The sequence below is a fragment of the Haladaptatus sp. AB618 genome (genome assembly GCF_024136965.1).
Taxonomy (GTDB): Archaea; Halobacteriota; Halobacteria; order Halobacteriales; family Haladaptataceae; genus Haladaptatus.
The window spans coordinates 114,129-341,331 of sequence record NZ_JAMYJX010000005.1 but is presented as its reverse complement, the minus strand read 5'-3'; the positions used below and the strand labels follow the sequence as shown (position 1 = coordinate 341,331).

Below are 227,203 nucleotides of genomic sequence, written 5' to 3'. Positions count from 1 at the left end.
TCACTCATTTTAATTATATCGCATTAATCTTTCTAAAATTTTATATATTTGATTATATTTATGTTGTGTTCGTTTCAGTGATATATTGTATCAATAGCAGCTCTCCGGAGCTATTCCCCGGCGGAATCGCTCGTTTCCGGCGGAACGTCTGCGAGTTGGTCGATGGACTCGACGACGATTTCAGGGTTGCCATCCTCCTCCGGGTACTGCTTCACCGTCCCCGTGACGAACGCGTAGCTTCGATTGGGGCGCTGTACCGACTCGCCGTCCGATTTGGCGATGTACCGTTTTTCCAGCAGCGAGATGAGTCGCTGGCCGCCCTCCGTTTCCAGCGCGTCCGGGAGGAACAGTTGGAATGGCTGCTCTTTCGAACCGATCTTGACGATGGCGTGTTTCTCCCCGGCGCGCTCGTAGCCGTCGAGTTCGGTGAAGACGGTGAGTTCCTCCCCGACGCTGGTCTCGATCTCGTGGTAGTCCTGTCGGGTATCGAGTATCGATTCGTCGTCGGCCGCGCTCCGATACCGACGTACCATCTCCGCGCGCAGCGTCCACCACGAACGCAGCGGTTCGTACTCGCGCATCACCGAACCGTTGACTTTCGACTGGTTCCAGACGCCGATGTCGTCGGCTTGAGCGTTTTGCTCCGCCTCACGATACCGCCGGTGGTGGTCGTCGAAGACGGCGTAGCCGTACTTCGTGAAATACGGACTGTATCCCTTCCGGATCATGTGTTCCTGATAATCCTCGCCATCGACGTGGACGAAGACGAGCGGCCGACCGTAGTTGCCCCGGTAGCGCCGAAGACATTCGTCGATGGATTCCGTCCCCGGGAACTCGATGGTGACCGAAGACCCCTCCGGAACCAACCCTTTGGCGTGTTCCTTGGCCTTCTCACCCCACGGCGTCTTCGGCTTTCCGACACCGGCGTGCGTTTCCTCGGTGTCGAGTCCGAGAATACGGAGGTTCACGAGGTCGGACTCCCCCGTCGTCGCCTCGTCGAAGTGGACTTTGAAGGTGTCCCCATCGATGACCGTTGCTACCTCGACTTCGAGCGTCGTCCCGGCGGTATTGGCTGCCATGTTCGAACACAGATACCACCCGAAGGACCATTTATTTTTCCTTTGTTTTGGTGAAATAATATTCGTCCGATTCGTGACTCCGACGAGTCGTCGTTACCCATCCAGGAACTCCTCGATGCCGGTGCGCATGAAACTCAGGTCGGCCCCGAGGAGGAAGAATTGGAAGCCACGGTTCGACCGCTCCGTCAGGGTGGTCGGCGTTCGACCGGCGATACCTGGGTACACGCCGTTGGCCTCGGCCGCCTCGAACACCCGCTGAACGGCCGCCGTCACGGTGGAATAGTCCTTTTCGCCCGGATACCCGTACGCGGACGAGAGGTCGTTTTCGCCGATGAACGCGACGTCGATGCCGTCGACGGCGAGGATGTCCTCGACCGATTCGACCGCCGACGGCGACTCGATTTGGACGACGACGAGCGTCTCGTCGTTCGCGTTCGCGACGTAGTCGTCGAACCGTTCCCCGTACTCGTTCGCCCGCGTGGTTCCGGCGACGCCCCGCTCGCCGACCGGTGGAAAGTGGGTCGCACGAACGACCCGTTCCGCGTCCGCGGCGGATTCCACGCCGGGGACGATGACACCCTGCGCCCCGGAATCGAGGGCGTGTTTCGCCCCGCCAGAGACGGTCGTTTCGACCGACGGAAGTCGGACGAGTGGCGTCGCGTGGGGTTCGACGGCCCGAATCAATGCCTCGACGCGTTCGGGCGAATGGGGCGCGTGTTCGGTGTCGATGGCGAGCCAATCGACGTCGGTTCGTGCCACGACCTCGGCCGCACGCGTGCTGCGCGAGAGAAGCCACGCGCCGACGACGTCGTCACCGTCTTCGAGCGTCCGCAGTGTTCTATTCACGGGAGCCATTTCCGAACTGTTGCGAGGCGGAGCACAAAAAGGGGTACGTCGAGTCGGGTGGGCGGCGGTTCGACGGTTTCCCGTTTCGTGTCCACTCGATGTCGATTCGGACGAGCGACCCCACACGAAGATATACTGTCGGGTGCTAACTAGAACCATGGGAACTGCACTCGACGAGATAGAGTTTCTCATACGGTCAGAACACCGCATCGAGTGCCTCGACGCGCTTGCCGAGCGTCCGCACAGTCGGGACGACCTACAGGCGCTGACCGGTGCGTCGTCCTCGACGATCGGGCGCACGCTCCACGAGTTCGAAGCTCGCGGCTGGATTCGCCGGGATGGCTGTCAGCATCGGGCGACGTCGGACGGGTTGTTCGTTGCGGGGGAGGTCACGACCCTGCTCGATCGGATCGAAACGAGACAGCGGTTGCGCGACGTCGCGCGATGGCTTCCGGCGGAGAAACTCGGCATCTCGATGGAATCGTTTTCCGACGCCGTCGTCACGGTAGCCGATGACGACGACCCGTACGAACCCGTGCGTCGTTACGACGAGTTGATAGCGGACGCGGGGACGATGCGTGCGTTCGGAACGGCGACGCTCAAATCCGCCAACGCCGGGACCCTGTATCGGAACGTCCGCGAGGGGATGACCACCGAAATCATCTATCCGCCACCCATCGTCGAAGCCGTACTGGAATGGTCACCGACGGCAGCCAAGAAAGGGCTGGAGGGCGGTAACCTCACCATCCTGATGCACGACGCGCTCCCGTGTGGACTCACCCTCTTCGACGACCGAGTCGCCCTCACGGGTTACGACCCGGATACCGGCATGTTACGGGCGGTCGTCGATACGAACTCACCCGAAGCGCGGGAGTGGGCGGAAGCCCTCTATGACTCCTATCGGGACGAGGCCCGACCGCTCGGCCCCGACCTCCTCGAAGTGTAGTAACGGACGGCCGCGGTGAGGGCCTCGGACCAATACCGGGTCTGGCACTATCCGTGCAATCACTGACCCGCTTGCATGCCCTGCAATCGACCCACCACGTGCGAGAATTTCACTAGATAGCTACATTTTTGTCCACGGTCTTTTTTCCACACGGGAGGGAATCATGGCGACAGAAAGTCAACCGGTAGACAAAGCGGTAATCGAGGAGTTCAAACGGCGTTCCGGCGGGGACGTGTTCCAACCGGAAGACGGGACGGAGTACGACGAAGCGCGCGTGATCTACAACGCGATGATAGACAGGCATCCGCAGCTGATAGCCCGTTGTGACACCGTAGACGACGTGATCAGGGCCGTGGAGTTCGCCCGCGAAAACGAGATGGAGGTGGCGATTCGGAGCGGCGGTCACAACGGTGCGGGCCTGGCGCTGGTGGACGACGGACTCGTCATCGACCTGTCGAACATGACCGATATCAGCGTCGATGCCGAGGAGCGGACTGCCCGCGTGGAACCCGGCTGTACGTGGGGCGACGTCGATGGGGCGACGCACGAAGACGGACTGGCGACGGTGAGCGGTGTCATCTCCACCACCGGCGTCGCCGGGCTTACCCTCGGCGGGGGACACGGCTATCTGACCCGGAAGTACGGGCTGACCATCGACAACCTGCTCGGCGCGGACGTCGTGCTGGCCGACGGACGACTGGTTCACGCCAGCGAGGACGAGCATTCGGACCTGTTCTGGGCACTCCGCGGCGGCGGCGGCAACTTCGGCGTCGTCACGGCGTTCGAATTCGAACTACACCCGGTGGACACCGTCGTCGCCGGACCGACCTTCTGGCCCATCGACGAACTCGAAGACACCATGCGCTGGTACCGCGAGTGGCTTCCGAACGCGCCGGAGGACGTGTACGCGTTCTATCTGATCGCGGAAGTGCCGGGAGAGCCGTTCCCGGAGGAAATCCACGGCGAGAAGGTGTGTGGGCTGATGTGGTGTTACCTGGGTGATCCGGACGACATCGACGGCGTGCTACGACCCGCACACGACGTCGCCGAACCGCTGTTCGAGCACGTCGGGGAGATGCCCTACCCGGCGCTCCAGAGCATGTTCGACGACCTCTATCCGCCGGGTGACCAGTGGTACTGGAAGGGCGACTTCGTCCACGACCTGACCGACGAGGCCATCGACGAACACCGACGCTTCGCGGACGTGCCGACCCCGCAGTCCGGGATGCACCTGTATCCGGTCAATGGCGCGGCCCACCGCCCCGAATCGGACGAAACGGCGTGGTCGAACCGCGACGCCACGTGGTCGATGGTCATCTTCGGCGTGGACGGGGACCCGGCGAAAAAAGACGAGATAACAGACTGGGCACGGGGGTACTGGGAGGCAACCCACCCGCACTCGATGGGTGGTGCGTACGTCAACTTCATGATGGAGGAGGGGACGGACAGAATCCAGGCGACCTACGGCGACAACTACGAGCGACTACGGGAGATCAAGGAGAGATACGATCCGGAGAACATCTTCCACGTCAACCAGAACATCGAACCGCTCGCGGAGGAGTGACTGAGGTCGCTTGACGGGGGGCGACATCGACCCCCTCGACCCACGAGCGCGTTCGTGACACGATGATATGAGGATAGTTGAATAGACGAACAACTATTCAACTATCGTCACGACCCCGGCGTTCATCCGTAGCCTCTCGAATTGGATCGCGGTAACAGCGAGACGGTCCAAAATTTCTCACTCGTTCGACCCAAGCCACTGGGTCAGCGGTTCCGGATAGTCCTCGCCGAGCGTGACGCCGTATCGCTCCTGTTCGTCGGGGGACAGCGTCCACGGTTCGTGCGCCTTCTCGCCCGGCACACCGTCGAGTTCGGGGAGCCAGTATTTGACGTACGTCGCGTCGGGGTCGTACCGCTCGGCCTGCCACCCCACGTCGAACGAGCGGTTCCGCGAGTCGTTGCCGACGCCCGCGATGTACGCCCAGTTGCCGTAGTTGCTCGCGGGGTCGTAGTCCACGAGTTTCGTCTCGAAGTAGGCCGCTCCCTTCCGCCAGTCGATTCGGAGGTCGTTCGCCAGCACGCTGGCGACGTTCTGTCGCCCGCGGTTCGACACGTACCCGGTTTCGTTCAACTCCCGCATGTTCGCGTCCACGAACGGGATGCCGGTTTCGCCGCGTTTCCACCGCTCGAGCTCCTCCTCGCTTTCCCCGTCGGTCCCGCTCCGCCAGTGGATGTCGACCCGATGTCGAATCCCGTCCCGTTCGAACGGCTGAGTCCCGTGCTTTTCGAACTGGAACTGGAAGAAATCGCGCCACAGGAGTTCGAACACGAGCCAGTACGTCGATTCGTTCTCGACACGCTCGCGCTCGTAGCGTTCGACGGCTTCGTACACCGTTCTGGGGGAGAGACAGCCCAAATTGAGCCACGGCGAGAGCTTCGAGGAGTAATCGGACCCCAACAATCCGTTTCGCGTCTCCTTGTACTCCTGCAACCGGTCGCGCTTCCAGACGTAGCGTTCCAGTCGTTCGAGTCCCGCCGTTTCGCCGCCCTCGAACCGAAGGACTGCACGTTCGTCCTGCGTCGCCGGTTCGACACCGAGCGCTTCGAAGGTGGGAATCTCGCCGGGGTCGAGCGCCCCGGCGGAAGCGGACGCGTCCGCTTCCGCCGCCGTCCCCGCCACCTCCGGAATCGGTGGAAGCGCCGACGGCGCTTCGACCGTCGGACGAACCGTCGCGTCCGAATTTTCGACCGTTCGCCGAAACGGGGTGAACGTGTCCTCGATTCGAGCGACTGGGACGGGCAAGTCGTCAGGGTGATACAGCGTGTGGCCCCGGAACGACTCGACATCGGGATTCGTTTCGGTCCTTTTCAGTCGGGCCGTCACCGTCCGTTCGACGGCGCGTTCCTCCGGGGTTGAGGTGGCCTGAAAGCTCACGAAATCGGCGTCGATGGCCGACGCGAGTTCCGGGACGACCGCTTCCGGTCGGTCGTGACGAACGATCAGTTCGGACCCCAACTCGCGAAGCGACGTTCGGAGGTCGGCGACGCTCTCCCGGAGGAATCGCGTCCGGTGGCTACCCGTCTTCTCGTACCGAAACGAGTTCGTTCCCCCGTACTCCCGCGAACCGAACCCCCGCGGATCGAAACAGTACACACAGCAGAGTCGCTCGGCCTCGGTCGCGGCGGCGAGTGCGTGATTGTCCCGAGCGCGGAGGTCGGTTCGAAACCAGACGAGCGCGGTTTCCATGCACCCGATTCAGTCCCCGAGCACTTCGTCTATCTCCCTAACTGAGTCGATTACGTGGTCAGGCTGGATCTCCGATCCGGCGAGCACGTCCGGCGACGTCACGCCCGAGCGGACGAGCACCGTCGTCGCCCCGATTTCCTCGCCGAGGGCGATGTCCGTGTCCAGTCTGTCCCCGACGACGAGGCAGTCCTCCGCCGAAACGTCGAGATGGGACAACGCGGCCCGCCCCGCGTCCGGCGACGGTTTGCCGAGGACGTGGTCCGGTTCCCTGCCCGCGACGCCCGCGATGGCGTTGATGATGGCTCCCGATCCCGGGACGAGTCGCTCGTGAACTGGAATCGTCACGTCCGGATCGGTACCGACGAACGGGACGTCACCTTCGAGCGCCCAGAGCGCGGCGGTGAGGTCGTCGTAGTCGAATTCGCGGTCGATGGAGGCGACGACGAGTTCGGCGTCGTCAGGGTCCTCACACACCACGAACCCGCGTTCTTCGAGCAGTTCGGAGAGATACCCCTCGCCGACGACGAGGGCGTCGTGTCCCTCGTACTCGGCTTCGAGGAATTCGGCCGTGACGAGCGCCGACGTGAGCACGTTGGCGTCGTCGATGGCGATGTCGGCGGCGGCAAGCCGTGAGACGTAGTGTTCCGGCGGTTGCGTCGGATTGTTCGAGAAGAACAGGAGGTTCGTTCCCAGGTTTCGAAGCGTTCGAACGGCCTCGGCCGCACCGGGGACGCCGTTGTTTCCCCTGACGAGCGTCCCGTCCACGTCGAGAATCGCGCCACGATAGCGGGTCATTTGATGGGACAACGGACCGGGGGATGTTGAGTCGTCCGGTGAGATGGCGGCCGAATCCGTCAATCAACGAGACGAAACCATCCCGATAGACGGCAGAATAAAGGCACCTGACTGACAGTCTTAGGACAATGGTTTCGCGACCGCGACGCGTTCCGTTCACCGTGTTTCCCGAAGTGTCACGGCAGCGACGACGGGCGTTTCTCTATCTCGCTTCGTTTGCCGGGGTCATCGTGCTGTACACCGTCGCGTACATGTGGGGGATGGAGACGTACGAAGGGGTACATCGAACCGCGCTGGAGGCGTTCGGTATCGTCATCGAGACGTTCACGACCACGGGGTTCGGCGTCGATGCTTCGAAATGGACGACGCCGCAGATGCACCTGCTCATGGTGGCGATGCAGATCTCCGGGGTACTGCTCATCTTCATGGCGCTCCCGGTGTTCGTCGCGCCGTGGGTACAGGAAGCACTGCGCGTGAGTCCTCCAACGGCCATCGACGACGTGGAGGACCACGTGGTCGTCTGTGGTTATTCGCCGCGCGCCGAGACGCTCATCGACGAGTTTCAGTCGTGGGACAGGGAGTTCGTCGTCGTCGTCCGCGACCGGGACGAGGCGCTCGACCTGTACGAGGCGAACATCTCGGTCGTCCACGGCGACCCGGAGTCAGCCGACGCGCTCCGAAACGTCCACGTCGAGGACGCCTACGCCGTCGTCGCCGACGCGACCGACGAACAGAACGCGAGTATCGCGCTCGCGGTCCGTGAGGTATCCGAGACGGTTCGGGTCATCAGCCTCGTGGAGAACCCGGATTTGGCGAACTACCTCCGCTACGCCGGGGCGGATCAGGTGTTCTCGCCGCGTCACCTGCTCGGCCACAGTCTCGCCGAAAAGGTCACGGCGTCGGTGACGGCGGACCTCGGCGAAACCGTCACCATCGGGGAGGATTTCGAAATCCTGGAGCTATCGATCCAGGCCGGGTCGGAAATCGCGGGCAGGAAGCTCGCGAAAAGCGGCGTTCGGGAACGAACCGGCGCGAGCATCATCGGCCTGTGGCGACGTGGGGAGTTCCAGAGTTCTCCCTCGCCGACGACCGAACTGGACGAGAGCACGATTCTGCTCGCCGCCGGGCGGGAGCAGCAACTCGAACGGCTGAAGGAGATGACCATCTCGGACGGCCGCGGTCCCATCCGCGGGTCGATAATCGTCGCCGGTTACGGGGAGGTCGGTTCGACGGTCGGAGAAGCGATGCAGGAGAAGTCGATGCGGACGACGGTCGTGGACAAGGCGGACAAATCCGGCGTGGACGTGCTCGGCGACGTTCGGAACGAAGACGTACTCCTCGAGGCGGGAATCGAGTACGCCAACGCGATCATCTTCGCGCTCGCGGACGACACGACGACGATTTTCGCCACGCTCATCGCCCGGGAACTCGCACCCGGGGTCGAAATCGTCGCCCGCGCGAACGAGACGGACAACATCGGAAAGCTGTACAGCGCGGGCGCGGACTACGTCCTCGCCCTCGAAACGGTGAGCGGCCGAATGCTCGCCTCGACGATCCTCGAAGGCGAGGAGATCATCTCCCCCGACAAGCAGATCGAAATCCTGCGGACGACCGCACCACGGCTGGCGGGCCAAACCCTTCGGGACGCCGCCGTGAGAACGCGAACGGGGTGTACCGTCATCGCGATCGAGCGCGACGGCGAGGTCATCACCGACCTCGGGTCGGATTTCGTCATTCGCGCGGACGACCAACTCATCATCGCCGGTACCGACGAGGACACGAACGAGTTCGCCGAGATCGCACAGTGAGTTCGGACCGGATCAGAACCGCCGGACGGTGGCGACCATCCAGACGATGAGGATCAGCGCGCCGACGGTCTCCGGAATCGCCAAGCCCGACCCGATCCGGATTCCGACCGCCCACAGAATCCACGACGTGATATGGATGACGGCGAGCCAAACGCTTCCCAGTCCCAACGTCCGTTCGTCGGTCACGATTCGCCCGGACCCGAGGAAGAAGAGGGCGTAGGTGAGTCCGGCGTAGAAAGTGATTGCCATGGGAAAGTGCAGGTTCGTCCCCTCGGGGAAGATACCGACGAGACCCATTCCGACAAACGAAACGAGGAGGACGACCGTTCCGACCGCATCGAACCGGTTTTCACGCCGCGCCCAAAGTCCCCGGACGAACGGGAGCGCGAGTATCGCGCCGACGATGAGTCCACCGTTGAACAGCCACGCCGTCGATTCCCCCGCCGCACCGAGGTCCGAAAGCGCGTCAAGCGTCCACGAGAACCGTGGCGAGATAAGAGCCGCGAGCAAGATCGCGCCGAAGGTGACGAGGGGGGCGGCAAGCCCACTCAGTTCGGGAATCGTTCGGGTTCGATTCATACACGATCGTCCGAACGGAATGCGATAAATCGTTCGTCTCACACGACGTGCGCGGCGACCCACCACGTCACGAACGCCTCGATGAACGCCGCGACGATGAAGACGGGGAGCAGTCCGAGCACGACGTAGTAGGCCCTGACGAGTTCGTCCGAGAACGCCTCGACCGACGTTCGGCCCCGAACGTACGACCACGAGACGCCGCCGAGATGGAGACCGAGCGCGCCCGCGACCGACAGGCCGGGGATTTCGATGACGCCGTGCGGGAGGATGAGGGCGAGCGCGAGGGTCGGGTTCGGGAGCAAGCCGACAACCGCGCCGACGACTGCGCCGTTGAACAGGACCGTGACGAGGGTCGGAACGCCGAATCCGATCCCGGCGAAAGCCGCCGAGATGGCGACCAACCAGTTGTTCGCGGCGATTTTGACGAACACGTCCACCGGAATCGTGCCGAAGACGTTGCTGGTCAGGTCGGGACGCACGCTCCGGAGCGTGAACGGTTGCGCCGCGAACCACCCGCCGACGCCGCCGAGCGCGAACAACCCGAGCGTGGCGAGAAACAGGAGCGGTTTCCGTGCGAGAAACGACCTGAGTTCGTGAAGCCCGCGGCCTAACGCGCCGCGAAGCGACCCACGACCCGTCGAAAGCGTCGGTTCCGCATCGAGATACACCGCCGTCTTCAACATGCTCAGCACGGGTAACAAAAAGAAAAGCAGGATGATACCCGAGACGCGACTGATGCCGACGAGTCCGAACCCGGCCGTCAGGAAGGCAAACACGCCGAACAACCCGACGGCGACGATGATGTACGCCGCGGTGCGCGCCACGTTGTGCCGGACGAACCCGCCGCTTCGACGGATTCCGGTCCAGATACCGACGTCGTCGATGACGATGGCCTGCGGGACGAACATGAACAGCAGGTAGACCACGAGGCAGACGACGAGAAATACGAGGGAGAGGACGAGGCCTCCGAGGAGGGTTACCACAGTCGGATCCCCCTGTGCGAGGACCGCGAGAACCACGAAGACGAGGAAAGCGACTCCGAAGGCGACGAAAACGACGATGAACGCCGCCAATCTGGCGAGCGAAAGCAGGAGGAACCTCGTCGCGTCCTCGCCCGCTCCGACGACACCGGCCGGGACGGGTCGCTCGTTTCGCAGGGCGGCCGTCACCGCGTGGACTTGGGCCGCACCCACGATGGCACGAGCGACGAACACGGCGACCAATGCCAGCAACATGGACACGACGAGAATGAGGACGACATCGGGTGTGAGCAGGCCGTGGAGTGCGTCCGCCAATCGATTTGCCCCCTCGGGATTCGTTCCGGCTTCCGCCAGGTCCGTATGTCTGAGCGCGGTGACCACGGCGTCGAGACGCCCCGTACCGGCGAGAAGCAGGTAACACAGCACCAACCCGAGGATCGGAAACGTCTGGGCGATCAAGTTGATGCTCGACCCGGCGAGAAAGAACGGGAGGACGGTCGCCGGGCGGTCGAGGAGGATCGACCGGGCCGACGAGCTAGCGTCGCGGAGTTTCATATATCCCCACATCTCATTCGAATTAAATATGTTTGGCGGTGGTCGGTCCCCCCGGGGCGAAACCCGAACGGACGAACTGGCGGCGTTCGTCCGTTTTCCCTGACAGGGTTTTGCCGATCGTAACGTCGTTTTTCCGAAAGTAGTCCGAACCTACAGCGTTTCGAGCGAGAAATTGGCGAGGCGAAGCGTCCCGTATTCGATCGATCGGCGACCGAACGCGGCGGCACAGGAGGACGGCACCACCGACGACGACGGTGAGGGTGACGACGGTTACACCGGCGGCGCACGGCCGGGGGATGGGACGTCCACACGGACGTATTATCCGATTAGTCAGCTCGGTACTTCGATTCACACCGTCCCTGTCGGGTGGTTATCGGGCGTATAATAAAGATAGATGAGGTATCATATGAATTTGATGAGCACCTTTGGAATCAACTGGCGGCGGGCGGGACACGAAGCGAGCCAGGCGGACGGCGAAACCAAGCACGCTGACGAGGAGGAGACGTCCCGTCGATCCTATTCGCTCCGTGCCCTGCTTCCGGGTCCGTACGTTCGCTATCCGAAAGAGTAAGTGGAATTACCGCTCCCGTGCCAGTCGAGCACCGTCGCCGCCCACGTGTAGCCGGTTCCGGCCGCGAGGAAGCAAACGACGTCCCCCGCCTCCAGTAGGCCGTTTTTGACCCCCACGTCGAGCGCGAGTATCTGATCCACGCTTTGGACGTGTCCGAACTCGTCCAGATAGTAGTTTTCCGCGTCGAGCGTCGAACAGAGGTAGTCGTGGAACGACCGTTTCATGTGTGTGAGCGCGACGAAATCCAATTCGTTCCGCTCGTATCCCGACCGCGTGAGCGCGGTGTCGGCCACGGAGAGGAAGTTGTCGAGACTCACGTCGGCCAACCGCTCCTTCATGCCGTCCGGGTCGGGAACGTCCAAGGTGTGAAGTCCCGCCTGCACCGTCACCTCGCTCGGCGGGTTGCGCGACCCACCCGCGGGCATGACGACGTTCTCGGAAAAACTGCCGTCCGTGACGGCGGCGCTCTCACGAACCGTGGCGAGCGGGTCCTCCGGCGATGCTTCGAGCACCATCGCACACGCGCCGCTGCCGAAGTTGAACATGAACGAGGAGTCCTCGTTCCCGTAGTCCACGAGGTCCTCCTCCCGACTCGCGGAGACGAGCAGGATTCGTTCGACGTGGTCCGCGACGAGCATCGACTTCGCCTGGCGGAGCGCGATGGGCGCACCGGCACAGAGCGCGTAACTCTCGCTGGCGAACGCCCCCTCGGCACCGATTCGCTCCGCGACGTTCGCGGCGGCGCTCCAGACGACGAAGTCCTTGAACTCGCTGCCGTGGTACAGCACCGCGTCGAGTTCCGACGCCTCGATCCCGGCACGGTCGAGTGCCCGTTCCGCGGCGTTCACGCACATGTCCGTCGCGTGGTCGCCGTCGGGCGGACAGACGTGTTTTTCACGCACACCCATCTTCTCGACGACGACGTCCTGGGGGATGCCGCTCTGGCGAGCGATTTCCTCGCCCGTCACGGTGTCCTCGGGAACGTCGATTCCGTAGCCAGTGAGACCGATTATCGTATCCATTATCGTATATATCTCCGAATTCGCGCAGGGAGTCGTTTCCCGACGGGACCGCCGAGGCGGTCACGCAGGGTGCCGAGCAGTCCGTTGGGAACGAACAAGACGAACAGGACGAACAGCGCGCCGACGTACAGGTCGGCGTGACCGTTCAGGAACGTCTCGATGGCTCCCTGAACCGTTAGTCCGTTGTAAATCGTCGTTCCCATCACTCCCGCGCCGAGATGGTCTCTCAGGTAGGGTAGGAGTCCGACGCCCTGGGCTTCCTTCGACAGGAACTCGCGGACCGACTCGTCGAACAACTGCCCGTAGAGCGGTCCGGCGAGCGTTCCGAACCCGCCGATGATGGAGGCCAGCAACGCGTCACCGGCCACGAGGAAGTTAAACGTCCCGTCGGGCGAGACGGTTCGCTGATAGCCCGCCAGCAGACCGCCCGCGATAGCGGCAAAGAAGGCGCTGATGGCGAACGCGCCGAGTTTGTAGTGGAAGGTGTTGTACCCCACCGCGATTGCTCGCTCCTCGTTTTCGCGGATGGCGATCATCACTTTTCCGAAAGGAGAGTGGATGATTCGCTGCATGGCGAAGTAGCAGACGAGCACGACCAACCCGACCATGTAGTAAGACACCCCGGTCTGGTCGAGGTGAACGAACCCCAGCGAGACGGTGTCGCCCGTCAGCGCCCCAATAGCGAGATTCAGCGAATCGATACCCGGAACACCGATGTTGAGTCCGGCCGGACCGTTGACGAGAATTCCGTCGTGCGGGTTCGGCCCGACGTAATCCCATCCGCTGACGAAGACGTACAGCACTTGCGCGAAGCCGAGGGTAATCATGGCGAAGTAGACGCCCGTCAGGCGGAACGAAACCGAACCGATTGCCAGTGCGAGGACGACGGCGAGGAGTCCGGCCACCACGAGCGAAATCATGAACGGCGTGTTCGCCGGGAGGAACGGAACCTTGTCGTTGGCGGTGAGGATGACGAAGTACGCGCCGGTGCCGTAGAACGCGGCGTGGCCGAACGACAGGTAGCCCGTGTAACCGCTGATGAAGTCGAACGACATGGCGAACAGGCCGAAGTAGAACACCGGAATCATCGTCTCGACCTGCGGAAGGAGGGTCATCGCCTCCGTTCCGACTGGCGAGTTTTTCAACGCCGTATAGATGGCGGGGTAGGCCATGAGCACGAGGATGACGGCGAGGTGAACCATGTGGTCACGGGTGTACTCCGCGACCCACGAGTTCTCGGTTCCCTTCGAAACGGTTTGTCCGTCGGTCCCGGTTTCGGTGCTAATGGCCCCCCACCTCCTCGACGCCGAACAGGCCCTGTGGCCGCAAGATGAGCACGACCACGAGGATGAGGAAGATGGTCATCTCCGGCAGTCCGGCGAAACTGATGGCGTTATCGAACCACCACGTCGTGATGGCATCGACCATGCCGACGAGAAGCGCCGCGACGACGGTGCCGCGGAACGTCCCGAGGCCGCCGACGATGACGACGACGAACGCCGGAAGCAACGCCTGCGAAGCGACCGGAACGCTCGCACCCCACTTCGGGTCCCACATCAACAGGACGCCAGCGATGCCGGCCAGTCCAGTGCCGAGCGCGAAGATGACGGTGAACACCCGGCGAACGTCGATGCCGAGCGCTTCGGTCATCTCCGCGTCTTCGCTCCCCGCTCGGATGACGAGTCCGTAGCGGGTCCGGGTCAGGAAGGCCCAGATTCCGGCGACCGTGAGGACGCCGAACGCGATTTCGAAGAGAGCGAGGCCGTTCACCGAAGTCCCGGCGAAGCCGACCTGCGTGGTCAGGAAGCCGGGTTTCGTCGCGAAAGCGTCCTGCCACGCGGTTTGGGGTTGCATACCGTAGAACTGGACGACGATGCTGACGAGTTCGTTCAACACCAGCGTCAGCCCGAACGTCAGCAGAATTTGATACACCGGCGGTCTGTCGTACAGTTTGCGGATGAGACCGACTTCGACTGTCGTCCCCAACCCTGCCAGCAAGCCGAACGTGACGACGACGGCGACGAAGAACGCACCCATCTGGGTGAGCGAACTGCTCCCCGCCGAAACCAGCACGACCATTATCACCCCGCCGAGGTACGCGCCGAGCATCGTCAGCGACCCGTGGGCGAAGTTCAACACGCCCATCAGGCCGAAGATGAGGGTCAGACCGCTCGCAATCATCACGTACAGCGCGGCCTTGGCGAGACCCTGAACGAACACCGACACGAGCGTCGATGGGTCGAGGAAGTCGCCCAGTGCGCTGCCGAAGTTGGCAAGCGGAACGAGCGAAGCGAGCGGAGCGAGTATTTGGAAAATCATGCGGAGAGATACCTCCTGAATCGCTCGTCGTCCATCGAGACGTCGTTCGCGTCACCCGATTCGACGACGCGTCCGTTATCGAGGACGTAGAACCGGTCCGCGAGGTCGAGCGCCAGCGGGAGGTTCTGTTCGACCAGCAGTATCGTGGTGTCGGTCGCCGCCTCGGCCAACGCCTCGGCGACGGCCTCCACGATGAGCGGGGCGAGTCCCTCGCTCGGTTCGTCCACCAGCAAAATTTCGTTGTCGCCGACGAGTCCGCGAGCGAGGGCCAACATCTGTTGTTGGCCGCCGCTGAGATTTCCGGCCTCGCGGTCGCGGTGCTCTTCGAGGGCGGGGAACGTCTCGAACGCCACGGCGAGCGCGTCGTTCACGTCGTTCCCTTTCGGCACCGCGACGCGGACGTTCTCCTCGACCGTGAGTTGGGTGAAGATGCGCCGTTCCTCCGGAATCCAACCGATTCCCATCTCGGCGACTTCGTGGGTACTCTTGCCGACGAGTTCGGTCCCGCGGAACCGAATGCTTCCTTTCCGTGGGGGGGTCAACTGAAGGATGGTGCGGAGCGTCGTCGTCTTGCCGACGCCGTTTCTACCGACGAGGGCGACGACTTCGCCTTCCTCGATGTCCATCGAAACGCCCTCCAGCACGTGACTTTCACCGTAGTAGGTGTGAGCGTCTTCGACCGAAAGCAGACTCACGCGATACCCTCCTCGGCCTCGTAGCCGCCGAGATACGCCTTCTGCACTCGTTCGTCGTCGCGCACCGATTCGGGAGGTGCGTCGGCGATGACCGAGCCTTGATTCAACACGACGATGCGGTCGCTGACTCGCATCACGATGTCCATGTTGTGTTCGACCAAGAGGACGGCGTGGTCTTCCGCCACGTCCTCGATGAGGTCGATGATCGTCCCGACGCTTTCCGAGGAGACGCCCGCGTTCGGTTCGTCAAGCAGGAGCACGTCGGGGTCGCCCGCGAGCGCGACGGCGACTTCCAACTGACGGGTCTGCCCGTGGCTCAGGTTTTGCGCCGTCGTGTCCGCGAACTCCGCGAGTTCGACGCGTTCCAGAATCCGGTGGGCTTGCTCCGTATGTTCCGGAAACGCGCGCACGTTCCGCCACGCGTTGGCCGACCCGTTTCCGTGGGCCTGGACCGCCACGCGAACGTTTTCGAGGACGGAACTCGTCGGGAAGACGTTCGTTATCTGGTAGGAACGATGCAGTCCCAACCGGGCCGTCTCGTGCGGCGGCGTATCGGTGATATCCCGCCACGACCCGTTCGTTCGAAACTCGATACTGCCCTCGCTCGGCGTGAGGACGCCCGTCAACAGGTTGAAAAACGTCGTCTTTCCGGCACCGTTCGGGCCGATGAGCGAACAGAGTTCGTCCTCTTCGAGCGAAAAATCCACGTCATCGACGGCGACGAGGCCGCCGAATCGCCGCGTCAGCCCCGTGGTTCGGAGCATGTTAGAGCGAGCAGGACATGCTGCTCGCGTCCTTCGGGATGGTCGCCTCCTCGCCGTCGATGGTAGCGAGCGGCTTCCCGGGCATGACGGCGGCGTCCCAGCTATCAGCCCACTCGTCCGTCGTCGGAACGGGATTGGCGACGGTCATCGAGGAGCGGGCTTGGTTGTTGTACTTCTGGAAGACGTAGCCGCCCTCACCCTTCGGCGTGTCCTTCACGGTCATGCCGCGCATGGCTTCCGCGATGTCGGTTCCCTTCGTGGACCCGCTCTCGCGGACGCCTTGCACGATGGCCGACGCCGCGGTGAACGTTCCTGAGGTGAACAGGTCGGGGACGACGCCGTAGGCTTTGGTGTACGAATCGACGAACTTGGAGTTGATCTCGTTGTCGTACTGGTTCCAGTGGTAGCGGGTCGTGAACGGCCCGAGCTTCGCCTTTTCGATCTTCTCCTTCGTCAGCGGCTTGCCGAGGACTTTCTGCATCGTCTGGCCGACGACCTGATTCGTGATCTGGGTCGCAAAGCCACCGAAAACGCGGTAATCGTAGTCGCCGGAGAGGTACTCGGTGAAGAGGTTCGGCAGCGTGGCGACGGTGAACCCGCCGACGATTCCCTGTGCGCCCGCCTTTTGCGCGTTGTCGAGCAGGCCCTTCCACTCGGAGTGACCCTGTGGAACGAACTTCTTGCCGACGATTTTCACGCCCTCGTCCTTCAGGACCTGTTCGTAGTTGTTCACGACGGCCTTGCCGAAACTGTAGTCCGCGCCGAACAGGTACACCTTCTTCACGTCCGTCTGCGTCGCGACGTACTTCCCGCCGCTCCGGGCGTCCATCGCGGTGTTCTCGCTCGCGCGGAAGACGAGGTTGTTGCACGTCTCGCCGTTCGAGGTGATGTCGGCGGACGCCGCGGGACCGGCGATGTACGGGACGCCAGCCGTTTTCGCCACCGTCTTGATGACTGTCGTCGCCGAGGACGACGACGCACAGCCGAACAGCATGTCCACGTCCTGGTCCTTGACGAGGTTCGTCGCCAACTTCTGTGCCGTCGCCTGTTTGAACTTCGAGTCACGGACGTACAGTTCGAAGTCCACGTCGCCGACTGAGACGGTTGTCTTCCCGGTCTTGACGCCGGTCTTCGGCTTCGCGTCGGCTTTGTACGCCAGTCCGGACAGGAAACCCCACAGGCTCTGTTGTCCGTAGTACTTCAGGCTCCCTGAAATCGGTTGGAGTACACCGACCTTGACCGTTCCCGATACGTCCTTCATCGTCGTTTTACCTCCCGTTCCAGCATCGTTACCATCTTTCGAGTCGCTCGTTGTATCGTTGTTGTCATCGTTTCCGTTTCCAGTACACCCTGCCAGTCCAGCGATGCCGACCGCACCCGCCGACGTGAGGACGTTGCGCCGTGTCAGTCTCCGGTTCGTCATACCATCTATACCGGGTGCGAGAAGTGGCAAATACTGCTGGGTTAACATGTGAACTGACTGGCGCATGGGAGTGGCAAACGGCACCAATCACTGAATTCCGCAATCACTGAGATAGAGGATAGAGGTCTCGTGGGCAAGCAGCCATCCCGAGTGAACAAGCGTGATATATGCAAATAAACTCGAATTTAATTACACAATTAGACAGCCAAAAAACTGATTCGAGTGGGTGGAATACAATATTTCGTCGGGGCATCACTCCATGATTGTGGTTGAATCGGTTAGCTCCCTCCCGACAACCGTGAGAAGCGCTCATGTGCACCCAATGGCTCCTCACGGTCTTTCGATACTGACGCTCGTTAGGGGAGTTTACAGATTCAGAAGTAGAGATAAATTGTTAGCATTTGCAACCAATTTGCTCACGGTCCGCTCACCCTAACGAACAGTTGTCGAAGGGAAAGCGCATAGACATCCTCTCTCTTCGACGATCCCCGCTTGACAAACGTCGTGGCTGTGAGGGAATTTTCCGCCCTGCATTTTGTTTTAGACGCGACATCTGTACTCGGTTGTGTTTGCCAATAACGAACCGACAACCACACACGATCGTGTCGAGGCGGCAGGGACCCGACGGTAAACGATGACGATAGTAGTTGTCTGAGACAGTAGTGTGTTGAACCGAGATTGCTCGGTAGAGCGTCTCCACTAGGCCTTCAGATCATCTATATCGGTATCGACACGTGAGAGATGGAGTTGAGTTGATCTTCTGTCTGACCGGCGATACGGCGGTTCACATATCAACCCGGAGCTTTTCGTCGTTGCCTCACGCGTTCGTAGATATGGCAGACGACGCGGTAACGCCGCCCGAGTTCGACCCCGACGAAGTACTGTACGTCGAAGACGACCGTTTCAGGCCCGAAAACGTCGCCATCGTCACGGGCGCGGCCTCCGGCATCGGACGCGCGGCGGCGTTCGCGCTGGCGGCGAACGGCCTCACCGTGGTCGGCACAGACGTGGACGAGGACGGACTGAGCGAGACCACCGACCGGGCCGAGGAGTACGGCGTCGCGGAAAACGTCGAGACCGTCGCCGCCGACCTCAGTGACGAGGACGAGATCGATCGCATCGTCTCGCACGCGGCGGACGCGGGCGCGGTGAAATATCTCGTCAACGTCGCCGGACTCCAGCACATCGACCCCATCGACGAGTTCCCGGCCGAGCAGTTCGACCTGCTCCACGACGTGATGGTTCGCGCCCCGTTCCTGTTGGCGAAAGCCTGCCTTCCCCACATGCGCGACAGCGACGACGGAACCGGCTGTATCGGCAACATGGCCTCGGTTCACGGCCACTACGTCACCTCGGACAAGGTCGCGTACAACGTCTCCAAGTTCGGTCTCCGCGGTCTCACCCAATCCATCGCGGCGGAGGGTGACGGCAACGTTCGCGCCTTCTCGATCAGTACCGCTTACGTGAAGACGCCGCTCGTGACGGATCAAATCCCGGACACCGCCGAACAACGCGGGATTTCGGTGGACGAGGTGGTCGAAGACGTGATGCTCGGCCAATCCCGGACGAAGGAGATGATGACGCCACAGGAGGTGGCGAACCTGTTCGTCTTCGGGTTCTCGAAGCACGCGAGTCATCTGAACGGCGGCGACCTGCTGTTCGACGGCGGCATGACGCTGACCTACGACTGAGTCCCGACACGCGGTTTCGATGTGACGGGACGAAAATAATGCCAAAACGAGAGACCACATCGAACTGCCGACGTGGTCATTCGGCGGGCAATTCCCCAGTGTTACCCTTCGATCATCCCCACAGCCAATCCGTGAACCACACGGCGAGGCCGAGGAGGACTGATGCGATGCCGATCGGTTGGAACGGCGGAATGATCAGCATGACTACACCGGCGGCGATCAGGAGGATTGCCAACTCCTCTTCCGCGTACTCTTCCGTGAACCGGACGAACAACGATCTGTTGTCCTCTTGTTCGGTTGATACGTTCTGTTCGGTTTCTTCGGTTGCCATATCTTTCCCCCGCATACGCAGAGGGGACGACCCTATTTCCCTCCCCCGTCAGTTCACGAAATCAGATCGTATCTGAGGGAGTCATTTCCACGTTATATTCCCATGGGAATGTCCGATTTAATACGCGAACATCGTATTTTTCGATTCGAAGGGATCGGTCGGGTGATGGAAGCCGTTTCGATGGACCACATCCCCCGAGCGGCGGCGACGTATTCGACATTTCATCGGTACGTTCCCATTTGTGTCCGTTTCCCGTCCGTTGGCACGATCTAAGCGACCATTGAACCGACTCCCACGACGACACACACGTTCGAACGATCGTCCGTCGGTCGTTCCGACGCGGTCGCCAGGAGTACTCCGGAACACACCCAACCTCCAATAGCTCCCCGTTCAAATAATTACCCGTGAGGACAGCAATGTACACGGAAATGGAGGAATCACTTATCGATCGTCAAAAGGACGGACGGATCACATGGTAGACGAACCGGACCCACAGGTGCAGGACGTCCTCTCGCTGCTGGGTCAATCCACGGCCGCCCGGTTACAGGGTCGTGGCCTCACGGTTTCGGCCGCCCGCTCGATGATGGAGGAGCGGCCGACCCTCGCCCAACCGGAATCGGTCGGGCAGATCGAGGAGTTCGAGATCGAAGGCCCGGACGAGCCGATTCCGGTTCGACTGTATCAACCCGACGGTGATGGCGATAACCGACCACTGGTGGTGTACTACCACGGTGGCGGGTTCGTGCTGGGCGACTTGGACGGCGTGGACCCCATCTGTCGCCGACTCGTGAACGAAGCCGACTGCGTCGTCCTGTCCGTTGATTACCGACTCGCGCCGGAACACCCCTTCCCGGCCGGGTTCGAGGACGCCTACGCCGCCGCCGCGTGGGCGAGCGAACAGGCCGCCGTCCTCGGCGTCGATTCCGACAAAATCGCCGTCGCTGGCGACAGTGCAGGTGGGAACTTCGCGGCCGCCGTCGCGCTGGCCGCTCGGGACCGCGGCGGCCCCGACCTCGCCCACCAACTGCTCATCTATCCGGTCGTCCGCTCGCCGGTCCAACCGGCACCGGATTCCATCGAGGAGAACGCCACGGGCTACCTGCTCGAAGCCGACGCGATGGAGTGGTTCGATGAACAGTACCACACCCGACCGTCCGACGCGCGAAACGAGTACGCGTACCCTCTGCTGGCACGCGACCTCAGCGGTCTCGCACCGGCGACCGTCGTGACTGCCGGTTTCGATCCACTCCGCGACGAGGGAATCGCCTATGCCGACCGACTCGCGGAGGACGGCGTGCCGGTCGAGCACCGCAACTACGAGGCGATGATCCACGGCTTTGCGAGCATGGTCGGCGCCGTGGACCGGACCGACGAATTTCTGGCTTACGCTGGCGCACGGTTACGGGACGCGTTCGAGGAATAAGATCAGTCGAGCAGTTCCAGCGCGTCCACGACGCGCTGGATCATCTTTCGTTGGCCGCGTCGCAGGTTCTTCGAGACGGCCGGTTTCGAGACGCCGAACTCGTCGGCCAGCGTGCCGAGCGTCGCGGAGCGCGGACTCTGGAAGTAGCCGTCCCGAACCGCGTGTTCCAGCGTCTCGCGCTCGACGTCCGAGAGGTCACGACAACCGTCGATGAGCGTCATCGCGGCCCCGGCGTTCTGTACGAGGTTCTGGAGGTCGGGGAGGTCGGGCGTCTCGCGTGACACCACGTCGAACTCGTTCTTCCATTCGAGTTCCGAGAGCGCGCCGTTGGCCACGTCCTCGTGGTCGAAGCCGACGTGCCACAACTCGTGGCCGTCCTCGATGTAGAACGGGCCGGTGATGTAGCCGTCGTGGTTTCTGATCGCTTCCATCGCCTCCGTCTGTCCGATGACGGTACGGATGTGCGCGACGTTGTCCCGCTTCGACAGCAGCGAACAGCCGTGCATGTTGTCGTGTTCGCGGAGCGCCTGCAACCCGTGTTCGAGTTCGTTCCTGTCCTCCCCCTCCACGACCAGTCGCGTCTCCAACTCCTCCGCCGAGCGGTCGAAATCCCAGTGGACGGCGGAGTACGTCACCCCGTAGTCGTCCGAGGTGTCGATGAACGGGCAGTCGTACTGCTCCATGTCCATCGTGAGGTCTATCATTATCGTTGACTCTGTTACCGCGAACCATACGTAAGACGAGTTAAAATAGTTTTCTTATCTGTTGAAGGGAGATGATTACTGACAGTCGATTTCCGAGCGAGGTAATCGAGGGCGGTCAGGGAGTCGTACCGACGTCAAAACGAAACTAGGAATTATTTTTCGGCGCTTTCCATTCGTCTCGGCGGAGATAGACGGTCATGAGTCCGAACGCCAGGCCACCTAGACCACCAATGAACAACTGGTAAGACCCCTGTTTGTCGAAGACGAGCGTCCCGATGGCCGCCCAGATGACAGCCCAAATCACGACCATGACCGGAACGAAAATCCACGGGTTTTGGAGGTTGAATTCCACCATACCCGATATTTGTTTCACACAATCAAATAAATGTTGGAAGATGGGGGTGTGCACCGAATCGTTCACCCTTGAAGCCCGTTCCCCACCGAAATTCTGCAGGAACGGAAACTTCGGCGGCGCTCCAGAAAAGCCGAAAGCTCTCACGCGGATCAACTACGTCGATATCCGTCGTCTTATCCATCGTTCGAGGATGAAGACTAGGGAGAGAAGGAACCCCGTCTGGGCACCCGAAACCACCTGATCGACCGGGTCACCCGAAAATAAGAGACCGACGAGTAGCCACGTCACCATTCCGAAGACTACCATACCGGGTATGAATATCGACGGATTTTCCGGGCGCATCGTCTTCATGAACGTCGCATTATTTTCAACTAACTAACCAGTACTGGTAGCCTCGGATCCGAACCGTTCGCCACTTCCGTGAAAACGGAATTCCAGTCTACTCCCCGCCGAACTCCGCCGTAACGGCTTCCCGATCGATTTTCGACGGTCCGGACATCGGCATTTCATCGACGAACGCGAGATGGCGCGGGCGCTTGAACCGGGCAAGTTTACCGTCTAGGAATTCCTCCACGTCCGAAAGCGTGAGCGACTCGTCCCCCTGAACGACGGCCTTCCCGACCTGTCCCCACTTCTCGTCGGGGACGCCGATGACGACGACCTCCTCGACCTTCGGATGGTCAGCGATGACGTCCTCGATTTCGGCCGGGTAGACGTTCTCGCCGCCGCTGACGTACATGTTCTTCTTCCGGCCTTCGATGTAGACGTACCCCTCGTCGTCCACGCGCGCGAGGTCTCCTGTCGAAACCCAGTCGCCGGAAGACTCGCTCCGCTCGCCTTCCGTGCTCCCGTTCGCTTCGCTCACAGGAATACCGAACGTCTCGGCGCTCTCCTCGGGATTCTTCCAGTAGCGGTCGGCGGCGTGGGGCGAAGCGAGTTCGAGTTCGCCGATCTCGCCGGTGAGGGGTTCGCCGTCGTCGTCCACGACGCGGGCATCGACGTGCATCGCCGGGACGCCCACGCTGTCGGATTTCTCGTGGGGGCACCCGTCGGGCAGGGTGAAGTTGTTCGGGCCGCACTCCGTGAGGCCGTAGCCCTGCGAGAGTTCGACGCCGCGGTCCCACCACGCTTCCATCACGGAATGGCGACACGGGCCGCCGCCGCTCTTGGCAAAGCGGAGCGTCGAGAGGTCGGTATCCTCCCACTCGTCGTGACGGCACATCATCCGCAGGATGGCGGGCACCGCGACGAGAACCGTCGCACCCTCGGATTCGACCATCCGGAGGACGGATTCGGGGTCGAACTCGCGGGCGATGACGACCCGCGCGCCGAGGTGGAACAGTGGAACCGTCAGCACGTTCCACCCGCCGGTGTGGAACAGCGGGAACACCATCGGCGTCACGTCCTCCGGGCGAAGCCCCCACGCCGTAATCGTGTTGAACGAGTTCCAAACGATGGACCCGTGCGTGATGACCGTCTCCTTCGGGACCCCCGTCGAACCGCCCGTGTGCAGGAAGAGGTGCGGGTCGTCCATCGACAGCGAGGCCGTCTCGACCGGCGAATCGTCCGCCGGAAGCGCCGAATTCCACGAATTGGCCTCCAAAACCTGCGATTCGGACTCGGCGAACGAGTCCGAATCGCTCGTGGGTAGACGGAGTACCGAACTCTCGAACTCGCGGTCGTCGTGTGCGAGCACGTCGCTCGCGAGGGTCGAAAACGGTTCCTCCACGACGAGCAGTTCCGGGTCCACGTCGTTCAGCATCTGGACCAGTTCGCCCGCTGCGAGGCGGTGTGAGAGCGGCGCGAGCACGCCACCGGTCTTCCCCGTGCCGAAGAAACAGTCGATGAGCTCCGGTCGGTTTCGGGAGATAGCGGCGACACGTTCCCCATTTTCGACCCCGTGCTCGCGGAGCAGACGAGCGGTTCGGTTCGCCCGGCGGTCGAGTTCCCGATAGGTGTAGCGCTGGCCCGTCGTGGCGTCCACCAACCCGACCCTTTCGGGTGAGAGTTGCGCCCGTTTTTCGCTCCACGCGCCGACCCAGTCGTACGGTCGTGTGGAGTGATCAGGCATCGTCGATGAAAGTACGGAGTCGGTCGTTTACCGCATCGGCCTGTTCGATGAAGAAGAGGTGTGGGCCGCCGTCGAACAGTTCGAGTTCGGCGTTCGGAAGCAGTTCCGCGAGCAGTTCCCCGTTTTCGACCGGAAGCACGCGGTCCGCGGTTCCGTGCGCGATGAGCGTCGGAATCGAGATTTTATCGAGTCGGTCGCTGTCGTCGAAGTTCATCACACCCATGGCCTGTGCCTCCCTCCCCGCGTCGGAGGCATCGCCCTCCAGACGCCAGTCCACGATGTCGGAGACGAGGTCGTCGTGTTCCGCGGCGAACTCGTCGGTCATCGCGGGGGCCATCTTGTAGCGGATCGCCTCGCGTTCGTCGTACCCCTCGGGCACGTCGAACATCCTCTCCTGCGTCTCGGGCGGCGTCGGTACCGCGTTCTCGCCGCCCGGCGTGGTGCAGAGCAGGGACAGCGTCTCCGCACGGTCGTAATCGAGAGCGTACTCCTGGGCGATCATCCCGCCCATGCTCGCCCCGACGACGTGGGCGGATTCGACGCCGACAGCGTCGAGGACGGCTTCGAGGTCGCTCGCCATTTCCTCGATACTATACGGGCCGTCCGGCGTGTCGGACGTTCCGGTTCCGCGGTTGTCCCACACGACGACGTGATAGTCGTCCTCGAACGCTTCGCGTTGCCAACGCCACATCCATCGTCCGTAGCCGAGTCCTTCCACGAAAACGATGGTTTCGGCGTCCGTCGGACCGCCCTCCTCGTAGAAGAGCGAGACGCCGTCGTTGTCGGTAAATGGCATAAATAGGGCGACGCGTGTTCGCGTAATCAACCCCCTGTTTCACATGTTAACCCGGCGATTCATTCCGGCGCGGAACCGAGTTCGGATATGCCAGTCGCATCAGTCGGGGACGCCGAAACGGCGACGTTGGAACTGACACAGGAACACATCGACCAGTTCGCGGCTCTCACCGGCGACGAAAACCCGCTTCACGTGAACGAAGCGTACGCCGAAGAGGGCCTCTTCGGCGGCCGCGTCGCCCACGGCGCGCTCACGGCCAGCGTCGTCAGCGCCGCGCTCGCGGCGCTTCCCGGTGACATCGTCTATCTCTCGCAAAATTTGGAGTTCGAAAACCCCGTCCGGCCGGGCGAAACCGTCAGCGCAACCGCGGCCGTTACCGAGGATTTGGGAGAGGACCGCCTTACGGTAGAAATCAGCGCGGAAACCGACAGACAGGTGCTCTCGGGCGAGACGACGATCATATCGCTTCCCCACGAATAGCGACGAGTAGTTCGATCGGTCCCGATATTCTACCGGCGGCGGTTTTCTCGCCTTACGCGAAGTTCGATACGATACCGCCTCGATTCCGCCGATGTCCGTTTTCAGGGTCGATAGCATCGGCTGGAGCGGTGTCAGCGCGAAGATGGAGAATGATCGGGGGTGATCAGTCAGCCGAAACGTGCTCCGCCGCGTTTCGGTTGATGGCGTTGAGCAGGAACGATCCACCGCCGAAGAGACCGACCGCGCCGACGAAGACGACGACTGCGCCGACGAAGAACGGGACTCCCGGCGAATAGGCGTCCTTCAAGTATCCGGCGAGGACCGGCGCGATGGCCGCACCCGACCACCGCAGGAAGTTGTATGCGCCGCTGCTGACCGAGCGCGTGAACGGCGACACCTGAATGGCGAACGTCGTGAACATCGCGTTGGCGATACCGCAGAAGATACCCGAAATCACGATGACTGGGAGCAGTAGTTCCGCCTGTCCTTCCGCGAATCCGGCCGCGGCGAGGACGAGGGCCATCCCAAGCACGTCAGCGAACAGCACTTTCGATGCGTCGAACCTGCTCGTCAACCAGTTCACGACGAACACGGAGGAGACCGCGACGAGGGCACCCCACGCGAAGAACGTCACGCCGAGCGCCGTGGCCGAAAGGTCCGGAAGCGTAAGCGGCGAGTACGCGAGGATGGTGAAGAACCCGAAGCTGTAACAGAGACCGATGAGGGCGTTGACCAGCACGGGCGGATTTTTCAGCGCCATGATCATGTCCGCGGGCGTCGCTTGCTCCTTTCCTTCCGGTTCACGGAGGAAGGCGAGCGAGACGATGAGGGCGAGCGCCATCAGCGTCGCCGTACCGAAGAAGGGGTAGCGCCACGAGAACGAACCGAGATAGCCGCCGAGAAGCGGGCCGCCCGCGATGCCGAGGCCGAGCGCCGCCTCGTACAGCATGATGGCTTCTTCAGTCCCGCCCTCCGCGAGGCCGACGATGACGGCGAGTGCCGTCGAGGTGAACAACGCGTTACCGAAACCCCACCCGCCGCGCACGATGGCGAGTTCGGTGATGGAGTTCGACAGTCCTGCGAGTGTCGCCATCACGACGACGATGGCGAGACCGACGATGATGACTCGTTTATTGCCGAATCTGGCGCTCAAAACGCCCGACACGAGCATGGCGACCGCCATCACGATCAGGTAGGTGGTGAACAACAGTTCGACTTCCGCTCCCGACGCGCCCATCTTGTCGCCGATAATGGGAAGTACCGGGTCGACGACGCCGATTCCGAGAAACGCGACGAACGTCGCGAACGCCGTCGCCAGAACGGCAGGGGAAAAACGATCCGTAACTGTTCGTGTAGATGTACTCATCGGACAGTCATAGGTCTAACTCCCCATTTAACTTGTTGGTTTCGTCACCACTGACCGGAGGCGGCCAGTATCGGGCGTGTATCCAACATCTTCTTTCGTTTCGTAACGGACGATAGGCGATCAGAATGTAACTTACTGACTGGTCAGTAAATGCGAGATCAGGAGGAAGGTGACACACGAACGCTCCCGGACTCGCTGGTCAGGTGTATCTCCCGGTTTCCGCACCACACGTTCCACAATAGAACGCGACTCCGCCATCGATCTCCTCGGGGACTGCCGGGGTCCGCTCGTCACACGACGGGCACGTGCGGCGGAGTTCCATCGGTTCGTCGTCGCGCGGCGCGCCGAGGGCGAGGACGACGAGTCGTTCGTCGCCGCTGTTCCGTCCCTGTTGCCACTCGCCCGGCGCGAACCGTATCAGTTCACCCGAAGCAACCACGACGTCACCGTCCTCGGTTTCGAACGTCGCCGTCCCCGTGAGCACGTAGAACACCTCCTCCTGTTCGAGGTGACGGTGGTAGCAATGACCGACGTGTTCGCCGGGAGCGCGTTCGAAGTAGTTGATCGCGAGGCCGGTCGTCCCGAGCGCTTCCGAGAGCGGTTGGAAAAACCGTGAGCAACCCTCGTCCTCATCGGGGTTTTCGATTGCAACTTTTTTCATTCCGGTCGGAATTCGCGGCGAGATGCATAACGGTTTGGCGTGCACTGAAACTGTCGCCGGGATCGCCTGGGTCGCCGGGTTTGCCGTGCTCGCTTGCAGTCCGTCGCTCGACCCGGACCAACTCGCCCACTGTATTTTTACCCGTGCCCGTTGCCCACATGACCCATGACGACGACAGCCGAACTGGCGGATTTCGTGGCGGAAACAAGCTACGACGACCTCTCGGCGGACACGGTGGACGAACTCAAAAAACGCGTGCTCGACTCGGTTGGAATCGCCGTGGGTGCGATGGGGGAGGAACCCGTGGAAGCGGTGCGGGCGACCGTCGAGGAGATGAACGATGGGGGAGATTGCACCCTCTGGGGTGGAGGCAATGCGTCCCCACCGGATGCGACCATGCTGAACACCGCGTACGTTCGCTACCTCGATTACATGGATTCGTTTCTCGCGCCCGGCGAGACGCCGCACCCGAGCGACAACATCGCGGCCGCGATCGTTTGCGGTGAGTACGCCGATAGCACCGGCGAGGAACTCATCGCCGCGATAGCCATCGCCTACGAGATACAGGCGGAACTGGCGTGGAACGCGCCGGTTCGGGACCGCGGGTGGGACCACGTCACCCATACCGTCATCTCGGCGACCGCGGGGGCGTCGAAACTGCTCGGCCTGAGTCGGGAGGAAACCCGGTCGGCGATCGGCATCGCCGGGACCGCGCACAACGCCCTCCGGGTAACGCGAACCGAAGGGATCTCGGAGTGGAAGGGACTCGCCTCCGCGAACGCCGCCCGAAACGCCGTCTACTCAGCGATGCTGGCGAAGAACGGCGTGGAGGGGCCGACGAACCTCTTCGAGGGCCAGAAGGGGTGGAAGCACATCGTCTCCGGGGAGTTCGACGTGGATCTGTCGCCGGGCGAGCGCGTCCACGACGTGATGACGAAACGCTACGTCGCCGAGACGTACGCCCAATCCGCCGTGGAGGGGATCATCGAAGTGGCCGAGCAGGAGGACATCGACCCCGAGCACGTCGAGTCGATCCGTCTCGACACGTTCGCGGGTGCGAAGCTCATCATCGGCGGCGGCGAGGGGTCGCGCTACGAAGTCGAGACGAAAGCGCAGGCCGACCACTCCCTGCCGTACATGCTCGCCGCCGCGCTCATCGACCGCGAGATGACCAACGCACAGTACGATCCCGACAGAATTCAGCGGGACGACGTTCAAGAACTGCTTCGAACCGTCGAAGTCGAGGAGGACGAGGCGTTGACCGACCGTTTCGAGGCGGGTGAGATGCCAGCCAATATCGACATCGAGATGGACGATGGCACGACCTACCGGGTCGAGAAGGACGATTTCGCGGGGCATCCGAACAACTCGATGTCGTGGGAACAGGTCGAATCGAAGTTCGACCGGATAGCGAGCGTGTACGACGACGCACGGCGCGAGGAAATCGTGGGCACGGTACGCGGAATGGACGAACACACCGTCGCCGACCTCGTGGAACTGTTGGACTGACAGAGGTAGTCCGGGGTAATATCGTGATTCGTGTGAGGCTACTCGGCGTATATGTTGTGAATGGATAGCATATAACTCGACCGTCAGTTCGACAATACTGACGATTGGCAGACACTACAGATCCGGTCGGCTTGGCTTTATCGGATAAGGTCTCTCGGAGATCTCGGTCTGAAAGGCCTGAATTTTGGCCCTTCAGGCGTCATGTCGCGCTTATTCGATTCGAGAATGGATAGCCGAATGGTACCCGACGAATCGTTCGATAAAACGGTACCAGGGGTTGAAATACAGTTGCGGCGACACGAGAAAGTGGACGACGAACACAGGCAACGTGCCGGTGTCGTCCAAAGGTAGATACAATGAAAAAAGGAATTAGAACGCTGCTCGTGATGGCCGTCGTGGCAAGTGTCTTCGCAGTTGGATTCGCCGGTAACGCGGCTGCATATGGCGGACACCATCACGCAGGTGACTCCCAGCACAGTGCCCAGTGGGCAAGTTCGCACGTAGACCAAGAGCAGTACGTCGCACAGGGTAACGCCAACTCGCAGGAAGACAGCTACGCGATCTCCGCTGCAGTCGGCTGGAACGGTGGCGAAGCCGAATCGGGCAACGCGTACTCGGTTCAGGCGAGCGCCCAGAGCAACGACAACACGCAAGCCGCGTGGTCCGGAGCAGGCAACTGGAACGAACAGGAAAACTAAACTTTCAACGCGGTACTGACCGCAGGGGATACATCCCCAACTGATATCCAACTTGTCAATTTTTCCGGCCGTCGATGTCACGACGTCCAGTAATCGGTGTTGTGCGTCGAGTGGTCGCCAAATAACAAAGCACGATAGATCCGTCATTTCATCCAGCGATGACCATACACGAAGGAATTCCGGCCAACGCGGACGACTCGACTGAGCGCGATGAACGGCGTAGGAGTTCGAGTCGGAGAGTACACATCGCCGCGGTCGTTCTCGTCGTCGTCCTCTCGTCGATGACGAGCGTCGGCGTCCTCTCGGGAGCACCGTCGCCGCAGCACCCCGATTCGGTCGCCACTAGCTGTTCCCCGGACGCCGGAGCGGGCGACCACGTTGCGTGGCACGTCGAACGCTACGGTGCGGGCTGTCACGAAAACGAGTTTACCCGATTTCCGGAAGGTGAACAGATAGACCACATCGGCGACCCGCCGTGGGTGCCGCTGTAACCACCGGGCAATAGCGAACGACACGGAAGATACCAAGCTCCCACGTTTTCCAGCAGCGGACGTGCGAAATCGTTACTACTTGATAGCGGAATCACTGAACGATGAACGTTCAGGACGGTGTGATCGAAGTCGGTATCGCGGTGCTCTCGTTTCTCGTCGTGGGCGTGCTCGTGACGGAACTCCTTCGGGAGCGCATCTGGCCCTCGTTACTGGTCGGGATTCCGACCGGTTTGATCGCCGGTATCGTCGTCTTCGGGATGATACATTACGTCCACACCCGTGACTGAGTTCGGTTCTCGACCGGGTCCAACGAACGCGTGCCGCCCAATTCCTTTTGTAGCTGTTCGTCGTAGCCCGTTCGGGGGTTTCATGACCGACAGGGTATTCGACTTTCTGCAAAGTAACGAGCCACGAATCGCCCCGTAACCGACAACCATAGTTCCACCAATAACCATGCCTATAGAAAATCGAGCGTTCGACTTCCTACATCACAACGACAGACCAGACAAACCGCGTGAGACCGGTATCACCGAGATGCGGGGGCCATACTACGACCCGATGGGACCTCGTGAACTGAAGGACATCCTCGAAACGATGGGGTGGTACATCGACATCTACAAATTCAGCGGTGGATCGTTTGCGCTGATGCCAGAGGACGCCGTCACCGAACTCATCGACATCTGTCACGAACACGACGTCAAGGTCTCGACCGGCGGATTCATCGAGAACGTCCTCGTGCGCGACCACGACAAGGTCGAGGAGTACATCGAGGAAGCGGAGAACCTCGGCTTCGACATCGTCGAGATTTCCAGCGGGTTCCTTGCGACAGGTACCGACGATATGGTTCGGCTCACAGAACTCGTTCAGCAGTACGACATCGAGCCGAAACCCGAGATCAACGTCCAATTCGGTGCGGGCGGTGCCTCCGATCCGGAGGACTTGGAGCGCGGCGGACAGCAGAGTCCCGAGCAAGCCATCGAGGAAGGGAAGCGGCACCTCGAAGCCGGTGCCGAATTACTGATGGTCGAAGCGGAAGGAATCACCGAGGAAGTCACGGAATGGCGCACGGACGTGGCCTTCCAGATCGCCAACGAGTTGGGTATCGAAAACCTGGTGTTCGAAGCACCTGCCCCCGATATGTTCGAGTGGTACATCAAGAACTTCGGCCCGAACGTCAACCTGTTCGTCGACAACTCCCAAGTCGTCGAACTCGAATGCATGCGTTCCGGCCTGTGGGGCAAGTTCGACAGTTGGGGGCGCACCGTCACGTTCGGCACCGATTGAAGCCTCGAAACACGTACGAGGGGGAGCGATCGACCCGAACCCCACCAGTCCGCCAGTCGATATTTACCGTTGTCCGTCCACCAACAGCACATGGAGTACGAGACGATGGGCGGCGAGGAGATTCCGAAGATAGGCCTCGGAACGTGGCGGATGGAAGGTTCGACGTGCCGCGATGCGGTCTCGACGGCGCTCGACCTCGGCTACCGACACATCGACACCGCACAGGCCTACGGCAACGAACGGGAGGTCGGGCAGGCCATCGAACACTCGGACGTTGACCGTGACGAGATCTTCCTGACGACGAAGGTGTGGCCGATGAACCGCAAACGGGCCGATATCGTGAACTCCGTCAACGAGAGTCTGACGAAACTCGGTACCGAATACGTCGATCTGCTGCTCATCCACTGGCCGAACCCGCTCGCCTCGACGGGAGAGGTGATGCGAACGCTGTCGGACCTCCAGAGCGACGGATTGGCGCGGCACATCGGCGTGAGCAACTTCGACGCGGAGCAACTGGAAACAGCGCGGGAGAAAGCGACGGTGGACGTGTTCACCGACCAAGTCCAGTTCCACCCCTTCAACCCGCAGGAAGAGCTACTGGAATACTGCCAGGAAAACGACGTGCTATTGACGGCCTACAGTCCGCTCGCACACGGCGGAGCCATGCACGATCACGTGCTCACCGAACTCGGGAACAAGTACAACAAGACGCCCGCACAGGTCGCGCTTCGATGGGTGACACAACAGGAGAAGGTCATCACGATTCCGAAATCCACGAGCGAGGAACACCTGGAACAGAATCTCGACATCTTCGACTTCGAGTTGACCGAAACGGAGATGGCAATTGTGGCTCGCCCATCCCGCCTTCAGACCGGACTCTCGATGGTTCGCGGTCGGTTGGGACGGTAAGTTCTATCCGTCGAACTCCGCACCATCGGCGCGAAGTTCGTCCACGATGGCCGCTCCGACGCTGACGACGTTGTCCAGCGTGGCGTCGAACGTTTCCTTCTCCACGCCGTCGTGGAGGCTCTCCCGAATCGACTGACCGTCGTACGGCCGGTCGAAGTTGACGACGCCGCGGACGCTCAGATATCTGTCCAGCAACCCGAATCGGTCGAGGGCGGTCGCGGTTCCCATCTCCTCCATCTCCGTCGTCGCGTAGGTTCCCGCGTCGTACTCGTCCACGAGCCACTGGGCCTGCTCGGCGACCGTTTCGCCGTGCCAGAACTCGTCGCTACAGAGCGTCGTTCCGACGGCCACACTTGGGTCCGCCCGCGCGGCGTCTTGCGAGTAGTGATCCCGGTACGCGTTCGAAGCCCCCGAATCGCGTAGCTCGACCGATTTCCCCGCTTCGAGGGCCATCGCCACGAGTTCGTCGTTCAGGTGATAGACGTAATCGTGCGGTCGATATGAGAACAGTTCGAGGGGATGGTTCCGCTCTGCTTCCGTTTCGCCGTCGCGGGCCGCCCAGCGATGCTTCTTGTCCCAATCGACGATGGCGTCGGTGACGAACACCGACCCGAGCGTTCCCACGTCCGGCGGCGTCCCCGCGACGCCAACCGTAACGAAGTACGCCGAGGAGCAATCGAATTTCCGCGAAGCGAGGATGGCGGTCACGGTCGCCGCCGCTTCGGGTTTCCCCATCCCGGTGGACGTGATTCCGATCCCGTCGTCGGTGTAGTAAATCGGCATGTTCGCGCCGGGAACCGATGCAGAGTTCTCGAACTCGTACGTCGAGAGCCACCGTTCGAACTCGTCGGGGAGGTCTTTTTTCATCTCGAAATCGTCCGCCGCGAAGGCGGGCAACAGGAGTACGTCGAGCGAAATCGTCTCCGTCGTATCCGTCATACGCGAACTCACTCCACCGGAATCTCGACCAGCGTCATGCCGTCGCTCTCGACGGCCTCAGTCAGCGCTTCCTCGATCTCGTCCCACGTTTCGGCACGGACGCCGTCGATACCGAAACTCTCGGCGAACTTCACGAAGTCGGGATTCGTCAGTCCGGTGCCGAAGTGTTCGCCGAACTCCTCCTCCTGTTCCTCGGTGATGAGTTTGTACTCGTCGTCGTTGAAGACGATGATGGTGTAATCGCAGTCGAGGCGGGTCGCCGTGTCGATCTCCGCGCCGTTCATCAGGAATCCGCCGTCGCCCGTGGCGACGACGACCTCGGAATCGAGCGCGAGGTCCGCCGCGAGGCCGCCCGGGACGCCGATACCCATGCTGGCGAGGCCGTTCGAGACGAGGACCGTGTTCGGTTCGTAGGTCGGGAAATCCTGAGCGATCGCCATCTTGTGACTGCCGACGTCGGAGACGAGCACGTCGTCGTCCGCCATCGCCTCGCGGAGGACGGGGAGGACGTTTCGTACCGAGAGGGGGTCGTCGGCGTCGGGCCACCGCGTCGTCTGTTCCACGAGCGCTTCGCGCTGCTCACGGTACCATCCGGCGGGACAGGCGACGTCGAGTCGGTCCCGAAGCGCGTCGAGTCCGGCGGAGATGTCACAGACCAGTTCGACGTTCGGGTTGTAATGTTCGTACACCTCGGCGGGTTCCGAATCGAGGTGAACGACGTCCTTGTTGCGGTCGGGATTCCAACTCTCCGGGTCGTGTTCGGCGATGTCGTAGCCGAGCGTGAGCACGCAGTCGGCCTCCCGAATGGCGTCCTCGGCTTCGCCGTTTTCGCCCGAGTCGAGCGTGAACAGCGAGTGGTCGTCGGCGTCGGAGAGCGCCCCTTTTCCCATGTACGTCGCAGCGACGGGGACGGCCGTTTCCGAGACGAACTCCCGAAGGCTTTCGGCGGCCTGTTCCCGAACCGCGCCGTTACCCGCGATGACGAGCGGTCGGTCGGCGTCCTGGAGCAGTTCGACGGCGTACTCGACGGACTGTTCGTCGGGGTCGGAACGGCGGACCGGACGACGGGTGGCGAGCGGTTCCGCGTCCGTCTCCTCGGCCGCGACGTCCTCCGGGAATTCGAGGTGCGTCGCGCCGGGTTTCTCGTATTGGGCGAGTTTGAACGCCTTTCGCACCGATTCGTTGATGATTTCCGGATCGCTCAGTTGGGTGTTCCACTTGGTCACCGACCGAAACGTGTGGATCACGTCGATGAGTTGGTGGCTCTCCTTGTGGAGTCGCTCCAGTCCCGCCTGCCCGGTGATGGCGACGACGGGACTCTTATCGAGGTGGGCGTCTGCAACCCCCGTCAGGAGGTTCGTCGCGCCCGGGCCGAGCGTCGAGAGACAGACGCCCGCTTTCCCGGTCACGCGCCCGTGTACGTCGGCCATGAAGGCCGCGCCCTGTTCGTGCCGTACCGGGATGAACTCGATGTCGGAATCGCGGATGGAAAAGAGCACGTCGCCGAGTTCCTCGCCCGGCAGGCCGAAGACGTACTCGACTCCCTCCGCTTCCAGACACTCCACGAGTAAATCGGATGCCTTCATCGGTCGAAATAGGACGACCGAGGATTAGTGCCTGTTGGCAGTTCCGCGATTAGCGCTCCTTGGTAGTTCCGCGATTAGTTCCCCTTGGTAGTTCCGCAGTTGCACGGCGCGACGCTATCGATGGCGAGCAGGCGACAACCGCTGCCCGTTTCGGCTTCGAGGAGCAGGTTGCAGTCGTCGTGGCGCAGTTCGAGGGCACAACTGTTGAACCGCACCACCGTATCGTTATCCCCGTCGTTATCGACGTCCTTGGCCGTCAGGTGACACGGACTCGCCGCCCGACCGTCGGTTTCCGCGAGGAGTCCTTCGATATCGGAACAGGAGACCTGCTTCCATCGAGGATTACGGTACTTCTGGCAGGTCGGCGTGTCGAACGTTACTCGCGTCGAGGACGGCCGCAACCGGATGCTCTCGGGTTTCACGTTCGGCCACCCGATGTAGACGGTGAACACCTCGTTTTTCCTCGCGTCGATCCTGTTCGGACAGCAACCGGGTTTCACGTCCATCCAACAGGTCTTACAACACTCGGTCGCGCTCGCCGCACCGATGGCCGACGAACTCCCAAAAGCGGTGCCCGCGACGGTGAGGCCGCTTCGTTTGAGGACGCTTCGCCGGGTCCAGGTGTGTCGTTTCGGTTCCATGTGAGTCGGGGGAGAATGGGTATGCGATATGTTACCTTTTTTGACCGTCTCGAAGAGAGGTCTTTCGTCGGATATGCTTCCGCGTTGGTCCACGAACCGGTCGATCGACAAAATGAATAGGAGACCGGTGACGGAGATTCTCTCCCCCGACCCGTAAAAGCGAGGCGGTAGAGCGAAACCTCCCGTTCCGGTAATCCCCTTTCCGACGACCCTTCTTTTCGCGTGACTGTTCACGTCGAACACAATTCAGGTCATAGATGGGACTCGAGTCGCCCCGGAATAAATGACAAACCACCGAAACGAATTACTCCTTTCCGACCGACTGTTTGACGATGGCAGCGTTCAGCACATCATTAGCGCTCACCATTCTGATGGGTGTGTTCCTCATCGCGGTCTTCTACTTCATCCTCCAAGTGGAAGATTGGCGGTCGTACACACCCACTGGAGGGGGGGGTGAGGCAAGGCGGCGAGCAACGAACCGGTTACGAACAGAAGCCATCGGGGGTACTGCGCTGGCTGACGACCGTCGATCACAAGGATATCGGAATCCTGTACGGCGTGCTCGGGATGATCTCGTTCGCGTGGGCGGGCGTCGGCGTCATGTTGATGCGGGTCGAACTCCTGAAGCCGGAATCGTGGATCCTCTCGGCCACGGAGTACAACGCCCTGATGACGACGCACGGGCTTACCATGCTGTTCCTGTTCGCCACCCCGATGATATTCGCGTTCGGGAACTACTTCGTCCCGCTACTCATCGGCGCGGACGACATGGCGTTCCCGCGACTGAACGCCATCGCGTTCTGGATGCTTCCGGCGGGCGCGGCCCTCATCTGGGTCGGCTTCCCGCTCGGCGCGCTCGGGACAGGAATCCAACCGTCCCAGACGAGTTGGACGATGTACACGCCGCTTTCCGTACAACAACCGAGTCCGGCGACCGACCTGATGCTCCTCGGATTACACCTCTCCGGCATCAGCACCACGATGGGTGCGATAAATTTCATCGCCACCATCTTCACCGAGCGCGGCCCGAACATCGGCTGGGAGAACCTCGATCTGTTCTCGTGGACGGTGCTCACGCAGGCGGGTCTCGTCCTCTTCGCATTCCCGATGCTCGGGAGCGCCATCATCATGATACTGCTCGACCGAAACTTCGGGACGGCGTTTTACGCTCCAACCGGCGGTGGCGGACCGATTCTGTGGCAACACCTCTTCTGGTTCTTCGGCCATCCGGAGGTGTACATCATCGTCCTGCCGCCGATGGGACTCGTGAGCCTCATCTTACCACGGTTCGCGGGTCGGAAGCTATTCGGGTTCAAGTTCGTCGTCTACTCGACGCTGGCCATCGGCGTGCTCTCGTTCGGCGTCTGGGCCCACCACATGTTCGCTACTGGTATCGACCCACGACTCCGACTCAGTTTCATGGCCGTTTCGTTGGCCATCGCGGTGCCGAGCGCCGTCAAGACGTTCAACTGGATCACGACGATGTGGAACGGGAACCTCCGATTGACCGCGCCGATGCTGTTCATGATCGGGTTCGTGCAGAACTTCATCATCGGCGGCGTCACCGGCGTCTTCCTCGCCGCGATTCCCGTCGATCTGATACTCACCGACACCTACTACGTCGTCGGTCACTTCCACTTCCTCGTGATGGGGGCCATCGCCGTCGCCCTCTTTGGAGCGGTGTACTACTGGTTCCCCCTCATCACGGGACGGATGTACAACAAGTCGCTCGCTCACTGGCACTTCTGGCTGACGATGGTCGGTTCGAACGTGACGTTCTTCGCCATGTTGTTCCTCGGTTACGGTGGGATGCCGCGCCGGTACGCGACCTACCTTCCACAATTCACGACGTGGAACGAGGTCGCAACCGTCGGGGCATTTATCCTCGCCATCGGTCAGGTCATCTTCGTCTGGAACATCGCCCAGTCGTGGCTCGACGGGGCGAAAGTCACGACCGGCGACCCGTGGCAGTTGGAAGCCGAAGGGATGCTCTCGCCCGAATGGGTGTGGTTCGAGAAGAAGCAGGAAACCGCCCTCGCGGCGGACGGTGGCGATGACGGCGGGCGAACCGATGGCGGATCGGACAGCACGGGTGGTGAGAACTGATGTCCTACTCACCGTTCGACCGTGAAACCCTCCTCGACATCGTGGTGAACATCGTTCCCCTCGTCATCCTCGGGTTTTTCTTCCTCCTCTTTTTCTTCAATACGCCGTACCCGCGGAACCTACTCTACCAGTATCTGAGTCTCATCCTGGTAATCGTCCCGTTCGCCCTGCTCGCACTGCTAACGTGGGTCGCCGCCCGTTACGTCGGATAACGGCGACGTCACGCGGCGCTCGACCATCGCGGTCACACCGGCCAAGAGCGCCCCACCTGCCATCGTGACCGCGAGGAGACCGAACGCCACCCCGAACCCGGTAGCGTCAGAAAGCACCCCGACGACCGCGGGGGCCAGCGCACCGACACCCATCAGGATAGTTCGGGCGATGCCGAGTCCGCCACCGGCCACGTCCTCGGGAATCGACGCCGCGAGGTACGCCCCCCTGATCGGACGAAATCCGTGGCTACCGAGTCCGAGCGCGACGACGATAGCGCCGAAGACGAATGCGCTCGCGTTGCCGACCACCGACAGTGCCCCCAGTGCGCCCGCGGCGACGGCGAGGACGGCCATCGCCAACGGAAGCCGTCCGATCCGGTCCGAGAGGTCGCCGGTAAGGATCTGAACGAGACTCACGGCGAACAACAGGCTGTAGACCAGCGATGCCGTCGAATCCGAGAGCCCGTGCGTGGTGAGATACAGCGGGAGAAACGCGACGACGCCGTTGTACGCGAAGCTGAAGCAAACCGTCACGCCGACGAACAGCGTGAACCGGCGGCTTCGAAACAGTGCGAGGTAGCGCCGCGGTTCGAACGACCCCGTCGATTCCCCGCCATCGGTCGCGCTCGCCGCGTCCGCCGAATCGGCGGCGTCCGCGGTTCCCGTCCGGCGCGGAACGTACACGACGACGCCAACCGCGAGCAGGAGACCCATCACCGCCCCGACGAGGAAGAGCGCGTGCCAGTTTCCCATCCCGGTGACGAACAGTACCGCCGTTGGTGCCGCCACGCCGCCGAAGGCACCGAGCGTGTCGAACAGGCCGAGCGCGCGGCCGGTTCGCTCCGAATAGACGCGCGAGAGCAACCGGATTGCGACGGTCTTGTGGACGCCCGTCCCGAGGCCGACGAGGAGCATGCCGACGATGAGGACGACGAGCGGAATGTGAAATCCGAGCACCAGCGCTCCGGCGGCCGCGAGCACGGCCCCGGCGGCAATGACCTGAACGGCCCCGAATCGGTCCGCGAGAACGCCGCTGGGGAACTGCATGAGCGAGTAGCCCAACATCGTCGCGGTGAACACCCCGCCCAGAAACGCGTTCGAGACGCCGAACTCCGTCCGGAAGGTGGGAAACAGCGCCGGAAACGAAAAGCGGAGGAACTTCGCCAGAAACCAGATTCCGGCCGTCAACAACAGCGTATCGTACTCCGACACGCTCGAAAGCCGATTCCACGCTCGGTTCGTCATTGTCGAGTGTCGTCACTCGAAGGAGAAAAAACGGATGAAAGCGGCGAGGTAAACGACCGTCAGTCGAGGTCTATCGACACGCGCTCGCCGCTCCGGGCCGACTCGTAGGCCGCTTCGGTGAGCGCGGTTACGGCGTACGCGTCCCGTGCGGTCGCTGGCGGCGTCGCTCCGCTCTCGATGCAGTCGATGAAGACGGCCGCCTTCTCGTCGCTCAACTTGTGGTCGATGTACGGGACGATGTCCGTGCTGTCGGCACGGATTTCGGTCAACTGCCGGGGTTCCCACTGTCGTCCTTCGAGGTAGACGGCACCGTCGTCGTCCCAGATGTGGATGTGCTCGCGGACGCACGGCGCGTCGCTAAACACCGAAATACTCGCCGAGGCACCGTTCTCGAACTCGACGGTTAGCTGAGCACACTCGTCCACCCGGTCCTCGTCGTCGGCGAAGGTCATGTTCGCCTGGACGGAGGTGGGCGTCAGGCCCGTCGTCCAGAGGACAGCGTCGACGAGGTGGCTTCCCGTATCGTAGAGGTTTCCCCCGCCCGAGAGGTCGGGGTCGGTTCGCCACGCGTCCTCGAACCGGGAGATCCAGTTCTGCGTGATTTCCGCGGTGATGAAGTTCGGCGACAGATCGGTTTCGGCCCATCGCTCGCGCGCCTTGACGAACGCCTCGTTCAGGTGCCGCTGGTAGCCGACCATCAGCACTTGATCCTCGGCCGCCTCGCTCCGCTGAACGACTTCGCGGGCCTTCTCGCGGTCGGTCGTGAGCGGCTTGTCACAGAGGACGTGAAGCCCCTGGTCCAGCGCGTCCATGATCTGTTCGTAGTGGAAGACGTGCGGCGTCCCGATGAGCACCGCGTCCAGTTCCTCCTCGTCGAGCATCGCCTCGTGGCTTTCGTAGCGCGCGCCTTGGCCGACGTAGAGGGCGTTTCCTGCTTCCTCCCGCGCCGCCTCGCTCACGTCCGCGATGGCGACGACGGTCGAACGTGGATCCTCCTCGAACGCACGGCCGACGGTCGTTCCGATGAATCCGCCGCCGATGACGCCGACGCGTACCTTCTCCGACTGTGGTGAATGTCCTGACATAATTTACTCCGTTTTGAAGAAATCTGTACGACCCGTGGATAGGAAGGGTCATGACTTATCTTTCATGGCAGTTTGAGCGACAGATTTCCCGCCGGTGTTCACAGCCACGATAGAAAATTCGCGTCGAAACGGAATCCCACGTTCTCACACCGGCATCGGTCCGCTCGGTCCGGGACCCGACGGATACCAGCCGTCAGCCATCTCGTAGATGGCGACGCCGTCGTTCTCGAACACGAGATGATACTGCGGCGACGACTGCATCGTTGACAGCATCATCGACGGTTGGGTGTGTCGCATGCCGCGAATCGTGTACGTTCCCTTCGGCACGTAGATGTACTGCGGGTGAACGTCCATCCGCATCAGTTTGCTCGTCAGCGCCGCGGCGGTGTGGCTCCGGGATAACGTCCGGAAGTGATGTAACTGATAGCGATACTGCTGATGGCCCTTCCACTCGACGCCCCACGGCCCGACGGCGATGGTCCTGTGTGTCTGCTGTGGGAACCACTCCGCCGCGTCGCCGAGGACCACGAACTGCGCCGACGGGTCGGTGTTCGTGCTGGCCCACGACATCGCCTCCACGTCGTTGTTATCGACGAACCCCGGCAGCGACGGACTGCCAGCGTGAGCGTTCAGTCCGCCCGTCGCGTACAACATCCCGCCGCTGAGGCCGATGGTGGCGAGCAACACGACCGAGAAGGTGACGATTTCGTTCCGACCGACGGACGCCGATTTCCGGATCCATCGAAGGATGCCCTCGAAGATAAACCGGGCGCTGATGAGCGCCCCGATGAGGAAGACGAATCGAGCCTCGTCCATCGTCGCCATGATGACGACCAGCCACGCGGGGAGGAAGTACTCCTTCCGCCAGACGAGCCAGAGACACCCGACGACGGGGAGCAAGTGCCACACCGAGAGGAACGGTGGCTCGTGTATCTGCTGCCTGAGGAGCGCGTACAACGCAGGAACCGCACCGCCGAGGCCGCCGTGGGTTCCGGCCGCGCCGCTGAAGACGGACGAACCGTGCATGGCGATGACCGACAACCACCACGGTGCCGTGAGGACGAGGCCGCCGAGACCGACGATCAAGCCGTACCCCATCCCGCGAAGCGACCTGTCGAACCGCACGTAGAGCAGGAGAAAACTGATGACGAAGAAGATGGTGTACATCGGGTGAGTGAGCACGGTGAGCGTGAACGCGATCAATGCGGGCGCGAGCCATCGTTCATCCCCGTCACGGAAGAGGTGTAATCCGGCATATATTCCCACCAGCGAGAACAGCATCGCCGGGGCTCGAACGATGCCACCGGACGAGATGTGCCACTGGAGTACTGGCGGGCTGACGGCGACGATGAGCGTCGCGAGCGACGCTTGCGGGCGCGAACCGAACAGGTCTCGCGCAAGGAAGTAGAGCGGGACGAGATAAGCGACCGAAACCAATCCGGGGAGAAACCGTGCGATGGTGAACGCATCCAGATGCGTCACGTTCTGGAGCAGAGCCACCACGTAGAACATGAACGGCGGGTACGCGAACGGGACGCCAGCGGGGGTGTAATTCGGAATCGTCTTCGGCAGAACGTAGCCGTTGGTCTGTATTTGTTCGGCGATGTGAAAGTACAGTCCGGCACCGAACGACCCGTACGGATGTGTCCCGATGTAGAAATACAGCACACAGACACCGGCTAAAAGCGCGGGAATGAGCCATGGCAACTCGTAGCTCAACCCTCGCGATTCCTGCGTCGTTTTCGAATCCGTCTGATGACTAGCCATAGTGTGTAGTGGGGAGCGACCGCTCCGAAGCGGAGGAGCGGCCGGGTTCTCGTTCGGAGAAAACTATCGCAGGATTCACTCTTTGTTATCCAGTGGCTATCCGTGAGATAGCAAGCAATACCTACGATGAAGGGAAGGTAGGTACGGGTTCCGTACTGGGTAACGCGCTGTTGTGAGGCGACCGATTTTCCGAACGAACGGCAAAAAAACAGTTCGCTCCGTCGCGGTCGTTTTTGGAACTGCTGAAACAGTTCACGTGAACGGTTTGAGCGACCAAGGCCGCCCAAACATCTTCTCCCAGCGATCCAACACACCCGTCTCACTCGTAGCGGAGCGCGTCGATGGGGTTCGTGTGGGACGCGTCCCACGCCGGATAGATTCCCGCGACGATGCCGACGAAGACGCCGACCACCACCGCGATTCCGAACCACTCCACCCGGAAGGTGAGCGGAAGTCCGATGAGTTGTGCGGCGACGTAGCCGCCCAGGTACCCGACGAGCGCACCCAACGCGGACCCGAACATGCCGAGGAGTATCGCCTCGAACAGGAACAACTGGAGGACGTCGGCGCTCTGTGCGCCGACGGCTTTCATGATCCCGATTTCGCGGGTCCGCTCGGTCACGCTCACCAGCATGATGTTCGCGATGCCGATGGCACCGACGATGAGCGAGATCAGGGCGATGCCGGAGATGTACGCCGTGAACGTGTCGCTAACCCGTTTGACCTGATTGACGAGTTCCTCCTGTGTCGTCACCTTGAACTTGTAATTCTGCGATTTCAGTTTTCGTGCGTCCGAGTGCTCCCCGAGGTACGTGTAGACGCGGCCCTGGACCGCATCCACGCGGGCGGGGTCGTTCGAGAGCACGAGGATGCGACCGTACACCCGCTGCGTGCTGTTCGTTGCCGGACTGTTCACCGTTCGCTGATAGAAGGGATCGGTCGGCGCGAAAATCCGCGGTGTCGGGCCGCTGCTGATACCCAACGTGCTTTCGCCCGAGGCCTTCACGACTCCCGTCACCGTCGCGTTTATCTGTTGACCGGTAGCCGCACGGGTAACGGTGATCTTGTCCCCGACGGAGACGTTGCCGTCACCGAACATTCGCGTGGCCGGTTCGTTCAGGACGACTTCACGTTTCCCGCTCCGGAACGACTTCCCGGCGACAAACTGCTGGTCCTTCACGCTGAAGTACGACGGTGACGTGACGACCACCCACTGACGGCCGACGCTCGTCCCGTTGAACGCTACCGTCGAAGCAGCCATACCACTCTCCGGAACGGCGGCTTGCACGCCGTCGAGCGACCGGATGCCATCGACATCGTGCTGAGTAAAGATCGTCTGTCCGCCAGTGCCCCCGAAGTTGGGGATGCCGTTCTGACTCGGCGACTGTGCCGAAACGTACATCGTCGCCGCGTTTCCGCCCGCGACGGTGTTGACGATATCCGCCTGTAAACTCGCGCCGAGCGTGACGAACGTGATGACCGCCGCCACGCCGATGATGACGCCGAGCGTCGTCAGCGTCGAGCGGAGTTTGTGTTCGCGGATGTTCCGCCAGCTGATTCGAATGCTTTCGAGAACGTTCATCCGCCCGTGTCCGTTCTCGGCGTGTCAATTCGCGTGTCTCTCATTTTCTCGTACACCCGAAACCGTCTACGGCGTCATCCGACAAAAGTCTATGACGATAAATCCCGTCTTAACGGCCTGAAACGCAAGATTATACCGGATCCGGGGTCGTGACTTCCCGACTTATTCTCCCCGTTCACCCATATCCGTTCATTCTGACCGTCAGCACGGGTATCTTCGAGAGGCGAACGACCTTCGCGGTGACGCTCCCGAGGAGATATCGGTCGAGTCCCTTGCGCCCGTGCGTTCCCATCACGATACAGTCGATGTCGTGTTCGTCGACGTAGTCGAGGATGATCTTGTACGGGGTTCCGTGCTCTATCATCGTTTCCACGTCGATTCCCGCCTCGTTCGCCGCTGCTTCGACCTCCGCCACCGCTTCCGCACACTCCGATTCGAGTTCGTCGTAAAGGATGTCGGCACGAACGTCCGTCGGGACGATGGTCTTATCGACGACCGACAGGACGTGAATGCTCGCGCCGCACATGTCAGCGAGTTCGAGTGCTTGCTCGATGGCCCGCTCGGTGGACGGCGTTCCATCCGTGGGCAGTAAAATCCGTTCGTACATCCGGATAACACACGCCACCGAGACTCAAAGCTGTACTGGTGGGACTTGTTATGGGCCGAACATTTATGATTCCCAGTAACTGATTATCGTGGGACGAGAATCAGCCGTGTTCTAAAACCGATACTACACGAAGTTCGAAACAGGAGGTATCATGCTCGATCCGACGACCGCAAGCCGACTTCAATTCGCACTGACGACAATCGTACACATCATATTCCCCGTGATGAGCATGGGGCTCGCTCCGTTCCTCGTCTACTTCACGTGGAAGGAGGTACGGACGGGAGAAGCAATCTACGAACAACTCCGACGGTTTTGGGTACGAATATTCGCCGTCAGCTTCGTCGTTGGGACCGTCACCGGACTCGTTCTCGAGTTCGAGTTCGGGACCAACTTCGCGATGTTCGCCGCGGCGGCGGGCGACCTGTTCGGCGGGCCGTTGGCCGTCGAAGGGATGATGGCTTTCTTCCTCGAAGCGACGTTCCTCGGGATTTTCGTCTTCGGCCGGGAACGCGTTTCGGACCGTCTGTATCTGCTTTCCTCCATTCTGGTCGGACTCGGCACGTGGCTTTCGGCGGTGTGGATTCTGGTCGCCAACTCGTGGATGCAGACGCCACGCGGGTACTCGGTGGCGATGAAGGACGGACACCCAGTTATCACGCTCGTAGACCCGATCGCCGCGTACGCCAATCCGCGATTCCCGTGGATGTTCGTTCACATGCAGAACGCGGCCGTCCTCTCGGTCGCGCTGTTCATGGCCGGTGTCGCGGCGTACTACATCCGAAGCGGACGGGCCAACGACGAGCGATTCTGGCGTGCGACGCTCAAGATCGCGCTCGTCGCCATGCTGATCACCGCACCGTTGCAGGTCATTCACGGCGACGCGTACGCCCGCCACGTCGCGATCACGCAACCACAGAAGTTCGCCGCGATGGAGGCGGTGTGGGAAACCGCGTCGTACGTTCCGGAGTACATCGTCGCCTTCCCGACGTCGCTCAGCGACATCCTCAACCCACGGGCGAAGGACATCTTCGGCATCGGTATCCCCGGTGGGGCATCGTGGCTCGTGAGCGGCGGCAACTCACAGGCTCAAATCACGGGACTCAACCAGTTCCAAGGGTCTCCGCCGGTCGCCATCGTCTTCTGGTCGTTCCGCCTGATGGTCGGGTTGGGCTTCTGGTTCATCGCCCTCGCACTGTGGGGCGGGTTCCGCTGGCGGGCGGGCGAACTGTTCGAGGATAACCGCTTCCTCCGTGCACTCATCTGGTCGTCCCTGCTCGGATTCTTCGCGGTCGAGGTCGGGTGGATCGTCACCGAAGTCGGCCGTCAACCGTGGGTCGTGCAGGGCGTGATGAAGACGAGCGCTGGCGTCTCGTCCGGACTCACCGGCGGGGAAGCGACGCTGACGCTTCTCGGCTTCGTCGGCGCGTACTCGGCGCTCCTCGTCGTGTACGGATACGTCGTCCGCCGTATCATCCGGGGCGGGGCACCCGAGGTGCAACGGACACACCGCGAGACGCCCGGTCAGGAGGTGGCCGTGGATGATTGATCTCGCCAACCTCTGGTTCGCGCTCGTGTTCGTGCTCCTCGGGACGTTCCTGTTCCTTGACGGGTTCGACTTCGGCGTCGGCATGTTGTTCGCCACCCTCGACGACGAGGAGGAACGCGAGACGCTGCTGGCCGCCATCGGACCGGTTTGGGACGGTAACGAAGTATGGCTCGTCGTGTTCGGCGGGGCGCTCTTCGCCGTTTTCCCGGCCGCGTACGCCGGACTGTTCAGCCGCTACTACCTCCTGATGTTCGCCATCCTCGCGGCACTCATCCTCCGGGGAATCGCACCGGAGTTGTACGAACAGCGTTCGGACGACCGCTGGCACCGATGGTGGGGACGGGCATTCGTCGTCGGAAGTACGACGGCACCGTTCTTCCTCGGCATGTTCGCGGCCAACTGGGTGCTCGGTGCTTCGGGAATCGTCTCCATCGCTGCACTCGCCTTCGGACTGACGCTCGTCGCGCTCACGCTCGTCGAGGGGTCCGCGTACCTCGGCCTGAAGACGCGGGGCGGGTTGCGCTCCGAGATGATGCGATACGGTCGCCGTCTCTCGTTCGTGTACCTCGCGCTCGTCGTCGTTGTCATCGGCTACCTGGCATTGACACGACCGGACCTGCGTGATGCGCTCGTATCGCCGATATCGATCGTCAGCGTCGTCGTCTCCGTCCTGCTGGTCGGCGGGTTCGTCGTCGCCACGAGAGCGGAGCGGTTCCGGGCTGGATTCGTCGCCGCCGCCGGTCTCCCGTACGCGCTGGTCGCGTTCGTCGCCAACCTCCTGTATCCAGCCATCGACCCGGCCGCCGGGTTGACCGTGCAGGAAGGCGTCGTTTCGAGCCTGCCGCTCACGATGCTGACCGTCGCCGCCGCGTTCATCCTGCCGATAGTGGTGGTGTATTTCGCCGTCGTCTACTCCGTCTTCCGCGGCCCCGCCGAGCCCTCGGAGACGTACTGAGACAGAGCCGGTTCGGTAGGGAGTACCGATTGCCGGTGCACCGATGGTCGGATTCGGAACGACGGCGCGCCGTCGTTCCGTCGTATCGTGTTCTATAATCACACACGAAAAGCGAGTATAATTTGGTACCCTTTCAGGGGAACGTATTTGCGACTCAACGCGAGAGTGGCGAGTATGAACCTCGGATACGACGGAACGCGGGCGTACGTGATGGCGGCGAGCAGCGGACTGGGACGCGCGGTGGCCGAAGCGCTCGTTCGGGAGGGCGCGAACGTCGTCGTCTCGTCCCGAGACGAGGAACGGCTCGAAACGGCCGCGGAGACGATTCGGGAGGCGACGAGTTGTGACGCCGACGCCATCGACTGGGTCGTCTGTGACCTCGCCAACGAGGACTCGGTTCGGAACGCGACCGAAACCGCCATCGAGCGCCTCGGTGGGCTCGACGTGCTCGTGACGAACCACGGCGGGCCATCGACGGCACCGTTTTCCGAAACGTCCCTGTCGGCATTCGACGAGGCCTATCAGGGTATCCTTCGGAGTACGATACTCACCTGCGAGACGGCGCTTCCGGCGCTCCGCGACGGCGGCGGTGCGATCACCAACCTCGTCGCCGCCTCCGCGCTGGAACCGTCCGCGAACGGCGTCCTCGGGAACGTCTTCCGACCGGGAATCTACGGTCTCTCGAAGGTACTCGCCGAGGAGTTCGGCGCGGACGGCGTGCGCGTGAACTGCGTCTCCCCGCGCGGCGTCATGTCCGACCGGATCCAGTACAAAATCGCACAACTGGCCGAGCGGGAGGGAATCAGCGAGGAGGCGGCGAAAGAGCGTCGCACGGACGAACTGCCGCTGTCCGACCTCGGAACGCCGGAGTCGTTCGCCCGCGCCGTCGCGTACATCTCCTCGCCCGCCGCCGAGTACATCACCGGCGCGACGCTGCCCGTCGATGGCGGTTGGCACCGACACGCCTTCTGAGTCGGCGTAGAATACGGGACAAAGGAGGCCGAGGAATACCGAGAGCGGACAAACCAGCCGAAGTTCGCTGGCTCGTCTCCAAACGACGATTCGATTCGTCCACGACATTCGGGAACGAGTGGCCGCGTGTTCGTATATAAAATTCGGGAATCGAGAATCGAATCGGGACGCTCAGTCTGCCGCTATCGGTCGGCCCTTGGCCTGAAACGTCGTCAGCAGGACGTAACCGATGGGGAGCATGAGGAGGCCGCCGAGGACGAACGGGAGCCAGTAAGCGACCGCCGCGTAGAGCGCGCCCGCCACGATCGGGCCGACGGCGCGGGCGATGCTGCCCGCGCTCTGGGTGAGGCCGAACGCACCGCCCTGCGTGTCCTCCGTCGCGCTCTTCGAGACGAGCGTGGTCAGCGAGACGTTCGCGAAGCCGTTACCCGCCGCGAGGGGCATGAGGATGAACAGCAGGACGAACAGCCCACCGGAAATCGGGCCGATGGAGGGGAAGTAGTTGCCGATGGCGTGGGAGAACGGGAGCGACGAGAGCGTGACGAGTTCGAGGCCGACGCCGACGAGCGCGAGCGTTCGCTCGCCGTAGCGATCCGTGAGTTTGCCGACGAGACCACCTTGCACGATGGCGATGACGACGCCGACGTAGGCGAGGACGAAGCCGTTCATCTCCGGGCCGAAGCCGTACTGCTGGTCGGTGAAGAGGACGAACATGCTCTCCATCGAGGAGAACGCCAGCGAGAGGAGGAAGAACGATGCGATGAGTCCGGCGAGTGCCGGGTTGGAGAACGACTTTGCGAGACGTTTGAGGCGTGATTCCCGGTCGTGTGATGGCGTTTCGTCGTCGGATTCCTCCTGCCGTTCGCGCGTTTCGGGGAGGACGACTGCGGCGACGACGAGATTCACGCCGCAGATGACGGCGGCGACGAAACTCGGGAGCGAGAACTGCGTTATCGGGACGAACGCGGGGAGGGACGTGCGGGCGAGCGAGAGCACGGCGTCGCTGGAGAAGATACCGCCGAGCGCCGGGCCGAACACGAAACCGAGACCGAACGCCGCGCCGATGAGACCCAGTCCCTTCGCCCGGTCCTCCGGCGGGGTGATGTCCGCGACGTACGCCTGTGCGGTGGCGATGTTGCCGCCCATCACGCCCGCGAGGATTCGGGCGGCGAACAGAAAGAGGAGGCTGTCCGCGACGCCGAACAACGTCCACGCGACGACGCTGCCGAACAGCGAGAGGAGGAGGATCGGTCGGCGGCCGCGTTCGTCGGAGAGACGGCCGAGCACGGGCGCGAAGAGGAACTGCATGAGGGAGTAGGATGCGAGCAGCAGGCCGACGACGAACTCGTTCGCCCCGAAATGTTCCGCGTACAGCGGGATGATGGGGATCAAAATCCCGAATCCGAGCAGGTCGACGAAGACGATGGCGAACACCGTCGCCAGAGCCTTGTTGAAGCCCCCGTCCGACCCGTCGGGTGAATCTTCGCTCGCCATCAGATCGCCCCCTCGAAAACCGTGTGTAGTATTCGCATCGTCACGTTGAGAAGCGCCATTGTCGGTGGTTGTTCCACACTCTTCAAATAGCTTCGGATAGAATCGGACGCTATATAATCCGATTTCGATTATGAAACCCGAAACAGACAGAGGTCGGGGGATACTCTCGCCCGCCGACCGAGCGTACTTGCTCGGCGAGGCGGCGATGGAACACGATCAGTCCAAGCGCAACGCGGAGGCGCGGATTCGCCAGCGAATCACGGACGCGATTCTCGACTTCCCGATACTCATCCACCACTTGAAGAAGAAGGACCGACGACAGGTGTTCGACCGAACGCTGGAGGACGACGGGTTCATGGACGGACTGACCGCCATGCTCTCGTTCGTCTACGTCGGGATGGAAGGGAGCGGGGCCGAGTTCTCCCACGCGCTGGAACCGGCCGTTCGAAAGGCGGAAGAGGCACACGCGGCCAAAATGCTCGGACAGGCGATGTCGGTGGACGTGCAGTTCGACGTCGAAACGACGGTACAAACCGCCGTGGACGACGTCACGGCGGCCATCGACGCAGGAAAACCCGTCACTCCCGCGGAGTTGTTTTCCGTCATGGTGGGAAGCGACGCTCTGGACGACGTGGACGAAGTCACCCTTCAGTTGAGCGAGGACGGAGAAGAGGGTGGCCTGCTGAAGGAGGACGAGTTCGTCGCACACGTCGCGGAGTATCTCGATGCCGACTTGCGAATGCTACCGTACAACCGAGTCAAAGTCGTCGTCTGACTGCCGAAAAACGAGAGACGAAGACGAAGACGAAAGATTAGACTGCCTGTTCGGGCTGTTCTATCTCGTCGTACTTGTCCTCGAATTCCTGAATCAGCTGCCCCATCTTCGCGTACCACTCGTTCAACATCCGCTGCATGTTGTGGCACACTTCGCCGGGGTCGGTCGGTTTGTAGACGTGATAGTAGCCACCCTGGTCGTAGTTGACCTGTTCCTTTTGGATGAATCCGGACTGAAGCAGTCGTTGGATGGAACGGTAGGCAGTCGAGCGTTCGCGGTCGATGCGGTCCGCGATGTCGTCGATGGTCAACGGGTCGTCGCTCCGTATCACGACTTGATAACACTGCTTGTCGAGTTCCTTGAGTCCGTGAATACACTCCAGCAGTCCTTCACACTCCATGTCTTGCTGGAGGTATTCGGCCATCGAGTTCGCCATTATCGAGTCGAAGTAGGTAATTCGCACGTATAAGGATTTTGCATGGTTCGTGCAAAACCACGTCCTGGAAACGTGCCATTCATTCGGCGGTCACCACCGTCTGCGATTTGCGGTTGCGCAGGGAGACGAGCGCGCTGTAAACGACCGCCGCGGCGACCAGCAGCGCGGATCCGAAGATGAGCACCAAGCTCACCTTGTCGAGGATTTGGATACCGAGCACATCCCCGATTCGGTTGCTCGCGACTGCGACGCTGCCCGCGAGGAGCATGGCCGCGAAGTACCCCTTGATGTCGTCCTCGTCGGTGAGACTCGTCGCGGCCGCGCCGATGCGTGCACCGAGAGCGCTTCCCGCCAACAGCGGCACGACGACGGCGAGTTCGACGGCCCCGTTCTGTGCGTAGGAGAACGCACCGAAACCGCCGGAGATGGTGATCTGGAGCACGTCGGTCCCGACGGCGACGACGGCAGGAACGCCGAGGACGTACACCATCGCGGGCATCAGGAGGAAACCGCCGCCGACACCGAGGAAACCGGACAGGATGCCGACGAACAGCGCGATGCCGAGCGTGAGCCAAATCGATATTTCCACACCCCCGCTGATGGAAACCATCGGCGGAATCTGGAGCACGTCGAAGCGGTCCGGGAGCGACGAATCACCCCCGCCGCCACGCGCGTCACGGAGAGTGAAGAGACCGACTGCGGCCAACAGGAAGACGTAGGCGATTCCCACGACCGCATCGGCGATACCGGTCGCTTCGAGCCACAACACGACTTGCTCCCCGACCTTGATGCCAGTCGTCATGCCGACGATGAACATCAGTGCGAGTTTGTAATCGACCTGTCCGAGGTTCCGGTGGCGGAGCGCCGCGATGACCGACGTACCGAAGACGAACGCCAATCCGCTTCCGACTGCGACTTTCGCCGGATAGCCGAACACCAACAGGGCAGGTGTGACGAGGAACGACCCTCCCATGCCGAAGAACCCGAACAGGATGCCGATGATCAGCCCGAAACCGATGAAGACGGCGATGATGAGTGGGTCCACGATTACTCACCCGTGAGCGCTTCGATCACGTTCGAACCGACCGACTGTACGACGACACCGTATCCTGCGTAGAGAACGACCGCTTCCCCGAGGACGAGGCCGACCGTTCCGGCCGCGTGGAATCCACTCAGTGCTTCGAACATCGTCATCGACCTCCGTTCCGTACTGACCGCGGTTGTGTATGGATCATACTTTTCTGCTCGCTACAGCCTACCCGCCGACGCCCCTTAATAGTTTTGTAAATATCATACAATACAATAACGGGAGAGCGAAACCGTCTCGCTAGCGTCTACCGGGGATCATCGGTTCAAGAACGCCGTTAACGAGTATTTTTTCTGTATCTCATCGAACCTGTTTGGATCATCCAGCGCCATCGTCCATATGGCTGTGTTCACATTGAGCAACATTGTACGTTCCACATCCCGTAGTCGTCGTTTTAGTACTTCCCGACAAGAACGACGACACAAAATGAGAACCACTATTCGAAGAACGGACGACGGCGGTTACTCGGATCAGTCAGTAGGGTACCGCGAGAAGGGAGCGTAGTTCAGTCCGCTTGTGACGGCGTCGAACGATCGCTCGCGCCGAGTTTCCGCCAGACGCCTTGTGCGTACGCGCCGAGGAACATCCCACCGATGGCGAAGAGGATGGGAAAGTTCCCGATCCCGAAACTGGCGTAGGCGGCACCCGGACAGATGCCGGAGATGCCCCAACCCGCGCCGAAGATGACGCCACCGACGATAACGTTCCGGTCGAACGATTTCAGCCTGCGGACGTAGGCCTTTCCGGTGAGCGGAGCCCGTCCCAACAGCCGAGTCGCGACCGCGAACGTCGTCCCGGTGACGACCGCCGCACCGCCCATGACGAACAGGAGACCGAAGTCCTGGAACTGCAAGAAGTGCAGTACGACCTCGGGTTGGGCCATGTGACTGAAGCCCAGCCCGAACCCGAACAGTAGGCCGCCCGCGACGATGAGGAGGGAGAACAGCAACCCTCCCTGGTCCGGTTTCGCGCTCATGGTACCACCTGTAGAGCTTGCATCAGTTGTGCGACGCCGATGGCCACCACCATGAACGTCGCCACGTTGACGATAGAAGTGAACGACGCTGAGCCGACGCCACAGACGCCGTGGCCGGACGTACAGCCCTTACCGAGTCGCGTGCCGACGCCGACGAGGAATCCGCCACCGAGGAGTCGCCACCACTGCACGTCGGTCGTCCAGATGTCACCGTGGAAGGTGAACTGATAGACGGCCGCTCCGCCGACCATTCCGAGCGTGAACAGCACACGCCAGTCACGGGAGGCAACGTATTTCGGTTTCTGAAAGCGCGGTACGTCGGAGACGTACGACAGCGTGGACTCCAGGAACGTACTCGCTCCGGCGATGATACCGGTGCCGAGGTAGATGACGGCGACGCCGAGGCCGATGAAAACGCCACCGATGGCGTAGCGACTCACGCCGTTCGGAAACAGTTCGTGGGGGAATAAGTCCATTAACGCAAATACTGGCAGTGGATGCATGGTTTTCTCCTGCCGCGTTAGTCGTCCGTAAGCGAACCCTTACTCGCGGCACAGTTGTTCGGCCCGAGTTCGAGCGCGAACGCCTCTTCATCGTCTGTGTGCTGTTGACCCAAGTTCGTTCCGATGATGTCCTCGTAGTTCGACGGGCGCGGCGGCATGTCCGAGAGGATGAACTCCACGAACTCCTCGCGGTCCATCGAGAGGACGTCCATCGACGCTCGGAGGTCGCCGACGGTCGCGGTGTACGTTCCGTCGTCCGCGGTCGTCGCCGCGTCGCTGAAGTGGGCGGGTGCGACGACCGTCCCGTCCGGGAGCGACAGGACCTTCTCCTGCAGCGTCTCGTGGAGCGTCCCTGCGGCCTCGGGAGCGCCGTCGTCACCCTCTTCGAGGTCGGGACGGGCCACGCTCTCGGTGAACAGGCCGTCGCCCGTGAAGAGCACATCGCCCACGCGGTAGGACGTCATGCCTGTCGTGTGACCCGGTGTGTGGATGACCTCGATTTCAGTCTCTCCCAACGGAAGTTCCTCGCCGTCCTCGACCGCCAGATAGGACTCCTCGTAGTCGATGCCACGGTTCTCGGCGGGCGCAGGGACCGCGACCTCGGCATCGCTCACGTCTCCGACGGAACGCACGCCGCTGACGTGGTCGGCGTGGACGTGCGTATCGATGGCGTAGCGGAGGTCCGCCCCGTATTCGTCGGCATCCACCACGTATTCGTCCGCGAACGCTCGAAGCGGGTCGATGACGGCGGCCTCGTCGTCCGAAACCACGAGATAGGACAGACAGCCACTCGACGGCCGCTGATACTGGACGACCGTCGCGTCCGTGGTGTCGTTCTCGATTTCCGTCCGTTCGAGGACGCGTGCCCATCCCTTCATCCCGTCTTCGAGGTGGTTCACGTCGTACTCCCGCTCGGCGAACAGTCCCGCGATATACTCGCTCGACCCGCCCTTCGCACAGAGGACGGTGACTTCCTCGTCCTCCGGAACGGGGTCGAAAAGCTCGTCGTCCGGATCGTCGGCGAGATATTCGAAGTAGGGAACGTTGATGGTTTCGACGTTCTCGTCGTCGATATGCCACTTCTCGTACTCGTCCGTCGCCCGAACGTCGAGGATCGTGACGGCGTCTCCCGCGTCGATACGCTCGTACAGTTCGTCCGGCGTTACAGACGCCACTTCGGCGTCCGGGTCTGGAAACGCTGATTCGCTCATTGTGTATCCACAGCTATCGCCTACAGATACAAAAACGTTCGTATAGTATTCCGAATTTCCCGCAATACCGAATTTGTCGTAACTGATTAATCGCGTGTAGGAGCGCACAATGTACAATAACTTATTATCGGTAGTGGATGGTCTCTACAATAATCAACACACTTTTAACGTCCTAACCGATATTGTCCGATACGTCCAATACACGAACCATGAGTACGAAATTCGATATCACGGAGACGCTCGACGTAATGGGAATGAACTGCCCGATGCCGGTCGTGAAGACCAAGCAGGCGACCGATTCGCTTTCGGAAGGGGAGGTCCTCGAAGTCGTAGCGACCGACTCGGGTAGCATGAGCGACTTGAAAGGATGGGCTGACACCACCGACGGCGTCGAACTCCTCGACCAGGCGGAGGGTGAAAAGGACGGCGAAGCGGTGTTCCGCCACTACGTTCGGAAGACGGAGTGACCCATGAGCACGGACACAACGACCGCTACCGACGACGGCATCGATGACGAAGCTGCTCTCGCCAACCGTATCGAGGAGTTGGAGGAGGAACTGGCCGACCTGAAGGAAGAAGTCGGCGGACAGAAGAAGATGACCATCATCGCCACGAAAGGCACGCTGGACATGGCCTACCCACCGCTCATCCTCGCCAGCACCGCCGCCGCGTTCGGCTGGGACGTCGTGGTCTTCCACACGTTCTGGGGGCTCGACATCCTCCATCAGGAGAAATCGAAGAACCTCAAACTCAGCGCGGTCGGCAACCCGAGCATGCCGATGCCGAACGCGCTCGCGGCGCTCCCCTACATGGATTCGATGGCGACGAAGATGATGGAGCGCAAGATCGAGGAGAACGGGACGGCGACCATCGAGGAGCTCATCGACGTGTCGATAGAGACCGGCGTCGAACTGCAGGCCTGTCAGATGACGATGGACCTGATGGACTACGACGAGTCCAAGCTCTACGACGGCGTCGTCTCGGGCGTCGGGGCCGCTACCGCCCTCGAACACATGGCCGATTCCGACGTGCAGTTGCTCATCTAGATCGGCCCCTCTCATCGCGGTTGCCTTTTTGTAGTGACACCGGTTACCACACTCTCGCAAGGTTTTTTGCGAAGATGCCCATTTCAGTGACCAAGGTCGAACCATGACCACCTCTCTCCTTCACTGACCGGATATCACGGGTCAGTTCGCCGTTTGCCCGTTCGTTACGTCAGCGTAACGACAGTCAGTGACCCGTTCCCCGGTCGGAATTCGAACCCGGAAGCGTAGAGCGGCGTCTTCGCCGAAGCACTGCGAAAGAATTCAGGCATGCAATCAGGTTCAGCAATCATCGCGAAACGAGTGGACGACGGACTTCCGAAAACGGACGAGATCAGCGCGCTCGCCGACGCGGCGGGCTACGAAGTGGTCGGGACGATAACCCAATCGCGGACGGAGGACTCGAACTATCAGTTCGGTCGCGGAAAGGCCGAGGAACTGGCGGGGCGGATCGACGATTCGGACGCCGATTCCGTGGTCTTCGACAACCCGCTCTCGCCACAACAGACGTTCGAAATCGGGGAGTTGTGTCCCGACGGAACCAGAATCATCGACAGATACCGTCTCGTCCTCGAAATCTTCGCCCAGCAGGCAGGAACGAAGGAAGCACAGCGACAGGTCAAACTCGCGGAGTTACGGTACGAACTGCCGCGCGTGCAGGCCGAAATCAGGTTGGAGAAGGAAGTCGCGAACGAGCGGCGGTCGCGGAACGGCCTCGGCGAGAAGGAGGACCGACGCGTCACCGACATCCGGGACCGGATCGAAACTATCGAAACGAAACTCGACAACCGCTCGGATATCGACGGACAGCGGCGCGAAAAGCGCCGCGACCAGGGGTTCTCCCTCGTCGCCCTCGCGGGGTACACGAACGCCGGGAAGTCCACGCTCCTGCGCAGACTGGCCGACGAGATGGAGGTCTCCCCCGAACGCCACGATGACCTCCACGAGAGCGCGGGCGTCGAGGACAGGTTGTTCAAGACGCTCGAAACGACGACGAGACGGGCCGAGATTCGCGGGCGGCGAACGCTCGTCACCGACACGGTCGGATTCATTCAGGACCTGCCCCACTGGTTGGTCGAATCGTTCGAGACGACGCTGACCGAGACGTACGAGGCGGACGTCGTCTGTCTCGTCGCCGACGTGAGCGACCCGGTAGCGGAACTACGCGAGAAACTGCGAACCTCACACGACCTCCTCGACGGCGAAGTCGATCGGGTCGTGACGGTACTGAACAAGGCGGACGAGCTTTCTTCCTCGGAAATCGACGCGCGACTCGAAGGCGTGGCCGACCTCGCGTCGAATCCCGTCGTGATCAGCGCCATCGAGGACGACGGAATCGATACTCTCGAAAAACGAATCGCCGACGAACTCCCGGCGTTGAACGAGGGGCGGATACGGCTTCCCAACACGGACGACGGCATGGCGCTGCTCTCGTGGCTCTACGACCGCGCTCGCGTCGAGGAGGTGTGCTACCCGTCGGGAGAGCGCGTCGTCGTGGAGTTCGCCGCCGTCCCGTCCGTGGCGAAACGAGCGACTTCGAAGGCTGACGCGATGGTAAGCCGAGGGTAACGGCCGAATATTCATACCGTTCCCGCCCGTATCTCGTTCGATGCCCACGACGGGCACGGGGACTGGGGACCATGAGTAGTGAAACACAGCCACCGAAACGACAGCAGGGGGCGTCAGAACGGGAATTCGTCGCCCCGACGAGTCGGGAACAGGGCAAGGAGGAACTGCCGGGGCGATTCGACTCGAAACTCCGGGACTCGCTCGGTACCTCGCCGTTCATTCTCACGAAGTTCGACAAGTTCATGAACTGGGTCAGGGGGTCATCGATGTTCATGCTCCAGTTCGGCATCGCCTGCTGTAGCATCGAGATGATGCACACCTACGCCGTGAAACACGATTTGGACCGTTTCGGGGCGGGGGTTCCGCGCGCCTCGCCGCGACAGGCCGACGTCATCATCGTGCCGGGAACCATCGTTTCGAAATTCGCGCCGCGGATGAAGCGCGTGTACGACCAGATGCCCGAACCGAAGTTCGTCGTCAGCATGGGGTCGTGTACCTGCTCGGGCGGGCCGTTCCAGCAGGGGTACAACGTCATCAAGGGCGCAGAGGAGGTCATCCCGGTTGACATTCACGTTCCCGGATGCCCGCCGCGACCCGAGGCGCTCATCTACGGAATCACCCATCTTCAGGAGCGAATCGCCAACGGCGAGGCGGCACCGGTCGTGGTCAAACCGTACGAACTGGAGCGATTCGGCGATTTGGAACCCGACGAGTTGGTGCGATCGCTCGCGGACGAAATCGACGAGGACACCCTCGTCATGCGCTACAACTGGGTGGAAGAATGAGTTCGCAGACGGAGGAGCGAGGACAAACGCGTCCGCAGGAGTTCGACCGCGACGAACTGGCGGAACTGCTCGGCAATCACGTGCTCTCCCGCGACGACCACCTGAACGCACCCGGGTTCGTGATTCGGCCGGACGAAGTGCAGGAAGTCCTGACCGTACTGCGGGACGAGGCCGGATTCGACCATCTCTCGTGTCTGACCGCCCAGCAGTACGAGGACCGCTACGAGAGCATCTACCACCTCAAGAAGTACGCGGACCCGACACAGGAGGTGAGCATCGTCGTTCCGACCACGACCGACGACCCCGTGAGCGAGACGGCGGAACCCGTCTTTCGGACGGCGGAGTGGCACGAACGCGAAGCCTTCGACCTCGTCGGAATCGAGTACGACGGCAACCCGGATTTGCGGCGGATTCTCCTCCCGCGGGGCTGGCAGGGCCACCCGCTCTCGCTCGACTACGATCAGTACAAGACCCAGATCGTCCCGTTCGAGAAGCACAAGAATCCCATCGCGAAGGACGAGTACGCGGACAACGCCGATACGCTGTTCATCAACATCGGGCCGCACCACCCGGCGACCCACGGCGTCCTCCACATCGAGACCGTCCTCGACGGCGAGCAGGTGATCGACGTGCACCCCGACATCGGCTACCTGCACCGCTGTGAGGAGCAGATGGCCCAAAACGGCACGTATCGCCACCAAATCATGCCGTATCCCGACCGTTGGGATTACACCGCGAACATGACCAACGAGTGGGCCTACGCGCGGGCCGCGGAGGACCTCGCGGACATCGACGTTCCGGAATACGCCCAAATCCTGCGGACGTTCGGCGTCGAACTCTCGCGCATGGCGGGTCACTTCCTCGCGCTCGGCACCTTCTCGCTCGACGTGTACGGCGACTTCACAGCCATCTTCCAGTACGCGTTCCGCGACCGCGAAATCGTTCAGAACGTCCTGGAGGATTTGACCGGTCAGCGCATGATGTTCAACTACTTCCGCCTCGGCGGCGTCATCTGGGACGTTCCGGAGCCACGGGAGGAGTTCTTCGACAAGACGCTTGACTTCGTCTACGGACTCCCGGCCGCGCTCGAAGAGTACCACGCCCTGCTCACGGAGAACGAACTCTTCCAACTGCGCTGTGTCGATACCGGCATCCTCGACCCGGAAGTCGCGAAACAGTACGGCGTGACGGGTCCCGTCGCCCGCGGGTCGGGAATCGACTACGACCTGCGCCGCGACGACCCGTACGGCTACTACGACCAACTCGACTGGAACGTCGTCACCGAGGACGGCTGTGACAACTACGCCCGCGTGTTGGTTCGATTACGCGAGGTCGAACAGTCCGCCAGAATCGTCGAGCAGTGCGTCGAACTGCTGGCCAACTGGCCCGAGGAGGAACGGACCTTGCAGTCGAACGTGCCGCGAACCCTGAAACCGCCGATGGACGCCGAAACGTATCGCGCGGTCGAAGGGGCGAAGGGCGAACTCGGCGTCTACATCCGCTCGGACAATACCGCCAAGCCCGCGCGGTTCAAAATTCGAAGTCCGTGTTTCCACAACCTCTCGGCGCTGCCGGAGATGGCCGAAGGGGAGTTCGTGCCGGACCTTATCGCCTCGCTCGGCAGCCTCGACATCGTGTTGGGCGAGGTGGACCGATAGGATACCCGAGGACACACCGAAGCACTCTTTCTTTTCGCCTCCGAGGTCCCGAATATGGCAAGCCTCAAACGCAGCCTCGCCTTGCTCGTCGCGCTCGTCGGCGTCGCGTTCGCCGTCCACTACGTCCTCTTCGGTTCGCTCCCGCTCGGCAAACCACAGATGCTCGAGGACGACGAAATCGACGAGATCGACTTCGAAACGGCGACGGAATAACCGCGATTTTCGGCCCGTTTTTCTTCCGCGAGCGTCCGAAACCGCGGACTCCAACACGTTCAGTCATCAGACCACGTCAGCGAGAGGTATCGCCCCCTGAGGCGTCCGGGCGTCGGCACCGATCCGACGACGTTCCAGCCGTCGGATTCACGCCGAAGGAGCGTCCCGCAGTGGGTCACGGCCAGCACGTCGCCATCGACCACGCACCAACCGATCGCAACCTCGTCCGGGGTCGGTGACGACACCGATTCCAGCGGTTCCCCGTCGTGACGCTCGAACAGCGCGTGACCGCCGTCGACCCACGACGGGGACGAACCGGGTGCGCCGCCCGCATAAAGGGTGCCGTCGTGGACGAACGCCTCGCGGAAATACCGCTGCTCGTGCTCGCCGTCCAACCGCGACCACGACCGTCCGGCATCAGTCGAGCGGTACAACCCACTGCCCGTCGAGGCGACGAGGGTCTCCGCGTCGGCCATGTGGAGGTGGTGGATGTCGTCCGTGTTCGGCGCGTCGTGGTCGATACACCGCTCCTGCCAACTCTCGCCGCCATCGTCGCTCACGTGTACGCCGCCGACTTCGACGCCCGCGACGAGTCGGGCGGGCGCGTCCGGGTGGGTACAGAGGCTTCGAACCTGCGCGAGTCCGTCGTGGCGCTCCAGTCCCCAGTCGAACCGCTCGCGCAACTCCCGAAAGCCGACGAACTCGTCCCAATCATCGGCTTCGGATGGGAGTTCGGATTCCACGTCAGCGACGAACAGGCGAGCGGGGCGCGTCCCGACGTATAGCCTGTCGCCGGATGGACTGGCGGTGATGGCGTACGCTTCCTCGTCCGGGAACGGAAGTTTCGTCCAGTCGCTCCCGTCCGGCGAGTGATACAGTCCGGATTTCGCGGCCGCGAAGGGGCCGGGAAGCGCGTCGAACCATTTCACTCGGAACACGCGTTCGGTGTCGAGCAGTTTTTCATCCGTCGTTTCACCCGGTTCGCGGACGCCGAAGATTCGATACACGCCGTCGTCGCTTCCTGCGATGAGCATACGAAAGAAATCCGTCAGGATAGGCTTAAACGCTCCCGAAAGCGCGTTTGTGTAGAATGGTTTTCAATTTCGAGCGTTGCCGACCGTACGGCTACAAGAGAAGAGGTGCCGCCGAAGGGAACTCAGCCCAGTCGGTACTTCAGCCCGTTCGAAATCCGTTTTCGCTGGTACACCAGTTCGCCGAGCAACCAGAGGACGAGGAGCAGGATGGCGAAGATGACGGCGATGAACGCGTACTCGCTCATCCAGATGGGGCGGATGAACGGCGTCACCTGGTCCCATCGCTCGCCGTAGTGGCGCATCGTGTCTTGCATCGACGTTCCGGCGAAAGCGTGGCCGAGGAAGACGGACATCCTGAGGCTCTTTCCGGTTCCGGGGTCGAGGTTCGCGCTGCCGGAGATTTGATAGGTGCCGGAGGCGTTCTGGTCGGCGATGGTCGGGCCGTTGGATTCGTCGCCGGTACCGATGCGCTCGGCGTCGTACGGAAGCCACGGCGCGTAGAACTCCCAGACGATCTTTCCTTCGGGAGTGACTTCGATGACGCGGTGGTCCGAGGAGTCCACGACGAGCGTGTTGCCGTTCGGGAGTCGGTCGGCGTCGCGCGGCCACGTCAGCGTGTCGGACGACCCGAGCGTCCACGTCCGGTTCCAGTCGTTCCCGTCCTTCTCGTACTCGACGATGCGGTTGTTCTCGGAGTCGGCGACGAGGAACGTCGGTTTGCCCGACTCGCTTTCGAGATAGTCGGGATTGTGCTGTTTGTTGAGGATGGAGGTGTTCCCGGGTTCACCGAGTTTCATCGTGACTTTCTTCGTCTTCCGGTCGATGACGAGGACTTGGTCCATGTTTCGCGGGTCCACCGCGAACTTACCCGGTGCGATCTGTTGGACGTTGTTGAGGTGCGTCCAGTCGCCGGTGAATTCGCCACCCTGGTTCTTGTCGTAGTAGTTGGTGAAATGCCACTGCCAGACGATCTTGTCCTTTTCGAGGCTGTAAACGTACACGCGGTCGTTGTTCTCCCCGGTGCTCGAATTGTAGTTGCGGAGGTTACCGACCAGCAGTTCCGTGCCGTTGTTGATGAGGTCGATGTCGTGGGTGTCCTTGATCGGAAGGGTTCGAGACCAGACTTTCTTCTTCGTCTCCGGATTCATCTCGTACACGACGGTTTTGCCGCGCTGTGTCGAGACGACGAGGAGGTTGCCGTTCGGAAGCGGATCGACGTCGTAGAACCACGATACCCCTTCCTTCGACCCGTTGTACACCCAGTTTATGTTGCCTTTGGGGCCGACGGAGACGAGCCGGGCAGGTTTCTTCCTGTTTCCTTCTCCCTGAAAATTGAACCCTTGAACGCTGATTATCGTCGTACCGTTCGCGGGTTGATCGATGGTTCCAGGTTTGAGGTTCGATACGCTCGGGTCGTACGTGATTGCGGAGACCACGGAGGGCGTAAGCAGGGCGACGACCACTAATAAGACGATCCCACGCGTGAGCCAAGCACGCGGTGGGAGTCGCTCCGTCAAGTCCATAACGTAATCATGTTGACGTACTGTTTGAGTATTTTGCGTTTCGTCTACCATCCTCGTCGGCTGATTTTTGGTGTTTCGATGACAGTATCAGATCTGACATGACGGCGAACGATCTTCGTCGTTCGATTGCCGAGAACAAGCCGTTACTCCATCCGGTGGACGAGTAGCGAGCAATGTCTTTTAAGCGAGCAGGTAGTCACGAACTCCCGAATGCCCCCTGACATCGACCTCCGGTTGCTCGTCCCCGCACCCGTTCGGCGCATTCCCGCCGACCTCGGGGTCGTCGTCTGCTTCGTTCTCGTGACCGGTCTCTCGGTTCTCCTCCCCGTCGTGCGCGACTGGCCGATTCGACTCCTCCTCGCGATGCCGTTCGTCCTGTTCGTTCCCGGGTACGTCGTCATCGCGGCGCTGTTTCCGGAGGGGAAATCGGCGGACCGGGAAAGTTCGGTGGGGCCGGAACGATCAGCAGAATCGGAACGACCGGCAGAATCCGAAGGAACGGCGGAAGTCGGGTCCACCGTCGAACGGGTTCGCTCCCGATTTGACGCCGGAATCGGCCTCCTCGACCGCTTCGCGCTCTCGTTCGGCGCGAGCATCGCAGTCGTCCCGCTGATCGGACTCGTGCTCGATTTCACCCCGTGGGGAATCAGACTGGTTCCCGTGGTCGTCGCAGTCGGCGGATTTACCCTCCTCACGACGGCCGTCGCAGTGGTTCGTCGGTGGAACGTCCCCGAAGCGGAGCGGTTTTCGGTTCCGTTCCGTCGATGGGGCGCGGCGATTCGAACGTCGTTCCTCCATCCGGAGACGCGCGTCGATGCGGCGTTGAACGTCGTCGTCGTGCTGTGTGTCCTGCTCGCCGTTGCGAGCGTCGGGTACGCGGTCACGGTTCCCAACGACGGGGAGAACGTCACCGAGTTCTATCTCCTCTCGCGGGCCGACAACGGCACCCTCACCGCTGGTGGGTATCCGACCGACCTCACGACGGAGGAGCGGAAATCGGTGTACGTCGGGGTGAAAAACCACGGGCACCAACGGAATCGGTACACCGTCGTCGTGCTCGTCCAACGGTTGGACACGAACGGGAACGGAAACGGAGCGAGCGTTCGGAACCAACGGGAACTAACCCGCGTTCACGCCGTCGTCGGCCCGAACGAAACGTGGCGAACCAAAACGACGCTCGACCCAGGGATGACGGGGGACCACCTTCGCGTCCAGTATTTGCTATACGAGGGACCCGTCCCGAACGAACCGTCCCAGCGGACGGCAGCACATGAACTTCACCTGTGGGTGAACGTTTCGAACGGTGGGAAATCGTGAGATGTCGGTCCCTGAAAATCGGTTCAGTATCGCGTTTCCGATGTCGAGGGGTGTAGAACGGACGACAGAGTTATGTGAGTATCCCTATACAAAATGACGATGCACACAGTAACTGCCGAGCGCGTATCCAAGGCTCTGCGGAACCCCTATCTACTGGCTCGGGAGACCAACAAACTCTATTACGGGACTTACAGGGACAACAGCGTCTACGGGACTGCCGTTCTGGACGAGGCGTGGGACAACCTGATACTGCTGGACGCCTGTCGGTACGACGTTTTCGAGGCGGAGAACACGCTTCCGGGCCGGTTGCACAAGCGACAGTCGAAGGCGAGCAGCACCGTCGGGTTTCTCGAACACAACTTCGATGGGAGACGGGTCCACGATACCGTCTACGTGACCGCCAACCCACAGCTAACGCGAAAGTCCGACGACCTCGACGCGGATTTTCACTCGGTCATCAACGTCTGGGAGAGCGACTGGGACGAGGAGGTCGGGTCGGTGACACCCGAGGCGATGGCGAAACGCGCACTGGAGGCGAACGACGAGTTTCCGAACAAACGGCTGATACTCCACTTCCTGCAACCACACCTCCCGTTCATCGGCAAGTTCGGGCGGTCGCAGTTCGGATCCGGGTTCGGCTCCGGATTCTGGACGAAGGTGAAGGAGGGCGACGTTTCGATTTCGGAGGAACGACTGTACGCCGCGTACCGCGAAAACCTGCAAATCGCACTTCCGAGCGTTGGGTCCCTCCTGGAGGAACTACCCGGACGGACGGTCGTCACGGCGGACCACGGACAGGCGTTCGGCGAACGCTCCTTCCCGCTCCCCATCAAGGAGTACGGTCACCCACGGGAGACGTACATGCCATGCTTGACGGAAGTCCCGTGGTTGGTGTTCGATTCGGACGAGGAAAAGCGGGTCACGGCTGAACCGCCGGTAGAATCGGAGCACGAAATCGATAACGAGCGATCGACGTCGGCGGAAGTCGAATCGCGATTGGAGCAACTCGGTTACAAACTCTGATCGCCGATGAAGGGGAGTTTCACGGAGAAGATCTCCGTCACCTTCGTCGGGGGGATCGTGGGGCGGTTCACGCAGTATCTCGTCTACATCCTGATTTCGCGCACCTTGGGGGCGGCGGCGCTCGGCGTGTTTAGCTTCGGCTACGTGCTGTTGAACTTCACCTCCATCGTCTCGCGGTTGGGGTTGGACAACGCGGCGAAGAAGTTCATCCCGAAGTACTCCGACCGGGACGAGAAGATCCGCGGGATAATCATCATCTGTCTGTTGATCCCGGTCGTCTCCGGAACCCTCCTCTCGTCCGGCGTGTACGTCATCTACGACGCCCTGAACGGCGTCCTCCACGTCAACGTGGATCGAACCGCGCTCCTGTTCCTGCTCGGGGTTCCGGCCTTCTCGGCGCTGACGGTGGCGATGGCCGCCACGCTCGGCTTCAAGGAGACCAAATACTCGGTGTACGCCAAGGACTTCATCCAAGGCGGGTCGGCGGCCGTCCTCATCGCCGTCGCGGTGTACTTCCGCGACGATATTCGGGTAGTCATCCTCGCCTACGTCGTCTCGGTCGTGTTAGGGTTGGCGTACGCGATTGCCGTGTTGGCCCGGAAGAGTGGCATGTACGACTCGCTCGCGTACGACGTTCAGTTCCGCGAGGTGTTTCTCTACTCGATTCCGGTGATGTTCACCGCCGTCTCGCAGTATCTCGTCTCGTGGACGGACATCCTGATGCTCGGAATCCTCAAGGACAGCGCCGCCGTCGGGTACTATCAGGTGGCGTTTCAGACCGTCGCGATCCTCGGTTTCGTCATGTTCGGCGTGAACTCCCTCTTCCCGTCCGTCGCCGCGGACCTCTATCACACGGACCGACTCGACGAACTGCGGAGCACCTACCAGATCGTCACGAAATGGATCACGTATCTGACCGTCGTCGGGTTCCTGTTCATCGTCATCAAATCCGACGAGATACTGCGCCTCTTCGGGTCCTCGTTCGTCCGGAGTCAGCAGGCGCTCGTCATCCTCGGCATCGCGTTCATCGTCGCGGGCGTCGTCGGCCCGACGGGGTATCTCCTGAGCATGACCGGCTACGAGCGGGTGGAATTGGTCAACAACGTCCTCATCGCTCTGCTGAACATCGGCCTGAACTACGTCCTCATCACCCGATTCGGCATCGTCGGCGCGGCGGTGTCCACCTCGATCTCGTTGGCCGTGCTGAACACCCTCCGGGTGATCGAGAGTTGGGTGTTCCTCGACATCGCGCCAGACCCGTCCACCTACTACAAAGGGGTCGTCCCCATCGTCGCCGCCATCGTCGTCCTCGAACTGGTGTCGGGAACGCTCTCCGGCCACCTCGCCGACCTCGTCGTCAGCGGCCTCGGCTACACCGCGACGTTCGCGGTGTTGATGTACTACCTCGGCGTCGAGAAGCGTGATCGGAAACTGTTGCAACCGATGCAGTAGGGACGTCGAAAGTGGATTACGGGACATGGAAAGTGGATTCCCGTGAAATCGGCGACCCTCGATGGAGTTCTTGCCACACACTCGACACGAACCCGCAACTCGGCTACTTCGATCTCATTTACCTACACTAACTATACCGTGACTGCCGATAGTACTGGTACCGTTCACGTTGCTCCCGTCTAACGCACCATCCAGCCTCACAGCACACTCCCGCCGCTGAAAAGAACTGTCATTCAATTGAATTCTCCTGCGGGAATAGTTCTACTGATCCACGCACCGAAACTATTCGCCGTCCACTCCAGGATCTTCGATCGGCCGCAATCCCGTCGCCATCAATCGTCGAGCGATCACAACCAGTCCGTTATCAAACCCCCGTCCAAAGACGGCCTGCTCGGATTCGATTCCATCCGTTGGCCGCTCATGTGCAGTACTCACGAGGATCGTGGCTCGGTCAATGAGCACCAATCGAGTGATGGTTGTCTCATCCTCGATATCCAGCGATGAACTATCCAACCACTCCAAGCCGGAGTGAAACACCGTTGCTCCGGGAACTGCCGTAGTCACCCGATCCCGGAGGGTATCGGTTAGTGTTCCCACTACCACATCAACACCTCTCGCTTGAGCCGCTTGCAGTTGCTCACCTAAGTGATGAGTAAGAATCTCATCGCGCCCAATAATCAGAACGATCTCCTCCGTGGCCTCATCGATAAGCTGACCAGTCCGATTTGCAATGGGGGTCGTTCCTGACAGCGCCCATACGTCGTGGGTGACTTCTTCGTCACCATTCGGTTCGACTGGTTCTATCGCAGTCAGCGTCTCCGCAAGCGTGGTAGTTCGCGACTCGTACTCTTGGCGCAGTGTCTCGGTTGCCTCTTCGACTGGTACCGCTCGATACTGCCGTGGGTTCGAGTTTTGTATCTCGACCAAGCCCTTGGCTTCGAGCACTTTGATTGCATCATATACGCGCGTTCGTGGCACGTCGGAAATATCGCTGAGCTCTTTGGCTGTCGCTTTGGATACGCGTGAGAGTGCGACGAGACAGCGTGCTTCGTACTCTTTGAGCCCGAGCTGTTGGAGCAATTCAACTGCATGTTGTTGATTCGATCGTTCATTCATGGGTCCCAACCATCTGCCCAGGAGTTCTGGGGCTGTTCAGACCGTTCTGTCGTCGCCCGTAAGTCAGTTGTTGTCTCACCCCCCGAGCGTCCTCGACAGAGTGATACTTCATCAGTAGACATTCTCTGTCCAGACGTATCAAAGACACTTTTCTATCTACTGTCATACTGCTGAATTACCAAAAAAATTCCGCTATTCACCCAGATAACACAGTAGATATATCGTTATTGCGCAATATAGGGAGGGTAAATCTGCTAATTTAGCAGTCGTCACGGAATCGCCACGGATCGAACCTCCGCCGTTCGTATCGATTTGTGATTCAATACACAACTGTCTTCGCTAAATAGTATCTGACGATGTCCAAGTCTGACTGTATCGCACACGTTGTACCCATCTGACAAAACATCATTAACTCAAATAATCACAGTAGGACTATACGCGCTGAGCATGTAGCTCGAAATGGTACGGAGTTCGATTAGGGTCCCAACCAATCACTGCTCCGTACCAAGGCTGCCACCTTTGTGGCAGCTTCTCACCCGCGCTAATCAGGTGGTTTATCGGAAGACTCACACAGAATTAGTCGGCGAGGGCTGTGAACAGCGGTTTGGTCTCGTCGAACTGTGGCCCTTCGTTTCCGCATCGATTTCCTGCCCCCCAGAATCATCCAACTCGTCCGCGGCGACATCGCTATCGCTCGCGTGTGATCATCACCATTTGCTTACCTGAATACAGGCAAGAAGCCCCGTCCTCAAGGACGAGCACCGCGAGCGAATAGGGAGGAGAGACAGCGTTCACGAGAGCTTTGCTCTCGTCAACGCCTGGGGAGAGACTGACACCCCGGATACCGTTGAGTCTGCAAAGCGCGTCATCGAAGCAATCGCTGTCCAGGATTCACCCAGATTTTCACATATCTTCTTTAGGCATCCATGATCTATCTTGAGATATGAGTCGAGGACTCGACAACGTTGACCGTGGCATCCTGTATCATCTCCAGCGTGATGCACGCAACACAACCACCCAAGAGATCGCCGAAACAGTTGGTACCTCGGCGAGTACGGTCCGTAATCGCATCGAAGCACTCGAAGAGGACGGGATCATCAAGGGCTATCATCCCGAAATCAATTACGAGGCGGCGAACCTTCCCCTCCGGATCCAATTTATCTGCACGGCTCCGCCAACCGAGCGGGCCGAGTACGTCGAGGAGATTCTTGAGATACAGGGTGTGATCGACGTTCGTGAGATGCTGGTCGGACGCCAGAATATTTACGTCGAGGCAGTCGGGACGAGTACCAAAGATATCACGCGCATCACGGATGTGTTGCACGACATGGGACTCACGGTCGAATCGGCCGAGATGTTGCGAAAGCACTACATCCAACCGTTCAATCACTTCCATTTCAGAGAGGATGCTACCGAGGACACATCTGAGAGCTAGACGAAATTTCGATCGACGCGTCAGTATTCTACCGTCTCTCGGTTCGCTAGCAGTCCCGCTAGAATGCCGTCGTCCTCACTGAGACGAAGAGGAATTCGTGGTCATCTCTACCAGACTCGAAGGGTTGCAGATTAAGGCCAATCGTAGGGTAACTCGTCCGCATGATCGCTCATCAGTGTGAGCAGTGGAGCAATCTCGTCAATGTTGGGTCCACGACGGATCACCCCTGTGTCCGGGTCCCAGTCGAGATAGCCCGCATCCGCCAATTTGGGTAGATGCGTGTGGTGGAGTTGTGTTTTCAGCGACTCTACCTCCGCATCATCCATCTCGTCAGTTGTAATCTTGTCTGGGGTAAACTCGTCTTCATCACGAGGATTCTGATTCAGGACTGCGATCAGAATACGACGGCGACGTGAGTCACCCAGTATGCCGAGCATGACGTCGAGTGATGCTGATGTGGTTGCGTGTGACATTGGTTTCTGGCCTGTGTTGCGGACGTACGGACTCTATGCGTTTCGCGTGACGACCCACGCGAAAGAACCATACAACCCTGCATGGCCGGTAACCCCGGTTCAAACGACCCCTCACTGAGTGGGGTACAAACGCTGAGTCTTTGTTGCTGTTTCCGTAAGTCATATCCACAGATGGAGGGGAATAAGGCTGTTGTAACCCAGATACTCAACCTCAGGGTTGTACAAAGGGAAGGGATAGTACTACCGAACTAACCCCCGATTTCGCCGTTAGTAGACTAAATTATCGGATGGTCAACTATGAAACGGAGATTACGGCCAGCCATCGGGTAACTCATCCGGATGATTCAGCATCAACGTGAGTAACGGCGCAACTTCATCGAAGTTCGGCCCTCGACGAATTGTTTCGGTGTCGGGATTCCACTCGATATACCCCGCGTCTGCTAGCATGGGAAGATGTCTATGGTGCAATTCCGCTTTCAGCTGTTCGACTTCGCCATCAGTCGTATCATCCGGGTCGTCTAAGTTTGATGCAAACTCGTCTTCGTCGCGTGGATTATGATCGAGGATTTCCAAGAGGATGTGGCGGCGGTGCGACGAACGCAAGGCATCAAACAGCGTATCAATTGGCGTGTTAGTAGATGCGTTCATTATGAGTTCCTATCCGTGCAGCGCAGACAGTCTGCTATATTACGTTTCGTGTTCCAACCACGCGAAGAGAACTGGGAACAGCTGCACGATCGGTAGAACCCGGTTCAAGCGGCCCCTTCATCATCAGGGAGCAAACGCATTTGAGTGTGACTTCGCATTAATACGGTTCGTTCGACAATCAAAAGAAGGTGTGGTTGAATAGTGAAGGAGTCGAAGTCGTCGAAATTGATCAATGAGACTGCAAGAATGCCACAAGATCAATCACGTTCTCACCCCGCCCGTGACCTGTCCCGTCACGCCGTTCGGTTCGTGCTGTAGTAGATCGTCGTTTCCTCGGCTTGGTAGACCTTATCCACGTGCTCGTTGGCCTGAATCCGCGCTTTCGACCGTCGCCACGATTCGAGGTTGACCCAGTTTTTCAGCGCCAGCCAGTTCCATTCGTAGTTGATGGCGTAGTAGCCCGCCGGGAGCGCGGACCCGTTTCGGAGCGCGCCGACGTTCGCGATGGATATCTTCTGTATCGACGCGCCGTTCTTCGCCGGTTGTGGCGTGTTCTCCTCCATGTACAGTTGCAGGAGATACTTCGTGACGACGCTCGACCGTATCTCCGAGACGTTGGCGTACTGCATCGCCCACACAGAGGTGGCGTCGAAGTCCTCGTAGCCGTCGGTTCGGTTGATGGTGTGGTGTTGCTCGTTGGCGACGAAGAACGCCGGTTGCGTGACGAGCAACACGGCGAGCGCCAGCGCGCTCCACTTTCGAAGGCTCACTCGCGGTAGCTTCGGCAGTTTCGGGAACGACCGATCACTGAGCCGCCAGAAGTAGGCGATACAGAGCACCGCTGGCGGATGTAGCCACGCGACTGCGGGGTGACCCATGGCGAATCGGATGAAGATGAATCCTCCGATGCCGACGAGGAACGAGTGAATGAGAATGCTGTCCTCGCGCGGTTCGTCCCGCACGACGTGGTAGTAGAACATCGAGACGAAGAACAACAGCGAGAGTCCGATGACGACGTACTTCGCCAGCGCGATGTACGTCACCTCCGGCGGTTGCGAGAAGTACAGCGAGCCCGCGAGCTGTTTCGATTGCTCGTCGGATTTGAACCACTCCAATAGCAGTTTGTCGAAGCTGGAAATCGACGGCCCCGCCCCCAGAAACACCGGGAGGAATCGCAGATAGACGAAGTTGAGAAAGCCGAACTCGACGACGAGCAGGACGGGAACGACCTTCTCGATGCGCCGTTTCACCGTCGCGCGCTCGACGTCGTCGTCCAGTATCCGGTGTGTCGCCCAGAGCGCCACGAGGGTCATGAGGACGATGGCGGTTCGGTCGTAGGAGACGAACACCAACGTCGCCCCCGCCAGCAGTCCGACCGGATACAGTCGCTTCGTCGGCCGCTCGATCTCGATGAACAGCAGGAGGAGAATCGTGAATTCGAGCAGGGCACCGATGCCGTGCGGCCAGTAGAACGTCTTGCTCGTTCCGTTGAGCGACGCGAGAAACTGCACCAACACCAGCACGCCGGCGACGACGTAACTGCCCGAGACGCGCTTGATGAGGGCATAGTAGAGGGCGATGTACGGGAAGATGGTCAGCGGCGTGTACAGCAAGGGCGTCGCTTTCGTTCCCCACAGCAGGGTCATGATCGACCCGAGCGAGTAGAATCCCGAGAGGTAGACGTCCCGTCCCGCGATGTGGCCCGTCTCCACGATTTGCTGGACCCGAGCGACGTGCTGTGGCGCGAACGAGTCGATGGAGATGATGTGGGCGAACAGGGGGAAGGCGATAGCGAGGGAGACACAACTGATGGCGACTTTCAGTCGCCGCCCGTTTTGCATACCGCCCGTACTCCGTACGTATCGATAAAACCCCGTTTCTATTACATATCTGTTCGGGAAAATCCAGCGTCACACAGTGGGATATCTATTCCATCCCTTCTACTCCCGCATAGATGTCGTCCAGTTTTCGGGCCATGGCGGTCGCGGGTCCGGGCGATCGTGACGGATTTCCGACCGGAATTCGCTCGCGAGATGGACGACTGCCACCGTGGAAACTCATGCGGGTAGACCCGAGTGGCCGAAAACGTATTCCCACACTCGGTTGTCCACCCCATGACGATGCACGTTTTACAGGTGGGGCCGGTGCCGAGACGCGTCGGCGGCCGGAACACGGGGGGCGTCGCGAATCACATCTGGGATCTGTCGAGACAGCTAACCGACGAGGGGTACGACGTGAGCGTGCTGGCACACAACCTGTACGAATCGAGGTCGGACCCGGTCGTCCGTGAGGACGTGGAAATCTACGGCGTGAACTGGAAGCGTCTCGGGAGACACCTCGGCACGGTTTCGGCACCGGGCGACCTGTACGCCGTCAACCGCGACTACTTCGGTCAGTTTCCCCCCGCGGAACGAGCGAAGTATCTCGCCTATCACCTTCACTGCCGGAGCGTCTTCGCCGAACTCTCGCCCGACGTGATTCACAACCACCATCTCGGCTTCAAATGCCCCATCGTACACCACGAGCGGGACGCGACCCTCGACGCCGACCCGCCGATCCTCACGTCCGTTCACGGCTTTCACGGGATGATGTTCGGCGACGAGCGGTCGAAGGCGAATCACGAGCGACTGATCCGGGACGGCTACGCGCTCTCGTCCAACCTCCTGCTCAACAGCAGTCAGGTCCGGAACGAAGCGACCGAACTCCTCCCCGACCTGGAATCGAAACGCTACGCCGTCGGCATCAACGGAATCGACGGCCAACGATACCGGCCGAACGGCGGGGCCACCGGAGTCACCGGAACCCGAGAGACCGGCGACGAAACCACGACGCTCCTCTACGTCAGTCGACTCGAAGAGCGAAAAGGGATCTTCACGCTGTTGGACGCCCTTTCCTCCGGATTTTCGGCGTCCGACGTTCGCTGTCTCGTCGTCGGCGACGGCGAGGAACGGGCCGCAGTGGAACGGCGAATCGCAGATCACGGCATCGGAGAAATGGTGGAGCTGAAAGGGTTCGTCCCCGAACTGGCCGATTACTACGACGAAGCGGACGTGCTGGTCGTCCCCAGTTACCACGAGGACTTCGGGCTGATTTACGCCGAAGCCATGTCGTGTGGCACGCCGGTCATCGGAACGACGAACGTGCCCGAAAGCGTGATTCCGAACGAGGCGGTCGGATTTCGAGTTCCGCCGAAGGATCCCACCAGCCTCCGCGATGCGATCCGAACGGCGATTCGAACGGAGTGGGACACGGAAACGATCCTCGACCACGCTCGGACGTTCCACTGGGAGCGAAAGATCGAGGAGTACGACGATATCTACGCCGACCTCGTGAACGGGGAGTTCTGATCACTTGTAGCCGAGCGTCCGCAACCGCGTCTCGACCGTCGAATCGTGGAGGTCGGTGCCGTCCTCCATCATGTTCCCGGCGACCTCCTCGGCCGACGTGAACTCGTCCAACTCGTCCCGCAACCGTCCCTCCCATTCGACGGTACCGGACACGTCCTTCGTTTCGTCGGGGTCGGCCGCCAAATCGTACGCCTCGGTCCGGAGCTGTCTGCGCGTCTCGGCGTCGAACGTCTCGATGACCTTTCGATCCTCCGTCCTGATGCCCGTGTACGCCCGATTCAGCATCGGGGAGTGATTCAACAGGAAACTCCTCCGCGCTTCGTCGCCGTGCGGAGCACCCTCCCAGTTCGACGGCACGTCGAGACCCAGGTTTGACGCTATCGTCGCGGGGATGTCGAGTTGTCGCACCTCCTCCGCTCCCGAAAACCACTCGGCGGCCGTCGGACTGGCGAACAGGGGAACCCGAACGCATTCGTCGTAGAGGCGGGCGTGGCCGTACTTCCCGTGGTTGAACTCCTCGCCGTGGTCGCCGACGACGACCACGGCGGCGTCGTCGTCGATAAAGTCGAAGACCTTCCCGATCTGTTCGTCCAAGTAGTCAACACACTCCCAGTACAGCGCCTCCAACGTGGCGAGCGTCTCCCCGTCCACCTCGCTGTGATGTTTCGAGAACTCGTAGTGAGAGCGTAGCGTCCGCACGAGACCGCTTTCGACCGACCGCTTGAAACCGGGGAGGAACGGCACGTGGACGTCCATCAGGTGCAGCCAACAGAACCTCGGGCCGTCCGTTCGTCCGTACCATCGCTCCGCCCGTTCCGCCAGTTCGGTCGTCGTCACCCGACCGCGGAACCGAGCGTAGTCGGTCGCGTTCCGCAGGGTTTCCGAGACGGCGTCGAGTTTCGCCGGGAGCAGGGACGAATCGACGGTCAAACCGTCGTTCCAGAACGTGTCGAAGTACGGTTCCCACGCGCTCAAAAACGGGTTCGACGCGACGAACCCGCCGGTCGAATACCCAGCCTCGGCGAGGAGTTCCATGAGCGGCCTCGCTCCGTCCCGAATTTCGTCGAACCCGTCGTAGACGAAGGGGTAGTACTGTCCGGCGAGGATGGCGGGGAAGACGCCCCGCGTCGCGGGTGCCGGACAGATGGCGTCCCGTCGGCGGTACTCCGCGGTCAGCGCTTCGAAGGAATCCATCTCGTCGGGCGCGTCGTGTCGCCAGCAGTCGATGGTGAGCAGGACGACGTCGGGTGACTCGGAAACATCGGACATCTCAGAGGTACCCCAACTCTTTGAGCCGTGTCGAAACGTCCCCGGCGGTTTCCGGGCGTCGTTCCGACGACCCGCCCGATTCCACCGTCCGGCGATTCGACCACTTCAGTTCGAACCACGGAACCGTGACGAGGTCGGGGGCGTGGATACCCTCGGGATGGCCGTACACCCGAACTCCCGCCGGACCCAGACGCTCGCCGAACAGGTTGCCGTGGTCGGCCGTCACGACGGTCTTGCCGTCCAGTTCGTTCCCCAGTTCCCGGACGTGTGGAAGCACGAGGTCGAGGTTCTCCCGATACGCCTTCCGGACGACGTCCTCTCGGAGATGGCCCTGTTTCAGCAGGTCCCAGACGTTCCAGTGGTCGCTCTCGGCCGTCTCGCCGCTCGCCATCCGCCGCGACAGTTCGATGCCCGCCTGTTCCCCGATGTGCTCCTGCCCGAATTCCCCGATGAACGGGTAGTGTGGTTGGATGAAATGGGCGATGATCCGTTTGTCCGGATACCGCTCCGCCGCTTCGAGCGTCCGTCGTACCATCTCGCGCGGTCGAACCGTGTTGTGGGTCTCGTCCCAGTCGGACTCCCAGACGTTCACGACAGCGTGGAACGCGTCGTCTGTGTGAACCTCGACTTGCGGGTTCGCGGTCACGTAGACGGTGTCGCGGAACGTCCGGCCGTCGAAGTTCGCCCGTAGGAACTCGGGCGTGTTCGACCCGAGCGAGCGTTTCCGTTTCAGCGTCCCCGACAGCCCCGAACCGGGGAGCGCCCGACGGAACGTGTCGAACCGGCAGGCGTCCAGAACGACCAGCGTGTCCCACTCCTCGTTCATCACCGCCGTTCCCTCGTCCCCCTCGAAGTAGCGGTAGTACGGTTTCAATACCGCCTTCTCGTACAGGAACGGGAGCGCGATGGTGCGCCACCATCGTTCGTCGTCGTAGTGCTCCGCCGTCTGTCGAATCTTGTCGGTTACGCTCATGTCGGCACCTCCGTTCGTCGGGCCAGTCGTTCGGTCAGATACGTCGAAAGCGCGTACGCCATCCACGCCTGACACCACCGCATCAGCGTGAATCGCTTCGTGTAGAAGCGCCGTTTCTGGTAGTAGAACTGCCCGTCTCCCGCATACAGGTTTTCGAGCACCCAGTCGATGATGGCGCGGGCGAACTCGAACTCGCCCGCCATGCTGAACACGATGATTCCCTGCGTCGCCGCGTGGATGTCCTTCGGGAACTTCGAGTTCTCGTCCCAGTTGGGCGCGCCGTCCGCCTCGAACAGCCGGTTTCGATAGAACTCCATCGCCGCCGCGAGTTCGTCCGCGTAGCGCTCCGTTCCCGTCACCTCGTGATATCGCAGCATCGATTCGATGATGAAACCGTTGTGGTGGTTGTCCATCGACAGGTGGGACGCCGACGGGGGTTCGCGGTAGTACCACCCGCCGAGGGAGGTCTGTCGCTCGACCACGTAGTCGAGCAGTTTCGTGGACCGGCGGCGCAGTTCGTCGTCGTCGAACCGCCCGTACAGATCGATCAGCAGGCGCGCGCCGAGCGCACCGCCGTTGAGCGTGTAGTAGTCGCCGCTCTCCAGCGGTTGGTACTTGATCTTGGCGGCGTCGCCTATCTCGCGGTACTCCAACTCGTCGTAGAGGAAATCGGTCGCCTCGGCCGCCGTCTCGCCGAATTTCGGGTCGTGCTCTCCCACCGACAGCAACGCCTTGGTCGCGTAGGAGGTCGGGACGACGTTCGGCGTGTTCGGCGGTCGCTTCTCCCGAAGCATCTGCATCGCGTGTCGGTGGCCGCCACAGAACCCGACGTATCCCTCGCTCGTGTTCTCGGTCAGCCACTCGGCGAGCCGAATCGCCTCGTCCCTGTAGCGTTCGTCCCCGGAGAACCGAAACAACCGCTCGTTCGCCATGACGAAGAGGGCGGTTCCCTTGAAGCTCCGCCGCTGTTCGACCAGCAAAAGCGGTCGGACGTTCACCGGCGAGCGCTTGATTCCCTCCTGCACGAGGATGTTGAGCCACTTGTTATCGACCGGAGTTTCCCGGAGCAGGCGACTGCTCATCCCGTCGAAGTAGTCGTACCCGACGTAATCGTGCTCCCACGAGTACCGGAGCGTCCCGGTGAGCAGGTCGTAGATGTCCTCGTCCTGCAACTCGTCGGTCGTCGGGTGAATCAGTTCACTCATCTATCGACTCCCAAATCCGTGTGACCAGTGCTCCGACTTCGTCTCGAACCCGCTTGGACTCGCCGAGGCTTCCCTCGGTTCCGCGATTGGCGTCCAGATAGTCGAATATCTCGCGGTGGTCGCGGGTCAGCAGGATGTCCCCATCGCGCGCCATCCGTTGGTCCACGGAGAGCGGCGTCTCGGGGAAGAACGACACCGCCGGTTTGTTCATGCACGCGGCTTCCCGCGCCATCGTCCCGGACCCGGTGAGGACGCCGTCGGAGTGCCACGCGAGTTGCAGGCCGTTCAGTGCCGTCTCCGGGACGAATACATCGCTGGGGCCGTACGGCGCTGTGAACTCCTCGTCGCCCCTACCGCGCGGCAGGTAGACGACGTCGATTCCGCGCTCCGTCGCCTCCCGTAGGATGTCGGGGACGAGCGACCGCTCCTCGGAGACGTACGCGGCGTCGAGGGCCTCCGGGCGGACGACGATGTACTCCTCGAACGGAAGCCGTTCGGGAAACGACGGGTCGGGTTCGAAGTCGGCGACGTAGATGTCCTCCTTGTAGCCGTCGTAGGTGTGAACCCGCGAGGAATCCACGCGCCACTTGGTCAGTTCCGAGGTTTCGAACGCCGCCGGAACGACGTTGTGGGTCGCCTGTGCCTCCAGTCGGTTGTACAACTCCTCGAAGCCCAATCCGTCCACGTGCGCCGTGATGTCGTTGTCGGTGAAGTGGATCGACGGGATACCCCGCGCTTTCGACGCGAGGACGCACATCGCGTTCCTGGACGACAACGAGACGCTCGCGGGCGGTGCTTGCGCCGCGAGTTGCATCGTCCGAAGCGGGATGCCGAACTTTCGGAGCAGGGTGTTGTCGAAATCACGGCCGAGGACGGTGTAGTCGAAGCCGGTTTCCCCGGCCAAATCGACGGTCTCCGTCTTCTCCCGAACCGTGACTTCCGTTCGAACGTCGGTCAGCGAGTCCACCAATCCGCGGAAGAAAAAGGGATGTGACGGACTCACGAGGTCTATCCACGCCGTTTGGGTCGTCGTTGCTGTCGTCATATCCGTTCCACCTCGATCCCGACCGCGGCCCATTCGTCCGCGTCGAGCACCGCTTTCGTGTCGATGACGAGGTTCCCCGCCATTCCGTCCGCAATCGTCCTCGTGTCCAACGATTCGAACTCGTCGTGATCGGTCGTGACGACGAGCGCGTCGGCCCCGTCCACGGCGTCCGCCAGCGAATCCAGCCGAATCGCAGGATTTGCGACATGGGGGTCGTGTAGCCCCACCCGGACCGCGTTCGAACGCGGGTCGGGGTCGGGATCGTGGTCGTCGTTCGCTTCGTCCTCTCGTCGGCCGTTTCCGCCGCCGCCGTCCGTCGCGGGTGGTCCCGTCGTCGCTTCGCGTTCGTCTTCCGCCGCCCTCCGCACCGCCTCCGCGAGTCGAAGTCCGGGACTCTCGCGAGCGTCTCCGATGTTCCCCTTGTACGCGACGCCGAGAACCGCTATCTTCGTCCCCGCCAGTCCACCCAGTTCCTCGTCGAGGAGGTCCGCGACATAAGCAGCCATACCGTCGTTGACCCGCCGGGCGCGTGCGATCAGGTCCAACTCGTCCGAGCGTTGGCCCAGAAACCACGGGTCGACGGGCAGACAGTGGCCGCCGACGCCGGGTCCCGGACGATGGATGTTCACGCGCGGGTGCTCGTTGGCGAGACCGATGGCCTCGCGCGAGTCGATGCCGTACTCCCGAGTGAGTTTGGCTATCTCGTTGGCGAGCGCGATGTTCGTGTCGCGGAACGTGTTTTGGATGAGTTTGACGAACTCCGCCGTCGTGGCGTCGCTGGTCGTCCGAATCTCCCCCTCCACGAACGAATCGTAGAGACGGACGGCGGCCTCCGTCGAGACGCCGTTCACGCCGCCGATGATGCGGGCGTTCTGGCGCATCTCCGTGATGATGTTTCCCGGCAGGACCGTCTCGGGACAGTGGACGAGCGCGAACTCGTCACCGGCCCGCAGTCCGTCGGTTTCGAGGACGGGACGGAGCACGTCCTCGGTCGTTCCGGGCGGCACCGTCGATTCCAGAATGACGGTGTCGCCGACCCGCAGGTGGGGTCGAATGGCCTCGCCCGCCGACCGAACGTAGTTCAGGTCGGCCCGTTTCGCGTCCGCGTCGAACGGCGTCGGCACGCAGACGATGTGATACTTCGCCGGTTCGACGGTCGAGGTCACGTCGAGGTTGCCGGACTCGAACGCCTGTGTGACGAACGCGCGAAGGCCGGGTTCGTCCATCGGCAACTCGCGGTCCTCCAATCCCTCGATGACGCTTTCGTCGGTGTCGTAGCCGACCACGCTGTGATCGTAGTTGGCGAACATCGCGGCCGTCGGGAGGCCGATGTATCCCAACCCGTGAACGAAAATATCGCTCATCCGGTTTCCCCCCGAACAGCCCCGTTCGACCGCAGTATCGATACGATTGACTCCCCAGTGCTTCCGTTACCGAAGGGGTTGTCCCACTCGGTTGCTGTTTCGATCATGATTCGTGACCCTCGTCGTATCTCGTCCGGATCCGTCCCGACGAGTCTGTTCGCCCCGACCTGAATGGTCTCCGGGCGTTCGGTGCTGTCGCGGAGCGTCACACACGGCGTTCCCAAAATACACGCTTCCTCCTGGACGCCACCCGAGTCCGTCAGGACGAGGGTCGCTTCGCTCTCCAGTTTCAGGAAGTCGAGATACTCCCGCGGTTCGAGCAGTCGGACGGTTTCCGGGACGTCGATGTCGAACTCCGCCAACCGTTCGCGCGAGCGTGGATGGATCGGATACACGACCGGACAGGAGAGAGACGACGCGACCGCGTCCGCTCCCCGGAGGACGGACGCGAACCGCTCGGGGGCGTCCACGGTTTCCTGGCGGTGTGCCGTCAGGAGAACGAAGTTCCCGGGTTCGAGACCGAAGTCGGCGAGAGCGGTGCTCTTTTCGACCGCGAGCGTGCGGTTTTGCTCCACCGCATCGACCACGGTGTTTCCGGTGACGAACACGCGCTCGTCGTCGATCCCTTCCTCGGCGAGCAGGTTCGCCGAGCGCTCCGTCGGCGCGAAGAGGTAATCCGAGAGATGGTCCGCGACGCGCCGGTTCGATTCCTCGGGCATCTCCCGGTCGAAACTCCGCAATCCCGCCTCGACGTGGCCGAGGCGAGTCGGCAGTTTGTCCGCCGCGATGGTCCCGGCGAGCACGGTGTTCGTGTCCCCCTGCACGAGCACCACGTCCGGCCGCTCGTCTTCGAGGATGGATTCGATGCCCGAGATCATTCCCGCCGTCTGCCGACCGTGCGACCCCGACCCGATATCGAGGTTGTACTCCGGCGTCGGCAGGTTCAATTGTTCGAAGAACACGCGATCGAGCGACTCCGAGTAATGCTGCCCGGTGTGTAGCAGGAAGTGGTCGATGTCCTCCCGCTCGCACGCCCGGATCACCGGTGCCAGCTTGATGATCTCGGGGCGCGTCCCGAGGACGAGCGCGATGGCGAGGTCCGCCATCTATCTCCCCACCCCCTGTTGTCGAATCAGGTCCGCGATGCGATTCAGTATCAACCCGCAGAACACGCCCAGTACGCCGAGTATCGTCACGAACCCGGCGACGAGCACCTTGCTCGGGTAGAAGTTATCCGTCGCTTGGTAGATGAGAATCGCGTTCATCCCGTACAGCGTCCCCGCGAGGATGAACAACAGACCCGGCAGGCCGAAGAACACCAACGGATGACGGTCGCGAACCAACTGTACGAGATACAGCGCGACGATCGACCCGTGGTGGATCGGATTGTACGTCTGTCCGTCGATACCCTCGTACCGAACGTCGATGGGCACCTCCCGTATCGACAACCCGTTTCGTACCGCCTGATCGACCATCTCGGATTCGACGCCGATGCCGTTCGTCCGGAGCCGAATCGTCTCGACCGTCTCGGCCGAAAGTGCGCGAAATCCGCTCTGTGTGTCGGTCAGCGAGACGTCCGAGGAATGTATCGTCAGGTAGTCGAGCACCTTCTGCCCGAACCGTCGATACGCTGGCGTCTCGTCGTCCTCGGACGGCGAGAGATACCGACTGCCGATCACGAGATCGGTGTCGCCTTCGAGCACCGAGTTCGCGACGGAACGGATGTCCCCCGTCACGTGTTGGCCGTCCGCGTCCATGAGCACCAACACGTCGAACTCGACCGTCCGCGAGTACTCGAACAGGGTCTGTATCGCCCCGCCCTTCCCGCGATTGGTCTCGTGCTCGATGACTGTGGCACCCGCATTCTGCGCGATGGACGCCGTCCCGTCGGAACTCCCGTCGTCCACCACGATGACTTGCTCGGCGTATCGTTGCGCGGAGAGGACCGTACTGCCGATTCCGACCTCCTCGTTGTAGGCTGGGATACCGACGACGATACCGTCCATTCTGGCAGTCGTCGTCGCTGAACGGTCGTCCGGAGCGACATCGACGATATCGCCGGAATCGACGTCGAGGAACGCATCGGTCCCGTCCGATTCGTCGGCGTCGAACGCCGTTTTCGACGCACGACCGTTCGGGTCCGCTTTCCGTTCGAATGCGATCGGTTGGGACGGATCGGTTTGTACGACGATACCCGAGTAGTCGTTTTCGTCGGCCGCCTCGAGGAGGGCGGCGTGGAGCGCATCGATGCTCCCGACACCGTCCGTCGAATCCACGAGACGGGCACCGAATCGCTTCGCGGTTCGAACGCTCTTTGCGTCCGGGATTCCCGGATGAGCGACGAACACGTCGTAGCCGAGTCGAACCGCTCGTCGGATCGAGACGGCGGTCTCCTCGTCGTTTGTTTTCGTAGCTATCAGGCCGACCGCTGTCGTATCGTGAGTTCCGGAAAGCCGGTGAAATATTTGTGAACTGTTGTTCATTTACTCCCCTTCGACGTCTCCAACGCCCGTTGTGAGGTCACTGGGAATTGGACAGCTAGTTCTCCCTCGGACAACTGTTTCGAGAATATGCTGTCGGCGGAACGGTATTTCAACCCCGACCTTCGTTTCGATGGTTCGGTCCTGCTCGACCGCCTTCCATCGTCCGTTTCTAGCGCAACCGGCGGTGCGAAACGGGAAGAAATGGCGTCGGGGGGTCGTCCCAAACCAACGTCGAGCGGCCACGAGACGGCAGCTAACGTGATAGGATGACCATTCTACACTAGCAGTAGCCGTTATCGCGGGAGCGATTGAAGGGGGAAGAGGAGCGACGGGAGGGAGAAGGGGGACCGACTGGAATCAGCGTGAACGAACCACGTCGAGCGTCGGATTCCGGCCGGTTATCAGCCGTCAGAATCGCTACCATGGCCGATTTTCTCGGCGCTCCGAACCGCATCCCCGACGAGCGTGCTCGACACCGTAGTTCCGGTGAACGAGACCCGCTCGAACGCGTTCGTCACGGTTTCGAGCCCTCTCCGTTCGTCCTCGTCGATATCCGCTGTCGTACAGGCGCGATAGAACTCCCAGTGTGTCAACCGAGGTTCGACCGCCGTCGTCGTTTCGAGATGGGACCGAACGGCCGCGTAGGCCAGTTCGGCCGCGCGGTTCAGGTCTCCCGCGGTGAGCGCGGCGTTCGCGCGTTCGGCCAGTTCGTCCGACGGGTCGTCGTCGGAGTCTGAGTCGGAGGCGGTCGAATCGTCGGTGGTATCGGCGGTGATGGCGTCCTCGGGCGAGACCGCTCCCTCACCGTTCGATTCCGTCGAGTCGCCTCGGCGGCGGACGTAAACGCCGCCGATGACGAGCAATCCGGCGAGCGCCCCACCGAGGACGAGGGGAAGCCACTCACGGTCGAGAACGGAATCCGTCCCCGGCAACTGGAGGGTCACGCGCGTTCGCGTACGACTCGCGGCGAGGTTCGTCTCCCCACCGCCGAAGTTCGTGGCGAGCACGACGGTCCCGTTCGACTGGTTGTGTACGACGCTCGGTGGGACCCGAAGTTGGGAGTGATACGTCCCGTTTGCGTCGGTTTGCACCGTCCCTATCGGCGTCCCGTTGGCGAGGACGGCGACGGATCGGTTCGGGACGGCCCGCCCGTCTTTCGTCGTCAATCGCCCGTGGACGGTGACGTTGCGTCCCTGCATGACGTTGCCCGTAAGCGACAGCGAAGTCGGCGTTTGGCGGACTCGAATAGCGGTCGTGGCTTTCGCTCGGCGGAGCGCCTGTCCGTGATACGGCAACTGAACCCGGAGTGTCCGTTTTCCGGCCGAAACGTTCGCGGGCAGTTTCGAGCTGAAATGAAAAGTCCCATCGGAACCGGTCGTCGTGGACCCGATGCGCTTACCGTCGGCGAACAGGACGACGGGGACGCTCGTGACCGTCCCACCCGCCGCCCGTACCGACCCGGAGGCGGTGACGCGCCGCTGGAACGACGCCGTGGCGTCGCTCCGGTGAAGGACGACCTTCGCCCGCGTCGGGTTCACGGTCGATTCGACGGTTCGGTTGTCCCCGAGGTAGACGGAGTCGTCGGCGGGGACGTACCGAAGGTCGAACGATTGATTTCCGAGGTGAACCGCACGTGGCCGTCCGGAGATCGAAAACGTCCCGTCCGACCCCGTTTTCGTGGTGACCGTATGGTTCGGCGTGAGCCTGAGGCGGATCGTTCGGTTGGCGAGCGTCGTCCCGTTGACCGACTGTAGCACGCCCGTTACGCGCAATGGATTTCGGTATGACGTCCGCTCTTGGACCGAGCGCACCGTCAGCCGCGTTTTCGTGAACTCGTTCTTCCGTACGTCCATCTGCTGTTTCGTGACGTTGTTCGTCGCTCGGTGAACCGACCGAACTTCCTTCTTGAACTGCTCCCCGGTCGAGTTAGACACGTTCTCATAGCTGTGGGTGAGTCGGTCGTTGGTGTGTGATATCTTCTTCTGGAGGTGATTCAGCCGTCTCGCCAACTTGCGCGCTTTCCGCTCCTTTCCGTTCTCTTTGGCCGTCTGATACCGGTCGTGTAGCCGATGGTAGCGGCTAACGGAAGTTACGTAGGTTCGCTGTTGCGTGCCCGTCTCGTTCAACTGCTTCGCGATCCTATCGTCACGCTTCGAGTCCGTTCGCTCCGCGACATCGACGTAGCGCCCCAGCATATCGTCGTACTTCGACCCCACCACCGAGTGCGCCTTTCGGTACTGCCCGCGGTTTATCTTCACCGTACTCGACCCGAGTTGGGAGGAGAGATGCGACAGATACCAGCGATCGAGTTCCGTGAGTTGTCCGTTTTCCTTCGCCTTCGACGGGTTCACGTGATGGCTTTCGGCCGAGCCATTCGCTGCTGTCGAATTGTTCGGCTCCTTCGCAGCATCGAGGACGCCGAGCGGTTCGGCGACCGAAAGCGACGAAACCGTCGAATCGGCCACACCGGTGGACGACGAGCGGGCGAAACCGACCGACGAACAACCGGCCGACACGACGATGACAGTTAGTACCACGACGGCCATCAGTCGCTGGGCGGCCGTCGCTCTCGGTCGGTCGGATCTGTCTGACACGCTCACCCTAGTCGGGGGAGTTGATCAAAACTCCTTCCCCCGTAGAGCGAATTATGCTGACCCTTCGGTCGTCGGGTTTCCACGACCCCCGACCCTTGTAACCGTTCATCCGCTTGAACGGTCAGTAGATTCAACTGCGAGAGGGTAGTCGGCGAAGTGACAATGGAGACGACGCGTCGGTTTTGGGCGACGGTGAGCCTCGCGGCAGTACTTCTCGCCGGAGCGTGGGTGCTCGACGAACCGCTCCTGCTCGTCGGCGCGGCGGGAATCGGTGGCTCGCTCGTCGCCGAGCAATGGCTCTTCGTTCGCGGCGTCACTCGACTCTCGGACGACCTCATCGTCACCCAGACGGTGTCACAGGAGGAGACGACCGTCGGGTCGGACGTGGACGTCCATCTCGACGCGGCACTTCCGTCGCCGACGCCGTTCTCGCTCTCGATTCGCGCATCGCCGCCGATCGCCGCGACGGGGAGTACGGTCGAAGAGCACACCTTGACCATCGACGTTGGCGAGAAGCGAGGGGAGACGGATTTCTCGCTCCGTTGGCCCGTCGCCGGTGAATTCCGGTTTTCTCGACCGAGGGTTTCGGTTCGGGATTCGCTGGGGACGTTCGAAACGGACCTCTCGCTGGGGACGACACCCAGCGTTCGGGTTGAGCCGCGCTATCCGAAGGACCTGTACGTCGGAATCCGGGGCGAGCGGGCCACGTCGTCGCTCGGGGAACAGGATACGGGTGCTCGGAGCGTCGGCTTCGACCCGGCGGAGATACGGGAGTACGTCCCCGGCGACACGATGCGGCACATCGACTGGAAGGCGACCGCTCGGATGGGATCGCTCTACGTACGCGAACTAGAGGAGAGGACGGATCTCTCGAACGTCCTCCTCCTGGATCATCGAGCGTCGATGGGAACCGGGGAACCGGGTCGCCGGAAACTCGATTACCTTCGCCAGGTGGCACTCGGATTCGTCGCGAACGGGAGAGCCACGAGCACGCCGTGCGGGTTGTACGGTATCGACGAAGGAGGAATCACGGTACGTCGGTTGCCGACAGCCACGAAACGTCACTTCGACCGATTGGGGACGGATCTCCACGGACTTTCGCCCGCCACGGTGGACGAACCCGCCGACCGACGGACATCTCGATCCGGGTCCGAGTCCGATTTCGAACGTCGTCCCGAGTCCGACGAACCCGAACTCGGCAGCATTCGGCGTCCGTCGCCGACGGACGTCCGAACCGCGACGCGTCGCCTCGATTCGGGGACGGCGTTCGATTCCACCCTGCGTCCGTTCTTCGAGACGCAGTCGCCGACCGTTCCATTACCGGGTGAACAACCCCTCTACGACGCGGTCCGAACGCAGTTGTCGAACACGCAGGAGTCCGCCGTCGCCGTGTTTCTCACCGACGACGGTCACCGATCCGAGTTACAGGAGGCCGTGGCAATCGCCCGGCAACGATACGAACGGGTCGTGGTGTTTCTGACGCCGTCGGTGCTGTTCGAGCAGACGGGACTCACCGACCTCTCGCGGGCCTACGAGCGCTACGTCGATTTCGAGGAGTTCCGGAAGACGCTCGCCGGAACGGGCGACGTTGCGGCCTACGAAGTCGGTCCACAGGACCGACTACAAACGATACTCTCGATGCCTCGCGCACAACGCACACGAGGAGGGAACCGATGATGACGAGGTGGGAACGGACGACGACGCCACGGGCCGCGCTCGGCGGAGTCGGACTGCTCGTCGTCGGCATCGCCTTCTGGGTCGGCGGAGGGGTCATCGGACTGCTCGCCGCCGGTCTCACCCTGGTGCTTTGGTACCTGACGGCCGCACGCTACGCCGTGACGTTCGGTCAGGTCGGACTCGCCACGTTGGTCCCCACGAGCGCGCCCTTCGTGGTCGCTGCGGGCGAGTGTGGACTGCTGGTGCTCCTGATCGGTTCGCTGGCCACGGTCGGCACGGGCGGCCTCGCCGGACGACGAATCCTCGTCGGCGTCGGAGTCATCGCCGTTACCGGGGGCGGAACGTGGCTCCTGTATCTCGGTTCCGGGACACTCTGGGTGCCGACCGTAGGCCTCGTCATCGCTCTCGTATTGGCGTCCTACGGACTCCTTCGTTACGAGACGGTCGTTCGAAAAACGCTATCCGAAACGGAGGCGGCGGACGCACATGCGTCCGCCGCTGGAGTGAGGGGGGCTGACACGTGAGCACCGACGTTGCGGCCACGGCGGCCGACGAAGACGGATCGGAAGTCGAAATTCCCGACGGCTCGGCCATCACAGGCGACGAAGAGGAACTGGCCGCACGGGTGGCGCTACTGGCCGAGGAGAACGAGCGGCTTCGCCGCGAGTATCGCCGAGCGCGACAGGCACAGTATCGACGGACTGCGCTCGCACTGGTGGGCTGCGGTGCGGTCGCGGCCCTCGCAGGCGTACTCTTCCCCGACGCGCGCCCGACGCTGTTCGCGCTCGCCGGGACCGGCCTGTTCGCGGCCATCCTTACCTACTTCCTCACGCCGGAACGGATCGTCCCCGCATCGGTCGGCGAGCGCACCTACGCGGCCTACGGCGCGCTCGGCGCGACGCTCCGCGCGCAACTGGGGTTGACCGACGAAACGCTGTATCTGCCGACCGGACGCGGCGAAACCGAGTTCGAATCCGTCCTGCTGTTCGTGCCACAACACGCCGAGTATGAACTTCCCGACCCGACGACGCTCGACGCTGGCTTCGTCGTCGCCGACGACGAGCGGGGGCACGGTCTCGCCGTTCGGCCGACCGGCACTGGCCTGTATCCCGAGTTTTCCTCCCAAGTCAAGGGCGTCGCGGAAACCCCCGAGGACCTCGCCGTCCAACTCGCCGACGCGCTCGTGGAGAGTTTCGCGCTGTCCGATAGCGTCACGACCGAGGTCGGTGCCGACGGACGGAGCGTGACCTTCGGCGTTTCCGGGAGCGCCTTCGGGTCGGTGGAGCGGTTCGACCATCCGATCCCGTCGTTCATCGCGGTCGGGTTGGCCCGCGCGTTGGATCGACCGATTTCGGTCGAGCAACTGGCGGCGAACGGCGAGGACACGGAGTACCTGGTGCGCTGTTCGTGGGAAGCGGATGCCTCCGACGAAAGGAACGAAGAAAACAGCGAGCGAGACGGCTAAGTCGGTGAAGCTGACTTAGCCGTCATCAGGATTCTCGTCGGAATCCTCCACGAAACCACCGTCCTCCGAAATCGTCGCCGTCGGCGACGATTTCGCCGCGTCGCTGCTCGGCGGCGACACGTCCGCGACGATCTCCGTGACGACGTTCTCGGCCGTTCGGTCGTCCAATTGTGCCTGCGTGTTCGGAACCAGTCGATGGACGAGCACCGGCCCCGCCATCCGTTTCACGTCTTCGGGAATCACGTACTCTCGACCGTGAATCGCCGCGTGCGCCTTTGCGACCTGAAGGAACGCGAGGCTCGCCCGTGGCGACCCGCCGTAGTCCAGTTCGGGATGGTCACGGGTGGCGGCGACGATGGACCGGATGTATCGCCGCACCGACTCGGAGACGTGCGTTTCCGCGACCGTCTCGCGGGCCGCGAGGATGTCCTCGGGGGAGACGGTCCGCTCGATGTCCGCCGGACTAAGGGTTGGACGGTCGTCGAATCGTTTCAGGAGTGCCAGTTCGTTCTCCTCGTTCGGGAGTTCCACGGTCGCCTTTAACTGAAATCGGTCGCGTTGGGCTTCGGGCAATTCGTAGGTCCCCTCCATCTCGATGGGGTTCTGTGTCGCAACGACCATGAACGGCTTCGGCAACGTCATCGTTTCACCCTCTATCGTCACCGTCCCCTCCTGCATCGCTTCGAGGAGCGCGCTCTGGGTCTTCGGTGTGGTCCGGTTGATCTCGTCGGCGATGAGGAGGTTCGAGAACACCGGACCGCGTTGGAGTTCGAACTCCCCGGTCGCCTCCTTGTAGACGTGCGTCCCGGTGATGTCCGCCGGAAGGAGGTCGGGAGTCATCTGCACGCGCTTCGAGTCCAATCCAGTCGCACGGGCGAACCCGTTGGCGATGGTCGTCTTTGCGACACCCGGCACCCCTTCCAAGAGGATGTGACCGCGGGTGAGCAACGAGATGGACAGATAATCGATGATTCGTTCGTTTCCGATGAGAACCGTCGTCATCTCGTCGCGGATCGCCGTTCGGATTTCGTGGGGACCTGTCATCGAAGGGGATACTATGTCGAATTCGATAAGCGGGACGGATTGTACGATGTTCGACCGCGTTGACTCATCGCCGCTGGTCGTGAAACGCGTCCACGACCCGCTCGATTCGGTCGTCATCCCACTCGGGATGGCGGGTTTCGAGGTAGGAGACGATTTCACCCCTCGTCAACTCGGGAATCCCGTCGTCCGGCGTGGACCGTACGCTCCGAGTGTATCGCCGGATGCCGTCCCCCACATCGTCGAACGAGCGCCCCGCCCACGCCAGAACGAGGCCGAGACAGAGCAAGGTGACGACGTACTGAAGCGTGAGCGAGTCGCGGAGCATCAGCATCGCGACCGTTGCGGGCGGGAGCGACGTGGAGTGCGAGTAGTCCAGGAGGACACGGTTTTCGCCGCTGACGAGCGCATCCACGAAGGCACGGTTTCCGGGCCGGTCGAGCATCGAATTGATGAACAGGCTCGAATCGCTCACGACGACGACGCGGCCGCGTCCGATTTTCTCCACCGTGGCGACCGGTCGCTGGTCGACCGACTCGTTGGTGTCCAGCTTCCCGTTCCCGTCGGTGTCAAGATAGGAGTGGACGGAACTGTTCACGAGGGGCGTCGCGCCGTTCGGCCGGATGGCCGTCCCGCGGTTGAGCGTGAGCGTGGAGACGTTGGAAACCAGCGAGCGGTTCGCGACGTTTCGCGCGACGGGCATCTGGGGCGAGCGGTAGTTGTATCGCTCGTCACGGAGGAGACGACCGTCGAGGCGCGATTTGGCTCCGAGGTTGGCGAGCAGCGAGTTGGTGTGCGGCCCGAAATCGTCGGCGACGACGAGCGTGCCGCCGCGCTGGACGAACCGCCGAAGACGGGTCCGGTCGCGCACGTCGTACTGTTTCGTCGGGGAGAGGACGATAGCGACCGTTTCGCTCGCGTTCCCGCCGTCGTAGGCGGCCGTGTCCCGGATGACGGTGCTCGTTGCACCCGTTTTCTCGGCCTGGGACTGGAGTTCCGACGCGCCGTTCCATCCGCCGTTGTAGGCACTGAATGACGCGGCCGACGTGCTCGCCGCGACGAGCACGCTGAGGAAGACGACGGCCGCGAACCCGACGACGACAATTCGAGGGAGTCGTTCGCGCCAGTCCCGGCCCATTCAGAACACACCCGCCGGGAGCATTTCGAGGATGTTGTGGACGATGATGTACCCGAACACGAGGGTCCCGACGACGATGAACCATCGGAGACGGCGTCGCCATCGTGGCGTGACGGCTGTCGGTGCGGTGAGTTCGACGAGAACGAGGAACCCGATGAACACGAGCGCGAAGAAAATCTCGTTCGAGTAGGTTCCGAGCAGACTCAGGACGAACAGACAGAGGAGCATCCAGAGGGTCTGTCCATAGATGAACCGGCGGCGGTGCTCTGTCAGCATTCGAACCGAATACTATCGGCAGGGTTACCAAACTACCGGCTGTCCGATCGTTGTCAAATAGAAACCGGAGGCCGAATCACGACCCGGACTCGTTTCGGGGGGAACTCAGCCCGGCCGCGGGGCCCTCGTTCGGGCCGACCGGACAGTTCCCCGCCCGTCGCGGGGTCGTCACGACCAGCGGGTCGCGCCCGCTGGCGGAGTAGACGACGCTCCTGTTCGCGGTCAGGTGGTCGTATCGGTCGGCACTGATTTTCGTCGGCGAGGCCGGGAAGACCTGCGCGCCGAGCGTCGTCCACGATCGCTGGGCGACGATCGGGCAGGCGGGTGGCGGTGTATCAGGAGCTACCGTGCCCCCTTTCGTACTCCCACCGCCGCTTTTCAACCACTCGTACAGCGGCGTGTACTGCGCGCTCGTCCGATCCTTGTAGTAGTTCGTGGTCATGATGACCATGTGCCCGTCGCCGATCCACCCGCCCTGCACGTGATTCGCCGCGAACGTTCCCGTGGCGAACTCCGTCGGCGTGACGGTCGGCTGTGCGGGGGTCGCATGCAGTCCCGCGAACGCGAACGGTGCGCTGGCGACGACACAGAGGGCGACGAGCGGGACGACCGCTCGTCGCCCGAGCGTCGGAACGGACGACGATTTCCGTCGGAGACCGATGTCGACGGCCGTGATGGCGGCGAGCGCCGCCAACGCGAAGTGGGCGAACACCTGTCCGCGAACCGCGAGCGCCTCGTACTCGTGGGTGAGGCTCCCGGTCATCGCGAAGCCGATGAGAACCAGCGGTCCGACGAGGAGACCCACGACGACCACGGACGGTCCGGCGTCCCGTGCCAACTTCGGGAGTCCCCACGCCGCGACGAGACCGACGAGCGCAAGCGGGACCAGGAGCGCCAACTGGAGCGGAGCCGTCGATGCCGAACCGGGGAATATCGGGAGGAAATGGTTTGCGACCAGCAACGTCCCGACGCCGCCGACGGCGAAGGTGGGAAGGAATCGCTGGACGACGGTCCCGGCACTCGGTAACCACCCCGCGAAGAGGACGAGGAAGACCATCCACGCGACGAGGAGACCGGGGAGCGCGGTGACGTAGCCCGCCGCCGTGAGGTTCGTATGCTGGTAGTACACCAGCATGTCCAGCCAGAATAGGGCGACGATTGCGGAACCGAAGACCGCACGCCGACGCGTTGGAACGTGGGTTCGAACGCCGAGCGAGCGGACGAAAATCGCCAGCAGAACGAGCGCCCCGACCAGCGCACTCAGGTTGTGTGTCAAGGGGAGGGCGACGACGAACCCGAGCGTCAGAGCCATCCATGCCGGGCGCTCCGTTCGGAGCGCCCGATAGAACGCGAGCGCCGTCAGGACGACGAGCGCGTGTCCGAGCATCTCGCTGCTGACTGCGGCGGACCGACCGAGGTAGACGCCGTCGAGCGACAGGAGCAAACCGCCGAGAACCGCCGCGAGTCGGGTGTGTGAACGCCTCCAACCGAGTTGCTCACAGATTCCCCACACGAGCACGAAGACGACGAGCGCCGGAACCGTTCCGATGACGGCGACGAGCAACTGCGCGACGTGGAGCGGGGCCACGCCGGTCGCTTGGCTCACCGCGGTCAAATACGCGGTGAAGACGAACTCGTCGGGGTGGATGAACTGCGCCGCTGCGGAGAGATGTCCCGTCCTCCCCGCGCGGTGGGCGAGCGCGGCGAAGTGAAAGCCGTCGACGTTGTACGGAAGCGGCGTCCAGTGGAGCGGGAGCGTTCGCATCCCGACGCCGACCAGGAAGACGGCCAGCGCGGCGAGAACGGTGCCTCGCCGCGAACGACTCCCAGCGCGGTCACTCATTCGAATCACCCCCGAGTTCCGCGTTCGGGTTCGCCGTCGCCCCATAGCCCGAGAGGAGCGAATCCGGCGGCGTTCTGAGGAGCGCGAACGCGACGAGCAGCGCGCTGAGGCACATGACGCCGATTCCGCCCGCGACGACGCTCGCGGCGACCCGCGGGGTCAACAGCGGCGTGATTCGAACCCCGTAGAGCACCAGCAATCCGGCCTCGGCGAGTAGCGACACCGCCGCCACGGCGACGACGAACGCGAGTATCGTCGCAACCGTCCCGACCGTGATCGCGTCGAGGAGGACGAGCGACAGGATTCGGAGCGGCGACGCGCCGGTCGCGCGATGGACGCCGACCACCTGCCGCCGCGAGTGGACCGTGTAGGCGACCGTCGCCGTGGTACTCCCGACGGTCATCAGCCCCGCCAAGCAGACGAACACGCCGATGAGCAGGTTGAGGTCGCCGAACGCGGTCGTGATGGCTCGGCTGATTCCCGTTCCGCCGCTCCGGCCGCTGTTCGCCAACGCGCTGACGACCCTGTCGTCGCCGACGACGCGGTAGTTCGTCCGCGCGATGGTCCGCCCATCCACCGCCGCGGTGACGGCGTACGACCCCGGCGAGCGACGGTCGAGTTGCGGCGTGACGGTCCGTTGCTCGCCCGGACCCAGCGTCAGGTTTCGAGTGAATCGCTGACTTCCCGAGACCACCGCCACGCGCCGCGATATCGTCTCGTTCCACGGGTTGGAGACGGCCAGTCGCGCCGTCGGCCGCCCGAGGAGCGTCGGCCGGTCCGGTTGGACTTGCAGTCGCCCGACCGGCAACCGGGACGCGCTTCGTGAAACCCGAACGGTCGTCGTCGCGCTTCGGTCCCCGGCCGTGGCGCGAATCGTGGCGGGGCCGGAATCGCCGAGGTGGACCCGGACGGTACCGTTCGGTCCGGTTTTCATCCCCCCGCGACCGTTTCCGCCGGAAACGGTCGCGTTCGTCACCGGGTTTCCACTCACGTCCACGACGCGCACGAGTGGATCGGTGTTCGGCGGTGCGCGGTCGGGAAGACCCCGAATTTCGATCGCGTCGCCGGAGACGACGCGAACCGTGCGGCGTTGTCCCGCGACGGAAATCCGTTCGGTGCCGAGTCGTCCCGCCGGAAGGCGGACGAGGACCTCTCGCTGTGCGCCGCCGTCGAGCGAGACGGTGGTCGTGCGGTTTCGGTCGCCGACGCGAACCGAAACCGCACGACTCGCCTGCGACGAGCCGAGATTTTGCAGTTGCAGACGGATCGGAATCGAGGCGTTCTGCCGTACTTGCGCCGGTGCGGAGACGCCGACGACGGCGATACCGTCGCTGGCGTTTCCGTTGCTCGCCGACGTTCCGGTTCCTTCGAGTCGGGTCGCGGTTCGAACCATCTGCACGTTCCCCGGTCGGACGTTCGCCAGATGTCTCGCCGTCGGGAGCGAGACCAGCAGTTGGTCGTCGTACGGCCCGGGTGCGGCGTACTCGCCGACGATTTTTACCCTATCGAGGCCGGGCGTCGTGCTCCCGCCGAGCGTCACCGAATCGTTCGTGGAGAGGCCGAGCGTCCGCGCGAGGTCGGTTCCGACGACCGCCTCGTCCGGACCGTGCGGCCGACGCCCTCGAACGAGCGTGGCGTCGGAGACGTTCGCGAACGACCCGAACCGGACGCCGCGGACGACCATCGGGTGGCCGTCGTGTACGTCGAGCGCGAGGATTTCGGGGCTGGCTTCCGTGCCACGGCGGTCTATCGCGGCGGCGTACCCCGCCGGAACTCGACTGGCGATCGGATTGGAGGCACCGGGGTCCGTGACCGTCGATCCGCCGGGATGGACGAGGGGCGTGACGACGCCAGTTATCGAGGCCACGAGGATGACGACGGTCGCGAACGCCGCGAGCGGGACGACGCTCGGGAGGAGCACCCGCCAATCGAGCAGCGACAGGGGTCGTACTCGGGAGAGAAAGCCCCGGAGTCGCGCGTTCGCCCCGTCGTTCGACGAGCGACGCCGCGATGCGGACGTGACCGGCGAATCCCCGGTGACCTTCCACGCGGCGACGACGCCAGCAATCGCCCCGACAGCGACGGTAGCGGCGTACAGCGGCAGGAGAATCGTCACCGCGCGTGGCGTCACGCGAATCGCCAGCGAGGTCGGGACGCCCAGATAGATGGCCGCGTTGACGACGACGTTCGTCGTGACGACGCCGACGGCGTAGCCGAGTGCGGTTCCGGCGGCGGTGATCGCGCCCGCTCGGAGACCGTACAGACGAACGATGCGTCGGGCCTCGCCGCCGGTCGCGCGGATGACGCGGATCGCTCGCCGTCTGTCCTCGGTGTGCATCCGCGTCACGCCGTACACCGTAATCCCGACGAGGACGCTGGTTCCGGCGGCCGTAATGGCCAGGACGGTGAGCACCTGCCGGATCCCGGCGAGGAAGAATGGAAGCGCCGACCGGAGCGGGACGCTTCCCGAAACAGCGCCGCTCGCACCCCCCGACCCGGATCGTTCCACGACGAACGCGCCGGTTCGACCGAGGTCGGAGACGACCGATTCGTGTGCCACGTACCAGTACGGCGGGAGGATGGCGTTCTCGCTATGCCGCGGGTGAACGCGGACCGTCTCGCCCCCCTTCGTTCCTTCGACGTGCTGTGTGGTTTTCGACGCGACGCGACCGCTACTCACCCCGGAATCCGGCGGACAGGGGACCGAATACTGGGAGCCTTTTCGGAATTTCTCCGCCTGGCGACACGACACGCCGACGACGAACGTCGAAGTTCCGTCCGGTTTCGTCACCGACGCGACGGGGAGTACGAGCGCATCACCATCGGCGTGGGTTCGGGCCGCCTCCACTGAATCGTAGTACGTCGCGTGGCCACCGGCGTCGTACTCCTTCGCTATTGAAGTCGTTTGGGTTCCCGCGGCGAGGACGACCAGCGTGACTCCGGTGAGGAACGCCACGGTCACGATGACGACGAGGACCGCGAGCGCGTCCCGCCGTGTCCATCGCGTCAGCAGGAGACGTCGATATCCCACGGGTTATCCTCGCGCTCCCTGGTTCGACGTATCTCCTTCGGATCCGTTCGACGGGGTGACCCACAGGTGGGTCTCCTGTGCCGCGTTGTCCGCCGTCGGTGTCGCCGGTACCCGGTCCTCGTAGAGCAAGAAGGCGATTCGACGGTGGTTCCCGCTCAGCGACGGCGGAACGGTGTACGAGATTCGTTTCCGTTCGCCGTCGTTCAGCGTCACGTGAAACCTGGTGAGCGGGGTTCGCTTCGTCACCGTCGTCGGGTCGTCCGCCGCGACTTGCTGGCGCTGGACGACGACCGTGTATCGAACGCGGTGATTCTCGTGGTTGTCGATGCCGACGAGGAGGTCCCTGCTTCCGCCGTCCGCGGCGACCGTCGTGGACCCGTTCTTCGTGAGCAACGACATCGTCGTGTACGACTCGGTGTGGCCGAGTCCGCCGAGCGCGACACCGACGCTGACGACGGACGCGAGTATCAGGACGACCAGCACGACGTTCAGGGTTCGGTCGAGTCGCGTTTCGGACGCTCGAATCCCGGTCAGGCCGTCCCGGAAGCGGGGCGGCGCGATTCCGTCCCGTTCGGGGTCCACCGTCCGGCGACGGATCGCGGCGACGGCGGATGCGACGATGGTGAACCCACACGTGGAGAACAGCACCGGAACCGCTCGGATTCCCACGCCGCCGTAATCTAGCGCCAGTGCGAGCGCCGCGACGACGAGCACGCTCGTTCCGACGGCGAACGCGAACCGTTCGACACCGCCGAAGCGTTCGTCGCCGGTCGCCGGTTCCGGAAACAGCGCTTCGATGGTCGCATAGCCGGGCAGAAAGAGGAGGAGCGGGAGCGTCACGACGAGTCGAATCGGTTGTACACCGAGAAGCGGGACGAAGGGCGCGGCGGCGGCGACGACGGACAGAACGCCCACGAAAACGAGGTCGAGTGGGGGACGGAGGACTCGGCGTGGACCGGACGTGTCACTCATTCTACCGGGTTGACTACAGCCACCGTCAAGTAATCTTCTGAAGATCAGACATTTTTCCGGGTGGAGAGGAAAAATCGTTAACCGGGACGTGGTCTGGTTCGACGTGGTCGGGCGGCGGATTCGAACGGTCGTTACCCCGTACGTCTTGCTGTCCGCGTCACTCGTTCACCGGTTCGACGCCCGCGAACTCGAATCGTGCGCCCCCGTCGTCCGCTGTCACAAGCGAAACCTCCCACCCGTGCGCTTCGGCGATCTGTCGGACGATGGTCAATCCGAGGCCGGTTCCGAATTCGGCGGTGGAGTAACCCGACTCGAACACCGTTTTGCGCGCCGCTTCCGGGATTCCTGGCCCATCGTCCTCGACGAAGAACCCGGCAGCAGCGCCACCCGTCGCCGTTTTCTGCCGAAGACCGCCGTTCTCGACAACACCGGTGAGTTCGCCGACACGGATCGTCACGTCGGGCCGTCCGTGGTCGAGAGCGTTACGAAACAGGTTTTCGAGCAGTTGCTGGAGTCGACTCGCGTCGGCGTCGATGATCGAATCCCACGAGGAATCGAGCGTCGCCGGACCCGTTTCGACCGAGGCCCACGCGTCCGTGGCGACGGTCTCCCCCGAAATCGGTCTCGTCTCGTTCACCGTCCGTCCCTGCCGTGCCAACGTCAACACGTCCTTGACGATGTTGGCCATCCGTTCGTGCGCGCGTTCGACATGGGTGAGATGTTCCCGCTTCCCGGTCGAGCGGTACATATCGAGATAGCCCTGTGCGACGTTCAGGGGGTTTCGCAGGTCGTGGGAGACCACGCTGGCGAACTCCTCCAGCCGCTCGTTTTGGCGCTCCAACTCCCGTTGATGGGCCGTCCGCTCGTCCTCCCGTTCCGCCCTGTCGAGGGCCGCGGCGGTGTTCGCGGCCAGGAGTTGGGCGTGATACACGTCGAAATCGTCCAGTCGCTCCGCGGCGAAGGACATCACGCCGCGGGCACCGAGCGGAACGAACGCTTCCGATCCGACATCGCCGTAGTGGAGCTTTCGAACGACCGTCTCGTTCGCTTCGAACGCGTCCGCTATCGCCTCCCGGTCGGCTTCCGGAACGGATTCCCCGTACGCCGCCCGGTGTTGTTCGGTTCGTGCGACCAATCGGACCGTCGAATCCTCGCAGTCCCAGATTGCGGTCACGGGAAGGTCGAGCACGTCCCGAGCCACGCGAACCGCGATTTCGCTCACCGCGGCGCTCGTCTCGGCCTGCATGAGGGTCCGGGTCGCGTTGTGAAGCGCTTCGAGCGTCGTTTCCCGGTTCTTCCGCTCGGTCACGTCACGGAGGTACACCGAGACTCCGTTCGAGGACGGATACACGTTCACCTCGAACCAGCTATCGAACGGCTCGAAGTGCGCCTCGAACGTCATCGGTTCCTGCACTCGCATGGCTTCGTGGTTGTCGTCGTAGAACCGTGTCTCGACGGCCTCGGGGAACACGTCCCAGACGACCTCGTCGATGATTTCCGGCGCGGTCCGGTTCAGGATTTCCTCGGCCTGCTCGTTGACGTACGTGAACCGCCATTCCTCATCGAACGCGAGGAAGGCATCGGTCATCCGGGAGAGGATTTCGTCGCGTTCCTCCTTCATCCGGACCTGTTCGGTCACGTCACGGGAGTTCAGCACTAACCCCTTGACGGAAGTCGTATCGAGGTGGTTCTCGCCGGTCGTTTCGAGATAGCGCCACGACCCGTCCGCGTGCTGGAAGCGGTAGGTGAGGGTAGGGGTGACCTCGGGGTTCTCGATGGCGCGGAAAAACGTCTCCGCGGCGTGTACCCTGTCGTCGGGATGGATGTACTCGAAGGCGACGTCGCCTTCGAGTTCGTCCTGGTCGTAGCCGAGCCGTTCGACGGCGGGACTCTCGTACACGATGGTTCCCGTCTCGTCGAGGAGCGTGACGATGTCCCGCGAATGGTCGATGAGCGCCTGCAACCAGCTTTCGGTCCGTTTGCGCTCGGTCACGTCACGAACCGATGGTCGCCGTCGTCCCGCGATACGTCGTCGCGCGCACCGAGAAGTTCCCGTATCTGATCTCCCCGTCCTTCGTTCGGAATCGAGCGTCGTAGGTCGAAACCTCGTGCCTGCCGTTCATCCGATTCTCGGCGATGGTTCGCACGCGGTCCTGGTCGTCCGGATGTAAGAGCGACCAAACGTCCATTCCGCGCAGTTCGTCGGCGGTGTAGCCGGTTATCTCGCAGGCCCGTTCGTTGACGAACGCGAATCGGTCGTCCTGATAGATGTACACCGCGTCGTGGCTGCCCTCCACGACCGTCCGATACCGCTCCTCGCTCTCCTGAAGCGCACGCTCGGTCCGCGCCGAGTGAACCACACTTTCGATTCGATTGGCGAGGATGGCGTATCCATCGACCGAAATCTCCTTCTGCAGGTAGTCGGTGATGCCCGCCGAAATCGCCCGACTCGCGACCGTTTCACTCCCCGTGCCCGTAAAGAGGATGAACGGGAGGTCGGGAAACTCCTCGCGGACCGATTCGAGCAGGGAAATGCCGGTCGTGTCGGGCATCTCGTACTCCGAGACGACACAGTCGATCCCGCCCTCGCGGAGAATGGAAAGCGCGTCATCGCCGGACGACGCGGTTCGAAGTCGGAGCTGGTTCGACTTCCCTTCGAGGGACGTCGCCGCAAGGTCGAGCACGTCGGGGTCGTCGTCCACGTGAAGGACGACGATAGGTGCCATCTCGCCCATGTCTCAGTTTCGTTCGATAACTGGCGTATAGTGCCATAATGATTATGTTTACTGAGTTGAATTTCGACGCCGTTTCGCAGCGGCGCACAGGTTTATCCGCGTCAATCGCTTCCGTTCGAACGAAGGATCATGTTCGACGACAGAACGGATGCGGGGACGCAACTCGGCTCCCTCGTCGCACGTGAAGGGGTGGACGCGGACGTCGTGCTCGCCATTCCACGCGGTGGGCTCCCGATCGGTCGACCGGTCGCGGATGCGCTCGACGTCCCGCTCGACGTCGTGGTGGCGAAGAAACTGGGGGCACCTGGAAACCCGGAACTGGCGATAGGGGCCGTCGGGGCGGACGGGAGCGTCTGGCTGAACGACGACCTTATCGAGCAGATCGGCGTCGGCGAGACGTACCTCGAAGCGGAGCAGGAGCGCAAGAGCGAGGCGGCCCGCGAGAAGGAGCGTCAGTATCGAGGGGAGGGACAAATTCCGGCAGTCGAAGGGAAACGCGTCCTCGTCGTGGACGACGGCGTGGCGACGGGCGCGACGACCATCGCGTGTCTCAGGCAGGTGAAAAAGGCGGGGGCGAGTTACGTCGCCCTCGCCGTACCGGTCGGGTCGCCGAGTTCCATCGAGGGGTTGCGCGGCGAGGCCGACGACGTGTTCTGTCTGGAGACGCCGTTTCAGTTCGGTGCAGTCGGGCAGTTCTACCGGGTGTTCGATCAGGTACCGGATGAAGTGGCGAAGACGTATTTAGAGGAGTGAGGCGGCCCCTTCATTTTCACCGTCACCGGCCAGGTCCGCGAACAGTCGTTGCCCGAAGTTCCGGCCAGGATACCGACTCGATCACTTCCCCGTACTGTTGCCATACCTACGACACAACCCCGTCCAAAATCGCATGACGCCGACCGACAATCTTTTGTTACTTTCGATTCAGAAACAGACAATCATGAAAGACTGAAACTGCGATTAACGCTCGGTATGGGCGTCATTAACGATGAATATGGATGAGTGATTACCGTACCATATTCCGAAACGCTTAAGTACATTTCGTCCTAACTCCTGGTTAGGAACTAAGCTTCCGGGATTCTTTGGGTTTTCCCTACCGGGAGCCTCCGCCAACGCACCACCATGACTACAACCAAAATCCAACGCTACAGCGAGTCCGGTGTATCGACCCACGAGCGGGAACACGAGGACGAGCAAGAACACGAGCACGAGGAGGGAACCTGTCCCGAGTGTGGCGGGAACGTCGTCACCGACGAAGGCCACGGCGAAACCGTCTGTGCAGAGTGTGGCCTCGTCGTCGAGGAGGATTCCGTCGACCGCGGTCCGGAATGGCGAGCTTTCGACGCCAAGGAGAAGGACCAGAAGTCCCGCGTCGGCGCGCCGACGACGAAGATGATGCACGACAAGGGGCTCTCGACCAACATCGGCTGGCAGAACAAGGACGCCTACGGTAACACCCTCGGCGCACGCCAGCGCGAGAAGATGCAGCGGCTCCGAACGTGGAACGAGCGCTTCCGCACCCGCGACAGCAAGGAGCGCAACCTCAAGCAAGCGCTCGGCGAAATCGACCGCATGGCGAGCGCGCTCGGCCTCCCGAAGAACGTACGGGAGACCGCGAGCGTCATCTACCGCCGTGCGCTCGACGACGACCTCCTCCCGGGGCGTTCCATCGAAGGCGTCGCGACCTCCGCGGTGTACGCGGCGGCGCGTCAGACCGGCGTCCCGCGCAGTCTGGACGAAGTCGCGGCCGTCAGCCGCATCGACGAGATGGAGTTCAAGCGTACCTACCGCTACATCGTGCGCGAACTCGGTCTCGAAATCCAACCCGCCGATCCGTTGAGCTACGTCTCCCGGTTCGCGTCGGACCTCGACATCAGTGACGAGTCCGAGCGACGGGCGAACGAACTGCTCAAGACGGCAAAAGAACAGGGCGTCCACAGCGGCAAATCGCCCGTCGGCCTCGCGGCCGCCGCCGTCTACGCTGGCTCCCTGCTCAGCAACGAGAAGGTAACCCAGTCGGAAGTGAGCGACGTCGCCAACGTGAGCGAAGTGACGATTCGAAACAGGTATCAGGAACTGCTCGAAGCGGGCCAGGATGGCATCGCGGCCTAAATAGAGAACTGCATTTTCGGCATTTTCAGGAACGCCGTTTCGTACCCCTCGTGACGTGAGACCGTGGGCGGGGAGTCCACCTTCACGGTGAGTGTATCGCCCTTCTGAACGCTTTTCACGTCCGCGCCGTAGTGGAACCCGATGTCGGGGTCGATGGTGGCGTTCAGTACGTCGTCGAACACCGTCTTACCGCCCCGTTTCAACGTCGCCGACAGCGACATCATCGGAATCGGATAGCGCCGATACGGCGTTCGCGGCGAGACGAGCAGATACGTGTTCTCCGCTAGGTCGCTGTTCTCGTCGGTCGTGACGAGGAACTTCGCGTCGCCGCTGGAGTTCGTGCCGACGAACTCGCCGGGCAGGTCGGCCTTTTTCGGAACGTGGCTCATCGGCATGTCCATCTGCATCGGCTGAACGGCACCCTTCTGCCCTTTCTTGTTGTCGAGACGCGTAAACGGAATCTTTTCTAGCGTGTCCTTGTCGAACGTGAACGACGTCGACAGGGTCGCTCCCTTCCCGAACTGGCCTTCCAGTGCGCCCGTTCGACGGATGTTCAACCCGCCGACTTTCACCTTCGCCGTGTACTTTCCCTCGCCATCGAGGCCCATATTGTCCCCGAAGTGAAAACCCATGTTCTGTGAGAGCATGGGCCACATCGTCCGGGTGGTGCTCCAGTCGTCCTTCGAGAGATCGATTTGAACGTTTCCAGTCGGGAGCACCGTCTTCGTCTTGGAGTCCCAGACCGACGCCATCAGGTGCAGGTCGTCGTCGTCCTTGATGGAGACCTTCTTCTCGTCCTGTGCCGTCCCACCGCTCATCAGCCAGAAGCGATGCGGGTAGGAGTAGAACACGGCGGCCCGATACCGCCCGCTTTTCGCCATTCCGCCCATCTGCATGCCTTCCTTGTGCGTCGGGATGTACACCGCGTCCGGTCGGTTTTTGACCAACGGCGGCGCTTGTGGCATCACCTTCGTTTTAAACAGACCGGAACAACCCGCCAACGAGGTGGCACCGAGGAGGCCGGTCGTCCGCAGAACACTACGGCGATTCATTGGTTTGAAGTTACGACCCGCGGCGAAAAGGGGTTCTGGTACGGTAGTCGAAAAGGGGTATCACGGATTCGCCGTCGGAAGCGACCGCAGGGAGCGCGGCGGAACGAGGAAGTTTCCGCGATGGGTGACCGTCATGTACTGCAGGATTCCATTGTTGAGTCGCTCGCCGACCGAGGAGTTGCCGGAGAGGTCGTCGCCGTTCATCTCCGTCCGAGTTTTGTTGAAGTCCTCGATAGATTGCTGGATGGCGACGAAGTGGAGTCCCGCCTGTCCACCGTCCGTCGAATCGAAGTCGCGGCGGAGGATGACCGGGGAGTCGTCCTTTCTGGCCCGCGCGGATTTCTGGGAGTGGCCGACGATGCCGCGGGTGCGGGCGTGTTCTTTCACGTTGTCGATACACTCGTCATTCATCTCGCTCGAATCGCCGAGGTTGTTGCCGACGCCTTTCACCTTGTCCTGTTCGGCGTGGACCGGACAGAACATCTTGCCGACGCGCTGGTCGCGGCTGTCCTGTTCGTACCACTGGTCGAGATGCAGGTTGATGTGGGAGACGTGTTTCGTGGTTCCGCCCTCGAACGGACCCTCCTGAATCGTCACGCTGTCTTCGCTCGCCTGATTCTTCTTGAAGCCGGATTTGAAGCCCATGTACAGCGGTGCCTTCTCCGGAACCGGCTTCGAGTCCGGAATGCCGTTCACGTCCTGATTGTCGGCGGGGAGGCCGTGTCCGACGAAACCGGTCCGGCGGTCGGCCTTCTCGAACACGTCCGTGATACCGCTCACGTCAACGCCGTTCAGTTCGTCGCGGTTGCCGAGCAACGCCTGCTCGGCAGCGAGCGCGATTTGGGCGTGGTCGCTCTCGATCTGCATGACCGCGTCCTGTTCGTCCAGTTTCGGGGACTCGAACGACGCCAGCGCCTTCGGTTTCGGCAGCACGTCGTCCACACCGAACCGCTCGAAGTACGCGGGGGAGTAGCCGATGGAGAACAACAGCCCGTCGTTACCGCGTTTGTAGGCGTGTTCGAGGCTCCGGAACGACTTCTCGACCGTCTTCCGTTCGGACTCGTCCGGCGTTCCGTCGCCGCTGTAGTTCAGAAAGAGGAGAATCTTGTGGCGAGCGGCGACGAAGTTCCCGTAGTCGTCCGTGGAGAGGTATTGATTCCATGCGTGCTGGCGTTTCGGGAGTGTCGAGAGGTCGGACGGGCCTTTCGGCACGTCCGGCATTCCACCCCGGTCCACGCAGGCGGCCAGTGCGGCCGATCCACCGATGGCGACGGCCGCTTTCATGAACTCGCGTCGGGGGATGCCTCGCGTCGAATCGCTCATCGTTCGACACTAGCGATTCCGCGAGAAAAGGGATTCTGGTACGACCATCGAAAAGGGATGTCCGAGATGGGGAATATGGCAATCGGTATCGGGATTCAGCGTTCGTCGAGCACGTCGTCCACCCGTTCAGCCGTCTCGCTGGCACGGATGTTCGAATAGCTCTCGTGGGTCGTCGCTATGGACGCGTGGCGGAGCGCGGATTGGGCCAGTTCCGCGTGGCCTTCGCTGTACAGTTGGTGGCCCAGTCCACGTCGCGCGCCGTGCGGTTTCAGATATTCGCCGTCGATGTCGAGTCCGGCGGACTCACAGAGACGTTTCATCAGGTTGCGCGCCCCGCGAGTCGAAATCGCCGGGAGGACGATCTCGTACTCCCGGATCACGTCGTCGATGTCGTTCTCGTCGAGGATTCTCTCGACCGTTCCCTCGGAGAACTCCTCGCCCAACGACTCGCGGGCGGTCCGGTACTTCGACGGTGCGTGGTCGGTCGGAAACACCGGAAACAGTGGTGTTGGAGGATCACACACACGGTGGTATCGCTCCAGCGCGTCGGCCGCCTTCTTCGGCAGTTGGGCGAACTCGTACTCCCGCGATTTGCCGAAGACGCGAACCGCACCGCCCTCGATGTCCACATCCTCCCACGCGATACCGCTCCGTTTGTCGTCCGCCGGGTCGCGGAACACCTCCGCCCCGCGCACGCCGGAGAGGGCCAGCAATCGGACGAGCGCGCGGTCGCGGTAGGCACGTTCGCGCGACACATCGGCCTCGCCGTCCAGCGCCTCCTCGACACGTCGGTCCATGAAGGCGAGAATCGCGTTCCTGTCGCGGGCCGACCAGAACTGTCGGTCGGCGTCCGCGGTGTCCTCGGGCAGTTCAGCCTGTGCCCGCGAGGCCGCGGCCGGGTTTCTGGAGATGAGTTCGTCCGCCTCGCAGAATCCCAGAAACGCCCGAACGTAGGCGTAGTAGGTGTGGGCCGTCGAGGACTTCAACTCGCCCTCCCGAACCTGTCGCTTGAGGTGGCGGGCGTAGCGCCGACAATCGATGACGGCCACGTTCTCGATAGCCGTCACTTCGCGCTCGCGGGCGAGCCAGTTCGCCCACGCGGTCAGCGCGGATTCGGCGTTGGCGCGGTAGTTCCCGGCTTCGATGCTGACGAGGTACTCCTCGATCGCGTCGCTCAGTGTCGTTCCTGTCATGCCAATCGTGGATCGAACGTTCCGGACAGTTGGTTTCCACACCGGGGACACGTCAGGTTCGATTCCGCATCGACGAAGCGTCCGACCGGGCCGAGATAGCCACAGGCCGGACATCGCCGTATCGGTAGCTGAATCATCGCAATACCGTCCCGTCGGTGCGGGAACGATAAAAACCTACGTCCCGTCAGTCGTCACCGTCGATCCCGTCGATCGGATGCACCGAGACGAAACCGTCACTTCGGACGAAGACCCGATACCCGTCGATGGTGAAACTGACGTGGCCGCCGGTGCGAGCCACCCCATCCGGACGGGGATGGAACAACCCGTCCAACGCGTCCGGGTCGAACTGGTCGTACAGCGGACCGATTTCGGTCGGGTCGGCGTCCATCGCTTCGGCGAGGGCCGTCGTGACCGTCGTACTGAGTGGTTCCGCGTCCTGCCAATCGTGGCGCGTGTGATACGTCGCTGTGATCGTTTCCGTCGGGCACGAATGATTTTCTGATTTACTCATTTGGAACTCCCCCCGTGGGACACGGGCTCGTCTGTCTCACATACACCCTGAAAAAACATAAATCATTGTCAGACAAAAGACCGGTGTCGGTCATACGGCGACGCGCGAAAAGGCAAGACGGGGGGAACTCGTTCGGAGAGTGATGTTGTCTTACGGGCCGCAGTCGGGCGTTTCGGGCTGAGAAGCTCGATTATGCGGGAGTTAGTAACGGTCGAGATATGGCTTAATAGCCAGTTAGACCGGATTATCCGGTCAATAGTATTCATATCGCACAGTGTAGGATATCTTATGTCATGGGCCGACGTTCTCGTCACGTTCAGCCATTTCCTCGCGGGACCCGTCCAACTCGTCAGTTTCTGGCTGTCGGTGTCGCTGCCGCTGGTGTACCTCCCCATCCTCTTTCACGGGTTGAAAAACAACCTGTTTCCAGTCTTCTTCGGTCTCCTCGTCTTGCACGGGTTGACGCTGTTTCTCGGACACAGGCACGGACATGGACACGGCCACCAAGGGCAGGAGGCGTGAGTCACTCCGGCCGGAGATAAAAGATAGACCGTCACGTCGCCACCGGATTGTAACGTTCAAAGCGAATCGTCTCGAAGCGGAACCATGCACGTCGTCCACCGACGGAATGGGGAGGAACGGACGCTCGCCGCACACGCCGAGCCCGTGGATTCGCTTCGGTCGCGCGTCGGAGGGCTCGTTCGACTCGCCCTTCGTGACGATTACGGGTTGGTGTTCGAAATCGGTTCGGTCGGCGACCATCGCGCTTCGACGGTGGCGACGCCGCTGGCGCTCGACGTGGTGTGGACGGAGAACGGCGAAGTAACGAACGTCGCTCGATTGCCGCGCTGGACGGGGAGGGCGCGTGGAACGGGGGATCGTGTGTTCGAGTTTTCGGGTGGTGTCGTGCAGAACGTCCGACCGGGTGACGAACTCGTGACGAGTCAGGCCCAGTCGTCGCGCTCGACGGAGTAACACCCACACTCGGGGCACACTTGGTACTCCACCGGGAAAGCAGTCTCACACTGTTTGCATTCGTACGGCCGATCCGGCTTCGTGTCCGTACCGAGCCGTCGTAGCAATCCCATGGCTCGCGTTTCGGCGGTGAGCACCAAATAGTTCATCAGAGTGGAGTGAAAGTGAAAACAGCCACGAATCGAACGAATACCGTCTCGGAAGGCCGAAGGCGGGTAACCGAGGTCGGACGGTGTCTATGCGGATTCTCGCCGACCCCTCGAAGGGCACTCGGCGTTACTGTTTCTCTCGTCCCTCTGTTCGTCCGGACCTCGGGCAATCGGGTGCCGTGTCCGCGGAGTGGACGCAAGGGGTCGTCTACAGGTTGGAAGACGCGAGCCACGTGGAGACGGCACCATACCGTGTGTCAGGTCACTATGTGTCGTTTAGTTCCCTGCGTCCGTCCGCATCCCTATCGAACCACGGCAGTTAAAAGGAGGTTTTGACCAGTTTCTCAAAACGGATTCAGTCGGCGTCGATGGCGTCCGTCGTCGTTCCCACCGCGGCCGCGACGCTATCCGGGAGCGTCGTGACGACCGCATTTCCAGCACGTTCCCGCTCCACGAGGCCGTCATCGGCGAGACGTTCCAAGTGATACGAGACGGTGCCGGGGGTCCGGTCGAGCGCGTCCGCGAGGTCGGAGACGCTCGCGGGGCCGTCACGGGCGACCGTTTCGAGCAGGGTGGCAGTCGCCTCGTCCGATAGCGAGGCGGCCAACGCGGGGTTGTCGTCGCCAGCGGGGTTCACCCGACGTTTTCCGCGGACGGTAGTCGTCTCGACTAACTTTTCCTCCTGCAGGATCCTGACGTGGTAGCGAACCGTCGAACGCGGAATGTCGGTTTCCTCGCTCAGTGCCGACAGGGAGAGTCCGGGTTCCTCGGCGACGGTGGCGTATATCGTGGCCCGCGTGGCGTTGTTGAGCGGGTTCGACCCGTCGTACCGACTGTAGCTCCCGACGGTTATCGAACCGGGTGCTTCGTCGATATCGGCGTACTCCATCGCCGACGTGGGTCCGTTCGGGAAGGGGTGGCCGTGCGAACCGATGCCGAAGGGGTCATCGAGGGTTGCTGCGTTCGAATGTCGCTGTGCTGGTGGTGCGTGGTGTACCGGCGTGTCCGCTACCGGTGCACTCGCGACGGCTGGGACGACGAATCCGAGAGGGACCGTCGCAACGAGGAGCAGGGCGGTGAACACCACGATTGTACGATGGCGAGGTCGGAACATGATATACCTTTCTTCGTGGTCGTCTGAGATATGTTGTGGGAACCAGAGGAGTATCGTTCTTTTGGTGGGGTTCAGTGGAAAAAAGGTGAATGAAAACCGGAGCGCGTGCAAAAATGGGTTATTTTCGCTCGTAGGCGATCAGTTTCATTTCGCGAACTTTCGTTCCGTCCTCGTCGTAGATGACACCGTACATGGCGGTCCCGTGATCGGGGGAGTAACACGCGTCGGTGAAGACGGAGCCGTTGATACGGATTTCGGCGTCGTAGCACGATATCTCCGCGATCGTCCGCTGTTTCGTTATCTCGTAGGTCATCGTCCCCTGTGAGGACGGGGCCGTCCACGTGTTTCCGACGCGGAAGTCGTTGCCGTAAATCCCGTTCGCCGACGGCGAGAACATCGTCGTCATGAGGTACTGTCCGCCCGGCATGAACGCCAGTTGAACCAGGGCCTCCTCACGGGTGAACGTCGCCGTCTTCGACTGGGTCTCCCCTTGGTTCGTGAACGAACTCCGCATGGTGATGTTCTCGCCGTCTATCGACCGGATGTCCCAGACGAGTTTGCCGGTGCCGTCCTCCTCGTCGTACGTTTCGTACGTGTAGGTGCCCGAATGCTGGAACGCGAACGGGGTGAAAGCGTCGTCCTCCGACGCGTCCGAGGCGTCGTTCGAACCGTCGCCGTTCGAGTTATCGCCGGATCCCGACCCCGTCGACCCCGCATCGGGCGCGTTTCCGAGGTGACTCGAAATACCCGTACAACCGGCGAGGACGACGAGGGCCGCGACGGCCAGGGTGAGCGTGATCCGTCGCATTTTAGGCGAGTCGATCCGCCAATTTTCCGAACACGGGAAGCGCGAACCGCTCGTTCGAGTACGCCTTGTACATCAGGAAGAGCCACGTCAGGAACGCCGCGAAGCCCACCACGAGGTACGCCAGCGAGAACAACAGCGAGAACAATCCACCCAGACGCGGGATAAACAGCAGGAGCATCTGGACGATACTCATGCCGATGTAAATCACGAACATCCCGACACCGAAGACGATACTCTGAGCGGCGTGGAATCTGACGAATTTGTTGTCCCCTTCGAGCAGGAAGAACACGATCCCAGTTATCGGACTGAGCAGATACGCGAGCGCCCCCGCGAGGTTCTCGTCGAGTCCACTGCCGGTTTCCGAACTGGTCGATTCAGTAACGTCGGTCGTCGTTTTTGGTTCGACAGACATGAACATAACTAGCAGTAGGAAATGATATAATTACGCAGTGGTATTTTCCCAGCTTACGGAACGAGGTCCGGAAAGCGAAACGTGTTTCGAGGTGTGAAACACTATACCATAGAAACGCCATGGAGGAAACATGAGCGACAGTGAGAACTCGGATATCGTCATCACTGCCGTCAAGCGGGCGAACACCCTCCGTGCACTGCGCGGCGGACCGGTCGCACGCTCCGAGCTACAGGACGAAATCGGCGTCTCACGGACGACGACCCATCGAATCACGCGGGAACTCACCGACAAGTCGCTCATCCGCCGCGTCGATGGCCTGTACGAACTAACCCCGTTGGGACAACTCGTCGCGGGCGAAGTCGAACATCTACGGGACACCGTCGAGGTCGGCTTGCAGTTGGAACCCCTGCTTCCGTCGCTCGACCGAACCGATATCGACGTTGAGTTGCTCGCCGACGCGACGATAACCGTCCAGGAACCCGGCGACCCGTACCGGCCGGTGCGCCGGTTCATCTCCCTCCTGCGAGAGTCGGAGACGCTTCGTGGGTTCGACACCACCACTATCGCGCCGATGTACGTGGACGAGATCCGCAACAGCATCCTCGACGGCATGCGGACCGAAGTCATCTACCTCTCTCCCGTCATCGATCAGCTACTGGACGATCACCACGAGGCGACCGTGAACGCCATCGAGAGCGGCCAGCTCGAGCTGTTCGTTCACGACGAGTTGCCGTTCGGCCTGGTCATGTTCGACGACCGCGTCGGCGTCGGCGGCTACGACGAAACCGGCATCCTCCGCGTTTTCGCCGACACGGACGACCCGGCGGTTCGAACCTGGGCCGACGACCTGTACGAGGAGTACCGCGAGAAAGCGATTCCAATTCAGGACCACGCCGACTGGACGGGATGAGACGGTCGTTTGCCAGCAGTCAGTCGAGGATTTCCTCGGCCGCGTCGAGTCCGCTGCGGAGCGCGCGGTGAACCCGGCCCTCGCCGACGACCCAATCACCGGCGAAGAAGAGACCCGCTTCGTTCGCCCGCCGGAGTACCTCCTCGTCGGCCCCGTCGTTCGGTTGTGCGTCCCGCCAGCGAACCACGTCGAACCAGTCCGGCGCGGCGAGCGGGTGCTCGGAGAGGAGGTCGGCCGCGTACCCCGCGGCGGCCGTGGCGACGTCGAAATCGTCGTCGTCGTAGTGGTTCGCCGACCACTCGGGCGACAGTTGGACGATCAACAACTCCTCGTCCTCCGGGACGTGGCCCGGTTTACACGACTCGCGGGAGAGCCAACCGACCTCGTGTTCCTTGTCCGTGTTCACCAGCGCGTAGTACGGCCGCTCGACTTCGAACGAGTAGTGGAGCGCGACGGAGAGGATGGGCCGGTACGGGACGTGCCCGATGGTCTCACGGAGGTCACAACGCAGGTCGTCGTCCCACTCCGAGAGGTCGAGCAGCGACGCCGTGATCGGCGCTGGCGGCGTGAGCACCAGCGCGTCCCACGGCCCGTACTCGTCGCCGTTCGCGTCCCCGACGTACCACGACTCGGCGTCGCTCGACTCGTCGCGCCGGAGGCCCGTAATTCGCGTGTCGGTGTGAACCGTCGCACCGCTCGCCTCCGCCAGTCGCCCCCCGAGCGTTCGCAGTCCCGTTCTGTACGTCCACTTCGAGTCGTCCTCATCGCGGCCCTCGGAAACCTCCTCGTCGGCGTCGAACGTCCACACCGGTCCCTCGGTTTCGACCAATCCCTCGTCGAGTTCGCGGACGAGTTCGGACACGCGTTCGTCGTCGCTCTTGACGTAGTTCGCGCCGACGTCGTAGACACAGCGATTCCGTTCGTGCGACGTCGCACGCCCGCCGACGCGTTCGGTCCGCTCGAACAAGGTTACGTCGGCGTCGTCGCGCAGCGCGAACGCGACGCCCAACCCGGCCACACCGGCACCCACGACGGCCACGCGGGTCACGGTGCGCGTCCTCGTCCGCGTTCTCGACGTCGGGGTGTGCGGACGGGACCGTCACCCGCTGCTATTTCGATACCCGTTCCGGCTCCAGAAGGTGTCATGCGATGGCGTTCGGGAGCGCCCGGCAAAGTGATTGTGGCACGACGTGCGGTGATTGTGGTACGACGTGCGAGGAATCGGTTGGAGAGCGGTGCGGTTGTGTATAACGAGACCCGGTCGTTCGACCGCACGAGGACCATTCCACGCCGCCATCGTAGCCCCAGAAGGATTTACTCCTGGCCGACCATCCCCCCAGGTATGCAATTGGATGACATACTCATCCTCGACTGTTCCCGGCTTCTCCCGGGACCGTACGCGACACAACTCCTGGCGGACCTCGGCGCGACGGTGATCAAGATCGAGGAACCGGAACGCGGCGATTACGCGCGGAAGATGGCTCCCATCGGGGAGAGCGGCCACGGCGAGATTTTCGAGGCGGTGAACCGGGGAAAGCGGAGTGTCTCGCTCGATTTGACGGACGAAACGGCTCGAAAAGCGTTCTACGAACTGGTCGAGACGGCGGACGTCGTCTTCGAGACGTTTCGCCCCGGCGTCACCGAGCGACTGGGGATCGACTACGACACGCTCGTGGAGTACAACGAGGAATTGGTGTACGCCTCCCTCTCCGGGTTCGGGGGGACGGGACCGAACGCGGAGAGGGCGGGCCACGACCTGAACTACGCCGGGGAGACGGGACTGTTGGACATGACGCGGCCGGACGAGGATTCGAAACCGGTTATCCCCGGCTACCCGATGGTGGACATGGCGAGCGGACTGCTTTCGGCGTTCGGCATCGTGAGCGCGCTCCTCGCCCGGGAACGGGGCGGTGACGGTGCAAGTGGAGAAGACGGTGAAGGCGATGTGGGCGGGACGTACCTTGACCTCGCCATGACCGACACCATGCTGTCGTTCGCGCAAGTGTTCGCGAGCGGGGCATTCGCCGGGCGGACACCCCGACCGGGGAAGACGATGCTGACCGGCGAATTTCCTTGCTACGACGTTTATCGCACGGCGGACGACCGCTATCTCACGGTCGCGGTGCTCGAACCGAAGTTCTGGCGCGCGCTTTGCGAGACGATCGAGCGTCCCGAGTTGGTCGAAAAACACCTGAGCGACGACCCTGCGATCCGCGAAGCCGTTCGGGAGACCCTCCAAGCCGTCTTCGAAACGCGGACGATGGACGAGTGGCTCGACGAGTTCGACGGCGTTGATACGGCCGTCGGCGGGGTTTACACTGTCACGGAGGCGTTCGACCACGAGCAGACGAGGGCGCGCGGAATGGTCGTCGAGTCGGACGGTTCCCCGCCGCGAATCGGGTTCCCGATACACGATGCGGACGTGGACGCAGACGGTTCGGCCGTTCCGACCCGACTGCCGGACCACGGCGAGCACACGGCGAGCGTCCTCCGCGAGGCTGGGGTTTCCGACGGGACGATAGCGCGACTGACGCGGAACGATTGAGCGACAGATGCGGGAAAGAGGACGGTTATGGTGGGATGATTGGAACGGTGCTCGCGGGAAAATCGGATGGCTACCCCGGAACCATTCGGCGGCTACAGCGTGACGACGATTCAAGGTGACACGAGTTGTCAGCACCGACGCCGTTCAGCGGAGGATTATTTATTGCTCCGGAAAAAATGAGGGTAGTGACACGAGCTGCCATCGTCGGTGGCGGGATGACCCGATTCGGCCCGCACGACCGACCGCTGGAGGAACTGTTTGCCGACGCCGCGTTCGCGTCGATGGACGACGCGGGTATCGCTGGCGACGAAATCGACGCGTTCTATCTCGGTAACGCGCTGGGTGGACAGACCGAATCCGACACCCATCTCGCGCCGAAACTGGCGACCCACATCGGGATTCAGGGAATACCCTGTCAACGATTCGAGGACGCCTGTGCGACCTCATCGAACGCGTTCAAACATGCGGTACAGGCGGTCGAAAACGGCGTTCACGACGTCGCCCTCGTCGGCGGCGTCGAACGCTGTACGCCGGAGACCGGACTCGGAACCGGCGAGATGACCGCGATTTTCGCGGGAGCCTCACACCGCCAGTACGAGCAACCGACCGGACTGACGTTCCCCGGCGTGTTCGCCCTGCTCACGAAGCGCCACATGCACGAGTACGGGACGACCGAAGCCCAGTTGGCGGAAGTCGCCGTGAAAAACCACTATCACGGCCAGTTCAACCCGAAGGCACACTTCGGCCGCGACACGGACGTCGAATCGGTACTGGAGAGTCCCATCGTCGCGGATCCGTTCCACCTGATGGACTGCTGTCCGTTCTCGGACGGCGCTTCGGCGGTCCTCGTCGTTTCCGACGACCTCGCCGAGAGTTTCGCCGGAGAACCGGTTTCGGTAACCGGCGTCGGCCACCGAACCGACGCGGTTCCGCTGGCGGACAAGGTCTCGCTCTCGGCCACGCAAGCCGCTCGTGACGCCGCCGACGAGGCCTACGGCCAGGCGGGAATCACTCCGGACGATATCGACGTGGCCGAAGTTCACGACTGCTTTACCGGCGCGGAAGTCCTCGCAACCGAGGCGCTCGGTCTCTTCGAGGACGGAACCGGCGGACAGGCGGCGGCGGAGGGCCGCACCTACATCGACGGCGAGATGCCCGTCAACCCGAGCGGCGGTCTGAAGGCGAAAGGCCACCCCATCGGCGCGACCGGAACGGCCCAACTCGTGGAGTTGACCGAACAACTCCGCGGCGACGCGGACGACCGGCAAGTCGAGGGCGCGAAAACGGCGGTGGCACACAACCTCGGCGGCGACGCCGCGACCACCGTCGTCACCGTACTGGAGGCGCGAGCATGAGTTCGGAAGATGGCGACAACGTTCCAGCACTGACGTACGCCGACTGGCGGGCCTACCTCAAGGCCGGGGACCTCGTGGGACTCGAATGTGAGTCCTGCGGGAACGTCACGGCCACGCCGAAGCGGGCCTGCGTGGAGTGCGGCGACCGAAACCTCGACACCCACACCCTGCCGAACGTCGGCGTCGTCCACAGCGAGACGACGATAACCGTCCCACCGGTTGGGTTCGAGGGGCCGTATCAAGTCGCCGTCGTGGACCTCGGCGACACGAAAATCCTCGGCCGAATCGGCGGAGACGAGGAAGTCAACATCGGAACGACCGTCGAATGTACCGACACCGTCGAACTCGATGGAATGCCCGCGCCGATGTTCGAGCCGGTCGAATAGCGAAATAGCGAACTGCGAGAATCCAATAACCGGGTTCCTACGGCGCGTGGCCGGTGACGTTCTCGTAATCCGCTTCGATCTCTTGCCGTCCGAGGTGCGTGATTTTGTAGAACGTTTGGCGGCCGTCGGCACCCTCCGGCGCGCCGGTTCGGGCGACGAGACCCGTGGAGATCAACTCCCCGACGTGGTGAGTGAGGTCGAAGCTCCCGTCGTCGATGGCTTCAGCGAGCGTTTTCCGCGAGACTTCCTCGCGTTCGTAGAGGAGAAACAGGATCGAATACCGCCGCGTATCGCCGAGGGCGGCTTTCCGTGCGACGTGATCCGCGAGCGTTCCAAGGCTGTCGTCGAACAGCCGTTGGTCCACGTACTCCTCGACGTTCCGCTCGTCGTCTGGGGTCGGCGTCGATTCGGCGGCCATGATGGGTACGTGTACGACGGCCAACTACATCAGCCTACCGATTAGAGAGAGATTTTTCTTTGTTTCTGAATTACCATTCACGGTGTCGGTTGGGCTGTCGATAGCTATTTGATCGCCGTCTCGAAACCCCGAATAAATGTTCGACGGGGAGACTAACTTCCGGTACGACGGTCGGCCGATTGCGGATATTCTGTCGGAACAGGCACCGACGCCGCCGGATTTCGGCAGTCACAACGACTTCACCGTCTACGTGATGGGACCGTACACCGCGTTCAGTGCGGCGTACGCCTACGACGACGGCGACGAACTCCGGACGCCGTTCCAGGCCGACCCGCTGTTCGACCCCGAGCGCCACGTCACGACCGACGGTCGTGGGGACATGGAACTCGCACTCAGGGATTTCTGTGCGGAACTCCGCCAGCGTCATAACTGCCGGGCGTTCATCGCCACCGACATCGACATCCCGACCCACGAACAGGCCGCCGAAGCGGGCAAGGCGGGAATGGACCCGCTCGCCCAGTCGGTCGCGTTCGCGGCCCACAGCGACGCCGTGCTCTTCCTGTTCACGCAAGGGGGGCTCACGACCGGCGTCGGCACCGAAACCGGCGGGATTCTGGGGGAGTTTCATCTGCGACGTGGGAACCCGGCGACGACGCACAAGCCCGGCCAGCGGGTCGGTCTGTATCTGGACGAGTCGTTCACCAGCGCGACCGTCGACGAACTGCCGTACGGCTACGACGTGCAGTACGACAGTTTCCGGACGAAGCGGGACCTCCACGACAAGGTGCGAAACTGGCTGGACGGTATCGACCGCGAAACCCGCGATACGGAGTTGCCTGTTTTTATTACGGGCGATACGTACGCGCCGGAAGGAGAGGAGTAGGAAAGCCCTCATCCGTTCGCGAGCGGGGGCTTTCGGGGTAGTGTTCTTGGCAGTTGCAGTCGAAGTAGTTGCAACGTTTTCTCGTAGTGAGTAGACAAGAACTTTCGAAACCGAGTTCCGAAATATCTCTTCAATCGACAGTACCATTCAGTAGAGATCAGTACAAAACAGTACTTTCCAGTATTCTCGACGAAACGAGAATCGAAAAGCAACCCACAAACCGAGTCCCCGGCGCTATTTCGCTTTTAGGTTGTGCACGACATCCAACCACTCCACGACTTCGGCAGTCGGTTCGATGGCCTCCCGAATCGCGTCGGCCGGTTTGTAGGCCATCGGCGCTTCGTCCAGCACCGACTCGACGACCGACTCGGAGTAGACCCCGTCCATCGCCTCGCCGAACTCGTCCATCGAAATCGTGTCGTAGGCATCCCCTCTGCTCATGGTCCGGCCCGCGCCGTGCGGGGCCGTGGAGTGGTACTCCTCGTTGCCCTTCCCCCGGGCGATGATCGACCCGTCCGCCATGTTGAACGGGACGACGAGTCGCTGACCCTCGCGGGCGGGCGTGGCACCCTTCCGGATCGTCATGTCGCGGAAATCGATGTAGTTGTGCGTCGATTGGAAGCGGTCGGTCGGGTCGATACCGATGGCCTCGCAGATGGCGTCGCTCATCAACTCGCGGTTCCAGCGGGCGTACTGCTGGGCGAACAGCATATCGACGTAGTAGCCGTGTGCCTCCCGCCCGTCGAGCCAATCGAGGTCGTCGCTTCGCTCCTCGCCGGGGCGCAGGTTCGACCCCGAGAGGGTGTCGAACGCGTCCTCGATGTCGCTCCCGTCGAAGGCCTCCCGAACGCGCTCGGCGCGGATGTGTGATTCACCCATGCCGCCGGTGACCCACGTGAATAACTCGCCGTCCCCGACGGTTTCGGGGTCGAACTTGAGGAATTTTCCGTACCCGTCCGGAATCGCGTTCCGGATCCCGTCGGCCGAGCGGTAGTCCGAGGCTCGACCCTGCCAGTACTCGGCGACGGCCTTGCCGAGGTAGCGCGACCCGCTGTGGACCACGAGCCAGAAGTCACCCGACTCCCGACCCTGCGCGAACTCGACGAAGTGATTGCCGCCGCCGAGCGTCCCCGCGCTCTTGATGACGTAACCCATTCCCTGCCGCTGGTCCGCCAGCACGCGCTCGCAGAGGGATTTGAAGTACGCCTCTCCGTAGCCGTCGAAGTCGAAGGCGAGGGGGTCGATGGGGCGACCGAATCGCTCGCGGTAGGCGGCGTCGAAGCGGTCGAAGACCTCGTTCGCCCGGTCGAACGGGAACTCGTTCACGAGGTGCGGCGCGTCGTCGTACTCGTGGACTTCGCGTCCCATCGGCACGGCGTCGCGGACGCGACGCTCGCGCTCGGCGTCCGCGAGCGGGAGGGCGGAACCGAGGTTCGTCGCGCACATGCCACAGCCGACATCCACGCCGACGATGTTCGGGACGACGCGGTCGGGGAGCGGCATCGTAAAGCCGATCGGCGCGCCAGCGCCCCAGTGGGTGTCCGGCATGATCCGCACCGGTTCGGTGAACGCACGGTGGTCGATGAGTTCCTGAATCTGTTGGAGACAACCGGATTCGACCAGCGCCTCGTCCTCGACCATCACGCGGGCGGTCGTGTGCGACCCGTTCAACTCGATAGGCATTCTCTGCCCGATTCGAGAGGGCGAACCGACATCAAAGTAGCTGATTGCGTGCTGGGACGAGCGGCTGGCAAAATCGCTGGAATCGTCCCGCTACCGGTCCGCGTTTGGCCCGTCGTACAGATGGCACGCGACGGCTCGGCCATCGACCGTCCGCTGATCCGGATGCTCGGTCTCGCACACCGTGGGAAACGCCTCGCCGAGGGTTTCCGCGGCGGCGTCCTCGTCCCCGTCGATCGCGCGCCCGATCGCGTTCGAAACCGTCCCTTCGACGCGCTGGTGATCGACCGTCGGTGGTATCCCGTACTCGCGCCGAACCGCCTCCCGGAGGGCCGCTTCCGGGACCGAACCGTCCCCCCGCTCGTCGGCGAGCCGTTCGCGGGTGGATTCGAGACCGAATTCCCCGTCCCGGAGCGCGATACGTAGGGAGAAAATCCCGGCCCACGTCGGCTGGGCGAGCGAGTGCTCCTCGGGTGGGACGATTTTCGGACAACGGGTGTGGAACCGGCACCCGGACGGCGGCGACGACGGGTCGGGGACGTCGCCGGTCAACTCCACCATCTCGTTCCGGTCGTGCGGGTCCGGCCGTGGAACCGTATCGAGCAGCGCCTTCGTGTACGGGTGTTTCGGATCCTCGAACAGGTCGCTCGTCCGTCCGTGTTCGACGGCTTCGCCGACGTACATGACGACGACGCGGTCACAGAGCTGGTGAACGACGCTCATGTCGTGGCTGATGAGCAGGATGGAGAGATCCAACGCCTCCTGGAGCCGTTCGATGAGCGCCAGGATTTCGGCCTGCACGGACACGTCGAGGGCGCTCACGGGTTCGTCCAACACCAACAGTTCCGGGTCCAACGACAGCGCCCGCGCCAACGCGGCACGCTGTTTCTCCCCGCCCGAGAGTTCGTGCGGGTACTGCTCGCGCTTGCCCTCCGAGAGTCCGACGAGCGAGAGCAACGTTTCGATCCGTTTCGTCAGCCGCTCGGTGTCCGTCAACCCGTGTGTCAGCATCGGCTCCGCGATGGATTCGCCGATGGTCATCCGCGGATCGAAACTGGACGACGGGTTCTGAAACACCATCTGTACCTGCCGTCGGTACCGCTTTCGCTCGTCCTTCGACAGCGACCCGAGCGAGCGGTCCCGAAACGTGATTTCCCCGTCAGTTGGCGTTTCGAGCGAAACGACGGTTCGAGCCACGGTCGATTTCCCACAGCCGGATTCGCCGACCAACCCGAGCGTTTCGCCGCACCGTAGATCGAAACTGATGCCATCGACCGCACGCATCCCCGCTCGCGGGCCAGCAACCCTTCCGTGATCGGAAAGTGCTTCTTCAGGCCGTGGACGGAGAGAACGGTCTCGTCGTTCAGTTCCGCGTCGTCGGTTCCTCGTTGATGATTCGTCGTCTCCGTGTTCATCGTTCGTCACCTCGTATCGTGGTCGATTCGTCCCGCACGGATGGCTCGTCGGTTCCTTCCATCGTAGTCGCCGTCGTCGTTTCTGCTGTCGCGCGCAGTTCGTTCACGTTCCCGGCGTCGTGGTCGTCGTCGTAGTAGACACACGATACTCGGTGGCCATCCCCTTCGAGCGCCTGGAGCGGCGGTTGGGGTCCCTCCCGGCAGTCGTCGGTCGCGTGCGGACATCGCGGATGGAACCGACAGCCGTCCGGCGGGTCCGTCGGGTCGGGAAGCGAGCCACCGATGGGTTTCGGCGTCCGCCCGCGCCGCGGCACGCTGTCGAGCAGGGCATCGGTGTACGGGTGGGCCGGACGGTCGAAGATGTCGAAGACGTCCCCGCGTTCCATCACCTTCCCGGCGTACAGTACGACGACGCGGTCGGCGACCTGCGCAACGACGCCGAGGTCGTGGGTAACGAACAACACCGCCATGTCGCGTTCGGCTTGGAGCGTTTTCAGCAGATGGAGGATGCCCGATTGGGTCGTCACGTCCAGCGCCGTCGTCGGTTCGTCGGCGACGAGCAGGTCGGGTTCACACGATAGCGCCATCGCGATGACGACCCGCTGTTTCATCCCGCCCGAGAACTCGTGCGGGTATTCGTCGAACCGTTCGGCTGGATTCGGAATGCCGACCCTGTCGAGGAGTTCTATCGCCCGCCGTCGCGCGGCGTCCCTCGAAACGTCTCGGTGAAGTCGGATCGCCTCCACGAGTTGACGGCCGACCGTGTAAACGGGGTCGAGCGAGTCCTGCGGGTTCTGAAACACGTACGCGATTCGGCCGCCGCGAATCGAGTTGAGCGTCTTCGTACCGGCGGACAGCAAATCACGCCCGTCGAACCGGACGGTGCCGGAAATCCGCGCCGGTGGCGACGGGACGAGACGGGTCAGCGACTCGCAGGCGACGGTCTTCCCGGAACCGCTCTCGCCGACGAGACAGACCGTCTCGCCGCGGTTCACGTCGAACGAAACGCCGTCGAGTGCGTGCACGACGCCGCGGTCGGTGTCGAACGTCACCCGGAGGTCGTCCACCGAGAGCAGGGGGTCGGGACTCATACGTCACCCCGCGGGTCGAACACGTCGCGCAACGTATCGCCGACGATGCTCAAGGCGACGACGGTGAAGACGAGGACGACGACGGGTATCGTCCAGATCCACCACACCTTGATCGGTATCGTATAGAAATTGTCCAACAAGCCGGTCGCAATCGTGTCGCCGAACGACGGTGCAAAGCGACCGACATCACCGATTCCGATGAACGTCAACGCCGTTTCGAGGAGGACGAGTTGCGGAATCTTCTGCGTCGTCCCGATGAGAACCGTGTTGGAGACGTTCGGAAGCAAGTGTTTCCGAAGGATGGTCCACCGACTCACGCCCGCGCTCCGCGCCGCTTCGACGTACTCCTCCTCCCGCCGCTGAATGACCTCGCTTCGGACGAGGCGGGCGATGCTCCCCCAGTTGAGGAGTCCGAACACGACCACGAACACGAACAGACTCGGTCCGGCGAGGAAGACGAAGATGAGATAGACGACGAACGCCGGAACCGACTGCTGGACGTCGACGTATCGCATGAGGACGGTATCGACCGCACCGCCGCTGTATCCGGCGACGAGACCGACGACCGTCGCGAGCGGAATCATGAGGACGGCGATAATGACGCCGACTTGGAGGCTCACGTGCATCCCCGAGAGCACCAGCAACACCATGTCCTGTCCCAATGTGCTCGTTCCGAGCGGGTAGGCCAACGACCCGTGACAGAAACCGTTGACGGTCGGGCCGACGCACGTCGACGTCACCAACCCGAGTTTCGACGAGAACAGGAGGGGCGGTTGGCGGGCGACCGTTGGGTCGGTGGCTGGACGCCCGAGGAGTGCGGGACCGACCATCGCAAGGATGGCGAACAGAATCAGGGAGACGAGGGAGACGACCGCGAGCCTGTTGGACCGAAACCGTTCCCAGTACCGCCGATTCCGGCGGGTGTTTCGGACGAGCGACGGCAGGGCGAAACAGACGAGGGCGAGGAGACTCACCCGGAACAGCCACGTCAACTTCGTCGGCCGCCAGGGATAGACGACGCCGATACCGTGGGAGTTCGTATATCGGTAGAGAAGCCACAGTCCGACGAGACCGGCGGAGAATAGCAGGAAGCGCCAGGGGACAGTTCGGTCCGTACTGTTCTCCTGTTCCCAGTCGATGGGGGCAAGCGGCGTTTCACCCGACCGTCGGCCGGTGTCGTTGCTCACCGAAAACCACCCGGTGGAGAGGGACGATTCGACACGTAGACGGGGAGGGGTTGCATGAATGTACTCCCTGTGTGGTATATATCCTCATGACAAAAAGATACCGAATGGATAATTCACTTCTGTCGATACTATTTTATACCGATTGTCGGTATTTTTGATGTCGAAACCATGAGTCGCCGCTCCTACGTCATCAAACGGATCGCGTTCTCCGTCTTCGCCCTCTATCTCGTGCTGTCCGTCACGTTCGGATTCATCGCGTTGACCGCCGACCCCGGCGTCGCTCAGGCGGCGTACGGTGCCGCGCAATCGGCCAGAAACCATCGTCTGAACGCGACCGAGCAGAAGGCGTACGTGCACGAGGCCATCGAGCAGTACAAGGAGGAACACGATCTGAACGAGCCGGTGTGGAAGAGCTATCTCAACTGGCTCGTCGATATCACGACGTTCCACTGGGGTCGGTCGCACACGCATCACGGAACACCCGTGATCACGCTGCTCGAAGGCGCGATTCCGGCGACGTTACGCTACGTCGTTCCGGCGATGCTGTTCGCGCTCGTCGGGGGGATCGGGCTCGGCGTGTACTCCGCGCTGCATCCGGGGTCGATAGTCGAACGGATAGTGACCGGCGGGTCGTACGTCGGACTCGGGGTTCCGAGCTACTGGATCGTCGTCGTGGCCGGTCCGGGCATCTTGGGGCTCACCGAGACGCTCCATCAGTTCACGCCACACGTCCAGACGGTACTGTTGTCGAGCGTGCTGGGGATTTCGCTGCTCGCGGGACAGTTGCGGTACGCACGAGCCGAATCGCGCGAGTACGTCTACCGCGAGTTCGTCAAGTTGCTTCGCGCGAAGGGCGCATCGAATCGACGTGTCGCCCGGCACATCCTTCGAAACGCCGCGATTCCACTGCTCTCGTTGTTCTTCGCCGACCTCATCGGAACGCTCGTGGTGAACGTCTTCGTCCTCGAATCCGTCACCGGTGTCGGGGGAATCGGTAGCCTCGGTCTCGGCGCGATTCAGCAGCGTGATCTACCGCTCATTCTCGGAGTGGCGATGGTCATCGCGTTCGTCGGAATTCTGGGCAACCTCTTCCAGGACCTCGCCTATGTGGGGCTCGATCCACGCGTCGAATCGGAGTGAAAGGGTACGAGACACGCGTTTCGGCCTCGAAACGCCGGTCCATTGTCGTCAAATAGTCTAACGGAGGTTGAACGATTCAAAAAGTATATCGGGCAGGGTTACGCTTACTATCGGCAAGAATAGTCAATGGGCAATGGAAAACGCACTGACAGTCCCTCCCAGTCAGAGGCGGATATAGACGCTTCTGACGGTACTTCCGACGAGCGGCGGGATGCGCGCTCGGTTTCCGACGGGGAAGCCGACCCCGACGATTCCACCGTCGATTCCGTCCCGTCTGAGGAAGGTGCTCTCGGAACGAGCGTCGATGAATCGCTGGTCGCCGACGATTTCGACCCCGAAACGGACGACGATCTCCTCGGCGGTTTGGACGTCGAGACGACCGATGAGATTCCCATTCCGGACCGACTGGTCGATCAAGTCATCGGGCAGGAGTCCGCCCGTGAAACCGTGGTGAACGCGGCGACACAACGTCGTCACGTCATGATGATCGGGTCGCCGGGGACCGGGAAATCGATGTTGGCGAAGTCGATGAGTCAGCTCCTCCCCAAGGAGGAGTTACAGGACGTCCTCGTCTATCACAACCCCGACGATGGAAACGAGCCGAAGATTCGGACCGTTCCCGCCGGAAAGGGTAAACAGATAATCCAAGCTCACAGGGACGAGGCGATGAAGCGTGATCGGATGCGCACGTTCCTGATGTGGGCGATCATCGCACTCGTCGCCGGATACGCCTTCTTCATCGCCAAAGAGTTCTTACTGGGTGTTATCGCGGTTGGCGTTACGTACCTCCTGTTCCACTACAGTTCACGCGGGACGAACGCCGTGATCCCGAACCTGTTGGTGGACAACTCCGACGTCGATACCGTTCCCTTCGAGGACGCGACGGGTGCCCACGCGGGTGCGCTACTAGGCGACGTGCGCCACGACCCGTTCCAGTCCGGCGGAATGGAAACGCCGAGCCACGACCGCGTGGAACCCGGAGCCATCCACAAGGCCAACAAAGGTGTCCTGTTCGTGGACGAGATCAACACCCTCGACATCCGCTCACAGCAGAAGCTGATGACCGCGATTCAGGAGGGCGAGTTCTCCATCACCGGACAGTCCGAACGCTCGTCCGGTGCGATGGTTCACACCGAACCCGTCCCGACCGATTTCATCATGGTCGCGGCGGGGAACCTCGACGCGATGGAGAACATGCATCCGGCGCTCCGCTCGCGTATCAAGGGGTACGGGTACGAGGTGTACATGGACGACACCATCGACGACACGCCGGAGATGCGCCGCAAGTACGCCCGCTTCGTCGCCCAAGAGGTCGAAAAGGACGGACAGCTTCCACACTTCACGGATACGGCGGTCGAAGAGATCATCCTCGAAGCTCAGCGCCGCGCCGGTCGCAAGGAACACCTCACGCTCAAACTGCGTAACCTCGGTGGCCTCGTTCGTGTTGCCGGTGACATCGCTCGCGCGGAGGACGTCGAGTTCACCACGCGAGATCACGTCCTGCAAGCGAAACAGCGCTCGCGCTCCATCGAGCAACAGATCGCCGACGACCACATCGAACGTCGGAAGGATTACGAACTCACCGTCTCCGACGGTGCGGAAGTGGGTCGCGTGAACGGTCTGGCGGTCATGGGCGAGGACAGCGGTCGCGTCCTCCCCATCATGACCGAAGTCTCCCCGGCACAAGGTTCCGGCAAGGTAATCGCCACCGGGAAACTGCAGGAGATAGCCGAGGAGGCCGTGCAGAACGTCAGCGCCATCATCAAGAAGTTCAGCGACGAGGACATCTCCGAGAAGGACATCCACATCCAGTATGTCCAGACCTACAGCGGCGTCGAAGGGGATTCGGCGTCCGTGACGATGGCGACCGGCGTCATCAGCGCGCTCGAAGACATCCCCATCGATCAGAACGTGGCGATGACGGGATCGCTCTCCGTCCGGGGTGACGTCCTCCCGGTCGGTGGCGTCACGCACAAGATCGAGGCGGCCGCGAAGACCGGCATCGAGACGGTCATCATCCCGAAGGCCAACGAGCAGGACGTGATGATCGAGGACGAGTACAAGGAGATGGTCGATATCGTCCCCGTCTCGCACATCAGCGAAGTCCTCGAAGTCGCGCTCGTCGGCGAGTCCAAAATAGAGAGCCTCACCGACCGACTCAGGACCATTACGGGTACGGCCCTCGACACGAGCAGCGATCACGGATCGCCGAGTCCGAGTCCCTGAACTCGATTTTTCCCGGTCAAATCGATAGCTGACTTCCGAAAAATCAGAGGTCCTTGTTCACGCGAATCTCCTTGTCGGTCACCGTATCGACGATGCTGGCGGGAACCGCCAGGTCGTCGTCGTCGGCGCTCCCCCATCCGAACACTTCCAGCCACGCTTCACCGAGGTTGGGGTCGGGATCGACGTACGCCGTCCCGCTCCGAACCTCGCTCACGATCCCGAGTTGCTCCCCTTCGCTGTCCATCAGGAACTTCCCTTCGTCTTCCCCACTGAGTGTTGCCATATTTTTCGTTCAGCACGGGAGTACATTCGCTTTGTGGCTAAGTGAGCTGATTTAACTATCACAGTGGCTCGCGTCGCCGGTAATTACCATACCGCCACGTTCGGTTCGGGCGGAGATGAGGCCGTGTCTATCCATCGTAATCTCCGCGAGAATTATCGGGGAGAAGCCGATTTCTGATCGCGGTTGTAGTGCGACGAAACGACGTCACCCACGACTTCACGAAACGATATCGGGTCTACGACGCGGTGTCGGCCCTCCGGAGGTTTGGCCTTACGGTTCCAGCACGGCCCGGAACCGAACCTCGTTGTCCATCATTCGTTCGTAGGCGTCGTCGGCGTCCGCCAAGTCGAACGTCTCGATTTCCGGCGTGATGTCTCGAAGCGCGCTGAACTCCAGGGTATCTTGAGAGTCACGAGCGTCGCCGGACGCCCACCCGCGAACCGCACTTCGGCTTCCGACGAGGTCGACCACGGAAACGTCGATGGGTTCGCCGGGGACGCCGACGGTGACGACCTCGCCGTCGGTGTCGAGACCGGGGACGACCGATGAAATCGCGTCGGCGTTCGGCGCGGTGGCGAGGACGACCGTCGCGCCGCCCAACTTCTGGAGTTCCTCCGCCGGGTCGTCGGCCTTCGCGTCGATGAAGTGGTCGGCACCCAGTTCGCGGGCGTACTCCTCCTTGTCGGTGCCACGCGAGATGGCGACCGTTTCGAATCCCGCCTGTCGGGCGTACTGCACGCCGAGGTGACCGAGTCCACCGATCCCTTGCACGGCGACCAGATCACCCGGTCGGGCGTCCGTGTGTCGGAGCGCGTTGTACGTCGTGATTCCCGCACAGAGCAGGGGCGCGGCGTCCGCCGCGTCGAGTTCGTCGGGGACGGCCGCGAGTGCTTCGGCGTTGACGACGGCGAACTCGGCGTAGCCGCCGTCAACCGTCACGCCGTGGATATCCGCGTTCTCACACTGTTCGAACTCGCCGCGACGGCAGGCTTCGCAGGTGAAACAGTGTCCGGCGTGCCAGCCAGCGCCCACGCGGTCGCCCTCCTCCCACTGCTCCACGTCCTCGCCGACCGCATCGACCCGTCCGACGATTTCGTGGCCGGGGACGCGCGGGTAGGCAAGTCCGGGGTAGCCACCCTCCTTCGCGTAGGAGTCGCTGTGGCAGACGCCACAGGCTTCGACTTCCACGCGAACTTGCGTGGCGTCCGGCGTCGGAACCTCCCGTTCGACGAGTTCGAATTCCCCTCCCGGTTCGTCGACTTCGACCGCCCGCATCGTATCTGACATAGCAGTCGGAACATCGGGCGCGAGACGGATAAGTGGAAATGCCAATATCGGCGGAAAGCGGCGACTGCTTCCGGTTTCACTCTCCAGGCATCGTTGTCCGGAGTCGTCATACTTACCGCACCGCCGTTCGTGTTTCGAAGCGAAAACAGTGACGAGGAACACGAAGGCGACAACGGGAAATTGGCGGTCGGTCGCGACGGTCACGGGGTGGCAAACGGCCGCAAGCCTCTGTTATTACAGCATCTTCGCCGCGACGGGCGTCGTCCGTGACGCCTTCTCGCTGTCGGCGTCCAGCGTCGGGTTCTTCCTGACGGCCGCGCTGTTCGGCTACACGATTGCGCTGTTTCCGAGCGGAGCGGCCGTGGACGGCTACGGCGAAAAACGCGTGATGGTCGTCGGACTTGCCGGACTCGCGGTCGCCACCGTCGGCGTCTCGCTCGCGTCGTCGTACTCCCTCCTCCTCGTCGCGGGCGTCGTGTTGGGGGCCGCATACTCCTCGGCGATGCCCGCGTCGAACCGTGGCATCATCGCCAGCGCGCCGAACGGACGGGAGAACCTCGCCATGGGATTGAAACAGGTCGGCGTCACGGCCGGGAGCGGCGTCGCCTCGCTCGTCATCACCGGCATCGCGGCCGTCACGATTTGGCAACTCGGTTTCTGGGTCATCGCCGTGCTCGCGGGTGGCTACGCGCTCGGGTTCGCCGTGACGTACGGCGGGACGTCCGGCGAGGGAACGATGTCCCTCCCCGATTTCAGCGATCTGCGGACGAACGGGCCGTATCTGCTGCTCGTCGTCGCCGGGCTTTTCCTCGGCGCGTCCATCTTCGCCATGCTCGGATACATCGAACTCTACGTCAAGGACGGCCTCGGACAGACCACCGCCATCGGCGGCATCGTGCTGGCCCTCACACAAGTCATGGGGAGTATCGCCCGCATCGGTGCCGGAAGCGCCGCCGACCGACTCGGCGCGCTCGCGGGTCGGCGACCGTGGCACTCGTCCAAATCGCCGGGGGTGCCGTTCTCTTCGCCGCGCTCGCGACCGGTATCTCGTCGTTCCCCCTCGCCATCGTCGTGTTCGCCGGACTCGGACTCTCCATCTACGGTTCGACCGGCGTGTTCTACTCGTGTCTGAGCGGTCTCGTGGACGGCGAGGATATCGGTGCCGCGACGGCCGGAGGGCAGACCGCCATCAACGTCGGCGGACTGATCGCCCCGCCCGTCTTCGGCGCGCTGGTCGAACGGTCGGGGTACGGCCTCGGTTGGGAACTGTTGGCCGCGATGACCGTCGTTTCCGCGTTGCTCCTTTTTGCCGTCCGCCGCTGGACCTGATTACCGGATCAGTTCCGCGATGGTCTCGGCTTCGACGGGATCGGAGTCGAGCACGCTTTGAACGAATCCGAACACGCTTCCGGCGCTCCACGCCGCCGGAATACAGGAGTCCGGATGGCGGAGCGTGCCGACCGAGACGCCCTCGTCGAAACCGACCATGAGTTCCGGGAAGCCGAACCCGTCGGGATAGTCGGTTCGGACCGTGTCCTCCAGCGCCGACAGTCCCCGAACGGCGAGCGCTCTCGCCGCGTCCTGTTGGCCGCGCTCGGCGAGTCCCATCGCCGCCATGCTCGTGTCGTGTGGCCAGACGCTCCCGCGATGGTACGAGAGGGGGTCGAAGGAATCGTGTGACGCCGCGAACGTCCTGAGTCCGGCCGAGGTGAGCATGTCCTCGCGCGTCAACCGCTCAGCGACGTGTTCGACGCGTCGTTCACTTCCCAATCCGCCCCAGATGGCGTGGCCCTGATTCGAGGCGACGCTCGGGATGACGCCGTTTCCGTCGATTCCGAGCGCGTAACAGCCCTCGTCGGGAAGCCAGAACCGCTCCTCGAACGACGCCGCGAGCGTCCCCGCCGTCTCCCGGCAGTCGTCCGCCAGCGATTCGTCGCCGACCCGCGCCGCGAGCGGCGCGAACCGCTCCAGTGCGCGGAAGACGTACCCCTGTACTTCGGCGAGCGCGATTGCGCCCTCCGCTGGAGTTCCGTCCGGCCGCGCGAGCGATTCCGCGCTGTCCTTCCATCCGAGATGGGTGAGACCCAGCGAGTGGTCGTGTGATTCGTAGAACAGGAAGCCGTCGTCGTCCAGTTCGGAAAGCGTCCATTCGATGGCGGCTTTCGCGTTGGGGTACAGTTCCTCGAACAGCGTTTCGTCGCCCGACTCCTCGACGGTATCGGCGAACAGCGCCGCGAACAACGGGGTCGCGTCGATGGTCCCGTAGTACGGCGTTCGGACGCTTTCCCCGATTACGGGGAGGTCGCCGTACCGCTTCTCGTGCATGATTCGACCGGGCGCTTCGAGCGTCGCGGCGTCGGTTTCCGTTCCCTGTTCGTCGGCCAAGAAACGGAGCGTTCGTTCCGCGACGGTCGGGTCGAACGGCAGGAGTTGATAGCTCACGATGAGCGAATCGCGGCCGAACGGGGCGAGAAACCGCGGCGCACCCGCCGCGGGAACGCCACACGGGAGCGTCAGCGATTCGAGCGTTTTCGCGGCGCGCCCGACGAGTCGGTCGTACCGTGGACAGTCGATGTTCGTCTCGATATCGGGCGTGTTCCGTCGTCCATCCGGCAGTTCGAGTTCGAGTTCGATGGAACGGGTCGAAGCGGGCGGGACGGTCACGTCCGCGGAAAAGGTCGCCGAGTCGTCCGAAACGCTCGTTTCGAGGTCGGAGTCGGTCGTGACCTCGACTCGCCGTTCGGTGTCGTCGGCGAGCGTGCCGACGAAGGCGACGCCGGACGTGCGGCGTTCGATTTCGACCGGCCGCGTTTGGTGTTCACGCGGCGAAAAGAAGGCAGGGATTTCGAAGATATGGCCGAAGTCAGGGGCCAGCGAGATGGAGAGGGTTGCCTCGCGGGCCGACCGCGTGTTGTTCGTGAGTCGGACCCGGACGAGACAGCCGGATTCCGTGATTTCGAGGTGTTTGCCGAGCATCCAGGGTCGTCCCTCGCCGCGGCCCGTGCCGACGGTGGGGCTGGCGAGCGTCGTCGTCACGCCGCGGTCGCTGGATTCGCGACCGAGAACGTGCCAGTCGTCGGATCCGTCGAGGTCGATTTCGAGCGTCGAGAGGTAGCGATGGTCGGATTCGTACACGCCGGTTTCGGGCGTCGTGGGCGTGACGTCGCCGCGTGCATCGACCACGATCTGTCGTCCCGAATCCATGACGAGCGCACAGTCGTCGGGAAGCATCAGGCGTCCTCCTCACAGTCCGAGTACGTTACCGCTTCGATGATGATCCTGTCGGCCTCCAAATCTTCGAGCACGGCACCCCATCCACCGATACCGAACTCGCCGTCCTCGGTACGGAGGACGATGGTCGCTTGCCCGGCGAGCGTCGAGAGTGACGGCGTTTGGTCCCCCTCGCGGATGTCGCCGTTGGCGTACAGGATGTCGGTTATCTCGCCCGACAAGGTGATACTCTGTCGCCGACCCATCTCCCGTCCGCGAGCGGTCGCGGTGATGGTGGCCCCGTCGGCCAGCAGCGGTGCGATGTCGCGGATGCACCGCCGAATGTTCACGTATTCCGCCGGAAGCGTTTCGCTGTGGGTGGTGTAGACGATGGCCCACGACTCCCAGAGTGCGGCCTCGAAGTACCAGTGGAAGATGTACGTGAGGGTCTCGTCTTCGAACACCGCACCGTACTGCCCGGTCGGTTCCGTGTGCGGCGCGAAGCACGCGATTTCACGGTCCACGAGGACGAGGAACGGCGCGGGGAGGTGACGGTGCCGTGCCTCGGTGACGACGTCGGTGAACTCCTCGTCGGTCGGGAGGTCGGTCGGCTGTTCGTAGCTCGTATTGATCGAAACGGAGACGAACACGTCGTTTTCGTAGCACGTCTTGAGGGCGGGTACGAGGCGGTCGTACTGCTCCGGTGTGACCGACAATTGTACCTGATTGGTCGCGTCCTGAATCGCTTCCTCAGCACGTTCGATGACCGTTTCGACCCGTTTGAGGATGCTGATGCGGTGTCCGCCGACCCCGGCCTGTTGCCATCTGTCCTGAATCTCGGTGGCCGTCTTCGAGAGCGTTTCAGCCCGCGATTTGAGGTTCTGGAGAACCTCCGTCGGTTCCCTGGCCCGCGCCCGGAGCGCGTCCTGTTTGTACGTCTCGACGTAGCCTTCGTCCTCCAAATCCCGGAGCACGTCGTAGATCCGTGATCGCGGTACATCCGCCCGTTCCGCGAGCGACGTCGCGGACGCGCTTCCCAAATCGAGGAGGGTGACGTAGGCGTCGATCTGGTACGTCGAAAGTCCCACCTCCTGGAGTCCACGTCGAAGTTCGTCGGTATCCATCTGTGTGTTGATTCCCATCTTATCGAGTTGAATCTTTTAGTTGACGTTCCCGATCCAGTGCCGTTTCGTCCATACGAATTCTCATATTCACTCCTGTATCAAATACGTGAGCAAGATTTATATATTTCTTATTCTTCATGGTTGAGTAGGACAGAGTTCCTATGACAGGCGATCACAAAAACGGGGAAAAAACGCGGCGTACGGTGCTACAATCTATCGGCGGAGCGGCTGGCGTGGCCGCGCTTGCCGGGTGTGTCGGAAGCCTCGGCGGCAGTAGCGGCGACGGCAAGAACAAGGACATCACGTTCTGGACGAGCAACGTCGAAAACGACCGACAGAAGGTCATCAAGAAGCTTCTCAAGTCGTACGACTCGAACAACGGCGGTTCCAGCACGCTGAACGCGGTCCAGGAGGACGACCTGCCGACGCGCATCTCTTCGGCACGCGCATCAGGGACGCTCCCGACCATCGCGGATTTCGGTCTCTCGCCGATGCAGAAACTCGGCAGTGGCGGTCTCCTTTCGACGAAGGCGGCCGACGCAGTCATCGAGAACGTCGGCAAAGACAAATTCTACAAAGGCGCGCTCGATTTGACGAAAGCGCCCGACGGCGGCCACTACTCGATTCCGATGTACGGTTGGGTCGAGGGAATGTGGTACCGAAAGAGTAGCTTCGAGGATAAGAACCTCGACGACCCGACGACGTGGGACGGCTTGATGAAGGCGGCGAAAGCGCTTCACGACCCCGATAACAATCAGTACGGTATCGTTATCGGGACGAAGAAGACGGCGTTCGCCCGCCAGTGTTTCACGCCCTTCGCCCGCTCGAACGGCGCGCGCGTCTTCGACAAGGACGGAAAGATCGTCTTCGACAGCAAGGAAATGATCGAGGCGCTCGATTTCTACGGCAAACTCTCCAAGTACACGCCACCGGGCAAGGACACCTGGAAGACGGCGAACAACACGTACCTCAACGAGCAGAGCCACCTGATCCAGTACTCGACGTTCATCATGAGCGACCTCGTGGACAAGGGCGACAAGATGGTGAAGGACACCAAATTCGCCCCGTACGTCCAGCACAAGCGCAAGAGTTCGTTCGGGCAAATCGTCGGTCTCAACCTCTTCGAATCGGCTTCGAAGGAGCAACTGGACTACGGCAAGAACCTGGCCGAGTACCTGATGACGAAGAAGTACGTCGAATGGCTCCACATGGCCCCCGGCGGGATGAACCCCGTTCTCAAGGAAACGGCGAGCAGTTCGGAGTTCAAGGACGACGAGACGCTGAAGGCATGGGGTTCGACGGTCGAGGACGTCTCCGCGGCCTTCGAGAACATCGAACGCTTCGGCTACGTCGACGGCAAAGCCTTCCCGGAACTCGGAAACATCACGAACAAGTTCCTCATCGCGGAGGCGATTTCGCGCGTGACCGACGGCGAGAGCGCTGACACGGTCGCGAAGGAGCAGGCGAAGAAGATGCGGGACGCGATCGAGGAATAGTCGTCCACCATCGACCACACAAGTCCCCAATTCATTTATGAGTTTAGCAAACCGTACGAAGCTCTCGTTGGACGGCGACTACACCGTCGAGCAGAAGGAGGCGATCCTGGGCTATCTGCTCATCGCGCCAGCGTTGCTGTTGGTCGCCGGGGTCATCGTGTATCCCGTTCTTTACAACGTCTATCTGAGCTTTACGAACGTACCGCTTTCGCCCGATGCCTCGCCGACGTGGGTCGGTCTCGAACACTACCGAACCCTGCTTTCGAGCGGCGAGTTCTGGGCGGCACTGAAAACGACGGTCATCTTCACGCTGGGTAGCGACGTGCTCGCCACCGTCGGCGGCCTCGGCGTGGCGATCCTGTTCAATCGAAAATTCCGCGGCCGACGGCTCGTTCGAGGGCTGATGCTGCTGCCGTACGTCGCCCCGCTCATCGCGGTGGCGTACGTCTGGCAGTGGCTGCTCGACCCGCTGTATGGGATGATTCCGTACTTCCTGAGTCACACCCTCGGCATCTACTCCGGTGACATCGACCTACTCAACAACGCGAAGACGGCGCTGTGGACGGTCATCGCCTTCGACGCGTGGCGCTACTTCCCGTTCGCGTTCCTGATGATAATCGCCCGTCTGCAAGCGATTCCGAGCGATATGTACGAGGCGGCGAAGATCGACGGCGCGGGCCGTATCGCCCGATTCAAGGACATCACGCTGGCGGAGCTCAAATACGTCCTCGCCACCGTCTTCCTGCTTCGCTGGATTTGGAACTTCAACAAGTTCGCCGACATCTGGCTGTTGACGAAGAAAGTGAACACGCTATCGCTGTACGCGTACCAGACCGCGTTCGCGAACTACAACCACGGACAGGCGGCCGCCATCGCCATGGTGCTGTTCGCCTCGCTCATGGTGTTCGTCCTCGTGTACGTGAGCTGGATTCTGGAGTGGTAACATGATAGGAACGATACTCGCTACGGTGTCCGACGGCTTTTCCAACGCCTTCGGACGAAGTCGCATCGAAACCAGCCTCTGGGAGAAGGTCGTGTTCTACGGCGCGATAGCGCTGACGATGGTCGTCTCGCTCCTCCCGTTCTACTGGATGATCGTCACGAGCTTCATGCCGGAGAGCGCGATTTACTCGCTCCCGCCGTCGTTCGTGCCACACGACCTGACGCTGAAACACTACGCGAGCGTCTTCAGTCCGGAGACGTTCCCGTTCGTGACGTACTTCAAAAACAGCCTCATCATCTCGATCATCACGGCCGGGATGTCGGTCGTGGTCGCCACGTTCGGCGCGTACAGTTTCGCCCGCCTGAACTACCCCGGACGGGGACTGTTCTCGCGCGGCGTCCTGCTCGTGTACATGTTCTCGGGCATCCTGCTGGTCGTCCCGCTGTTCCAGATCATCGTCTGGATCGGTCTCGTGGACAACCTCGGCAGTCTGGTCATCACCTACCTCGTCCAGACGCTGCCCGTGTCGCTGTACATGCTCGGCAACTACTTCCGAAGCGTCCCGCCGGAGATAGAGGAGGCGGCGATGATGGACGGCTACTCGCGGCTGGAAGTCATCTTCCGCATCACGCTCCCGCTCTCGGCACCCGCCATCGTGGCCGTGTTCATCTACACGTACATGATCGCGTGGAACGAGTACCTCTTCGCCAGCATCTTCCTCAGCACCCGCACGAACTTCACGCTTCCAATCGGTCTGGACGCGCTCTCGTCCGGGTTCCACCAAGTGTGGGGACAGATCATGGCCGCATCGCTGTTGACCAGCATTCCCATCATCATCATGTTCGTTTACCTGGAGAAGTACATGGTCGAGGGACTGACCTTCGGGTCGGTGGAGGGCTGATTCGTGTCCTCCGAACTCACCCAAGCCGACGGCGAGTCGGCACCTGACACCGCCGCCGAAATAGAGACGGAACAGGCTGGAATCGACCTCTCGAACCTGCGGAAATCCTACGGCGACGTGCTGGCGGTCGAGGGACTCGACCTCGAAATCGAGCCGGGCGAGTTCCTCGTCCTGCTCGGGCCATCGGGCTGTGGAAAGTCCACGACGCTCCGGATGATCGCCGGACTGGAGACGCCCACCGGCGGCTCCATCGAAATCGGCGACGAGGAGGTAACGAGAACCCTCCCGCAGAAACGCGGCCTCTCGATGGTGTTCCAGAGCTACGCGCTCTACCCGCACAAGACGGTCGCGGGGAACCTCGAATTCCCGCTCGGCAAGATGGACCTCTCGGACGAGGAGAAGACGGCGAAGGTCGAGCGAACGGCGGAGATGCTCGAAATCGCCGACCTGCTCGACAAGAAACCCGGACAGCTTTCCGGCGGCCAGCGACAGCGCGTCGCGGTCGGTCGCACCATCATTCGGGAGCCGAAAGCGTTCCTGATGGACGAACCGCTGTCGAATCTGGACGCGCAACTCCGCGTTCGGACGCGGTTCGAGATTCGGGAACTCCAGCAGGAACTCGGGACGACGACGGTGTACGTCACCCACGACCAGGAGGAAGCCATGAGCGTCGCCGACCGCATCGCCGTCATGAACGACGGGGAGCTCCAGCAGGTCGGGACGCCCGAGGAGATATACAAGACGCCGGAGAATGCGTTCGTCGCCGGGTTCATCGGCAATCCGCCGATGAACTTCTTCGACGTTTCCGTCGGCATGGGCGTGGAACTCCTGCCGAACGGCGACACTGCGACCCTCGACACGTCGCTCCCCATGGACACCGAGACGCTCGGTGTGCGTCCGGAGGACGTGCATCTCCTCTCGACCCCTGCGGAGGACGTGGCGAACGTCTCCCGACCGGACCCGAGAAACATGACGAACGCCATCGAGTGCGAGGTGACGGTCATCGAACCGCTCGGCAACGCGTACGAACTCGAACTCGCACGCGGGGACGACACCTTCATCGCCCGACTGCGGGCGCTTCCGGAGGACGTGTCCATGGGTTCGACGGTCGAAGTCGCCTTCGACCGCACGGAACTCCACGCGTTCGGCGCGTCGGGGGAGGCGATTCGATGAATCGAACTGCTGATCGTAACCACGGAGGTGAGACGAATGGCGACGCTTGAACTGAACGAGTTGACGAAGATATACGACGACGCACAGGGCCGCGAGGTCGCGGTCGATTCGCTCGACATCGACATCGAGGACGGGGAGTTCCTCGTCCTCGTCGGACCGTCGGGCTGTGGAAAATCCACGACGCTCCGGATGCTCGCCGGGCTAGAAACCGTGACGGACGGCACCATCGAAATCGGTGGGACCGAAGTCCAACATCTCGCCCCGAGCGCGCGCTCGATCGCCATGGTGTTCCAGAGCTACGCGCTGTACACCAAGATGACCGCCCGTCAGAACATGGCCTACGGGCTGAAACACTCGACCGATCTGAGCAAGGCGGAACGGAACCGCGAGGTCAAGGACATCGCGGAACTGCTCGACATCACCGAACTGTTGGACGACAAACCGGACGAAATGAGCGGCGGGCAGAAACAGCGCGTCGCGCTCGGCCGCGCCATCGTGCGCGACCCGGACGTGTTCCTGCTGGACGAACCGCTCTCGAACTTGGACGCGAAGCTTCGGGCGCGGATGCGGACCGAACTCCAGCAGTTGCAGACCGACCTCGACGTCACGGCCGTCTACGTCACCCACGACCAGACGGAGGCGATGACGATGGCCGACCGCATCGCCGTCATGAACGACGGCGAACTCCAGCAGGTCGCGCCGCCGGAGGTCGCCTACGACCACCCGGCGAACGAGTTCGTCGCCACGTTCCTCGGCAGTCCCTCGATGAACACCTTCGAGACGGTCGCCGTCGAAAACGGCGACGAGATCGAGTTCCGCCACGACGGGACGACGCTCGCGGCGGTTCCGCACGACACGGTCGAGTGCGCCGACGGCGAACCGATGACGCTCGGCCTTCGACCGGAGGACGTTCGACTGTCGGACGACCCGACGGACGGGACGTTCGCGGCCGACGTGACCGTCTCGGAGTACCAAGGCAACGATAATTTCATCCATCTCTCGGTCGAAAAACACGACCTGATGGCACGCGTTCCCTCGGACGTCTACCCGAACCCCGGCGAGACGCTCGGCGTGACGGTCTCCCCGCGGGACGTGTTCCTCTTCGACGCGGACAGCGGTATCGCGCGCAAGACACGCGGTCTCCCCGACGAACAGCCCCCCAAACGATCGGTTTCCAACCCATAAATGGCAGAAAACACGACAGATACGACGCTCCACGATTCGCCGACGACAGCCCTCGACGACCCGACGTTCCACCTCGACGTGTTGGACGACCTCGTCTATCCGGCCGAGTGTGCCGGGTCGGTCCCGCTCGCGAGCGACCCGGACGACCGCTACCCCTACGCCTATCCGCGCGACATCGCGTGCATCACGAAGGCGTGGCTTCACGCGGTCGAAGCGGACGTTCGCCCCGGCGAATGTCAGGAGAACATCCTCGGTGCCGCACGGTTCTTCCTCGCCGCGCAGGACGACCGAGGGCGCTGGCGACAGCGGTACGCGCTCGACGGCACCGACAAGGGAATCTATCAACAGGAGGACAACGTCGGACACGGCCTGCACGTTCTCTCACACGCGGTGTTCGCGCTCGACGCGACGGACTCGCTGGAGACGGCCAATCCTGCATTCCGGCAGGACATCATCGACGCGACGGAGCGGGCCGTCGCGCACGTTCAGGACGAACTCTTCGACCCGAACGCCCACCTCGTCGAGAGCACGACGAGCATCCACGAGGGGCGCATCGAATCGGGCTACACGCTCTGGGTGAACTGCGTCTTCGTCGCCGCCCTGCGCGGCATCGAACGCGCGCTCTCGCTCCTGCCGGAGGACTCGGAGACGGTCGAGGACCACATCGCAAGATTCCGGTCCCACCTCGAAGGCGGCGTGAAACGCTCGTTCACGAGTCCGGCGCAGGTTCCTCGGCGGTACACGCCGGACGGAAAACTCGACGTCCGACCCGACGTGACGCTGTTCGCGCCGTTTTACTTCGGCCTCGAAGACCTCTTCGGGGACGCGCTTCACGAGGCGGCCAACCGCTCCGCGACCGCGCTCGAAGACCCCGAAATCGGTGGTATTCAGCGATTCATGGGCTTCTACCGCGACTTCGACGTGCACCAGCACGGCGGCAACGGGCCGTGGTTGCAGTACACGGCGTGGCACGCACAGTACCGATTCGCCAACGGCGAGACCGACCGCGGAAACGACGTGTTGGCGACCATCGCGTCCTATACCAACGCCGAGGGACACATTCCGGAACACCTGACGACCCGACGGCGCTTCGAGGCGTTCGTGGAGAACGAGTGGAGTACGGGATTGGACTTCGAGAAGGAGTTCGACGAGGACGTGTTGCGCGACGTGTCCTTCGACTTCGTCGCCGAGGAACTGGGCCACATGCAGGAGGCCTACAGCGACCTCGAAACCCAGACGGCGGATCGAGACGTTGTCCGGTTCGCCATGCCGCTGGCGTGGTGTCACGCGGAGTATCTGACCGCACTGTTGACCCGTGACGCCGCCGAAGCGTAATTGAAACGACGCTCCCATTTTCCCATAATCCATGACTCACGACCATCCAGACTCGCCGACGCCGGAACAGGTCGCGCTCGACTGCCTGCACGCGGGTATCGACGCCGCACATCCACGACACGTCGTGCGCCGAAAGCTCTCGCGCGACGGAAGCGTCCTCACCGTCGACGGCGAATCGTTCGACCTCGACTCGTTTTCGACCGTCCTCGTCCTCGGCGGTGGCAACGCCGCCGGGGAGATGGCGACCAGCCTCGAAACCACCCTCGGAGACTATCTCTCCGGCGGCACCGTCGTCACCGACACGCCCGCCGAAACGGAGACAATCGAGGTGCGGCCCGGCGACCACCCGCTGCCGAGCGAACGCAACCGCGACGCGACCGAGGACATCCTCTCGGCCGCCGAGGGGGCCGACGACGAAACGCTCGTCATCGCGCCGATTTCGGGCGGCGGCAGCGCGCTCCTCTCCGCACCCGCGGAAGGAATCTCGCTCGATTCGTTCCGCACCGTGACCGAGGGACTGCTCCGCTCCGGCGCGGACATCCACGACATCAACACCGTTCGGCGGGCGCTGTCGAGCGTGAAGGACGGCGGCCTCGCCGAGGCCGCCGCCCCCGCTCGGGTGGTCGGACTGGTCGTCAGCGACGTGATCGGCGACGACCCGGCGGTCGTCGCCAGCGGGCCGACGTATTCGAGCAGAGCGAGCGCCGAGGACGCGAGCGCGATCCTGAACGAGTTCCTCGACGACGTTCCGGCGGACATCGAAACCGCGCTCGAAACGCTCGAATCGGCGGCAGCACCATCGGAATCGGCGGCAGTCGCCGGAGGCGACGCCGTCGATTCGGAGAATGGGACCAGCGATTCGGGGGTCGAGAACGTGACGAACTTCGTCCTCGCGGACAACTGGACGGCCATCGACGCGGCCGCGGAGCGGGCGCGGGAGATGGCGTATTCGACGCTCGTCCTCTCCTCGCGGATCGGCGGGGAAGCCGCCGAGGTCGGCCGCACCCACGCCGCCATCGGCGTCGAGAGTGCGGCGACCGGCAACCCGGTCGAGCCACCCGCCGTAATTCTGTCGGGCGGCGAGACGACCGTCACCGTGGACGGTGACGGCGTCGGGGGGCCGAATCAGGAGTTCGCGCTCGGCGCGACGCGCGAACTCCAGGGGTCCGAAATCGTCGTCGCGGGCGTCGATACCGACGGGTTGGACGGAAGCACGGACGCCGCGGGCGCGCTCGTGGACGGCGAAACCGTCCAACCCGAGGACCGCGCCGCGGCGAGGGCGGCGCTGCGAGACCACGATACGTATCCATTTTTGGACGAGCGTGACGCGCTGATCGAAACCGGCGAGACGGGAACCAACGTCAACGACCTGCGGGTCGTGGTCGTCGGGGGAACGGACGAGGAGAATTCATCCAAATGAATCACAGGTACGGACTGAATCAGGCCGGATTTCCGGCGTCGGAGATCGAAACGACGTGTGAAATCCTCGCGGACGCGGGGTACGACGGCGTCGAACCCAACTATCGGGAGGGCGGATTGCTGACGACGGCGGACGGCCGCGAACGCGTTCGGGAGGCCGCCGACGGGAACGGCCTCACCGTTCCGGCCGTCTCCACCACGCTCCACTGGGAGTACCCGCTGTCGAGCGCCGACGACGAGAAACGAGGTCGGGGAATCGACATCGCGTGCGAGATGGTCGACGCGGCGGCGACCCTCGGCGCGGACGAGGTTCTGATCGTCCCGGCACGAATCTTCCCCGGCGCTGGCTACGACGCCGACTACCGACGGGCGGTCGAATCCGTCCGCGGAATCGCGGGATACGCGGCGGACGCCGGGGTCGGCGTCGCCGTCGAGAACGTCCAAAACGACTTCCTGTACTCGCCCCGCGAGTTCGTCGAGTTCCTCGAAGCCGTCGAGGATTCCGGGCCGGTTTCGGCCTACTTCGATGTGGGCAACGGCTTCCGCTGGGGGCTACCGGACCGCTGGATTCGGGGACTCGGCGACTGGATTTCGAAGGTCCACGTCAAGGACTGGCTGACGGACGCCCACCGACCGACGTACCTGTTGCAGGGCGACATCGACTGGGACAGCGTCGTCGCCGCGCTCTCCGACGTCGGCTACGACGGTTGGATTTCCGCCGAGATTCCGCCCTACAACTCCGCGCCGCACCGGATGCCGCCCGACGAACTCGACACCATGCGGTACCTGTTCGAACCGAGCGACTGACCACCGAAAACCAATTTCAACATCACACAATGACACGCACAATCGTCGTAGACCCGCTGTTCGAGGACGTTTGGCCGCTCGCGGCCGACTACCTGCACCACCTTTGGACCGAATCCGGAGACGAAGTCGAGTTCGTCCGACTCCCCGAGGAGAGAGAAACCGGCCTCGCGGCGGCCGTTTCCTCGCCCGAATCCGTCGAAAAACTCGTCTCGCTCGGCGTACTGGCCTCCGAGGACGACCTCGCCGAATTCACGAACCTGCGGGAGGCGTTCGTGATGACCGACTCGATGTACAACGCCGACGAGGAACTCTCGGAGTACCTCACCGACCGCGGCGTGACGGTTCACGATCACACGAACGAGGGCTTCTGGAGCGAATCCGTGTCCGAGTTCGGCCTCGGACTCACCATCGACGCGCTTCGCCAAATTCCGCAGAAACACGCGGCGATGGCGGAGAGCCACGAACCGTGGGACATGGACCAACTGGACAACGAAATCCCCGGTGCGCGGGGACACCAGTTCGCCGACGACCCGAACTACGTGAGCGGAACGGTCGCGCGAAAGCGCGTTCGCGTCGCCGGAATCGGCAACATCGGAAGTCGCTACGCGGCGGCGACGGACCACCTCGGGGCAGACGTGGCCGCCTACGACCCGTTCGCGGACGAACCCTGTTTCCACAGCACCGGCGCACGGCAGGTGTACAGCATGGAGGAACTCGTGAGCGACGCCGAAATCTTCGCGCCGACGATTCCGCTGACTCCCGCGACGAAGGGCGTCATCACCGCCGAGCACATCCACGGGCTTCCCGAGGGGTCGATCCTCGTACTCATCACGCGGGCCGGAATCTGCGACATGGACGCCGTCCGGGAGCGCGTGCTCGCCGACGAAATCGTCCTCGCCGCCGACGTGTGGGACGAGGAACCGCTCCCCCTCGATGATCCACTGCTCGACCGCCACAACGTCGTGCACACGCCCCACATCGCGGGGCGGACCCGCGACGCGAACGAGCGCTGGGCCGAACACCTCGACGCGCATTTCGGTTCGGTCTAGCGAAAGCAAAAAGCCAATTCCCCGCCCTCGAAACAAAGAGACAGTCCGAACCACGAACCATGGCAACGCATACTACGTTTCACGATACACAGCGTCTCAGACAGGAGATACTCCGCGTCCTGAACTTCTACTATCCCGACTGCATCGACACCCGCTACGGTGGATACATCGCCCAACTGGACGAGCGAGACGGGTTCGTCTACGACGGCCACACGAAACACCTCGTCGCCACCGCGCGCGCGGTCCACAATTTCAGCGTCGGCGCGCTCCTCGACGGACCGGTCTGGTGCCGGACGGCGGCCGAACACGGACTCGCCTTCCTCTCGAATCACCAATGGGACGCCGAGAACGGCGGGTACGATTGGCTCCTCGAAGGCCGGGAAACGGTGGACGACACGCGGTTCTGCTACGGTCACGCGTTCGTCGTCCTCGCCAGCGCGCGGGCGCTGGAAGCCGGAATCCCGGGTGCGGAAGCCGAACTCGAACGGGCCGTCGAAACCATCGACCGTCACTTCTGGGAACCCGAACACGGGATGTACGCCGACCGCGCCGACGGGGAGTGGAACGAAGTCGTCCCGTACCGCGGGTTGAACGCGAACATGCACACCTGCGAGGCGATGCTCGTGGCCCACGAGGTTACCGGGAACCCCGACTACCTCGACCGGGCGTACTCCATCGCGGAGGGAATCGTCCGCGACCTCGCGGCCGAAACGGACGGCAAGTTGTGGGAACACTACGATTCGAACTGGGCGCACGACATGGCCTACAACGAGGACCAACCGCGCCACCAGTTCCGCCCGTGGGGCTACCAACCGGGCCACCATCTCGAGTGGTCGAAGCTCCTCTCGCACCTCGCCGAGTTCAGGGACGAGGACTGGATTCGGGCCTCGGCGCGCGACCTGTTCGACCACGCGGTCGAGATGGGGTGGGACGACGAGAACGGCGGGTTCTACTACACCGTGGAGGCGGACGGAACGCCCGTCGTCGCGGACAAATACGGCTGGGCGGTCACGGAGGGTATCGGGGCGGCGGCCCGCCTCGGGGGGACCGACGACGCGTATCTGGACTGGTACGATCGACTGTGGGAGTACGCCCGGGAGAACTTCGTCAATCCCAAACACGGCAACTGGTTCGAGCGACTGAACCGGACGAACGACCGCGACGACCCGAACCGCGGTGTCGCGGTGGAACCGGGCTACCACCCCATCAGCAACATGTTCGCCGCGATGGACGTAGTGCGTCGTTCGGGTTAGTTTAACCTCGTTTTCGCTGCCGACGCGCGAGTGGGTTTATCATGTTGGATGACTACTAGGAACGTATGCGTTCCATTCGCCTTACACGCGCGTTGAGTCGTGCTCGTCACGCCGCCATCGGTGCCGCCATCGGCGGCGCTATCGGCGGCTTCATCAGCAAAAACGCGGCAAGTACCGGCGGCGCGCTCGGCGCCTTCGCCGGTGCGATGATCGGAGAGACGCGGGTAACCGCCCGCTCGCGCATCGATCAGGTCAAAGAACGGGGGAACCTGGAACAGGCGGAACAGTAACGGGCGGAACACCAACGGCCGGAACAGTAACGGCCAGTCCCAAACGGTTTCCCCCGGACGCCCGAACGAGTTCGTATGGGCCGGGAAGACGACGTCGCGCTGTCTGTCGCGGAGTTCGTGGACTACTGTGATACGCAGGCGGGGTTGCTGATGGGAAACGTCGAAACGATGACGACGGAAGCCGACGCGTTGCTGGACGACATCGACGACAGAGTGTCGGAGGTGCGCGCTCGGTTGGAAGACAGCCCCGAGGACGTCGAAACGGCGGAGCACCCGCCATCGACGGATGGTCCCGAAAGAGAAATCGATACCGCGGCGGTGACCGAACTGGAGCGTGAAATCGAAGAGACGCAGGCCGTCGTGGAAGCCAAGCGCGCACGAATCGTGGCGTTTCGGGAGTTAGCGGACGGCTACGGGTCCCTCGCCGATGACCTCCGCTCCGAGGTGGACGACGGACGCGAAGCGTTGGACCGTGTCGTCCGGTTCGAGGCCGACGCGGACGCGCCGGTGTACTTCGACGACCGGCAGACGGTGTACGAGGCCGCCACGTCGGAGGAATCGAAGGAAAAGTAACCGTCCGCGATAGCGTGAACGGTTTCCGGACGGTGTCGATACGTCGGGAGCGACCGAGCACGAGGAGTGGATCATTTAAACGCATGAACATCCATGTAAATTTTTGTCGTTTTCGATTTTGATATATGAAGGAAGGATAAATGTGGATGGGTGGGGAAACATGAAGTGATGTCGCTACACGACCAACGGCAATACAATGGCTATTTTCCAAGTCGGCGACACAAGTACGTAGCAATCGCCATATTCACCGTCGTTGGATTTTGGGGCTACTGGACATTTGCGCGGGGCGTCATCTTCGCGACGATGTATGTCGTTGCGTTCGGTTTGTTCGGAATTTTGTTCGTACTACTTTGGGAGTGACTGACGGCAGTCGCACCGAGCGGAACGCGAGTCCCCCAACGCGTCGAACAAACACCCTCTCAGGCGACTTCGGTCCGGATTTTTCCGTCCTCCAACCGAACGACCGTGTCGAACCGCGGTTGCAGTTGCATGTCGTGGCTGATGACCACGAGCGCGGTTTCGGCCGTTTCCTGCAGTCGGAACAATAAATCGAGCACCTGCGTGGTCGTGTCGGGGTCGAGTTGGCCGGTCGGTTCGTCGGCGAGCACGATGGCGGGGCGGTTCGCCAGCGCGCGGGCGATGGCGACGCGCTGTTTTTCCCCGCCCGAGAGCGTCGCGGGATACTGGTCCGCGCGGTCCTCGATCTCGAGCCTGGAAAAGAGCGTTTCGAGCCATTCCTCGTCCCGCGTTCCGGTGTGGTCCTGCGGGAGGGCGGCGTTCTCCCACGCGGTCAAATCCTCGATGAGCTGAAAGTCCTGAAAGATGAAGCCGAGCGTCTCACGGCGCAACTTGGCGCGCTTTCGTTCGGGGAGTTCGGCGGTGTCCTCGCCGCGGATGCTGACCGTCCCGCTCGTCGGCGTGTCGAGCAGTCCGAGTACGTTGAACAGCGTCGTCTTCCCCGCCCCGCTCGGTCCCTGTACGAGGAGTTGGGCGTCCGTCGGAATCGACATCGACACGTCCTCGATAACGTCCCGTCCCCCCCGAGCGACACGGACTGAATCCGCGTCCAGCACGGTTTCGGTCATGGTATCACCCCTACAATCGTTCCCCCCTACTTTCTTCCGGTTCGATGGGGGTCGTTCCGCGCTGAACCGCCGTCGGTTCGGAGACGAGGTAGGGCATCGCCGCGATGAGAACGCTCAGACACATCAACACCAGCGCGCTCCCGGCCGCGAGCAGGAGAATCGGGAGCGGTATCTGCGGCGAGAGTCGGACGCCGAAGACGGTGAACAACCCGGCGACGGCGAGGAGTCGTAACGTCAACAGCGCGGCGATGATGGCGACGATGATGGCCGGAATCGAGAGACGACAAGCGTCGGTGAGCAGGATTCGAACCAACCGCAACCGGTTCGCGCCGGTCGCTCGATAGACGCCGACGGCGCGGCGGCGCGCGTGGACGGCTTGCGCGAACGTCGCCGTCGTCCCGCCGACCGCGGTCAATCCGGCCAGCACGACCATCACCAACAAAAGGAGGTTGAAGTTCCCGAACACGCCGCGGACCGCCCCGCCGATTCCGGATCCGCTGGAGTAGTCGGTGTTTCGGGCGAGCGTCGAGAACGTCCGACTATCGCCGTGAACGGTGAACGAATCCGTCGCAATCGTTCGGCCGCCGGTGACCACTCGAACCGAGTAGTTACCCGGCGACAACATATCGTTCGTGCCGGATTCGGCCGTTTCGGAAGCGTCGGCGGTTCCCCCGAGTTGCCTCGTCGTGACGACCGACTTGTAGGGAGGAATCGAAACCTCCCGCGTCACCGTGGTCGTCGGCGTGACGAGCGAGATGTTTCGCGTGATCGGTTGACTCCACGGATTGAACAGGACGATATTCGCGGTCGGGTGTGACATGGTACTCACGTCCGTCGAGGTGACATCGACGGTTCCCATGGGCGAACGTGCCGCACCCGAAGCGACGGTAATCGACGACCTGTTCACCCGATTCCCCTTCTCGACGGTCAGGTTGTAGGTGCCTTCCCGACCCGGCAGATGGACGAGCGCGATACCGTCCTCGTTCGTCGTCGTGGTTCGGTCCCCGATTCGAACCGTCGCGCCCGAGACGTTCGCGCCGCTTTCCGTTCGAACAGGTACCGCCATCGTTCCGTTTGGCGGTGCCTGTGACGGCAGGGAAGGAACCGCCAACGGAGAGTGACGATACACGTCCACGGACTGCGTGTACGAACCGACTCGAAGCGTCTGACTTCCGACCGTCGAGGCCGAGACGTTCATCCGCACCGTACGCTCCTCGCCGCCGCCGAGCGTGACGGTTCGGGATTTCGAGGCGGAGCCGAATCTGGCCGTCAGCGTCCGGGTTTGTGCCGTCGAACGGGCGTTCCTGATATCGATTCTGATCGGTATTCGATGTCCACGAATGGCGGAACTGGGAGCGGAAACGCCGCTGACGATGACGTCGGGGGCGTCCGATTGGGACCGCGAGAGACGCGAACCCTCTCCCTTCGTCCGGATGAACTGGACGGTTCCGGGGTCCGTCGAGAGGTCGTGTGCGGTCGAGAGTGGCACGATCAGTTGGTCGTCCCCTATCCCGTCCGCCGTGAACTCGCCGGTGATCGTGACCTGCGTGAACGCGGGCGAGGACGCACCGCCGAGGGTGACCGAGTCACCGACTCCGAGACCCAACGTTCGCGCGAGGTCGCGGCCGATAACGGCTTCGTACTTGTGTTTCGGTGGACGACCCGCGACGAGGGTCGCGTCCGACACCGCCGCGAACGACCGCCAGTCCGCCCCGCGTGCCAAATACGGTTGCCCGTTCCGGACCTGGACGACGATGATCTCGGGGCTGGCTTTCACGCCTTGGTCCCGGAGCAAGTCCGCGTATCCGGCGTCGATCCTGCTCGCCATCGGGTACGGCGCGCCGGGTTCGGTGATCGTCCCGCCAGACGTCTTCGCGAGCGGTGCGAGGACGCCCACCAGCGACCCGACGAGAAGGACGACGAGGACGAAAATCGTGAGTATCGTCGCCGCCGGAACGACCGCCCGCCAGCGGAGGACGGTCGTATCGACCAGCGTTCGCAATCGCTGCATCGGCCGTTTACCGGTTCGTTTCGGCTTCGAGACCGGAGTGTACGCCTGTTTGAGGCGGGATGGCGGCGTGATCGTCGCCGGACGAACCGCGAGAACGCCCGCGCCGATACCGGCGAACAACAGGACGGCGAGACCCGGAACGATGATGCGGAGCACGGCCGGACTCACCGTCGGCGCGAGCGAAATCCGGAGGCCGACGATGATCGCGGCGTTGACGACAGCGCTGGTGACGATGACGCCGAGCGCGTAGCCGAGCGCGATTCCGACTATCGTGAGCAGACCAGCACGGACGCCGAAGGTTACCAGCAGTCTTCGCGGCGTTCCTCCCGTCGCACGGACGACTTCGATGGCGTCCAGTCGGTCACGGACGCTCATCCGGGTGACGTTGTAAACGACCACGAGGACGAGGACGCCGCCGCCGAGGACGGCCAACCCCAACAGGGAAACCACGCCCTGCATTCCGGCGATGAAGTACCGATAGAGTCCGGGCGTGATGATTCTCGTTCCCGAACGGAGCCGGTCCCCCCCCGTTCGACGCGGACGACGTGTGGACGACGTACGCGTCCGTCGTACCCAACGACCGAACCGTGGCTGGCTTGCCGATGTACCACGAGCGCGGGAAGACGGACTTTTCGGTCGAAGTCGGGGCGACCGAAACGGTCTCGGTGTGATTGGTTCCGACGAAGCGTTGCTGTGTCCGGTCTCCGACCGGACCGGCAAACGTCGCGTTCGACGGTGGCTGTGGAAACCGCGCCTCCCGCCACGAGACGGAGACCTTTTTCAGAACGGTCGGCGCGTCCGGTGGCACGCCGACGACGTACTCGGTCGTCCCGTTCCGCTTCACGGCGGCGACCGGGAGGACGATGTCGTCGTCGTTCGTGGCCGCGGCATCCGCCGCGGCCACCGAATCGTAGTGAGTGACGTCCATCGAGTCGTTGAACCCCGACGAAATCGCCGAGGTCTGGGTGTTCGCGGCGACCAGCAAGAGCGTCGTCCCGACGAGAAAGGCGGTCGCTACCGCGATGATGACGATGGTCAGTCTGTCACGACGTGACCACTGCGTACAGAGTTTCCACCGATACCCCATTCGAAACCCGTCGTTCGTGGTGTTATCCCGAGCGCAAAGGGTATTGGCCGCCTACGAATCGGAAACGGGTTCGTATCGATCCGTCGTCCGCGTCAGCCCTCGACAACTATTGTATCAACGAGTGTTTTACGTGGTTCTCACCGATTGTGTGGTATGGACACCGGCGAACTCAAAGCGGTCCTCGAAAGTGCGGGGTTGTCCCAGTATCAGGCGAACGCGTACGTGACCCTCCTCGAACACGGGTCGGCGTCCGCCAGCGACCTCGCCGACGCCAGCGGCGTTCCGGGACCGCGAATCTACGACGTGCTGCGGGATTTGGAGGACGAGGGGTACGTGGTAACCTACGAGCAGGATAGACTGTATGCACGGGCGACCGACCCGGAAGAGGCGCTTTCGGGATTACGGGCGCGGATCAACCAGTACGAAACCGCCGCCGATGAGATCCAGCATCGATGGCAGGAACCGGACTCGAACGACCACGAGATCACGCTCATCCGGCGATTTCGAACGGTGTTGGACCGCGCTCGTGCCGACATCGAGACCGCCGAGCGGCACGTTCAACTCGCCGTCGCGCCGGAGCAGTTCCTCGAACTGCGGCCGCTCCTCGCCGACGCCCACGACCGCGGCGTCTACATCCAAATCTCGCTCTACGTTCCTCCGGACGAGGACCTGCCGTTCGAGGAATCGGCCTTCGAGGGAACGTGCACCGAAGCGCGACGCCGCGAACTCCAGAACGCGTTTTTCCTGCTGACCGACCGGACGCGACTCTGCTTTGCGCCACACGTCGATTCGTCGCGGGAGTACGGGGTGCTCGCCCAGGACCGGGACACGGCGTACGTGTTCCACTGGTTCTTCCTGACGTGTCTTTGGGAAGTGTACCCGCCCATCCACGTCGATCGTGACGACACGCCGCCGTTCGTCTTCGTGGCGATACGCGAATGTATCCGGTTCATCGAACCGTTGCTGTCCGATGGTGCCACGATTGCCGCCAGTGTTGAAGGTTACCACACCGGGTCGGGTCGGGAACGAACCCTTTCGGGGACGATTACGGGCGTCGATATTACAGGTGAAGGTGACCGCGACGGCCCGATAACGCTCGCCCAACTGGCGGGCCGGGCATCGTTCGTCCTCGAAACCGACGAGGGTAGCTTCACCATCGGCGGCGAAGGGGCGGTGATCGAGGATATCGGTGCGGATCGAATCACCATCGAAGCGATCGACGGGATGACGGACGAGATCGAACTATGAGATTCCGGGGAAATTCGAGAGAGATATGCAAAGTACAGATCGGGGAACTCAATCTCTCCAAGTACAACGACCGTAGTTAGAAAAATTGACAAAATATATCCCCTCTCGTGTACTGCGTTTCTCGTGATGGAACGGGTAGCAACTAACGACGAGCGCGTTTTCGGCGATTCGGAGTGGAGTTGAATGGATAACGCGGGGGAAAAATCCCAAGCCGGGACGGGTGTTCTGGCGAGATTCGGCGGCGGCGAGTTCGACGGGCGAAAAGCACGGTTTCAGCTGTTGTTCTTCGTGCAGTTCGCGGCCGGGTCCGGCATCATCGTCTTTCGGAACGTCTACCTCGACGGGATGGGAATGTCGGGAGCCGAGATGGGGGTGATCGGTTTCCTCATGCTGGCGACCGGGGTAGCGGTGCAACCGCTGTGGGGCCTCGTCACCGACTACTGGCACATCGAGCGCGCGATTCTCGTCGTCGGGGCACTCGTCTCCGCGGTCGCCCTGTTGACCTATCCGTTCGGGGCGAGCCTGACGGATCCGTTCACGATCATCGCCGTCGGGACGGCCGTTTTCTCGGCGTTCCGAGCGCCCATCGTCCCCATCGCGACCGGGATGGTTCTCTCCCGAGGGTACGACTTCGGGCATATTCGGAGCTTCGGGTCCCTCGCGTTCGGTATCGGGAGTCTCGGAGTCGGGTTGGTGGTTGCGGCGGCCGGACTCGTCTCGATAGTGTACATCTACATCGGCGGAATGGTCGTCCTGATGGCAGTCGCGTGGTCCCTGTCGGACGGGTCGGCGGCCTCCGGCGACGCGGACGATGACACCGACGACCCGTCGATAGCCCGTGCAGTGAAAGCGCTCGTGACGAACTGGAACTTCATGGTCGTCGTCACGGCCATGTTCCTGTTCCGACTGTCGTTCATGGGCGGCGAAGCGTTCCTCTCGGTGTACATGCGGGCGGTGCACGCGAGCCTCGTCGTCGGCCCGTGGTCGCTGTCGCCGGACGGTCTGACCGGCCTCGTGTGGGCGTTAAACACGGGATTAGAGGCGGGTGCGTTCGTCTACGCTGCCCGTCTCGGCCTCTCGTATAAATGGCTGCTCGTGGTCGGCGGCACGATGGTCGGAATTCCGAACGTCGTCTACGGGGTGACGACCGACCCGTTACTGATCCTCGCGGTACAGGCGTTCGGCGGAATCGGCTTTGCCCTGCTCAGCCTCGGTGCAGTGAACCTCGTCCACGCGGTCGCCGCGGAGCGGATACAATCGAGCGCCCAGACGTTCCTCAGCGGGTTGAGTCTCGGACTCGGGGGCGCAATCGGTCAGGTGATCGCCGGTCACCTCCTCGACACCGTCGGCGTGCAGGAGATGTACCTCGTCATCGCCGTCGTCGGCTTCCTCGGTGCCGCCGTCGGTCTGCTCGTCACCCATCGCGGTCGGTTGGATGCGAGCGACGCCGCCGCGTAACCGGCGACGGGATTGGTTCCCCCTTGAACGACCTGCAAAGATAGCCCGGTCGGCTAAGGAAGACGGTACTGATTCGAGAACAATGAGTCAGCGTCGAACGACCGAAGTGGAGCAGTCCCAAAGGGTGGACGACGGAGTGGCGCGACGAGCGCTCGTCGCGGCGGGAATCGTCGGGTTCGGGTTCAGCGGACTCATCGACGTATTGTTGCTCCATCTGGTTCTGCAGTGGCACCACCTGCTCTCGGGCCTGTATCCGCAGACGACCATGTCCGGGCTTCGAACGAACATCCTCGCGGATGGCGTCTTCTCGATCGCCATGGTCGTCATCATGGGAATCGGGGGCGGACTCCTCTGGAAAGCCGAGCGGCGTGCGGCGAGTCCGTTACCCGTCCGACCGATTTTCGGGTCCATCCTCGTCGGACTCGGCGCGTTCGACCTCTACGACGCGCTCGTGGACCACATCCTGTTGGGGCTTCACCAACCGCTCTCGCAGGGCGGGGCGTACAACCCACACTGGATCGTCGTCAGCCTGCTCTTCATCGGTGCCGGTTGGTACGTCTACCGAACGCGCTCGCCCGAACCGCACGAATCGCCCTCGGAGAACGTCTGATCGGAATCCACGATGGTAGCGCAACCGCTCCAACCGATTCCGCTTCACGCGGTTCCATCGTCGCCGCCCACACCGGTTCCCCACTGGGCCGTGTTGATGGTCGCGGTCCCGCTCCTGTGGGTCGTCATCGCTGGCGGCGTACTGGTGGTCGATGCGATGTTCGAGCGACTGTCCCGAATCGAGTGAGATCACTCCTCGACGGCAACCGAAACTCCGAGCGGTACGTACGCGTTGTTTCCGTACCCCTTCTCGTTCCACGGATACTTCCCGTCGGAGATTCCGCGAAGCCCTTCGTCCGGCGTCGAGACGGTCGCGGGTTGCTCCCGTCCCTCCTCGTCGGTCGCCCGCGAGAGGAGCGTGTGCTGGCCCGGAGTCGCGTCCCAGACGTAGCGGAACTTCCGGACGGCGTGGCGACCGAGGTCGGGACCGACGAACGAAGCCTCGTCCCACGTTTCGCCGCCGTCGACCGATAGTTCGACGCGCTCGACGGCGTCGTCGCCCGCCCACGCGACGCCCGTGATTTCGACTCGCCCGTCCGACGACAGCGCGGTCTCCTCCGCGGGCGACGTGATGAGCGATTTGACGAGTTGGTCGAAGAGATAGGCGTTCCGTACCTCCTCGGGATTTCGCAGTTGTTCGTACGTGCTGAACGTCTCGACCGACTCGTGGCGCTCGGGGTCGTCGTCCTGTGCCGGAACGATCCGATAGGAGGACTGCTGGTACTCCGTGTAGTCGTGGCCGTTCCGCGATTGCCACTCCTCTCCCGCCACCATCGTCTCCATGACGTGCATTCGATCGACCCATTTCACGCTGTTGTTGCCGAACCAACCGGGAACGATCAGTCGGAGCGGATAGCCGTGTTCCGGCGTCATGGGGTCGCCGTTCATCTCGTAGGCGAGCAGACAGTCGTCGAGCGCCTTCTCCATCGGTATCGAGCGGCAGAACACGTCCTCTCCCTCCTTGGCTTCGCCACCCATCACGGACAACCACAGTCCCTCGTCGGTCGCGGCGTCGTGGTCGTTCAGCAGGTCCCGCACCGGCGTCCCCGTCCAGACGGCGCTCCCGACCGCACCGACCGTCCACTGGTCGCCCGCCGCGTCGGGGTCGAAATAGGCCCGCCCGTTCCCCGAACACTCCATCATGTGGACGACCGAATCGGTCGGGTAGTCGTGTCGTATCTCGTCCATCGAGAGTTCGATCCCGTCTTCGACCATCCCGGTCAGCGAAACCGTCCAGTCGTCCGCGTCGATGTCCGGCGTTCGATGATGGGTTCGGATGTAGTGTTCCTCGCGCGGCGTCAGATAGCCTTCGAGGTGGCTTCGTGCCGACGTTTCCGCGTTCTCCGGGTCCGCGGTGAGAACGTTCAAACCCGGATACCGCTCGTCCAGCGGCGCGTCCGGACGGTCCGACGGACCGGTTTCGTGTGGATCTTCGGGTGGCATCGGTGCGTTCGGATTGGACGAGCGTTCACTCCATCGCTATGCTTGCCAGCGAAAGTCGCCTGCCATCCCATCCGGAGATCGACTGCCGGATCAACCGCTCGTCTTCGCGTTCGCCGTTCCCGATTCCGTGTACTCCACGGTGACGTACACGTTTCGTCCCGTCCCTCGCTCGATCCGCCCTTCCAACCGTTTGGGAAGGTCACTGTACCCGGTGTTCGAACTCCTACTGACGTGCACCGTCACGTTCGCCGGTTTCGATTCCCACCCCATACCGCCGTATCCCGTCTGGACGCCGGACATCGAGAGGTTCGAGTACGACGGTTGGTTCAACGTCGTCTCCACCTGTTCGTTCGTCGTTCGGCTGAACGATATGTTCGACGCGGTCAACGCCCCAGTACCGACGGTCGCTACTAGGAGGACGAGCAGCGTCGCGTAGACCGCCGTTCGCTGGCCGGACGGGATCGATTCCCGGAACGAACCGTCCGAATCACTCCATCTCGGCTGATAGCCCATCCCGATCAGCGTGAACAGCGCGCCGATGTTGATGGCGAGGATGTTGACCAGCAAGAGCAGGAGCGCGCCGATACCCAGCAGTGGTTCCATCCACGCGATCGCGAGACCGACCACCGCCGCGGCCGGAATGATCGCGGCTGCGATCATGACGCCGATGATGGTCGTGGACTGCTCGGTCGTGTATCCGAACGCACCGACGACCCCGGCGATTATCGCGCCGATCGTCGAGAGGGCACTCGGCGCGAGTCGAACGCCGATGAGTTCGATATGTATGACGGACACCCCCGGCGGGACGAAGCCTACCCAGCGAACGAACCACCCGAAGGCCGCGGCGGCGATGATGGCCATCCCGAGGCCTAGCCCTTGCTCTTTGACGCTACTGACGAACAGTTCCCAGTCACCCAGAAGGACGCCGGTCGGGGCGGCGAGGGCCGAACTCACCTGCGGTGCGATGATCATCGCGCCGATGATGAGCGCCGGTTGGTCGAGCAACAACCCGGCGGCGGCCGCGATGACGCTCAGGAGGGTACCGAGATAGTAGAGTTGGTACGGCCATTGCATCTCCCGGATCTTCGCGTGCAGTTCGGATTTCGAGAGCTTGTGGATCGAGTCGGAGAACCGTTGGCGAAGCTCGGTGAAGTTCGGCGTCTCGGCCAGTTCGGCCTTCGTCGAGACGGTGTAGGCGTCCTCCTCGATATCCGCGTCACGGAACTCGTCGAGGAGCGGTCCCACCATCGCCGTCGGAAGCGGGAAGAAAAAGAGCGCACCTTCCCCCTCGTCGCTCACGACCGTATAATCGACATCGTACTCGTCGAGGATGGAGGCGACTTCCTCCCGCTCGCCTGCCGACGCATGAACGTGCAACTCTCGCATTGGCTACTAGATTCGCTTGCGTCTGCTGTATCTTCCGGCCGGTTACTAATGGTCTTTAAGTCAGACCTCATCAGCGTCGAGTCGGACCGAACGCTCATTCGGCGTCCGCATCCGAACCGTCACCCGACGTTCCGTCGGCACTCGGCGGGGAATTTCGAGCGGAGGACGGGTTCGTCCCGACCGACTCGCCCATCGAGACGGTCGGCGTGAGCGCTTCTCCGTGGAGGAGTTCCGGAAGGACGATGCGAACCGCTTCGAGCATGATGATGAACAGTATCGGGAGCAGGAAGAAGCCGTACCAGCCGAAAAGAATCGGGCCGAGCAGGTACGCGAACATCATCATCACCATGTCGAGTTGACGACCAGTGATGTACGGTTGGAGGAACGTCTGGGGAAGCGTGTCGAGGAGGAGGAAGTAGACGACGAGCACCCCGCCGACGAACGCCAGATGGTTTCCGCCCGAGTCGACCGCCTGAAAGGCCAGATAGCCGACGACGGGGATGTAGACGATTTTGCCGACGACGATTGGAATCAGGCTGGCGATGCCGGTGAGGAACGCGAGCACGAACACCATCGGGATGTGAAGCCCCGAGGGCGCGAGGAGGTTCGTCCCCGAATACGCGGCCCACGCGATGACGGACATGCCGATGACGAAGAGCAAATTCCCGAAGAAGACGGACTCCAAGTCCTCGTCGACGGCCACGGCGTAGCCGTAGGCCGCCGTGTCCTTCCCGTCGAACAGTTGGACGAGACCGTCGGCGAGTTGGTCGTCGTGATTCAACAGGAAGTACGACAGCGTCACCGCGAGCGCGATGAGCATCCCCGCGCCGACGACGGCGGAGGTGACCTTCAGTCCCGCGTCGAGCACGGTCATGACCGTCGTCTGCGGATTCGAGAGGAGCTGTTGTGGGTGATGGATGGCTTCCAGAACCGTCCGCTGTTGGCCCTTCGGAAGCGCCCCCAGATAGTGGGTCACGAGCGCCGAATCGGTGGTGTTTCCGAACACCGATCCCACTCGACTGACGAGTTGAAATCCGGCGTAGAACGTGAGCACGACGATGGGGAGAAACACGACGAGAAGCGTCAGTCCCGCGCTTACCCCGTCGGAGTCAGTGATGCCACTGAGTTGGCGATAGATGGGTCGGGTGGCGTAGTAGCCGAAGACACCCAGAACCACCATCCCGATGAACGAGTACGCGACGTACGCCGCGACGAGTACGAGGAGCAGGATGAAAACCCACCAGCCAGTTCGGCCACGACTCGGCACGGCGTCAAGATCAATGTCGACCATGGTCCTTGGGGATAGGAGGCTCCTCCTTGCAAACTGTTGTGGCCGGGAAGTAGTGCCTGCGGTGCCGACCGATGGTGGTCGTCGATCCCGGACGGGCGGGGGATTTGGAGGTGGTCGTTTAACTGACGTGCACTAGCAGGCAGTGTGCCTAATCACGTTTCCCTTGTCGCTCGGCACGGGAAAACAATGTTCTACCACGACAACGAACTCCAGTACGAGGTGACGGTCGAAGAGCCAGACCCACGGTTCGCCAAGATGCTCCAACAGGCCATCGGGGGAGCGGAAGGTGAGATGCGGGTCGCGCTCCAGTACATGTTTCAGGCGTTCGCGGTGCCCGCCGACAAGAGCGAGTACAGACGGCTGCTGATGGAGACCGCGACGGAGGAACTCGGTCACATCGAGATGCTGGCGACGGCGGTGGCGAAGAACTTGGAGGGGGCGTCCGACGCCCAGCGCGAGGCGGCGCGCGAGGACGCGGTCATCTCCGAGATGATGAACAGCGGACAGCCACGGCAGGCTCTCTCGGCAGGGTTGCACGCGATGCCCGTCGATTCCAACGGCGTGCCGTTCACCGGGAACTACATCGTCGCCAGCGGCAACCTCGCGGCGGACATGTACGCGAACGTCATGGCCGAATCGACCGGTCGAACCCTCGCCGCACGGCTCTGGGAGATGACCGACGACCCCGGCATGAAGGACATGCTGTCGTACCTCATCGCCCGCGACACGATGCACCAGAACCAGTGGCACGCCGCCCTCGAAACGATGGAGGACCACGTTCCGGTGCCGAACAGCTTCCCGCAAGAAAAGGAGAACCAGGACTTCAACTACGAGTTCATGTCCACGACCAAGGACGAGCGCCCGAACCCGGACGAGCGCTGGACGCAGGGCGAATCGGTGGACGGGAACGGCGAGTTCTCCTACGGCCGACAACCGGGCGGCGGCGAACCGGACCTCGACGAGGTCATCGAGGCGATGCACAACGAGATAAACTGAGAACCGGGCCGTTCACTCGGTCGGTTGTTCACCTGATTTTTCGCTTTCGTCGGCGGCGTCGGACGACTCTGCGGGGACCGGAGCGCCGAACTCAAATACGATGCTCCAGCCGAGATACAGAATGGAGCCCAGAAACAGCACGTACGCGACTAGAACGAACAGTCCGTCGCCGGAGTTCGATGCGGACGACGAGAGGATGATGGCAATCGAGGAGAGGGCGATAACGAGCAACGCAGTACACCGGCGAATCGTCTTTTGGAGGGCAACATCGGACATATGATTTAAGTCTAATATAATCGTCAAAACAGTTTCGACTATCGGACGCGTTGAGGTCGATGTTTCCCCGTCTAATATGAATGGGTTTAGTATTCGGCTACAACACTGATGCATCTCCCGTCGGCAACCTATTCGAAATGACCGAAGAAGCAGCAGGTGGAGGGCTCGGATTGACCGGTGCGGTGTCGATGGCCCTCGGTGGGATGATCGGCGGGGGGATTTACGCCGTCCTCGGCGTCGTCGTGAAAGTCGCCGGGCCGTTGGCGTGGTTTTCGTTCGTCCTGGCGGGAATCGTGGCGATGTGTGCGGGGTATTCGTACATCAAGTTGAACCAGTTAAGCGACCCCGAAGGCGCGTCGCCGACCTATCTGGCGTGGTTCGCCGATAGTTCCACGCTCGCGGGAATGGCCGGTTGGACGCTGTTGTTCGGATACGTCGGCTCGATTGCGATGTACGCCTACGCGTTCGGGAGCTACGCCGTCGATATCGCCGGTGTCGAACACGTCGCGGGGCTACCGCTTCGGGCGGTGCTGTCGCTGGCCATCATCGGGATTTTCGTCGGTCTCAACCTCGTCGGCGTGGAGGAGTCCGGCTGGGTCGAAATCGCGCTCGTCGTGGTCAAAATAGCCGTCCTCGTCGGCTTCGCACTGGTCGGTCTCTGGTTCGGCACGTCGCACGGCGGCATCAAGACGGGGGCGGATTCGCTGAGCTTCAGCCCAATCATGGCGGCGGCGATGTCGTTCGTGGCGTTCCAGGGATGGCAGTTGCTCATGTACTCACAGGGAACCATCGAGAACCACAGCGACACCAACCCGACCGCCATCTACCTCTCGATTCCGACCGCCGTGGCGATCTACATCGGCGTCGCAATCGTCACCACCAGTATCGTCGGCGTCGGGATGGTTTCCAAGCATCCGGAAGTGGCGCTGGCGACCGCCGCCTCGAAGTTCGGCGGAAGGTGGGGCGAACTCATCATCTCGCTGTCGGCGCTGTTCTCGACCGCCAGCGCGATCAACGCGACGCTCTTCACCAGCGCGCAGTTCTCGGACCGACTCATCGAGAACGGACTCCTTCCGAAGAAACTCGACGCCAGTTCGCCCGACGAGTTCCACGTCGGCGAGGATTTACCCAAACGCATCATCCTCATCCTCGGCGTGCTGACCGCCGCGTTCACCGCCGTCGGCAGTCTGGAGGGGATCACGTCGTTCGCGTCGCTGACGTTCATCGTCGTCTTCGGCGGGATGAGCTTCCTCGCGTTGACCCAACGTGACCACGAGGACGTGTCCGCGATTCCGCCCGCAATCGGGTTGATCGGTGCGGTGCTGTTCCTCCCGATGATGCTCTGGCACCTGTTCACCGCCCAGCGCGGCGTCTTCTACACGGTCACGGCCATCACCGTCGTCATCGTCATCCTCGAACTGGCCTATTTCGAGACGGGTCTGTTCGGCTACTCGGAGGAGGAAACGTCGTCGCTCCGGAGCGACTGACGACCGACGGTTCGACGAAGGATACCTGGGTCCACCCATCGAATTCGTCCCTTTTTTCGATCCCGCTTGAGGAAGTTTCCGTTGTATCCTCCGTGATGTCATACGACACACACATAGAATAAACGATTAGTGTGCCAATTGGATACCAACAAACATATTACGAGTTGTGAAAGTGTTTCCAACTGGAACTAATGTCCCCGAACGAAATCACGACGCGCCGTCGCCTCCTCCAACTCACCGGTGCCGCCGTTACGGGGGTGCTCGCCGGCTGTTCACGGAATTCATCGAAGAGCACCTCCACCGGTACGTCCACGTCCACAGGACGACCGACGAAATCCAGCACGACACGGACGACGACGGAAACGACCACCGAAGAGACGTCCAAGCCGAAGCTACGGACGGACTACAACAGCCGTAAGAGGTTCGGCGAACCCGGAACGAGTTTCGACGACTTCGAGGATAGCTCGAAGTGGGTCGAGAAACGGAACTCGGTTACGCCCGATAGTTCCATCTCGTTCGTCGGGACACGGAGCCTCAAACTCAGTACGGACAGTTACGAAGGGGTGACCGCCGAACGACGGCTCGACGCACCGCTCGATATTTCCACCCACGACGTGTCGTTCGCGTTCCGGAGTGAAACCCCGATGGACGTTTCCTTCCAGGTGTATCTGTACGACGCAGACGACAACTGGGTCGTACAGGAACTCCGGAACGTTACGTATCGACCGCCGGATGTCGGCTGGTTTCGAACCTGCCCGGGTGTGTTCGAGACCAGCGAGACACCACCCGACCGTCGCAACATCGTCCGTATCAAACTCGAACTCGGCAGCAACAACTCGAACGGCGTTCAGGCACACGTCGATGACATGCGACTACACCCGAAACCGGACAAAGGATACGTCGTTCTCAGTTGGGACGATGGGGATCAGATTTACTACGACGAAGCCGCTCCACTGAACGACGAGTACGGTTTTCCGGCGGTCATCACGATGCCGATCGAACCGGACAAGGTCGACTCCTCGTACTTCATGTCCGTCGAGGAGTTGCGAGAACGACAGGAGAACGGCGACGAAGTCGTGGTTCACGGCAGCACTGGCGATCCGTTCGCTACAATCTCCACGAAGAAACTGGAGCACATCCTGCGCCGAAACAAACAGTGGATGATAGACAACGGTTTCGAGGGTGCGAACTTCATCGTCTACCCGGGGAACAACTACGACAAGACCGCGCTCAGGATCATCAGCAAATACTTCTATATGGGTGGGATGAACCAATCGGCCAGCGTCAACATGACGGGGGTCCACGGGTTCGACCCGCTCGTGCTCCCCCGAACCATCGGTAGCCGCCTCGAAGTCTCCAAGCGCGCGGTGACGCTGGCGGCCGAGCACCGTCAGTGTTCCATCCTCAACTTCCACAATTTCGACTCGCACAACACGATGAGCCGAAGTGAGTACAAGGAACTGCTCGCCCACATCGACGGGACGAACGGTATCGAGGTAATCACCTACTCCGATCTGTGGGAGATGCGGCGCAGTCGACCGTAACCGTTCGAGATTCGATTTCACCGGACGGCGAAGGGATCGAACGGTGCGAAAAGTAGTTAGCCGATGGTCTCACCGGAGCGATGGTGGTCCCGTCGTCAATCGTCCGAATCGGCGTCAGTCGTCCGAATCTGGGCCGATCTCGTCCTCGTTACCGGACGGTCCAGCGGCCTCCGACGGTTCCGCCGCCGACGGCGACTCGTTGTTCTCCTCGGTGATCGAACCGGTGGACCCGCTCGCGTCCGTACCGGCCGCCGCCGATTCCTCGCTCTTCTCGTCCGGAGTCTCGTCGTGTGTCTCTCGCATGTGTTCGTGCAGGTCCTCCTTCCCCTCGAACTCGTCGTCACAGTACTCACACGAATACGTCTTCTCGTTGGACTCGGTTGCCATGTTTTGCCTTTCATCCGCGAGCCGTGAAAAGATTCTACTGGAATATGCAACCTCACCCTGTTCCCTCCACTCTCCCGTGCTCGTGGCCCGACCGTTACGACGAGCGGTCACGTCAATTTTATCGCTACCGACGAGGGGGGCGAAAAATGGGAGGACTACAGATACGAATCGTCGTACGATTCGGCCGATTTCGGCGTGTGAACGTTCCCGCACTCGGTACACTCGATGTGGTCTTGGGCGTCGCGCGTCGTTTTCAACGACCCACAGTTGCTACAGTAGTATCCGTACCTGTTCTTCTCCGCTTCGTCGCTGTATGTGACGAAGAACGGGTGTTCGGTTCCCGATTTGGTTTCCTCCAGGTTCAGATACACCGTCTCCCCGTCCTCCGTCGCGGCGGTCGTCGTTCCGTCGTGTGTCTCCGTATTCTCCAACGTCATTTCCGTCGGGTCGGTGTCCCCGCTGGTGTCGTCGGACATCTCCCGTTCGCTCGCATCGAGGGAGTACCGGTGTTCGACCAACGGTTCGCCGCCGTACTCGACTTGCCGGTCGTCCGTCCGCTCGAAGCCCTGCTCCTCGAAGAACTGCGCGCCTTCCCTGTCGGCGTCGAGCACGTTCGCGTCGATTCGTTCCGCGCCGTCCTCGCGTAGCTTCTCGACTATCGTCTCGAACAGTTCCGTCCCGACACCCTTCCCGCGGTGCTCCGGGTCCACCAACAACCATCGTATCTCGCCGGAACTCCCGTCGAGGTGGCCCTCGGTGAGTCCCACGAGCGTGTCGAACTCCTCGTCTTCGAGCGCGAATACGCGATCGTCGGGGGCGTCGACCAGACCGGTCACCCTCGCCTCGGCGAACTGCTCGGTGATGACGTTCTCTATCTGCTGTGGACTCAGCGAGTACGATGCAGTCATCGCACTCCGTGCCAACTCGTGAATCCGCTCCGCGTCACTCGCAGTCGGCTCACGTAGTTTCATACTTTCACGTTTCTTTGCAAGCCGGATAAACTCGCGCCAGAACGGTTACGGTGGTGCAGATTTCACCGATATCGACCGGGGAATTCACGAACGGTTCTCAGTGAAAACGGGGCGGAGACGGAGGTCACTCACGCGAAATCTCAGTTCATTTGGAAAGTGACGAAAGAACACCTTGCATTGGCAACGAGTAGACCGACCAGGAGGGCAACGCTAGTAATGAATAGAGAAACGCACCCTCCGAAGCAAGCACGGGGACGAGAACGACTGCCGCCCAAAGATACGATGTCAACGACACAATCGAATACCCAAGAAACGGTCGAACAGTGTGAACACTGCGATTCGAAGACGACCCATCGCGTGTTCGTGACCATCATCACGGAAAGCGACAGCGAAACGAACGCCGAGTTCTCGCGCGAACCGTACCGCGTCACGGAATGCGTGCAGTGTGGAACCGAATCGCGCCAGCGCATGAACGACGTCTGATCCGATCACGATGACCACAACACGACAATCACAGGAGGAGTTCGAACACAGCGACCGTCGATGCCGCAACTGCGGATCGTTCGTCACGCCCGACTTCGCCCGCGTCTTCGGGAACAACGACGACGAAGTGTTCGGCTGTCTGGACTGCATGTCGGCGACGGCAGTGAAAAACGGCAACGCACGAGGGGAATCGGTCGGGTCGCCGAGAGTTCGTCAATAGGGACGGAATCGACGAACGGAATCGATTCCCGATTTGCGGACGGGAGCAGACATTTATTATGATAGACCATGTGCTTTCGTATCATGGCATATGTCGTCAAGATGCCCAAGTTGGGACTGGAAATGGACTCGGGAACGCTCAACGCGTGGACGGTTTCCGTCGGGGACACGATCGAGGAGGGCGCGACCATCGCCGAAATCGAATCGGAGAAGACGACGGCAGAAATCGATGCACGGGAAGACGGCGTTCTGAGACGGATTTTCGTCGAGGAGGGTGACGTGACGGACCCGGGGGCACCGCTCGGGATCGTCGCCGCGCCGGATGCGGACATCGACGAACTGGTCGCGGAGGTCGAGGGGAAATCGACGACGGTGGAGGGCGAACCGTCGTCCGAGAGCGCCACCACGGCCGCCGCGGAGGATGGTGGCCACGGGTCGGGCGTTCAGAGCCAATCCTCGTCGGCGACGGCGGCGAGCGTCAAAGCCACGCCGCGAGCGAAGCGACGGGCCGAGGAACTCGGCGTCGACCTCACGACCATCGACGGCACCGGACCACAGGGGGCCGTGGACGAATCGGACGTCGAGGCGGCGGCCGACGGTGAGACGGCCGACGGCGAGGCCGCCGAGTCGGACGAGGACGTCAAGGCGACGCCACGGGCGAAACGGCGGGCGGAGGAGTTGGGCGTGGCGCTTCACGACGCCGACGGCACCGGCCCGCAGGGCGCGGTGACGGAGGAGGACGTCGAAGCGGTCGCCGCGGCGAGCGAACCCGAACCGGCCGCCGCCGAATCGACCGATGTCGGTCCGTCGGGAGCGACCGAACCCGACGTTCCCGCCGAACGCGTGTTCGCCACCCCGAGCGCCCGCCGTCTCGCGCGGGAGTTGGGCGTGGATGTCGAATCGATCGAAACCGCGGACACCGGCCGTCTCACCGAAACCGACGTTCGGCGGGCGGCAGGCGACGAATCGGTCGCCGCTTCGACGGCGGCCGAAGAACCGAGCGACGACTCGAAGACGGTCCCCGGAACCCGGCAGGAGGACCGACCGCTTTCGGGGATGCGCCGAACCATCGCCGACAGACTCGGGGAAAGTGCCAGCACGGCGGTGCACGTCACCGAACACCGCACTGCCGATGCGGAGGAGTTGCTCGCCGCGGCGTCGGCCGCGGACGAGGCCCTTTCCTCGGACGTGTCCGTGACCGACGTACTGCTGACGGCGCTGTCGGCCGCGCTCGACGCCCATCCCGAGTTCAACGCGACGTTCGAGGACGAGGTCCATCGACTCCACGAGACACACGACATCTGCGTCGCCGTCGATATCGACGCCGGACTCATCGCACCGGTCATCCGCGACGTCGATTCGATGTCGCTCGCCGACCTCGCCGAGGAACGGCGGAAAGTCACCGACCGCGCGCTCTCCGGGGAGTTCACGATGGACGACCTCACCGGCGGCACGATAACCGTCTCGAACCTCGGCGTCCTCGGCGTCGAGCGGTTCGACCCCGTCATCAACCCGCCGCAGATCGCCATCCTCGGCGTCAACGCGATACGGCGCGAAGTGGTTCCGACCGACGACGACGGGGTCGCCGTCCGCAAGCAGATCTCGTTTTCGCTCTCGTTCGATCACCGTATCGTCGATGGCGCGGACGCCGCGCGGTTCCTCGGGACGTTGGTCGAACACGTCGAAAACCCGTGGCCGCTCGTCATCGCGGCGGGCGAAAAATAAGGATGAGGGACTCAGTTGGCGCGAAAGTAGCCCGCGTCGGCCGCTCGTTCGATCGCCGCGTCGATTCGAACGAGGCGCGGACCGTCGCTCACGGGACGGAGACGGACCGCCGCGTCCCGGACTTCGAGTTCCCGCTCGCCGTCGGCACTGACGACGCCGCTTGAGACGTCGAACGCGAACGCTTCCCCGTCGTCCAACCGACGGAACTCCGCGACGGAAACGTCCGAAACGACCCCGGGGACGGTGACCGCACGCACCTCGCGTTCGTCTTCATTCGCTGATTCGCTTCGATCCCCGAGTCGGAATCCGATGCCGCCCGGTTCGTCCGGACGGTGCGTCTCGAACCCCCCGGCGATCGCCGAGAGACCGATTTCCGCGGGCGACGCCCGCGAGACGACGCCGCCGATGATGTCTTCCGGATCGAGAATCGCCCGAGTTCCGACGAACTGCTGGTCAAGGACGCCGACCGTCGCCAGTCCGCGAAGCCGTCGTTCCTCCGTTCCATCGTCCACGACCGCTTCGACTGTGCCGTGGCGTACCGTCGTCTCGGACGCCGGAGCCGCGCCGCTCGCAACGAACCCCGCGGCGGCACCGGCAATCGTGCCATCGACCGGCGTGGGAACCACGTTGTTCGTTCCGGTTGAGATACTCACCATCGGAACCTCGCCGATGCCGACTGCGACGTCCCGATTGGTGCCGTCGCCGCCGAGGACGACCACTGCGTCGGCCGCGGTCGAAAACCGTTCGGCGGCGTTTCGCGTATCACGTCCGGAATCCGTGACGGCCACGTCCAGCACGTCGATCGCGAGGTCGTCCGGCGCATCGGCGACTATTCTCTCCGCGAGTCCGGCGTTGTCCGGCATGACGAGAACCTCGGAATCGTCGGCGATCCGGAGTCCTTCGAGGACGCAGTGTGCCGTGCGGCGTTTCGCGTAGTTGCTACTGACGCTCGCCCCACCCGTCAGTCGCCGGATGTCCCGTCCGGCCACGGGGTTGACGATGAGACCGACTATCGAGGACACTAGACGATGCGGTCGATCGCCGCCTTCACGTCGTCGGCGTCCGGGAGCACTTCCTCCTCCAGGACCGGGCTGAACGGGATGTGAACGTCGGCGACACCGACGCGCTGAATGGGTGCGTCGAGGCTGAAGAACGCGTTCTCCATGACGCGCGTCGCCACTTCCGCGTGGGTACCGTACGAGAGCGGGCTTTCGTCGGCGATGACGAGACGACCCGTCTTCTCTACGCTCTCGACGAGCGTGTCGGTATCGAGCGGATACAGCGACCGAAGGTCGATGACCTCGACGCTGGTCTCACCTGCCAGTTCCTCGGCGAGTTCGAGCGATTCTCCGACGAGTCGCTGGGTCGCGACGACCGTCACGTCGTCCCCCTCGCGTTCGACCTTCGCCGTCCCCAGCGGGATGGTGTAGTCCCGATCGAGCGGCACTTCGCCCGTCTGCTCGTACATCGCCTTGTTCTCGAAGACGAACACCGGGTCGTCGGAGCGGATGGCGGATTTGAGGAGCCCCTTCGCGGCCCGCGGCGTTCCGGGTGCGACGGCGATGATGCCCGGGAAGTGGGCGAACCACGTGTGCAGCGTTCCCGAGTGCTGGCTGGCAGCACCCATCCCGCCACCTTCCGTCGTTCGGACGGTCACCGGCATCTCGGTTTTGCCGCCGAACATGTAGCGGTTTTTCGCCATCTGATTGATGATCTGCTCCGAGCAGACGCCCATGAAGTCCGCGAACATGATTTCCACGACGGGCCGTGATCCCGTCGCCGCGGCACCGATAGCCGCACCCATGAATCCGGCTTCACTGATGGGCGTGTCCCGAATTCGGCCCTCCCCGAACTCGTCCACGAGGCCGCTGGTGACCTCGAAGACGCCGCCGAACTCGCCGACGTCCTCGCCGATGAGGAACACGTCGTCGTCGTCCTCCAACTCCTCCCGCATCGCCAACCGAATCGCCTCCCTGACCGTCATCTCCTCGGTCTCCGACGGTTCCGACGACGGCGCGCTTTCGGTGCTCATCGGTCCTCACCACCATCCGTCCGCATCTGTTTTGCAAAGCTATCGATCTCGGGTACGGTCGCGTTGAACATGTCGTCGTACGCCTCCGTTGGGTCGGGATACGCCGCTTCTTTCGCCTCTTTCGCTGCCGCCTCGACTCGGTCGCTGATGTCCGATTCCATCTCGTCGAACTCCGCTTCGGTGATCGTTCCGGCGTCGATAAGCCGCTGTCTGAAGGATTCGATGGCGTCGTTTTCCTTCCAGAGCGCGATGTCGTCGTCGGTGCGGTAGGGTTGCTGGTCGCCTTCGAAATGGCCGCGATAGCGGTAGGTGTCCGCTTCGATGAACGTCGGCCCATCGCGGTCCATCGCGCGCTTTCGGGCCTCCTTCACGGCTTCGTAGACGGCGGTCACGTCCATTCCATCGACGGTGAACCCGGGGATGTTGTACGCCTCCGCGGTTTCGCTCAGGTTTTGGAGGTTGTGCTGTTTTTCGACGGGCGTCCCCTCGCCGAACTGGTTGTTCTCGACGAGGAAAACCGCCGGGAGGTTCCACGTCGCCGCGAGGTTGATTGCCTCGTGAATCTGTCCCTGTGCGACCGCACCGTCCCCGAAGAACGCCAGCGCCACCGTGTCCTCGTCCTTGATCTGCGAGGTGAGTGCGGCACCGGTGGCGAGCGGTGGTCCAGCGCCCACGATACCGTTCGCACCCAGCATACCGGCGTCCACGTCCGCGATGTGCATCGACCCGCCTTTGCCGTTGCAGTATCCGTTCGCTTTGCCGTACAGTTCGGCCATCATCTCCTCCAAATCGAGCCCCTTGGCGATGCAGTGGCCGTGTCCGCGGTGTGTACTCGTGATGTAGTCGTCCTCCTCCAGTGCGGAACACGCACCGACGGCAACCGCCTCCTCGCCGATATACAAGTGAACGAATCCCGGGAGTTCCCCGTCACCGAACAACTCGCCCGCTTTCGTGTCGAATGCCCGTATCGTCAGCATTCGGCGTAGCGCTTCCTTTTGTCCTTCCTCCGTTTCGATGTCTATTGCTACCATAAACCATGATATACTCGACGTAACGGGCATTAACTATTATGCACGTTTTGAGACCATTCGCTCTACGGATCGTTTCCGACGGAGTAGTTTTACGGCCCTGTTGACGGGAAAGATACCGACAACGGCCGCCCAGATTCGACGCAATCGATCCCACTTCGCTCACGAAAGTTCGGTCAAAACGGAATAATTGGACAGATGAGCAACTATTCGACTATCGAACCACATCGGAGAAGAACTCGTCCGTATCCACTTCGAGCGCTGGCGGTGTTGTGATACACGCGTCTTCCGTTACGTTGTTCTCGTCGGGGATCCGAGCGATGGTAATCCGCGCTTAGTCCGAACTGTCGGGGTTCTCCGTCCGCCAGATTTCAATGTCCCAGTTCGGGACGTCGGACGATGGGGATTCTATCAACCAGCCACCTTCGACGTCGATGTCGTTTCGGTACGCCGCGGACAGCGTCGCCTCCAAAAGGGCGGTGAATCGGTCGGTGGTGGTTACGCTGGCGTTGGGGTCGTCGGTCATCGTTCGTCCATTCGTTCGGGGTGGGTCTCCGTCCGCTCGAACACGTAGATGAGACCGTCGCTACGCACCACGACGTCGTGGCCGTTCACCTGAAATTCGACCGTGACGTTCCCGTTTCGACGCTGGCCGTTGAGTTTCGGGCCGACGATTCGCTCCAGCGCGTCCAAGTCGATCAGGGAGTACAGCGGATCCATTTCGAGCGGATCGATGGCGGTCACGGAAGCGACCGCATCCACGACCGCTTCGCTGACCGTGGCGTACTCCGTACGATCGAACACGAGCCTATCGGGTGATGAACCGTCCATATCAGTCATATTATCAACACTTTCGGAGGAGGTTATCTGTGTGTCTGGGGGCAATTCGCTTCACGTTAGACGATAGTCGTCCAGCATACGTCAGTCGTGCCGTTCACTATCTGCGCCTTTAAGAGGGGAAGGGTTTACGAACGTCCACGACCATCACAGGTCGAGCAGTTTCTCGACGAGTCGTTTCATCCCACGGCGTAACCTTCGGCCCAACGCCGTCGAGGAGATTCCAGTGCTAGCGGCGAGTTCCTGGAGAGTTACGCCGCGCGGATCATCGAAATACCCGCGCTCGTACGCCATCTTCAAGACGTCGTGCTGCCGACCGGTCAATCCGAAGTTCGTCTGTCCGCCGCCGTCGGTTTCGACGTAGAGCGTTCCGACGTGGAACGAAACGCCCTCGTCCCGACAGTACGCGCGGAACGCGACCAGTGCGTCGTTGTCCGGCAGTTGGAGTTGCAGTTCCCACCCCTCGGTGTCGCTTTGGACGTTGAGAATCTGAATACCCAACTCCGCGAGCATCGGCGTGACTGATTTCGCGGCGTCCGAGACCCGAACCCGGAAGATACGCTGTGTGCCGTAATCCGCGATGAGACGGAAACCCGTGACGGTCGGGTCCGCGTCGAGCGCCTCCTCAAACCCGTCCAAATCGTCCCCCTCGACGGAGAAAAACAGCAGTAGCTTGGACCCGCTCCGAACGGGTTGGAACTCCCGGCGAATCAGTACGTCCGACCGCTCACGTATCGTTGGCACTAGCGTGAGGTCGGGATGGCTGATGTGAATCTCGGCGAGGACCATCGCTACGTTCGCTCCCCATTCGATTTCGACCGTCTCGTTTCGACGGAAGCGCATCCGGTGGAGGACCAGCGGGCGAAGTGGCCGTCTTCTCTGAACACGTCTCAGGTGTGTAGGCTTCGGAGCAGCATAAGCCTCGCCGCTACACAGTTTTCGTCAGGGGAACGGGAGATTGCGGTCAGCGACGGACGAGCGATGACGACCGAACGTCATCGAATCGATGCGAAGTATTGACTCGCTGGGCATCGAACGAGGACTGGATGACACTTTACGACGCGGTGGCCGACCTTCCGCTGGAAATCGATGCCTGTTCGTTCGAACCCCACGAGCGCGAGACGTCGAGCGACTTCACGCGCGTCACGACCGAAATCGTCCTGCGTGGCGGCGGCGAAACGGGGCGTGGCGAGGACGTGACGTACGACGCCGACGACCAGCACGGACTGGCCGACGCCGAGTTCGACCTGACGGGGTCGTACACGTTCGACGAGTTCTCGGAGGCGCTCGCGGACATCGATCTCTTCCCCGTCGGGCCGTCCCGTGCGGATTTCCGACACTTCCGTCAGTGGGCCTTCGAGAGCGCGGCACTCGACCTCGCGCTCCGACAGGCGGACACCGACCTCGCGAGCCTGCTCGACCGCACGCCCGAGCCCGTGCGGTTCGTCGTGAGCATGCGGTTGGGTGACCCGCCAAGTGCCGAACGCGTGCGACAGTGGCTCGACATCGACCCCGAGTTGGGGTTCAAACTCGACGCCACAGCGGAATGGGACGACGATTTCGTCGCCGAACTGGCTTCCACTGATCGGATCCGAATCGTGGACATGAAAGCCGAGTACGGCGAGGCGGAGGTGAACCAATCACCGGATTCCGACCTCTATCGTCGCGTCGCGGAGGGGCTCCCAAACGTCGTCATCGAAGACGCCGCGTACACCGACGAGACGGCCGACATACTCGATTCCGTGAGCGAGCGGCTTTCGTGGGATGCGCCGATAACGGGCATCGAGAGCATCGAATCGCGTCCGTTCGAACCCAAGTGGATGAACATCAAACCGTCGCGGTTCGGCAGCGTCGAATCCCTGCTCGACACGCTGGAGTACTGTGACGAACACGGGATTGAATTGTACGGCGGCGGGCAATTCGAACTCGGCGTCGGTCGCGGCCAGATTCAGTTGGTGGCGTCGCTGTTCTATCCGAACGGGCCGAACGACGTGGCTCCGCGGGGATACAACGACCCGAAACCGAGCGAGGGATTACAATCGAGTCCGTTGCCAGCGCCGACCGTCGACGGATTTCGGTGGGTGTAGCTACGCCCGTCGAATTCGAAAGCACGCCCCACCGTCCGTTCCTTCGTGGATTCGAATGGACCAACCGTGTGCGTTGGCGATTCCCTTGACGATGGAGAGGCCGAGTCCGGAGCCACTTTCGGCGGTCGTGTGACCGTGCTCGAAGACGGCCTCGCGTTCCTCCGGAGTGATCCCGGGTCCGTCATCCTCGACGAAAAAACCGTCCGAGAGGGACCCGACACGAACCGTCGTCTCGTCCCCGGCGTGCTCGACGACGTTTCGAAACAGGTTTTCGAAGAGTTCCTGCAGTCGTCCTCGGTCGGCATCGACCGTTTCGAGGGTGTTCACGACGAGCGTGCAGTCCCGTGTTTCGACGTTCGCCCACGCCTGCCGGACGACGGAAGTGAGTTCGACCGACTCCGTGCCGCTGACGACCTGTCCCTGTCGCGCCAATGTCAACAAGTCTGCAATGAGGCTCTCCATTCGCTGGAGGGCGTTTTCCGACTTCTCGAAATGTCGTTCGTCACCGCGCTCCCTGGCGAGATCGAGGTTCCCCTGGGCCACGTTCAGCGGGTTCCGCAGGTCGTGTGAAATGACGCTTGCGAACTCCTCCAAGCGCTCGTTTTGTCGCTTGAGCTCCTGCTTTCGTTTCTTTCGCTCCGTCACGTCACGGGCGGATCCGAGGTTCGCCAACTCGCCTTCGTAGGTGATGACGCGCACGCTGAACTCGATATGTCGAACGCCGCCGTCCTTGGTCACGACACGGGCCTCGTAGTGGGGCGGACGCTCCTCGTGATTACGACCGCTGGCGATATGCTCGACTTCCGCCCGGTCGTCGGGATGGATCAGATCCCAAATCTTCATGTCGAGGAGTTCATCACGGCTGTAGCCGGTGAGTTCACAGACACGCTTGTTGAGGAATTCGAACGTGTCATCGTTATAAATGTAAATCGCGTCGTGGCTCTGTTCGACGAGCGTCCGATACTTCTCCTCGCTCTCGCGGAGGGCGGTCTGTGACCGAATGCGCCGAAGCGTTTCCGCGGTGTGTGAAACCAGCAGTTCGGCCAGTTCGGCGTCCTCACAGTCGAACGCGGAGCAGTCGCGTGATCCCGCCTGAAAGATGCCGACATCACCGACCGGAACGCTGAGAAGCGACCGATATTCGGACTGCGCCGGGACCGCATCCGATTCGTCCCGCACGTCATCGATGACGTACGTTTCGTGATTTTGATACGTTTTCCCTGCCACCCCTTGGTCGGTACGGAGTCTGGCGTACCCGTCGTCCGTCATTCCGGTCGAAATCGCCGCCGGAACGAAGTATTCTCCGTCGACGAGGTCGATTCCACAGATGTCGAACTGCAGGATGCTTTCCGCGGCATCGATGGTTAGCTCACAGAGTTCGTCCGCGGTCTGGCAGGCCTCCATCTGGGAGGCGACTTCGTGCAGTTCCTCGATCCGCTGTTTCTCCTCCCGGAGCGCCCGTTTGACGTGTTCGTGCTCCGCAATGCTTCGAAACACGCCGACCGTCCCGCGAAAGACATCGTTGTGTGTCAGTAAGCCGATTCGAGCCTCGCACGGCACCGTTCCCCCCTCGACGGTGTGAAGGTGTGCCTGCAACTGCCCGACGTCCTCATCGTCCGCAAGCAGCGCCCTGATGACTCGATTTCCCCGCTCGACATCCACGTCGTCCAGTAGAAGCGATATGTGTTCGCCGACGAGTTCCTCCCGGTCGTACCCCGAAATTTCCACCAGCGTATCGTTGACGGCAGTCATCCGACCGTTTGTATCGAGCGTGTATACCCCATCGCCCATCGCTTGGACGATGGACTGATAGTGGTCGAATCGTCGGTCGGGTTCGTTCGAACTCGACGGCCGTATCGTCTGCTCGATTCGCTTCGCCAACGTGTCGGCGTCGGTCTCCTGTGTCCGAAAATAGTCACTCACACCAGCGGAGATCGCCCTGCTGGCGACGTGTTCGCTTCCGGATTCGGTACAGAGGATGAACGGCAGGTCCGGACGCGTTTGCCGAACGACGTTGATCAACTCGATACCGTCCGTGTCCGGAAGCGAATAACCGCTCAGGACACAGTCGATACGCGTTTCCGAAAGCGTACCGAGCGCGTCGTCCATGGTTGCTGCTGAAACGACAGTGAGATCGGTGACGGCGTCGGAGAGGCGGTCCGGCGAAACACCCGCGTCGGAGAGTGGGTCAACGAATAATACACGGATGTCGTTCGTCAATGTCCCAACGCCTCTGTCAACTATCGTATTCGTTGCCTAATAATTAGTATTATCGGAATCGACGGCATTATCGTCGCTCTGTGGAGATCATGCCGTGGGAAAAACGGCGCGTTGGGGGAGTGAATCACCGTTGCCCGTAGCTTTTTGCTCGCACGACGCGACCCACCCTGCATGGAGTATACGACGCTCGGCGACACGGGAATGGAAGTGAGTCGTATCTGTCTCGGCTGTATGAGTTTCGGGACGAGCGACTGGCGGGAGTGGGTGTTGGACGAGGACGAGAGTATGCCCATCATCGAGCGGGCGATCGAGTTGGGTATCAACTTCTTCGACACCGCGAACATGTATTCGGAGGGGGAGAGCGAACGAATCCTCGGGAAAGCCTTGGAGGGACGACGCGACGAGATGGTCGTCGCGACGAAGGGCTTCTTCCAGATGAACGAAGACGACCCGAACTCCGGCGGGTTGTCACGGAAGGCGATCGAACAGGAACTCGATAACTCCCGGGAGCGACTGGGGATGGACACCATCGATCTCTATCAGATTCACCGGTGGGACCCCGACACACCCATCGAGACCACCATGCGGGCGTTGGACGACGCCGTTCGGCGCGAGAAGGTCCGCTATCTCGGCGCGAGTTCGATGTGGGCACACCAACTCGCCGAGGCGCTGTACACCAGCGACCGGATCGGTCTCGACCGCTTCGTGACGATGCAAAACCACTACAACCTCGCGTATCGGGAGGAGGAACGCGAGATGCTCCCGCTCTGCGAGAAGGAAGGAGTGGGCGTCATCCCGTGGAGTCCGCTGGCTCGCGGCTACCTCACGCGACCGCACGAGGAGTTCGGGGACACGACGCGTGGGAAGACCGACGATTACGCGCGCGAACACCCCTACCCGGAGGGCGGCGGCGAGGAGATAAACGAGCGAGTGCAAGAACTCGCCGCCGAGAAGGGCGTCACGATGGCACAAATCGCGCTGTCGTGGCTGTTCCACAAGGACGCGGTGGACGCCCCCATCGTCGGAACGACGAGCGTCGAACACCTGGAAGCGGCCGTCGAAGCGCTCGACGTGACGCTCTCGTCCGGCGACATGGCGTATCTCGAAGAGCCGTACGAACCGCTTCGCGTCTCCGGTCACGAGTAATCGCCACATTCGAACGTCGATGTCGACCGCGTTTTTTCCTCTGAATATGAATTTTTGGAGGCCTTGAAGTTCGAAACCTAACCTCACGCGCCATCCTCACATTGTTCCATTAGCCGGAACAATGTAGTACTGGAGTCTTGTATACCAGAACAGCGGTGCTGAAAGGAGGGTCACGTTTCATGCAACTACTCACCATCACCGACGGCCTCACGAGCGCGTTCGAGCCAGCGCGGAAGGTACTGAAGCCGATACTGTCGAATCCGACGTACCTCGCCGGTTGGGGGGTCCTCATCCTCGTCTGTGTCGGGATCCTCTGGTGGGATATTCGAAAGCGAAACCGAGCACTCCCGTCGATGATGAAGTTCGTCTGGACGCTCGTCGTGGCGTACTCCGGACCGTTCGGACTCGCCGTCTACTGGTACTCCGGGCGAACCCAGATTTCCAACGACTCGCTCTGGCGACGGGGCTTTCGCTCCACGTCCCACTGTTATTCCGGGTGCGGCGCTGGCGAAGTCGTCGGGATGGTCGCCATCGCGGGCGCGCTCGCCGTCGGAAGCACGCTCGTACAGACGGTCGGCACGTTCGCGCTCGCGTACACCTTCGGCTACGCGTTGACGATGGGGCCGCTGATGCAGGAAGGTGAAAGCTTCCGGACGGCGTTCTCCGACGCGTTCTACAGCGAGACGCCGTCTATCACCATCATGGAGATCACGGCCATCGGCACCGACCTCCTGCTCGCACAGGGGGCGAAATTCGGCGACCCCCTGTTCTGGGGGTCGCTGGCCTTCTCGCTCTCGGTCGGGTTCCTGTTCGCCTATCCGGTGAACACCGCGCTCGTCCGGTTCGGCGTCAAGGAGGGGATGATGAACCCGAAGAAGATGCGCGACGACGGCGCACAGGCCGCCGACTGAGCGAACCGAAAACGCTCACTTTTCTTCGCGGAGTCGCCGTCGTCGTTGCTCGAACTCCTCCTCGGAGATATCCCCGCGAGCGTACGCCGTCCGTAGTTCCGTGAGCGCGGGGTCGCTCCCGAAATCACCGCGATGGAGGGAACGATAGACGAAGTACCCGAGCGCGAAGAGGAGGACGAGCGGAACCAGCATCACGAGCCATCCCCACAACGGCATGTATCCCGTTCCGTATCGCCCACCCATCATCCATCCGCCCATCATCGGGAACGCGAACGCCATCATCACCAGCGGAAGCAACAGGAGAACGACGATCAACCCGACGAGCAGTCGAAGCAGCGAATCGTGGTCGTTCGATGTGGCCATACCGATACTACGTCGGGAAGCGAAATAATCGTTTTCTCGGTCCGGCCCCTGCGATTAACTCGTTCCCGAACCAACCCGTCAGGAGATGGCTTTCGACCCCGAGGCGGTTTCGACGGTGACGTTCGACTCGTACAGCACGCTGGTGGACGTGGATGCGGCGGAGAAGGCGCTCGCAGAGCGCGTGTCCGACCCCGAACCAATATCGAAACTGTGGCGCGCCCGGTCGCTCGAATACACGTTCGTCGCCAACCATGTGGACGCTTACCAACCGTTCTACGAGATGAACCGCGACGCGCTCGAATACGCCCTGTCGGCCCACGACGCGGACATCGGGGACGACGAACGCGACGAGATCTTGTCGGTGTACCACGAACTCGACGTGTTCGACGACGTGCGCGACGGCATCGAGCGACTGCAAAACGGCGGGTACGACTGCTACGTCGTCTCCAACGGCAACCCCGAAATGCTCGACTCGATGGTCGAACACGCCGACATCGGCGACTTGCTGGAGGACACCATCAGCGCCGATGAGATCGGGACGTTCAAACCGGACGCCGAACTGTACCGCCACGCCGCCGACCGAATCGGGACGCCGGTCGAGGAACTCGCACACGTCACCGCCGGGTGGTTCGACGTGATCGGCGCGAGACACGCCGGACTGCAAGGGGTGTGGTTGAATCGAAAGGACATGCCGTGGGAACCGTTCGACGGCGAACCGGACCTGACCGTGGACTCGATTCACGACGTGGCCGACGAACTGGGCGTATGAGGAGAGGCGAAGTGAGGTGTAGGCCGATTACGGAAGCCGAGCGAACCGTACCGAAACATCGTTTTACGCGTTCACAACCGTCGGACGAGTCGCGAAAGTGCCTCGGAACCGTCCCGTAGGATCGGTTGACCGTGGCCCACGCAGAGGAGTTCGAGCGGCGGAACCGCACCCGCAAACCGCCGGATACTGCGTTTGATTTGGCGAGTATCGTAGGAATCCCACCATTCGGGCGGCGTCAACGACCCGTCGCGTTCCCAGACGAGGTCGCCGAGAAATCCGACCCCCAGTTCGTCGTGGACGTAGGCCGTGTGGCCCGGATTGTGACCGGGGGTGTGATGGGCCGTGAACCCGCCGATACGCGTGCCGTCGTCCACGGAACGCACGTCGAGTCGGGACGGAACCGAGACGAATCGCCGGACGAGGCGGTGAAACGCCCCCTTGTGGTGGAACAGCGGCGGGTCGTAGATTCCGGCGAGGAGGTCGGCGTCGCGTCGGCCGACGAACACCGGCGCGTCGAGGTCTGGAAGGTCGTGGAGGCCGCCGACGTGGTCGATGTCGTAGTGGGTGATGAGCACGCGGTCGATGTCCGCGACACGGAATCCGGCGTCTCCGAGTTCGCGGCGCAGGCCGATCCACGGGAGACCGGCGTCCACGAGCGTTACGGCACCGTCACGCGTTACCGTCCGGTCGTCCACGAGGAAGGCGTTGGCTCCGACGACGGGTATCCCGAGTTCGAGTAGCCACACGCAGGGTGCGAGTTGCCGAGCCATACGCAGAGACCACTGCGCTGGAACGTAACGTTTCGGAGACGTGTTCGAAGCGCCAAAACCCTGATCAGTGAGACGGAGGTAGACCGTCATATGAGTCCGGTTCGGCTCGACAACGTCGATAGGGGAATACTCCACGCGCTACAGAACGATGCCCGAAACAGCACTGCGGCGGAGATGGGGAAAGAAGTCGGTGTGTCGGCGAGCACCGTCAGAAACCGTATTCAACGATTGGAGGACGCGGGAGTCATCGAGGGGTACCATCCGGATATCAACTACGAGAAGGCGAACTACCAGTTACACGTTCTCATCGTCTGTCGTGCCCCTCCCTCCAACCGTTCGAGGCTCGCGGGTCAAGTGATGGGGATAACCGGGGTCGTCACCGTCCGAGAGTTGCTGACTGGGACCGAAAACTTGCACGTCGAGGCCATCGCCGTCAACTCCGACACGGTGGACTCCATCACCGAACAGATAGACGAACTGGGGATGGACATCGTGAGTACGGATATAATAAAGGTAGAACGGACCCAACCGTTCAACCACTTCGGACAGGAAGTCATCGAGGAGTAACCGACGAGAAGACCTCCATCGGTCGTCGTCGCTACGAGTTGTGGAAACCGACGTGATAACGGCGGTTGAGTGCTGAATCCACAGCCGCGACGGTGGAAATTCCACAATGATTTTTTCCAATACAGACCCGTTACTAGGAGTATGGTTGCTGATTCCCGAACTGAGACATCCGCTACACGACAATCTGGCGAACTGTCGGTCGATACCGTTCTGCGCCTCGTCGCGAATCGGCGGCGACGTCTCGTCATCGATCGCCTGAAACAGCACGATCTCGCGCTCACGTTGGCAGATCTGGCCGAGGAAGTCGCCGTAGCGGAGAACGACGTTCGACTCCCCGACATAGAAGAACAGGAAGTGTTACACGTGTATTTGAGTCTCTATCACAACCATATTCCACGGTTGAGCGAGCACGGAGTCGTGGAGTACGAGCAGGAACGGGATTTGGTCGGACTGTCGGACGATACCGGTCCCGTAACGGATCTGCTATCCGTTCTGTCGGACAACGGATTCGAAGGATAACGAGGGACATCCATCAGTCCGAACGAAGGGGAAAACGTTCGGCCAATAGCCAAATCGTTCGGCTCTATTTGTACTCGACCGAAACGGCGGTTCGAGCGTCACTCGTTCCTCGAACGTACCGAACGTCCCCATCACGAACGACGTCGAAGAGTCGAAACGCGACGACGAGGCGGCCGCCGGACACCGTCGCCCGGAGGACCGGCCCACGGCTTGTCACGGCCACATACGGCGGCGCGGGGACTGGCGTGGCTCGGAGCGAGAATCCCGCCGCCCCCGCCGCACCCACGAGCATGTCGGGAAATCGAGCCAGCAATCCGGACTCGCGCAGTTCTCGCTTGAGGGGTCCCACGACAGCACTCCGGTCGGTCGTCGAATCGTCCGCCCACCCTTCAGCGACCGTATCGGCACACCGAAGGAGAGCGGAAATCGTCCCCGCGTGTTCGGAACGGAAGAACTCACGGACGGCGCGTTCCACGTCCGTTTTCGGATCGGGCGTTGGATCCGTTTCTGGGTCGGTTTCCGGGCCGGTCATCGCTCGAATGGGCGGCGTCGGACCACAAAGTCGTGTCGAACGATAGCCCGCTACAGAGAGAAAATTTATACGGAGATGGGGAAAACCACACTGGAAATCGACCGCCGTGGGGGCCTCCTCTCCGAGATGGCGGACATCGGCGAACGGAACATCTGAAAACGAACGCCCCAAGTTCGACGGGTACGTAGCTCGGCCGTGAGCGACGAATCCACGAAGCCGTTACGGGTCGCGGACGCCGACGAACTCGATTCGGTCATCACGAACCACGACCTCGTGCTGGTCGATTGCTACACCAACGGCTGTGCGCTCTGTCAGGCGATCGAACCCGTCGTCGGGAACGTGGCCCGCGCGACCGACGCGACGGTCGTGATGGTCAACCCCGGCGACGACATCTCGCTGGTCGAGCGATACGATATCCGGAGCGTACCGACCCTCTTGCTGTTCGAGGACGGAGAACTCGTCGGACGAATGGCCGACGGGTTCCAGGGAACGGAGGCCGTCGTCCAGTTCGTGGAAGGAACGAAGGGGGAGTAAGAAAACAGCTTACCGATGGACGAACGCGACGATACCCGTGACGACAGTCGCAATGACGATGGGGTACGCGGCACCGAAGACGGCCGCCTTGAGCAGTTCCGGTTGTGCCGTTATCCCCGAGGAAGAGATACTGAACAGCAGTGCACCCATGATGGCGAGCACGGCGTACCCGACGGCGACGCTCGCTCCGGAGTAGACGACCGTCTGGACGAATCCTTCCAACCGGCTTCGAACGGCGAACACGACGCTCGCAACGCCGAGTGCGAGGATCGGAATGGCTTGATAGACGAGCGGGGGGACCGCCGGATCCGCGGCCTGCGTGATGTAGTTGTACGATTGGCCAGCGACAGCGATCGGAACGAATTGGGCGTTGTAGAAGACGAACCCGAACCATTTGAGCTGGATGTCCAAGTGTGTGGTTTGATCGATATTCGCGGGGCCGAAAACGAACAATGCGGCGACGAGAAGGTAGCCGACGAGATAGGCGAGGATACCGAACGAGACCCCACGCGCGCAGAACCGTGCGAGCCGTTTCGACTGCACCGGGGGAGATTCGACGCCCGTCGTTGCTGTTGACTCCATGTTCTGTTTCCCATGAGGGAAATTATATAAATATTTCGATGTATAGGATTCTCGATTGAACGGGGCACCACGGGTTACGGGACGCGTTCCGTCGGTTCCGTGAATGAAGTCGGTAGGATTTAACTGATATCTGTCATCCGTGGCGGAAAGTCCGAAGCTGCGTAACGCTACTGATCGATCACTCGCAATGGTAACAATTGACACGAGGCAAAAAGCCTATAAATAACGGAACGGTATCGTTTAACACAGATGGTAGTTGAAATGATTCCGCTGTTCGGGCCGATTCCAGGTGGAGCAGAACTCGTCGTAATTCTGCTCATCGCAGTTCTCCTGTTCGGTGCAAACAAGATTCCGGAACTCGCACGTTCCACGGGTGAGGCGATGGGTGAGTTCAAGAAAGGTCGCGAAGAAGTCGAGACCGAACTCCGTGAGATGCAGGACTCCGGAACCCAGACGCAGACCGAAACCGAGACGAACCCGTCGGTCGAAACCGAAGCGGAAGCACAATAAACGGATTGTGGGGGGCAGGGGGAAAACCCGGCCCAACACGGATTTTCACTTTTCAGAACAGGTCGATAGCGAAGCCGCAGTCCATCGAATCACGGTGGCGACCACGACGAGAGTGGGCGACCGGAAATGACCGACTTTGAGCAGTGGCCCGTTTCGTTCGGCGACCACAACGGAAAAGTCACTCACCCGCAAACCGAACGGTATGCCCGAGAATACGACGGACGATGAGCCAACGGACGAGAACGCGAATCAGCGTTCCGTCATCGATGAGATTCGTCACCGCCAGGCGGACGACGAGGAGGAAAGCGAAGGTTCGGAAGGGTCGGGGTCGAAACTCCGAACGCTGTTGTTCCTCGGATTTGCATTCATCGCTGGTTATCTCGTCGGGAAGAGTCGGAGCGAATCGGATTTCCGTGAGGAGTTGGGGGAGTTCAGCGGAGTCGAAGGGGGTCCGATGGAAATCGAGATTCACGACACGGACAGCGTGACGGAATCGGATGAGGACGACGAAGCGGAAGACACCGACGAAGCCGCGGAAACTGACGAAACGGAACGCGATGAATCAGCGGACGAAGCGGAAGGAGACGAAAACGAGGGTGGGGACGAGGAAGAGGAAGAGGAAGAGGAAGAGGAAGAGTAACTCAGTATCCGGCGGCGTTGCCGTCCTTTCGCGGTTCGGTCGCGCCGGAGAGGACGCCGTTTTCGTTTCTCACGATTTGTGCGCCGCCGAAGAGCACCGGTGCGAGGACGCGCACGTCGTGGCCTTTTCGGGTGAGTTTCGTGCTGAGGTTGCCGTCCATCCGACCCTCGACGGCGAGCGTTCCGTCCTCACGATACCGCCAGCGTGGAAGGTCGAGCGCGGCCTGAAGGGGCAAACCGTGGTCCACGATATTCGAGATGACTTGGACGTGACCTTGCGGTTGCATGTAGCCGCCCATCACGCCGAAGGCGGCCCAGTCGTCCTCCCCGAACTTCGCCAGCGCGGGAATCAGGGTGTGGAACGGGCGTTTCCCCGGTTCGAGGCTGTTCGGGTGATCCGGGTCGAGCGAGAACGACGCGCCGCGGTTCTGGAGCGCGATACCCGTATCCCCGGCGACCAGTCCGGACCCGAACCCGGCAAAGCGGGAGTTGATGAACGAAACGACGTTCCCCTCGCCGTCCGCGACACAGAGCAGGACGGTATCCGCGTCCTCGGCGTTCGCGTCGGGGACGCCGAAGGAGACGTCGTGGTTCGCCGTCTCGCCGACGTGGTTCGCGCGCTTTTTCGCCCACGAATCGGATTCGAGGGGTGGGATTTCCTCGTATTCGGGGTCGGTGATGTAGCGGTGGCCGTCGTGGAACGCGAGTTTCATCGCCTCCGCGAAGTAGTGAACCCGCTCGGGGGAATCGATGGGGTGCTCGCCCGCCCCGACCTGTTCGGCGATGTTGAGCGCTTCGAGCGCGATGAGACCCTGATTGTTCGGCGGCAGTTCGTAAATCTCCGTTCCGTTGTAGGTCGTCGAGACGGGGTCCGGGAACTCGGGTTCGAAGTCGGCGAGGTCCTCGACGGTGAGGAACCCACCCTGTGACTGGACCTCTTCGACGATTTTCTCGCCGATTTCGCCCTCGTACAGCACGTCCGCACCCTCCTCGGCGATTCGGCGGAGACTCTCGCCGAGACGCGGGAGCGCCATCGTCTCGCCTGCTTTCGGTGCCGTCCCGTCGTTCAGATACGCCTCGCGCGCGTGATCAGTTTTGAAGAGGGTTTCTGCGCCCACCCAGTGCGAGGCGATGACTTCCGAGACGGGATAGCCGCCGATGGCGTAGTCGATGGCGGGTTGGAGCGCGTCGCCGAGCGACAGGTTGCCGAACCGCTGGACCGTCGTTTCCCACCCGCGGGCGGTTCCGGGGACGGTGACGGCGTGCGGTCCGAGAAACGGCATTTCGAGGTCGTCCGTGTCTTCCGAGCCATCGACGGCGTAGCCACGGTTTTCGGGATACCAGTCCGAAGGGTCGTCGTGGTTCCGCAGGGACGAGCGAACGTTCTCGATGGTCGCCTCGGCGGGCGCGCCGCCGCAACTCCGCATCGCGCCGACTTCCCCGTCGGCGGTGCGATAGAGCGCGAACACGTCCCCACCGAGACCGGTGCTCGTCGGCTCCACCACGTTGAGCGCGGCGGCGGTTGCGACGGCAGCGTCGAACGCGTTTCCCCCCTGCTGTAGAATCGAGACGCCTGCCTGCGAGGCGAGCGGTTGGCTGGTAGCGACGACGCCGTTCGGTGCATAAACGGTCGAACGTCGCGAAGTAAACCGGTCCAAATCGGGTTTCGTCATACCATGCCATACTCAGAAGTGGTCCTAAAGTACACGCCAAATAGGTCCGGTGTGAGGTACAGCCAAGTATGAGAATATATCACAATGTTCGTGTTCCGTCCGCAGTTAAATCATCCGTATTCAAAAATTTTCTGATACTTCCGGCAGGAGTTCTCACCTTACCAAGACTTATCCTTCCGATACCCCTCAGTAAAAGACGATGGGATTGTTCAAGAACATGGGCCGAAAGTTCGAGGAGTTCAAAAAGACCTCCGAGGAGGTCGCGTCCGAGGGAGCGGAGTACGAATGCTCCGAGTGCGGGGAACTCCTCTACACGAACCACGACGAGTGCCCGGAATGCGGCGGAACCGTGGGAGTGCGGGAGGAAAAAGCGGCCGCCACCGCCGAAGAGAAAGCGAAGTCGGCCGGCGACGTGGATTCAGCAGGGACGGAACCCGAATCGGCGGACACAACCGAGGAATAACGACGCGACTTCTCGATGGAGGTACCCGGTATTTCGTGGTCGACGGACGGAACCGATCGAACGAAAACCCAGGGACGAAGACGTTAGAAACATCGAAATTTGATTCGGAAGGCTGACAGAATCGGATACAAAGTTTCAACTCGGTTGGTTTCCTCGATTTAAATATGCGAGAAGTGACGCTCCAGATACGTCACCACGGCGAACCTGAGAGCGACATCAGTGCCGACTACCCGGCGATAACGATCCGCTCCGTCTCGTCGATGACGGGAAGTGCCGCCGAGCGAAAGCGGATCATCGAGATAACCGGACCGGAAGCCTCGATAGCGGGATTTCTGGAGGAATTCGAGGCCGCCGATCCCGTGATCGATGTGGATACGTTGACGCCGCTGGACGTCCCACGAGTTCTCGTCGCAGTCACCATCGACAGCTACCAGTGGGACAGCATCGCACAGCGGTTGACCGACCTGGGCGTCCACTATCGAACCGGAGCGGTCATATCGGCCGGTTGGGAACGCTGGACGCTGTATCTGGCGGAGGACGACGACCTAAACGAGATCGTCGAATCGATCGAACGTCCCGGAAACGAAACCGACCTCGTCCGGAACGTCGAACTCGGAGTGGTCGCCGAACAGGAACAGTTGGAATTCTCGCGCGTCATCAACGAACTCACCCAGCGACAGCGCGAGGTGTTGGGGACCGCCATCGAACTCGGTTACTACCGGCCGAAAAAGGAGACCAGCATCGAGGACATCGCCGATGCCGTGGGTATCGCCTCCACGACGGCGTGGGAACACCTCGCCCGCGCGGAGACGAAAGTGATGGAGGAGGTCGGAAAGCACGTCAATTCGAACGCGTTCGACGCCAACGATTCGAAGTAACGCGTCCGGAGGGGCCGAGAATCTGTTCCTTCGCGGTCTAGTATGCGAGTCGAATGTGTCGGCGATACCGGCAGCGTTTAGTTACCGATTATCCGAGATGAGGTCGAATGCGAGCGCGGACCGCAATCGTCGTCGTCCTGGTGTTTTGTGCGCTTGCTAGTGCCTCTTTCTATAGTTTAACGAACAAACCGTCCGGGTCCCTCTCGGTGGATTGGACTTCGGACACGCCGCGACCGAACCAGTTGAACCATCATCCGATCGTCGCGGATCGGATCGACGGTGAATCGTATATCCTCGCACCGGTGAGCGCAGTCGCGGGGGAGAACGCGCGGTGTAAGGTGACGATGTTGGATTCGAACGGCACCACGCGGTGGCAGTACGAGATCAACGAATCGGCGTGTGCGGTCCACGGCATCGGCGATACGCTCATCGCGGATGCGACCGGCGACCACCGTCCGAACGCCGTCGCCCCGACGACCGAAAAGCGTCTGTACGTCTTTGACGCCAAAAACGGGAGCGTCGAATGGACACAGAACCTCACGTCGTTCGGCTACGCCGGTCCCGTCGTGCTCACGAAGCCACGCCGTCTCGTCGTTCAACCCGCGTTCGATGGCGTCGTCTTCGCCGATTCCGCGGACGGGACGCTCCAGTGGAAGTACGACTTGAACGACACCGTCTACGCGGAAACGCACGTCGTTCACGTTCCCGGTTCACCGAATCCGGATATCGCCGTCGGCTCTACCGCGAAAGTCAGCGTCCTTCGACCGAACGGGACGCTCGAATGGCAGCGTTCCGCACTGGCGACGTGGCTCGCGAAGGGTCGGGTCGGCCAGCGGGACATACTCGTTGCGTCAGGTGGGAACGAAGTGACTGCCTTTGCCGCGGACGGAACGAAGCTCTGGCAACGCACGGGAATCGACCGTCCAGCGATCGATCAGGTCACCGACGGGGACGGCGACGGAACGCCGGAGGTCTACGTCGGAAGCGGCGGGGACACGGTCGCCGCGTTGAACGCACGGACCGGCAAAACCGAGTGGAAGACGACGCTTTCGACCGACGCGAAGTTGCTCCCCGCCCCGGTTACGGGGGACGTTAACGGCGACGGCGACCCCGAAGTCGTCGCGGTGACGAACCACGGGACGGTGCAAGTCCTCGATGCAAGTTCCGGGGAGGTGCTCGCCTCCCACGAGCGGAAGGTAAAGGTCTGGGTGCACCCGACGGTGTGCGATATCGATGGGGACGGCGCGGACGAAATCCTCGTGATGTACGGCGACGGTCGAGTCGTCGAACTCTCGTATCACGACTGAACCGTTTTCACGATTCGGAAGACGGGCTCACGAGACGACCGGCTGAGAGATTATCCAGAGCGAGAGCACCGTATAGCCGACCATCAGCGCGACCAGCGGGAGGTGACCGCGTCGTGCCGCCGCATTGGTTTCGAACCGTTCGACCGCGACGTAATGAGCGGCGACGACGGCGATGACGTGGCCGAGGACGATGAGGACGACCTGCGAACCCCAGAACACCGGAACCGGGAGCCAAGCGAGCGGGTTCGCGGTCTGTGCGCTCGGGGAGAGGGGATGAACGGCGACGGTGGCGAGTTGGGCGAGGTTTCGAAACACGTAGGGGTAGTTGTGGGCGACTTCGTACGCCGCCGCGATGGGGAGGACCGTCGGTGCGAAGTGCCGCGCCGAACCGTGCCAATCGGAGTCACGCGTCCGTTCGTCGGAACCGACGACGTAGCCGCCGTCGGTGTTCACCTCGGAACCCTCCGATGGTCGCTGGTCGGTACTGCCACCGCCGAGACGTTCGACGAGGTGACTGCAGAGGCCGAACGAGACGACGAAAACCGAGAGGCCAATCGCGTACAGCAGGATGCTGATCGCCGGTCCGGTCCCCAAGGAGTTCTGCACACCGACGAGGAGGTCTTGGTACGTCCGGGTGTTGGTGAACCCGTCGAAACTCACGGTGTACACCGCGGTGATGGCGAACAGAACGAGGGACGTATTCCGAACAGGGGTGAGGGTTCCCTGCCACGGCGGTCGGAGGGCGACGTCGGTACCGCCGTCGTCGCGTCGAGTGATGGTTATGGATGCCACCCGGCCGAACAGTCGGTAGAGAACGCCGAGGGGGTCAGCACGTCGGAACCACTCCGTCCCGTAGAGGAGGCTCCCGGCGACCATGACGAGCGTATACACCGCGAGGACGGCCGTCGTCAACAGCGGGCCCTTCTTCGGGATATACGTGAGGTTCTCCAGTATCCCGATCACGACGATGTAGCTCGCCAGCGCTGGCCAACTGCCGAGGCGCTCGGGGTAGGACCCGAGGACCGCTAACTCCTCCCCTTCGAGCCACACGAACACACGGTACAGCGCTCGCCACGGGGATAGGACGGGCCACAGCGTGCCGACGAGGATGGAGAGAAGGGCGACGCCGTGGAACCAGACCGGCCATGTGAAAACGGTCGCGAAGTTCTGGTACTGGTTTTGTCGGCCGACGATTCCGATCGAGAGTGCGGCCGCGAATCCGGCGAAGAAGACGAGTCGAGCGCCCAGTCGAAACGGCATCGAAATCGAGGACGGAAGGCGAAGAACGCACATTCGTCGGGTCGCCGCCGAAGGGGTTCGCTCGGTGAGCGCGAGCCATCCGGCCGTAAGCGCGACGGTCGCACCGGCACCGAGAAACAGCAGCGGGAGTGGAAGCGGGGAGGCGAATTTACTGGAGGGAATCGAGTGGGCACTCGCGAGTCCGAGGCCGAATCGGAGCGCGAACACGCCAATCGTCACCAGTGAAATCCCGCTTCCGATCCGACGACGATTCATCGTGTATCGCTCGTGTTCGGACGAGAAAAACAACACCGATTCTCGTTCGATCCCTCGGGTACCGATTCGACGCGCGTACCAGAACCGCCTTGCGATGTGACTCGGTACTCCCGACAAATGAATCGGCGCAGATTTCTCAAAGCGACGGAGGCAATCGCGACGGGAAGCGTCGCCATCCTCGCCGGTTGTGCCAACGACACGGGCGGAGGAGCGGATTCGACGCGGACGAAGTCCCCGACCGAGACCAACACCGTGCAGATGGTTAGCGGGAGCACGAGCTACTACTTCGACCCCATCGGGTTGTTCGTCGAGAAGGGGGAGACGGTCACGTGGAAGAGCAAAGTCGGTGCCCACACCTCGACCGCCTACGTCGACGGGACCGGTCCCGCGACGGTGACCCGCATTCCGAACGACGCGAGCGGATGGAACAGCGGCATGATCTCCGGGGGAGGACAGCAGTTCAAGCACACGTTCGACGTTCCGGGGACGTACGACTACTTCTGTATCCCACACAAGAGCCTCGGAATGGTCGGACGCATCGTCGTCGGTAGTCCGGGAGGACCGGCCGAAGGGAGTATGCCGCCCGACGGGAAGGTACCAACGAGTCAGCGAATCGTAAATAGCGGCGCGATTTCGTACGAAGAGTTCACGGGATGAGACGGATAGCTCTCGAATCCGACTCGGCCTATTTTCCGGGATAACTCGGCGCACCGAACTGTAGCCGTGCCACCGTTCCACCGATGCGGAACGTAAAGGAACGACCGTGATAATCGACAGAACGAAGGGACGGGAGCGGGTTGCTTCGACTACCATGACAGGCGCTGACGACAGCGGGGGAGAGACGACGAGCGAGGCGTTGGTTTCCGTCCTCGAATCGCTGGGCGTGGAGTACGTGTTCGGCTATCCGGGCGGGCGCGTCATCGAACTGCTCGACGACCTCCCGGAATCGAGCGTGGACGTGGTTCGACCGCGCGACGAACGTGAGGGGAGCGTGATGGCCGAGATGTACGGCAGGATTCACGGGAAGCCCGCAGTGCTGGCCGGGCAAGGGCCGTGGATCGGCAGCCTCGGCGTCATCGGGCAGATGGAAGCACGACTCGCGTCCTCGCCGATGGTCGTCCTGACGGAGGCGAGCGAGCGCGGCGACTACTCGACGCTCGCCCCGTATCAGCAGTCCCGCGGCGACTACGGCGGCCTCTCGCTGCCGAAGATTCTGGACGGTGTGACGAAGGAACACTGGTTCCCGCGCACGCCGACCGAAACCCTGCGAAGCGTCCAACTGGCGTTCAAACACGCGACTGCGGGACGGTCGGGACCGACCGCCGTCATCCTCGACGGAAACGCGATCACACAGGACGTTCCGGAGAACCCCGTTCCTCCCGTCTGGGACAGCGACGAACAGGTTCGAAACTGGGAGTCGAAGCCGACGGACGAAGACGTGTCCGCGGCGGTCGAGGCGCTCGAATCGGCGGAGCGCCCGGTCATCGTCGCCGGGAACGGCGTTCACTCCGCGGGGGCCTACGACGAACTCCAGGGCGTTGCGGAGAACTACGACGCGGTCGTAACGACCTCGTATCTGGGCAAGTCGGTGATTCCGGAGACCCACGACCTCGCGGCGGGCGTCATCGGGTCGTTCGGCCACGAAGGCGCGAATCAGGTCGTCAGCGAGGCCGACGCCCTGCTCGTCGTCGGGTGTCGAATGAACCCGATGGACACGAACTGGCAGGCACCGTCGTCATCCGGCCGGACGAACAGACCATCATCCACGCCGACATCGACACGCGAAACGCCGGGTGGGTGTACCCCGCCGACGTGGGCCTCATCGGCGACGCGAAGGAGAGCCTCCGGGCGCTTTCCGATGCCGGGAGCGCCGAAAACGATTGGGCACGCGAACGGGCGGAAACGGCCCGGGAGTCGTTTTTCACCGAGAAGTGCGAGAGCGACGCCTCTCCCATCAAACCCCAGCGCGCGGTGAAGGAAATAGAGGCGATGGTGGACGAGGACACCATCGTGACGGCCGACTCGGGCAACAACCGATTCTGGCTGCTGAACTACCTCCAGACGCCCGCCGTCCGGACGTACTTCGGGTCGGGCGGCGTCGGCGGGATGGGGTGGTCCGCCCCGGCCGCCGTCAGCGCCGCCATCACCACGGACAAGGACGTCATCGGTGTCGCGGGCGACGGCGGCTTTACGATGACGATGACCAGCGTCGAAATCGCCGTCGAGAACGGCGTCGCGCCGACGTTCGTCGTGCTGAACGACACCAGCCTCGGCATGGTTCGCCAGATGCAGAAAGAAGACGGCGACATCGCGGGCGTCGAGTTCCACGACACCGACTTCGTGAAAGTGGCCGAAGGCTTCGGCGCAGAGGGAACGCGAGTCACGACGCCGGACGAACTGGCCGACGCACTTCGGGAAGGAAAGGAGAGCGACCTGCCGTTCGTCATCGACGCGCGAATCGACCGCGAGGAGGACATGGCCGACCAGTTGGCGTCGTCGTTCTACGCCGAAACCGGCGGACTGCACGAGTGACAACGACCGAGTCGAAACACATCACGAAAAAACAGGAAGGAAACCTTTTCCTCCCATCCAGCGAGTAAAAAAACATGGCGCAAAGCGAGACGGTGCTCGTCACTGGCGGAACAGGTTTCATCGGGTCGTACACCGCGAAAGAACTCCTCGAACAGGGACACGACGTGGTCGCCTACGACCTTTCGACCGACCCGCGCATTCTGGAGAAACTCGGCATCGCCGACGATGTGGAAATCCGACGCGGCGACATCACCGACTCGACGGACGTGATTCGCGCGGTGAAGGAGTCGGGTGCGACCCGCATCGTTCACCTCGCGGGACTGCTGACGACGACGGCCCGCGAAAACCCGCGGGCCGGAATCGAAGTGAACGTGCTGGGGACGAACAACGTCATGGAGGCCGCTCGAACGCTCTCCGACCAAGTCGAGCGCGTGGCGTGGGCGTCCTCGGCGGCGGTGTTCGCGCCACCGACGAACTACGACACCGAGTGGGTGACCGAGGACGACCTCGTCTACCCCGACACGCTGTACGGCGCGGCCAAGGAGTTCAACGAACACCAAGCGAAAGTCTATTTCGAGGACCACGACGTCTCGCACGTCGCGCTCCGCCCGACCGTCGCGTACGGCCCGTACCGCGAAACCGGTGGCTCCGCGTTCCTCGCGAACATCATCGAAAAGCCCGCACTCGGCGAACCGTTCTCGGTGGAGTACGGCGATCAGGTCATCGACTGGCAACACGTCGAGGACATCGCGCAGGCGTTCCGCCGCGCGGCGTTCACGCCCGACGAGGACCTGAGCCAGCGCGTCTACAACGTCCGCGGCACCGTGGCGACGATTCGGGAAGCCGCCGAGACGGTCGAAGAAATCATGCCCGACGCCGACCTCGACGTTTCCGACGAGGGAGAACTCCCGTGGACCCAGATGCTCGACATGACCGCGATTCAGGAGGACATGGGCTACGAACCGCGCTACGACCTGGATAGCGGCTTCCGCTCGTACATCAATGTCCTCCGCCAGGAGAACGGGCTGGAAACGGTCTGAGGACTCTCTGTTTTCGCCGCGGTCGTTGACGTTTTTGGAGAAGTTTCGCATCGAGAGTGACCATCCCGAGCCAACGGCGAAATCATTCGAGCATCGATTTAGATAGCTATTCGGATAGCTTTCTAGATAGCTTTGTGAAAATCCACATGACGGCGACGAATTAGCGGCGGATGACGCAGCAGCGAATGATGACGGTTCGACGGGATGGTCCATCATTGTGACGAGCGCCAAATAGGGTGGTGAGCTCTCGATGAAAGATAGATTTATAGAAAGATTTCTGGATAGATATCTGTAAATCCACTCGTGTTCACGAGAACGAACCGAGCGAGACACCACTTCGCGCCGAATATCCCTCCGACGGAACCCCTTTGAGCGATCCGTCACAAGTTTCGGACGATGATTGGTGTCGAGATGGGATGGCGACAACTGCTGTTCGCCAATTGGCCGGTCGAACCGGAAGTCGTGGAGCGAGGGCTACCCGAAGGGTTGGAGGTAGACACGTACGACGGACGAGCGTGGCTGAGCGTCGTCCCGTTCACGAACGTCGCGGTTCGTCCCCGAGGGCTCCCCGAGGGCATCGGGGTAGACCTCCCCGAACTCAACCTTCGAACCTACGTCACGGTGCCCGGAGAGGACAGACCGGCCGTCTTCTTCTACAGCCTCGACGCCGATGGATGGCTCTCGGTCCTCGGCGCTCGGTTGGCGTTCGGGCTGCCGTACTACAACGCGGAGATAAAAATGGTGGAACGGGACGGGGCGATCCGCTACCGCAGTCGGCGCGCACATCCGGGTGACCAACCGCTGCGGTTCGACGCGCGGTACGAGCCGACCGGCGACCGACTCGACGCCGAACCGGGGTCGCTGGCGGCCTTTCTCACCGAGCGCTATCGGTTCTACGTCGGCGGCCCGGGCGGAACGATCGCGTACGCGAACGTCGATCACGACGTGTGGTCGCTCCGCCCGGCGACGGTGGAATTCCGGAAGAACGAGGTCTTCCGGGCGAACAACTTCGCCGAACCGGACGGGGAGCCGATCTGTTACTACAGTTCCGGCGTGGAAATCACGTCGTCGGGCCGTAAGTGGTTGAAATAAAATCGAGAGTTACTGCGTCTGACTGTACTTCTCGACCCACTCCTGGAGCGTGATTCCCATCGCGGACTGGGTGATGGCGTTCGAACTCGCCGAGTTCGCGCTCTTGACGAGTTCGGCTTCGAGCGTCCGGGTCGGAATCTCGCCGAGGAAGTGCGGAATCGCCCGCTGGACGGAAATCGGACAGCCGACCTCGTGAGCCAGCGCGTACCCCGACAGGGAGTGGGGAATTTCCTCGGTGGCGTACGTCGGGTCGGGGTCGAGCAGTTGGTCCACGTCGGCGAAGTCCACGTACTCGTAGCATTTCCCCACGTCGTGGAGCAGACACGCCGCGATGATGGCGTCGTCGTCCGGGTCGGCACCGTGGAACTCGCGCTGTTCCTCCGCCGAGCGCATGGCGATTCGGGTTACTCCCCGCACGTGTTCGACGTTAGTCTTCTCGTGGATGTTCCACGCGTACGGGATGTCCTCGATGTCCTTCCACCCGCCGCGGTCCAGGGCCAACACCCACGCCTCGATGACCTTCTCGCGCAGTTCGTCGTCCTCGATCGACTGGAGTTCGGGATACGCGGCCTCGACCTGTTCGCGGTACTCCGGTTCGCTCATGCGGGATAGATTATGATTGCGAGAACGTAATGGTTCGTGATGAGGATAGCGCGAGGGGGACGTTTGCGGTGAAGAGAGGTATTTGGTTCTGGTTTTCTTGTGAACACAGTAATTACGATGAAGAGTCAAAACCTCCCCGCTCGTTCGCTCCGACGAGACGCGTTTAGTGGGGTTGCGATTTCAGCTGCTACGAGGAAGTCCCAGAAAGCCCCCGCCCGCTCGCGGCCGCTGTTGCAGGATATTTTGGCCTCACGCCGCTCGGGCAAAATAGTGGCCTCCACAGCGACTAAAACAAGCGCGAGCGGGCGGCCCCTTTCATTCTACCCAAACAACGCACCCGCAACGCACCACACCCTCCCCAGCCGATTCCCTACAGTGCTCCCGCTGGTCACACCTTCGGTCATCCCTCGCGCGGGCGCACTAGCGTATCGCCTTCGCGCGCCGTGCGGTTGGGTCATAATCGGTTAGCCCATCTAACTGCACGGCGCGCGCTGACGAAGTGAGGAGGATAGCGAGGAATTGGGTGGAGTGTCTTTCGCAGTGCGGAGGCAATCTTCACGCGGCCCGGTACGGGAAATCACGATAAAACCGCGACGGTCGTTCGTAGCGATTTTAGTCTAAGCTACTGTGATGACGCCTCTAACTCAAGGTCGGAGTTTTCTCGTCCTCGCGTTTCGTATCGAAACCCACCTAAACCGCGACAGCAAGATGGAGGTAATGGCCAGTCGCCGCGACGTCGTCCTCTATCTCGCGCTCGCCGCCATCTGGGGAACCGCGTTCCCCGCCACGGAGGCGGCACTCGAAGGATTTCGCCCGGTCGCCCTCGCCGCCGTCCGCTTCGACTTGGCCGCACTCGTACTCCTCGCCGTCGCCGCCGCGTCCGGGCGCTCCCTCATTCCCCGAGGGCGGGGAGACTGGACGCCCATCCTCGTCGGCGGCCTCTTCAACATCGGCCTCCACCACGCGCTCCTCTTCGCCGGACAGCAGTACGTCACGAGCGCCGTCGCATCGACCCTGTTGGGTCTCGTTCCGGTCCTCACGCCCGTCGTCACCTCGGTGTTCCGCCCGGACGAGTCCATCTCCGCACGAGGGGTCGTCGGTGTCGTCCTCGGGTTCGTCGGCGTCGTCCTCATAGCGAACCCGAGCGGTGGACACCTGCTGAGCGACATCGGCGTCTGGTTCGTCCTCGGTGCCGCCGTCGCGTGGGTCGTCGGTGCCGTCTTCACCGACGAAAACGACGCCGGACTCCCGGGTCTCAGCCTCCAAGCGTGGATGCTCGCCGTCGGTGCGCTAGGCCTTGATATCGCGACGTTCGTCGTCCCCGGCCAAGGGTTCGCCGCCACCACGCCGACGACCACCTCGCTCGCGTGGGTGGGCTATCTCGCCGTCGTTCCCGGTGCCGCCGGGTTCCTCATCTACTTCCGTCTCCTCCACCGCCTCGGACCCATCGAGATGGGACTCATCGAGTACGTCATCCCGCCCTTCGCCGCCATCTTCGGCTGGTTCGTCCTTGGCGAGGGACTCACCCCGACGACCGGCGGGGGGTTTCTCGCCATCCTCGGTGGATTCCTGCTCGTGAAGTGGCCGCGGGTCGTCGGTGGGGTTCGGGGCTATGTCGATGGCCGCGCCGGTGGGAACTCCGAGTCTTCGAACGCTGACTGATAGCTCGATACGGAACACATTTTCGAGAAAAATCAGCTACTGCACCGCTCAGTACTCTATCTGTGTAATCTCCTCGACGGGCCACTGACTCAATATCTCGACGCCGTTCTCGCGGACGACGACCATCTCTTCTACCCGCACACCCTGCCGGTCGGCGGGTTCCATCGTCTCGACGGCCATCGTCATGCCCTCCTCGATTTCGATGGGGTGGTCGGGCGAGATACCGCGCCAGATGAGCGGCACTTCGTACAGTTGCAGGCCGAGGCCGTGCGCCCAGTGGTTGGTCGTCATCTGCCAATGGTCGGTGGCGTCGTACCAGTCGGCGTGTTCTCCCTCCATGTCGGGGAAGCCCTCGCAAATCTCGTCCGTCGTCGCGCCGGGTTCGATGCGTTCGAGCACGTCGTAGAGGTTGTCGCGGGCGATTTCGTAGGCGTCCTTCTGGGCTTGGGTGGGTTCGCCCATGCTGAACGTTCGGTAGTAACAGGAGCGGTAGCCCATGAAGCCGATGTTGTAGAAGTCGGCGTAGACGATGTCGCCGGGGCGCATGATCCGGTCGGTGGTGTTGGCTTGGTGTTTCGGCCACGTGTTCGGCCCGGAGGTGACGTAGCCACCCTGCACCATCGCGCCGAGACGCCAGAGTTCGCTGCTGGCTTCGCCCCACACTTCCGACTCGCGGACGCCCGGTTTCGCGGTTTCCGTGATGCGCTGGAACCCGGCCTCACAGAGCGCGGCGACCATCCGCAGGCACTCGATTTCGTCGCGCGTCTTGACCTTCCGGGCGTCCTCCATCACCTTCGCACAGTCGTCGGTGCGCACGTCAACGCCGCGGTCCTCGAACTTCGAGATGAGCGGAGCGTTGCCGATGTCGATGCCCATCGGTTCCTTGGCGACGCCGTACTCCTCCATCGCCTCGTAGACGAGTCCGGCCATCTTGTCCTTCAACCAGTTTCGGGCCGAATCCTGGCCGGACGCTCGCGGGACGTTTCCGAGTCCGGGGCAGGCGTAGCGGATGTCCGAAATCCACGGGCAGTTGAACTTCTGGTTGCTCGCGTGATCCGCCGTATCCCAGTGAATGATGTCGCCGTTCTCGGTGAGCAGGGTGTAGTGGTCGGCACCCGACCCGCCGGTCATGGCGAGCCCCGTCACGTAGCGGACGTTCGGGTCGTTGATGAGGAGCATGCTCCCCAGTCCCGCCTCGCGCATTCGTTCGAGAGCGCGCTCCTTTCGCTCCTCGCGCATCCGCTTCATGTCGATCCGTTCCTCCCAATCGACGCCCATCGTTCCGCGCGTCCCTTCCATGAAATCGCGTTGATAGAACCCCATGATACTCGTTACTCCGAGGTTTGTATTGAAAGTAGGTGACTTACCCGTCGGTGCTCGGGGAACGCACTGCCATATCGGGTGAGCGTATCGCCGTTTCGAAACCCCCTTGTAAACATCGGAAACGGTGGTGTGACACCGGAAACAGTGGTGTTAACGGAGGAGTTGCTCGGAACGAATTCACGTTCGAAAAAAGGGGACGGGGTCGGCTTCGAGTGCTTTATCATACCACGGATTGTGTCCTCGAATGAAATGTACAAACACGTTGCCCTGCTGGTTCGAAAGGACGATATGAGCCACGAGGAGTTCGTGGAGTACTGGCAGAACAATCACACGAAGATCGCACGTGATATCGAGGGCGTCGTCAAGTACAGCACCGTCCTCCCGGTGACGCCCGACGCCGCGGAGTTCGACGGACTCGCGGAACTGTACTTCGAGGACTTGGACGCGCTCCACGACGCCCTGGGCAGCGAGGGGAGCCGCGATTACGACCCCGAGAAGGGCAAAGCGAAGGAGGCCCGCGAGGACGTGAACAACTTCCTCGCGCTCGAAAAGCGTCCCCGCTTCATCGGCGAAATCGTCACCCAAAAGGACGAAACCGCAGCGCGAGGCACCGACCGCGAGGACGACGTGGACGGCGATACCGACGGCCTGTACAAACACAGCGCGTTCCTCGTCCGCAAGGACGGCATGAGCCACGAGGAGTTCGTGGACCACTGGCAGAACAACCACACGCCCATCGCCCGCGAAATCGAAGGCGTCGTCAAGTACGACACCGTCCTCCCGACGGACCCCGAGAACGCCGAGTTCGACGGCATCGCGGAGTTGTACTTCGAGGACCTGGACGCGCTCCACGACGCCCTCGGCAGCGAGGGAAGCCGCGACTACGACCCCGAGAAGGGCAAGGCGAAGGAGGCCCGCGAGGACGTGAACAACTTCCTCGCGCTCGAAAAGCGTCCCCGTTTCATCGGCGAGGAGACGGTCCAGAAGGACGTTACCCAGGAGTAAGGCGGAGAGACGGAGCGAGTTTCGTTTTCGGCAATTGTGAACGGGGGACGGCCAGTCGAATCGCACCACGTATTTTTGTCAGTTGCTCCCGTTTTCAGGCGCATGCGTGTGAGCGCGACCCTGTTGGTCGTCTGTCTCGTCGTGCTGGCCGGGTGTACCGGGGGCATCGGACTCGGGCAGGAGCCTGGAAACGGGGGCGAACATCGGACGACGAAGGTCGAAGAGACCGTCAGCGCCGCGTTCGTCACAGGTGGGAACCGGACGGCGGTGACGCTCGAAGTCGCGAACTCGCCGAGCGAGCGCGAACACGGACTGATGTACCGAAAATCGCTGCCGAAAAACCACGGGATGGTGTTCGTGTTCGGCAACCCGCAGGTACAGTCGTTCTGGATGAAGAACACGCTGATCCCGCTCGATATGATCTTCGTCGGTCCGGACGGCACCGTCCTCAACGTCGCCCACGCAGACACGCAACCGAACGCGAGCGATTGGAAACTTCGGGAGTATCGGAGCGATGGGAACGCGAAGTACGTCGTCGAGATGCGACAGGGATTCGCAAAGCGGGCAGGCATCGAATCGGGGACGAAACTCGTGTTCGAGGATGGAACGCCGACGACCGAACAAAGCTGACTTTTCGTTCCGCAACACGAGTTGTGATTCATCATCGTTACCACGGAGCACGGCGAACGGCAATTAGGGGGAGACAAATGAAGATTCGGCCAGCGAACGAGGATGATTTCGAATCGGTTCGGGATGTCGCACGCCGTGCGTGGAGCGACGCCTACGCCGAAATCATGGACGGCGAGAGTATCGACGGTACGATAGCCTCGTGGTACTCCGACGACTCGCTAACGGATGCGGTCGAGCGGCCGGGAACGCTGTTTCTCGTTGCGACCAGGGACGACGACGTGCTCGGATTCTGTCACGCGATATGTCACGAGGATGAAGGTGATCTGCTCCGACTGTACGTCGATCCGGACCACTGGGGAGATGGCATCGGAAGCGCGCTGTACGAGCGGTTACGGAGCGACTTGCGCGACATCAACATGAAACGAATCCGGGCGATGGTGCTCTCGGAGAACACGAGGGGAACCGGATTTTACCGGCGGTTAGGGTTCGAGAAGAGCGATGAGGCGACGGTGGAAATCGGCGACGGGGAGTACGGAGAATCGGTGTACACGGTCGCACTCTGAGTAAGAACACAAAGCATTTACCATATCCCCGTCAATTTTGGCGTACCTCGGGTAGGGGTACACGAGGTATTTCTTTATCTACACGTGGAGCGGCGGCTATTTCGACCAATCGTCCTCGAACAACTGATACGCGCTGGCGAGGTTGAACAGCAGTTGGCGCTTCGATCCGCCCGCATCGAGCGCACTCGCGGTGGCGTGAACCACCTCGGAGTATTGGATCGTTTCCTCGGACACCGTCGAATGATCGGACCCGAACTCACCCTGCGAAAACGACGCTCGAACTGCCGCACGCTGCTGTCCTTCGAGGAGTTCGAACAGTCGCCAGTAATCCACACCGGCACGGCGTGCATCCACCAAGGCGGCGCACAATCGCCGTTCGAACCGTCGTTCCGGTGATTCGGCCGCTCCGTCGTCCAACCCGAGAGCGCTCCGTATCTTTGCTTCCTTCTCGTCACCCATGTCCGAAAGCTGTGAACTCAGCCACTTTACCATTTTGGATAATCACATCATATATTCGTTAGGTTATGCGGCATTCGTCACGATAGCCGATGAAGAAACGTCCGTAGCTCGGCGTATGCGGGGTCGTATCGCTCGCGGAAGATGCAGTGACCGGCGTCGGGAATGTGAACCAGTCGTCCGTCGGATAGGTTTTCGGCGATGTCGAGATCTTCGGCCCGCGTTTCCGTATCGGCGTCCGCCTTGAGCACGAGCGTCGGACAGGTGATATCCGCGAACGCCCGTTCCAGACGGGGATAGCCTTCACGCGGTATTTCGGCGATCTGCGGGCGACATTCCGTGTTCGCAACGGCGAGGCGACGGGCCAACCCGGGGTCACAGTTCGGATGGTCGCGTTCGAGTTCCTCAAGCGAACTGTTCGACCACTCGCGGACGTTCTTACGAACCGTCTCCGCCCGCTCGTCCGGACCCATATCGGGCGGTCCGTACATCCCCGCAGGGTCTTCGAGAGCGATCGCACGCGGGAGGTCGGGGTGCGTCGCGGCCGTCCACGCCGCCGTCGATCCACCCATCGAATGGCCGAGCAGGATCGGGTCGTCGAGGGAGAGCGCTTCGACGAGTCCGACGAGGTCGGCGACGCGGTCCTCGATTTCGTACCCCGATTCGGGGGCCTCGGACCGACCGTGACCGCGGGCGTCGTACGTCACGATGTCGTACTCGTCCGCCAAATCGGCCACCAACGGTTCCCAACATCGACCGTTGGCGTAGAGGCCGTGTGCCATGACCAACGACGGTCCCTCGCCGGTGCGGTAGTACTGTAAATCGACGCCGTTCACGGGACAGGAGTCCGTCGTCCAGTCGTCGGGAAGATTCATACGAGAACAGGTTGGAACGAACCCAAAAACGTGTCGACCGGAAAATCAGTCGATTCAGTCGAGGTCGCGAAACGCGCCGACGAAGTCGTCGTGGCTCTCGAGGTCGTCTCGGGAGTCGTCGACGGACTCACGAAGGTGCTCGACTTCCGCCTCCAGTTCCTGATACTGCTCGTTCCGGTGGAGTTCGTCTTCGTCCTTCTCCGTTTCGAGGACGGCCTTCTTGGAGGCGAGCGAGAAGTACTCCTGCATCTTCGCGTCGTATTCGACCCGTGTCAGCATTCCACCGACGGTCGTGTACAGGTCGTCCTTCGAGACGGGTTTGACGAGATAGTCGTCGAACCCCATATCGATGATGTCGTAATCGGGTTTGACGGCAGTCACCATCACGACTCGGGAGTGAAGTTCGCGGTTTCGAAGTTCCGCGAGCACCTCGTCGCCGGAGAGACCGGGCATTCGTCGGTCGAGTAAGACGACATCGACCCCGTCGTCGAGCATGTCCAGCGCCTCACGGCCTTCGTACGCTCGCCGAACGTCGTAGGAGTCCTCTAACCACGTCGCATAGAGGTCGGTTACGTCTGCCTCGTCATCGACGACGAGTATCGTTGGTTCTTCAACAGCCATGATTGGATTCGAGTGTGCCGGTTTTTCCACCGAACGGAATTTGTTAATGAACCATTCGCTAAAGCATCTTTATATCTTGTGGTTATGAAATCCAAGAATAGTTAAAGATGTGCTCAAGCATCCGGTCTAGCATACATTCACCAGTACCGGAATAAATAACAGGGATGACTCCGAAGGAAGGACTGGTATGCCGAACACCAGTGGTCGATTTTGCCGGACCCTCCGGCAGTAACACTACCCCCCAAGACCGATTCGAACGGCTCATCGAACTACCACCGAGTGCGAAACTCGTCTATCGGGTTCTCACGGACGAATCGCCGATGACACAACAGCAGGTTCGGACGGACGCCTTGCTACCGGCACGCACGACACGTGATGCATTGATGAAACTCAAAGAGGAAAACCTCATCGAGGAACGGTTGTATCTTCCCGACGCTCGAAAGCGACTCTACGCACCACTCGAAGTCGTGCGACCCGACGATGTGACGGAGTAGTTGAACCTCCCATTTTTGTGGAAGATAGAAAAAACTGTCTCGTGAATGTAAAGTATAGGTAAACGCACCGGGAAGGTGCGTACCCTGACTGGTAGTCGTCAACACGTTCCGCCACCGTCCCCAGTGGAAACAAAAAGCCCCCGGCTATTCGCGGTTCGGCTTTCTATTACAAGTGCATTATATAGCAAGGGCCAGTCGAACGGCCGCCGTCCCATTCATGGTCGTTCGTCACGTTCGTTTATCGAGAAGCATGACGTCGGACAATCACGGTGGAATGGGTTCTCGCCGGCCACGAATCGAAGCTTCGGACCCACAACACGAAACGGAACATCGACTTTACGAGCGGTTACACGCCGAAATCGCGTCCCTCCATCGACGCCTTGCGGAAACCCAGCGAAGAGTGGCAACGCTCGAAGCGGAACGGGAGCGATGGAAACGTGTCCTTCGGGCGTGTTCGATGTGTGGACGAGTCAGCACTCGGCCGGAACCCGACGATAGATGTCCCTACTGCCAGACCGGTCGGCTCCATCGACTGTAGTCGGGGCTGGGGGAGACGGGCAACGCTATAATCCGTCGATTCGAACCATCGTCCGATGGGGCCGGAAACCCGCGATGAGTTGCTCGACGCAGCGGAACGCTACGCCAGAGTGGTTCCGATCCCGGTGGATTTCGAGCGGGTCGAATGGGAGTGTTCGGACCGCGCAGTCCGCCGTGCAGGTGCCTGTCTCTACGATCACCGAATCGAGCAGGTAACGATTCGATTGACGTGGGAGGCCTATCGCTCGTTCGGGTGGGACGAGTTCACGGGGACGATTCGACACGAACTGGTTCACGCGTGGGAGTTTCAACAGTTCGGTGAGTCCGGACACGGACGACGGTTCAAAACGAAGGCGCGCGAACTCGACGCGCCACGCCACTGTCGTTCGTTCGCGGACGCGCGTCTCCGCCTAGTCTGTTCGTCCTGTGACTGGGAGGCACGGCGGTTTCGTGCATCCGAAGCGGTCAAGCGACCGGCAAAACGACGGTGCGGAAGCTGTGGTTCGCGGTACCGGGTGGAGCACGTCGAGAGCGGGAGACGGTGGCGAACGCACGCCGGATATCTGGTCGCACGACGGAAGCTCGATGGCGATTGGTAACGACGAGTCAGTCGGTAATCGTCCCGATGAACGTGAGCAACTCCGCGAGCGGTTCCGCGTTTCCTTCCGGATACAGCGTGCCACTGGGACCGTCGGGCGCGGACAACACGTCGGCGTCTTCCAGGACCGAGATGTGTTGTTGGTAAAACGTCGTGTAGACGGTCGTTCGGTTGTCCGTCGTCCAATCGGAGCCGAACTCCCGAGCGGTGACTTCGTCCACGAGCGTCCGCATCGGGATTACGTCTGACACGTTCGCCATAATGGAGATAGCGTGTCGGCGACGTTCGACGCGACACAGGTTGAACAGGTCGTCGTGGGACAGATCTATCGGTGTAGAAACAGGTTCACTACCGAACAATCGTCCCAACATTGATACGATTGTCAGCGGAGCATCAACTTACGTGTTGTGGTTCGGAGGAAACGATGGGTGGGGATTATTCCGTGACGACGGTGACGGCACCGTCGAAATCGAGAATGACCGACTGCGTTCGGTCGCCGAACAGCGCTTTCCCCGTTGGGGAACGCTTCCGGCCCGCGAGGAAGACGTGGTCACAACCGAGGTCGGTTGCGGTGGCAAGAATTTCGTCGCGCTCGTCGCCGATGCGACCCACCGACTCGTGTTCGACGTCGACGCCGTCGAGTACCTCACGCCCGAGGTCAGCGGCGAACTGTCGAGCACCTTCGAGTGCCTGCCCTGCGGTGTAGGAGCTTTCGAGGTTCGGAATTCGTTCCAGGGACGTTCTCGTCTCCTCGTACTCCTCGTTGGTCGTGACGTGGAGCAAGACGAGTTCCGCCCCGACGCCCGCGGCGAGTTCGCCCGCTTCCCGAACCAATGCTTTTGTCGACTCGGATGCCTCGATGACGGCGAGTGCCCGTTTCATACCAAATATTGCCAAACCCAGAGGATAAATAATTTAGGTTATAGGTTGACGCTATCGGGCGAGTCAGTCTGTGAGTTACTAGCTCGAAACGTTTCGACAGGTCGGCGACGAAGCCTCACGATTCCGTGCTCGGCCTGCCGACCATATTCGGTATCACTTTGTTACGTGGTTGGAATACGAACCGATATATACCTTCGCGGAGTTGGGTGCAACGAGAACACGAATGTCTTCGGAATCTCTTGACGTCTGCCCGGTCGTAAAATCGGTCGAGCAAATCGGGTCCCAATGGCGATTGGTCGTCCTCCACGATCTACAGGACGGCGAGAAGCGCTTCAACGAACTCAAACGCTCGACGGGTGCGAGTTCGCGGACGCTCTCGCGCGTGTTGGACGACCTCGGCGAGATGGGTTTCGTCAGTCGCCGTACCGAGGAAGACGCGCCGATAGCGACCTATTACAGCCTCAACGAGAAAGGTCGCTCGCTCTGTCCGATCTTCGAGGAGCTAGAACTGTGGGCCGCCGAGTGGCTCTAGCCGAAAGGAACTCTCTGAGGGCCATCAACTGGGAATCGTTCGTGAGATACAGTTCCATTTCGAGAGCGATTCGTTTTCCAAACTGGACGTCGTCTGACCCGTGATAAAATCCTCGACGACGCGGCAAACGACAACTATTCGGCGTATCCGCCCCGAACATCGACTATGACGACTGGCGTCGTGGTACTCAATTTCGGCGAGCCGGACGAACCGACGCGGGAGAACGTGCTCGGCTATCTCGAGCGCATCTTCATGAACAACGCCGACCTCGAAGGTGATACCACCGAGGAGGAAGCGCGCCAACGGTCCCGGCAGTTGGCCGAGCGACGTGCCCCCGGACTCATCGAGGAGTACGAGGAGATCGGCGGATCGCCGCTCGACCCGCAGGCGAAAGCGCAAGCCGACGCGCTGGAGGCTGAACTCGACGAACGGGGATTCGACGCGACGACTTACGTCGGGTTCCAGTTCACCGAACCGTACATCGGGGACGCAGTCGAGCAGGCCCGCGAGGACGGTGTCGACGAACTCATCGGGCTTCCCGCCTACCCGCTCTGTGGAGCCTCGACCACCGTCGCCTCGCTCGAAGAGCTCACGAACGCGGTAGAAGAGCAAGGCTGGGACGTGCCGGTCCACGAGGTGACGGGGTGGCACAGACACCCGACGTACAACCGGATCCGCGCGGAGAACATCCGCGAGTACGCCGACGAGGAAGACCTCGACCTGACCGACGACGACACCGAACTGCTTTTTTCGGCACACGGAACGCCGAGCCACTATCTGGACGAGGGCAGTCGCTACGACGTGTACGTGAACGAGTTCTGCGACGTGATGGCGAGCGAACTCGGCCTCGAATCGTATGCGCTCGGCTTCCAGAACCACGGTAACCGCGAGATTCCGTGGACGGAACCCGAAGTCGAGGAGGTCGTCGCCGACCTCGATACGGAGCGCGTGGTCGTGGACCCCATCAGCTTCATGCACGAACAGAGCGAGACGCTGTCCGAACTGGACGACGAACTCCACGAGGAGGCCGAAGAAGCGGGTCTCGACTTCTACCGCGTGCCGGTTCCGCACGACGACGAGCGATTTTCCGACGTTCTCGCCGACCTCGTGGAACCGTTCGTCGCCGGATTCGACCCGTCGTACTACCAGTTCCGCCAGTGTCAGTGTAAGGACACGCCGGGAACGATGTGTCTCAACGCCCCCCTCGACGAATGACGGTCGGAATCGTCGGCGCGGGCATCACCGGCCTCGCGCTCGCCCACAACCTCGACGAGGCGGGAATCGACTACGTCGTCCTCGAGGCCGACGACGAACCGGGCGGCGTGATTCGGAGCGGCCGCGTCGACGGCTACCTGCTGGAGTGGGGACCACAGCGTCTGCGACGCACGGGACCGGTGGACGAACTCATCGCCGACCTCGGTCTAGAAGACGAAGTCATCGAAGCCGGGGACACGAAACTGTTCGTCTACGCGAACGGCGCGCTCCGTCGTGCGCCGTTCTCCATCGAGGAGTTCGGCACCACCGACCTGCTGTCCTGGCGCGGCAAACTGGACGTGCTGGAGGAGCCACAAACCGATCCGGTGGACCCCGAGGAAACCGCCGCGGAGATGTTCACGCGGAAGTTCGGCGAGGAAGCGTACGAGAACCTCATCGGCCCGCTTTTCGGTGGGACGTACGGCTCACTCCCCCATCGAATGCCGGTCAAGCATTCGCTCTCCGGCGTCATGCGAATGGAGGAGACGTACGGCGACCTGCTGACGCCCGTCCTCAAACGCGCGATGGCCGACGGCAGTTCCGCCCCCGCGATGACCTTCGAGGAGGGCGTCCAACGGCTTCCGGAGGCGCTCTACGACGCCCACGAGGAGAACGTCCATCTGGAAACCCCAGTCACCGAAATTCGGGAGCAGGGAGAGGGATTCGTCCTCGAAACCGACGACGGGTCGTTCGACGTGGACGACGTGGTCGTCACCACGCCCGCCGAGGTGAGCGCCGACCTCCTGTCGAATCTCACCGACACGGCAGAATCGCTCCGAAGGCTGAACTACAACCCGCTCGCGTTCGTGCACCTCCGGGCCGATTCCGACCGGGACGGCTTCGGCTATCAAGTGCGCCACGACGAAGGACTCGATACGCTCGGCGTCTCGTGGAACGCGAGCATGTTCGGACGGACCGGGAAGGCGGAAAACGGTGAAAGTGGAGTGTACACCGTCTTCCTCGGCGGGATGAAGAACCCGGGACTGCTCGAAGAGAGCGACGGGACGCTCGGCGAAATTGCAGCGACGGAGTTTGCCGACGTGATGGGAAGCGACGCCGAGGTGCTGAGCGTTCACAAACTCCACCGGGGATTCCCGGCCTACGACGAATCGTGGGACGCGCTGGATGAATTCGAAACGCCGGACGGAGTCCACCTCGCCACGAACTACACCGCGAGGATGGGCGTCCCGAGTCGAATTCGGGAGGCGAAGGCGTTGGCGGGACAGTTGGCGGAGTAATCAGTCCAGTTCGGCATTTTCGAACCGCCAGTAACCGACCGCGAGCGGGACGATTCCCCAGACGAGCAGGACGACGAGGAATAGCCACGGGGAGAGATACGCCGGGGATTGGCCGCCCGAGGCGATTCGGAGGGGCGGGAGCAAGGACAGATGAAGCAGTCCTTCGTAGGCACCGGACGGACTCAGCCATTTCACGAGGTAGGTCCACGCCGGATAGGGGGCGACCATCATCGAAGAACCCGTTTTGAGGTACGCGACGATATTGACCAGCATGCCCCAGAACAACTGAAAGAGGGCGAACGCGCCGACCGCGAGGATTCCGGCGCAGCGGTTCGATTTCGCCAGTCCCGACAGTCCGACGCCGATTGCAACGTACACGGCACCGAGGAGAACCGTCGCCGCCGTGAACAGCGCGTACGGTCCGAGCGAAAACCGGCCGAACTGCGAGACGATGAAGACGACGGCGAGGAGGAAACTCGCCAACGAGGGGATGAGGGCGACACCGCAGCGGGAGATGAACTTGCCGTCGAACACGTCCCGTCAGGAGTGTGGCAACCCGAGCAGGAGTTTCATCGTTCCCGACTCGCGTTCGGCGGCGATCGCGCTGTACCCGACGAACAGTCCGATCAGGGGAACGAGCACCTGTGCCGCGGGGTAAACGTACTGCACTACGTCCACCGCGGTTCCGGTGCTGTAGGAGCGAATCGTGTAGAAGTACGACCACAGAACGACGAGCAGGGCGAGGACGACCGAAACGGCCCAGAACGACTTTTTCCGAGCAAAATCGAGAAAATCCTTGCGGGCCACCAATCGGAGGGACATACAGGGTCGTGTCGTCAGATAGAAATAAAATTTCCTATCGTTCGACTTCTTTCGCCGCCTCGACGAACGCCTGCGCGTTTTCGACCGGCGTCGTCCGGTCGATGCCGTGGCCGAGGTTGAGGATGTGGCCCGAGTCGCCCGCCTTCTCGATGACCTTGTGTGTCTTCTCCTTGACGAACTCCGGACTGCCGAGCAAGTAGGACGGGTCGAGGTTGCCCTGAACGGGCGTGTCGCCCAACTGTTCGCGGGCGTCGGCCATGTCGATGGTCCAGTCGAGGCCGACCACGTCCGCGCCCGATTCGGCGAGCAGGTCGAGTTTGCCGCCGGGGTGGCGCGCGAAGACGATGGAGGGCACGTCGATGGCGTCGAAAATGCGTTGGTGGAGCGGCAGGACGAACTCCCGGTAGTCGTCGGGAGTCAACACGCCCGACCACGTGTCGAACACCTGTATCACGTCAGCACCCTGTGCTTGTTGGTACTTGACGTACTCCACCACCGCGTCGGTGAAGATTTCGAGGAGGTCGCGGAACGCTTCGGGGTGGTTCGTCCGGAACCGACGGATCGGTTTCCGCGACGTGGGTTCGTCGCCGACGACGTACGAGGCGAGCGTGTACGGCCCACCGGAGAAACCGATGATGCTCGTTTGATCGCCGATGCTGTTCTGGAGTCTGGTGAGCAGTTTCCCGACGTAGTCGATTTCGGTGGCGACGTCGGTGAACGCCGTCGGAACGTCGTCCGGACTGACGACGGGGTTCGAGACGACCGGACCGACGCCGCTCTCGATGTGGTACTCGAAGCCGAGGGGTTCGAGGACGGTGAGGATGTCCGAAAACATGACGAGACCGTCCGGTTCGAACAACTCCCACGGCAGAAGGGTGATTCGTTCGGCCACTTCGGGCGTCTTGATGGCCTCTTTGAAGGAGTAGTCGCTTCGGATGTCGCGGTACTCCGGGATGTATCGTCCGGCCTGCCGCATCAACCAGACCGGCGGGCGTTCGGTACGTTCGCCGCGCGCGGCACGAACCAACAGGTCGCTCATGGCTCGAAATTGGCCGGATAGCGTCTAAGCGTTTCGACTCTTCAGGCCGAGGCGTCGTAGCCAGCGTCCTGAACCGCGGCGACGAGATCGTCAGTGTTCGCGTCGCCCTCGACGGTCGCAGTCCCGGCCTCGTGGTCGGCGTTGGCGTCGGAGACACCCGAGACGTCTTCGAGCGCTTCGACGACATTCTGTTCACAACCGCCACAACTCATTCCGTCAACGTCGATGGTTTCGACCATACACCAGTATACTCACCGCTTACTTTTTGCGATTGCGGGAAAAATCCGAAGGTAGCCAACGGAAAGAGGTAAGGGGGGATAGCCGCCGTTTCCGTTCGATACCGAACTGACGTCGAATAGATGCCGGACGAATGCCAGATAGAACAGATAATTCATTTTTTAAACAAGTGAAATTTTGTATTCACCCGAATATATATTCGAAGTCACCGGCAGAGATTCGTGATGATAAAAACTGTTTTCCACCTATAACACGAATATCAGCATTATGCGACAACTCGACGACACTGACCGGGAGATCATCCGGTTGCTCGTAGAGGACGCACGCCGCCCTTACAACGAAATCGCCGACACGGTCGGTCTCTCCCCGCCGACGGTCTCCGACCGCGTGGACCGCCTCCAAGAGATCGGAATCATCCGCCGATTCACCACGGATTTGGATCAGGGAATCCTCATCGACGGACTCGCGCTGCTCATCACGATCAACGCCAAACCGGGCCACGTCGATGCCATCAAGGGGTCGCTCGGGTCGTTCGACGGGGTCGAACACATCTTCGTCACCGCCGACTCGCACGTCGTTTGTAAGGCGAACCTCCACGAACGGGCGGTCGAAACGCTGCTCTCGGACGCCGTCGAAGGCGACGCCGTCCGCGATTACGACGTCCAGTTACTCGTGGACGAGGAGTGGAACCCGCAACCGGGAACCATCGAGTTCGCCCCCGACTGCGTGGAATGTGGCAACACCGTCACGAACGAGGGCGAATCGACGCGCATCGAGGACGAACTGTATCACTTCTGCTGTTCGTCGTGTAAGTCCCAGTTCGCCGAGCGGTACGAACGCCTGCAGGAGGGCGTGGCCGACTGACGGGACGGTTACATAAATCCGTTTCAGGGAAGGGTTTTGATGCCATGTGACAATATACCAACCATGGCAACGAAAGGTTCGTTCGTCCGAGTCGCTGACGCGGACGAACTCCGAGAGGACACCCCGCAGATCGTACAGGCGAACGGCCACTCCATCGGGCTATTTTTCCACGAGGACGAGTTCTACGCGATAGATAACCGCTGCCCCCACATGGGTTTCCCACTGACGAAAGGATCGGTGGACGACGGCGTCCTGACCTGCCACTGGCATCACGCGCGATTCGAGATGTCCTGTGGCGATACCTTCGATCCGTTCGCCGACGACGTGCAGACCTACCCCGTCAAGGTCCGGGATGGCGAGGTGTACGTCCAACCGAACCCGCCGCGGACGGAACCGCCCGAGGAGCACTGGCGCAACCGTCTCGAACACGGATTGCAGGAGAACATCGACCTCGTGGTCGCCAAAGCCGTCATCGGGTTGGAGTCCGAAGGCGTCCCGTCCACCGTCCCGGTGGAACTCGGGGCGGAGTTCGGCACCCACTATCGACAGGCCGGATGGGGACGGGGGTTGACGACGCTCGGCGTGATGGCGAACCTGTTGGACGACGTGCGGGCGGAGGACCGTCGGCGGGCGCTCTACGTCGGACTGACCGAAGTCGCCGACGAGTGTTCGGGCGAACCGCCGTTCTTCGTTCAGGAGTCGCTTTCAACCGAGGACATTTCGGCAGAGCGACTGACCGAGTGGTTCCGCGATAACATCGAGGTGCGGGACTCGGACGGAGCGGAACGCGTACTCAGGGCCGCAATCGGCGAAGGACTGGATGAGTCGAAAATCGCGGGAATGCTCGTCGCCGCCGTCACCGACCACCTCTACCTCGATACCGGTCACCGACTGGACTTCATCAACAAGGCGTTCGAGACGCTGGACCACGTCGGGTGGGAGCACGCGGACGACGTGCTCCCCAGCCTCGTTCCGGGGCTAGCGTCGGCGAACCGGGCGGAGGAAAACTCCTCGTGGCGGCAACCCATCGACGTGGCGGAATTGTGTTTCGACGCCGCCGACGAACTGCCGGAGTTGCTCGAAGCGGGGAAGGGAGAGACGTGGACGGAACCCGACGACTTCGTCGAAATTCTCCTCGGCGAGGACCCGCACGCCATCATGGACGCGGTCACGGGCGCAATCGAGGACGGCGCGACGGCGGCGGAACTCGCGCAAGTCGTGACGTTCGCCGCCGCGCGACGCGTCGCCCAGTTCGGAACGTCGAACGAGTTCCGCGACTGGAACACCGTCCACCACACCTACACCTACGCGAACGCGGTGTACGGACTCGCGGGGCGGACGGACGCGTCGGAAGCCTATCGCGGCGTCTTCGACGCGGCGATGAGCGTCTACCTCGACAGGTTCCTCAACACGCCGCCGACGCCGATTCCGGAACCGGACGGAAACCGCTTGCCCGACACCGTGCTGGACGAACTGATGGAAACCTTCGAGGTGGAGTCCAATGCGGAAGTGGACAGAGCAGGAAGGCTGACGGCGGAGTATCTCGAAGCCGACGGAGACACGGACCTGCTGAAACGGAAACTCGGCGAGGCGCTCCTGAGAGAGGACGTCGGGTTCCACACCAGGCAGAACGTCGAGGCGGCGTTCGACCAGTACGACACGCTCGCGGGCGAAGGAACCGAGAAGAGCGAACGAAGGGCGCGGATTCACCTCATCGGGACCGCTCGTTACCTCTCGGCGCACACGCCGACGCGGCGGGCGGGCGAACAGACGTTCCGAATCGCCGAACGACTCAACCGTGGCGAGAAGATCCACGAGATGGACTGAGCGGACGATACCTACGAACGGGCGGGTGGACAGTTTTTCGGTGGTTTGGACTCGTAGTGGAAGGGCCGTCCATCGGAGTACGCATTGCCGTGCCGAACACAAATCAAGTTGATTTGTATTATTGAAACTCGATTGGGAAACGTTTATGCCGTAGTGACTGGACACCACATATAGCGGTTGGAAGAAGCGAGACCCCATATGTGGGCTTAAGCAACAGGAGGTGCAAGGAGTGACAACCATGAACTGCCCGGATTGCGGGAACGAACGGACGCGAGTCATCGACACCACGAGCGCCGACGGAACGTCGGTACGACGGCGGCGCGAGTGCCAACGGTGCTCGTTTCGATTCACGACGTACGAGCGTCCGGAATGGGACTCCCTCCAGGTGAAGAAACGCGACGGGAACATCGAGTCGTACAACCGCCGGAAGCTCCGTGCGGGGATCGATCGAGCCGTCGAAAAACGCCACGTGAGCGAGGAAGCGGTGACGAGTCTGGTCCAGGAAGTGGAGTCCGACCTCCAGAACCGGGACACGCGCATCGTCTCGTCCAGCCTCGTCGGTGACCTCGTCTCCGAGCGCCTGCGCGAACTGGACCAGGTCGCGTACATCCGGTTCGTCTCCGTGTACAAGGCGTTCTCCGAACCGGAGGAGTTCCTCCGCGAACTCGACGCGGTTCTCGACGCGGAACTGGACGACGACCCTCCTCATCCGACCGACAAGTAAAACGAGTCAACGATTTATGAGCCACCAATCAACAGCGACGACGACGGACGCTCGGTCGATTCTGGACCGAGCACGAACGGGCCACGAAACGATACTTTCGGCGGACGACTGGGACGACATCGTCACCGAAATCGAGCGGAACTCCTACGACGGCGCGAGCACCGACGAACTGTATCAAGCCGTCGTCGACGCGCTCTCCGCGCGCGTCGAACGCGACCCGACGTTCAAGAGAATCGCCGCGGCCGCGGCGCGCCAACGGTACTACCGCGAGGTTATCGGCGAGGATTTGGAAGGGTACGAACTGGACAAGGAGTACCGCTCGACGTTCATCGACAACCTCGAACGCGGCGTCGAAATCGGCCGTCTGGATCCGCGACTGACAGAAACCTTCGACCTCGAATCGCTGGCCGACTACCTCGAACTGAGCCGCGACGAGCGGTTCGAGCACATGGCGATGGACACGCTGATTCAGCGGTACTTCCTCAAAACCGAGGAGAACGGCGAGCACCTCGAACTGCCGCAGGCGTTCTGGATGCGCGTCGCGATGGGATTGGCGGTCGAAGAGGACGAACCGCAGCGCCGGGCCGAGGAGTTCTACGACGTCCTCTCGAAACTGGAGTTCACCCCATCGACGCCGACGCTGTTCCACAGCGGGACGACCCACCCGCAACTGTCGTCGTGTTACCTGACGACGGTCTCGGACGACCTCGAACACATCTTCGAGTCGTACAAAGGCCACGCACAGCTTTCGAAGTGGAGCGGCGGCCTCGGCAACGACTGGACCAACCTCCGCGCGGGCGGCGCGCTCATCGAATCGACGGGCGTGGAATCCACCGGCGTCGTGCCGTTCCTCCGCATCAGCAACGACGTGACGGCGGCGATAAACCGCTCCGGAAAGCGGCGCGGGGCGGCCTGTGGCTACCTCGCCTGTTGGCATCTGGACTTCCCCGCGTTCATCGACCTGAAACGGAACACGGGCGACGAGCGCCGACGCACGCCGGATATGAACACGGCGGCGTGGATTCCGGACCTGTTCATGAAGCGCATCGAACAGGGGGAGAAATGGACGCTGTTCAGCCCCGACGAGGTCCCCGACCTCCACGACCTGTCCGGTGCCGCCTTCGAGGAGAAATATCTGGAGTACGAAGCGATGGCGGACGAGGGCGAGTTCCGGCAGTACGAGCGCGTCGATGCCGAGGAACTGTGGCGCAAAACCCTCACACGATTGTTCGAGACGGGCCACCCGTGGCTGACGTTCAAGGACCCGTGTAACGTCCGCTCGCCGCAGGACCACGTCGGGACGGTTCACTCCTCGAACCTCTGCACCGAAATCACGCTGAACACGAGCGAGGACGAACACGCCGTCTGCAACCTCGGCAGCGTGAACTTCGTTACGCACGTTTCGGATGGCGAGAGCGCGGAACAGCGTTCCGCGGAGACCGAGCGGTCGGAGTCGACCGCGAGGCTCGATCGCGAACACCTCGCTGACACCATCGAGACCGCCATGCGGATGTTGGACAACGTCGTTGACCTCTGTTTCTACCCCACCGACGAGGCCGAGGAGTCGAACATGCGACACCGGCCGGTCGGACTCGGAACGATGGGATTCCACGACGCGCTGATGGAACTCGGAATCCCGATGGACTCCGAAGAGGGTATCGAGGCCGCGAACCGCTGGCAGGAGTTCGTCTCCTACCACGCCATCCTGAACTCCTCGAAACTCGCCGCCGAGCGGGAACCCTACCCGTCCTACGACGGTTCGAAGTGGGACCGAGGCCTGCTCCCGCAGGACACCGTCGATTCGCTCGAAGCGGAACGAGGGAGGGAGATTCCGACCAATCGCGAGGAGACCCTCGACTGGTACGTCGTCCGCGAACACGTCGAAGAGCACGGAATGAGAAATTCGAACACGATGGCCATCGCGCCGACGGCCACGGTTTCGACCATCAACGGAACCACGCCGTCCATCGAACCGCAGTACTCGAACCTCTACGTGAAATCGAACATGTCCGGCGAGTTCACTGTCATCAACGACCACCTCGTTGACGACCTGCAGGAAATCGGCGAGTGGGACGAGGAGATGGTGGACCGGATCAAGTATCACGACGGTTCGATTCAGGAGATAGACGCCGTTCCGGACGACCTGAAGGAACTGTATCGCGGCGCGTTCGAGATCGACCCACGTCACCAACTCGAACTGACCGCCCACCGGCAGACGTGGATCGACCAATCGGTCTCGCACAACGTCTTCTTCCCGTCCACGGACGGTACGCTCCTCGACGACGTGTACAAGACCGCGTGGAGGTTGGGCCTGAAGACGACCTACTACCTGCGGACGCTCGGCGCGTCGGGCATCGAGAAATCCACGCTCGACATGGCCGAGTACGGCAAGAGCCAGCACCGGGACGAGTTCGGAGCCGACGAAGCCGAAACCGACGGCGGACAACCGGCGGACGAAACGGACGGGAAGGACCTCTGTACCGTCGAAGATCCGACGTGCGACGCCTGTCAGTAATCGACCACACGAACACCATTTCAACCCATCCATGCCACTCATCAACAACGACGCCGAACACGACCCGAACAGGATACTCCCGCTGGACTACGACTGGGCTCGCGACTACTACCAAGCGGGCGTCAACAACAACTGGGTTCCCGAGGAGATTCCGATGCAGGACGACATCTCCCAGTGGAACGGAAACGCCCTCTCGGATGCCGAGCGCCAACTCGTGGAGTGGAACCTCGGCTTCTTCTCGACGGCCGAATCGCTCACCGCGAACAACATCGTCCTCGCGCTGTACGAGTACGTGACCGCGCCCGAGTGCCGTCAGTATCTCCTCCGACAGGCGTACGAGGAGGCGATTCACACGGACACGTTCATCTACTGCTGTGACTCGCTCGGCTTCGACCCGGACTACCTGTACGGGATGTACGAGCGGGTTCCCTCCATCGAGGAGAAAGACGAGTTCGTGGTGGACCTGACGCGGGCCATCAACCGCCCGGATTTCACCATCGACACCGAAGACGACGTCCGCGAATTCCTGCGCGACCTGGTCGGCTTCTACGTCATCATGGAAGGCGTCTTCTTCTACGCTGGGTTCGCCATGATGCTCGGGCTGAAACGCCAGAACAAGATGGTCGGCATCGGCCAACAGTTCGAGTACATCATGCGCGACGAGTCGCTCCACGTCGGCTTCGGCGTGGACCTCATCAACGAGATTCGGGCCGAGAACCCCGGCGTGTGGACCGACGAGTTCGGCGACGAGGTGACCGAACTCATCATCGAGGCCGTCGAATTGGAGAAGATTTACGCCTACGAGGCGTGCCCCGACGAAATCCTCGGCATGAGCGCCGAGCAGTTCGCCGAGTACGTCGAACACGTCGCCGACCGTAGGCTCGGACAGTTGGACCTCCCGGAACAGTACGGCACCGACAACCCGTTCCCGTGGATGTCCGAACAGGTGGATCTGAACAAGGAGAAGAACTTCTTCGAGACGCAGGTCACCGAGTATCAGAGCGGCGGATCACTCGACTGGTAGCTGCTGTTCTTATTGGGGCGCGCTAAGCGACGTTCGGCGCTTTTCGCGGCGACGAAGCGCGTCGTCGCGCAGGGTTTTCTGGTCGTCGGTCGGGCAGTCGAGGTCCGGGACCGACGCCGGTCGCTCGTCCTCGTCGAGCGCGACCATGGTGAAAAACGACGTCGCGGTGTCCCGCTTCTCGTTCCGACTTGGCCGTTCGGCGCGGACCGTGACGACGACGTCCATGCTCGTCTTCCCGGTTTCGAACACGTACCCTTCCACGGTCACGATGTCCCCGAGGTCGATGGGGCCGAGGAAATCGACGTGATCCATCGACGCCGTCACGACCTGCCGCCGTGAGAATCGGCGGGACGAAATCGCGGCGCAGATGTCCATCCAGTGGAGTACCGACCCGCCGAGCGCCCGCCCGAGGTTGTTCGTATCGTTCGGCATCAGGATTTCGCTCATGACCGTGTGGGATTCCGAGAGGGTCTCCGTTTCGTTCATCGAGCGGATGTACACGATGCCCACAGATAAACCATCTGTACTTGCGTTATTGAAAGTTCATTTGCTTTCGCGGCCGTCTCACTTATTCACCCCCACATCGTGCGGGTGGACGGATGTGGGGAGATAAGACCATCATCGCGGGGGCACCGCTCGGCGCTTGGTTGCTCGTCGCGCCGTTCGCGGTGTACGGAGAAATGCTCGCGCCGAACTTCTGGAACGACATCATCGTCGGCACGGCCGTGCTGATTCTCGCTTTGTACGGGATGATCTGTATCTGGCGCGAAAAACGAGTCAGCATCGCTGCGGGAATACTCCTCGCCTTGCTCGGGTTGTGGCAGGTGACGCGTCCGTTCCTCGTCGCAACCACCGGGCCGGTTCCCCGGTGGGGCGACGCGGCCATCGGCGTCCTCCTCTGTTTCCTTGGCGGCCGCGTCATTCGGGAGGCGCGTCGTTCGATGCGAATCGATCAACCGACGCGAAGCGAAGTCGGCGGGGACTAGGAGAATCGGGCCGTCGAATTGCCACGACGTGACGTGGCGTTCACCGCGGCCGCGTACCACGGCGGTCGGCGAATTCTCGCCGTCCCGATGTCAGCGACGTCGAACGTCTCGGTTCGGTGAATCGTCTCGCCGTCGTTCGTCCCGGATACCTCGAATCGGTAATGATGGACGACGCCCCACATGTCGATGACGGCACGACGCATCAAGGGAAATGAAATCTATATGATGTAAAAAGATACGGAACAGCCGAGACGGAGACAGCAAGAAAGGATATTTCCGGATAGAGTTTCTGCGGCGGTGTCCATTCCCGATTCGACATTACTATCGAAGGTTTCCACCCCCACAATTCCCACTTTCTAAACGGCAACGTGAATGAACCCGGATCCCGTATGAATGAACAAGAGCCACAATGACGGAAAAAACGCAACTCGAAATCAGAGGAATGAGTTGCGCGAACTGTTCAGGAACGGTCAGCGAGGCGTTGAACGCGCTCGACGGCGTCCGGGAGGCGAACGTCAACTTCGCCACGGACGAGGGAACCGTCGAGTACGACCCCGAGGTCGTCTCGCTGGCTGATATCTACGCGGCCATCGAGGACGCCGGATACGACCCAGTTCGCGCGAGCACGACCATCGGCATCACGGGGATGTCCTGTTCGAACTGCGCGGAGACGAACGAGACGGCCCTCGAATCGGTGCCCGGCGTGGTGAACGCCGACGTCAACTACGCCACCGACGAGGCGAGCGTCCAGTACAACCCCGCGCAGGTGAGCCTCTCGGACCTCTACGACGCCGTGGAGGACGCGGGCTACGACCCGGTTCGAGAGGAGGGCGCGGAGGAAGAAGCGGAGGACGCCCGGCAGGCCGCCCGCCACGACGAGATTCGAAAGCAATTTCGTCTGCTGATTTTTGGGGTGGTTTTCGCGATACCGCTCGTCTTCTTCATGTTCGAGCACCTGTTCTTCCCGGATCTGATCGGGGAGACGCTCTTCGGAATCGACGTCGCGGTGGTGCAGTTCGTCTTCGCCACGCCCGTCCAAATCTGGCTGGGCAAGGAGTTCTACGGGAACGCCTACAATGCGCTCGTGAAGAACCGGACGGCGAACATGGACGTGCTCATCGCATTGGGTTCGACTACGGCCTACGTCTACAGCGTCGCCGTGATGCTGTCGCTCATCCCGGGTGGAACCTACTTCGACAGCGCGGTGCTCATCCTCGTGTTCATCACGCTCGGCAACTGGCTCGAAGCCCGGTCGAAAGGCCAAGCCAGCGACGCGCTCCGCGAACTGCTCGAACTGGAAGCCGATACGGCGACGGTCATTGGGAACGATGGCGAGGAGAACGAAATCCCCCTCGAAGAAGTCGAGGAGGGTGACCTCCTGCGCGTGCGCCCCGGCGAGAAAATCCCGACCGACGGGGTGGTGGTCGAGGGCGAAAGCGCCGCCGACGAGTCGATGGTAACGGGCGAGTCCGTCCCTGTAGAGAAGACCGAAGGCGACGAGGTCATCGGCGCGACCATCAACGAAAACGGCGTGCTGACGGTTCGCGCGACGAAGGTCGGCGAGGAGACCGCACTGCAACAAATCGTCGGCATGGTGAAGGAGGCACAGGCCCGCCAGCCCGAAATCCAGAACCTCGCCGACCGCATCAGCGCGTACTTCGTCCCGGCGGTCATCACGAACGCGCTGGTCTGGGGCGTCCTCTGGTTCCTCTTCCCCGAAACGCTGGCCGGGTTCGTGAACGCCCTGCCGCTCTGGGGACTGGTCGCTGGCGGTCCGAGCGTGGCCGGTGCCGCAGGCGCGACCGGCGGCGTCACGACCTTCGAGTTCGCCGTCGTCGTCTTCGCCAGCGCGGTGCTCATCGCCTGTCCGTGTGCGCTCGGTCTGGCGACCCCGACGGCCACGATGGTCGGGACCGCTATCGGCGCGCGCACCGGCGTCCTGTTCAAGGGCGGCGACGTGCTGGAGCGCGTGAAGGACGTCGAGACGGTCGTCTTCGACAAGACGGGGACGCTGACGAAAGGAGAGATGCGCCTGACAGACGTGATAGCGATTCCGAGCGAAGACGGGGACGGGGCGACGATGGCAGACGGCGGGGCACAGGTAGCCGATTCGGCGGGGAGTGCCGCCGAATCGAGGACCGAGGCGTTCGTCCTCTCCGCGGCGGCCAGCGCGGAACGCGGGAGCGAACACCCACTCGCACAGGCCATCGTGGCGGGTGCGGAGGAACGTGACGTCGAACTCGAAGACCCGAGTTCGTTCGAGAACGTCCCCGGCCACGGGATTCGTGCCGAGACGAGTCACGGAAACGTCCTCGTTGGGAACCGAAAGCTTCTGCGCAACGCCGGAATAGAGGTCGAACCGGCCGAGGAGACGATGGAACGACTCGAACGCGAGGGGAAGACGGCGATGTTGGTCGCGGTTGACGACTCGCTCGTCGGCGTCGTCGCCAACGCCGACGAGGTGAAAGAAAGCGCGAAGGAAGCCGTCTCCGACCTCCGGGAGCGCGGGTTGGACGTGCACATGCTCACCGGCGACAACGAACGGACCGCCCGTGCCGTCGCCGAGCAGGTCGGCATCGACCCCGCGAACGTTCGCGCCGAAGTGCTCCCCGACGAAAAGGCCGACGTCGTCGAGGACGTGCAGGACGGCGGTCGAAACGCGATGATGGTCGGGGACGGCGTGAACGACGCCCCGGCGCTCGCGGCGGCGTTCGTCGGCACCGCCATCGGAAGCGGTACGGACGTGGCCATCGAGGCGGCCGACGTGACGCTGATGCGCGACGACCCGCGCGACGTGGTGAAGGCGATTCAAATCTCGGCGGGCACCCTGTCGAAGATCAAGCAGAACCTCTTCTGGGCGCTCGGCTACAACACCGCGATGATCCCGCTGGCCTCGCTCGGCCTCCTGCAACCCGCGCTCGCGGCGGGGGCGATGGCGTTCTCCAGCGTGAGCGTCCTGACGAACAGCTTATCGTTCCGGCGGTACGTTCCGGACCACGACTATCGATTCCTGGGCTTCCTGCGCTGAACAGCGGAAAAGGTGGTGTTCGTCGCGGTATCGTCCGTCGATTTTCGATGATTCTCAACAGCTGAGAACCGTTTCAGCAGTCGAACGAATTATGTGCCGAGCAACGAAAGGTTCGATTGAATGGTGCGGGATTTGGCAGACGACACGCCCGATTTACAGGACGTTCTCGACGCCCTCGATGACCCCGCATGTCGACGGATAATCATGGAACTACGTGAACCGATGACGGCACGAGAGGTCGCCGACGCCACGGATATCCCGCTTTCGACCCTCTACCGAAAGCTCGACCTGCTGAGCGAAGCCGCACTCGTGGCCGAAGAGACCGAGATTCGAGAGGACGGCCATCACACGTCTCGCTACCGGATCACTGTCGAGTCGGTGAACATCTCCATAACCGAGGACGGCGGCTTTCAGGTCACCATCGACCGGCCGCCGAAGACCACCGACGAACGCCTCGAACGGCTGTGGACGGAGATACGGAAGGAAACATGAACCTCACGATACTCATCATCACCCTCAAAACGCTCACGCTCCTGCTCGGCGGTATAATCACGTTTTTCGCGTTCAAAGCGTACCGCCGAACCGAACTGCCAGCGCTCAGGTCGCTCGCAATCGGGTTCGGTGTCGTCACTCTCGGAGCCTTCGCCGCGGGCGTGGCCGACCAAGCGTTCAGCGTCAATCAGGACTTCGCGCTCGTCATCGAAAGCACGCTAACCGTGCTCGGGTTCGCTTCGATAGCGTACTCACTGTACGCGGAATAGACTTATCCTACTGCGGGGAGTTGTGAAACTAATGGCTCCGCGCAGGAGCGAACCATCCGTCCCCGAACTCCCGGGCGAAACCGTCCGGCAGGCCCTCGAACTCGTCACCGACGATTTGGTTACTGATTCCGAAGCGACAGCGACGAGTTTACGATCCGCATTCGACGCGGCCCTCGTCGGCGTGTTCGGCCGTCTCGTGGACGAATTTTCGGACATACGAGGGGTCGACCGACCGCCGTTCGCAACCAGCGACGAACTCCGAACGGAGCGAGCGCGGTTCGAAGCCCTATCGGCGGGGGCGAGCGAACGACTCGACGAAACCATCGGGTCGCTGGCGTTCGACTCGTTGTCGTTTCGGCAGGTGAGCGGTCTGTACGAACGGTCGCTCGATTACGAACCCGAACACACCGGTGATGGAATTCGGCTCTCTGGTGACGCGACACGACGGGCCACCGTCGGTGCGTACTACACGCCGGACGCCGTGGTCGAGTACACGGTTTCGCAGGCGCTCGACGGGACGGAGGACGCCCGGCTCATCGACCCGGCGATGGGGAGCGGGAACTTCCTTACCTGTGCCATCGACCGGTTGGCACGAGGGCGTGACGAACCGCGAGCGCAAGCGCGACGGTTCGTCGCCGAGAACCGCATTTTCGGGATGGATCTGGACCCGCTGGCGGTCGAACTCGCCCGAACCGCCGTCTGGTTCGAGACGGGCGTCTGGCCGGACGAAACCTTACGGGTCGGCGACGCGCTCGCCGCCGACCCCGAATGGTTCGAAGGTCGAACGTTCGAAGCCGTCGTGGGAAATCCACCGTACGTTCGAAGTCGCCACGTTTCGACGGGGAGGAAAGCGGACCTTCGAAAGCGGTTCGACACCGTAACCGGGGCGTTCGACCTGTACGTAGCGTTCGTCGAACGCATGGCGGAACTCGGCGAACGGGTGTCCTGTATCGTCCCGAACAAGTGGACGACGGCGCGATACGGGCGCACGCTGCGTGACCACCTGCTCGACCGGCATCGAATCGTGGAACTGCTCGACGTGTCGAACGCGTCGGTGTTCGCCGACGCGAGCGTCTACCCGGTGGTCCTCACGTTCGATGCCGATTCGGGACCGACCGAGACGATTTCGGTTCGGCAGGCTGATACAAACATAATCCCGGACGAATCGCCGCAGGCAACCCTCTCGCAGTCGTTCGTGAACTGCCTCGGTGGTCGGGTGATTCCGGTCGGCATCGACCCCGAATTCGCGTCGCTCGCGGAGCAACTCTGTCGGGAGTTCGAAAAGCTCGGAACGTACGTCACGATGACCGAGGGTATCCACACCGGAAACGTCCGCGAGAAACTCGTCGTCGATGAACCCGGACCGGACTGTGAGCCACTCGTCGGCGGGGGGGACGTGTCACGGTACGGGTTGGAGTGGGACGGGGACTGGATTCGGTTCGATCCGTCGCTCATCGGCGACGGGGAGTACGGGTCGCTGCGCGACCGTTCCGTCTTCGAATCCGAAAAGCTACTGCTACGGGACATCAGCGAGCGTCCCGTTGCGACCTACGACGGGAGCGGGATGTACGCGCTCAACACGCTCTACAGCGTTCGCTCACGCGCCGATCCATCGGTCGATTCCCGTCCTGAACTCCCGCTTCGGTACCTCCTTTCGGTCGTCAACTCCGCCGTCTCCGGATGCTGGTTCCAGCAGGTGTACGGCGGCACTCACGTCAGTGGGGGATATCTCAGGTTCAAACCGATGTTCACGACGCAGCTTCCGATACCCACCGGGGAGGGTGAGCGCGACGAACTGGTCGAGTTGGCGGAGCGACTGGAGGAGCTTACGGAGACACGGGCGGAGATGGAGACACGACTGCCGAAATCGCTCGACGGTCCGCGACTCGGGAACTTCGTTCGGCGGATCGATGACGGCTCGATACTTACCGAGACGACGGAAACACGGGAACGACTTCGGGTCGGATCGGTGTCGGTCGAAGACGAGGGAGGTGAACTCGTGTTCTGGGCCACGGCGCGCTACCGCCCCGCCGAGGAGTGTGAGACCGATTCGTGGGGATTCGTGGAGACCGAATCGATCCGAGCACTCGTCTTCGACGGTGCGAACGACGGCGGATTAGAGCGTAACGAGTGGCGCGACGTCCTCAGGTGGTACGTCCCGCAATTCGTGGAAAGCGAGGCGTTTACCGAGGAAGCGATGAAGACCATTTCGCCGCTCGACCGACTCGAAGCCGTTCGATTGCCGTCGTTCGACGTGGCAACGGCGTTCGCGGAGACGTGTCGGTCGGCGGCGCAACTGGACGCGAAAATCGAACGAACGGACGCGGAAATCGACCGCCTCGTCGCACGAGCGTACGGACTCTCGGACGACGAAATCGCGCTGATCGAGCGACTCGTGGACTGAATCGCCGATACACGCTGATGTTTCTCCCGTTTGTTACGCAAAGAATTATTAACTGAAGATCGCATAATTACTAGAGACAACCATTCAAACCCCGTTTGATGACAGGGGCATTAATATTTGAGAGGTGACTCCGCTTGTACATGAGCGATCACTCGCACGGTCACGGGCACGACCATGGGCGGGAGGACCACGGTCACAGCCACGACCACGAGGATGACGGACATAGCCACGATAGTGGCCACGACCACGATCATAGTCACGGTGGTCACGAGAGCGACGAAGAGGGTGACGGACACGGACACGACCACAGTCACGATCATGGACACGGCCACGCTCACGCACACGGGAGCAGTTCGGAGGGACGACGGACGGCGCTGAAAATCGCGCTCGTCATCAACACCGCGTTCTTCGTGGTGGAAATCGCAGGCGCGCTGTACGCCAACTCGCTGACGCTGTTCGCGGACGCCGCGCACATGCTCACGGATTCGGCGAGCATCTTTCTCGCGCTGTTCGCCGCGTGGATCGCGACCCTCGACGCCGACTCGAAGCGGACCTACGGTTATCAGCGCGCCGAAATTCTCGCCGCGCTGGCGAACGGTATCTTCCTCGTCGTCATCGTCATCTACGTCGCCTACGAGGCGATTATGCGGTTCCAAGACCCACAAGCCGTCAAACCGCTCCCGACCATCGCCGTGGGTATCGTCGGCCTCTTCGCCAACCTCGCCGGTGCGTACGTCCTCCACGGCGGCCGCGACAGCCTCAACATCGAAGGCGTCTATCTGCACCTGCTGACCGACGCCGCCGGGAGCCTCGCCGCCGTCGCCCTCGGTATCGGGCTGTACGTCTCCGACGCCTACATCCTCGACCCCATCTTCAGCCTCGTCATCGCCGCACTGGTGCTCTACTCCGCGAAGGACCTCCTCATCGAGAGCGTCAACATCCTCCTTCAGGGGACGCCGTCCAGCGTGGACGTGGACGACATTTCCGAGACGCTCCGCGGTCTCGACGGCGCACTCGACGTGCACGACGTGCACGTCTGGGCGCTCACCAACCGCAGTCTCGCCTGTAGCGCTCACATCGTCGTCGCCGACGACGCCGACCGCGACAACGTTCTCGACGAGGCCCGCCATCAACTCAACGAACGACACGACATCGGCCACGCCACCATCCAGATCGAATCCGAGAGCGGCGACTGTGAAACCGCCGACTTCGACTGTTATCCCGCGGGCGAAACCGGCCACGCGGTCTGAACACGCGGTCTGGATCGGAGAACGGGCGGTTCCGAAGCGAAAAATCGAACGGGGGTGTTTTTCGATGCATTCTACCGACCACCGACGGCGTCGCCGACGCGAAGTTCGGAGAATCCCGCCAACGGTGGAAAACACGACGAAGACGGCGACGGCGAGACCGAGCGTGGGGAGCACTGGAAACGCCATGGAACAAACAACAGAGATGACACTAAAATAATTTTTAGTGGCTACTGAATGGTTCCTCATAAGTTATCAGCAACCTTTTTTACATGGAAATCCGTATACGACGGTATGATGCAGACTGGGTTGGTGGGCGTGACGCCGGATATGTTGGTCGTGTTTGCGGTGGTTATCCTCGCATTGGTGCTCTTTGCGACCGAACTGCTCCCCGTCGACGTGACCGCGATTCTGGTGATGGTGACGCTCATGGTGCTCGAACCGTGGACGGGAATCAGCACGACGGAGGGGATTTCCGGGTTCTCCAACGAGGCGACCATCACGGTGCTGGCGATGCTCATCCTGAGTGCGGGCGTCAGTCGAACCGGCGTCGTCCAATTGCTCGGCAGTCGACTCGCGGATTTCGCGGGTACGGACCTCAGAAAACAACTGTTCGCCACCATCAGCGTCGCCGGACCGGCGTCCGGGTTCGTGAACAACACGCCCGTCGTGGCGATTTTGGTTCCGGTCATCACCGACCTCGCACACGAGGGGAAGACCTCGCCGTCGAAATTGCTCATTCCGCTCTCCTACGCCTCGATGCTCGGTGGAATGCTCACGCTCATCGGCACCTCGACCAACATCCTGGCCAGCAACGTGGCGGGGCGACTCGCGACGAGAACCGGCAATCCCTCGCTCCACACCTTCTCCATGTTCGAGTTCACCGGACTCGGACTCGTCGTCCTCGTCACCGGTGGCCTCTACCTGCTGTTCGTCGGCCATCGACTCCTTCCGGAACGCGTCCCGCCCGAGGAGGACTACATCGAGGAGTACGAGATGGGCGACTATCTCACGGAAATCGAAGTCGCCGAGGGGTCACCGTTCGTCGGGGAGACCGTCGAGGACGCTATCGACGAAGCCGCCTTCGACGCCGAAATCATCCAACTCGTCCGGGGCGACGAGACGTTCATCGAACCCATCGGCCAGAAGACGATCCGGGCGGGCGATCACCTCACGCTCAGAATCGACAGGCGAACGCTGGAAACGCTCACGACGCTCGAACACGTGGCGCTCGTCGGGACGCCGACGGAGGCCGAAATCGACCCCGGTACGGAACAGACGCTCGTGGAGGTCGTGATTCCCTCCGGATCCGAACTCGTCGGCGACACGCTGTCGAGTTCGGCGTTTCGGGAGCGGTACAACGCCGCGGTCCTCGCGTTCCGGAGTCGCGGCGAACTCATCCACGAGCGTCCCGAGGAGGTGACGATTCGCGTCGGCGATACGCTCCTCGTGCAGGCGTCGGCCGACAGCATCGACCGACTCGCGGCGAACCGGGACTTCATCGTCGCCCATCAGGTGAGCGACCCCGATTATCGCACGGAAAAGATTCCAGTCGCACTCGCCATCGTCGTCGGCGTCGTCGCGCTCGCCGCACTCGGCGTGTACCCGATCCTCGTCACGGCACTCGCGGGCGTGGTGGCGATGGTTGCGACCGGCGTCCTGAAGGCGAGCGAGTTGTACGAAACGGTCGAGTGGAACGTCATCTTCCTGCTCGCTGGCGTCATCCCGCTGGGAATCGCGCTGGAGAACTCCGGCGGCGCGGAACTGCTCGGCGGCCTCGTCGCGACCAGTGCGAACTACGTCCCGATCGTCGTCGTGCTCTGGATATTCTACATCGCCACCGGACTCATCACCGAGGTCATCAGCAACAACGCCAGCGTCGTCCTGATGATTCCCGTGGCGGTCGAAGCGGCGACCCGCATCGGCGCGAACCCGTTCGCGTTCGTCCTCGGGGTGACGTTCGCCGCCTCGACGAGTTTCCTCGGTCCGGTCGGCTACCAGACGAACCTGTTCGTGTACGGCCCGGGCGGCTACAAGTTCACGGACTACTTCCGTATCGGCGCACCGCTTCAGTTGCTCCTGTCGGTCGTCACGGTCGGCGGTATCGTGGCGTTCTGGGGACTCTGAGGTGAAATAATTCGCGTAACTTATTAGACTGCGAGGGGCGTACCATAACTATCGTTCGGTGACGTTCGAATTCTGTTGCGGAGAGATATCCGTCACCGACCGGGGGATGGATAGATGAAACTAGGATTGGAAGCTGAATACTGGGTCATAGAGGAATCGGGAGAGCTAGCGACTGACACAGGAGATCTCACCGAAGTGAGCGACTACGTCGTCCCGGAGTTCGTCGCACCACTGATAGAGGTGCAGACACCACCCGTTTCGAGTATGGAGGAACTGCGCCACGAGTTCGGGACGGTGCTACAGGCCGTCCGGGATAAAGCCGACGAGCAGGGGCTCGCGCTCGTCCCGCTCGGAACGCCGCTCGCCCGGGAATCGCTCGACATCACGAGCGAACGCGGGCAACTGCTGGGACGGATATACGGCGACGACGTGGAGTACGCGATGAACTGTGCGGGCACGCACGTCCACTTCGATAAGGGAAACGTCGTTCGGCAGTTGAACCTGCTGACGGCGCTCGACCCCGCGCTAGCGCTGGTCTGTTCCTCGCCGTACTACAACGGGAGCAAACTGGCCTGTTCGTCCCGCGCGGCGGTGTATCGCTACGAATCGCACTCGACGTTCGCCCGCTACCGCGACCTCTGGGACTACGTCGAAAACGAGGACCAGTGGGAAGCCCGAATCGACGAGCAGTACTACATCCTCAAGCTCATCGCGCGGGAACGCGGCATCGACCCCGAAACGTTCAACGAACATTTCGACCGCGAGGATGCCGTACTGACGCCGGTTCGGCTTCGCCACCGCTCCCCGACGGTCGAGTGGCGCGCCCCGGACACCGCCCTGCCGAGCGAGATAATCCGCCTCGTGGGTGAAGTGACGGAACTCATGCATCAGGCGGACTACAAGGACGTGGTCGTGGGGGAAACCGGAATCCGGACGGAGCAGATCGGAATCCCACCGTTTCCGGAGCTTCGGGGCCTCAGCACGGCGGCCATCAGCGAGGGAATCGGGTCGCTACGCGTGCAGGATTACCTGACCACGATGGGGTTCGACGTGACGCGCTATCACCCCATCTCGGAACGGATGGAAGGAGGATGGACGCTTCCACACGAAGAATCGCTTCGCCTCCGTCGTGAGTACGCCGACGCCCTCCGCGAGGACATCGACGGATTGATGGGCGAGAACTGAACCGTCACTCGTTCGTCCGAAAGCCCGACAGCACGTCCAACCACGAGACGAAGATGAACGCCCCGATGACGGCGCTCATCGTCCCGCCGAACAGGTTCGCCATTCGCTCGGTGATGTGTTCGGTCTCCGAGATAGTGAGCGAGTAGACGCTCTCGTGGTCGATGACGTACGAGTGACTCCGCAACGAGTCCGGCGGTTTGCTGGACATATGATACGAGCCGTGCAGTTTCGCGTGACCGAACGCGATTCTGGCCTCGTCCGATAGGTCGCCGTACCTGACTGACGAAGAGCGCACGCCGGGATCGTTCTTGTCCGCTTGCTGTATCGAGAGGGAGTACGTCGTCGAACTTTGCGGCGGCTGAATGAGTGCGTATCCGGCCAGAACGAGACCGGCCACGAGCATGAGCGTTGCGAGCGCCTGAATCAGGAAACTGTCAAACCGCATTCGATGGTCGTTGTGGCGCGGGCGGGGAACTTAAAGGGTTTCCATCGAACGTGGGAAGAAAGAAACCGAACGATTCGATCGGAAGTCGAACGTTATCGACGCGAAGGAAGAACGTCCTCGACGGGGTAAAGGTCCTCCCGGATACCCGCGCCGTCGCAGTCCTCGTTCGGACATCGATAGTGCCAGCCGTCGTCTGTCGCAGCGTCGGCGTCGAATCGTTCCCCACATTCCTGGCAGAACAACCGGTCCATGTCCGAGGACCGCGTTCTGCTTGCAAGTTCAGGCTGCATATCACTATATTCACAGGCATCAATGAAAGAACCTGCGTTTTTTCCCCGGTGACACGGATGCCACCGGGTTACTATACGGTTAGCGAGCGGTTTAGTGGGTTGGTTCCGTTGGAAACCGTATGGAGAAGCAGACCCTGACCTGCCTATGTGAGCTACCGCCCAGTGCGAAGCTCGTTTTCAAAGTTCTGGAGTACAGTGGTTCCCATACGCAGAAGGAAATCGTTCAGCGGTCACGGTTGTCCGCACGGACGGTCAGGAGCGCGCTGGAAAACCTGACGGAAATCGGAGCCGTCACGGAGGAAGTGTACATCCCCGACGCACGCCAGCGACTCTATCGGTTGGACGAGACGGGCGACTGGGACCAGGTGAACTGTCTGAACGAAGTGCCGGTCTAGATCGGAAACCAGCGAAACGATTCTACGCGAATTTTCGAACCCAGTACGTCCAGTCCAGCGTCTCGCCAGCCAGTAGCCAGAGACCGACGGCGAACAAGGATAACGGGAGTGTTACCAGCAACAGCCACCCCACCAGCCCGGTATTCGTCATCATCGCCCCAGCGATGAGGAAGAACGCGACGAACGGCGTTGCCAAGAGAAGGGCACCGATGAGGACGGCACGTTGGAGGGAGAGACCGTCGAAAGTCATACATCAAGTTAATTTTTCAAATAGATAAAATATTCGGTAGAAGCGAGCAGAAACTACGAAAACTTGACGACCTCGATACCGGACGTGCCGAAGTCGTTCATCGCGGCGAGGCGGTCGGGGACGTCGGCCAACGAAACGGTCTTCGTCACCAGTTTGCCGGGCGAGATGGAACCACGCTCCATCATCCGAAGCAGTTCGGGGTAGCGAGTCGGCGGCATCCCGCGCGAACCGAGAAACGTGATTTCGCGCATCGTCATGGCATCCGTCGGGAACGGAATTTCGCCTCGTTCGTCGTCCGTGGTCAACCCGAGTTGCACGTGTTGCCCTCGCGGAGGGAGACAGTCGATGGAGTTGCGGCAGGTTTCCGCGATGCCCAGTGCATCGACCGAGACGTGTGCCCCGCCGATTCGCGCGTGAATCGCCGTCGGCACGTCCACGTCGTCGGCGCGGAGCGTCTCGTCCGCGCCGAGTTCCCGCGCCGTATCGAGTTTGTCCTCGTCCAAATCCACCGCGAGGACGTTCGCACCCAACGCGTCCGCGACGTGAACCGCCGAGAGTCCGACGCCGCCACAACCGTGAACCGCCACCCAATCGCCCGGCGTCAGGTCGGCACGGTGAGCGAGGGCGTGATACGCCGTGACGAACCGACAGCCCAGACCGGCCATCTCGACGGGGGAGACGGCGTCGGGAAGTCCCACTGCATTGTAGTCGGCGTACGGGACGTGCACTTCCTCGGCGAACGCGCCGGGTGCGGCCTCCTCGAAACCGAGCGCGATACCGTTCGCACAGACGTTGCCGTGGCCGTTCCGACAGTACTCACAGTGCCCTCGTCCGAGGTTGAACGGCACCGCGATTCGGTCTCCCTCCGCGATGTCCGTTACCCCCTCGCCGACCTCAACCACCGTTCCCGCGGGTTCGTGACCGAGGATTTGGCCGAGCGGGACTTGGTCGTCGGCCCATTCGCCGTGGCCTTGCCACGCGTGCCAGTCGCTCCGGCAGATGCCACACGCCTCGGTTTCGATGACGACACCGTGGTCTTCGGGGTCCGGACGCGGCACGGCTTCTATTTCGAGGGGTTCGCCGTACTCTCTGAGGACTGCGGCTTTCATACACGAAAGTGGGACGAGAAGGGCTTAAAACGGCGGGACGGAAGCAGGATTTGGCGGGACGGGGCAAGCGGGATTCGTAGAAATGACGAGCGATATTCGTGGGATGACAAGTGGAACTTTTAGGCTCCCTCCCCGTACATCGGGTATGAACCCTCGGCTCCGTCGTGTGGTCTCGCTGAGTCGGGACATCGTGCAGGAGGTGCGGGAGGAGAACATCAAGTTCATGGCGGGGAGCATCGCGTATCACTCGTTCGTCTCCCTGCTTCCCGTCCTCCTGCTGTTGACGGTCATCGTCTCCACCGTCGGCGGTCAGCAACTCGCGGAACAATTGGTACAGGAGATCGGTTCCTACCTTCCGGCGAGTGCCAACATCTTCCTCAGAAACGCGATCACGGGCGCACCCTCGCCCGGCGACTCCATCGTCGTGGTCGGAGTGCTTCTCTGGGGGACGTTCCGCATCTTCCGAGCGCTCGACGCCGCATTCGCCGACATCTACGACGTGGAACGGAAGACCTCGTTCGTGGACGAACTGGAGGACGGTATCGTCGTCCTCGTCGCACTTGTCCTCGTCGTCGTTACCATCGGCGTGACGAGCGCGACGCTTCCGACACCGCAACGAGTTCCGTTCGACAGTTCACTGACAGAAATCGTGTCGATACTCGCCCTCGGCGTCGCGTTCTTCCCGATGTACTACGTCTTTCCGAACATCGACGTTTCCATCCGCGAAGTCCTCCCGGGCGTCGTCATCGCGGCGGTGGGGTGGCAACTCCTGCACGCGATTTTCCACATGTACGCCCAAGTGTCGGCGTACAACACCAGCCTGTACGGAACCATCGGAAACCTCCTGTTGGTCATCGTCTGGCTGTACGTCGGCAGTTTCGTCATCCTGTTCGGCGCGGCGGTCAACGCCGTCCTCGCCGGACGGACGGGCGACCGGGCCGCAGGAATCGGGAACAGGGTGATACCGAACGGCGGTGTCGAGGACGAAAAGGGGTTCGGCGAGGCGCTCCATCGACTCACCGAACGGGCGCGCGAGAACGGGGTTTCGTCGGACGGGATACGGGAGCAGTTGCGGGAGGAACTGACGTTGACGGACGGAGACGGTAGGGAAAGAGGGAACAGTGGAGGGAGCGGCGATAGGGACGACGCCCGGAAAGAGGGGGCACGGAGGAGGAGTTGACCGAAGTCGGGTGGTATGGTGTTTCATTCACTCCTCTCGATCGGTGTTTAAAACCAACGAGTAGGTGCTCAAGCGAATTTTCCCGTGGACGTCACGTTTCTCCCTGCGTATCCGAGGAGGAAGCCGAGGATACCGAGGGGCACGCCGAACGCCAGTCCCCAACCGACGCCGAGGAGGAGCATTCCAACGGCTGTCGGACTGCTGGTTTGTCCTTCGGCGATGATTCGGATGAAGAGGGCACTCACGGGAGCGAGACACAGGGAGATACTGACGAGGATGCCGCGGTTCCGATACGCCTGCCACCCCGCCAGTAGAACCAGTAGCGTCGCCGCACCGTAGACGACCACCCGTCCGGGGACGATGGAATACACGGTTTGGTCGTACCCGGAAACGGAGATGGCGAGGACGAGGGTGAAGAGACCCACTGCAATCGCTCCCCATCGTTTGGTCAGCCCCAGGTCGTCACCGATGAGGAACGCTTCAAAGCTTCTCCGCGGCGCTTCCATACGGTAGCATTCGATTCGTTTCGCATCAAACTTCCGACGTAATCGACCGTGTATTCCATCTAACCGTCGGATCGTCCGGTCGGCGCATCTCCTCCCACGGATTTCGATGGAGTCGGCACAACTGTTTTCCTCATTCGTACCGATACGTTCCCTACACGGGGGAATGGGGAATGCCAGACAAACCACACCAGAACCTAGCGATTATCGGCCACGTCGACCACGGGAAATCCACGTTGGTCGGCCGACTGCTCTTCGAAACGGGAAGCGTCCCGGAGCACGTCATCGAACAGCACAAGCGCGAAGCCGAGGAGAAAGGCAAAGGCGGATTCGAGTTCGCCTACGTGATGGACAACCTCGCGGAGGAGCGGGAACGCGGTGTCACCATCGACATCGCCCATCAGGAGTTCGACACCGACGAGTACTACTTCACCATCGTCGATACGCCCGGCCACCGCGACTTCGTGAAGAACATGATCACGGGCGCGAGCCAAGCGGACAACGCGGTCCTCGTCGTCGCAGCGGACGACGGCGTTGCACCGCAGACGCAGGAACACGTCTTCCTCGCGCGCACCTTGGGTATCAACGAACTCATCGTCGCGGTCAACAAGATGGACTCGGTCAATTACGACGAGGACCGCTATCGTGAGGTCGTGGACGAAGTGACGAAACTGTTGAATCAGGTCCGCTTCGACACCGAAGACGCATCGTTCATCCCGATTTCGGCGCTCGCGGGCGACAACATCGTCGAACAGAGCGACGAGATGCCGTGGTACGACGGCTCGACGGTCCTCGAAGCGCTGAACGACCTTCCGATGCCGGAAGCACCGACCGACGCGCCGCTCCGCCTGCCGATTCAGGACGTGTACACGATTTCGGGAATCGGGACCGTCCCAGTCGGACGCGTCGAAACCGGCATACTGAACATGGGCGATACGGTTTCGTTCCAACCCAGCGACGTAAGCGGGGAAGTGAAGACCATCGAGATGCACCACGAGGAAGTTCCCGAGGCGGGACCGGGAGATAACGTCGGCTTCAACGTGCGTGGGGTCGGGAAAAACGACATCCGACGGGGAGACGTCTGCGGTCCGGCGGACGACCCGCCGAAGGTGGCGGACACGTTCACGGCCCAAATCGTCGTGATGCAACACCCGTCGGTCATCACGGCGGGCTACACGCCGGTGTTCCACGCCCACACGGCACAGGACGCCTGCACCATCGAATCCATCGACCAGAAAATCGACCCGGCCAGTGGCGAAGTCGTCGAGGAAAACCCGGACTACATCCAGAGCGGCGACGCCGCCGTCGTGACCGTCAGGCCACAGAAGCCACTTTCCATCGAACCGTCCTCGGAGATTCCCGAACTCGGGAGTTTCGCGGTGCGGGACATGGGCCAGACCATCGCGGCGGGCCGAGTGCTTGAAGTGAACGAAAAGTAACTACGAGCGTTCAACCCACGATTTTTTCGCGTTCGACACTCCCGAGAGTGGTGCATCGACCACCGACCATCGACTTTCGACCACCGACCACATCCGCAGAAATGAGTCATACGTCTCATCTCGAAAGTACGCGAAGGGGAGAGAAGCCACATATTCAAATTATCCCGTGAGGAGTACTAGATTCGTGTTGTTTT

The 227,203-nt window shown here is 62.0% G+C and carries 217 protein-coding genes and 5 pseudogenes; 110 read left to right on the top strand and 112 right to left on the bottom strand.

Annotated features, from left to right (window positions below; all coding sequences use genetic code 11):
• Positions 1–110 precede the first annotated feature (110 nt).
• Positions 111–1,079, bottom strand: coding sequence for a thermonuclease family protein (locus NKF26_RS16850; protein WP_253227740.1), 969 nt, complete (start codon positions 1,077–1,079; stop codon positions 111–113).
• Positions 1,080–1,172: 93 nt separating this feature from the next.
• A complete protein-coding gene (locus NKF26_RS16845) occupies positions 1,173–1,934 on the bottom strand; it encodes an HpcH/HpaI aldolase/citrate lyase family protein (protein WP_253234629.1) in 762 nt (253 codons plus the stop codon).
• A gap of 148 nt (positions 1,935–2,082) precedes the next feature.
• Here NKF26_RS16845 and NKF26_RS16840 point away from each other — a divergent pair, with 148 nt between their 5' ends.
• Complete coding sequence (locus tag NKF26_RS16840) at positions 2,083–2,871, top strand: winged helix-turn-helix domain-containing protein (protein WP_253227738.1); 789 nt, start codon at positions 2,083–2,085, stop codon at positions 2,869–2,871.
• A gap of 163 nt (positions 2,872–3,034) precedes the next feature.
• Positions 3,035–4,435, top strand: coding sequence for an FAD-binding oxidoreductase (locus NKF26_RS16835; RefSeq protein WP_253234628.1), 1,401 nt, complete (start codon positions 3,035–3,037; stop codon positions 4,433–4,435).
• 177 nt (positions 4,436–4,612) lie between these two features.
• Here NKF26_RS16835 and NKF26_RS16830 read toward each other — a convergent pair whose 3' ends face one another.
• Both NKF26_RS16830 and NKF26_RS16825 read right to left on the bottom strand, forming a co-directional pair.
• Positions 4,613–6,121, bottom strand: coding sequence for a DASH family cryptochrome (locus NKF26_RS16830; protein WP_253234627.1), 1,509 nt, complete (start codon positions 6,119–6,121; stop codon positions 4,613–4,615).
• Positions 6,122–6,130: 9 nt separating this feature from the next.
• Positions 6,131–6,916: an HAD-IIA family hydrolase gene (locus NKF26_RS16825; RefSeq protein ID WP_253227735.1), complete on the bottom strand. Its 786-nt coding sequence runs from the start codon at positions 6,914–6,916 to the stop codon at positions 6,131–6,133.
• Between the two features lie 128 nt (positions 6,917–7,044).
• Between NKF26_RS16825 and NKF26_RS16820 the strand changes: the two genes are divergently transcribed.
• A complete protein-coding gene (locus tag NKF26_RS16820; RefSeq protein WP_253227734.1) occupies positions 7,045–8,724 on the top strand; it encodes a TrkA family potassium uptake protein in 1,680 nt (559 codons plus the stop codon).
• A gap of 12 nt (positions 8,725–8,736) precedes the next feature.
• Here the strand turns inward: NKF26_RS16820 and NKF26_RS16815 are convergent, their stop codons facing one another.
• The gene (locus NKF26_RS16815; RefSeq protein ID WP_253227733.1) at positions 8,737–9,303 is read right to left on the bottom strand and encodes a DUF998 domain-containing protein; all 567 of its coding nucleotides are present in this window, start codon (positions 9,301–9,303) and stop codon (positions 8,737–8,739) included.
• Between the two features lie 38 nt (positions 9,304–9,341).
• On the bottom strand, positions 9,342–10,838 hold the full coding sequence (locus NKF26_RS16810) for a stage II sporulation protein M (RefSeq protein ID WP_253227732.1): 1,497 nt from the start codon (positions 10,836–10,838) through the stop codon (positions 9,342–9,344).
• A 172-nt stretch (positions 10,839–11,010) separates the two neighbouring features.
• Here NKF26_RS16810 and NKF26_RS16805 point away from each other — a divergent pair, with 172 nt between their 5' ends.
• Together NKF26_RS16805 and NKF26_RS16800 are read left to right on the top strand one after the other, a co-directional pair.
• Positions 11,011–11,223 (top strand): hypothetical protein, encoded by a 213-nt coding sequence (locus NKF26_RS16805; protein ID WP_253227731.1) that lies wholly within the window; start codon positions 11,011–11,013, stop codon positions 11,221–11,223.
• 30 nt (positions 11,224–11,253) lie between these two features.
• Positions 11,254–11,409 (top strand): hypothetical protein, encoded by a 156-nt coding sequence (locus NKF26_RS16800; RefSeq protein WP_253234626.1) that lies wholly within the window; start codon positions 11,254–11,256, stop codon positions 11,407–11,409.
• On the opposite strand, the gene NKF26_RS16795 is transcribed toward NKF26_RS16800, so the two are convergent.
• From NKF26_RS16795 to NKF26_RS16770, 6 genes are all read right to left on the bottom strand, one after another.
• A complete protein-coding gene (locus NKF26_RS16795; RefSeq protein WP_253234625.1) occupies positions 11,394–12,431 on the bottom strand; it encodes a 3-oxoacyl-ACP synthase in 1,038 nt (345 codons plus the stop codon). The genes NKF26_RS16800 and NKF26_RS16795 overlap by 16 nt on opposite strands.
• Entirely contained in the window at positions 12,431–13,603 is a 1,173-nt protein-coding gene (locus NKF26_RS16790; RefSeq protein WP_253227792.1) for a branched-chain amino acid ABC transporter permease, read from the bottom strand. Before NKF26_RS16790 ends, NKF26_RS16795 begins: the two co-directional genes overlap by 1 nt.
• Positions 13,604–13,712: 109 nt before the next feature.
• Positions 13,713–14,750: a branched-chain amino acid ABC transporter permease gene (locus NKF26_RS16785; protein WP_253227728.1), complete on the bottom strand. Its 1,038-nt coding sequence runs from the start codon at positions 14,748–14,750 to the stop codon at positions 13,713–13,715.
• Positions 14,747–15,445, bottom strand: a complete 699-nt coding sequence (locus NKF26_RS16780) for an ATP-binding cassette domain-containing protein (protein ID WP_253227727.1) — start codon at positions 15,443–15,445, stop codon at positions 14,747–14,749. The genes NKF26_RS16785 and NKF26_RS16780 overlap by 4 nt, the downstream gene beginning before the upstream one ends.
• A complete protein-coding gene (locus NKF26_RS16775) occupies positions 15,442–16,209 on the bottom strand; it encodes an ABC transporter ATP-binding protein (protein ID WP_253234624.1) in 768 nt (255 codons plus the stop codon). The genes NKF26_RS16780 and NKF26_RS16775 overlap by 4 nt, the downstream gene beginning before the upstream one ends.
• Position 16,210: 1 nt before the next feature.
• Entirely contained in the window at positions 16,211–17,632 is a 1,422-nt protein-coding gene (locus NKF26_RS16770) for an ABC transporter substrate-binding protein (protein WP_253227725.1), read from the bottom strand.
• Positions 17,633–18,465: 833 nt separating this feature from the next.
• On the opposite strand from NKF26_RS16770, the gene NKF26_RS16765 reads away from it, so the two are divergent.
• Positions 18,466–19,323 carry an SDR family oxidoreductase gene (locus NKF26_RS16765; RefSeq protein ID WP_253227724.1) on the top strand — a complete coding sequence of 286 codons (858 nt, stop codon included), beginning with the start codon at positions 18,466–18,468 and terminating at the stop codon, positions 19,321–19,323.
• 112 nt (positions 19,324–19,435) lie between these two features.
• On the opposite strand, the gene NKF26_RS16760 is transcribed toward NKF26_RS16765, so the two are convergent.
• Complete coding sequence (locus tag NKF26_RS16760) at positions 19,436–19,654, bottom strand: hypothetical protein (protein WP_066148865.1); 219 nt, start codon at positions 19,652–19,654, stop codon at positions 19,436–19,438.
• Between the two features lie 472 nt (positions 19,655–20,126).
• Between NKF26_RS16760 and NKF26_RS16755 the strand changes: the two genes are divergently transcribed.
• Positions 20,127–21,077, top strand: coding sequence for an alpha/beta hydrolase (locus tag NKF26_RS16755; RefSeq protein ID WP_253227723.1), 951 nt, complete (start codon positions 20,127–20,129; stop codon positions 21,075–21,077).
• Positions 21,078–21,079: 2 nt separating this feature from the next.
• Here the strand turns inward: NKF26_RS16755 and NKF26_RS16750 are convergent, their stop codons facing one another.
• The 4 genes from NKF26_RS16750 to NKF26_RS16735 form a co-directional block, all read right to left on the bottom strand.
• A complete protein-coding gene (locus tag NKF26_RS16750; RefSeq protein WP_253234623.1) occupies positions 21,080–21,781 on the bottom strand; it encodes a helix-turn-helix domain-containing protein in 702 nt (233 codons plus the stop codon).
• Positions 21,782–21,926: 145 nt separating this feature from the next.
• On the bottom strand, positions 21,927–22,136 hold the full coding sequence (locus tag NKF26_RS16745; RefSeq protein ID WP_253227721.1) for a hypothetical protein: 210 nt from the start codon (positions 22,134–22,136) through the stop codon (positions 21,927–21,929).
• 439 nt (positions 22,137–22,575) lie between these two features.
• The gene (locus NKF26_RS16740) at positions 22,576–24,207 is read right to left on the bottom strand and encodes an AMP-binding protein (RefSeq protein ID WP_253234622.1); all 1,632 of its coding nucleotides are present in this window, start codon (positions 24,205–24,207) and stop codon (positions 22,576–22,578) included.
• Positions 24,200–25,003, bottom strand: coding sequence for an alpha/beta fold hydrolase (locus NKF26_RS16735; RefSeq protein WP_253227719.1), 804 nt, complete (start codon positions 25,001–25,003; stop codon positions 24,200–24,202). Before NKF26_RS16735 ends, NKF26_RS16740 begins: the two co-directional genes overlap by 8 nt.
• Positions 25,004–25,090: 87 nt before the next feature.
• On the opposite strand from NKF26_RS16735, the gene NKF26_RS16730 reads away from it, so the two are divergent.
• Positions 25,091–25,483, top strand: a complete 393-nt coding sequence (locus NKF26_RS16730) for a MaoC/PaaZ C-terminal domain-containing protein (RefSeq protein ID WP_253227718.1) — start codon at positions 25,091–25,093, stop codon at positions 25,481–25,483.
• 163 nt (positions 25,484–25,646) lie between these two features.
• Here NKF26_RS16730 and NKF26_RS16725 read toward each other — a convergent pair whose 3' ends face one another.
• A complete protein-coding gene (locus tag NKF26_RS16725) occupies positions 25,647–26,849 on the bottom strand; it encodes an MFS transporter (protein WP_253227717.1) in 1,203 nt (400 codons plus the stop codon).
• 199 nt (positions 26,850–27,048) lie between these two features.
• The gene (locus NKF26_RS16720) at positions 27,049–27,510 is read right to left on the bottom strand and encodes a cupin domain-containing protein (RefSeq protein WP_253234621.1); all 462 of its coding nucleotides are present in this window, start codon (positions 27,508–27,510) and stop codon (positions 27,049–27,051) included.
• Between the two features lie 165 nt (positions 27,511–27,675).
• On the opposite strand from NKF26_RS16720, the gene NKF26_RS16715 reads away from it, so the two are divergent.
• The 6 genes from NKF26_RS16715 to NKF26_RS16690 all read left to right on the top strand — a co-directional run bounded on the left by NKF26_RS16715 (position 27,676) and on the right by NKF26_RS16690 (position 32,401).
• Positions 27,676–29,019, top strand: coding sequence for an MmgE/PrpD family protein (locus NKF26_RS16715; RefSeq protein ID WP_253227715.1), 1,344 nt, complete (start codon positions 27,676–27,678; stop codon positions 29,017–29,019).
• A 356-nt stretch (positions 29,020–29,375) separates the two neighbouring features.
• Positions 29,376–29,717 (top strand): hypothetical protein, encoded by a 342-nt coding sequence (locus NKF26_RS16710; RefSeq protein ID WP_253227714.1) that lies wholly within the window; start codon positions 29,376–29,378, stop codon positions 29,715–29,717.
• A 158-nt stretch (positions 29,718–29,875) separates the two neighbouring features.
• On the top strand, positions 29,876–30,208 hold the full coding sequence (locus tag NKF26_RS16705; RefSeq protein WP_253227713.1) for a hypothetical protein: 333 nt from the start codon (positions 29,876–29,878) through the stop codon (positions 30,206–30,208).
• 101 nt (positions 30,209–30,309) lie between these two features.
• Positions 30,310–30,495 (top strand): hypothetical protein, encoded by a 186-nt coding sequence (locus NKF26_RS16700; protein ID WP_253227712.1) that lies wholly within the window; start codon positions 30,310–30,312, stop codon positions 30,493–30,495.
• Positions 30,496–30,661: 166 nt separating this feature from the next.
• The gene (locus tag NKF26_RS16695; RefSeq protein WP_253227711.1) at positions 30,662–31,492 is read left to right on the top strand and encodes a phosphosulfolactate synthase; all 831 of its coding nucleotides are present in this window, start codon (positions 30,662–30,664) and stop codon (positions 31,490–31,492) included.
• A 90-nt stretch (positions 31,493–31,582) separates the two neighbouring features.
• Positions 31,583–32,401, top strand: a complete 819-nt coding sequence (locus NKF26_RS16690; protein WP_253227710.1) for an aldo/keto reductase — start codon at positions 31,583–31,585, stop codon at positions 32,399–32,401.
• 3 nt (positions 32,402–32,404) lie between these two features.
• Here NKF26_RS16690 and NKF26_RS16685 read toward each other — a convergent pair whose 3' ends face one another.
• The 3 genes from NKF26_RS16685 to NKF26_RS16675 form a co-directional block, all read right to left on the bottom strand.
• The gene (locus NKF26_RS16685) at positions 32,405–33,340 is read right to left on the bottom strand and encodes a purine nucleoside permease (RefSeq protein WP_253234620.1); all 936 of its coding nucleotides are present in this window, start codon (positions 33,338–33,340) and stop codon (positions 32,405–32,407) included.
• An 8-nt stretch (positions 33,341–33,348) separates the two neighbouring features.
• Positions 33,349–34,926: an acetolactate synthase large subunit gene (locus tag NKF26_RS16680; RefSeq protein ID WP_253227708.1), complete on the bottom strand. Its 1,578-nt coding sequence runs from the start codon at positions 34,924–34,926 to the stop codon at positions 33,349–33,351.
• Positions 34,927–35,000: 74 nt separating this feature from the next.
• Entirely contained in the window at positions 35,001–35,567 is a 567-nt protein-coding gene (locus NKF26_RS16675) for a hypothetical protein (RefSeq protein ID WP_253227707.1), read from the bottom strand.
• Between the two features lie 332 nt (positions 35,568–35,899).
• On the opposite strand from NKF26_RS16675, the pseudogene NKF26_RS16670 reads away from it, so the two are divergent.
• Positions 35,900–37,673, top strand: a pseudogene (locus NKF26_RS16670) (cbb3-type cytochrome c oxidase subunit I).
• On the top strand, positions 37,673–37,885 hold the full coding sequence (locus NKF26_RS16665) for a DUF6684 family protein (protein ID WP_253227706.1): 213 nt from the start codon (positions 37,673–37,675) through the stop codon (positions 37,883–37,885). Before NKF26_RS16670 ends, NKF26_RS16665 begins: the two are co-directional and overlap by 1 nt.
• On the opposite strand, the gene NKF26_RS16660 is transcribed toward NKF26_RS16665, so the two are convergent.
• The 5 genes from NKF26_RS16660 to NKF26_RS16640 form a co-directional block, all read right to left on the bottom strand.
• Positions 37,853–39,130: an MFS transporter gene (locus NKF26_RS16660; RefSeq protein WP_253227705.1), complete on the bottom strand. Its 1,278-nt coding sequence runs from the start codon at positions 39,128–39,130 to the stop codon at positions 37,853–37,855. The genes NKF26_RS16665 and NKF26_RS16660 overlap by 33 nt on opposite strands.
• A gap of 59 nt (positions 39,131–39,189) precedes the next feature.
• Positions 39,190–40,215, bottom strand: coding sequence for a Gfo/Idh/MocA family protein (locus NKF26_RS16655; RefSeq protein ID WP_253227704.1), 1,026 nt, complete (start codon positions 40,213–40,215; stop codon positions 39,190–39,192).
• 144 nt (positions 40,216–40,359) lie between these two features.
• Positions 40,360–41,982 carry a glycosyltransferase family 39 protein gene (locus tag NKF26_RS16650; RefSeq protein WP_253227703.1) on the bottom strand — a complete coding sequence of 541 codons (1,623 nt, stop codon included), beginning with the start codon at positions 41,980–41,982 and terminating at the stop codon, positions 40,360–40,362.
• A gap of 319 nt (positions 41,983–42,301) precedes the next feature.
• A complete protein-coding gene (locus NKF26_RS16645) occupies positions 42,302–43,564 on the bottom strand; it encodes an ABC transporter permease (protein ID WP_253227702.1) in 1,263 nt (420 codons plus the stop codon).
• A 175-nt stretch (positions 43,565–43,739) separates the two neighbouring features.
• On the bottom strand, positions 43,740–44,171 hold the full coding sequence (locus tag NKF26_RS16640; RefSeq protein WP_253227701.1) for a universal stress protein: 432 nt from the start codon (positions 44,169–44,171) through the stop codon (positions 43,740–43,742).
• Positions 44,172–44,322: 151 nt separating this feature from the next.
• Here NKF26_RS16640 and NKF26_RS16635 point away from each other — a divergent pair, with 151 nt between their 5' ends.
• The 3 genes from NKF26_RS16635 (at position 44,323) to NKF26_RS16625 (ending at position 47,644) form a co-directional block, all read left to right on the top strand.
• Positions 44,323–45,717 (top strand): cytochrome ubiquinol oxidase subunit I, encoded by a 1,395-nt coding sequence (locus NKF26_RS16635; RefSeq protein ID WP_253227700.1) that lies wholly within the window; start codon positions 44,323–44,325, stop codon positions 45,715–45,717.
• Positions 45,710–46,672, top strand: a complete 963-nt coding sequence (gene cydB, locus NKF26_RS16630; RefSeq protein WP_253227699.1) for a cytochrome d ubiquinol oxidase subunit II — start codon at positions 45,710–45,712, stop codon at positions 46,670–46,672. Before NKF26_RS16635 ends, cydB begins: the two co-directional genes overlap by 8 nt.
• Positions 46,673–46,846: 174 nt before the next feature.
• Positions 46,847–47,644, top strand: coding sequence for an SDR family oxidoreductase (locus NKF26_RS16625; RefSeq protein ID WP_253234619.1), 798 nt, complete (start codon positions 46,847–46,849; stop codon positions 47,642–47,644).
• 171 nt (positions 47,645–47,815) lie between these two features.
• Here the strand turns inward: NKF26_RS16625 and NKF26_RS16620 are convergent, their stop codons facing one another.
• Positions 47,816–49,138 carry an MFS transporter gene (locus tag NKF26_RS16620; RefSeq protein ID WP_253227697.1) on the bottom strand — a complete coding sequence of 441 codons (1,323 nt, stop codon included), beginning with the start codon at positions 49,136–49,138 and terminating at the stop codon, positions 47,816–47,818.
• 130 nt (positions 49,139–49,268) lie between these two features.
• On the opposite strand from NKF26_RS16620, the gene NKF26_RS16615 reads away from it, so the two are divergent.
• Entirely contained in the window at positions 49,269–49,913 is a 645-nt protein-coding gene (locus tag NKF26_RS16615) for a hypothetical protein (protein WP_253234618.1), read from the top strand.
• A gap of 37 nt (positions 49,914–49,950) precedes the next feature.
• Here NKF26_RS16615 and NKF26_RS16610 read toward each other — a convergent pair whose 3' ends face one another.
• The 6 genes from NKF26_RS16610 to NKF26_RS16585 form a co-directional block, all read right to left on the bottom strand.
• A complete protein-coding gene (locus NKF26_RS16610) occupies positions 49,951–50,349 on the bottom strand; it encodes a helix-turn-helix domain-containing protein (protein WP_066148912.1) in 399 nt (132 codons plus the stop codon).
• 79 nt (positions 50,350–50,428) lie between these two features.
• Entirely contained in the window at positions 50,429–51,394 is a 966-nt protein-coding gene (locus tag NKF26_RS16605) for a TSUP family transporter (protein ID WP_253227695.1), read from the bottom strand.
• 2 nt (positions 51,395–51,396) lie between these two features.
• Entirely contained in the window at positions 51,397–51,537 is a 141-nt protein-coding gene (locus NKF26_RS16600) for a hypothetical protein (protein ID WP_253227794.1), read from the bottom strand.
• Positions 51,538–51,941: 404 nt separating this feature from the next.
• On the bottom strand, positions 51,942–52,412 hold the full coding sequence (locus NKF26_RS16595) for a DUF6691 family protein (protein WP_253227694.1): 471 nt from the start codon (positions 52,410–52,412) through the stop codon (positions 51,942–51,944).
• Positions 52,409–52,888 carry a YeeE/YedE family protein gene (locus NKF26_RS16590; RefSeq protein ID WP_253227693.1) on the bottom strand — a complete coding sequence of 160 codons (480 nt, stop codon included), beginning with the start codon at positions 52,886–52,888 and terminating at the stop codon, positions 52,409–52,411. Before NKF26_RS16590 ends, NKF26_RS16595 begins: the two co-directional genes overlap by 4 nt.
• A gap of 44 nt (positions 52,889–52,932) precedes the next feature.
• Positions 52,933–54,126: an MBL fold metallo-hydrolase gene (locus tag NKF26_RS16585; protein ID WP_253227692.1), complete on the bottom strand. Its 1,194-nt coding sequence runs from the start codon at positions 54,124–54,126 to the stop codon at positions 52,933–52,935.
• Positions 54,127–54,335: 209 nt separating this feature from the next.
• On the opposite strand from NKF26_RS16585, the gene NKF26_RS16580 reads away from it, so the two are divergent.
• The 6 genes and pseudogenes from NKF26_RS16580 (at position 54,336) to NKF26_RS16555 (ending at position 59,394) form a co-directional block, all read left to right on the top strand.
• Positions 54,336–54,593: a sulfurtransferase TusA family protein gene (locus tag NKF26_RS16580; protein WP_253227691.1), complete on the top strand. Its 258-nt coding sequence runs from the start codon at positions 54,336–54,338 to the stop codon at positions 54,591–54,593.
• A 3-nt stretch (positions 54,594–54,596) separates the two neighbouring features.
• Entirely contained in the window at positions 54,597–55,172 is a 576-nt protein-coding gene (locus NKF26_RS16575) for a DsrE/DsrF/DrsH-like family protein (protein ID WP_253227690.1), read from the top strand.
• Positions 55,173–55,439: 267 nt separating this feature from the next.
• Positions 55,440–56,738: a GTPase HflX gene (hflX, locus tag NKF26_RS16570; protein WP_253227689.1), complete on the top strand. Its 1,299-nt coding sequence runs from the start codon at positions 55,440–55,442 to the stop codon at positions 56,736–56,738.
• Positions 56,739–56,911: 173 nt separating this feature from the next.
• Positions 56,912–57,523, top strand: a pseudogene (locus NKF26_RS16565) (NADH-quinone oxidoreductase subunit B); the annotation flags it as partial.
• Complete coding sequence (locus tag NKF26_RS16560; RefSeq protein ID WP_253227687.1) at positions 57,520–59,181, top strand: NADH-quinone oxidoreductase subunit D; 1,662 nt, start codon at positions 57,520–57,522, stop codon at positions 59,179–59,181. The pseudogene NKF26_RS16565 and the gene NKF26_RS16560, both read left to right, overlap by 4 nt.
• 54 nt (positions 59,182–59,235) lie before the next feature.
• Positions 59,236–59,394, top strand: coding sequence for a hypothetical protein (locus tag NKF26_RS16555; RefSeq protein WP_190303877.1), 159 nt, complete (start codon positions 59,236–59,238; stop codon positions 59,392–59,394).
• A 59-nt stretch (positions 59,395–59,453) separates the two neighbouring features.
• On the opposite strand, the gene NKF26_RS16550 is transcribed toward NKF26_RS16555, so the two are convergent.
• Complete coding sequence (locus NKF26_RS16550) at positions 59,454–60,428, bottom strand: WD40 repeat domain-containing protein (RefSeq protein WP_253227686.1); 975 nt, start codon at positions 60,426–60,428, stop codon at positions 59,454–59,456.
• Positions 60,429–60,550: 122 nt separating this feature from the next.
• Positions 60,551–61,951 carry an aryl-sulfate sulfotransferase gene (locus tag NKF26_RS16545; RefSeq protein ID WP_253227685.1) on the bottom strand — a complete coding sequence of 467 codons (1,401 nt, stop codon included), beginning with the start codon at positions 61,949–61,951 and terminating at the stop codon, positions 60,551–60,553.
• A 210-nt stretch (positions 61,952–62,161) separates the two neighbouring features.
• On the opposite strand from NKF26_RS16545, the gene NKF26_RS16540 reads away from it, so the two are divergent.
• The 4 genes from NKF26_RS16540 to NKF26_RS24435 all read left to right on the top strand — a co-directional run bounded on the left by NKF26_RS16540 (position 62,162) and on the right by NKF26_RS24435 (position 65,926).
• Positions 62,162–63,268 carry a DUF1616 domain-containing protein gene (locus NKF26_RS16540; protein ID WP_253227684.1) on the top strand — a complete coding sequence of 369 codons (1,107 nt, stop codon included), beginning with the start codon at positions 62,162–62,164 and terminating at the stop codon, positions 63,266–63,268.
• A 99-nt stretch (positions 63,269–63,367) separates the two neighbouring features.
• The gene (locus NKF26_RS16535; protein WP_253227683.1) at positions 63,368–64,291 is read left to right on the top strand and encodes an LTA synthase family protein; all 924 of its coding nucleotides are present in this window, start codon (positions 63,368–63,370) and stop codon (positions 64,289–64,291) included.
• A 6-nt stretch (positions 64,292–64,297) separates the two neighbouring features.
• Positions 64,298–65,743: a flippase gene (locus tag NKF26_RS16530; protein ID WP_253227682.1), complete on the top strand. Its 1,446-nt coding sequence runs from the start codon at positions 64,298–64,300 to the stop codon at positions 65,741–65,743.
• Positions 65,744–65,785: 42 nt separating this feature from the next.
• Positions 65,786–65,926 (top strand): HalOD1 output domain-containing protein, encoded by a 141-nt coding sequence (locus tag NKF26_RS24435; RefSeq protein ID WP_369682157.1) that lies wholly within the window; start codon positions 65,786–65,788, stop codon positions 65,924–65,926.
• 99 nt (positions 65,927–66,025) lie between these two features.
• Here the strand turns inward: NKF26_RS24435 and NKF26_RS16525 are convergent, their stop codons facing one another.
• Positions 66,026–66,859: a TrmB family transcriptional regulator gene (locus NKF26_RS16525; protein WP_253227681.1), complete on the bottom strand. Its 834-nt coding sequence runs from the start codon at positions 66,857–66,859 to the stop codon at positions 66,026–66,028.
• Positions 66,860–67,802: 943 nt separating this feature from the next.
• Between NKF26_RS16525 and NKF26_RS16520 the strand changes: the two genes are divergently transcribed.
• Positions 67,803–68,294, top strand: coding sequence for an Lrp/AsnC family transcriptional regulator (locus NKF26_RS16520; RefSeq protein ID WP_253227680.1), 492 nt, complete (start codon positions 67,803–67,805; stop codon positions 68,292–68,294).
• Positions 68,295–68,425: 131 nt separating this feature from the next.
• Here NKF26_RS16520 and NKF26_RS16515 read toward each other — a convergent pair whose 3' ends face one another.
• The 3 genes from NKF26_RS16515 to NKF26_RS16505 form a co-directional block, all read right to left on the bottom strand.
• The gene (locus tag NKF26_RS16515) at positions 68,426–68,767 is read right to left on the bottom strand and encodes a transcriptional regulator (RefSeq protein WP_253227679.1); all 342 of its coding nucleotides are present in this window, start codon (positions 68,765–68,767) and stop codon (positions 68,426–68,428) included.
• 309 nt (positions 68,768–69,076) lie between these two features.
• Positions 69,077–69,415, bottom strand: coding sequence for a transcriptional regulator (locus NKF26_RS16510; RefSeq protein WP_253227678.1), 339 nt, complete (start codon positions 69,413–69,415; stop codon positions 69,077–69,079).
• 293 nt (positions 69,416–69,708) lie between these two features.
• A complete protein-coding gene (locus NKF26_RS16505; RefSeq protein WP_253227677.1) occupies positions 69,709–71,256 on the bottom strand; it encodes a hypothetical protein in 1,548 nt (515 codons plus the stop codon).
• Positions 71,257–71,529: 273 nt separating this feature from the next.
• Between NKF26_RS16505 and NKF26_RS16500 the strand changes: the two genes are divergently transcribed.
• The gene (locus tag NKF26_RS16500; protein ID WP_253234617.1) at positions 71,530–72,762 is read left to right on the top strand and encodes a glycosyltransferase family 4 protein; all 1,233 of its coding nucleotides are present in this window, start codon (positions 71,530–71,532) and stop codon (positions 72,760–72,762) included.
• Here NKF26_RS16500 and NKF26_RS16495 read toward each other — a convergent pair whose 3' ends face one another.
• From NKF26_RS16495 to NKF26_RS16460, 8 genes are all read right to left on the bottom strand, one after another.
• On the bottom strand, positions 72,763–74,031 hold the full coding sequence (locus tag NKF26_RS16495; RefSeq protein WP_253234616.1) for a sulfatase-like hydrolase/transferase: 1,269 nt from the start codon (positions 74,029–74,031) through the stop codon (positions 72,763–72,765). It lies immediately after the preceding gene.
• 1 nt (position 74,032) lies between these two features.
• Positions 74,033–75,004, bottom strand: a complete 972-nt coding sequence (locus NKF26_RS16490) for a hypothetical protein (protein WP_253234615.1) — start codon at positions 75,002–75,004, stop codon at positions 74,033–74,035.
• Positions 75,001–76,209: an antibiotic ABC transporter permease gene (locus NKF26_RS16485; protein ID WP_253227673.1), complete on the bottom strand. Its 1,209-nt coding sequence runs from the start codon at positions 76,207–76,209 to the stop codon at positions 75,001–75,003. The genes NKF26_RS16490 and NKF26_RS16485 overlap by 4 nt, the downstream gene beginning before the upstream one ends.
• Complete coding sequence (locus tag NKF26_RS16480; RefSeq protein WP_253227672.1) at positions 76,202–77,254, bottom strand: DUF354 domain-containing protein; 1,053 nt, start codon at positions 77,252–77,254, stop codon at positions 76,202–76,204. Before NKF26_RS16480 ends, NKF26_RS16485 begins: the two co-directional genes overlap by 8 nt.
• A complete protein-coding gene (locus tag NKF26_RS16475; RefSeq protein WP_253227671.1) occupies positions 77,251–78,618 on the bottom strand; it encodes a nucleotide sugar dehydrogenase in 1,368 nt (455 codons plus the stop codon). Before NKF26_RS16475 ends, NKF26_RS16480 begins: the two co-directional genes overlap by 4 nt.
• Entirely contained in the window at positions 78,615–79,724 is a 1,110-nt protein-coding gene (wecB, locus tag NKF26_RS16470; RefSeq protein WP_253227670.1) for a non-hydrolyzing UDP-N-acetylglucosamine 2-epimerase, read from the bottom strand. Before wecB ends, NKF26_RS16475 begins: the two co-directional genes overlap by 4 nt.
• Positions 79,725–81,101: a glycosyltransferase family 2 protein gene (locus NKF26_RS16465; protein WP_253227669.1), complete on the bottom strand. Its 1,377-nt coding sequence runs from the start codon at positions 81,099–81,101 to the stop codon at positions 79,725–79,727.
• A 401-nt stretch (positions 81,102–81,502) separates the two neighbouring features.
• Positions 81,503–83,695, bottom strand: coding sequence for a hypothetical protein (locus tag NKF26_RS16460; protein WP_253227668.1), 2,193 nt, complete (start codon positions 83,693–83,695; stop codon positions 81,503–81,505).
• A gap of 162 nt (positions 83,696–83,857) precedes the next feature.
• On the opposite strand from NKF26_RS16460, the gene NKF26_RS16455 reads away from it, so the two are divergent.
• Genes NKF26_RS16455 through NKF26_RS16445 form a run of 3 tightly spaced genes read left to right on the top strand, consistent with a single transcriptional unit; the run spans position 83,858 to position 86,837 of the window.
• Positions 83,858–85,372, top strand: coding sequence for a DUF58 domain-containing protein (locus tag NKF26_RS16455; RefSeq protein ID WP_253227667.1), 1,515 nt, complete (start codon positions 83,858–83,860; stop codon positions 85,370–85,372).
• Positions 85,369–85,896 carry a hypothetical protein gene (locus NKF26_RS16450; RefSeq protein ID WP_253234614.1) on the top strand — a complete coding sequence of 176 codons (528 nt, stop codon included), beginning with the start codon at positions 85,369–85,371 and terminating at the stop codon, positions 85,894–85,896. The genes NKF26_RS16455 and NKF26_RS16450 overlap by 4 nt, the downstream gene beginning before the upstream one ends.
• Positions 85,893–86,837: a hypothetical protein gene (locus tag NKF26_RS16445; RefSeq protein WP_253234613.1), complete on the top strand. Its 945-nt coding sequence runs from the start codon at positions 85,893–85,895 to the stop codon at positions 86,835–86,837. The genes NKF26_RS16450 and NKF26_RS16445 overlap by 4 nt, the downstream gene beginning before the upstream one ends.
• A gap of 15 nt (positions 86,838–86,852) precedes the next feature.
• Here NKF26_RS16445 and NKF26_RS16440 read toward each other — a convergent pair whose 3' ends face one another.
• The 8 genes from NKF26_RS16440 to NKF26_RS16405 all read right to left on the bottom strand — a co-directional run bounded on the left by NKF26_RS16440 (position 86,853) and on the right by NKF26_RS16405 (position 97,864).
• Entirely contained in the window at positions 86,853–87,998 is a 1,146-nt protein-coding gene (locus NKF26_RS16440; protein ID WP_256487524.1) for a MoxR family ATPase, read from the bottom strand.
• A complete protein-coding gene (locus NKF26_RS16435; RefSeq protein ID WP_253227663.1) occupies positions 87,946–89,016 on the bottom strand; it encodes a DUF4350 domain-containing protein in 1,071 nt (356 codons plus the stop codon). The genes NKF26_RS16440 and NKF26_RS16435 overlap by 53 nt, the downstream gene beginning before the upstream one ends.
• On the bottom strand, positions 89,017–89,292 hold the full coding sequence (locus NKF26_RS16430; protein WP_253227662.1) for a hypothetical protein: 276 nt from the start codon (positions 89,290–89,292) through the stop codon (positions 89,017–89,019).
• A gap of 76 nt (positions 89,293–89,368) precedes the next feature.
• Complete coding sequence (locus NKF26_RS16425; RefSeq protein WP_253234611.1) at positions 89,369–91,135, bottom strand: sodium/phosphate symporter; 1,767 nt, start codon at positions 91,133–91,135, stop codon at positions 89,369–89,371.
• The gene (locus tag NKF26_RS16420; protein ID WP_253234610.1) at positions 91,128–94,166 is read right to left on the bottom strand and encodes an FtsX-like permease family protein; all 3,039 of its coding nucleotides are present in this window, start codon (positions 94,164–94,166) and stop codon (positions 91,128–91,130) included. Before NKF26_RS16420 ends, NKF26_RS16425 begins: the two co-directional genes overlap by 8 nt.
• 3 nt (positions 94,167–94,169) lie before the next feature.
• Positions 94,170–95,138, bottom strand: a complete 969-nt coding sequence (locus NKF26_RS16415; RefSeq protein WP_253234609.1) for a DUF1616 domain-containing protein — start codon at positions 95,136–95,138, stop codon at positions 94,170–94,172.
• 157 nt (positions 95,139–95,295) lie between these two features.
• On the bottom strand, positions 95,296–97,131 hold the full coding sequence (locus NKF26_RS16410) for a PAS domain S-box protein (protein WP_253234608.1): 1,836 nt from the start codon (positions 97,129–97,131) through the stop codon (positions 95,296–95,298).
• Position 97,132: 1 nt separating this feature from the next.
• A complete protein-coding gene (locus NKF26_RS16405; RefSeq protein ID WP_253234607.1) occupies positions 97,133–97,864 on the bottom strand; it encodes a PAS domain S-box protein in 732 nt (243 codons plus the stop codon).
• A 138-nt stretch (positions 97,865–98,002) separates the two neighbouring features.
• Here NKF26_RS16405 and NKF26_RS16400 point away from each other — a divergent pair, with 138 nt between their 5' ends.
• The gene (locus tag NKF26_RS16400; protein ID WP_253227657.1) at positions 98,003–98,626 is read left to right on the top strand and encodes a phosphoribosyltransferase; all 624 of its coding nucleotides are present in this window, start codon (positions 98,003–98,005) and stop codon (positions 98,624–98,626) included.
• A gap of 366 nt (positions 98,627–98,992) precedes the next feature.
• Positions 98,993–99,982, top strand: a complete 990-nt coding sequence (locus NKF26_RS16395; RefSeq protein ID WP_253227656.1) for a transcription initiation factor IIB family protein — start codon at positions 98,993–98,995, stop codon at positions 99,980–99,982.
• On the opposite strand, the gene NKF26_RS16390 is transcribed toward NKF26_RS16395, so the two are convergent.
• The 4 genes from NKF26_RS16390 to NKF26_RS16375 form a co-directional block, all read right to left on the bottom strand.
• Positions 99,979–101,034, bottom strand: a complete 1,056-nt coding sequence (locus NKF26_RS16390; RefSeq protein ID WP_253234606.1) for an iron transporter — start codon at positions 101,032–101,034, stop codon at positions 99,979–99,981. The two genes, NKF26_RS16395 and NKF26_RS16390, sit on opposite strands and share 4 nt — an antisense overlap.
• A gap of 60 nt (positions 101,035–101,094) precedes the next feature.
• Complete coding sequence (locus NKF26_RS16385; protein ID WP_253227654.1) at positions 101,095–102,357, bottom strand: Dyp-type peroxidase; 1,263 nt, start codon at positions 102,355–102,357, stop codon at positions 101,095–101,097.
• A gap of 95 nt (positions 102,358–102,452) precedes the next feature.
• Positions 102,453–103,550: a tyrosine-type recombinase/integrase gene (locus tag NKF26_RS16380; RefSeq protein ID WP_253227653.1), complete on the bottom strand. Its 1,098-nt coding sequence runs from the start codon at positions 103,548–103,550 to the stop codon at positions 102,453–102,455.
• Positions 103,551–103,734: 184 nt separating this feature from the next.
• Entirely contained in the window at positions 103,735–104,061 is a 327-nt protein-coding gene (locus NKF26_RS16375; protein WP_253227652.1) for a HalOD1 output domain-containing protein, read from the bottom strand.
• 288 nt (positions 104,062–104,349) lie between these two features.
• Between NKF26_RS16375 and NKF26_RS16370 the strand changes: the two genes are divergently transcribed.
• Together NKF26_RS16370 and NKF26_RS16365 are read left to right on the top strand one after the other, a co-directional pair.
• Positions 104,350–104,583, top strand: coding sequence for a hypothetical protein (locus NKF26_RS16370; protein WP_253234605.1), 234 nt, complete (start codon positions 104,350–104,352; stop codon positions 104,581–104,583).
• Positions 104,584–104,667: 84 nt separating this feature from the next.
• A complete protein-coding gene (locus NKF26_RS16365) occupies positions 104,668–105,036 on the top strand; it encodes a DUF192 domain-containing protein (protein ID WP_253227650.1) in 369 nt (122 codons plus the stop codon).
• Between the two features lie 504 nt (positions 105,037–105,540).
• On the opposite strand, the gene NKF26_RS16360 is transcribed toward NKF26_RS16365, so the two are convergent.
• The 3 genes from NKF26_RS16360 to NKF26_RS16350 all read right to left on the bottom strand — a co-directional run bounded on the left by NKF26_RS16360 (position 105,541) and on the right by NKF26_RS16350 (position 107,519).
• Positions 105,541–106,272, bottom strand: coding sequence for a helix-turn-helix domain-containing protein (locus NKF26_RS16360; protein ID WP_253234604.1), 732 nt, complete (start codon positions 106,270–106,272; stop codon positions 105,541–105,543).
• 145 nt (positions 106,273–106,417) lie between these two features.
• Positions 106,418–107,107: a hypothetical protein gene (locus NKF26_RS16355; RefSeq protein WP_253234603.1), complete on the bottom strand. Its 690-nt coding sequence runs from the start codon at positions 107,105–107,107 to the stop codon at positions 106,418–106,420.
• Position 107,108: 1 nt separating this feature from the next.
• Entirely contained in the window at positions 107,109–107,519 is a 411-nt protein-coding gene (locus NKF26_RS16350) for a DUF4870 domain-containing protein (protein ID WP_253227647.1), read from the bottom strand.
• A gap of 130 nt (positions 107,520–107,649) precedes the next feature.
• Between NKF26_RS16350 and NKF26_RS16345 the strand changes: the two genes are divergently transcribed.
• On the top strand, positions 107,650–108,429 hold the full coding sequence (locus NKF26_RS16345; RefSeq protein WP_253227646.1) for a winged helix-turn-helix domain-containing protein: 780 nt from the start codon (positions 107,650–107,652) through the stop codon (positions 108,427–108,429).
• Between the two features lie 19 nt (positions 108,430–108,448).
• Here NKF26_RS16345 and NKF26_RS16340 read toward each other — a convergent pair whose 3' ends face one another.
• Complete coding sequence (locus NKF26_RS16340) at positions 108,449–109,477, bottom strand: FAD-dependent oxidoreductase (protein WP_253234602.1); 1,029 nt, start codon at positions 109,475–109,477, stop codon at positions 108,449–108,451.
• A gap of 294 nt (positions 109,478–109,771) precedes the next feature.
• On the opposite strand from NKF26_RS16340, the gene NKF26_RS16335 reads away from it, so the two are divergent.
• From NKF26_RS16335 to NKF26_RS16325, 3 genes are all read left to right on the top strand, one after another.
• Positions 109,772–110,974: a CaiB/BaiF CoA-transferase family protein gene (locus NKF26_RS16335; RefSeq protein WP_253234601.1), complete on the top strand. Its 1,203-nt coding sequence runs from the start codon at positions 109,772–109,774 to the stop codon at positions 110,972–110,974.
• Positions 110,975–111,150: 176 nt separating this feature from the next.
• Positions 111,151–112,329 carry a thiolase domain-containing protein gene (locus NKF26_RS16330; protein WP_256487518.1) on the top strand — a complete coding sequence of 393 codons (1,179 nt, stop codon included), beginning with the start codon at positions 111,151–111,153 and terminating at the stop codon, positions 112,327–112,329.
• Entirely contained in the window at positions 112,326–112,715 is a 390-nt protein-coding gene (locus NKF26_RS16325; protein ID WP_253227643.1) for a Zn-ribbon domain-containing OB-fold protein, read from the top strand. Before NKF26_RS16330 ends, NKF26_RS16325 begins: the two co-directional genes overlap by 4 nt.
• A gap of 37 nt (positions 112,716–112,752) precedes the next feature.
• On the opposite strand, the gene NKF26_RS16320 is transcribed toward NKF26_RS16325, so the two are convergent.
• Positions 112,753–113,133: a transcriptional regulator gene (locus NKF26_RS16320; protein WP_066139516.1), complete on the bottom strand. Its 381-nt coding sequence runs from the start codon at positions 113,131–113,133 to the stop codon at positions 112,753–112,755.
• A 136-nt stretch (positions 113,134–113,269) separates the two neighbouring features.
• On the opposite strand from NKF26_RS16320, the gene NKF26_RS16315 reads away from it, so the two are divergent.
• On the top strand, positions 113,270–114,016 hold the full coding sequence (locus NKF26_RS16315) for a hypothetical protein (protein WP_253227642.1): 747 nt from the start codon (positions 113,270–113,272) through the stop codon (positions 114,014–114,016).
• Between the two features lie 234 nt (positions 114,017–114,250).
• Here NKF26_RS16315 and NKF26_RS16310 read toward each other — a convergent pair whose 3' ends face one another.
• From NKF26_RS16310 to NKF26_RS16295, 4 genes are all read right to left on the bottom strand, one after another.
• A complete protein-coding gene (locus NKF26_RS16310; RefSeq protein ID WP_253227641.1) occupies positions 114,251–115,699 on the bottom strand; it encodes an RtcB family protein in 1,449 nt (482 codons plus the stop codon).
• Between the two features lie 90 nt (positions 115,700–115,789).
• Positions 115,790–116,980 (bottom strand): ABC transporter ATP-binding protein, encoded by a 1,191-nt coding sequence (locus NKF26_RS16305; RefSeq protein WP_253234600.1) that lies wholly within the window; start codon positions 116,978–116,980, stop codon positions 115,790–115,792.
• Between the two features lie 127 nt (positions 116,981–117,107).
• Complete coding sequence (locus NKF26_RS16300; protein WP_253234599.1) at positions 117,108–118,202, bottom strand: ABC transporter ATP-binding protein; 1,095 nt, start codon at positions 118,200–118,202, stop codon at positions 117,108–117,110.
• On the bottom strand, positions 118,199–119,389 hold the full coding sequence (locus NKF26_RS16295) for an ABC transporter permease subunit (protein WP_253227638.1): 1,191 nt from the start codon (positions 119,387–119,389) through the stop codon (positions 118,199–118,201). Before NKF26_RS16295 ends, NKF26_RS16300 begins: the two co-directional genes overlap by 4 nt.
• Before the next feature lie 168 nt (positions 119,390–119,557).
• On the opposite strand from NKF26_RS16295, the gene NKF26_RS16290 reads away from it, so the two are divergent.
• Together NKF26_RS16290 and lonB are read left to right on the top strand one after the other, a co-directional pair.
• Positions 119,558–120,529 (top strand): ABC transporter permease, encoded by a 972-nt coding sequence (locus NKF26_RS16290; RefSeq protein ID WP_253227637.1) that lies wholly within the window; start codon positions 119,558–119,560, stop codon positions 120,527–120,529.
• 126 nt (positions 120,530–120,655) lie between these two features.
• Positions 120,656–122,755 (top strand): ATP-dependent protease LonB, encoded by a 2,100-nt coding sequence (lonB, locus tag NKF26_RS16285; protein ID WP_253234598.1) that lies wholly within the window; start codon positions 120,656–120,658, stop codon positions 122,753–122,755.
• A 43-nt stretch (positions 122,756–122,798) separates the two neighbouring features.
• Here lonB and NKF26_RS16280 read toward each other — a convergent pair whose 3' ends face one another.
• Positions 122,799–123,038 carry a hypothetical protein gene (locus tag NKF26_RS16280; RefSeq protein ID WP_253227635.1) on the bottom strand — a complete coding sequence of 80 codons (240 nt, stop codon included), beginning with the start codon at positions 123,036–123,038 and terminating at the stop codon, positions 122,799–122,801.
• Between the two features lie 270 nt (positions 123,039–123,308).
• Entirely contained in the window at positions 123,309–124,325 is a 1,017-nt protein-coding gene (locus NKF26_RS16275) for an alcohol dehydrogenase (RefSeq protein WP_253234597.1), read from the bottom strand.
• 148 nt (positions 124,326–124,473) lie between these two features.
• Here NKF26_RS16275 and NKF26_RS16270 point away from each other — a divergent pair.
• Positions 124,474–125,654 (top strand): annotated as a pseudogene (locus NKF26_RS16270) (MFS transporter).
• Here NKF26_RS16270 and NKF26_RS16260 read toward each other — a convergent pair.
• Together NKF26_RS16260 and NKF26_RS16255 are read right to left on the bottom strand one after the other, a co-directional pair.
• Complete coding sequence (locus NKF26_RS16260; protein ID WP_253227632.1) at positions 125,655–127,556, bottom strand: glycogen debranching N-terminal domain-containing protein; 1,902 nt, start codon at positions 127,554–127,556, stop codon at positions 125,655–125,657.
• Complete coding sequence (locus NKF26_RS16255) at positions 127,556–128,659, bottom strand: TrmB family transcriptional regulator (protein ID WP_253227631.1); 1,104 nt, start codon at positions 128,657–128,659, stop codon at positions 127,556–127,558. Before NKF26_RS16255 ends, NKF26_RS16260 begins: the two co-directional genes overlap by 1 nt.
• A gap of 161 nt (positions 128,660–128,820) precedes the next feature.
• On the opposite strand from NKF26_RS16255, the gene NKF26_RS16250 reads away from it, so the two are divergent.
• The 12 genes from NKF26_RS16250 (at position 128,821) to NKF26_RS16195 (ending at position 141,083) form a co-directional block, all read left to right on the top strand.
• On the top strand, positions 128,821–130,155 hold the full coding sequence (locus tag NKF26_RS16250; RefSeq protein WP_253227630.1) for an ABC transporter substrate-binding protein: 1,335 nt from the start codon (positions 128,821–128,823) through the stop codon (positions 130,153–130,155).
• Positions 130,156–130,192: 37 nt separating this feature from the next.
• Positions 130,193–131,098: a carbohydrate ABC transporter permease gene (locus tag NKF26_RS16245; RefSeq protein WP_253227629.1), complete on the top strand. Its 906-nt coding sequence runs from the start codon at positions 130,193–130,195 to the stop codon at positions 131,096–131,098.
• 1 nt (position 131,099) lies between these two features.
• On the top strand, positions 131,100–131,999 hold the full coding sequence (locus NKF26_RS16240) for a carbohydrate ABC transporter permease (RefSeq protein ID WP_253227628.1): 900 nt from the start codon (positions 131,100–131,102) through the stop codon (positions 131,997–131,999).
• Positions 132,000–132,002: 3 nt separating this feature from the next.
• Positions 132,003–133,172 carry an ABC transporter ATP-binding protein gene (locus tag NKF26_RS16235; protein WP_369682156.1) on the top strand — a complete coding sequence of 390 codons (1,170 nt, stop codon included), beginning with the start codon at positions 132,003–132,005 and terminating at the stop codon, positions 133,170–133,172.
• Positions 133,173–133,208: 36 nt separating this feature from the next.
• Positions 133,209–134,357 carry an ABC transporter ATP-binding protein gene (locus NKF26_RS16230; RefSeq protein WP_253234594.1) on the top strand — a complete coding sequence of 383 codons (1,149 nt, stop codon included), beginning with the start codon at positions 133,209–133,211 and terminating at the stop codon, positions 134,355–134,357.
• On the top strand, positions 134,358–135,692 hold the full coding sequence (locus NKF26_RS16225; RefSeq protein WP_253234593.1) for a glucoamylase: 1,335 nt from the start codon (positions 134,358–134,360) through the stop codon (positions 135,690–135,692).
• 31 nt (positions 135,693–135,723) lie between these two features.
• Complete coding sequence (locus tag NKF26_RS16220) at positions 135,724–137,112, top strand: glycerate kinase (RefSeq protein ID WP_253234592.1); 1,389 nt, start codon at positions 135,724–135,726, stop codon at positions 137,110–137,112.
• Complete coding sequence (locus NKF26_RS16215; RefSeq protein ID WP_253227624.1) at positions 137,109–137,918, top strand: sugar phosphate isomerase/epimerase; 810 nt, start codon at positions 137,109–137,111, stop codon at positions 137,916–137,918. The genes NKF26_RS16220 and NKF26_RS16215 overlap by 4 nt, the downstream gene beginning before the upstream one ends.
• Before the next feature lie 29 nt (positions 137,919–137,947).
• Positions 137,948–138,967 carry an NAD(P)-dependent oxidoreductase gene (locus NKF26_RS16210; protein ID WP_253227623.1) on the top strand — a complete coding sequence of 340 codons (1,020 nt, stop codon included), beginning with the start codon at positions 137,948–137,950 and terminating at the stop codon, positions 138,965–138,967.
• Between the two features lie 59 nt (positions 138,968–139,026).
• On the top strand, positions 139,027–140,220 hold the full coding sequence (locus NKF26_RS16205) for an AGE family epimerase/isomerase (RefSeq protein ID WP_253227622.1): 1,194 nt from the start codon (positions 139,027–139,029) through the stop codon (positions 140,218–140,220).
• A gap of 65 nt (positions 140,221–140,285) precedes the next feature.
• Positions 140,286–140,510: a hypothetical protein gene (locus NKF26_RS16200; RefSeq protein WP_253227621.1), complete on the top strand. Its 225-nt coding sequence runs from the start codon at positions 140,286–140,288 to the stop codon at positions 140,508–140,510.
• 75 nt (positions 140,511–140,585) lie between these two features.
• Complete coding sequence (locus NKF26_RS16195; RefSeq protein ID WP_253234591.1) at positions 140,586–141,083, top strand: hypothetical protein; 498 nt, start codon at positions 140,586–140,588, stop codon at positions 141,081–141,083.
• Between the two features lie 419 nt (positions 141,084–141,502).
• On the opposite strand, the gene NKF26_RS16190 is transcribed toward NKF26_RS16195, so the two are convergent.
• Genes NKF26_RS16190 through NKF26_RS16180 form a run of 3 tightly spaced genes read right to left on the bottom strand, consistent with a single transcriptional unit; the run spans position 141,503 to position 145,266 of the window.
• Positions 141,503–142,168 (bottom strand): ABC transporter ATP-binding protein, encoded by a 666-nt coding sequence (locus NKF26_RS16190; protein WP_253234590.1) that lies wholly within the window; start codon positions 142,166–142,168, stop codon positions 141,503–141,505.
• Between the two features lie 10 nt (positions 142,169–142,178).
• The gene (locus NKF26_RS16185) at positions 142,179–144,638 is read right to left on the bottom strand and encodes an ABC transporter permease (protein ID WP_253234589.1); all 2,460 of its coding nucleotides are present in this window, start codon (positions 144,636–144,638) and stop codon (positions 142,179–142,181) included.
• Entirely contained in the window at positions 144,541–145,266 is a 726-nt protein-coding gene (locus NKF26_RS16180; RefSeq protein WP_253234588.1) for a hypothetical protein, read from the bottom strand. Before NKF26_RS16180 ends, NKF26_RS16185 begins: the two co-directional genes overlap by 98 nt.
• A gap of 153 nt (positions 145,267–145,419) precedes the next feature.
• Here NKF26_RS16180 and NKF26_RS16175 point away from each other — a divergent pair, with 153 nt between their 5' ends.
• The 4 genes from NKF26_RS16175 to NKF26_RS16160 all read left to right on the top strand — a co-directional run bounded on the left by NKF26_RS16175 (position 145,420) and on the right by NKF26_RS16160 (position 148,768).
• Positions 145,420–146,514: a TrmB family transcriptional regulator gene (locus tag NKF26_RS16175; protein WP_253234587.1), complete on the top strand. Its 1,095-nt coding sequence runs from the start codon at positions 145,420–145,422 to the stop codon at positions 146,512–146,514.
• Between the two features lie 183 nt (positions 146,515–146,697).
• Positions 146,698–147,972: an MFS transporter gene (locus tag NKF26_RS16170; protein ID WP_253227616.1), complete on the top strand. Its 1,275-nt coding sequence runs from the start codon at positions 146,698–146,700 to the stop codon at positions 147,970–147,972.
• Between the two features lie 82 nt (positions 147,973–148,054).
• Positions 148,055–148,582, top strand: coding sequence for a DUF2243 domain-containing protein (locus NKF26_RS16165; protein ID WP_253227615.1), 528 nt, complete (start codon positions 148,055–148,057; stop codon positions 148,580–148,582).
• A 12-nt stretch (positions 148,583–148,594) separates the two neighbouring features.
• Positions 148,595–148,768, top strand: coding sequence for a hypothetical protein (locus NKF26_RS16160; protein ID WP_253227614.1), 174 nt, complete (start codon positions 148,595–148,597; stop codon positions 148,766–148,768).
• 2 nt (positions 148,769–148,770) lie between these two features.
• Here NKF26_RS16160 and NKF26_RS16155 read toward each other — a convergent pair whose 3' ends face one another.
• The 3 genes from NKF26_RS16155 to NKF26_RS16145 form a co-directional block, all read right to left on the bottom strand.
• Positions 148,771–150,024, bottom strand: a complete 1,254-nt coding sequence (locus NKF26_RS16155) for a sulfite oxidase (RefSeq protein WP_253227613.1) — start codon at positions 150,022–150,024, stop codon at positions 148,771–148,773.
• A gap of 90 nt (positions 150,025–150,114) precedes the next feature.
• Positions 150,115–151,410 (bottom strand): TIGR00341 family protein, encoded by a 1,296-nt coding sequence (locus tag NKF26_RS16150; RefSeq protein ID WP_253227612.1) that lies wholly within the window; start codon positions 151,408–151,410, stop codon positions 150,115–150,117.
• Positions 151,411–151,504: 94 nt separating this feature from the next.
• Positions 151,505–152,701, bottom strand: coding sequence for an AI-2E family transporter (locus tag NKF26_RS16145; RefSeq protein WP_253227611.1), 1,197 nt, complete (start codon positions 152,699–152,701; stop codon positions 151,505–151,507).
• A gap of 186 nt (positions 152,702–152,887) precedes the next feature.
• On the opposite strand from NKF26_RS16145, the gene NKF26_RS16140 reads away from it, so the two are divergent.
• On the top strand, positions 152,888–153,697 hold the full coding sequence (locus NKF26_RS16140; RefSeq protein WP_253227610.1) for a manganese catalase family protein: 810 nt from the start codon (positions 152,888–152,890) through the stop codon (positions 153,695–153,697).
• 12 nt (positions 153,698–153,709) lie between these two features.
• Here the strand turns inward: NKF26_RS16140 and NKF26_RS16135 are convergent, their stop codons facing one another.
• Positions 153,710–153,973, bottom strand: a complete 264-nt coding sequence (locus tag NKF26_RS16135) for a hypothetical protein (RefSeq protein ID WP_253234586.1) — start codon at positions 153,971–153,973, stop codon at positions 153,710–153,712.
• A 137-nt stretch (positions 153,974–154,110) separates the two neighbouring features.
• Here NKF26_RS16135 and NKF26_RS16130 point away from each other — a divergent pair, with 137 nt between their 5' ends.
• Positions 154,111–155,460, top strand: coding sequence for an APC family permease (locus NKF26_RS16130; RefSeq protein WP_253234585.1), 1,350 nt, complete (start codon positions 154,111–154,113; stop codon positions 155,458–155,460).
• A 191-nt stretch (positions 155,461–155,651) separates the two neighbouring features.
• A complete protein-coding gene (locus NKF26_RS16125) occupies positions 155,652–157,004 on the top strand; it encodes a polysaccharide deacetylase family protein (protein ID WP_253234584.1) in 1,353 nt (450 codons plus the stop codon).
• Between the two features lie 114 nt (positions 157,005–157,118).
• Here the strand turns inward: NKF26_RS16125 and NKF26_RS16120 are convergent, their stop codons facing one another.
• A complete protein-coding gene (locus NKF26_RS16120) occupies positions 157,119–157,391 on the bottom strand; it encodes a C2H2-type zinc finger protein (protein WP_253227606.1) in 273 nt (90 codons plus the stop codon).
• Positions 157,392–157,546: 155 nt separating this feature from the next.
• A complete protein-coding gene (locus NKF26_RS16115) occupies positions 157,547–158,362 on the bottom strand; it encodes a GNAT family N-acetyltransferase (protein WP_253227605.1) in 816 nt (271 codons plus the stop codon).
• 282 nt (positions 158,363–158,644) lie between these two features.
• Between NKF26_RS16115 and NKF26_RS16110 the strand changes: the two genes are divergently transcribed.
• From NKF26_RS16110 to NKF26_RS16100, 3 genes are all read left to right on the top strand, one after another.
• Positions 158,645–158,845, top strand: coding sequence for a hypothetical protein (locus NKF26_RS16110; RefSeq protein WP_253227604.1), 201 nt, complete (start codon positions 158,645–158,647; stop codon positions 158,843–158,845).
• 10 nt (positions 158,846–158,855) lie between these two features.
• Positions 158,856–159,065 (top strand): hypothetical protein, encoded by a 210-nt coding sequence (locus tag NKF26_RS16105; RefSeq protein ID WP_253227603.1) that lies wholly within the window; start codon positions 158,856–158,858, stop codon positions 159,063–159,065.
• A gap of 83 nt (positions 159,066–159,148) precedes the next feature.
• Positions 159,149–160,789 carry a 2-oxo acid dehydrogenase subunit E2 gene (locus tag NKF26_RS16100; RefSeq protein ID WP_253227602.1) on the top strand — a complete coding sequence of 547 codons (1,641 nt, stop codon included), beginning with the start codon at positions 159,149–159,151 and terminating at the stop codon, positions 160,787–160,789.
• A gap of 11 nt (positions 160,790–160,800) precedes the next feature.
• On the opposite strand, the gene NKF26_RS16095 is transcribed toward NKF26_RS16100, so the two are convergent.
• The 6 genes from NKF26_RS16095 to NKF26_RS16070 form a co-directional block, all read right to left on the bottom strand.
• Positions 160,801–161,811, bottom strand: a complete 1,011-nt coding sequence (locus NKF26_RS16095; RefSeq protein WP_253234583.1) for an NAD(+)/NADH kinase — start codon at positions 161,809–161,811, stop codon at positions 160,801–160,803.
• A complete protein-coding gene (locus NKF26_RS16090) occupies positions 161,811–162,821 on the bottom strand; it encodes an alpha-ketoacid dehydrogenase subunit beta (protein ID WP_253227600.1) in 1,011 nt (336 codons plus the stop codon). Before NKF26_RS16090 ends, NKF26_RS16095 begins: the two co-directional genes overlap by 1 nt.
• A complete protein-coding gene (locus NKF26_RS16085; protein WP_253234582.1) occupies positions 162,818–163,852 on the bottom strand; it encodes a thiamine pyrophosphate-dependent dehydrogenase E1 component subunit alpha in 1,035 nt (344 codons plus the stop codon). The genes NKF26_RS16090 and NKF26_RS16085 overlap by 4 nt, the downstream gene beginning before the upstream one ends.
• A 331-nt stretch (positions 163,853–164,183) precedes the next feature.
• The gene (locus tag NKF26_RS16080) at positions 164,184–164,375 is read right to left on the bottom strand and encodes a hypothetical protein (protein WP_253227598.1); all 192 of its coding nucleotides are present in this window, start codon (positions 164,373–164,375) and stop codon (positions 164,184–164,186) included.
• Entirely contained in the window at positions 164,372–164,689 is a 318-nt protein-coding gene (locus NKF26_RS16075) for a HalOD1 output domain-containing protein (RefSeq protein ID WP_253234581.1), read from the bottom strand. Before NKF26_RS16075 ends, NKF26_RS16080 begins: the two co-directional genes overlap by 4 nt.
• 144 nt (positions 164,690–164,833) lie before the next feature.
• A complete protein-coding gene (locus NKF26_RS16070; RefSeq protein ID WP_253234580.1) occupies positions 164,834–165,529 on the bottom strand; it encodes a helix-turn-helix domain-containing protein in 696 nt (231 codons plus the stop codon).
• A 203-nt stretch (positions 165,530–165,732) separates the two neighbouring features.
• Here NKF26_RS16070 and NKF26_RS16065 point away from each other — a divergent pair, with 203 nt between their 5' ends.
• Positions 165,733–166,773: a hypothetical protein gene (locus NKF26_RS16065; protein WP_253234579.1), complete on the top strand. Its 1,041-nt coding sequence runs from the start codon at positions 165,733–165,735 to the stop codon at positions 166,771–166,773.
• Here NKF26_RS16065 and NKF26_RS16060 read toward each other — a convergent pair whose 3' ends face one another.
• Complete coding sequence (locus tag NKF26_RS16060; RefSeq protein ID WP_253234578.1) at positions 166,774–168,993, bottom strand: PAS domain S-box protein; 2,220 nt, start codon at positions 168,991–168,993, stop codon at positions 166,774–166,776.
• A gap of 171 nt (positions 168,994–169,164) precedes the next feature.
• Here NKF26_RS16060 and NKF26_RS16055 point away from each other — a divergent pair, with 171 nt between their 5' ends.
• A complete protein-coding gene (locus NKF26_RS16055) occupies positions 169,165–170,139 on the top strand; it encodes an aldo/keto reductase (RefSeq protein WP_253234577.1) in 975 nt (324 codons plus the stop codon).
• Between the two features lie 179 nt (positions 170,140–170,318).
• Positions 170,319–171,050, top strand: a complete 732-nt coding sequence (locus NKF26_RS16050) for a DUF4396 domain-containing protein (protein ID WP_253227592.1) — start codon at positions 170,319–170,321, stop codon at positions 171,048–171,050.
• A 15-nt stretch (positions 171,051–171,065) separates the two neighbouring features.
• On the opposite strand, the gene NKF26_RS16045 is transcribed toward NKF26_RS16050, so the two are convergent.
• Entirely contained in the window at positions 171,066–171,413 is a 348-nt protein-coding gene (locus NKF26_RS16045; RefSeq protein ID WP_253227591.1) for an SHOCT domain-containing protein, read from the bottom strand.
• An 85-nt stretch (positions 171,414–171,498) separates the two neighbouring features.
• Between NKF26_RS16045 and NKF26_RS16040 the strand changes: the two genes are divergently transcribed.
• Complete coding sequence (locus NKF26_RS16040) at positions 171,499–172,182, top strand: haloacid dehalogenase type II (protein ID WP_253227590.1); 684 nt, start codon at positions 171,499–171,501, stop codon at positions 172,180–172,182.
• A gap of 71 nt (positions 172,183–172,253) precedes the next feature.
• Here NKF26_RS16040 and NKF26_RS16035 read toward each other — a convergent pair whose 3' ends face one another.
• Positions 172,254–172,952 (bottom strand): MBL fold metallo-hydrolase, encoded by a 699-nt coding sequence (locus NKF26_RS16035; RefSeq protein WP_253227589.1) that lies wholly within the window; start codon positions 172,950–172,952, stop codon positions 172,254–172,256.
• Between the two features lie 90 nt (positions 172,953–173,042).
• Between NKF26_RS16035 and NKF26_RS16030 the strand changes: the two genes are divergently transcribed.
• Positions 173,043–173,519, top strand: coding sequence for an Lrp/AsnC family transcriptional regulator (locus NKF26_RS16030; protein ID WP_253227588.1), 477 nt, complete (start codon positions 173,043–173,045; stop codon positions 173,517–173,519).
• Positions 173,520–173,660: 141 nt separating this feature from the next.
• Positions 173,661–174,038 (top strand): hypothetical protein, encoded by a 378-nt coding sequence (locus NKF26_RS16025; protein WP_253227587.1) that lies wholly within the window; start codon positions 173,661–173,663, stop codon positions 174,036–174,038.
• A gap of 64 nt (positions 174,039–174,102) precedes the next feature.
• Here the strand turns inward: NKF26_RS16025 and NKF26_RS16020 are convergent, their stop codons facing one another.
• The gene (locus tag NKF26_RS16020; protein ID WP_253227586.1) at positions 174,103–174,570 is read right to left on the bottom strand and encodes a hypothetical protein; all 468 of its coding nucleotides are present in this window, start codon (positions 174,568–174,570) and stop codon (positions 174,103–174,105) included.
• A 195-nt stretch (positions 174,571–174,765) separates the two neighbouring features.
• Here NKF26_RS16020 and NKF26_RS16015 point away from each other — a divergent pair, with 195 nt between their 5' ends.
• Positions 174,766–175,104 carry a thioredoxin domain-containing protein gene (locus tag NKF26_RS16015; RefSeq protein ID WP_253234576.1) on the top strand — a complete coding sequence of 113 codons (339 nt, stop codon included), beginning with the start codon at positions 174,766–174,768 and terminating at the stop codon, positions 175,102–175,104.
• A 9-nt stretch (positions 175,105–175,113) separates the two neighbouring features.
• Here NKF26_RS16015 and NKF26_RS16010 read toward each other — a convergent pair whose 3' ends face one another.
• The gene (locus NKF26_RS16010) at positions 175,114–175,686 is read right to left on the bottom strand and encodes a hypothetical protein (protein ID WP_253234575.1); all 573 of its coding nucleotides are present in this window, start codon (positions 175,684–175,686) and stop codon (positions 175,114–175,116) included.
• A 249-nt stretch (positions 175,687–175,935) separates the two neighbouring features.
• Here NKF26_RS16010 and NKF26_RS16005 point away from each other — a divergent pair, with 249 nt between their 5' ends.
• Positions 175,936–176,196, top strand: coding sequence for a twin-arginine translocase TatA/TatE family subunit (locus NKF26_RS16005; protein WP_253227583.1), 261 nt, complete (start codon positions 175,936–175,938; stop codon positions 176,194–176,196).
• Between the two features lie 202 nt (positions 176,197–176,398).
• On the top strand, positions 176,399–176,836 hold the full coding sequence (locus tag NKF26_RS16000; RefSeq protein ID WP_253234574.1) for a hypothetical protein: 438 nt from the start codon (positions 176,399–176,401) through the stop codon (positions 176,834–176,836).
• 1 nt (position 176,837) lies between these two features.
• Here NKF26_RS16000 and NKF26_RS15995 read toward each other — a convergent pair whose 3' ends face one another.
• Complete coding sequence (locus tag NKF26_RS15995; RefSeq protein WP_253228451.1) at positions 176,838–178,508, bottom strand: gamma-glutamyltransferase family protein; 1,671 nt, start codon at positions 178,506–178,508, stop codon at positions 176,838–176,840.
• Positions 178,509–178,707: 199 nt separating this feature from the next.
• Here NKF26_RS15995 and NKF26_RS15990 point away from each other — a divergent pair, with 199 nt between their 5' ends.
• The 3 genes from NKF26_RS15990 to NKF26_RS15980 all read left to right on the top strand — a co-directional run bounded on the left by NKF26_RS15990 (position 178,708) and on the right by NKF26_RS15980 (position 181,156).
• Positions 178,708–178,971, top strand: a complete 264-nt coding sequence (locus NKF26_RS15990) for a hypothetical protein (protein ID WP_253228450.1) — start codon at positions 178,708–178,710, stop codon at positions 178,969–178,971.
• A 164-nt stretch (positions 178,972–179,135) separates the two neighbouring features.
• Positions 179,136–179,849, top strand: coding sequence for a helix-turn-helix domain-containing protein (locus tag NKF26_RS15985; protein ID WP_253228449.1), 714 nt, complete (start codon positions 179,136–179,138; stop codon positions 179,847–179,849).
• A 206-nt stretch (positions 179,850–180,055) separates the two neighbouring features.
• Positions 180,056–181,156 (top strand): PQQ-binding-like beta-propeller repeat protein, encoded by a 1,101-nt coding sequence (locus tag NKF26_RS15980; RefSeq protein ID WP_253228448.1) that lies wholly within the window; start codon positions 180,056–180,058, stop codon positions 181,154–181,156.
• A gap of 27 nt (positions 181,157–181,183) precedes the next feature.
• Here NKF26_RS15980 and NKF26_RS15975 read toward each other — a convergent pair whose 3' ends face one another.
• Positions 181,184–182,671 carry a hypothetical protein gene (locus tag NKF26_RS15975; protein ID WP_253228447.1) on the bottom strand — a complete coding sequence of 496 codons (1,488 nt, stop codon included), beginning with the start codon at positions 182,669–182,671 and terminating at the stop codon, positions 181,184–181,186.
• 117 nt (positions 182,672–182,788) lie between these two features.
• Here NKF26_RS15975 and NKF26_RS15970 point away from each other — a divergent pair, with 117 nt between their 5' ends.
• The 4 genes and pseudogenes from NKF26_RS15970 to NKF26_RS15950 all read left to right on the top strand — a co-directional run bounded on the left by NKF26_RS15970 (position 182,789) and on the right by NKF26_RS15950 (position 187,335).
• Positions 182,789–183,328 carry a plastocyanin/azurin family copper-binding protein gene (locus tag NKF26_RS15970; RefSeq protein WP_253228446.1) on the top strand — a complete coding sequence of 180 codons (540 nt, stop codon included), beginning with the start codon at positions 182,789–182,791 and terminating at the stop codon, positions 183,326–183,328.
• A gap of 154 nt (positions 183,329–183,482) precedes the next feature.
• A pseudogene (locus NKF26_RS15965) lies at positions 183,483–185,203 on the top strand (thiamine pyrophosphate-binding protein).
• 74 nt (positions 185,204–185,277) lie between these two features.
• Positions 185,278–186,243 (top strand): NAD(P)-dependent oxidoreductase, encoded by a 966-nt coding sequence (locus NKF26_RS15955; RefSeq protein ID WP_253228443.1) that lies wholly within the window; start codon positions 185,278–185,280, stop codon positions 186,241–186,243.
• 396 nt (positions 186,244–186,639) lie between these two features.
• Entirely contained in the window at positions 186,640–187,335 is a 696-nt protein-coding gene (locus NKF26_RS15950; protein ID WP_253228442.1) for a YqjF family protein, read from the top strand.
• A 9-nt stretch (positions 187,336–187,344) separates the two neighbouring features.
• Here NKF26_RS15950 and NKF26_RS15945 read toward each other — a convergent pair whose 3' ends face one another.
• A complete protein-coding gene (locus tag NKF26_RS15945) occupies positions 187,345–187,938 on the bottom strand; it encodes an HD domain-containing protein (RefSeq protein ID WP_253228441.1) in 594 nt (197 codons plus the stop codon).
• A 717-nt stretch (positions 187,939–188,655) separates the two neighbouring features.
• On the opposite strand from NKF26_RS15945, the gene NKF26_RS15940 reads away from it, so the two are divergent.
• Complete coding sequence (locus NKF26_RS15940) at positions 188,656–189,600, top strand: DMT family transporter (RefSeq protein ID WP_369682161.1); 945 nt, start codon at positions 188,656–188,658, stop codon at positions 189,598–189,600.
• A gap of 48 nt (positions 189,601–189,648) precedes the next feature.
• Here NKF26_RS15940 and NKF26_RS15935 read toward each other — a convergent pair whose 3' ends face one another.
• A complete protein-coding gene (locus tag NKF26_RS15935; RefSeq protein WP_253234572.1) occupies positions 189,649–190,923 on the bottom strand; it encodes a Xaa-Pro peptidase family protein in 1,275 nt (424 codons plus the stop codon).
• Positions 190,924–191,172: 249 nt separating this feature from the next.
• On the opposite strand from NKF26_RS15935, the gene NKF26_RS15930 reads away from it, so the two are divergent.
• The 3 genes from NKF26_RS15930 to NKF26_RS15920 all read left to right on the top strand — a co-directional run bounded on the left by NKF26_RS15930 (position 191,173) and on the right by NKF26_RS15920 (position 193,121).
• Positions 191,173–191,928, top strand: a complete 756-nt coding sequence (locus NKF26_RS15930) for an EthD domain-containing protein (protein WP_253228438.1) — start codon at positions 191,173–191,175, stop codon at positions 191,926–191,928.
• A 102-nt stretch (positions 191,929–192,030) separates the two neighbouring features.
• A complete protein-coding gene (locus NKF26_RS15925; RefSeq protein WP_253228437.1) occupies positions 192,031–192,558 on the top strand; it encodes a DUF192 domain-containing protein in 528 nt (175 codons plus the stop codon).
• Between the two features lie 77 nt (positions 192,559–192,635).
• Positions 192,636–193,121 carry a GNAT family N-acetyltransferase gene (locus NKF26_RS15920; RefSeq protein ID WP_253228436.1) on the top strand — a complete coding sequence of 162 codons (486 nt, stop codon included), beginning with the start codon at positions 192,636–192,638 and terminating at the stop codon, positions 193,119–193,121.
• 96 nt (positions 193,122–193,217) lie between these two features.
• On the opposite strand, the gene NKF26_RS15915 is transcribed toward NKF26_RS15920, so the two are convergent.
• The 3 genes from NKF26_RS15915 to NKF26_RS15905 are packed head-to-tail and all read right to left on the bottom strand — an operon-like array spanning position 193,218 to position 195,073.
• Positions 193,218–193,613: a hypothetical protein gene (locus NKF26_RS15915; RefSeq protein WP_253234571.1), complete on the bottom strand. Its 396-nt coding sequence runs from the start codon at positions 193,611–193,613 to the stop codon at positions 193,218–193,220.
• Positions 193,614–193,657: 44 nt separating this feature from the next.
• Complete coding sequence (locus NKF26_RS15910) at positions 193,658–194,452, bottom strand: alpha/beta fold hydrolase (RefSeq protein ID WP_253234570.1); 795 nt, start codon at positions 194,450–194,452, stop codon at positions 193,658–193,660.
• Between the two features lie 54 nt (positions 194,453–194,506).
• Positions 194,507–195,073 (bottom strand): response regulator transcription factor, encoded by a 567-nt coding sequence (locus NKF26_RS15905; RefSeq protein ID WP_253228433.1) that lies wholly within the window; start codon positions 195,071–195,073, stop codon positions 194,507–194,509.
• 200 nt (positions 195,074–195,273) lie between these two features.
• On the opposite strand from NKF26_RS15905, the gene NKF26_RS15900 reads away from it, so the two are divergent.
• Positions 195,274–195,567 carry a hypothetical protein gene (locus NKF26_RS15900; RefSeq protein ID WP_369682160.1) on the top strand — a complete coding sequence of 98 codons (294 nt, stop codon included), beginning with the start codon at positions 195,274–195,276 and terminating at the stop codon, positions 195,565–195,567.
• A gap of 593 nt (positions 195,568–196,160) precedes the next feature.
• The gene (locus NKF26_RS15895; RefSeq protein ID WP_253234569.1) at positions 196,161–196,703 is read left to right on the top strand and encodes a SprT-like domain-containing protein; all 543 of its coding nucleotides are present in this window, start codon (positions 196,161–196,163) and stop codon (positions 196,701–196,703) included.
• A 7-nt stretch (positions 196,704–196,710) separates the two neighbouring features.
• Here NKF26_RS15895 and NKF26_RS15890 read toward each other — a convergent pair whose 3' ends face one another.
• On the bottom strand, positions 196,711–196,953 hold the full coding sequence (locus tag NKF26_RS15890; protein ID WP_253228430.1) for a hypothetical protein: 243 nt from the start codon (positions 196,951–196,953) through the stop codon (positions 196,711–196,713).
• Between the two features lie 184 nt (positions 196,954–197,137).
• A complete protein-coding gene (locus NKF26_RS15885; protein ID WP_253234568.1) occupies positions 197,138–197,584 on the bottom strand; it encodes a universal stress protein in 447 nt (148 codons plus the stop codon).
• Between the two features lie 223 nt (positions 197,585–197,807).
• Here NKF26_RS15885 and NKF26_RS15880 point away from each other — a divergent pair, with 223 nt between their 5' ends.
• The 3 genes from NKF26_RS15880 to hemG all read left to right on the top strand — a co-directional run bounded on the left by NKF26_RS15880 (position 197,808) and on the right by hemG (position 200,608).
• Complete coding sequence (locus tag NKF26_RS15880; RefSeq protein ID WP_253228428.1) at positions 197,808–198,116, top strand: helix-turn-helix domain-containing protein; 309 nt, start codon at positions 197,808–197,810, stop codon at positions 198,114–198,116.
• A 165-nt stretch (positions 198,117–198,281) separates the two neighbouring features.
• The gene (hemH, locus tag NKF26_RS15875; RefSeq protein ID WP_253228427.1) at positions 198,282–199,331 is read left to right on the top strand and encodes a ferrochelatase; all 1,050 of its coding nucleotides are present in this window, start codon (positions 198,282–198,284) and stop codon (positions 199,329–199,331) included.
• Positions 199,328–200,608 carry a protoporphyrinogen oxidase gene (hemG, locus tag NKF26_RS15870; RefSeq protein ID WP_253234567.1) on the top strand — a complete coding sequence of 427 codons (1,281 nt, stop codon included), beginning with the start codon at positions 199,328–199,330 and terminating at the stop codon, positions 200,606–200,608. The genes hemH and hemG overlap by 4 nt, the downstream gene beginning before the upstream one ends.
• Here the strand turns inward: hemG and NKF26_RS15865 are convergent.
• The 3 genes and pseudogenes from NKF26_RS15865 to NKF26_RS15855 form a co-directional block, all read right to left on the bottom strand.
• A pseudogene (locus tag NKF26_RS15865) lies at positions 200,609–201,430 on the bottom strand (ABC transporter permease subunit). It abuts the gene before it with no gap.
• A gap of 34 nt (positions 201,431–201,464) precedes the next feature.
• A complete protein-coding gene (gene hemE, locus NKF26_RS15860; RefSeq protein WP_253234566.1) occupies positions 201,465–202,469 on the bottom strand; it encodes a uroporphyrinogen decarboxylase in 1,005 nt (334 codons plus the stop codon).
• 41 nt (positions 202,470–202,510) lie between these two features.
• Positions 202,511–202,708: a heavy-metal-associated domain-containing protein gene (locus tag NKF26_RS15855; RefSeq protein WP_253228423.1), complete on the bottom strand. Its 198-nt coding sequence runs from the start codon at positions 202,706–202,708 to the stop codon at positions 202,511–202,513.
• Between the two features lie 265 nt (positions 202,709–202,973).
• Here NKF26_RS15855 and NKF26_RS15850 point away from each other — a divergent pair, with 265 nt between their 5' ends.
• The 5 genes from NKF26_RS15850 (at position 202,974) to NKF26_RS15830 (ending at position 209,660) form a co-directional block, all read left to right on the top strand.
• Positions 202,974–203,570 carry an AsnC family transcriptional regulator gene (locus NKF26_RS15850; protein ID WP_253228422.1) on the top strand — a complete coding sequence of 199 codons (597 nt, stop codon included), beginning with the start codon at positions 202,974–202,976 and terminating at the stop codon, positions 203,568–203,570.
• A gap of 63 nt (positions 203,571–203,633) precedes the next feature.
• Positions 203,634–205,397, top strand: a complete 1,764-nt coding sequence (locus tag NKF26_RS15845) for a Rieske 2Fe-2S domain-containing protein (RefSeq protein WP_253234565.1) — start codon at positions 203,634–203,636, stop codon at positions 205,395–205,397.
• A 238-nt stretch (positions 205,398–205,635) separates the two neighbouring features.
• Complete coding sequence (nrdR, locus tag NKF26_RS15840; protein WP_253228420.1) at positions 205,636–206,121, top strand: transcriptional regulator NrdR; 486 nt, start codon at positions 205,636–205,638, stop codon at positions 206,119–206,121.
• Positions 206,122–206,137: 16 nt separating this feature from the next.
• Positions 206,138–208,636, top strand: a complete 2,499-nt coding sequence (locus tag NKF26_RS15835; protein WP_253234564.1) for a ribonucleoside-diphosphate reductase subunit alpha — start codon at positions 206,138–206,140, stop codon at positions 208,634–208,636.
• A 31-nt stretch (positions 208,637–208,667) separates the two neighbouring features.
• Positions 208,668–209,660 carry a ribonucleotide-diphosphate reductase subunit beta gene (locus NKF26_RS15830; RefSeq protein WP_253228418.1) on the top strand — a complete coding sequence of 331 codons (993 nt, stop codon included), beginning with the start codon at positions 208,668–208,670 and terminating at the stop codon, positions 209,658–209,660.
• Positions 209,661–209,669: 9 nt separating this feature from the next.
• On the opposite strand, the gene NKF26_RS15825 is transcribed toward NKF26_RS15830, so the two are convergent.
• Positions 209,670–210,146, bottom strand: a complete 477-nt coding sequence (locus NKF26_RS15825; protein ID WP_253228417.1) for an acyl-CoA thioesterase — start codon at positions 210,144–210,146, stop codon at positions 209,670–209,672.
• 113 nt (positions 210,147–210,259) lie between these two features.
• Between NKF26_RS15825 and NKF26_RS15820 the strand changes: the two genes are divergently transcribed.
• The gene (locus NKF26_RS15820) at positions 210,260–210,646 is read left to right on the top strand and encodes a hypothetical protein (protein ID WP_253228416.1); all 387 of its coding nucleotides are present in this window, start codon (positions 210,260–210,262) and stop codon (positions 210,644–210,646) included.
• Here NKF26_RS15820 and NKF26_RS15815 read toward each other — a convergent pair.
• Positions 210,643–210,849 (bottom strand): hypothetical protein, encoded by a 207-nt coding sequence (locus NKF26_RS15815; RefSeq protein ID WP_253228415.1) that lies wholly within the window; start codon positions 210,847–210,849, stop codon positions 210,643–210,645. The genes NKF26_RS15820 and NKF26_RS15815 overlap by 4 nt on opposite strands.
• 206 nt (positions 210,850–211,055) lie before the next feature.
• Between NKF26_RS15815 and NKF26_RS15810 the strand changes: the two genes are divergently transcribed.
• The 7 genes from NKF26_RS15810 (at position 211,056) to NKF26_RS15780 (ending at position 221,398) form a co-directional block, all read left to right on the top strand.
• The gene (locus NKF26_RS15810) at positions 211,056–213,674 is read left to right on the top strand and encodes a heavy metal translocating P-type ATPase (RefSeq protein ID WP_253234563.1); all 2,619 of its coding nucleotides are present in this window, start codon (positions 211,056–211,058) and stop codon (positions 213,672–213,674) included.
• A 120-nt stretch (positions 213,675–213,794) separates the two neighbouring features.
• Entirely contained in the window at positions 213,795–214,166 is a 372-nt protein-coding gene (locus tag NKF26_RS15805; RefSeq protein WP_066138832.1) for a helix-turn-helix domain-containing protein, read from the top strand.
• Positions 214,163–214,435, top strand: a complete 273-nt coding sequence (locus NKF26_RS15800) for a hypothetical protein (RefSeq protein WP_066138829.1) — start codon at positions 214,163–214,165, stop codon at positions 214,433–214,435. Before NKF26_RS15805 ends, NKF26_RS15800 begins: the two co-directional genes overlap by 4 nt.
• 31 nt (positions 214,436–214,466) lie before the next feature.
• Positions 214,467–216,839, top strand: a complete 2,373-nt coding sequence (locus tag NKF26_RS15795) for an N-6 DNA methylase (protein WP_253234562.1) — start codon at positions 214,467–214,469, stop codon at positions 216,837–216,839.
• Between the two features lie 140 nt (positions 216,840–216,979).
• A complete protein-coding gene (locus NKF26_RS15790) occupies positions 216,980–218,089 on the top strand; it encodes a cation diffusion facilitator family transporter (protein ID WP_253228412.1) in 1,110 nt (369 codons plus the stop codon).
• 291 nt (positions 218,090–218,380) lie between these two features.
• Entirely contained in the window at positions 218,381–220,213 is a 1,833-nt protein-coding gene (locus NKF26_RS15785; protein WP_253228411.1) for an SLC13 family permease, read from the top strand.
• A gap of 114 nt (positions 220,214–220,327) precedes the next feature.
• On the top strand, positions 220,328–221,398 hold the full coding sequence (locus NKF26_RS15780; protein WP_253228410.1) for a glutamate-cysteine ligase family protein: 1,071 nt from the start codon (positions 220,328–220,330) through the stop codon (positions 221,396–221,398).
• 4 nt (positions 221,399–221,402) lie between these two features.
• Here the strand turns inward: NKF26_RS15780 and NKF26_RS15775 are convergent, their stop codons facing one another.
• Together NKF26_RS15775 and NKF26_RS15770 are read right to left on the bottom strand one after the other, a co-directional pair.
• Positions 221,403–221,843, bottom strand: a complete 441-nt coding sequence (locus tag NKF26_RS15775) for a hypothetical protein (RefSeq protein WP_253234561.1) — start codon at positions 221,841–221,843, stop codon at positions 221,403–221,405.
• Positions 221,844–221,935: 92 nt separating this feature from the next.
• Positions 221,936–222,133 carry an HVO_2901 family zinc finger protein gene (locus NKF26_RS15770; RefSeq protein WP_066138820.1) on the bottom strand — a complete coding sequence of 66 codons (198 nt, stop codon included), beginning with the start codon at positions 222,131–222,133 and terminating at the stop codon, positions 221,936–221,938.
• A gap of 119 nt (positions 222,134–222,252) precedes the next feature.
• Here NKF26_RS15770 and NKF26_RS15765 point away from each other — a divergent pair, with 119 nt between their 5' ends.
• Complete coding sequence (locus tag NKF26_RS15765; protein ID WP_066138817.1) at positions 222,253–222,528, top strand: helix-turn-helix domain-containing protein; 276 nt, start codon at positions 222,253–222,255, stop codon at positions 222,526–222,528.
• A 22-nt stretch (positions 222,529–222,550) separates the two neighbouring features.
• Here NKF26_RS15765 and NKF26_RS15760 read toward each other — a convergent pair whose 3' ends face one another.
• Both NKF26_RS15760 and NKF26_RS15755 read right to left on the bottom strand, forming a co-directional pair.
• Positions 222,551–222,778, bottom strand: a complete 228-nt coding sequence (locus NKF26_RS15760; protein WP_253228409.1) for a hypothetical protein — start codon at positions 222,776–222,778, stop codon at positions 222,551–222,553.
• A 53-nt stretch (positions 222,779–222,831) separates the two neighbouring features.
• Positions 222,832–223,887 (bottom strand): zinc-dependent alcohol dehydrogenase family protein, encoded by a 1,056-nt coding sequence (locus NKF26_RS15755; protein WP_253234560.1) that lies wholly within the window; start codon positions 223,885–223,887, stop codon positions 222,832–222,834.
• A 145-nt stretch (positions 223,888–224,032) separates the two neighbouring features.
• Here NKF26_RS15755 and NKF26_RS15750 point away from each other — a divergent pair, with 145 nt between their 5' ends.
• On the top strand, positions 224,033–225,067 hold the full coding sequence (locus tag NKF26_RS15750) for a YihY/virulence factor BrkB family protein (RefSeq protein ID WP_253234559.1): 1,035 nt from the start codon (positions 224,033–224,035) through the stop codon (positions 225,065–225,067).
• A gap of 68 nt (positions 225,068–225,135) precedes the next feature.
• Here the strand turns inward: NKF26_RS15750 and NKF26_RS15745 are convergent, their stop codons facing one another.
• The gene (locus NKF26_RS15745) at positions 225,136–225,573 is read right to left on the bottom strand and encodes a hypothetical protein (RefSeq protein ID WP_253228406.1); all 438 of its coding nucleotides are present in this window, start codon (positions 225,571–225,573) and stop codon (positions 225,136–225,138) included.
• A gap of 170 nt (positions 225,574–225,743) precedes the next feature.
• On the opposite strand from NKF26_RS15745, the gene tuf reads away from it, so the two are divergent.
• Positions 225,744–227,009: a translation elongation factor EF-1 subunit alpha gene (gene tuf / locus NKF26_RS15740; protein WP_253228405.1), complete on the top strand. Its 1,266-nt coding sequence runs from the start codon at positions 225,744–225,746 to the stop codon at positions 227,007–227,009.
• Positions 227,010–227,203 lie beyond the last annotated feature (194 nt).

Excerpts from the sequence above, each read along its gene's own strand:
- NKF26_RS16150 (WP_253227612.1), bottom strand. The coding sequence starts at position 151,410 with ATGCGAGAGTTGCACGTTCATGCGTCGGCAGGCGAGCGGGAGGAAGTC.
- NKF26_RS15885 (WP_253234568.1), bottom strand. The coding sequence starts at position 197,584 with ATGAAACGGGCACTCGCCGTCATCGAGGCATCCGAGTCGACAAAAGCA.
- NKF26_RS16695 (WP_253227711.1), top strand. The coding sequence starts at position 30,662 with ATGCCTATAGAAAATCGAGCGTTCGACTTCCTACATCACAACGACAGA.
- NKF26_RS15800 (WP_066138829.1), top strand. The coding sequence starts at position 214,163 with ATGAACCTCACGATACTCATCATCACCCTCAAAACGCTCACGCTCCTG.
- NKF26_RS15755 (WP_253234560.1), bottom strand. The coding sequence starts at position 223,887 with ATGAAAGCCGCAGTCCTCAGAGAGTACGGCGAACCCCTCGAAATAGAA.
- NKF26_RS16135 (WP_253234586.1), bottom strand. The coding sequence starts at position 153,973 with ATGTCCGATGTTGCCCTCCAAAAGACGATTCGCCGGTGTACTGCGTTG.
- NKF26_RS16750 (WP_253234623.1), bottom strand. The coding sequence starts at position 21,781 with ATGATAGACCTCACGATGGACATGGAGCAGTACGACTGCCCGTTCATC.
- NKF26_RS16755 (WP_253227723.1), top strand. The coding sequence starts at position 20,127 with ATGGTAGACGAACCGGACCCACAGGTGCAGGACGTCCTCTCGCTGCTG.
- NKF26_RS16795 (WP_253234625.1), bottom strand. The coding sequence starts at position 12,431 with ATGGATACGATAATCGGTCTCACTGGCTACGGAATCGACGTTCCCGAG.
- NKF26_RS16175 (WP_253234587.1), top strand. The coding sequence starts at position 145,420 with ATGGACACCGGCGAACTCAAAGCGGTCCTCGAAAGTGCGGGGTTGTCC.
- NKF26_RS15760 (WP_253228409.1), bottom strand. The coding sequence starts at position 222,778 with ATGACTTTCGACGGTCTCTCCCTCCAACGTGCCGTCCTCATCGGTGCC.
- NKF26_RS16530 (WP_253227682.1), top strand. The coding sequence starts at position 64,298 with ATGAAGGGGAGTTTCACGGAGAAGATCTCCGTCACCTTCGTCGGGGGG.
- NKF26_RS16010 (WP_253234575.1), bottom strand. The coding sequence starts at position 175,686 with ATGGAGTCAACAGCAACGACGGGCGTCGAATCTCCCCCGGTGCAGTCG.
- NKF26_RS15915 (WP_253234571.1), bottom strand. The coding sequence starts at position 193,613 with ATGGTAAAGTGGCTGAGTTCACAGCTTTCGGACATGGGTGACGAGAAG.
- NKF26_RS16600 (WP_253227794.1), bottom strand. The coding sequence starts at position 51,537 with ATGTTCGAAGCACTGAGTGGATTCCACGCGGCCGGAACGGTCGGCCTC.
- NKF26_RS15750 (WP_253234559.1), top strand. The coding sequence starts at position 224,033 with ATGAACCCTCGGCTCCGTCGTGTGGTCTCGCTGAGTCGGGACATCGTG.
- NKF26_RS15945 (WP_253228441.1), bottom strand. The coding sequence starts at position 187,938 with ATGAGCGAACCGGAGTACCGCGAACAGGTCGAGGCCGCGTATCCCGAA.
- NKF26_RS16350 (WP_253227647.1), bottom strand. The coding sequence starts at position 107,519 with ATGTCTGTCGAACCAAAAACGACGACCGACGTTACTGAATCGACCAGT.
- NKF26_RS16720 (WP_253234621.1), bottom strand. The coding sequence starts at position 27,510 with ATGAAAAAAGTTGCAATCGAAAACCCCGATGAGGACGAGGGTTGCTCA.
- NKF26_RS16205 (WP_253227622.1), top strand. The coding sequence starts at position 139,027 with ATGGCAACGCATACTACGTTTCACGATACACAGCGTCTCAGACAGGAG.
- NKF26_RS15910 (WP_253234570.1), bottom strand. The coding sequence starts at position 194,452 with ATGAATCTTCCCGACGACTGGACGACGGACTCCTGTCCCGTGAACGGC.
- NKF26_RS15785 (WP_253228411.1), top strand. The coding sequence starts at position 218,381 with ATGATGCAGACTGGGTTGGTGGGCGTGACGCCGGATATGTTGGTCGTG.
- NKF26_RS16510 (WP_253227678.1), bottom strand. The coding sequence starts at position 69,415 with ATGAACGCATCTACTAACACGCCAATTGATACGCTGTTTGATGCCTTG.
- NKF26_RS16325 (WP_253227643.1), top strand. The coding sequence starts at position 112,326 with ATGAGTTCGGAAGATGGCGACAACGTTCCAGCACTGACGTACGCCGAC.
- NKF26_RS16005 (WP_253227583.1), top strand. The coding sequence starts at position 175,936 with ATGGTAGTTGAAATGATTCCGCTGTTCGGGCCGATTCCAGGTGGAGCA.
- NKF26_RS16070 (WP_253234580.1), bottom strand. The coding sequence starts at position 165,529 with ATGCGCTTCCGTCGAAACGAGACGGTCGAAATCGAATGGGGAGCGAAC.
- NKF26_RS16130 (WP_253234585.1), top strand. The coding sequence starts at position 154,111 with ATGACCGAAGAAGCAGCAGGTGGAGGGCTCGGATTGACCGGTGCGGTG.
- NKF26_RS15995 (WP_253228451.1), bottom strand. The coding sequence starts at position 178,508 with ATGACGAAACCCGATTTGGACCGGTTTACTTCGCGACGTTCGACCGTT.
- NKF26_RS16490 (WP_253234615.1), bottom strand. The coding sequence starts at position 75,004 with ATGAGCGTAACCGACAAGATTCGACAGACGGCGGAGCACTACGACGAC.
- NKF26_RS16155 (WP_253227613.1), bottom strand. The coding sequence starts at position 150,024 with ATGCCACCCGAAGATCCACACGAAACCGGTCCGTCGGACCGTCCGGAC.
- NKF26_RS16515 (WP_253227679.1), bottom strand. The coding sequence starts at position 68,767 with ATGTCACACGCAACCACATCAGCATCACTCGACGTCATGCTCGGCATA.
- NKF26_RS16260 (WP_253227632.1), bottom strand. The coding sequence starts at position 127,556 with ATGCTTCCCGACGACTGTGCGCTCGTCATGGATTCGGGACGACAGATC.
- NKF26_RS16000 (WP_253234574.1), top strand. The coding sequence starts at position 176,399 with ATGCCCGAGAATACGACGGACGATGAGCCAACGGACGAGAACGCGAAT.
- NKF26_RS16050 (WP_253227592.1), top strand. The coding sequence starts at position 170,319 with ATGCAACTACTCACCATCACCGACGGCCTCACGAGCGCGTTCGAGCCA.
- NKF26_RS16385 (WP_253227654.1), bottom strand. The coding sequence starts at position 102,357 with ATGAGCGATTCGACGCGAGGCATCCCCCGACGCGAGTTCATGAAAGCG.
- NKF26_RS15770 (WP_066138820.1), bottom strand. The coding sequence starts at position 222,133 with ATGCAGCCTGAACTTGCAAGCAGAACGCGGTCCTCGGACATGGACCGG.
- NKF26_RS16375 (WP_253227652.1), bottom strand. The coding sequence starts at position 104,061 with ATGAGTAAATCAGAAAATCATTCGTGCCCGACGGAAACGATCACAGCG.
- NKF26_RS15895 (WP_253234569.1), top strand. The coding sequence starts at position 196,161 with ATGGGGCCGGAAACCCGCGATGAGTTGCTCGACGCAGCGGAACGCTAC.
- NKF26_RS16435 (WP_253227663.1), bottom strand. The coding sequence starts at position 89,016 with ATGGGCCGGGACTGGCGCGAACGACTCCCTCGAATTGTCGTCGTCGGG.
- NKF26_RS16635 (WP_253227700.1), top strand. The coding sequence starts at position 44,323 with ATGCTCGATCCGACGACCGCAAGCCGACTTCAATTCGCACTGACGACA.
- NKF26_RS16315 (WP_253227642.1), top strand. The coding sequence starts at position 113,270 with ATGTTCGACGGGGAGACTAACTTCCGGTACGACGGTCGGCCGATTGCG.
- NKF26_RS16200 (WP_253227621.1), top strand. The coding sequence starts at position 140,286 with ATGCGTTCCATTCGCCTTACACGCGCGTTGAGTCGTGCTCGTCACGCC.
- NKF26_RS16710 (WP_253227714.1), top strand. The coding sequence starts at position 29,376 with ATGAAAAAAGGAATTAGAACGCTGCTCGTGATGGCCGTCGTGGCAAGT.
- NKF26_RS16625 (WP_253234619.1), top strand. The coding sequence starts at position 46,847 with ATGAACCTCGGATACGACGGAACGCGGGCGTACGTGATGGCGGCGAGC.
- NKF26_RS16220 (WP_253234592.1), top strand. The coding sequence starts at position 135,724 with ATGACTCACGACCATCCAGACTCGCCGACGCCGGAACAGGTCGCGCTC.
- NKF26_RS15780 (WP_253228410.1), top strand. The coding sequence starts at position 220,328 with ATGAAACTAGGATTGGAAGCTGAATACTGGGTCATAGAGGAATCGGGA.
- NKF26_RS16240 (WP_253227628.1), top strand. The coding sequence starts at position 131,100 with ATGATAGGAACGATACTCGCTACGGTGTCCGACGGCTTTTCCAACGCC.
- NKF26_RS15940 (WP_369682161.1), top strand. The coding sequence starts at position 188,656 with ATGGCCAGTCGCCGCGACGTCGTCCTCTATCTCGCGCTCGCCGCCATC.
- NKF26_RS16195 (WP_253234591.1), top strand. The coding sequence starts at position 140,586 with ATGGGCCGGGAAGACGACGTCGCGCTGTCTGTCGCGGAGTTCGTGGAC.
- NKF26_RS16455 (WP_253227667.1), top strand. The coding sequence starts at position 83,858 with ATGGAGACGACGCGTCGGTTTTGGGCGACGGTGAGCCTCGCGGCAGTA.
- hemE (WP_253234566.1), bottom strand. The coding sequence starts at position 202,469 with ATGAGCGACCTGTTGGTTCGTGCCGCGCGCGGCGAACGTACCGAACGC.
- lonB (WP_253234598.1), top strand. The coding sequence starts at position 120,656 with ATGGGCAATGGAAAACGCACTGACAGTCCCTCCCAGTCAGAGGCGGAT.
- NKF26_RS16185 (WP_253234589.1), bottom strand. The coding sequence starts at position 144,638 with ATGCAGGGCGTGGTTTCCCTGTTGGGGTTGGCCGTCCTCGGCGGCGGC.
- cydB (WP_253227699.1), top strand. The coding sequence starts at position 45,710 with ATGATTGATCTCGCCAACCTCTGGTTCGCGCTCGTGTTCGTGCTCCTC.
- NKF26_RS16535 (WP_253227683.1), top strand. The coding sequence starts at position 63,368 with ATGCACACAGTAACTGCCGAGCGCGTATCCAAGGCTCTGCGGAACCCC.
- NKF26_RS16320 (WP_066139516.1), bottom strand. The coding sequence starts at position 113,133 with ATGGCCGCCGAATCGACGCCGACCCCAGACGACGAGCGGAACGTCGAG.
- NKF26_RS16785 (WP_253227728.1), bottom strand. The coding sequence starts at position 14,750 with ATGATTTTCCAAATACTCGCTCCGCTCGCTTCGCTCGTTCCGCTTGCC.
- NKF26_RS16280 (WP_253227635.1), bottom strand. The coding sequence starts at position 123,038 with ATGGCAACACTCAGTGGGGAAGACGAAGGGAAGTTCCTGATGGACAGC.
- NKF26_RS16840 (WP_253227738.1), top strand. The coding sequence starts at position 2,083 with ATGGGAACTGCACTCGACGAGATAGAGTTTCTCATACGGTCAGAACAC.
- NKF26_RS16310 (WP_253227641.1), bottom strand. The coding sequence starts at position 115,699 with ATGCCTATCGAGTTGAACGGGTCGCACACGACCGCCCGCGTGATGGTC.
- NKF26_RS16590 (WP_253227693.1), bottom strand. The coding sequence starts at position 52,888 with ATGGACTTATTCCCCCACGAACTGTTTCCGAACGGCGTGAGTCGCTAC.
- NKF26_RS16810 (WP_253227732.1), bottom strand. The coding sequence starts at position 10,838 with ATGAAACTCCGCGACGCTAGCTCGTCGGCCCGGTCGATCCTCCTCGAC.
- NKF26_RS16800 (WP_253234626.1), top strand. The coding sequence starts at position 11,254 with ATGAGCACCTTTGGAATCAACTGGCGGCGGGCGGGACACGAAGCGAGC.
- NKF26_RS16190 (WP_253234590.1), bottom strand. The coding sequence starts at position 142,168 with ATGACCGAAACCGTGCTGGACGCGGATTCAGTCCGTGTCGCTCGGGGG.
- NKF26_RS16275 (WP_253234597.1), bottom strand. The coding sequence starts at position 124,325 with ATGTCAGATACGATGCGGGCGGTCGAAGTCGACGAACCGGGAGGGGAA.
- NKF26_RS16380 (WP_253227653.1), bottom strand. The coding sequence starts at position 103,550 with ATGACAGGAACGACACTGAGCGACGCGATCGAGGAGTACCTCGTCAGC.
- NKF26_RS16075 (WP_253234581.1), bottom strand. The coding sequence starts at position 164,689 with ATGACTGATATGGACGGTTCATCACCCGATAGGCTCGTGTTCGATCGT.
- NKF26_RS16775 (WP_253234624.1), bottom strand. The coding sequence starts at position 16,209 with ATGCTCCGAACCACGGGGCTGACGCGGCGATTCGGCGGCCTCGTCGCC.
- NKF26_RS16405 (WP_253234607.1), bottom strand. The coding sequence starts at position 97,864 with ATGGCACCTATCGTCGTCCTTCACGTGGACGACGACCCCGACGTGCTC.
- NKF26_RS16305 (WP_253234600.1), bottom strand. The coding sequence starts at position 116,980 with ATGCGTGCGGTCGATGGCATCAGTTTCGATCTACGGTGCGGCGAAACG.
- NKF26_RS16120 (WP_253227606.1), bottom strand. The coding sequence starts at position 157,391 with ATGGCAACCGAGTCCAACGAGAAGACGTATTCGTGTGAGTACTGTGAC.
- NKF26_RS16765 (WP_253227724.1), top strand. The coding sequence starts at position 18,466 with ATGGCAGACGACGCGGTAACGCCGCCCGAGTTCGACCCCGACGAAGTA.
- NKF26_RS16290 (WP_253227637.1), top strand. The coding sequence starts at position 119,558 with ATGAGTCGCCGCTCCTACGTCATCAAACGGATCGCGTTCTCCGTCTTC.
- NKF26_RS16225 (WP_253234593.1), top strand. The coding sequence starts at position 134,358 with ATGGCAGAAAACACGACAGATACGACGCTCCACGATTCGCCGACGACA.
- NKF26_RS16100 (WP_253227602.1), top strand. The coding sequence starts at position 159,149 with ATGGCATATGTCGTCAAGATGCCCAAGTTGGGACTGGAAATGGACTCG.
- NKF26_RS16850 (WP_253227740.1), bottom strand. The coding sequence starts at position 1,079 with ATGGCAGCCAATACCGCCGGGACGACGCTCGAAGTCGAGGTAGCAACG.
- NKF26_RS15810 (WP_253234563.1), top strand. The coding sequence starts at position 211,056 with ATGACGGAAAAAACGCAACTCGAAATCAGAGGAATGAGTTGCGCGAAC.
- NKF26_RS15845 (WP_253234565.1), top strand. The coding sequence starts at position 203,634 with ATGGCAACGAAAGGTTCGTTCGTCCGAGTCGCTGACGCGGACGAACTC.
- NKF26_RS16480 (WP_253227672.1), bottom strand. The coding sequence starts at position 77,254 with ATGACGACAGCAACGACGACCCAAACGGCGTGGATAGACCTCGTGAGT.
- NKF26_RS16345 (WP_253227646.1), top strand. The coding sequence starts at position 107,650 with ATGAGCGACAGTGAGAACTCGGATATCGTCATCACTGCCGTCAAGCGG.
- NKF26_RS16035 (WP_253227589.1), bottom strand. The coding sequence starts at position 172,952 with ATGGCTCGGCAACTCGCACCCTGCGTGTGGCTACTCGAACTCGGGATA.
- NKF26_RS16845 (WP_253234629.1), bottom strand. The coding sequence starts at position 1,934 with ATGGCTCCCGTGAATAGAACACTGCGGACGCTCGAAGACGGTGACGAC.
- NKF26_RS16105 (WP_253227603.1), top strand. The coding sequence starts at position 158,856 with ATGACCACAACACGACAATCACAGGAGGAGTTCGAACACAGCGACCGT.
- NKF26_RS16675 (WP_253227707.1), bottom strand. The coding sequence starts at position 35,567 with ATGGAACCGAAACGACACACCTGGACCCGGCGAAGCGTCCTCAAACGA.
- NKF26_RS16505 (WP_253227677.1), bottom strand. The coding sequence starts at position 71,256 with ATGCAAAACGGGCGGCGACTGAAAGTCGCCATCAGTTGTGTCTCCCTC.
- NKF26_RS16110 (WP_253227604.1), top strand. The coding sequence starts at position 158,645 with ATGTCAACGACACAATCGAATACCCAAGAAACGGTCGAACAGTGTGAA.
- NKF26_RS16115 (WP_253227605.1), bottom strand. The coding sequence starts at position 158,362 with ATGAAACTACGTGAGCCGACTGCGAGTGACGCGGAGCGGATTCACGAG.
- NKF26_RS16210 (WP_253227623.1), top strand. The coding sequence starts at position 137,948 with ATGACACGCACAATCGTCGTAGACCCGCTGTTCGAGGACGTTTGGCCG.
- NKF26_RS16620 (WP_253227697.1), bottom strand. The coding sequence starts at position 49,138 with ATGGCGAGCGAAGATTCACCCGACGGGTCGGACGGGGGCTTCAACAAG.
- nrdR (WP_253228420.1), top strand. The coding sequence starts at position 205,636 with ATGAACTGCCCGGATTGCGGGAACGAACGGACGCGAGTCATCGACACC.
- NKF26_RS16080 (WP_253227598.1), bottom strand. The coding sequence starts at position 164,375 with ATGACCGACGACCCCAACGCCAGCGTAACCACCACCGACCGATTCACC.
- NKF26_RS16645 (WP_253227702.1), bottom strand. The coding sequence starts at position 43,564 with ATGAACGTTCTCGAAAGCATTCGAATCAGCTGGCGGAACATCCGCGAA.
- NKF26_RS16465 (WP_253227669.1), bottom strand. The coding sequence starts at position 81,101 with ATGAACAACAGTTCACAAATATTTCACCGGCTTTCCGGAACTCACGAT.
- NKF26_RS16830 (WP_253234627.1), bottom strand. The coding sequence starts at position 6,121 with ATGGAAACCGCGCTCGTCTGGTTTCGAACCGACCTCCGCGCTCGGGAC.
- NKF26_RS16055 (WP_253234577.1), top strand. The coding sequence starts at position 169,165 with ATGGAGTATACGACGCTCGGCGACACGGGAATGGAAGTGAGTCGTATC.
- NKF26_RS16045 (WP_253227591.1), bottom strand. The coding sequence starts at position 171,413 with ATGGCCACATCGAACGACCACGATTCGCTGCTTCGACTGCTCGTCGGG.
- NKF26_RS16660 (WP_253227705.1), bottom strand. The coding sequence starts at position 39,130 with ATGACGAACCGAGCGTGGAATCGGCTTTCGAGCGTGTCGGAGTACGAT.
- NKF26_RS16655 (WP_253227704.1), bottom strand. The coding sequence starts at position 40,215 with ATGTCAGGACATTCACCACAGTCGGAGAAGGTACGCGTCGGCGTCATC.
- NKF26_RS16255 (WP_253227631.1), bottom strand. The coding sequence starts at position 128,659 with ATGGATACCGACGAACTTCGACGTGGACTCCAGGAGGTGGGACTTTCG.
- NKF26_RS16640 (WP_253227701.1), bottom strand. The coding sequence starts at position 44,171 with ATGTACGAACGGATTTTACTGCCCACGGATGGAACGCCGTCCACCGAG.
- NKF26_RS16215 (WP_253227624.1), top strand. The coding sequence starts at position 137,109 with ATGAATCACAGGTACGGACTGAATCAGGCCGGATTTCCGGCGTCGGAG.
- NKF26_RS16425 (WP_253234611.1), bottom strand. The coding sequence starts at position 91,135 with ATGAGTGACCGCGCTGGGAGTCGTTCGCGGCGAGGCACCGTTCTCGCC.
- NKF26_RS16020 (WP_253227586.1), bottom strand. The coding sequence starts at position 174,570 with ATGACCGGCCCGGAAACCGACCCAGAAACGGATCCAACGCCCGATCCG.
- NKF26_RS16250 (WP_253227630.1), top strand. The coding sequence starts at position 128,821 with ATGACAGGCGATCACAAAAACGGGGAAAAAACGCGGCGTACGGTGCTA.
- NKF26_RS16495 (WP_253234616.1), bottom strand. The coding sequence starts at position 74,031 with ATGTCCGATGTTTCCGAGTCACCCGACGTCGTCCTGCTCACCATCGAC.
- NKF26_RS16450 (WP_253234614.1), top strand. The coding sequence starts at position 85,369 with ATGATGACGAGGTGGGAACGGACGACGACGCCACGGGCCGCGCTCGGC.
- NKF26_RS16680 (WP_253227708.1), bottom strand. The coding sequence starts at position 34,926 with ATGAAGGCATCCGATTTACTCGTGGAGTGTCTGGAAGCGGAGGGAGTC.
- NKF26_RS16085 (WP_253234582.1), bottom strand. The coding sequence starts at position 163,852 with ATGGTAGCAATAGACATCGAAACGGAGGAAGGACAAAAGGAAGCGCTA.
- NKF26_RS15855 (WP_253228423.1), bottom strand. The coding sequence starts at position 202,708 with ATGGTCGAAACCATCGACGTTGACGGAATGAGTTGTGGCGGTTGTGAA.
- NKF26_RS16730 (WP_253227718.1), top strand. The coding sequence starts at position 25,091 with ATGCCAGTCGCATCAGTCGGGGACGCCGAAACGGCGACGTTGGAACTG.
- NKF26_RS15765 (WP_066138817.1), top strand. The coding sequence starts at position 222,253 with ATGGAGAAGCAGACCCTGACCTGCCTATGTGAGCTACCGCCCAGTGCG.
- NKF26_RS16030 (WP_253227588.1), top strand. The coding sequence starts at position 173,043 with ATGAGTCCGGTTCGGCTCGACAACGTCGATAGGGGAATACTCCACGCG.
- NKF26_RS15975 (WP_253228447.1), bottom strand. The coding sequence starts at position 182,671 with ATGAATCGTCGTCGGATCGGAAGCGGGATTTCACTGGTGACGATTGGC.
- NKF26_RS16700 (WP_253227712.1), top strand. The coding sequence starts at position 30,310 with ATGAACGTTCAGGACGGTGTGATCGAAGTCGGTATCGCGGTGCTCTCG.
- hflX (WP_253227689.1), top strand. The coding sequence starts at position 55,440 with ATGCAATCAGGTTCAGCAATCATCGCGAAACGAGTGGACGACGGACTT.
- NKF26_RS16475 (WP_253227671.1), bottom strand. The coding sequence starts at position 78,618 with ATGAGCGATATTTTCGTTCACGGGTTGGGATACATCGGCCTCCCGACG.
- NKF26_RS16575 (WP_253227690.1), top strand. The coding sequence starts at position 54,597 with ATGAGCACGGACACAACGACCGCTACCGACGACGGCATCGATGACGAA.
- NKF26_RS16595 (WP_253227694.1), bottom strand. The coding sequence starts at position 52,412 with ATGAGCGCGAAACCGGACCAGGGAGGGTTGCTGTTCTCCCTCCTCATC.
- NKF26_RS16170 (WP_253227616.1), top strand. The coding sequence starts at position 146,698 with ATGGATAACGCGGGGGAAAAATCCCAAGCCGGGACGGGTGTTCTGGCG.
- NKF26_RS15905 (WP_253228433.1), bottom strand. The coding sequence starts at position 195,073 with ATGGCTGTTGAAGAACCAACGATACTCGTCGTCGATGACGAGGCAGAC.
- NKF26_RS16395 (WP_253227656.1), top strand. The coding sequence starts at position 98,993 with ATGACTACAACCAAAATCCAACGCTACAGCGAGTCCGGTGTATCGACC.
- NKF26_RS16040 (WP_253227590.1), top strand. The coding sequence starts at position 171,499 with ATGGCTTTCGACCCCGAGGCGGTTTCGACGGTGACGTTCGACTCGTAC.
- NKF26_RS15820 (WP_253228416.1), top strand. The coding sequence starts at position 210,260 with ATGTGGGGAGATAAGACCATCATCGCGGGGGCACCGCTCGGCGCTTGG.
- NKF26_RS16390 (WP_253234606.1), bottom strand. The coding sequence starts at position 101,034 with ATGAATCGCCGTAGTGTTCTGCGGACGACCGGCCTCCTCGGTGCCACC.
- NKF26_RS15930 (WP_253228438.1), top strand. The coding sequence starts at position 191,173 with ATGTACAAACACGTTGCCCTGCTGGTTCGAAAGGACGATATGAGCCAC.
- NKF26_RS16585 (WP_253227692.1), bottom strand. The coding sequence starts at position 54,126 with ATGAGCGAATCAGCGTTTCCAGACCCGGACGCCGAAGTGGCGTCTGTA.
- NKF26_RS16300 (WP_253234599.1), bottom strand. The coding sequence starts at position 118,202 with ATGAGTCCCGACCCCCTGCTCTCGGTGGACGACCTCCGGGTGACGTTC.
- NKF26_RS16825 (WP_253227735.1), bottom strand. The coding sequence starts at position 6,916 with ATGACCCGCTATCGTGGCGCGATTCTCGACGTGGACGGGACGCTCGTC.
- NKF26_RS16025 (WP_253227587.1), top strand. The coding sequence starts at position 173,661 with ATGGTTGCTGATTCCCGAACTGAGACATCCGCTACACGACAATCTGGC.
- NKF26_RS16330 (WP_256487518.1), top strand. The coding sequence starts at position 111,151 with ATGAGGGTAGTGACACGAGCTGCCATCGTCGGTGGCGGGATGACCCGA.
- NKF26_RS16770 (WP_253227725.1), bottom strand. The coding sequence starts at position 17,632 with ATGACGAACCGGAGACTGACACGGCGCAACGTCCTCACGTCGGCGGGT.
- NKF26_RS16835 (WP_253234628.1), top strand. The coding sequence starts at position 3,035 with ATGGCGACAGAAAGTCAACCGGTAGACAAAGCGGTAATCGAGGAGTTC.
- NKF26_RS16230 (WP_253234594.1), top strand. The coding sequence starts at position 133,209 with ATGGCGACGCTTGAACTGAACGAGTTGACGAAGATATACGACGACGCA.
- NKF26_RS16145 (WP_253227611.1), bottom strand. The coding sequence starts at position 152,701 with ATGGTCGACATTGATCTTGACGCCGTGCCGAGTCGTGGCCGAACTGGC.
- NKF26_RS16160 (WP_253227614.1), top strand. The coding sequence starts at position 148,595 with ATGGTAGCGCAACCGCTCCAACCGATTCCGCTTCACGCGGTTCCATCG.
- NKF26_RS16690 (WP_253227710.1), top strand. The coding sequence starts at position 31,583 with ATGGAGTACGAGACGATGGGCGGCGAGGAGATTCCGAAGATAGGCCTC.
- NKF26_RS16165 (WP_253227615.1), top strand. The coding sequence starts at position 148,055 with ATGAGTCAGCGTCGAACGACCGAAGTGGAGCAGTCCCAAAGGGTGGAC.
- NKF26_RS16400 (WP_253227657.1), top strand. The coding sequence starts at position 98,003 with ATGTTCGACGACAGAACGGATGCGGGGACGCAACTCGGCTCCCTCGTC.
- NKF26_RS16610 (WP_066148912.1), bottom strand. The coding sequence starts at position 50,349 with ATGGCGAACTCGATGGCCGAATACCTCCAGCAAGACATGGAGTGTGAA.
- NKF26_RS16550 (WP_253227686.1), bottom strand. The coding sequence starts at position 60,428 with ATGCTCATCGCAGGAAGCGACGACGGCGTGTATCGAATCTTCGGCGTC.
- NKF26_RS15795 (WP_253234562.1), top strand. The coding sequence starts at position 214,467 with ATGGCTCCGCGCAGGAGCGAACCATCCGTCCCCGAACTCCCGGGCGAA.
- NKF26_RS15935 (WP_253234572.1), bottom strand. The coding sequence starts at position 190,923 with ATGGGGTTCTATCAACGCGATTTCATGGAAGGGACGCGCGGAACGATG.
- NKF26_RS16715 (WP_253227715.1), top strand. The coding sequence starts at position 27,676 with ATGACGACGACAGCCGAACTGGCGGATTTCGTGGCGGAAACAAGCTAC.
- NKF26_RS16735 (WP_253227719.1), bottom strand. The coding sequence starts at position 25,003 with ATGCCATTTACCGACAACGACGGCGTCTCGCTCTTCTACGAGGAGGGC.
- NKF26_RS16065 (WP_253234579.1), top strand. The coding sequence starts at position 165,733 with ATGACACTTTACGACGCGGTGGCCGACCTTCCGCTGGAAATCGATGCC.
- NKF26_RS16615 (WP_253234618.1), top strand. The coding sequence starts at position 49,269 with ATGAAACCCGAAACAGACAGAGGTCGGGGGATACTCTCGCCCGCCGAC.
- NKF26_RS15880 (WP_253228428.1), top strand. The coding sequence starts at position 197,808 with ATGTCTTCGGAATCTCTTGACGTCTGCCCGGTCGTAAAATCGGTCGAG.
- NKF26_RS16365 (WP_253227650.1), top strand. The coding sequence starts at position 104,668 with ATGCACGTCGTCCACCGACGGAATGGGGAGGAACGGACGCTCGCCGCA.
- NKF26_RS15790 (WP_253228412.1), top strand. The coding sequence starts at position 216,980 with ATGAGCGATCACTCGCACGGTCACGGGCACGACCATGGGCGGGAGGAC.
- tuf (WP_253228405.1), top strand. The coding sequence starts at position 225,744 with ATGCCAGACAAACCACACCAGAACCTAGCGATTATCGGCCACGTCGAC.
- NKF26_RS15815 (WP_253228415.1), bottom strand. The coding sequence starts at position 210,849 with ATGCGTCGTGCCGTCATCGACATGTGGGGCGTCGTCCATCATTACCGA.
- NKF26_RS16725 (WP_253227717.1), bottom strand. The coding sequence starts at position 26,849 with ATGAGTACATCTACACGAACAGTTACGGATCGTTTTTCCCCTGCCGTT.
- NKF26_RS15835 (WP_253234564.1), top strand. The coding sequence starts at position 206,138 with ATGAGCCACCAATCAACAGCGACGACGACGGACGCTCGGTCGATTCTG.
- NKF26_RS15830 (WP_253228418.1), top strand. The coding sequence starts at position 208,668 with ATGCCACTCATCAACAACGACGCCGAACACGACCCGAACAGGATACTC.
- NKF26_RS16125 (WP_253234584.1), top strand. The coding sequence starts at position 155,652 with ATGTCCCCGAACGAAATCACGACGCGCCGTCGCCTCCTCCAACTCACC.
- NKF26_RS16705 (WP_253227713.1), top strand. The coding sequence starts at position 29,876 with ATGACCATACACGAAGGAATTCCGGCCAACGCGGACGACTCGACTGAG.
- NKF26_RS15745 (WP_253228406.1), bottom strand. The coding sequence starts at position 225,573 with ATGGAAGCGCCGCGGAGAAGCTTTGAAGCGTTCCTCATCGGTGACGAC.
- NKF26_RS15805 (WP_066138832.1), top strand. The coding sequence starts at position 213,795 with ATGGTGCGGGATTTGGCAGACGACACGCCCGATTTACAGGACGTTCTC.
- NKF26_RS16485 (WP_253227673.1), bottom strand. The coding sequence starts at position 76,209 with ATGAGTGAACTGATTCACCCGACGACCGACGAGTTGCAGGACGAGGAC.
- wecB (WP_253227670.1), bottom strand. The coding sequence starts at position 79,724 with ATGGCGGACCTCGCCATCGCGCTCGTCCTCGGGACGCGCCCCGAGATC.
- NKF26_RS16440 (WP_256487524.1), bottom strand. The coding sequence starts at position 87,998 with ATGACGACCGAATCGAGCGGGTCGTGGACGCGTTTCACGACCAGCGGC.
- NKF26_RS16815 (WP_253227733.1), bottom strand. The coding sequence starts at position 9,303 with ATGAATCGAACCCGAACGATTCCCGAACTGAGTGGGCTTGCCGCCCCC.
- NKF26_RS15955 (WP_253228443.1), top strand. The coding sequence starts at position 185,278 with ATGGCGCAAAGCGAGACGGTGCTCGTCACTGGCGGAACAGGTTTCATC.
- NKF26_RS15970 (WP_253228446.1), top strand. The coding sequence starts at position 182,789 with ATGAATCGGCGCAGATTTCTCAAAGCGACGGAGGCAATCGCGACGGGA.
- NKF26_RS16245 (WP_253227629.1), top strand. The coding sequence starts at position 130,193 with ATGAGTTTAGCAAACCGTACGAAGCTCTCGTTGGACGGCGACTACACC.
- NKF26_RS16580 (WP_253227691.1), top strand. The coding sequence starts at position 54,336 with ATGAGTACGAAATTCGATATCACGGAGACGCTCGACGTAATGGGAATG.
- NKF26_RS16415 (WP_253234609.1), bottom strand. The coding sequence starts at position 95,138 with ATGAGTGACACGTCCGGTCCACGCCGAGTCCTCCGTCCCCCACTCGAC.
- NKF26_RS16355 (WP_253234603.1), bottom strand. The coding sequence starts at position 107,107 with ATGCGACGGATCACGCTCACCCTGGCCGTCGCGGCCCTCGTCGTCCTC.
- NKF26_RS15825 (WP_253228417.1), bottom strand. The coding sequence starts at position 210,146 with ATGAACGAAACGGAGACCCTCTCGGAATCCCACACGGTCATGAGCGAA.
- NKF26_RS16560 (WP_253227687.1), top strand. The coding sequence starts at position 57,520 with ATGAGTTCGCAGACGGAGGAGCGAGGACAAACGCGTCCGCAGGAGTTC.
- NKF26_RS15850 (WP_253228422.1), top strand. The coding sequence starts at position 202,974 with ATGCGACAACTCGACGACACTGACCGGGAGATCATCCGGTTGCTCGTA.
- NKF26_RS15990 (WP_253228450.1), top strand. The coding sequence starts at position 178,708 with ATGGGATTGTTCAAGAACATGGGCCGAAAGTTCGAGGAGTTCAAAAAG.
- hemG (WP_253234567.1), top strand. The coding sequence starts at position 199,328 with ATGACGGTCGGAATCGTCGGCGCGGGCATCACCGGCCTCGCGCTCGCC.
- NKF26_RS16520 (WP_253227680.1), top strand. The coding sequence starts at position 67,803 with ATGAGTCGAGGACTCGACAACGTTGACCGTGGCATCCTGTATCATCTC.
- NKF26_RS16525 (WP_253227681.1), bottom strand. The coding sequence starts at position 66,859 with ATGAATGAACGATCGAATCAACAACATGCAGTTGAATTGCTCCAACAG.
- NKF26_RS16555 (WP_190303877.1), top strand. The coding sequence starts at position 59,236 with ATGGCAAGCCTCAAACGCAGCCTCGCCTTGCTCGTCGCGCTCGTCGGC.
- NKF26_RS16500 (WP_253234617.1), top strand. The coding sequence starts at position 71,530 with ATGACGATGCACGTTTTACAGGTGGGGCCGGTGCCGAGACGCGTCGGC.
- NKF26_RS16665 (WP_253227706.1), top strand. The coding sequence starts at position 37,673 with ATGTCCTACTCACCGTTCGACCGTGAAACCCTCCTCGACATCGTGGTG.
- NKF26_RS15775 (WP_253234561.1), bottom strand. The coding sequence starts at position 221,843 with ATGCGGTTTGACAGTTTCCTGATTCAGGCGCTCGCAACGCTCATGCTC.
- NKF26_RS16545 (WP_253227685.1), bottom strand. The coding sequence starts at position 61,951 with ATGGACTTGACGGAGCGACTCCCACCGCGTGCTTGGCTCACGCGTGGG.
- NKF26_RS15920 (WP_253228436.1), top strand. The coding sequence starts at position 192,636 with ATGAAGATTCGGCCAGCGAACGAGGATGATTTCGAATCGGTTCGGGAT.
- NKF26_RS16790 (WP_253227792.1), bottom strand. The coding sequence starts at position 13,603 with ATGGCCTACCCCGCCATCTATACGGCGTTGAAAAACTCGCCAGTCGGA.
- NKF26_RS16820 (WP_253227734.1), top strand. The coding sequence starts at position 7,045 with ATGGTTTCGCGACCGCGACGCGTTCCGTTCACCGTGTTTCCCGAAGTG.
- NKF26_RS16090 (WP_253227600.1), bottom strand. The coding sequence starts at position 162,821 with ATGAGCACCGAAAGCGCGCCGTCGTCGGAACCGTCGGAGACCGAGGAG.
- NKF26_RS16740 (WP_253234622.1), bottom strand. The coding sequence starts at position 24,207 with ATGCCTGATCACTCCACACGACCGTACGACTGGGTCGGCGCGTGGAGC.
- NKF26_RS16370 (WP_253234605.1), top strand. The coding sequence starts at position 104,350 with ATGTCATGGGCCGACGTTCTCGTCACGTTCAGCCATTTCCTCGCGGGA.
- NKF26_RS16760 (WP_066148865.1), bottom strand. The coding sequence starts at position 19,654 with ATGGCAACCGAAGAAACCGAACAGAACGTATCAACCGAACAAGAGGAC.
- NKF26_RS16180 (WP_253234588.1), bottom strand. The coding sequence starts at position 145,266 with ATGGGGTATCGGTGGAAACTCTGTACGCAGTGGTCACGTCGTGACAGA.
- NKF26_RS15985 (WP_253228449.1), top strand. The coding sequence starts at position 179,136 with ATGCGAGAAGTGACGCTCCAGATACGTCACCACGGCGAACCTGAGAGC.
- NKF26_RS16685 (WP_253234620.1), bottom strand. The coding sequence starts at position 33,340 with ATGACGGATACGACGGAGACGATTTCGCTCGACGTACTCCTGTTGCCC.
- NKF26_RS16650 (WP_253227703.1), bottom strand. The coding sequence starts at position 41,982 with ATGGCTAGTCATCAGACGGATTCGAAAACGACGCAGGAATCGCGAGGG.
- NKF26_RS16430 (WP_253227662.1), bottom strand. The coding sequence starts at position 89,292 with ATGCTGACAGAGCACCGCCGCCGGTTCATCTATGGACAGACCCTCTGG.
- NKF26_RS15925 (WP_253228437.1), top strand. The coding sequence starts at position 192,031 with ATGCGTGTGAGCGCGACCCTGTTGGTCGTCTGTCTCGTCGTGCTGGCC.
- NKF26_RS16540 (WP_253227684.1), top strand. The coding sequence starts at position 62,162 with ATGCCCCCTGACATCGACCTCCGGTTGCTCGTCCCCGCACCCGTTCGG.
- NKF26_RS16745 (WP_253227721.1), bottom strand. The coding sequence starts at position 22,136 with ATGGTGGAATTCAACCTCCAAAACCCGTGGATTTTCGTTCCGGTCATG.
- NKF26_RS15950 (WP_253228442.1), top strand. The coding sequence starts at position 186,640 with ATGATTGGTGTCGAGATGGGATGGCGACAACTGCTGTTCGCCAATTGG.
- NKF26_RS16335 (WP_253234601.1), top strand. The coding sequence starts at position 109,772 with ATGCAATTGGATGACATACTCATCCTCGACTGTTCCCGGCTTCTCCCG.
- NKF26_RS16140 (WP_253227610.1), top strand. The coding sequence starts at position 152,888 with ATGTTCTACCACGACAACGAACTCCAGTACGAGGTGACGGTCGAAGAG.
- hemH (WP_253228427.1), top strand. The coding sequence starts at position 198,282 with ATGACGACTGGCGTCGTGGTACTCAATTTCGGCGAGCCGGACGAACCG.